We start from the raw sequence: 230,686 nt of genomic DNA on the forward strand, positions 1-230,686 counted from the left end.
CGATTACCCCATCGGCTCGCGAGTGCGATTCCACGAAAACCTCATCGCTGCTGGTCGCAGACCCGAAAAGAGGGTGCTTCATGTTGAAGAACGGGCAGCGACCGAAGGCGAGGCCACCGCCCTGGCCCTTTCACCTGGCGATCAGATCTGTGCGTATCACGGCCTCTCATTAGCGGACGGGCACCCCATCGCCGTATTCGAAAGCATGTTTCCCCTTGAGCGCCTGCCCGGCATCAGCGCAGCCCTGCAGGAGACCTGCAGCGTTACCGAGGCGTTAAACAGGTCGGGCGTCACTGACTATACCCGGGCCTCAACCCGGCTGACCGCCACGCGCGCCACGGCCACCCAAGCTCTGCATCTGCAGGTTTCCGAAGGTGACCCGCTGCTCAGATCATCCGGGGTGAATGTGGACGAACAGGGGCGACCGGTTGAATTTGGCCGAACCTGGTTTGTAGGAGACCGGGTGACACTGTCCCTTGAGAGTTAAGGCTCGTATTTCTCCAGAAACGCTTCCGCCATCAGAGCACGGAAATCGTCGAGCGCCAACCGCAACTTGTCATGAGACCAATTCCACCAGGCCAATGCGATCAACCGATCGGCGATATATCGTGGCTGACGCAGTCGCAAGGGTCTTGCAGGTGTACCGGCAACAATTGTGTAGGGGTCTACATCCTTCGTCACCAAGGCACCCGCAGCCACAACGGCCCCGTCACCCAGTGTGACCTCGGGCTTTATCATCGCGCCTGCGCCAATCCATGTATCGTTCCCGATATGGACAATTCGGGATTTGCGGTGACTGAAAAACACCTCGTCCCGATCCGCATCGTCCCAATAATCGTTCGAGCGATACAGGAAATGGTGACAGGACGCCGTGTGCAGCGGGTGATCAGTCGCGCCGATCCGCGAAAACGCGGCGATGTTGGCGAACTTACCGACCTTCGCGTTGGCGATGTCGGCATAACGATCGCAATAGCTGTAGTCGCCCATTTTTGTATGTACGACGCGGCTGCCCTTGCCGATTTCAACATAGGCCCCGAACGTACTTTCGGTAATCTCACATTCGGGGTGAATGAAGGTCTGTTCCGCTGAAAGCCGCGCCATCAGTCTTTCCGCCCGATCAGCTTACCGCGCAACCAGCCCGAGGCCCAATCCATGAACATTACCATGATGATGATCAGGACAATGTAATAGGCGACCTCTTCCCAATCTTTCTGCGTCTGGATGGCTTGCGTCAGCATCAGTCCGATGCCGCCACCGGTGATCGCACCGATGATCGTCGCTGAACGTGTATTGGATTCGAGGAAATATAGAATCTGGGCCAGCAGCACGGGAACAACCTGCGGGATCACCCCGAACCGGTATCGCTGTAGCGGTTTGGCCCCGGTCGAGGACACCCCCTCGATCTGTTTCTGATCAACGTTTTCCAACGCCTCCGAGAAGATCTTGCCGAAGGTGCCCGTGTCGGTAATCAGAATCGCCAACGCGCCGGTCAATGGTCCTGGGCCAAAGGCCCGAGACAGAACCACAGTCCAGATCAATGCGTCCACACCGCGCACAAAGTCGAAAAGACGGCGCGTTGCGGCGCGAAGCAACATGATCGGCGAAAACCGTTTGGCGGCGAGAAAGGCCAATGGAAGCGCGATCATCGCGGCACCCATCGTACCCAGAAATGCCATCAGGATCGTTTCTCCGATGGCCCAGGCCACATCCTTATGCCGCCACATCGCGTTGTTCCACCAGTCAGAGATTGCGCCTGCGATATTCGAACGGCTTGGATCGATCTGCGCGCCAAACAGGATCTCTCCAAGCCCATGGCCGTGGTAGGGACTGTCAAGCGTGAACCAGAACAGCTCCCAACCCGGGAAATAGTTGAACACTTCAGTCCGAGCGCCCGTCATGGTGATCCGGCCCTCATGCGTTGTGACACCAACACGCCGTTCAGATGCGGAAATCCAGTCGGGCAGTTCAGAGGGCAGATTTGTCGTCAGGCGACGTCCCTTGGCCTGCACTTCGATCAGCTGGAAGTCAGGTATTTCAATCTCGGTCCGGTTGTCAGGCAGGAACCGCACGATATGATTGCGGCCCAGATCGATCGTCGTCACCTCTTCACCCGATACCCAGTCGGGGCGTTGACCCTCGGGATAAGTGCCCTTGCGCTCGCCCTCAACAGCATAGGTCACCTCACCGCTCCGATTATTGCGTGTGACATGCACTTTGTGTGACCAGCTATCAGAAGCCAGTGTAACGGCGTTGTCCAGATTGGCACGTTGCGCAAGGCCCGGCAGGTCGAAGGCAAAGAAGATGTAGGTGAGATAAACGAGGATCACGACAGGAATGCTAAAGCCGATCAATCGTTTACGCTTAAAAAGCTTTTCGGCGTCAAGCTTGGCCCCGTCCAGCCCGAAGTTCCAATCAATTGTGGTCATTGGCCCTGCCCTTCGGTCAGACGGTTGCGGTAGCGGCTGGACACCTGATCGAAGAATACGATGGTGCCGAATAGCAGGATGAAAATCGCGCCGGCCTCGTCAAAACGACCCGGACCCCAAGCCATGGCATTGCGCAGTTCGTAACCCAACCCTCCCGCGCCGACGAAGCCCAGGATGGCAGAAGCGCGAATATTGATCTCAAATCGCAGCAACGTGTAGCTGATATAGTTTGGCGCGACCTGTGGCAGGATACCCAGCATCATCTGTTTCGACCAAGTCGCCCCGGTCGAAGCCAACCCCTCAACCGGTTTCAGGTCAGCGTTTTCGGATACTTCCGAGAACATTTTACCAAGCGCCCCTGCGGTGTGGATTGAGATAGCGATCATCGCCGGCACCGGACCGCCCCCAAGGACGAAGATCAGCACAAGCGCGATAACGATTTCCGGCACTGCGCGCATAACATCCGAGATACGCCGGAAGACCGGGATTAAACCCGGCCATTTCGCCAGCCCGCGTGTGCCAAGAAGCGACAGGATCAGACCACCGATGGCCCCGATCAACGTGGAAACTGCGGCAATGTTCACCGTCTCAACCAGTGCAGGGAAGTACTTCACGATCAGGCCAGGCAGATCGGCCCGCTTTTCCCAAGCTTCAGACAGCACATCCGCCGGGTAATCACCGATCTGATACAATCCGTCCCAGAACCCACCCGCGTTTCGGGAATCCGCAATGTTGAAACCTGATACCATCAGGACCACAAAGATCAGCAGCGTCAGCCCGCCATAAAGCCTGCGCTTGTGAACTTGTGCCATATAGCTGGATTGAATGGTCTCAACGCCGCCTGGCGCCGCACCGATTGATAAATCTGCCATCCCGAGCCCCGAATGAATAAAGACCGGCAACCCCAATGGGTTGCCGGAAACGTCATGTGCGCGCGTTAGCCACCGATTTTGGCTTTGCGGGCCTCAACAATCGAGATGTAGGTGTCATGCGATACCGGCTGGAAACCCAGCGTTTCGCCTGCCGCCACACCATATGCGCAATCGGGGTCACGCTCGTGCAGGCCATCGACAAGATCTGTCATGGTCGCGCGGACATCGGCAGGCAACGCCTTGCGCAGAACCACAGGGCCTTCGGGGATAACGTTCGATTTCCAGATCTGGACCATGTCGTTCATGTCGACAAGACCTGCGTCAACCGCTTTGCGCAGGGCACCAGAATTGTATCCATCTTCCCAGTTGCCCTGACCATCGGCCCAGGTCACACCACCATCAATGTCGCCATTATTCACAGCGACGATCGTCTGCTCGTGGCCACCAGTGAATTTGACCTCACCGAAATACTCACCCGACTCCATGGTGATACCTTCTTTGTATTGCGGGATTTCGATCGACGGGATCAGATAACCTGAGGTCGAGTTCGGATCACCAAATCCAAACACTCTGCCTTTCATGTCGTCCAGTGAGGTGACGCCACTATCCTTGCGGGCGAACCCAATCGAGTGATACCCGATTGAACCATCCACATTGACCTTGATCAGAACGGGCTCAACAGCTTCGGGGTCTTGCAGATAGGTGGCTGCGTAAGAAGAGGCACCCAGCCATGCCATGTCGAGTGTCCCGCCCAACAGGCCCTGTATCACACCGTTGTAGTCCGCCGGGGCGAATAGCTTGGTCTCAACGCCTAACGCCTCAGAGGTATAGTCCGCAAGACACTGGTACGAGTTCATGCGGTCCTGGGCATTTTCACCACCAAGGATGCCAATGCGAAACTCGGTGATTTCTTCGGCAAGAGCAGCAGTGCTCAATACAGTCGTGGCGGCAAACGCCAGTGCGAGGGTCTTTTTCATCATTTTCTCCGTTCGGTTAGATGAAGGTGGCCCGCGACGGACGCGGGGGGGGAAATGGCTCAGACGTAGGCTTCCGCTTCGCGGACCTCGGGCCTGTCCAGTGTTTCGATCTCGGTCGAGGTTGCGGCCTCGGAAAAGTCCGCGCCTGCACCGTAGATGTCGCGCGCTACGCCCGTGGTCAGCTGCGCAGGGGTGCCGTCGAACACAATCCGACCATCACGCATTCCGATGACTCGGTCGCAGTAGCGACGCGCGGTATCCAATGTGTGCAGATTAGCAATGACCATACGGCCGTCTTCTTCGTGAATGGCCCGCAGCGACTGCATCACAACCTGTGCATTCATTGGGTCCAGCGAGGCGATCGGCTCATCCGCCAGAATGATCTTCGGGTCCTGCATCAATGCGCGGGCGATGGCGACGCGTTGCTGCTGGCCGCCTGATAAGGCTTCGGCTCGCTTGGGTGCTTGCTCGGCAATGCCTAGCCGATCCAGAATTTCAATCGCTTTATGAATATCCGACCGCGGGTACAGGTTGAACATCGTCGAAAAGGTCGATTGCCTGTTCAGCGTGCCATGCAAAACGTTCGAGACGACATCCATGCGCGGTACAAGATTGAACTGCTGGAAGATCATCGCACAGCGCGATTGCCATTCGCGTTTGGCAGCACCGCGAAGCACAGAGATCTCTTCGCCTTCAAAAGTAATTGTGCCGGTCGTTGCATCGCTCAGACGGTTGACCATGCGCAAAAGCGTGGATTTTCCAGCCCCGGAGCTGCCTATAATCCCGATCATGGTTGGCTTGTCGACGACGATATTCGCCGAATCCACGGCCCATTTGTCACCAAACTTTTTGGTCAGCTTTTCAATTCTCAGCATATCGCCCCCATCGTTGCGAGGCGGATAGAACGTCAAAACAAAAGCTTCGTGACGCTTTTGAATCGTTTCGTTTACATCTACGCGAAAGATTTGTGACAGGCGCGATGATTGCCTGGTTCTGCAGCGTGCGGCGTTTCTCGCAGGACTCTGCGCGAGTTTTATCCACAGGGCGTCATAAAACTGTTACGCTTGAGCGCAGAAAGAACTAACCTTCACCTATGACCCGTCTTCATGCCAGCCTTCTTCTATGCCTTGCGGTGCCTTCTACTGCGCAGTCTAAAATGGCGGATGTCAGCTGTGATGACAGCGCGCGGATGGCACAGACACTGAAACAGGTTCTGGGGGCCGAACGTCAGGGCATGGGTTTGCGCGATCCCGAAACGATGCTGGAGGTTTGGGTCAAACGTACAAGCGGAGACTGGATGATCGTTCAGAACTACGCCAACGGTACTTCATGCATCGTCGCGATGGGGGAACATTGGCAAGGTGAGGTGCCAGACCCGGCTTAGGCAGGTGTCAGCAGACCGCGCGAACTGCAGACGCGCAATCTCGCTGCTTGTTTTGTTCCTTCTGAAGATCTCGCGAAGGGATCAGATCAGTCCAGCAGCCCACGTTCGGTCAGGACTTTGCGAGCAACACGGAAGCATTCAAGAGACTGCGGGACGCCACAATAAATGCCGATCACATGAATGATTGATCGGATTTCCTCTTTGGTGACACCATTGTTCAACGCGCCGTTACAGTGGATTTCCCATTCATGCATCTTGCCGAGTGCCCCAATCATAGCGAGGTTCATCATCGAACGGGTCTTGTGATCGATCGTGTCATCCCCCCAGCCGAAGCCCCAGCACCAAGCAGTCATGTTCTCTTGGAATGAGCGGGTAAAATCATCCGCCGCTGCCAGGTTCTTCTCAACATACTCGGCGCCCAGCGTCGACTTGCGCTGCTTCAGGCCATGTTCAAACAGGTTGTCGTCCATCATTCTCTCCTCAGGTGAAACGACCGATCTGCAACTTAGTCGGTCCTGGCTCGATATTCCGCTAAAGCCGCCGCCCCTGTCTTACAACCAACCCCACCACCGAAGGCAAGGGGCTCGATCGCGTCGTTCTGGTCGGGTGTGCCCTTTGGCACAGCGTTGGCTTCGGTGATGTCTTATCTGGCCCATCCACAGCACGTAACGTTATTCAATCGCCTCGCGCATCCATTGTTGAAGCTTCGCAACGGAATGCTCGCTCATGACGCCACAGGCCGGATCAAGCACCAGCGGTCCCGGTTTGTACCCTTTGGATTTCAGGCCGCGGTGAACGGATTCCACTAACCGAATATCCTCGGCCACGGTCGTTTCGCGATCCTGAGTGGCAAGGCCACGGATCACGTCGCTTTCATGACCGCCTTCTGTGTACCACCCGCGCCAGACGGTACAGCTGTCCACTGTGTTTGCCCGCCAATGATAGGTGTTCAGAACATTTCCCGGATAGCATTGGAACGAGAACATCGGCCACAGGAACCAGCTTTGATAGTCGCCCGCGTGCATGTTGCTTTCCAGATCAATCGGATAGGTCATCTTTTCGAGGCTTTGGCACTCGGTCGTGTGACGCAGCACGTAACCTCCCGACACATCGGGCTGAATGTCATAGGTTTCCGGTTTGATCACGCCTTCTGCAAAGGTCGGGTGATTAGTTGGGCAGTGATAGCATTCCGAGTAATTCTCGATCGAAACCTTCCAATTGCAGTTCTCGGGGATTTCTATCCACTCCAAAGGGGCCAGAGCGTTAATGTTTGGCACGAACTCCGACAGCTCATCCCGGACGCCGGGATACCATTCGTCCATCGGTGCCGCGGTATCGTCGAGATTGACGAAGATGAACCCGAGGAAATCTTCGGTCCGCACTTCGGTCAGGCAGATTTTTTCGCGATCAAAACCGGGGACTTTCTTGATGTTCGGCCCGGACCGCAGACCGCCAGTCAGTTCGTAGGTCCACTGATGATAAGGGCAGACTACAACGCGGGTATTCCCGGTTCCCGTCACCATTTCATGCGCACGATGCTGGCACACGTTGTAGAAAGTCCGGACGACGTAATCGCGTCCGCGTATGGCAAAAAGATTCTGACCAGCGATTTCGAAAGCAAAGTAATCGCCAACATTTGGGATATCCGCCGCGTGGCCTGCGTATTGCCAGGTTCTGCATAACAGGCCGGTCATCTCTTTGTCGAAGATGTCGGGGTCCGTATAGTACCGGGCCTCAAGCGAGTGGGTCGGCGGGGCATTCATATTTGTTCCTCCTGATACAGGCCAAGCTGATGATTCAGGCAAAAAGATCGCTTCAGGATTCGTAACATCCGTACGGGCCAGAACACCATCCGAAACATCTGTACCGTTCATTTCTTGCGTTGGTATGTACATTTGTGCCATCGTATATTTACTCTGGTACATTTGTAGCAATAGGAAGTCCACAGAAATCCATGTCTCGGGAACAGGAAGTTTGCGATGTCTAAGAAGGAACTGCCTGCACACGCAAAGGTCGTCATTGTCGGAGGTGGCGTCATGGGCTGCGGTCTGGCCTATCATCTGGGCCATGAAGGCTGGGGCGAAGACACGGTGTTGCTGGAAAAGGCCGAGTTAACCTCGGGCTCAACATGGCATGCCGCAGGTCAGATCACCCATTCCACCAGTTCCTATGGGCTGGGCAAAATGGTCGACTATAACATCGGCCTTTATTCCAAGACACTTGAGGAAGAAACCGGTCAGGCCGTCACATGGCACGGCTGCGGTTCTTTCCGTCTGGCATATACCGAAGATGAGATGGACTGGCTGCGCCACACCTTATCGGTTGGCCGTGCGCTGGGGTTCAATATCGAGTTGGTAGGGCCTGACTTCATCGCTGAAAAGCACCCTTACTATAACCTCGACGGTGTCATTGGTGCGCTTTACACGCCAGACGACGGCCACGTTGATCCTTCGAACGTGACCATGGCCATGGCCGCTGGTGCCCGCCAGAAGGGTGTGAAGATTTTCCGCCACTGTCGCGCGACCAACATCACCCAGAACGACGCCGGTGAATGGGTGGTGGAAACCGAACAAGGCACCATTATCTGCGAACACGTGGTCAACGCGGGCGGAACCTATGCCCGTCAGATGGGCGAATGGTCGAACCTGCAGTTGCCCATGACCTCGATGACCCATCATTACTTCGTCACCGAAGATGTGCCGGAATTCAAAGACCTTAAGACCGAGCTGCCGGTGATCCGCGATGACAAGATGGTTTCGGGCTACATCCGTATGGAACAAAAGAAGGGCCTGATCGGGATCTACGAAAAAGAGAACTCGAACTCTGTCTGGCACGATGAATGCCCATGGGAATACGAAAACTGGCTGTTCGAGGCGGATTATGACCGTGTCATGCCATGGCTGGAAAACTCGTTGGAACGGATGCCGATCTTTGCGGAACTGGGCATCACCCGCGAGGTCCATGGCGCGATCAGCCATCCGCCAGATGGCAACCCGATGGTCGGCCCCGCGCCGGGCGTCAAGAATTATTGGTGCTGCTGTGGCACGCAGATCGGCATCGGTTGGGGGCCTGGTCTGACCCGTGAACTGGCCAAATGGATGGTACACGGTGCTGCTGATATCAACATGCGCGACTATGATCCGCGCCGCTTTGGCAGCTATGCCAAGAAAGACTGGCAGGTCATCAAGGCGCACGAGGATTACAAGCTGCGGCACGAGATCCCCTTTCCGCATTTCAACCGCCTTGCAGGGCGTCCGATCAAACCCTCGCCGCTTTATGAGATCCTCAAACAAAAGGGCGCGGTCTATGAAGAGGTTTTCGGCCACGAACGCCCCCGCTGGTTCGCGCGCAATGGTGTTGAACAGCGTGACCACTATTCGTTCCGCCGTAACGAGGTTTTCGACATGGTGGCGCTGGAATGCCAGGCCGTGCGTGAGCGGGTCGGCATCATGGACGTGACCGCGTTCACCAAGGTCGAAGTTTCAGGCCCAGATGCCTATGCCTATCTTGACAGGCTGACGGCCAACAAGATGCCACAGAAAGATGGCTCGATCACCTTGACCCACTTTCTGAACCGCCGGGGCCGTATCGAGCTTGAGACGACCATCGTTCGCATGGCGGAAGACCGCTATTATCTGGTCTGCGCGGCGTTCTTTGAACAGCGCCTTGTCGATCACTTGAACCAGAACCTCGCGGGAGAGACCGTCTTTGTCAAAACGCTCTCCGAAGATTGGTCGGCTTTGTCCCTGAGCGGGCCAAAATCCCGCGAGGTGCTGGCCAGATGCACCGACGCGGACCTGTCCAACGCCGGGTTCCGCTGGCTATCGGCTCAGGAAATCACCATCGCGGGGCAAAAGGTCTGGGCCTTCCGCATGTCCTATGCGGGCGAGTTGGGTTGGGAATTCCACATGCCAGATGAAGCCTGCGTTGACGTCTACAGCGCGCTATGGGCTGCGGGCGAAAACTATGGCATCGAGAACTACGGCTCGTTTGCGATGAACAGCCTGCGCATGGAAAAAGCATTCCCCGGTGCTGGAGAGCTGACCAACGAGGTCACGTTGCCCGAGGCCAATGTCAGCCGGTTCTTCAAGCTGGACAAAGAGTATCTGGGTGTCGAAGCAACGCGCGCCAGTGCCGCTCAGTCTGAGGCGGGCGAGATGCCATGGATTTGCGCCTATTTGGAGATCGAACCGGATGGGGTCGAAGATGGTCATGGGGGCGAGGCTATTCGGATCAACGGCGAGGTTGTCGGTGCAACAGCCTCGGTCGCCTATGGCCACAGCTTCGGCAAAATCCTCGCCTTTGCTTACGTCAAGCCACACGTGAATGTTCCGGGCACAGAGATCGAAGTAGTTATCGCTGGTGTACCCCGCAAAGGGCGTGTCCTCGGCGAAGCAGCCTATGATCCGAAATCTGAGCGCCCACGTACGGATGCGGTTCGTGAATTGGCGTGATCTGAATGTCAGTGCGCCGGGGATTGCTCCTCAGCGCATGGCGGCCATCGCAGGAACCCTGTGGTGAAACCATGAAGATAACGCGTATCCGAGTTTTCAAGACCCCCCTGCCCTATGTCGGCGGCTCATACGGCTGGGGCGCGGGTAACGCGATCACAACGTCGATGTCATCGGTTGTGGTGATCGATACGGATGCGGGCCTGCAAGGATGCGGTGAGTTTGCCCCTTGCGGCGAGAACTACATGATCGCCCATTCCGAAGGGGTCGAAGCCTTTGCCCGCCTCGCCGCCCCGCGCTTGCTGGGGGAAGATCCCCGCCAGCTGTCCAAGATCGAACGGTTGTTGGATGGCACGGTCCAAGGTCACGGCTACGCCAAAGCGCCCTTTGATGCAGCGTGTTGGGATATTCTGGGACGGTCCACCGGACAACCTGTTTGGATGCTGATGGGCGGCAAACTCACCGATGGTGCGCCGATGTACCGGGTTGTGCCGCAAAGGCCTGTCTTGGAAGAAACCATCGCCGAGATGGAGCAGCACCGCGCAGCGGGATACCGGCAGTTCCAGATCAAGGTAGGTGGCGACTGGGTGACCGATATCGACCGTATCCGCGAAGGCGTGCCCCTGCTGAAACCCGGTGAAAAGGCGATGGCAGACGCCAATCAGGGTTGGCGCGTTGACAACGCCATCCGTGTGGCCCGGGCAACCCGAGATCTGGACTTTATCCTTGAACAACCCTGCCACAGCTATGACGAATGCCAGCAGGTGCGCCGCGTAGCCGAGCAACCGATGAAGCTGGATGAATGTGTGACCGGGATCGACATGGCCCGGCGTATTGTAAACGATCGGGGTGCCGAAATTTGCTGTCTGAAGATTTCAAACCTTGGTGGGCTGTCCAAAGCCCGCCGGGTGCGTGATTTCCTGATTGATCACGGTATTCCGGTTGTCTCCGAGGACACATGGGGCGGGCAGATCACCACCGCTGCGGTCGGCCATTTTGCGGCCTCAACACCCCAAGAGATGCTGATCAATTCAACCGATCTGATGAACTACAACACCTGTAACACCGGGATTGGCGGCCCCACAGTAAGGGACGGTAAACTCCATGCCACAGATACTCCGGGGCTTGGGGTGACGCCGGACTTTGACAGCCTTGGCCCACCTGTCGCAACCTACGAATCCTGCGCCTGATGGAAACCGCCTGATGAAGATTACTCGCATCACCGCCTGGGAAGTCCCGCTGACCTCGCATGACACCTATTACATGGCCGTGGGCAAGACCTGCGATACGACGGTTTCAGTGGTTGTCCGTCTGGATACCGATACCGGCGCATCGGGCTGGGGAGAGGTTTGTCCGATCCCGCACTATTTACCCGCCTATGCCAAGGGCGTGGTTCCAGCGCTTGAAGAGATGGCACCCGTTCTCATCGGCGCTAACCCGGTTGGTCCCGAAGCGCTGATGGAGCGCCTTAATAAGCATCTGATCGGGCATGGCTACGCCAAGTCAGCCATTGATACAGCGCTTTGGGATCTGACCGCACAGGCAGCAGGACTGCCGCTATATGCTTTGCTCGGTGGGCGCGCCGTTGCCGATATGCCGCTGTATCATTCAATCACCTGTATCGCACCGGGAGAAATGGCGCGCATGGCGCGCGATGCCTTTGATCAGGGCATGCGACAGTTTCAGGTGAAGCTGGGTGCAGATAACAACTGGGAAGCCGACGTTGCTCGTTTGATTCAAGTGCGCGAGGCTGTTGGTCATGGCCCGTTGGTTTATGGAGACTGGAATTGCGGGTCAGATACGCTGACCGCCACACGAGTTGGCCGCGCTGTCTCGCATCTGGACATAATGCTGGAACAACCTTGCGCCACGATCGAGGAATGCGCCCATGTCCGCGCCGCGACTGGTCTGCCGATGAAGCTGGACGAAAGCGCCTGTGACATTCATTCGGTTCTGGCAGGACACCGCGCTGGCTGCATGGATGCTGCTGCGCTGAAACTGTCGAAGATGGGCGGCCTTTCGACGATGCGTCAAATCCGCGATCTCTGCCTGTCGCTTGGCACGCAGATGTGCATCGAGGATACCTGGGGCAGCGATGTTACGACGGCCGCCTCGCTGCATCTTGCGGCCTCAACCCCAGCGCACGGCATCATGAATACATGCGATCTGTCCCACTATGTCAAACCGCGTCTCGATCCGAATGCACCTAGCCGCCGGAACGGTCGCATCGCCCCACCCGAAGGCCCCGGCCTTGGCGTCAGGCCTGATGCAGACGCTTTGGGCCAGCCAGTAACCATCATCGATTGATCCCAACCCCGCACGCCAAGAGGCCTGTTATGGAAGACTTCAGCAACGCCTACCCCTCCCATGATCCCGAATGGGTCAAAGACATGCACGCGGACCATTACCTGCAAAGCTGGTCAAAGCAGGGCAGCCGCCCGCGCGTCATAACCGGCGCCCAGGGCAGCTGGTTCTGGGACAGCGATGGCAAACGCTACCTCGATTTTCAAAGCCAGCTGGTGAACGCCAATATGGGTCATCAGCACCCCAAGATCGTACAAGCGATTAAGGATCAGGCGGACAAGCTTTGTTATATCGGCCCGGCCATGGGCTCGGATGTTCGATCAGAACTCGCGGCAATCATGACCGAGATCACACCTGCCAACATCTCATCAACCTTTTTTACAACAGGAGGGTCCGCCGCCAATGAAACCGCGATCCGTTTGGCGCGGCATTACACCGGTCGGACAAAGATCATTGCCCGCTACCGTTCCTACCACGGGGCAACCGGTGGCACGCTATCGCTGACCGGCGACCCGCGCCACCATCTGACCCGCGCCGATATGCCGGGCATCGTGCGGATGCTTGATCCTTACGTCTATCGGTTACCAACAGGCCACAAAGACCCGGCCCAGTGCCCGGTCGCCCAAGGCGGGCCGCATCTGGAAGAAATCCTGATGTATGAAAACCCCAACACCGTGGCCGCTGTCATTCTGGAACCTATTGTCGGCACAAACGGGATCATCGTGCCACCCAACGGATATCTGCAATCTATTAAGGCAACCTGCGAGAAATATGGCATCCTACTGATCGCGGATGAGGTCATGGCCGGGTTTGGCCGGACCGGGAAATGGTTCGCTGTGGATCACTGGGGTGTTCAACCGGACATCATCACCTCGGCCAAAGGCATTAACTCGGGCTACGTCCCGCTTGGCACAATGTCCGTCAGTACCGAATTGCATGATTGGCTGCGCGACACCCCGCTACCCGGGGGTCTGACCTATGCTGGCCATCCCCTTGCCTGCGCCTCAGGCGTCGCCGCGATCCGTGCCATGCAGGAAGAAGGCACGCTGGACCATGCCACCGCGATGGGTGAAAAGATGCGCGCAGAGCTGCACAAGCTGGCAAAGAAACACCCCTCGATCGGGGATATTCGCGGCAAGGGCATGTTTAACGGGATCGAACTGGTCAAGAACCGCGACACCCGCGAACCGCTGGTGCCGTTTGCCGCCAAAGGTGCGGACGCCAAACCCATGAGCGAGATGATGAGCTTTGCGATGAACGAAGGCCTCTACCTGTCCTTCTTCTCGAACGTGATCCGCCTGACCCCACCGCTCAACATCAGTGAAGACGACCTGATGACAGGGCTGGCGATTCTGGACCGCACCCTCTACATCGCCGACCGGGAGTGTCTCTGAGAACTAGTCGGCGCGAACGATCGCATTTCGGAAATCCAAAGCCATCACATAGCCCTACGCCGCAGCCTCCGCTCGTTGCGAGCGCAATCACAAAATGAACGCTCTGGTCAGACCCTTCTACGCGTTGCTGACCAAGAAGGCCTGCGCGGCCTTCTGGAAGGAAGGCCAGGCAATCACGGCAGCATATCGGATATTCTGCTAAATCCCGCCAGATCGAAACCAAAGGAAATCGGATCGCCGACCCGGTTTACGCTTTCAATACTCAACAGATTGCCAGCGCGCATCTTTGACATCCAGTCCTGAGAAACAGGAGAACGGGCAAAACAACCCTGTGCTTCGCAGGTTAGAAAATCCAGCCGCGCGATCTCGGCATCATCCACTTTAGCAATCAGCCCTTCAGAGAACAGCAGGCCAAATGGCAGTGTCAGCACCGCTTCGATCTCGTCTCTGCCGGCAGGTTTGACGAACGCAATCGAGGCAAGCCTTTGATTGTTCTCGGTTAAGATAATGGTCTGGGTCATTTCACAAATCAATTCAGTTCCGTTGACCTGATTGCTGCAGTTGACCGACCACAATGGCGCTTCGTTTTCCTGTGCGCCAAGTTGAGTTGTCAAACCGAACGACGCCACCAAAGCGTAGATCCAAGTTTTCATACTGCTGTTCCTCATAAACTAGAATTGTATCCCAAGGCCAATGCCAACCTGCAGGGCTTCGGTTGAGTCTCCAAACATATGGTCCAGGCTCAGGTTGATAAAGCTGCTGTCATCCAAAGCAAACAATCCCAACCGCGCGGACACGACGCCGTGGGCGTCACCGATATAGCTGGTATTCACGAACCCTCCGTCGGCGGCGCTGGCCCCACTGAAGCCAGCGGTTATCGACACTGTGTCGTCAGACGAGAGGATGGCACCGGCGCGCAAGCTCGCACGCAGTTTCTGCGAGGCGCTCAGGATCTGCTCGGTCCCGATCTCAATCGACGGCGTCAGCGAATAGATCACCTCGTTGTCGTCCTGCAAGACGACACCTGACAAAGTGGCATCGCCATTGCTTTCCGTCGCCAACCGCGTCGCATCGACGGCCAGTTCGGGGCGCAGATACGCTCCACCAGCGCCAAGTCTTTGATCATACGCCAGGCTGAGCCGCAGGTTCTGGTGGTTCATCTGGTGCTTGATCTCGCTGACACCAACGGTGTCCACAATAGTGCCATTGGGCAAAACGCCCCGTATCCCACCTGCACGGCTTGTATCGTAGTTTGACCAACCTGCCGACAGCATGGCCGCAAACTCCCACGCGCCTGTGTATTTGGTCAGCGATGCACCCAGATTGAACCGATCGCCGGATGCATTGTATAGCGATCCGTTCTGCAGGCTGATCTGGTCGTAGCCCAGGGCAAACCCTGCATACAACTCATCCCCCACCGGTAGACGGACACCCGCCGACCAATTGGTGTTATTGACGTTCAGATCGTTGTAAATCCCGATCTGCTCGCGGTCGAAGAAGTAGCGGCCGCCGGTAAACCAGATACAGTTACGCGGATCATCCCCGGCTTGATAATTGGTGTAGCGTTCGCAGTTTTGCAGCGTATCCGCGAATACTCGCGTGCCAAAATACGCATCCACCGCATCTGCGGCGTAGTCCGCTGTCGACAAGCTCTCAATGGCCGCGATCACATCGGCCTCGGATTGCATGTTCCCGATCAGCGCCAAAAGCTCGCCCTGTTCGGACGTTCCCCGCCCGTTCAGGACATCATTGATATAGTCACCGATCGCGGTCTGGTTGGAGTTCATCCTAGGCGTCGAATAGTCTGGTGTGATCACCAGATCGATCGAACTGCCGTCCGACGTCGCCCCGTTCAAACCAATGGAGTAATCAAGAACCACAGTGTCCTGGATGGTCGTGCCAGCATCTGCGGCCGTTCCATCGGGATTGATGATGACAAGCGGCAACGCGCGTTCGAGCGTGTTCAACCGCGGCACCAATGTACCACCAATGGTGGCATCCCCGGTGACATTGATCAGATCGCTGTCTCCACCCGATATGCCAGTGGTTCGGAAATACACGTCGAACGTTGAAGTCGCAGTGCCGCCAAAGGCCAGACTTCCGGTCACGTTCGTGGTCTGGCTGACATTTTCGGTGAAGGAAAAATCATCCGCTTGAACAGCAGCCGTCAGGCCTCCGTCGACGCCCCAATTTGCGCCCAGAACCAAGTTGCCATCCACCTGCATGAGCCCGGCGTCGCCCAGATTCACGGTATCCAATGCATAGAAGGTTGCACCATCTTCCACGGTCAGGCCATTCGTCCCGTCACCAAGGTTCAGGTTCCCAAGCGCGCGTCCGGACAGCGTAATTTGTTCATTGCCATCGCCGCCGTTCACCAGTTGGTTATTGCCCGCGATCAGCACCGTGTCTTCTGATAGGGTCAGCGTGTTGTCGGTACCTCCGTCGACAATGATCGAGGCAACCGAATTCGCTTGCCCGGTGCCGCCCATGACAACACCATCGAAACCAAGCATGATGGCGTCTGCCCCGTCACGGCCTTCGGATTGAGCAAAGACACCAATGCCCCCGTCGCCGACCGACAACACATTGCCGGTCAGGGTCATGTCGATAGCACCGCCCGACCCGGCGCCACCTGCGGCACCCCGGAATATGGAGTCGACGATGCCGCCACCGCCACCCAGCGATTGCACTGCAACACCGATCGCGTTCTCTCCGCTGGTGATCGTGTTACCAGTTTGCGAGAATAGAATGTCCCCGCCGTCCCCGCCATTTGCAGCTGACAGATTTACGGTCACCTGGCTGGGGTCCAGGTCTGTCGTGACAAGACCACCGCCACCACCGATGCTCTGGATCACGAACGCATGCGATCCGGTACCACTTGTGTTTACGTCACCGGTATTGGCGAAATCGACGTTGCCGCCATCTCCAGTTGAATCGTCCTGCGCCCCGAGGGTCACATCGACGCCTCCAAGACCAGCAACGACAGCTTCACCACCGCCCGCGCCGATGCTTTGAACGCTTTGGCCAAAGGACCGGTCACCGCTGGTGAAGACATCTCCATTCAGATCAAGATCGATATCACCGCCGTTGTTGCGGAAGCTTGGATCGGACCCCAGGATTACCGAAGCAAACCTGTTGGTATCAGCCGTGCCCGTGCTGTTGAGCACCAGCTTACCGCCGCCGCCGCCAATAGATTGCGCCGTACCTGCCGAGGAAAACGCACCATCAGTGCCGACATCGCCCGTCCGGCTGCCGAACACATCGCCACCTGCTGCATCATTCGTATCAATCGCGCCCAGGCGCGCATCAATCTCGATACCGTCGCCATCCTGAAGGCTGATGTTGTTGGCCGATGTGCCACCACCGCCGCCAACACTCTGCAGCATCAGACCTGTCGAGCGGTCGCTGGTGGTCGCTATGTTACCGACGTGCGACTGGGCAACCTGGCTGCCCGCTGTGCCCGAAACATCATCACCGCCCAGCGAGATGTCACTGATATAAACAGTGCCGGTTCCACCCGCGCTTGCCGTCGCAGTCGTAAAGTCGACCGATGTTTCAGAGTTGCCGCCGCCGCCGTTAACGGATTGTGCGAAGATGGCCTCGCTGCCTGCACCATTCACCAGAATGTCACCAGTTGAATTGACATTCGCGGTTCCCACCGATCCGGTGGTCCCTTCTCGCGCGCCCAACACATGAGAGATCGTGTAATCCAGCGCCGAGACTAAGGGCGACGATACCGAATATCCCGCATTGCCGCCGCCGCCACCTACGGATTGGGCATAGATACCGAACCCGTTTTCAGCGTTCACGACAATCGTACCGGTATGGTTGACCGTGACATCTCCACCATCCGCCCCGTCACCACCAGAACCGCCAATGGCGATCTTCGAGTATGACTGGCCGGTCATGGTGTTTTTGAGGTCGTTCACATCCATCGCGACGGCCAAACCACCGTTACCGCCGCCGCCACCAACGGATTGCGCGAAGATACCGTAGGCCCCTTCGCCATCAACGCGGATGTCGCCGGTATTGGTGACAACCGCGTTTCCGGCAGCATTGCCACTGCCACCCGAACCACCGATGTTCAACTGCGCGGTCGGAGAGCTGCTGTCCCCCGTCTTCAGCCGCAAAGTCCCTGTGATCGAACTCCCACCGTTGCCGCCGCCACCACCAACGGATTGAGCAAAGATGCCATGCGCACCTGCACCAATGGTGAGGATCGTACCTGCATTTGTGACGGCCACGTTGCCTCCGGTTCCACCGGAACCACCCGAGCCACCCAGGCCAAACTGCAACGCCCGCCGAGTGCTCGCCTCGGCCCCGCCATAGCGACCATCAACCGAGATTGTCGATCCGCCATTGCCGCCGCCACCTCCGACAGACTGTGCGAAGATACCGTGGCTTTCGGCTCCGCTGGTCACGATCGTACCATCGGCTTCGTTCACAACAGTGGTTGTACTGCCAGAACCACCGGTGCCGCCGGTGCCACCAATAAGGATCGCGTTTGTCGTAGACCCCTCCGAGGACCGGCCCAGAATAATGTTTCGAACCTGCTGTGCATCACCACCGCCACCGCCGACCGATTGCGCGTAGATACCCACCGACTTGTCGCCCGTGGTCAGGATCACGTCCCGGTTGGTCACAGATACCGCCGCCGACATCGCACCCGAGCCGCCGTTGCCGCCGATGGACAATGTCGCGGTGTTTCCAATCTCTTTACGCAGGCTGATGATGCGGTTTTCCACGACACCACCCATGCCGCCGCCGCCTCCGACGGACTGCGCAAAGATACCATGGGCCATGGTGCCTGCTGTGCTGATCACTCCGTCGCTCACTACGGTCACGATGTCCGAGGTCATACCGTCCCCACCGGTACCGCCTATGTTGATCGATGCTGTGGTGCCGACTGTGGACGGGTTTACCACAGCTTTGATGGTATCGAGGTTCGATTGTCCGGCCTGTACCATGCCGCCAGTTCCGCCTGCGCCACCGATGGATTGCGCCATCAGCCCAATCGAGCGATCTCCTAACGTTGCGATCTGGGCAGTGTTGGTCACGTCCACCGTGCCACCAACGCCTCCGGTGCCTCCGGTACCACCGATGGACAAGGCAATTGAAGTGCCCTTGCCAGCCGAGTTGCTGGCCTTGCCACCATTGCCGCCGCCGCCGCCAACGGACTGGGCAAATACGCCATGTGCGTCATCGCCCTGCGTGACAACAGTGCCCGCCACCACAGAAGTCACATCGCCTGCTGCGCCACCCGTACCGCCTTCAAGCCCGACTGACAGGCTGGCTTTGTTGCCTTTGCTGTCGCCGGATTTCGGGGTGCCGATGCTGACCGAAGTTGATGACGAGTTACCCCCGCCATTGCCGATGGACTGTGCAAAGAAGCCATAAGACCGGTTGCCCGTCGTGCTGATCGCGCCGTTCGAGCTGGCATAGACGTCCCCGCCGCTGCCCCCGGTTCCACCCGTGCGGCCGATCTGGATGTTTACATTGCCGCCATCGACCGACGTCGATGCCGAATTGTAGCCAGCATTGCCGCCACCACCGCCAACGGACTGCGCAAAGAGACCATGAGAGTCCGCGCCCGAGGTCGTGATATCGCCTGTATTGCGCACATCCACCGAACCACCGATGCCGCCCTCACCCGTACCGCCGCCAATAGCCAAGCCAAAGCCTTTGTTGGCCGCGTCTGAGGCAAGCTCATAGGTCATGCCGAGGTTCAAGGCGGCGTTGCCGCCGCCACCGCCGATGGATTGCCCAAACACGCCGTGGCTGCCATCTTGCAAGGTGACGATATCACCATAGTGGTCAACATCGACCTCGCCACCGTCCCCTGCCGTACCTGCATCGCCACCGATGGCAACCACCGCCGACACTCCGGTTTTGTTGCCCGAGGAATCTGCAGGGTTCACCTTGCCTTCAAGCTCATCCAAAACCGCGTTGTAGTTGGCGATGACCGAGTCATCGACGCCGGTATTGGTCGGTGTCTTGCGATCCGTGGAATCGCCGGTGCCGCCGTTACTTTGATTGCCGGTGGTCTTGCTGATACCCACAACTGCGTTGATCCCGGCATCGCCGCCGCCGCCGCCAATGCTCGACGCCTCGATACCGTGCGATCCAACGCCATCGGTCGTGATTGTCCCCGCAGCAAGGGCCGCTGTGCCACGCGCGACGGTCACGTCACCCGCATCGCCGCCACCGCCGCCAAAGCCGCCGATCCCCATCGCGATCGGTGAGCTGTCCTTAGTACCAACAAAGGTTGCATTGATGCCGCCAGTGCCACCGCCGCCGCCGATGCTCTGGGCAAAGATTCCACGCGCGTGATAGCCATTTGTTGCGATGTTGCCGGTCTGAGTGACCGACACGTCACCCGCATCCGCACCAGTACCTCCGTGGCCGCCAAGGCCGCCCACAATGCTCAGATCCGTTTTGCCGTCCGAGTTGTTGGAGTCGCCATAGTTCAGCTGCCCGGTCACATTCAATGCACCGTTGCCACCGCCGCCTGCGATCGACTGGGCCAAAACTCCATGTTTCCAGTTGCCGGCGACTGACACAGTTCCCGCGTGATTGACGCCCACATTGCCCGAGACATTGCCGTCACCGCCAAAGCCTCCGACGCCAAACGTAACCGAAGGGATCTTGCCATCTTTGCTGAGCGCGATTCCACCCGAGACATTCAGACCGCCATTGCCGCCGCCGCCGCCGATGGACTGCGCCAGTAGACCCGCCGAACCGTCAGTATCCGGCTTTTCTTCGTTGAAGACACCCATGTCGATGAACAGGCGTTCCAACCCGAAGTTCGACGCCAATTCCTCGGTCTCATCTACGATCGAGTCGCCCAGGAAATCACGCAGTTTGTCTTCGAACGTCGTTGTATTGGGGATCGATATATCGTCCGGGTTCGTTGTAACCGTAATATCCGCTTGCGAGGTGATCGTGACGTCTCCGGCCTGACCGCCATCGCCTGCGAAACCACCGACGCCCACGATCAGAGAGCTGTCGGATACGATCCCGCCTGACACGTTCAGACCACCGTTGCCACCGCCGCCGCCAACGGATTGGGCCAGCAGGCCGGATTGGCCAGTGCCGTGAGCTGTGATCGTACTGCCTGCGCCAATGTTCACATCGACATTTCCGGCGTCTCCACCGCCGCCACCAAAGCCCCCGACGCCCACGACAACCGCGTAGGATTTGCTGCTATCTGTCTGGCCTGCGCCGGGTTTGCCGCTGATCGCGAGGCCGCCCGAGACGTTCGTACCACCGTCACCGCCGCCGCCGCCAAGCGACTGAGCAATGATGCCACTGGCTCCTTTGCTTTCATCAACAGCGAATGTTCCATCCGGTTGCTCGACCATCGGAACGGCCTGCACATTGCCGGTATAGTCCAGATCGATGTCACTTGCGTCACCGCCAGCCCCGCCAAAGCCGCCAACACCCGCTGAAACCGAAAAGATCGTGTCCGACCCCGATGGTTTAGTCAGCGCCAGAGTGCCCGAAATACTCACGCCCCCGGTGCCGCCACCGCCACCAAGGCTTTGCGCAAACAGACCATGCGATCCGTCGCCCGCCGTCACTACATCGCTTTGAACATCCAACGTGACCGCATCGGCATTGCCACCACCGCCACCAAAGCCACCAAGTCCCAGGGCAACCGCTGCACCGGATTTGCCGGTGAGATTGACAGCGCCAGAAACGTTCAGACCGCCGTTACCGCCGCCGCCGCCGACCGACTGGGCCATGACACCAATACTGTCTACGCCAGTGGTTACCACCGAAGTTGTGCCACTGCTGTCCGTTCTTGAGCGCAATGTGCTGTTCACTTCACCAGCGTTACCCGCCCCGCCACCGAAGCCGCCAACGCCCAGACTGACCGAGCCGCCATTTTCCTGGCTGATACCCAACGAGGCCGAGATATTAGTGCCGCCGTTGCCACCACCGCCGCCAAGGCTCTGTGTCAGGATCCCGGTGCTGCGATCACCTGTTGTGGTTAATCCACCGGTGATTGTCGATTGCACCAACGCTCCGGCATCAGCGCCGCCGCCGCCAAAACCGCCCACACCGATGCCGACCGCCGCATTGGCTGATCGGGACAGAGACAACGCTGCCGAAATGTTGGTGCCGCCGTTGCCACCACCGCCGCCGAGGCTTTGCGTCAGAATGCCGACCGAGTCATCACCGGTTGTCATGACATCTCCGGTGACCCGCTGCGTGACGTTATCTGCCGCACCACCGTCCCCGCCAAAGCCGCCGACGCCGATCCCCAAACCGCCGGAATAGTTGCTGGCTACAGAAATGGCCCCGGAAATGTTTGTGGCGCCATTGCCGCCACCTCCGCCAAGGCTTTGTGCGATAATACCTGCCGACCGCGGACCCGAGGTGCTCACATTGCCCGAGAACGTGTTGTCGACTACCCCGCTGGTCCCGCCACTGCCGCCGAAGCCGCCCACGCCGATACCTGCCGCACCCGATCCAGTGCGTGCGATGCTCAGAGCGCCCGATATGTTGACGCCGCCATTACCGCCGCCGCCGCCAACGGATTGGACCAGAACGCCCGCCGCGTTCTCACCACTTGTAGTGACATCGCCGGTGACCGACCCCGTCGCCGCGCTCGCAGCACCGCCATCGCCACCCGAGCCACCGATGCCAACCCCGACGGCGCCGCCCCCGGTCCCCGAGATGTTCACGGCTGCTGATACGTTCAGCCCGCCATTGCCGCCGCCACCCGCAGCAGATTGCACCAAGACGCCGCCAGAATTGTCACCGGTAGTGGTAACATTGCCAACGACCGTGCCTTCGGCCGTATCCGCGTCGCCCCCGTCGCCACCGCTGCCACCAAGACCAACAGACGCACCACCGCTGCCGGTTCCTGCGACAGTGACTGTGGCGGAAACATTCATGCCTCCATTGCCCCCACCGCCGCCAAGGCTTTGCACGATCACCCCGCCGGATTCATCGCCTTGTGTCGAGACGTTTCCGTTCAATGTGGCTTCAACTGTGCCTCCGTTGCCGCCGGTACCGGACGCCCCACCAAGACCCACGGATGCCCCACCCGAGCCGGTGCCCGCCGCGGCCACTGCAACCGAGACGTTCATGCCACCATTACCGCCGCCACCGCCGACAGATTGTGCCAAGAGACCGCTGGAGGTTTCACCTTGCGTGATCAGATTCCCGGTTACATTCGCCGTGACCGCCGAGGCGTCACCGCCGCCAGTTCCACGACCGCCCAAGCCAACTGCCGCAGCGCCAGAACCCGTACCTGCGCCACCGACGGAAGCGGAAACGTTGAACCCGCCATTGCCGCCGCCGCCGCCGATTGATTGCGCCACAACTGCGCTGGACTGCGCACCTTCGGTTTGAACACTATTGGCAACCGTCAGGCCAACAACACCCCCCGTGCCGCCGCTGCCACCGGACCCACCCAGGCCAACGCTGATCGCGCCCGATCCGGTACCGGCCCCAGCCAAAGCCGGTGAGACATTGAAGCCACCATTACCACCGCCGCCACCAACGGACTGCGCGAGGACACCCACCGAAGCATCCCCTCGGGTCACCACATTAGCTGTTGTGCTGGCCGTCACCAAACTGCCGTCACCCCCGGCGGACCCTGAGCCGCCCAGACCAACCGAAACCGATCCCGCACCCGTTCCAGCCCCGGACACGGTGGGCGAGACATTGAACCCGCCGTTACCACCGCCACCGCCAAGCGACTGCGCAACAAACCCGCTAGAGGCGAAGCCATCCGTCAGGATGGTGCCATTCGAGGTCAGCGTGACAATGCCGCCATTGCCGCCGGTATCACCTGAACCACCCAGTCCTACACTCACCGCACCACTGGCTGTACCTGCGCCCGACAGAACCGGGGCTACGTTGAACCCACCATTGCCGCCTCCGCCACCGATGGATTGCGCTACGACGCCCGAGGACTGATCCCCCTGCGTTTCAACCGCATTATTCGATGTGGCATCGACCGTGCTGCCATCGCCGCCACCGCCGCCGTTGCCACCCAATCCGACCGAGACGCCAGCCCCTGCAGTGCCCGATCCCTGAACCGATGCGCTGACGTTAAACCCGCCGTTACCTCCGCCACCACCGATGGACTGCGCGAGGAAGGCTGTCGCCGAGTCACCTTGCGTCAGAATTGTCCCACTGGATCTTAGCGTAACCGACCCGCCATTACCGCCACCTGCGCCCGTTCCACCAAGCCCGACACTGACCGCACCGCTTGCAGTACCTGCACCGGCCCCGGTCCCCGAGATATTAAACCCACCATTGCCGCCACCACCGCCGATGGATTGGGCGACGACGCCTGAAGAACGGTCCCCGACAGTTACAATCGTATTTGTGGTCGTCAGATTGACTGTGCCACCCGTCGAGCCCGTACCTCCGTCGCCGCCAAGGCCAACTGAAACTGCACCGCTCGCAACCCCAGCCCCTGCAAGTGACGCGCTAACATTAAAAGCACCATTGCCACCGCCGCCGCCAACGGACTGTGCCAGAACGGCAGTTGAGTCCGCGCCACCGGTGCTTACGGTGCCTGTGACTCGACCGGTCACCGATTGACCGATTCCACCTCCTGAGCCGTCGCCACCAAGGCCTACGGTGACGGCACCGCCACCTGCCCCCGCACCAGCAACACCGGCCGTCACGTTGAAGCCACCATTGCCACCACCGCCGCCGATGGATTGGAAAACTACGCCGCCTGAACCTTCGGACACTGTTGTGACGTTTCCTGCAACCTGGCCTTCAACCACGCCGCCATTGCCGCCTGTATCGCCGTTGCCGCCGAGCCCGACGCCAATTGACCCAGCACCGGCTCCTGCCGCTGCCACTCCGGCGGTGACATTGAAACCACCATTACCACCGCCACCGCCGATGGATTGAATAACGACAGCCGTCGAGCGTGCACCTTCGGTCCGAACGTCGCCGTTGACGCGCACGCCGGTTACCGTACCGCCTATGCCGCCGCTGCCTCCGTCGCCGCCAAGTCCGACTCCAATCGTTCCGGCACCGCCACCGCCGGCCGCCAAGCCAGCAGCGACGCTGAAGCCGCCATTGCCACCGCCACCGCCGATGGATTGCACCACGACCGCACCGGCATCATCCCCACGGGTGATGACATCCGCATCAACTTGGGCCGTCACTGTACCGCCCGCACCTCCACCGCCAGCTTTACCGCCGAGGCCTACACTGATGGACCCGGCAGCGCCGCCCGCAATATCGGCACTGGCACCGATGGCATAACCACCATTACCACCGCCGCCGCCAACGGATTGCGCAACGACACCGCTGGAGAATGCGCCACTGGTTTCGATTGAGGTCCCACCGGCACGCAAAGTGACGTTGCCACCGATACCGGCACCACCACCATCTCCGCCGACACCGACGTTGATCCCGACCGCAGCGCCTCCGCTTGCGCTGATACCGGCCGCGATGCTTCCACCACCATTACCGCCACCGCCACCCACGGATTGCGCGATGATCGCGCTGGAGCTTGTGCCAGTCGTGGTCACGTCAGCATTGGTATAGACCTGAACAAGTCCACCATTGCCCGCACTGCCGGCCTTGCCGCCAATTCCAACTGATACGTTGCCCGAAAATAGTGCCGAGGCGCCACCGGTCGCGGCGACCGCCAATCCACCATTGCCACCACCACCGCCGACGGACTGAAACAGCATACCTGTCGACCGGTTTCCGGTGGTGACGACAGTGCCTTCAAACCCAGCTGCTGTTGCGACGCCACTACCATCGAACTGGCCAACCGTGACCGGACCACCCGTGCCGCCCGTACCACCGTCACCGCCAACCCCAACAGCCAGCGAACCCGATACCGGACCTCCAGAGGCTGCGACAGATACGGCATAGCCACCATTGCCCCCGCCACCGCCAACAGATTGCAGCATCACCCCAACCGAGTCGTCGCCACCGGTTTGTACAGAAGCTGAACCGCTGCCGCTAAGCGTGACCGTCCCACCGTTGCCACCATTGCCAGCGGACCCACCAACCGAGACCGATGCCGCGCCAAATGCGCCAACCGCAACCGAGACCGCTCCGCCACCGTTGCCGCCACCGCCGCCGACGGATTGTGCAAATACACCTGCCGAGCGCGCGCCCGAAGTCCGGATAGCCGACGGCTGGCTGCCATCGGTGTTGGATAAGGTTACGTTGACATTGCCACCGGTCCCTCCGGCCCCGCCATCACCACCGATGGCTACCCCGACAAACGCACCTACCGAACCGGACGAACCACCATTGCCACCACCGCCACCAATCGACTGGGCCAGAATACCCATCGCATCATCACCCGAAGTGGTGATGATCCCGTCATTCACGATCGTCACAGTGGACCCGCTGCCACCGCCGCTGCCATTGCCTCCGACCGAGACCATTCCACCGGACGAGCCACCATCACCGCCACCGCCGCCGATGGATTGCGCGATAATCCCGCGGGCGTTGTCGTCTTCGGTTACAATACGCCCGTAGTTGCTGACGCTTACCGCAGCGCCCGTTCCTCCCCGAGATCCTGTGCCACCAATCGCAACAAGCCCATAGGAGTTTGCACCGGTTCCGCCGCTGCCGCCGATGGATTGCGCCATGACACCGTCTGCCCCAATGCCCGAAGTCAGGATGCTTCCCGAACCTTGCACAGTGACATTCACCGAGTCCCCGCTACCGCCGTTCGAGCCCACACCACCAAGAGAAAGTGATACCAGGCCGCCTGCAGTTCCGCCCGAACCACCGCCGCCGCCGATGGACTGGGCAACAATACCGCGCGCGAAATCACCTTGTGTTTCAATCGCGCCACCATGCGAGACGTTAACCCTGCCTCCATTTCCGCCATTATCGGCCCCGCCAATGAGCGAAACCAACAAGTTGCCACTTGTCCCCGCTGACCCCCCCGAACCGCCGATGGATTGGGCGTAAATACCGTTCGCATAGTCGCCGGTCGTCAAGATGCTACCGCTTGAGGTCGTGTTTACCGTTACGGTGCCACCGCTACCGCCATAGCCTCCGTTACCGGACGAGCCAACCAGCCCCCATTGTGACCCGCCATTACCGCCGTTGTTCGAAACGCTCAGCGCATAGATGCCATCAGCCGAGTCGCCGGACGTAGAAATGTCACCCCGCTGCGTAACGGTTACGTCGCCACCATCTGCCGAGTGGCCACCGGTGCCCCCACCCGGAGCCGCGAAGCCGCTGCCACCATCACCAGCCTCGCCGCTGCGGCTGAAGGCAAATATACCGTCATAGCCGTCGCCCGATGTCTGGATCGTGCTGCTCGAGGATTGTGTTGCGTTTACCGTGCCGCCTTCCCCGCCGTCGCCGCCATCGCGCCCGTCCCAAAAGCTCAGGTACGAGTCGCCGCCCTGACCACCGTCACCGCCAACGCTACCCACTTGCCAACCGACATTGCTGGTTGCGTTGACATTCCCGTTCAGGGTTTGAGTCTGGGTTGGGCCATCGGCACCGTTTCCACCTGAACTTGGTGGCACAACAAGCGCACCATCGCGCCCATTGCTGCCATCTCGCCCGTAAACGACCTGGCTCACACCGTTAGGTCCGGAGACGTTCACCGGCGGGGTGACAGAGCCAGGAGTACCCGAACTGTTGAAGTTGCTGTTGTACTGAGACAGGGTCAGCTGAGTGGACAGGCTGGCCGTTCCGGTCGCACCAGAATTACTGATCTGAGCCGTTGTTCCTGTTATGGATACAATCTCAAATGCCAGCGGGGGATTGTCGGAGTTGTAGATTGTATCGCCGGCATCTTTGACGAGAAACACATAGCCATCCGCCGTCTCAACAAAAGCCGTCGTCCCGGCTGTAGGTGTTGAAGCGGGATCCACAATCAGTGCAGTGACTGTCGTATCCAGTCCAGTCACAGGGTTGTTAACAGTGTCTCCAACAATTGAATCTGCCGTCGGCGCGGCAAGCAAAGGTGTTGAATTAAATAGAAAAATAGAAAGCGCAAACAGCAGGTTTGAAAACTTTGACACCTTGAGACCCTACAACCCAATTCACCAGCACAGAAGGCAAAGAAGAGCTGCACCCAAAAGCAACACATTGCTTTTGGGAATTTCCCCATCACCACCTAAAGAAAGATATGCGCAAGTTTAAGGAGAGTGGATTTCTTAAATTTGTCTAAAACTGGATTTGGTTAAAATAGTGCTAAAATGCCACAACCTGGGTTCATCCCTATGGCTGGATCAGTTCGGCTGAGTTGGTTTAGGTTCACACAACTTTTCGAAAAAATGAAAGAGCACACTATGAAGGCTGTCCTGTTCGAGAAGTTCCAACAAACCCCCAAGGTTGTCACTGTCGACGACCCTGCACCCGATATTCATGGCGTTGTTCTGAAGGTCGAAGCCACCGGCGTTTGTCGCAGCGATTGGCACGGGTGGATGGGGCATGACAGTGATATCGAGCTGCCTCACATACCCGGTCATGAGTTGGCTGGCGTGGTCGAAGCCGTCGGACGGGATGTAAAGAACTGGAAAGTTGGCGACAAAGTAACCGTGCCTTTCGTCTGCGGCTGCGGAACGTGCAGCGAATGTCACGCAGGGCATCAGCAAGTCTGTCTGTATCAAGAGCAACCCGGCTTTACCCATTGGGGCAGTTTCGCGGAATATGTGCCAATTCATCAGGCTGACCTTAATTTGGTCGCGCTGCCTGAAACCATGGAATTTGCAACCGCCGCCAGCCTTGGCTGCAGGTTTGCCACTTCATTCCGCGCGGTCGTCGATCAGGGAAGGGTCTCGGCCGGTCAATGGGTTGCCGTGCATGGCTGCGGTGGGGTCGGTCTGTCAGCCGTTATGATTGCTGCCGCCGTCGGGGCCAATGTCATCGGGGTTGATCTAGACGAAGCCAGACTCGAACTTGCGCAAGAACTGGGTGCAGTTGCGACCATTAACGGTACAGATGCTGATGTTCCCGAAGCGATCCGCGAAATCACCAAAGGCGGCTCCCATGTGTCAATCGACGCATTGGGTCATCCCGTCACTATGACCAACTCAATCCTCTGCCTGCGTCCGCGCGGCAAGCACATTCAGGTCGGTCTGATGCTGGGTGATCACGCTTCGCCAGCAGTACCCATGCCAAAGATCGTAGGACAAGAGATCGAACTGCTTGGTTCGCACGGGATGCAGGCGCATCGCTATGGCGCGATGCTCGACATGATTAAAAATGGCAAGTTGGATCCGGCCCGGTTGGTGGGGGAAAAAATCAGCCTGGAAGACGCGCCCAAGGCCTTGATAGGGATGGATAAGTTTACCTCAATCGGTGCGACGGTCATCACAAGGTTCTGAGTCACAAACAGGATCCGCCCCGTGCGAAAATGGCGCCACTAAACGGCGATTTCAAAATGCATCACTCAATTGGCAAGTTCTGTTGGTATCGCTGAAAAATGGGCATCGCCTGATCCCAAAAGGTACTTTCGGACCGCCAGGTCGATTGATTTACTCTGTTCTGAATAGACACCGCAGGCAGTGAGCGCTTCACGGGCGGTAATGCGCTCATCAAGCCGTTTCCAGATTGTTTTCGCCGCATAAGGGTGTGGAAACGGCCGCCAAGCCACACCCATTGTCATGCCACGCAAGTATTTTAGCTGTTGGCGATGCGCGGAATAAAGGATGGTCTGCGCAATGCTTCCTTCCTTGCCGCTTTCATGTTCGGTGGCGAAGATCCTGTTACCGCGCACGGCAACCAGCCCTTCGTAGCGCGAAATCTGCCGAACGCTTTTGTCCGGGGACGTGGCGTTTTCGTGCGAGCGGATCGTCACGACGCCATCCACCTCCTTAAGTCGGATCAGAGAACAAAAAATGCGCCCCTGCCAAGACGGGGTGCAAAAGAAAGAATGATAGAAGCCCACATAGCGTCTGAGATTCTTCACCTGATCACTGTACGGCTTAACAAACAAGCTGGCAGGAGTTTCTTTCCGACGGACGATCGAGTCTTTCAATGTTTCTTCAAAATCCGCCCGAGGTGCAAAAAGCTGCGCCTCAGGCAGATCGAAATACCGAGCGATACGGCGCAGGTTGTGGGCTGATGGCAAGCTTTCGCCGTTGAGGTAGCGATTAAACTGCTGCCTGTTCAGGCCGATTTCTCGACAGACTTGCGAGATATTGCCTCGCTCGGCGCACAAAGACCGTAAATTTGCGGAAAAACTTTCGGACATAAGCGTCATTTCTTTCGCGTTTTGACGCTATAATGCTAAAGATTGAATAAAAGCGCGTAAAGTAGCTCAGTTCAATAATTTTCGGAATGCGGGTTGGCTGTACCAAACGCAACAACGGGACCTCGCTCCGAATGTCCACAAAAATCATCGAAAACTCCTGGATCCCCCTGCCGGATGGTCGGAAACTGGCTGCACGAATTTGGTTGCCCGAAACCGGGCCGTCACCTGCCATTCTGGAATACCTCCCCTATCGCAAACGGGATGGAACTGCGCCGCGAGATGCAACCACTCATCCAGTATTTGCCGAGGCAGGATACGCCTGCATCCGCGTCGACATTGCCGGAACCGGTGATAGCGAGGGGCATTTCGACGACGAGTATTCGGAACAAGAACTCCGCGATGGTGAAGCCGTTCTGAGTTGGATCGCCGCACAAAACTGGTGCGACGGAAACATTGGGATGATCGGTATCTCCTGGGGAGGGTTCAATGGGCTGCAGCTGGCCTTTCGCCATCCGCCCGAGCTCAAGGCGGTGGTCAGTGTCGCCTCGACCGTGGATCGGTACGCCGATGACATACACTTCATGGGCGGCTGCCTGTTAAGCGACAATATCAACTGGGGCAGTCAAATGTTCGCCTATTTGACACGGCCCGCAGACCCCGAGCTGCGATCTGATTGGCGAGAAGACTGGCTTGCCCGACTTGAGAATGTACCATTCTCAGCAGCCGATTGGCTGCGTCATCCAACGCGCAGCGCGTTCTGGAAACATGGCTCGGTCTGCGAGGATTGGTCGGCGATTCAAGCTCCGGTTCTTGCGATAACGGGTTGGTCGGATGCATATGTCAACGCTCCGCCAGCGCTGGCAGCAAATCTGGCCGTGCCGTCAAAGGCACTGATCGGACCGTGGGAGCACCGCTATCCGCATATCTCGAAACTGGAGGCAGGAGATTTCCATTCCGAGGTGATCGGCTGGTTTGATCGCTGGCTGAAGGGGCAGCAGAATGGCGCCGAAGACCTGCCCGCCTACCGAACCTATATGCAGGATCATTTTGGCCCGAGCAAAAAGAACAAACCCAGGCAGGGCCGCTGGATCGCCGAGACAGAATGGCCGTCGCCCAATGTCAGCGATGAAGTCTGGCATTTGGGATTGGGTGGGTTTTCCGACGTCGCCATTACGGCCGAGACAACCGTATCGAATCCGGCCCATATCGGACAGGCTGGCGGGTATTTCTGCCCGGGCATGCGGATCGACAATGAGTTGGCCGAAGATCAAGCAGCCGATGACGCACTGTCGCTTTGTTTCGATACGGCACCGCTGGACAAGCCGCTTGAACTGCTTGGACGGGCGCGACTGAAACTGTCCTTCACCGTGGACAGACCGGTAGCCCAACTGATAGCGCGGTTGTGTGATGTCGCCCCGGATGGGGTTTCTCAGCGGATCACCTATCGGGCGCTGAACCTGACGCACTACAAGAGCCACGAGACCCCTGAAGCGTTGGTTCCCGGTCAGGTCTACAGTGCGGAAATCGCACTAAATGAGTGCGCGCATCGCGTGAAACCCGGTCATATCCTGCGTCTTGCGCTGTCTACCGCTTACTGGCCTATCGTTTGGCCCGCGCCAGAAGCGGCAGAGGTGACGTTACAACTGCAAGGTTCGGCGCTGTATTTGCCGGTTCGGACGATGTCTGAGGAAGCTGATCCTGCACATCCCGGACCAGCGCAGGATTATCCGACGTTGCAAAGCACCGAGCTGCGCGCGCCGTCGGGCCGATCCGAACGGCGCATAGAAGCGGATGGAACCGTCGTACTTGAGACATTCGACGACTACGGCAAAGCACAGGACCCCGGCCACGGCCTCATCGTCGGAAGCCACGTCGCCATGCGCTATGCGATCCATCCCGATGACCCAGCGACCGCGCAATTCACGGCGGGCTGGCGTTTCACGTTCGAGAGGGACGAATGGCAGGTCGAGATCAGCACCGAAAACGCGATGACCTGTGACGTCGAGAATTTCTATCTGCATCGAAAACTGCGCGCCACCGAAGGCGCGGACAAAACAGAAGTTCTGACAAAGGAATGGAACGAAACCATCCCGCGCAGGCTTCTGTAAACGATCTGACCCAAGGGAGAACATCATGAAAATCGAATGGACAAAAGCAAATGTCGGGCGCAGAGGCTTCTTGAAAGGGGCAACTGCGCTTGGGGCGGCATCCGCGCTGCCTGCAAGCTGGGCCAATCGCGCCTTCGCCGCTGATGACGGGGTGTTGCGGGTGCGCGCCTACGGTGATGCCCAGAACATGGACCCCGCACATTCCGTCGGTGTTGTCGAAGAAGAAGTGCATGCCTCGATTTACAACAAGCTGATCCAATACAAGCCCGGCGAGGAATGGGGTTGGCAGCTGGATGCGGCGGCGATGATCGAGCAGGTTGACCCGACCCATATCAAGTTCGCCCTACGCGATGATATCGGTTTCACCAATGGCTTCGGTGCGATGACCGCTGAAGACGTGAAATTCAGCATGGAGCGCATCGTGGACGATGCGACCGAAAGCCCGAACAAGCCCGATTTGGGTCCGTTCAGCCATGTCGAAGTGAGCAGCGAACGCGAAGGTACCATCGTTCTGAACGAGCCGTTTGCTCCGATTTGGTCGATCGCCCTGCCCTACATAACCGGCAACATCGTCTCGAAAGCTGCGGTCGAGGCCGCAGGGGGCCGCATCGGGGCTGATCCGGTCGCTGAATCCGGCCCTTATCTGCGGGACAGCTGGTCACCCAAAGAAAAAACCGTGCTTAAGCGCAACCCGGATTGGAAGGGTGACGCACCAACATGGGACACAATCGAAATCCTGCCGATCGACGACGAAAACACCGCCGAGATCGCCTTTGAGGCGGGCGAACTGGACATGACTCGGGTTTCGCTGGGATCGGTCGAACGCTATCGGGCCGGTGTTCCGAATGGCGGATCTTTGGTCGAGAAACCCTCACTGTTCTATGTCTGGTTGGGCATGAATCTGGATCACCCCAAGCTTCAGAACCCAAAACTGCGTCAGGCGATTCAACATGCAGTCGACGTACCAAGCATCCTAGAGGCGGCCTATTTTGGAGCCGCTGAACCCTCGACAGGCATCATCGCACCTGGCCTTGCGGGCCACCGCCCGCAATCTCTGGTCCCTCCGGCGGCAAACTTCGAGAAAGCGGCGCAATTGCTGGCGGAATCTGGCGAGACCAATGTGACGCTTACGCTGGACACGCTGAACAAGACCACTTTCACAACGACGGCTCAGATCATTCAGGCAACTCTGGCGCAGATCGGGATCGCGGTCGAAGTCAACGTACTGGAATCCGGTGCATTCTGGGCAAGCGGAGACAACGAGAACCTGCAACTGGTTCTGAACCGCTTCTCGATGACCCCCGATCCATATTATGCGACGGCTTGGTTCACCACCGAACAGGTCGGCATCTGGAACTGGGAGCGGTTCAGCAACGCTGAATTTGACGAAATTCACAACTCGGCATTCAAGGAAGCGGATGTGGCCAAACGCGCTGAGATGTATCAGCGGGCGCAGGATCTGATGGAAGAAAGTGGTGCCTACCGCTTTATCACCCACGAGGCGACACCGGTGATTCATTCGGCTCGTGTCACCCCCGCGCTAAGACCCGACGGTCTGGCACTGCTGCGGTACTTCGGCAAGGCGACCTGACCTCCCCAAGGTCGGCTATGTCCGGCGGGGTTTGACGCCCGCCGGACAAAACAGCTCGCCACCCATCCACAAGGAGCCAGCTTTTCATGTTGAAGTTTGCAACCCGCCGCTTCGGGCTAGCGCTGCTTATCCTGTTCGTGGCGGTTACCGTCATGTTCCTGATGATCCGCGCCGTCCCCGGGGACCCGGTCCAGATCATGTTGGGGCCACGCGCAACACCTGAGCTTCAGGCCCAGCTCACCGCTGCGTTGGCGCTGGATCAACCAATCTGGAAACAGCTGGTCATATTCTATGGAAACCTGGTCCGTGGCGATCTGGGAATCGACGTATTCTCGGGCCGGTCCGTGACAGATATCGTGTTTCAGCAGCTACCCTACACTCTGGAGCTGATCTTTGCGTCGATCCTGTGGTCCGCCACCTTGGGAATTGCGCTTGGGGCATATGCCGCCGCCCATCCGAACACTCTGATCGACCGAATTGCGGCGGCGATTTCGGTCAGTTTTGTTGCAGCACCCGCCTTTGTCGTAGCACTTCTGTCGCTATTGGTCTTTGCCGTGCATCTTCAGTGGTTTCCAGCCATCGGCGCGGGCGAAGGCTTCTGGGGTCGCATTGATCACCTCGTTTTGCCCGCCTTTGCCATCGGGCTAAGCTGGGTGGGCTACATCGCGCGGTTGGTGCGCGCCTCGATGTTGGAAGTCTTAGGCGAAAACCACGTTCGGACCGCACGAGCCTTCGGTATCGCAGAGCGCCGCGTGGTGATGGTTTATGCCTTGCGTATCGCCATTCTTCCGGTTGTCACGGTGATTGGCGTCGGCATGGGTTTCCTGCTGAGCTCGGCCGTATTCGCCGAAATAGTGTTCGCGCGCCCGGGTCTGGGCAAGCTGGTGATCGACAGCATAACCACCCGCAATTACCCGATTGTTATGGGCTCGGTTCTGATCTCAACCGGTTTGTTCGTCGTGTCGACCGCACTGGCGGACCTGATCAATGCGTGGCTCGACCCACGCGCTAGACAAGCGCATTGAGGAAAGCCGAAATGGAAAAATCTCGTTCTGAACTTGGTCAGATCATTGTCGGCGTCGCCCGCGACCCTCTGGGTCTGATTGGTTTGGTCATTGTCGGCACCATCGTCTTCTGTGCGATTTTCGCCTATTGGATTGTGCCCTATGATCCCGTGGCCATGGATATCAAAGCCCGGTTGCAAGGCCCGTCTGCCGAGCACCTTCTGGGTACGGACCAACTTGGCCGCGATACGTTTTCCCGCGTGATTGCCGGCGGTCAGGTTGCATTGAAAGTCGCCTTGCCTGCGGTCTTTGGTGCGATGGTAATTGGCCTAACCTTGGGAATGATTGCGGGGTATGGGCCAAAATGGCTCGACAACCTGTTGATGTTGTTCTTTGACACCATCCGATCCTTCCCAACCGTGATGTTCGCGCTGGCCGTTGTGGCCCTGGTCGGTCCCAGTTTGCAAACGGTTGTGTTCGTGGTGATGGCGACTTCGATCCCAACCTATGGCCGTGTGGCGCGAACGCAGACCCTGACGTTGCGCAATTCCGAGTACATTCTGGCCGAGCTGTCGATGGGGGCCAGCATGGCCCGCATCTTGGGTGTGCACATGCTACCAAATATCGTGGGGGTTCTGGCCGTCCTGGCTGCTATGGACATCCCGACGGTAATCGCGCTTGAGGCGGGGCTGTCCTTTCTCGGGCTTGGCGTGAAGCCCCCAACCCCCAGTTGGGGCGCACTTCTGAAGGACGGGTATTCCCTGATCCGACAGACACCTTGGCTGGTGGTGGGCGGCGGTCTGCCGATCATTCTGGCAACCCTGGGCTTTACGTTTTTAGGGGAATCCCTGCGCGACGTGGTTGATCCCAAACTGAGGAAACAGCGATGACCGAAACTCTTCTGGAAATCGAGAACCTCAGCGTCGATTATGAAACGGCACGCGGAGATCTCAAAGCATTGCGGGATATCACCTTTGACATCCGCAAAGGTGAGATCGTGGGTATTGTCGGTGAGTCTGGTTGCGGAAAATCAACCTTGATCTCGTCGATCCTGCGGCTGACCGCACCGAACACGCGGTTCCGGCAAGGCGAAATACGCTTTAAGGGGCAGGATCTGTTGCAAGTGCCTGAACGCAGGATGCGGGATTTGCGCGGGGCCGATATCTCGATCATCTTTCAGGACCCGATGCAGACCCACAATCCGGTTCTGACCATTGGCCAGCAGATGGTCGATATTCAGCACCGGTCCAAGGCTAGTAAGCAGGAAAAACTGGCCAATGCGGCAAAGATGCTGGGGGCTGTCGGTATCCCGGACCCAGAGGCTCGGTTAAAGCAGTTCCCGCATGAGTTCTCGGGCGGGATGCGGCAGCGGATCGCGATTGCCATGGCGTTGATGTCGAAACCCGACCTGCTGATCGCGGATGAGCCGACCACCGCGCTGGACGCCACGCTTGAGGTGCAGATCATCGAACGCCTGCAAGAGCTGCAGCGCGAATTCCATTGCGCCATCCTATTTATCTCGCACCATCTGGGTGTGATCGCGGAACTGTGCGACCGAGTGGTTGTGATGTACGCAGGCGCCGTTGTCGAAAGCGGTGAAGTGCGCGAGATTTTTCACAATCCCAAGCACCCTTACACGCGCCGTCTAATCGACTGTGACCCGGGCCATATCAAGGAACGCGCACGGGTCCTGCCAACCATTCCGGGCGAAGTACCCGATCTGGCCAACCTGCCCGGTGGATGTATCTTCCGCGACCGCTGCGACCAGGCGATGCCGCGCTGTGCAATGGACGTTCCCCCCTTGGATCTTCTGAAAGAAGGGCATCACGCCGCCTGCTGGCTGAACCATGAGGAGGCCGCGACATGAGCCTGCTGAACGTCCACGACCTGCAAACCAGCTATGGCCCTGTCAACGTGCTGGCTGGCGTCAGTTTTGAGGTCGAAGCTGGCGAAACCTATGCTCTTGTCGGCGAGAGCGGCTCGGGCAAGACAACTGTCATCCGTGCGATTGCTGGTCTGGCCCCGGCGCAAGCCGGCTCGGTCGTGTTTGACACGCAGGAGATACGGGGTGCGCCGGAACGGGTCATGCGCCCACTGCGCAAGGACATGGCGATGATGTTTCAGGACCCTGTGGGCAGCTTGTCACCACGCCTGACAATCCGAAGCTTGATCACGGAACCCTATCGCATTCAGGGCATGAAAGATCGCGATCTGGATGCCGAAGCCAAGCGTCTGCTGGAAATGGTGAACCTGCCGGTGCATTTCGCGGACCGCTATCCCTATCAATTGTCCGGTGGCCAGGCACGACGGGTTGGTGTCGCCCGCGCTTTGGCGCTGGAGCCGAAACTGATCCTGGCGGATGAACCAACGGCAGGGCTGGATGTCTCGGTACAGGGTGAGCTGCTGAACCTGCTCAATGACCTGCGGGAACGCCTGGGCCTTGCGATGGTGATCATCACCCACAACCTGAACGTGGTGCGCCACGTGGCAGACCGCATGGGCATTATGTATCTGGGTCGACTGGTCGAGGAAGGCACGACCGAGGCGATCTTCGACGATCCGCGCCACCCCTATACCCGCTGCCTGCTCAGCGCCAACCCCGAGCCGGACCCCGATGCGCGCCTTGAACGGATCGCGCTCAAAGGTGAGCCGCCCAGCCTCTTGCAACGCCCGTCGGGCTGTGAGTTCCGCGAAAGATGCCCGTTTGCCAAAGACATCTGCACACAGACACCGCAATGGGAGGTTGCGGCGGGCCACGGGCTGCGCTGTCTCGCACCCTTGTCGGGTGCGCCTGCTCCGGGTCACTAAAGGATGAGGGAAACACTCTATTTTGGCGGTCCCATCCTGACGATGGACGCCGACAATTCCCGACCCGAGGCGGTGTTGGTGCGGGACGATGTCATCATTGCGGTGGGGGACGAAGCAACGCTGCGGCGGCAGATGTCATCCGATGCGGGTGTATATGACCTAGCTGGCCAGACCCTGATCCCAGCCTTCATCGACTCGCACGGCCACTTCCCAGATCCCGGCTTCATCCAGCTGTTTCGGGTTGATCTTGCATCACCTCCGCGCGGCGCGTGTATGGATATGGCGCAAGCTTTGGAAAAGCTGCGCTGCCGGGCCGAAGAGACGCCTGAGGGCGATTGGGTGATGGGCGTTTTGTTCGACAACACCGCCATTTCAGAAGGCCGCATGCCCTCCCGGGCCGAACTGGATGATGTCTCAACGGCGCATCCAATCTGGGTTCTGCATGCTTCGGGTCACAACGGCGCGGCCAATTCGATGGCGCTGAAGCTGCATGGCGTCAATCGCGACACCCCGGACCCGGCCGGAGGGCGTTATGGCCGCGACCCCGATACCGGCGCCCTGACGGGGCTGGTCGAAGGGCTGTTGGCCATGGGCGAAATGGGCGATACTGATTTTCTGATCGGCCGGGACAGGTTCTGGCAAGGGTTCAACGCCTGCCGTGATGAGTATTTGTCCCACGGAGTAACTTATGCACAGAACGCTTGGGCATCGCAGGTTATGCTCGACCACTTTGCCAGCCTTCGTGCCGATCAGGATCCCGGCATTGATTTGGAATTATTGCCAATTGCCGATCTGGAACCGGCTCTGAGCCAGGGCTGGATCGACGATAACTGGCCCGGCAACCCACATTTTACGCTGGGTGCGCGCAAGCTGTTTACCGATGGCGCATTCCAGTTACAGACTGCCTATCTGTCTGCGCCCTACCACAAGTCGCTGGACCCCGATCACCCCTGTGGCATGATCTATGCCACGCAGGTCGACATGGATTTCGAGGTTCTCCGCCTACACGCTATGGGGTTTCAGATCCACTGCCATTGCAACGGGGATGCCGGGGCCGAGATGTTCATCGATGCGGTGGACAAGGCCTTGTTAGCGCATCCGCGAGACGATCACCGCCATACAATCATCCACGGCCAGGTTCTGCGCGACGATCAACTGGACCGCATGGCGCGGCTTGGAATAACTGTCAGCTTCTTTTCAGCACATGTGCATTTCTGGGGGGACCGACATTACGATACCTTCCTCGGCCCGGAACGCTCTGAACGGATTTCGCCAGCCGCAACTGCGGAACGATACGGTGTACGCTATACGATCCACAATGACGCGTCGGTTACGCCAACGCGGCCAATCCATCTGGCGCATTGCGCGGTGAATCGACTGACTGCGTCCGGCCGGCAACTGGGTGAAAAGGAAAAGATCAGCGTACTGTCTGCGCTTCGGGCACAAACTATCGATGCGGCGTGGCAAGTGTTTAAAGAAGATCAGCGCGGTTCGATTGAGCCCGGAAAACTGGCAGATTTCGCCATCCTTTCTCGCAATCCCCTAGATGATCCTGAACGGCTGCTCGACACATCGATTGTTGCAACCATCCGGCGAGGACAGATTGTGTTTGGCGCCACCAAATCCAGAAAAGAACTGGAATTTTAGAATGACAGCCAAACGCATTGCCATTGCCGGATTTCAACACGAAACCAACTGCTTCGGAGCGACCAAAGCGGGTCTGCCCGAGTTCGAGATGGCAGATTCCTGGCCCGAAATGTTGCATGGCGCGCGTGTCATCGCAGACACCAAAGGCATGAACCTACCCATCGCCGGGTTTTCTTCCGCCGCGAACCAGGCAGGTTTCGAGCTTTTCCCAATCCTGTGGTGTGCGGCAGAACCTAGCGCTCATGTCACGGATCACGCGTTCGAGAAGATATGTACTATGATCTTGGATGGCCTTCGCGGCGCGGGACCGCTGGACGGAGTGTATCTCGACCTGCACGGTGCCATGGTGACTGAAAGCCTTGCCGATGGTGAGGGAGAACTGTTGCGCCGAGTACGTGATCTGGTAGGGCAGGACGTTCCGGTCGTGGCGAGCCTGGACCTGCATGCCAATATCTCTGACCAGATGATCTCGCAGGCGGACTATCTGGCAATTTTCCGCACGTACCCGCACCTCGATATGGGCGAAACCGGCGCGCGATGTGTGCCGGTTCTGCAAAGGCTACTGGCCGGAGAGAAACTGCACAAAGCCTTCCGGCAGGTGCCCTATTTGATCCCATTGCACGCGCAATACACCTGGGCCGCACCGTTTGATGAGATTTATCAGATGCCCACCCAGTTCGAACATACCCATGTCTTTGCAGAAATCGCGCTGGGTTTTACTGCGGCGGATTATCCCGATACTGGTCCGTCCTGCGTTGCCTACGCGACCAGTGCCGCGCAAGCGACCGCCGCAGTAGATCAAATTGTCGACCTTTTTCTGGCCCGAGAACCTGATGTGGACTGCTCTATGTTGTCGTTGGACGAAGCCGTTCTGGCCTGTCGTTCGCATCGCGACAAACCGCTCGTGTTAGCGGATGTACAGGACAACGCAGGCGCAGGCGGCACATCCGATACCACCGGACTTCTGGCCGCTTTGATAGAGGGGGACGCGCAGAAGGTGTTGATGGGTCTCTTCCACGACGCCGAAAGCGCAGAGAAAGCGCATCGTGCAGGCCAAGGCGCAAAACTGAACCTGGCCATCGGCGGAAAATCAGGTCTGCCCGGGCACCACCCCGTTGAGGCAAAGTTCGAAGTTCTGGCCATCGGAGATGGCATCTGCCGATACTCAGGTGAGATGTACGGAGGCGGCATCGCGACGCTTGGCAAAACGGCCGCTCTGAGGATGATAGAGTCTGGCGCGAAGATAGACTTGGTCGTCACCAGTGTGCGCAACCAATGCCTAGACCGCGCTCATTTCACCCATATCGGCCTGAATCCCACATCCTATTCAGTGATCTGTGTCAAAAGCACCACACATTTCCGGGCGGATTTCCAACCCATCGCAAGCGACGTGAAAGCCGTTGCCGCTCCAGGCACCTTTCTCTGCGATCTGGACCAGATCCCCTACTACAACATCGCAGGCAAACGCCGCATCGAAACAAGTGGACCCAAAACCAGGAACCATTGATTTCCCACCCGCATCGCAGCTCGCAATCGACATAGCAGGCGCAGAAACTGCATCGAGATCCCGCTCGTAAACTAAGAGATTGGAAACTTCTCGCTTCACGTTTTGACAATGCTGCGTCATCATTCGCTTCAAACCTACAGAAGATAGGGCTTAAACCGCTTCTGTTCGGCAGAAACCCAAGCCCATTACGACCAAGCTTTGATAGAGCAACCCTGCGGCAAATCCCGACCCAGCGAACGGACCTTGCTAGCGCGATTCACGGTTCGAAATCGAGCGGTGAATATGTCTGACTTATATTGGTTGGCTGGCGCACATATAGCGCGTCTTGAGCCCTTATTCCCCAAATCACACGCCAGTCATCTACGCGAGACCCGCGGAGTTACAGACCCAGATTGTGATGATCTGCTAAAACCCGCTTTTTATCGGAATAGTGAACGAAACCGCAACGATCGGAAACACCATCACACCGGATACCTCCGCTCAAACAAACTGGTCTGAGATCCGACCGGTTCGGCGTTGGATGTAGACGGCAAGTGTAGCTATCGATAGACAACTTCCACAGGGTCAAACCGAAAACGAGGGCCCGAGGCAACCCAGGCAACAGGAAGAAACTATGAAGCGCTGTGCAATTGTACAATTTGAACCGCGCCATGAAGAAGTCATCCCCAGCTTGGTGGCCGCCTGTAATGCCAACGGGTACCGACCACGAATCTTTCTGCATCGCCGGATCTTAAAGCTGCGCGGAGATATCATGGCCTTGGTGCCGGGATTGGAATTTGATGTTGAGTATGTGCCTTTGAGCACACCGGATTACCGGGCTGCGGATGCACCAAAACATATCAAGTCAACTATTGCAGCAATTGAAGCGGCCGAACATGACTTCGTCCTCATGGCCTCTTTGAGTCGTCCAAAAGCGGCAAGCTGGGCGCATGGAGTGAAGAAGCCATTGATCATGGTCCTGCATAATCTGGATCAGTTCAGCCAGATGGTACCCCTGCGCGAGACGCTTCAGATGCCAAATGCGCGCTACATCAGCCTGAGTGCACATGTCACGGCTGAATGGATCAGCCGGGTGGGCAAAGCCCATATGGACAGGATCGCGACGTTGGAGCCGTTTTATTGGATCGATGATCCGGAACCAAAGTTGGGCCAGCCGCGTCAGGTCGTGATCCCCGGCAACGTTAACATGCGGACACGTGATTACCCTGGCCTGCTGGATCTTCTTGGCAATCGACCGGACGCCTTTCAGAATCTGCATTTCATCCTGCCGTCAGGAGGCGGAGATCGCGCCAAGGTTGAAAGTGAGATCCAGGACCGAAAGCTTGACGCCCGCTTTACGTGCGTGCCTTTGGACAACAGCGGGCAGGTCGGGCATGCCGCGTATTTTGACGCACTGGCGGGCGCTCAGGTGATACATCCGCTCATGCCATTTGACTATGAACAATATCAACGGATCAAGATCACATCTGCCCTGTCCTCTTCGGGTGGATTCTGTGTGCCGATCGTCATGGACCGCTGGTCAGAGGCCTGTTACCGACCACCAATGCTGATTGCTGACAATGGGTTAGAGGCAAGCCTGACCCGCATTTCAGAGGCGAGTGATGCAGAACTCAGCGATCTGCAGGTAGCTCTGAAGTCTTACCGCCGATCTGCACTTGAAAACGGAGCCGTCGGGCTACGACGGCTAATTGAACAATAAGTGCCTCTATCCGGTTCACTCTCAGCCTTTTAGATCCACCTACCACCGAGTTGGAAATCACCCAAGTTGGCAACATGATGCCGCGCCGTACTTTTTTCGTTCCTACGCGAAATTCGCAGTTCAGAACATCTGCAAAACCGTTATTCTCAATGAGCACCACATGACATGCGGTCTGGCGGATCACCAGACTGAAGCGTCGGATCAAAGGAATAGAATGACACGAAAGCTAGCGATCCTGACGCTCAAAGATGAAGGCGCGTTCCTGTTGGAATGGCTCGCCCATCATCAGATGGTTGGTTTCACTGATTTTCTGATCTTCTCGAATGATTGCGCGGATGGCACCGATCTGATGTTGCACCGACTCGAAGAGATGGGGCAAATCACTCATGTCAGCCATGAAGCCAAGCCCGATAAGAGCGTACAGTGGCAGGCTATGAAACAAGCCGCCAAACATCCTCTATTGAAAGAAGCAGACTGGATACTGGCGCTCGATATTGATGAGTTTGTAAATATCCATATTGGCGACGGCTCATTAAACGCGCTCATCCATAGCCTCCCCGAGGCGGATGCGATCACGCTCACCTGGCGGCTATTCGGAAATGCAGGGATCGTTTATTTTGAAGATGCGCCGGTGACCCAACAGTTCACTTCGTGCGCCCCCAAACCCATCCTTTGGCCGTGGCGCGCCTCGATGTTCAAAACGCTTTATCGCAACAACGGGATTTACCGTAAACCAGGCATTCATCGGCCAATTTCGCCTGATCAGACCCGCGTGGATGAGGCGCGCTGGTATGATGGATCAGGCCGTTTGCTTGGTGGCGATCATCGCCGCCAGCGGGTATTTTCCAACTATACGCAAGATACGACCATGAGGGTTCAGCTTAACCATTATGCTTTGGGCGCGATGGACTCCTTTCTGCTCAAACGTGCGCGTGGACGTGGGGTGCATTTCAAAGAGAAAATCGGCATGGATTATTGGGTCGATTACAACTTTAACAGCGATCAGGACGTCTCTATTTCCCGCTACCAATCGGTACGGGCTGCTCGGGTTACCGAGCTAAAATCAGATGCCACACTGAAGAAGCTACATGACAAGGCCTGCGAATGGCGGCACAAGCGATTTAAGGAACTTTTGGAGTCAGAACCTGAACGCGCGTTTTTTGCTCGCCTGATGATGGCTGGCCAAACCACACCTCTGACGGAGCATACGGCCCGTCAGCTTATTTCATTTGCCATGCGCGCGAACCAGAAAGCCGCCGCAGAGTCCGAGTAGGAGCCTTCCTTCGTGCCGCAATCATCAAAAACCCATCCTGAATATCTGTCTACTCGTGCAGGCCGTACGCGGCGGATATTTCAGGTCGGTTTCAACAAGTGCGGCACAAGGTCGATTTCCGCCTTTCTAGATAACAACGGCATTCCGACGGTTCACTTCAAGCGTGGCAATCTGGCCCGCGCGCTCGCTAACAATCTTAAGTATGGCTATGCGCCGCTCAATGGCATTGACCGTTGGGTCGGCTACACCGACATGCAGATGGTGAGCGGCTCACGCGTGATTGAAGGTTGCCGTTATTTTCGTCAACTCGCGGCATATTATCCCAATTCCTATTTCATATTGAACACTCGAGACAAAGACAGGTGGATCGCAAGTCGCCGAAACCATGGCAATGGGTTTTATGCCGAGCGTTATCGTAAGGGTATGAATTTCGAGTCGGTTGATCAGGTAATTGATCATTGGTCAGAAGAATGGGACCGGCATCATCAGGAGGTGCCCGAATTTTTTAAGGACCAACCGGATAAATTATTGATATATAATATAGAAAAAGACAGCCCTGACCAGATGTCCGAGTTCCTTGCGCCTGATTTTGAGACTGATCCGACTTTCTTCGGCCATGAGGGCAAAACGTCCGGAGGCAATGACGCCGACGATGCAGTTTCTCCGAATTGAGATGTCATGGCTTGCTTACTTGAGCAGCATAAGAAATCGAGTGTGGGCGAGAACGAAAGGTTCGGTCGCCAACTCTCTGACGTATGAATGCGACTTAAAAATTGCCCAGCTTAGTTGGCTAACGGAGTGATAAGACTGAACGGGCAGGCTGCGCCGCCGCGCACCTTTTGATTGCCTTGATTCCTATGGTGTGCGCGATGCTCTTGCCGTTGGCAATCTTTTGGAAAGGCCGTTGATTTCGATCGTTCGGGCAATGAACTTCGTGACTGTTGGCTTACTCTTGGCGCTGCGAGAGTACAAAATCCAGACCAATATCGAGGCAGTGTGCACTGTGGGTGATCCAGCCCATAGAAATCAAATTAACACCGGTGTTCGCCACAGCCCGCACATTATCTGGGGTAATCCCGCCTGAAGCTTCGGCAATGGCTTGACCATCAATCATGCCTATAGCTTCGCTTAAGGTTCTTGGATCCATGTTATCCAGAAGCACCGCATCAACACCGATTTTCAGAACTTCGGCCAGCTGCTCCAGCGTGTCGACCTCGATTTCGATCTTGACCATATGACCGACTGTCTCTTTGGCCCGAGTCAAGGCTGGGCGGATACCCCCGGCTATGGCGATGTGGTTGTCCTTAATCAGCACCGCGTCACTTAGGGAGTAGCGATGGTTCATGCCGCCGCCTGATCGCACAGCGTATTTCTCTAAAGCCCGCAAACCGGGCGTTGTTTTTCGGGTACAGACGATGGCAGCACGCGTGCCTTCGACGCGGCGAACCATATCGGCAGTCACACTTGCAATACCCGAAAGATGACCCAAGACGTTGAGCGCCGTACGTTCGGCAATTAGCAGACTGCGCGACGGCCCTTTGAAAGTGGCGATCACTGCGCCGGGCGCGACTGTCCCACCATCCTCGACATGGCGGATTACTTTGATTGCCGGATCTATCAGCTCACAAGCCAATTCAGCACAATCCAGACCGGAAATACATCCGGATTGACGCGCGCAAGCCACAACTTCGGAAACATGGTCCGAAGGAATAACAGCCGAAGAGGTGACATCTCCGGCGAGGCCCAAATCTTCATCAAGTGCGCGGCGGATCACCGGCTCCAGCATCGTTCGGGGCAACGGGGCTAGGGGCATGATAGTCATTTCTCAAGCAGTCCTCAAAAAGGGTTCCTGACTGGTCAAACTCGCATGAGCAAGTACTTCGGTCAGAGTCATCAAAAGAGATTGCGCGTTCGCCTCAGGATTCGGGAAGTCACTTCGGTAATGTCCGCCCCGCGATTCACGGCGCAGATCGGCAAAGACCGCGATCGAAAGCGCGACTAGTGCCGGGTCAGAAGCGCACACTTCGGCTTCGACCATCGGCAACAACTTTGAAATGGCAAAACGTAGGCCCGTCTGGTCACGGATCACACCCAGATATTTTGAAACCAAAGGCCGGACAAAGCTTGGATCAGAATTAGGCAGCACGTCCACCGCAGGAGCAAGTGAGAGATTTCGCAATTCACTCGTGGCAACATCATTTGCGGCACGGCGTCCCATCACCACTGCCTCCAGCAGTGAATTGCTAGCAAGGCGATTGGCACCATGCAGGCCAGTCGCCGCGCATTCACCTATGGCCCAAAGGCCTGACAGAGTGCTTCTTCCATACTCATCAACGGCGATACCGCCCATGTGGTAATGCGCAGCCGGAAGTATCGGTATGGGATCGCGCGCCGGATCAATTCCGCTTGCTGCGCACAATGCATGGATGCCAGGGAACCGCTGGACAAATTCGGCACCAAGCGCAGCACGAGCATCAAGAAACACTCGCCCACCTTCCAATATGACCTGATGCACGGCACGAGCCACCACATCGCGCGAGGCCAGTTCCGCCTCCGGAATATGCGACATGAAGCGCTTGCCGGTTTGGTCGATCAGAATTGCGCCCTCGCCCCGGACGGCTTCACTGACCAGTGCCAGAGGTGTCTGCTTGGCATCCAGCGCTGTGGGATGAAACTGGACAAATTCCATATCGCGCAAGGCTGCCCCGGCGCGGGCGGCCATCATGACGCCCTGGCCGAAATTACCTGAAGGGTTGGTGCTTGCACCAAACAGACCGCCGCAACCGCCTGAAGCCATAACGACCTGAGATGTGCGCAATACCTCTGCTTGGGCATCTTTTTGCAGATGAACGCCTGTAACGTGTCCGTCTAGCGTCAACACCCGCCGGGCTTCGACTCCGGTCAAGCAAGTGATCGACTGGCATTGCAACACGGCACTCGCAAGGACCGATGTGATTTCGGCTCCGGTGCGGTCGCCGCCTGCATGCAGTATTCGGCGGCGGGAATGCGCAGCCTCGCGCCCCAAGGCATATGTGCCGTCGGCGGTTTTATCGAAACGAGCGCCGTGTTTCTCTAATACAGTGATCGCCTTTTGCGCTTCGCAGAGAATGGCCGACGCCACGGTTTCATCGCACAGTCCGTCGCCGGCCCGCAAAGTATCGACCAAGTGTTGCGCAGGATCACCATCCGCGCCTAGTTCGGCGGCAATCCCTCCTTGAGCCCAAGCGCTGGAACATTCCTGGCCCAGCCCTGCACGGGTGATTAGTACTACGGGTTGTGGAGCCAGTTCCAGCGCAACCGTCAGCCCGGCGATTCCGCCACCGATGATGGCAGTTCGACCATGAAGCCCTTCGAGCCCGATCATTTCACTGCCAGCATCCGTTCCACCGCGCGGCGCGCATCTTCGGCGATGGCCGGATCGACGGTGACTTCGTGATGGCCAAGTTCCAATGCGTTGCGAATGTTGCGCAGACTAATGCGCTTCATATGTGGACACAGGTTACAGGGGCGCACGAATTCCACCTCAGGATGGTTCAGCGCCACGTTGTCGCTCATCGAGCATTCGGTCAACAGGCAAACCCGCGTCGGTTTTTTGTCGCTGACGAAATCCGACATGACTGCGGTAGAGCCAGAAAAATCTGCTTCGGCAACCACTTCGGGCGGGCACTCAGGATGGGCCAGGACCGTAACACCCGGCCACGCTTCGCGCATTTCACGTATATCGGCTGGAGTAAACAATTCGTGCACCTCGCAATGTCCATGCCATGCGATCAATTCGACATCGGTCTCTTTGGCGACGTTCTTGGCGAGATACTCGTCCGGGATCATCAACACGCGCGACACCCCGAGGGATTCCACCACCTTTACTGCGTTGCCCGACGTGCAGCAGATATCCGATGCCGCCTTCACCGCTGCCGAAGTGTTTACATATGTGATCACTGGAACGCCGGGATGGGCTTCACGCAGAAGCGCAATATCCTCGGGTGTGATGGAATCCGCCAGTGAACACCCCGCGCCCAAATCTGGGATCAGCACCGTCTTTTCCGGGTTCAGCAGCTTGGCAGTTTCCGCCATAAAATGTACACCAGCCAACACAATGACATCGGCATCAACCTCGACAGCTTCGCGCGCAAGCGCAAGGCTGTCGCCCACGATATCGGCAACTCCGTGGAAGATCTCCGGCGTTTGGTAATTGTGGGCGAGGATGACCGCATTCCTCTCACGCTTGAGATCAAGGATGGCTTCCAGATCATCTTCAAACAGCATCCATTCGGGTTGCGGGATGATCTGCTTTACCCGGTCGTAGAGGTCTGGAAGGCGAAAATCTTTCATTGGCTTCTCCATTTATACTCGCATCGAGTATATTGGAGCCATGCTTATTCTCGATTCGAGATTATGTCAAGCGAGGTTCAGGACCGGGAGAGAGGTAATCTGACGCCCGACAGCATGCGAGCCTCTAGAATGGCCGGCCGATATCGGAACAGGCGTGCCGGACGACCACCGGTGCCGCTGGACATTTCGCCGGTATCTTCAATCAATTCCTGCTGATCAATCTGGCGGCGAAAATTGGGTTTGTGCAGGTGTAGACCAGACAGCGCTTCGACTGTGCGCTGTAACTGCAGCAAGGTGAAGCTTTCGGGCATGAGCTCGAACACAACCGGAGAGTATTTTATCTTGGCCCGCAAGCGAGATATGCCGGTGGCGAGAATGCGACGGTTGTCCGCTTCCATGTGACGACCGAATTCAGGAGTGTCAACAAGCCCTGCTTCGTACATAAGCTCATAACGTTGCAAAACCAGCTCTTCGTTCCAGGTCTTCCCATTCAGACCAAACAGATAGTCCACACGCTGCAGTTTTAGCGGATCACTTCCTGCCCAAGCTGAGATACGTTTGATAATTTGCGGTAGCTCTTCTGGGCTGCGATCACGATGATCCTCCCATGGGAAGTATTGATACCAGCTACGCCATGCCGGACGTCCAGCACCAGTAGTATCCTGCTCCCGCACCAGACCGAGATAGCTGATCGAGATACGCTGAGAGTTGTCGGCATAACCCGAGCGTGGATCGCGATCCTTGTCTGCAAAGGTGTAAAGCTGTTCAAGATATCCCACCGGATGGCCGGTCTGCGCCTCAATCCAGGCCCGCAAGCCGCTTTGCAAGCTGCGGTGTGAAGATTCGAACGGTCCCGAAGGTAGCGCGTTACCTCCACGCAAGGTCATGACACGCGGCTGATCATCAGTCACGGCGATTAGGATTGCGATCAGTTCGGCAGGGGCTAGTCCACTTGGCAAGGAATTTCCTGTTTGTAGAATGTCGCGAAGCGTTGGTTAGAATGTGCGTTCTAACCCAAATTTAGTACCTTGGCTTGAAGAAAAATACAGTGTGACGGGTGCTTCTTCAGAGAACAAGCATTTCTGGCCCAGTTAATCGTCCCACTGTTCTAACATCAGGTTACTACTTTCGGTCCAATGAACCTGGAATACAGTTTCGTCTCACGACTTGAGAAGTGTCGCAAGATATGGGTTCGGGCTGACCAAACAGCCAGTTGAGGTGTTCGTTTCGCTAAAGTAGTTCTCGGACCGGTCTTACGTATGATCTTTTTAAAGGCTGCCGTTTCAGCAAAGACATTATTGATTACACTAAATACTTCGATTTGCGACACACAGTGTCTTATCGAAATTTGGAAGCGATCATAGCATATCGCAGCTAAGATCTGACCACGTCACATTCAACAGTTGGGTTGTGAAGCTTCCTCCAGTTCGAAGATACCCATCCGACCCGCGGCGCTAAGCAGCCAGTTCTTTGAATCGTTGTACGGAACGGGGTCCAGGAGTGAATTGAAATCTACGGATCAGGGCCTCTAGCTAGTTTGATATCTTGGCTGATGTTCACAAATTGCAAGTTTCAGAACATCCCAGTTTGATTTTTGCGTCATGCACTTTGGCTTTCTTAGGCTGAAGATTCTGATCCCGCATTGACACCACGGATGAAAGAGTCCGCGCACGGCGGTAACAATCCAGCAGTCGTTCGGGCGGGGCATTCTGCTGCTCCGATACCAGCACTACTGGTCGAAAACTTCTCCCGGTCCAATAGTCAGAAAGAGAGAGGCCCATGGCAGCAAAACCCTGAGCCAGCTTTCAATCGGACGGTCCCGTCTCAGCCGCCACTCGAGTTTGCCAACCCGGGCTGGGCAAAATCATTGGCGGGTGGTGTCAAATCCTGCGCACCGGTGCCGGGCATCAACTCGAAACCCAAATCGAATTGATCCAGGGTCGAGGCCAGTTGTGCTACAATCTCGGCGTTGCCAACTGACTGCGCGGTGCCATCAGCGAGCATCTCGGTCAATCTGCGCTCACCGGTCATGACCTTTTCCAGGTCCGTGCGGCTCAGACTGATCGAAAGATCGGCGTCTTCCGCCACCTGATCGACGATATGAGTCAGAGTGGCATTGCTCATCTCGACAACGATGTTCTCGTCTCGGTCGGGGATCGACAGGTTGATGGTGAACTCCATATTGGCGGCTTTGGCGCTATTGACGCGAATGGCCAGAAAGTCGAGCCACATCGTGGTCTGCATCGACTTGATCGTATCGGGACCGGTGGTCTCGATGGTAGCGCCCTGCGGAATACCGTTGCGCAGTTCGAACGCCGCACCAAGGAACGAGTTGCGGACCGAAGGGCTTTCCTTCTGATACCCGATTTGCTCGAACGCGTCGGCCAACAGGTCCTTGGCGGCCTGGTTCTGTGGCTCGGCGTAGACCAGTTTGTTTAGAATCTCGGTCGCTTCAAGATATTTACCGATGTCCACCAATTCCTGTCCTTTCGACAGGATTGGCTCGGCGCCGCCCATCATCTCGACAAACAGCGGCGCGCTGTCTTCTGGCGAAAGAGGTGTGAGCGTGGTGGGGTTGGCATCCCAATAACCTAAATAACGATTGATCACCGCCCGGCTGTTATGCTCGACCGAGCCATGATAGCTGCGCGCGGCCCATTGCTGCTGCAGGCTTTCCGGCACGTCATAGACGTTGTGAATCTGATTAATGGTCACGCCTTTGTTGGCCAGATTCAGTACCCCGTTGTTAAGATTGGCGTAAGTGTCACGCTGCGCACGCATCACTTCCTGAATGCGCTCATTTCCGTAACGGGGCCAAGAGTGAGAGGCGAACATCAACTCGGCATCCTGCCCAAACTTGTACAGCGCGTCATTGACATGCTTGGACCAGCTCAGCGCATCGCGCACCAGTGCGCCACGCAAGGTATAGATGTTGTGAATTGTGCCAGTGATGTTTTCCGCCGCCCAGAATGCCTTGAGGTCGGGGAAATAGGTATTCATCTCAGCAGGTGCTTCAGTACCCGGTGTATTCTGGAAGATCATACGCACGCCGTCTACGATGATCTCTTCATACGCGTCCGAGACATAGCGGGTCGGTTCGATCAGGCCCGTGGTGCCAGCCGAGATGTTCTTGCCGATGGACTGATCCACATGACCGAACGGGCTGCGTGGCAGCAATACGCCGTATTGGAAAAACAGACGGCGGTTCATCACGTTGCCCGCATAGACGTTTTCGGAAACCGCATGTTCCATGAAACATTCGGGCGCGATCACCTCCACGCCGTTTGCCACGTCCTCATCGGTGATCACCCCGCGCACACCGCCATAATGGTCGGCGTGGGAATGCGAATAGACAACCGCCTTGACAGGAAGTTCGCCCACGGTGTCGTTCAGCAGCTTCAGCGCTGCAGCGGCAGTTTCCTTGGAGGCCAGCGGGTCAAAGATGATCCAGCCGGTATCGCCACGAATAAAAGTGATGTTGGACAGATCGAAGCCACGCACCTGATAGATGCTGTCGTCGAGAATCTCGTACAGGCCGAAATTCATGTTCAGGATCGCCTGACGCTGCAACGACGGGTGGATCGAGTCGAACTCTTTGCCCTCGAGCAGATAGTCATAGCTGCCGATGTCCCAGGCGACGGTGCCATCCTCGGTTTTGATCTGGCGGTATTCTGGAACCGCAATTAGCCCCTTGCGGCTTTCTTCAAAGTCACGCTCGTCATCGAACGGCAGTTTATTGCGTTGGGTTTGCTGGAATTCGATCGAGTAATCCGAGGGCAGCTTGCCCTTCGGGTCAAAGTGCTGAGGACTACCATCCTGCGCGACGGCAAGACCTGAGGTCAGCGTCAAAAGGGTGACGGTCAAGAGTAAGGTGGTTCGGCGTGGCATATATAATCGGTTCCTATCATGAACGCTTCAAAAGAGATCGCAGCGCAGGAGGTCTGACGGGACGAACCACGAGGTTGAAATTCGTCCCGCCGGTGCATTGACCTCCAGAAGTGCCGAGATGCGCGATCTTTTGGAAGCCGGGTGCCTGCCTGTACGACCAGCAGTGCGGCCCTCTTATCCGCAGAATTTTTCCCGAGAAGTGCAAACATGTTGCCACCTGTCGAAAAACACATGTATCAACGAGGCCAACATAATGGTTTTCCTTGGTTTTCCCGAGGCAGAGGGATATTGAAGTGGATACTACCGAGCGTGAAATTCGGGTACAGATGAAACGTATCCTGGAGCATCCGGATTTCACCGCCAGCCCCAAACGCCGCGCATTTCTGAACTATATCATCGAGGAATATCTGGCTGGTCGTTCAGATCAGATCAAAGGCGTGTCGATTGCCATGTCCGTCTTTGACCGCGACGAAAGCTTCGACCAGCAGGTCGATTCGATTGTCCGACTTGAGGCGCGGCGACTAAGGCAGGACATTGACACCTACTATGCCGGGCCCGGTCGGGGCGATCCGATACGTCTCACCATACCCAAAGGAGGATACGCGCCGCGGTTCGAAAAATCTTCACTGCCCAGCCCTGATCAGGCACCTGCTGACGCCCGGCCAAATGCCGGGTTCAGCGGACGACGACGCGCTGGGATTGGACTGGCTGTCGCCTTTGGCCTGGCATTGTTTGGGCTAATCTGGGGATTGACCCGTTCAGGGACGCCTGAGGAACAGGCAAATCACAGCTTGCCCAAAGGGCCCGTCGTGGCTGTACTGCCCTTTGAAACTCTGGGAGAGGGCCCCGGGTACCTCGCTGATGGTCTTACCCGGCAGTTGACGACCGAGTTGATCCGGTTCCGGGACATCTGGGTCTTGCCCCTTGGCAGCACACTGCATTCTGGTGAAACCGAGATTGATACGGCGAGCTTGCGTACAGAATTCAACGCTGATTTCGCGCTGGAAGGCAATGTGATGGACAGGGGCGACACCTTGCGCCTGTCCGCACGCCTCATTGATCTGAAAGACCGAAGATATATCTGGTCGCAAAGCTATGAGGTCAGCAATACCTCCGAGGAAATCTATGCGGTACAGGACAGCATTATCCGAGATGTAATGGGTAAACTGGCCGGGAAATACGGGCTACTGACGCTTGGCGCGATGCGAGATGCCGATAGAATTCCACCCAACAATCGCGATGCTTATGACTGTGTGCTTGGTTATTACAGCTATCAGGTAACCATCAATCTGGATCGCCATGCTGAAATCAAATCCTGCATCCTGAACGCGCTTGAGAAGGCTCCGGATTATGCCGAGGCCTGGGCGGTGCTGTCGAACCTGTATCTGCAACAGATACGTTTTGGGCTGGGCGGAAATCGCGAACAGATTCTGGCCGCAGCCGATGCCGCAGCACGCCGGGCGGTCGAGATCGACCCAAATCTGGCGGCGGGACATCTGATGATGGCCAATATGCGGTTCGTGCTCGGTGATTTTGCCGGGTTCCGCGAGGCCGGGCAACGGGCGATTGACCTGAATCCGAATGACACCGACATTCTGGCCCATTACGGGATGCGTCTGGCGTTCAGTGGCGAATGGGACAAAGGACTTGCTATTGTAGACCGGGCAATCGCTCTGAACCCTGTGCATCCTCAGTGGTATCTGTTTCCGCGGGTTTTTTACGAGTTCGACCAGGGCGACTATGCAGCGGCGCTGGCACAATTGGAACAAATCGATATGCCAGGTTTCTTCTGGACCCATCTATGGCAGGCCGCGCTACACAGCAAACTGGGAAATGGGGAACAGGCCCAGGCGGCCCTACGCAGCTTGTTGGTTCTACGCCCAGATTTTTCATCTGTTGCATCGGATATACTTGCCATTTGGCAACTTGATGCCACTTTTAAGGAGAACCTGTTGGCCAGCCTTCACAAGGCTGGTTTGTCAGATTCTTGACCGGCTTATCCAGTTTCCGCACACCTATTCATCGGTGGGTTTGACAGTTATCTGGAATCGCATCACCCTTGTACGCAGCAATAAGTAAACCACGTCAGATGGCTGACTTTATATCATCAGATCGTCGTTAATTTTTCTAGCTTTCACGCAAGCGGGCCAACGGTCGCTGCCGGTCCATGTCTGGAATGGTTTGTCAGAGTTGGCGCATTTTGGGGACGGCCTTTTACGTAGTTTCGGCATTGCAAAACACTTTGCTCATCGGTGCTAAACATGCGGAAGTTGATCACCTGTAGCCTGAAAGAAGCGCGCTTCTGGGCGGGATATGTCAATTCGATGCGCCAACATGCAAGGCAATCGAAACGCGTCTTTGGAAGATCTGCGCGACACTGTTCACCCACCCAATCAGGCCGGTTTCTTTAACTGTTACAACTGAAACGTTTATTCGGCATTAGAGCACTCCTTCTCTGGTCAGAATTTACCCCAAATTACGAATTCTGTTCGGACCCTTTTCTGAGTCACGGCCAAGGCCCCGTTCGATAAACCACTGAGTAATCTGCAGCCATTACTAGCCCACCACACCGTGACCACGCACCTGCATGCAGTTCACAAGCACATGACGCCGCGCCATTTCGTCATTGTACTGGCCGCGCACAGATCCGACTATGCCACCTGCGATCGCACCTCCGATGACATCTTCCTTCTCGCCAACAACCCAACCAGTAACCGCGCCATCAATAGCGCCGAACGTAGCATCTATTTTACGCTGCCCAGGATTGAAACTCGCGGCCATCAATCGGCATTCAGCCTCATCTGTGTAGAAGGTCGCATTCCTGGTTCCGTCAACCATCAGTGGCTTCTGCATCGGGTACTGAGTGCATGCGGTAAGACTGATGAGAGCAACAAAAATGAACTTTTTCATCGCAGCTTTCCTTTCGGGAATCGAAGTAATTGCTTGGCGTACGCGCTAAACTTGCCTGCCTAGGCAAATCTCATTTAGGAAGTTTACGATTGTCGAAAAATAGCCCAGCCATTTTACGCAGCGTAAAATTGCATTTGTTTCGCTGGCTCAGTCGCAAACTTCTCTGGCGCATGAATACAGCGCCTTTCTTGCGCAGCTAAGTTGGCTAACTAGGCAACTAGCTTAACGCGAAAAAACCGTCGGCCGAGCATGCCGCAGGCGTGACGGCACGCAGCCGCGTAGGGCTGCGGCACAAGAAAGTCGGCGGCCCGAAAGTCTTTTTCAATTTTTACAGGGTCTTCTATTCAGCCGCGTAACGCTCCATGTCGGCAAGGCGCGTATATCCGTCCCGCGTCTGTGGTGTTTTAATGCCTAGAATATTTCCGGCGATTTGGGTCCGGAGAATCTGTGCGGTCCCGCCGCCGATAGTGAACATGCGCACATCGCGATACATCCGCTCCAGAGGTTCACGATCGCTGTAGCCGCGCGCGCCGAACATCTGCAGCGCATCGCTGACCACCTTAATAGCCATCTCGGACGCAAAAAGCTTGGCGCGGGCGGCCATGGTCATATCGGGATACTGACTGCCGTTTGGGCCACGCGATCGTGCCGCTTCATGGAGCAGCAGCCTAGCTGCATGAACTTTCGTGTCCATATCGGCCAGCATCCATTGAAGCCCCTGGAATTCTGCAAGCGGGCGCCCGAATTGTTCACGTTGAACGAGGTAGCGTTTTGCATGTTCAAGTGCCCCTGCCGCAACACCCATAGCAACTGCTCCCGCACCGACGCGTTGCGAATTGTAAGCGTTCATCAGGTCGGCAAAGCCACGCTTCAATCCTGAAGGCGGTTTGACCAGCCATTTCTCGTTGATCTCGATATTTTCGAACCGCAATTCTGCTTCGGGCATACCGCAAAGGCCCATCGTGTATTCGCGACCCACCACGGTGAACCCCTTGGGCGTATCACCTGACATCGGATCGGCAAACAGAATGAAACCGCCAATCCCCTGATCGACGCCTGCCTCATCGAGCACGCGGGCAAAGATCAGGTGCAGCTTCGAGACCCCTCCACCAGTGATCCAATGCTTGGACCCGTTGAGGATGTATGTGCGACCCTGTTTCCGCGCGGTAGTCTGCAATTCGGTCGCGGCACTTCCCGAGTCTGGTTCGGTTATGCAGATCGCGGGCTTATCTCCTGCCAGGACATGCTGAGCACAAAAAGCCTTCTGCTCATCATTGCCGTACCCCATGACCGCACTGATGCCGCCCATGTTGCTCTCGACAACGATGCGGGCGGTCAGGGTGCAGGCTTTCGCGATCTCTTCGACCACCATGGTGACATCCAGAAAACTCGCGCCCTGCCCACCATATTTCTTTGGAATGGTCATACCCATGATGCCAGCATCGGCCAATTCACCAACATTCAGCCAGCAATACCTGCGCGATCTGTCCCAATCTGCGGCACGTTTCTCAAATTCTGGGGCCAGTTCTTTCGCAACGTTCACAAGCGGATGCGGCATGCGTGTCCCTCGTCTCTGTTTTTAACAGAATACGCTTGCAGTAATACAACACAATCGAATAAAATTGGATATCTAATCCAATATACCTTAAGTTATGCAGACACGTTCTCTCAGAACCCTCATACGGGTCTCGAATGTCGGCTCCTTTGCGAAAGCGGCCGAGCAGCAAAACATGACATTGTCTGCACTTTCAATGCAGATGAAGGCGCTTGAGGTGGAGCTTGGCGTCGACCTCTTTGACCGCACCGTACGACCACCGCGACTTACGCCAATCGGCCGGAGCGTCGTCGAGGCATCGATCCCGCTCCTGCAGCACGAAGACAGCCTTCTCAAAATCTGTCGCCCGACGGACACGCTTGTTGGGCATTTCCGAATAGGATTTGTCACAACTGCTGCCGTTCGCTTGCTGCCGAACTTCCTGAACAACGCAAAACGTCAAGCACCGCAAGCGACCTTCTCATTCGAAACCGGCCTGTCCAAGGTTCTACAAGAAAAGGTTGTAAGCGGTCAGCTTGATGCCGCCCTTCTTACAGATGCAGAAGGTGTTCCCGACACGCTTGCGGAAAAGGTGCTTCGAGAGGAACCCTTTGCCTTTGCAGCCCATGAGAAATTGCTGAAAGACGGCCTCGCGGGTTTATTGAATGCGCAGCCCTTCTTTCACTTTATGCCCGACACCGGGATCGGAAAACTCATTGCTGGAGAGATGCTTAAGCACAAAAGACCAAAGGGTTCCGAAACCATTGTCCTTGATAACCTTGAAGCGATTATGGAGTGTGTTTCGGCAGGGTTGGGTTTTACGCTTCTGCCTGTCCCCGATGTTTTGCGGTATCGGTCTGACTACGTCAAAAGTATTTGTCTTCCACAATCGTCGGCTCGGAAACTTGTCCTTGCGACCGTACGCAAGGGTGCGCTGGCTGGAAGTGAGGCGATGCTTGCCTCGCTATTCTCGACGGGCGAGGCCGCCGCTGCGAGCGAACAAGACACACCTCTCCCACACTCGCGGCTTCGGCTTGATCGACTATGATCTTGAAACGCACACGTGATCTCCGTTGCGTGTCCGGTCAGTTTGGACGAGTGCCCAAATAGAACCGGCTTCCGATCTTGAAGCCCTCAATTGGGTTCACACATTAACGGCCCGTTATTACCATTTACCTATGGTTGCCATTGCTGCGATTTGGCCCTTAGTATCGGTCATTCGCTGCATCTGCGATGGCAACTCCTCCAATTTGATATAGCGGCCATTTAAGATCGGGTGTGCAATATCTTCTACGCCGCAGAGACGCTAAAATCAGCAACGCTATCAGCACAAGCATCTTTTTAAGTCCGGCGTAAGAAATCCGACAGCACAACATTGAAGATATCGGGTTTTTCCAGATGTACCGCGTGGGCGCAGCCGGGAACGACGGAAAGCTCAGCCTGATTGATCGACGTCCAAAGTTGTTTGGTCTGTGTCCACGAATACGTGCGGTCCATGTCACCCCAGATCACCAGAGAGTTAGCTTTGATGGCAGAGAGATAATCATCGGCGCGCCAAGCGCGCATTGCGTCCAGCCCCTTGAGCATGGCATCCGGTGTACATTGCGCTGCAATCTCAGCGCAGTCTGAGTAAGCTTCAGCAGACCGGCCATCCAAGAACCATGTCGCAGCGATGCGGCGAGCTGTTTCCTGGAAACCCTCGGTTTGGGCACGCCGTTTGCTTTCCTCGATTGTCTCGAAACGGTCGGGCAGGATGCCGACCGCACCGGTGGAGTAGAGGATCAATTGATCTATGCGTTGTGGGGCGCGGTGTATCATTTCCTGCGCTATCATTCCGCCCATCGAATGTCCCAAGAGGTTGAAGTGTTCGACGCCGAGGTGAAATAAATGGTCCAGAACCCAATTAGCAAACCCACCGATCGTTTCGATGCTAGGCAAGTCTGCATTCTGTCCGAACCCAGGCAAATCTATCGTGATCAGCTTTTGGGATTTTGAAAGCGCGCGCTGTTGTGGTGCCCACTGCGCGCTTCCACCCATGAAACCATGGACCAGGACAAGCGGCGTCACTTTCGCTGTCCCTGCACAATGCGATCAAGTATCATGGCGCAGAACAGGATGGCAAAGCCTGCCAGAATTCCCTGTCCGACATTGGCGTATTGCAGCGCCTCAAGTACATCCTCGCCCAGACCCTTGGCACCAATCAGCGAAGCCACCACGACCATGGCGAGCGAGAGCATGATGGTCTGGTTGATTCCTGCCCGGATCGAGGGGCTTGCCAGGGGCAGATCGACCTTAGTGAGCAAATACCATTTGTTTGCACCAAAACTGATTGCCGCTTCGCGCACGCTTTCAGGTACACCGCGCAGGCCCAGTACGGTCAGGCGCACAACAGGAGTACCGCCGAAAATCATAGTGACAATAACGGCTGCAGGCTTGCCAACGCCAAAGAACGCGATCACAGGCACCATGAAGACAAACGCAGGCATGGTTTGCATGAAATCCATAATTGGTTGGATGAAAGCATAAAAACGCGGGCGTCGTGCAGCGAACATACCAAGTGGTATGCCTATAACGATTGATAGACAAGCTGCGGTGCCTAGCAATGCCAGTGTCGTCATTGCCGCCTCCCAAAAGCCCAAAAGACCCATATAGGCCAGGAACGCCCCTGAGTAGATAGCCGTGCTGATACCGGCAGTTAGCCAAGTTAGCAGTATGATCAGACATGCAATTACGATCCAAGGTGTCTGGACAAGGATGACCTCTAAGGCATCGAGCAGTGCACGGATACCGATCGTCAGCCCATCAAAAAAAGCTTCACTGTTGCGGACGCAAAACGCGATGAAGTCTTCCACCCAAGTGATGCCGGTCAAACGGATATCGGGATCTGTTGGAAAGTGACTGAGCAATGAAAAACGCCCGGGGAAGCTGTAGTGCAACATTGCCGCTGTTACGATTAACGCCATGAAAATTGTGCTGAACACGATCTCAGAAACAGGCATAGCTGAACGGATCGAACGATCCGAAATCCATTCTGAAAACCGTGCCTCAAGCGCCCAGTTTGCCACAACCGACTGCACCGCTTTTATGACCAACAGAATAATAAGGCCCGACAATATGATCGCGGGGCCTTGGGCGGCCAATGCTTCGGCTTCGGCTCGTATACCGCCGATATTGGCCTCAAGAGATTCGACAGTACGCTGGTAGACATCAATCTTGTCGGAATTTGCTTCGATCGCAGCAGCCAATTGCTGACGACGCAACTCCAATGTTCCTTCAATTGAAGCGATACGAGCCATCGCGTCGGCTGCGAGGTCTCCAAAAAGACCGCGGGCAATCTGCACATAGGCGAGTGTTTCGATGATTAGGAATGGGAGTGCCCAAGACCACAAGCCACGCGCTCCGAACCAGATTGGACCGAAAATCCCGGCCATCAGATTGAAGGTCGCCGTAAAGCGAGCGGACGCGCCGATCTTGTCAAAGTTTTTGATGTAATAATCGGGGTTAGTACGTACAAATGTGCGAATGTTCTCGCGCCGTTCTTCAGCATAGGCCAGAGCAGCTTCGCTTTCGGTATCTTCCAGCGGGTTTACGCCATCAGGGTTCGCGTCGGATGTGCTCATGATACTTCCGTCCCCTCGATTACTGTGCGCAGCAAATCGGCGCGGGTAATCAAACCCACATCCCTGCCGCCGTCCTCCACCAGGATGGCGCTGTTGTGGTCAATCGCCAAATTGATCAGAGTGCTAAGATTTTCCGCCTCATTGACGCGCGGTGCATCTGCGTCCAACGGGCCATGGGTGGCTACATAGTCTGAAATTGGTTGCATCACTGCGTGCGCGCGCACCACTTTGAGGCGCGAGATACCCGCTACGAAGTCTGCCACGTAATCGTCGGCAGGGTTCATAACGATGTCTTCGGCAGTGCCGATCTGAACCACTTTGCCATCGCGCATGATTGCAATTCGATTACCGATGCGCACCGCTTCGTCCAGATCGTGCGTAATGAAGATGGTAGTCTTCTTCAAAATCTTACTGAGCCGAATAAATTCATCCTGCAATTGTCGTCGAATGAGCGGATCGAGCGCCGAGAACGGCTCATCCATCAACAGCACATCCGGGTTCGCAGCCAATGCGCGCGCCAAGCCCACGCGCTGCTGCATTCCACCGGACAACTCGTGCGCGAATTTTGACCCCCAGGCCCCCAACTCGACAATGTCCAGAATCGCGGCGGCCTGCCGCATACGTTCATTTTTGCTAACTTGTCTGATTTCCAGCGGTAAGGCGACGTTGTCCAAAACCGAACGGTGCGGCATTAGAGCGAAGTTCTGAAACACCATACCGATTTTGTTGTTACGGAACTGCTGAAGCTCTTGCGGCCCCAGTGCCATAACGTCGGTTCCTTCGATCTCTATCTTGCCACCGGTAGGTTCCAGAAGCCGATTGAAGTGGCGCACCAACGTGGACTTGCCGCTGCCAGACAGGCCCATGATACAGAATATCTCACCGCGGTTCACAGACAGGCTGACATCAGCCACGCCGACAACACAGTTGAATTCAGCTAGTACCTCAGCTTTGCTCAGCCCACGCTCACGGATTGCCTGCAATGCGACTTCGGGTTTCGCTCCAAAAATCTTCCAGACATTCGATATTTTAATAACTGTATCGTCACCCATGCGTCCCCCAGCGGCCTCGGAATGGGCCTAGTTGGCTCAGGGTGGCAGCGAAATGGAACTGCCACCATGGTCATTTCTTCAGGTTGGGTTCAAAGACCCAGCCAACCATCCACACGCTCGGGGTTCGCTTCGACCCATTCTCTTGCTACGTCCGCCGGGTCGCGGCCATTGGCGCTGATTTCGAAGGCAAAGGCTGAAACATCATCAGCTGTTAACTTAAAGTTGGCAAAAAACTCAGCAATAGCCGGCGAACGGTCAACCAGCGAGTTGGACCATGCGATCTGCACGTTCTTAAGCGCGTCCTTGGTGGCAACTGTCGACTTTTCATACCAATCGGGATCATCCGACGGCTGCACCATCACATATTTTTCGGGGTCAAATGTGGGCTCCGACAGCATTTCCACGTCAAACATGTACCAAACTGCATGAGGTTTATAGCAATAGAATGCATAGCCCTCGCCCTTGGCGATGCTATCCTTGATACGCGCTGTTTTAACGCTTTCTTCGGCACGGACCGGTTCGATAAAGTCCAACAAGCCGTAGTCGCGCACCTTGACTTCGTTTACATTTGCTGAAGCCCAGCCTGGAGCACCGATCCACATTTCACCACGGCCATTGCCGTCGCTATCCATCAGTGCGGCAACATCAGGACGACCCAGATCGGCAATATCGGTGATGTTGTTCGCTTCACCAAAGTCCTTGGATACACAGAAACCTTGATTACCTTCGTAAGGGTTGGACGACAAGGTGACCGTTCCCGCGTCATCTACGTATTTTTGAGTAAAACTTTGTTGATTAGGTAGCCAAACATCAGGGTGAACATCGATGTCGCCCTTACCTTGGTCCATCGCCTGGAAAATCGTAGCGTTATTGCCGGGTACATACTCGACTGTGCCTCCGATCCTCATCTCGACAACCGCGCCTAGAAGATGTGCGATTGCCTGAGCACCAGTCCAGGATGGGACTCCGATTTTTACCTTTTCAGCCGCAGCGGCGGGCAGGGCCAAGAGGCCCAGCGAGACTGACACTGTCAGGGATTTCATGCTTATATTCATAGTAACTCTCCTGCTGGTAAGTTGAATTCTTATGCGCGCGCCCGCTTTCGTTGCGGGTCTATGAATGGAATTTCTGTGACTTTCGCACCAAGGCGTTTCATGCGCCCGTCAAGCTGCCCGATTTCCAGCCTATTTTCAGTTTTCGAGTGTTCCACCGAAAGGCGTGCGATCGCGATACCGTGCTCAAGCAAAGGAGACTTGGTTGCAGAGGTAATCACCCCGACCTGTCTTTCTTTTGCAAATACCGCATCTCCATGCATGGGAATATCGTCAGTTTCCAAAAGTAATCCCTTGAGAACCTGCCGCGGACTCTGCCGATTACGCTCCAATGCTGCCTTGCCGGTGAATTCGGCCTTGGTCAGATCAACAGCAAATCCCAGGCCGGCCTCGAACGCGTCGACGCCTGGCGCAAATTCAGCATTTGCAGCTGCTAGGCCCGCTTCGATCCGGATGATCTCCAGCGCGGCTGATCCCATAGGGGTGATCCCGAAACCTTCACCTGCTTCCATGATTGCGTCCCAAATGGCTACGGCATCGGCCTTTGAACAGAAAATCTCGTACCCGAGTTCCCCAGTGTAGCCAGAGCGGGACAGCATAAAAGGTGCCCCTTCGCGACCATTTAATCGGGCAACAGTACAGCCAAACCATTTGAGCTGATCAAGGGAGGGCACATGTGGTTGTGTGAAAACGATTTTGCGCAAAACCTCTCGGGACTTCGGCCCTTGCAAAGCCAGGTTTGGTAGCGAATTCCGCAGATCATGGATACGCACTTGGAACCCGCGTTCCTCCGCCAATGACTGCAATGCCCGACCGCTCTCCTCGGCGCCACAACACCAGCGGAACAGGTCATTTGCGAGTCGGAACAACGTACCGTCATCTATTACCGCGCCGGTATCGTCACACATCAGCGTGTAAGTACCCCGCCACTCCGGCAGTTTGGCGACATTGCGCGTGGTTGCCAGCTGCAACAGTTTCTCAGCGTCTGGCCCAATGATGTCGAATTTACGCAACCCACTCATATCCTGCAAAGTTACTGCTTCTCTGCAGGCCCAATATTCGCCCAATGTACCATATGACGGAAAGCTAACAGGTGCCCACATGTCCCGCGCAGGCGCAAAATGTTGGGTCAGCGGCTCCAGACGCTCGTGAAAGGCCGATTCCTGACTTATGGACATGGGGGCATCTTCCTTTTCGCGATAAGCGACCGCACGGCGGATTGGAGTATCTGGACGGTAGATCCGCACGTGCACATCTGTGGGATTCCAGCCATTTATCGGGTCAATGTCGTCTGGGCACGCCGTGGAAGCGCATACCAAGTCTTCCATTGCCCGCATTGCGACGTAATCGCCTGGGCGCGAATAGCTTTCATCTACCAGCAGTTCGTGGGAATTATGATCAATCCAAGTATTCCAGAAGAAATTAACTGCAGGCCAGGCCGCGCGGCGTCTAACTCCATATTGCGCCAGTGTTTCAGAAATGTTGTCAGAACAGTTGACATGGCCTGGAAAACCTCGCTCAGCGTATCCCCGTGCGGTGCAAGCCAACCCGTAAGTATCGTGTCGTCCGCAAGTGTCATGAACGACATTTAGAAGCGGGTTCATGTCACTATCGAAAAACTTGTCGAGCATACCAGGGCCAGGATAAGCGCGCCGGACCAAAGACCGAGTTGCAGTACTGTCGATCAGCCATTCTTCACCTTTTTCGAGTTTATCTGCTCGCATTGCGATAAAGTCCGAGCATTGTTGGCCCTCGACATCAATGATTTGGACTATTTCGCCTTGCTTAACTTCATATGACAATCCAGTGCCGCGCTTTACGGTGAATTCCTTTCGCACATCACCCAGGGGTTCGGGCAATATCGAACTACTGGCATTTGCCATTTGATGAGAGATACTGACTGATCCACCTCTGGACCCGGTTGCCAGTTGATCACGATCCATAGCCCGCATGATCCAAGCTGAAATTGTAGCACTGGCTTTTAGAACGATCAGATCATCATTTTCAGGAAGGTAAGCGATACCAATCTCGGATTCTGGTTTACCTCCCTGAGCTGCAATCCAATTGATCAGTTTTTCGCCATCTACTTTGGAGAAATCCAAAACTCCTGCTTTAATAAGCGCTAGCGACACAAGCGCATCTCCGCCCACTTCGTCAAAAGCAATGACTTGCAGTTGGTTTTTAGGCCAATTGCCTGTCACCGACAGAAGATCACCTGGTCGCATGATAACATTCAGTATTTCGCGCGGACCTAGCGTATATGTTTTTCCGTGCGACGGCTTCTGAAACCCTGGGTAAAAGCGTCCAGGCGTCATGTAACCGCTATTGCTGAACTCATGTAGTATCGAATAATCGCGCATCGTATTCCAAAGTGAGTCGCTTATTGTAACTAGTTACATAATCTTGATGAAACTAGTTACATGTGTCAAGGTAACTGTCGCGAGATCGAGGATATCCAAGGAATTCAAAGGAATTGACCGAGCAGAAATATAAGAAGCGCGCGAACCTTCGGGATGTTGCCAAGGCAGCAGATGTTTCCGTTGCGACGGTGTCGCGCGTACTGAATTCTCCGAAAACCGTGTCTGAAGACACGCGCCACCGTGTGCTTGATGTTATTTCGAAGCTGCATTTTGTACCAAGTGCTGCAGCCCGTGCGATCAATTCCGGGAGAACCCGAGTCGTTGGGGCCATGGTTCCAACTCTGGACAATGCAATATTCTCAAAATTTCTAGCTGCTCTTGAAAAAGGTTTGGCACTAAATGGTTTGTCACTCGTAGTCGCAACTACAAATGGCGACCCGGACGTTGAAACGAATAAAGCGCAAGGTCTGGTTGATATTGGTGCAGAAGCACTGATTGTTTCCGGCATCACACACAGTCAAGACTTCGAAAAGATCATCGAACGGACACGCCTCCCTGTGATCGCCACCTCCTACTATGAAAGGGACCACCATTTTCCGACCATCGGTTATGATAACGCCGGCGCTTCTTGCACCGCTCTCAATTTTCTTCTGTCTGCTGGGCATAGAAATATTGCCGTGATTCACGGGCCAACAAAAAACAACGATAGGACGCTGGCACGGCTTGATGGTTTGAAGAATCCGGATGTGAACCACACCCTGCAAATGTACGAAACGGAAATTTCAATAAAAGGTGGCTGCGTCGCAACTCAGAATCTTCTTGCAGGGGACACGGCCTTTTCTGCTATTCTCTGTTTTTCCGATGTCTTGGCGATGGGCTCTCTTTTTGAATTGCAAAGAAAGCGGGTAAAAGTGCCTCATGAAATGTCAATTGTTGGCATCGACGATCTGCCCTCTTCATCCTGCACCTTTCCTGAAATCACGACCGTGCATTTGCCCGTCACACGGATGGGTGAAGCCACTGCCACAGCGATAGTTGAGTGGTTGGAAAACCAAGCCGTTCCTAAATCGAAACTTCTTCAGGCTGAACTGATTGTGAGGAACTCCACACGAAAGTTGGCATAGATTGGCTTCTTGTACTGAAAATAGACTGAAGCGGTGTAAAATGTGTGTTTTTCATCTAAAAGCTGACGCAATGAACATATGACTGCCATTGGGCTACTTCCAGTGAAAGAAGGCTTTGTCCGATCAACCGCCATTCATTACCTGGCATTGAGCGCCTGGATTATTAGGTTCGCGACGGGCCGAACTCGAAAAGAATAGACGCCAAATCGACGGTTGCTTTGGGTTCGTAGCAGACTTCAGAGGCGACACAGAAACTCGTGATATAGTCCCTTGTCAACGCCGGCTTGACGGTGTGGGCGGACATGGTGGATCGGATGGTCAGTCATAGAAACGCTACACTTACCTGCCATTCGCGCACTTTGCCAGTTTGGAACAAAGGGCTTGTCGTCAGTCAGAAACGGCCTTTTGCAGAAGCTCATTCTCCTTCTGCAAACGCTTGAGTTCCTTTCGTTAATCGGCTCCCATCCCACCATATTGCTTACGCCACAGGTAGTAGGTTTGTTCCGTTATGCGAACCTCGCAGATCACATCTGCACGCATCATTCCCTAACCAACAAGCACATCAACTTGTCGCAGTTTCTGATCTATTTCCTCTGCCTCGTGTCTCTTGATCGAAATTCTCGATCCTCCGCTTTTCAATCATAACGGTGGTTCAAATCAAATGGGGTATTCCATTGTCAGCTATGCATATCCGCATCTATGATGGCGCGGATCCGTTCCGAAGCCCCAAGTTCGATGCTGGTGATCTCGTCATAAAGGTTGCGAAACTCGGGCTCATCCATCAAAAACTCAATCTTAGCCTGGTGCCAGGCAACAGCTTTTTCGTGTAGCCGCGCAATCTGGGGAATGGCTAGCAACGCTTCCATCGCCACTGACAATCTGGCCAGGTTGCGTTGGATAGTAACGTCCTGATACTGGTTCCAATCCATCCGTATCCAATAGTTGCGCCCGACAGTGCGATCCACATGCAGGGCTCGTCCGCGTTGACGCTTGACCAAGAAAGACTGCGCAGATCTTAGTGCGTAGTGGTTTAGCTGGACCAGTTCATAACCGATGGTCTTGATATCGGACCTCCAGCCATTCTTTGCCACTTTGTGCGTGATATCCTGACCCGATCCATTGACCCATAGCACCTGTTCGGCTTTTGCTTCTTTCAGCTTATTTGGCCGGTGACAGCTTAGTTTACGATAGGCACGAATATTCCTGGTGGCGGTCTTGAAGCCCCAAGCGGTATGCGGTTTGGGCAGATATGACGGAGCGCATCGGTCAAATTGCGCCAGGACCGGCCTGTCTTCGTAGGTCTTTATCCCAGCCGACCCAAATTGCCGCCAGGTCATGGCAATATTGCTAACTCCGTCGGGCAGGCGCTTATAAAGTTCCGGCAGTGTCCCGTTACCAAAGCGGATGTTGATAAACTCATCCACATCAATATGGATAACCCAATCAGCACGTTTGACCACCTTGAGCTTTGCAGACTGGTTCAGAGCCCACTGTTGCGGGGAATTGCCCTTCCATTTGTTGTTGTCGACATGCGTGACCAGACCGGTTTTGGCCAGCGCATCCAGCATCAGATTCGTGCCATCCTCGCAGCCATTGGTATAGATAACAAAGTGATGCACCCCGATCGATTGGTGGTATGCAATCCATTCCAATAGGAAAGGGCCTTCGTTTTTCATGCAACCGATCAGCACCGTGCCGCTGGTACCCTCTGGCGGCCTGAGGTCCACCGGCACCGTGTCACCCATGGGTTGACTTTCGTCAAAACTGGTCAGGTCATTGCGCGGCAAGAAGCGACGGGCAAATGGCAACACTTCTTTTGGAGTGGATTCTTTTTTTGCAGAAGAGGTCAGGGTAGAGAATGCAGGAGGCTGCGCAGTCAGATCATCTGGCCAGTCAATCCGGTCAACTATCGCATCGGCACCAAATTGTGTGGCCCAAATTCTGGCGCGATCAGATCCTGAATCAAGATCAGTCAAAATCAGGATGTCGGCCGCCAATTGCCCCAAAACTTCGTGGACTCGACCAACAGAGACTTCCGTGGCGAGGTTCTCTGCTAGCCCTGGCATGGCCAAAAGCATGAACCGCGGTCGCTCATTAGCAATCGCACTGGCGAGTGCGGGCAAAAATTCGGGCGGCTCGGCCTTTGCACGTCTTCGCCGCGTAATCTGCGCGAACGTAACCAGTTGCTGCTGCAAATCCGCATTATCGATACTCAAAACAGACGCAACCCCATTGGCTTGGCGCGCCTGATCCCGAGCTGTATCGCATATATCCAGGATTAGCTGCATTAGTCAGCGGGCTCTTGATGGATGGGAACCAGCTGGTCGCCAAGGGCTTTTTCCAGTTTTCGGATGGTTCGCCGCCGCTGCCGCCAGAACATTTCTTCCCAGGCCAGATCAGGTGAGACAAATCCTGCATCGGCAAGCATTTTGTGCAATCTGGACATGTCAAGCTCTCCAAGTGAATGGCGGTTGGGGCGACCGCGCGAAGCCAATACCCAATCAGTGCGAATGGCATTGGCGACTAAAGGCTCTTGCCCGCAAAAGGCCGCTAGCTGAGCTGAGATATTGTGATGCACCGAAGAAGTGCGGCGCGGGATCATTGCAACCTGCTGATCTGGACGGCCTACCAGAGCAAAAAGATGCAGTGCCGACCCGTCTAGTGCAACGATCTGACGGGCGGCTTTGTAACGCGCGATCTGCTTTTCCATCGGGTGTTGTTCCGGATAGAAAATCTCGTACCCGTTCTGGCGCAAATTCTCTTCGAGAAACTCTTCTCCGATAACGCCACCCCGCCGTATTCCAAGACCTGCGCGCGAGATATAAAGTCGCTCCGGCCCATCAGGGGGAACGTCGGCGCCAAAATTTTGATGGATCAAGGCACGATATTCAGGCGTTCCCGCCACAATCGGGCCCAGCCCAAACCCCTGACCGGGCACATGCAGATGTTCTATCTGAGTTGGCTCGGTCACCACTTTGATTGGAAGATCAATACCCAGAAGCGTAAAAAAATTATGCTGCATAGGACGTGTTTCATCCCCATTGGCGGGTCGCTTGGGGGTAAAGAGGACCCCATCAATATCCTTCGCGATTGCCGGCAGCGGCCAAAGACGTGCGGTGCTTTCAGCCAGGAAATGACCAAAGTGTACCCATAACAGCCCGGCATAAAGCCAGCGACCCGGCAATTGCGGCAAAGGGTCTGTTGGCGATACCGGTTGGGTGGTCATGGCACGCTTTCCCCGCCAAAGCGCCCCATGCGCGCAATATTCCCGGTCTTCAGTCAGAACACCGGCTTCCTGCACCGTATCGGAGACTGCGGGCGGAACCACGATAGCCCGCTCAAGTGCAACAAGTTCACGTGACCATCCTTGATCAGGCTGAGGAGGTTGGTTCAGATCATTATCGTTAAGCGTAGACATCTTTGTTCACACCCGGTCAGAGCGACCGGGTCGACAAAGACATGCTTTTAGTCGGTCTACTGGTGTTAAAGGCCGGGATAGATGATCGGCGAATATCCTTGTGATCTGTAGCCAGCTTCTTTGACATTCGCCTATCCCATAAACTGGACCCCAGATTAATCCAAGATCTGTGTTCGGGCTTCATAACATTCGGCCCTATTCACCCCAGTATTCTGATATGGCCGTACCTGCGCCGCTGCAAGTAATCGTAGTGAAATTTCTACGCCAGAAAAAGTAAAGGCTCTATCCGTAGGAAGACAATCGAATATGTTGACAGTGTCGCAGTTTATCATCCTTGCCTGAAGCGACCGCCATTACTTTGATTGCCAAGTTGTTGCACGTTGTACTCAATACAGTGGCCGGTTGGGGAACTGTCTGCCGAACAACTTGGCACTACGGTGTTAGCAGATGACGCCTAGTGTTTTTGATTCCGATCGTCCGAAACTTGGACACATACTGGCGCTTCTGACTTGCCCAGACATTTTAATCTTGGTCAACAGACTTCAGCACATCCTGTGGCATCGCCTTAGAGGGATCGATGTCATGTTTCTTGCATAGCTTGGCGACCTGGCTGTTGGGATGCGGCAAAGGAAACCCACCGTCCATATTGTATTTCTTGCGCATGCTTGAGCCGCCAATGTGATGAACCCCCAACGCGTTTTCATCGAGCGATATGCGGGAAAACCGCGGCCGAAAATAATTCAAGCGCATGGCTGTAGGTTCTTGGGAATAGAATGACTCGGGTGGCAGGGCGTGTTTAACTTCACCGTTTTTGCCCAGAAAATAAGAGATAGCCTGAGGCCCGAACGTATAAAATGGCAGCTGCGACAGGTTTTCCAACGGTACCGAGAAAGAGCCATCTTCATTGGACTTGCCGATGGAAACATCAATATTTTTTTTCCACGGCCAGTCATTGGGGATCACGATCTCAGACCCGTTCATAAAGTCATACATACCTTGCAATGTTGGAGAACTGTGCGGCAACCGGAGAGCCGCATTGTTAAAATAGCGTTTCTCTTTTGCGAAAACATACGGAATGTCGGGGATCGGCTGCATACACAGCATATCGCAATCCATCCAGATTTCGTCGGATTCCCGAAGCATGTTGATCCTGAAAAAATCCGACAACGGGGCATAAGCGCTGTTTCGCTTTTCGTTTCGCCATATTTTCAGGTGGTCAGGTAAGAAAATACGTGCATCCGCATTTTCAACGCCCGGTGGCGTATTCGTGATTTCATTCAAAGAGTACAACTTGACCTTATGGCCGTGATCCACAAAGCTTTTGAGGCAGAGTTGCTCGAAAAAAGTCAGACTGGATCCATGCCAAAACGATGAAATTACTGGAGAAATTTCCATGCTGGATCAATGCCCGTTATATTTTTCGCTTGCTCCGCATTAGCATGGCTCCGGTATTCGATCCACTGGTTTAATGATCCCGATACAAGCGCAATTGTGATGGTGACCCAACCGTCCAATATGAACTGTCTGTAGCGCAGGTCCGTTAGTCAGAATTCTCGCACCTTTGTGTTTCGCGAAAAAGAACGAGCGGTAACGATCAAACTTTAGGGGCTCGCAATAAGCAGTAATTGTTTGGTTACCTCAACTTTGGTCCAATTTTCTCAGTCCTCCCCGACAAAGGTCGCAAGATCACCCAAACTGTCTTAAATCGGATCGTCCAATAAGACCTCAGGATGCTCTTGCTTAAGGCGGAAAATTCACCGATCAAGGTTGCCACAAATCCAGACTTATTGGGCAATAGAGGAAGCCGGTGACTCTAAAGACGTGCAATCAGGGATTTTGGCCCTTCCCAAACACAGGACTCCTTTAAAGATGGCCACCTGGGGTGTCGTTACCATGGTCAAAGAGCCGCCAGAGCTGGTGGCTATATTTGCTTCCTATTATGCGTCACTCAGCGCGCAAGAGATCTTTATCTTTCTGGATGGTGATGATCCGAAAGCGCGGCAACTTCTGGCTCAGATACCGAACTGTCGCGTTGAAGTGATGGATGACACGTTTTTTCGAAGAAACTGGGACTGTGCTTATCCAGAAAACAGTTTCAGACGCCAAAGACTGATAGCGACAAAAGCCTATCGAGAAGCAACGGTCGATTGGATGCTTTTCCTCGATGCGGACGAGTATCTGCAAGCCGATGATTTTGCGCAAGAGCTTGCTGACCTGCCCTCGGATGTTGATACGATTTCAATTCCTAATGGCGAGCGCGTGTTTTCGACCGAGGACACCACACCCGGACTTTTTGGTGGTCTTATGCTGAAGCCTAAGCACACCCGCGGCTATGTCGCCCGAAGCTTATTCGGAGAAGAACGACTCAAGTACAGCGACAGAGGATTTTGTGCGCATCGTTTCGGAAAAAGCGCCACCCGAACGGGGAAAAACATCAAGTTAGGTGTTCATGCGCCACAGCGGTGGAGAGGCAACATCAAGCGACATGTTTCTCAACAATCGGTCATTTGTCACTTTGACGGACTGACCGAAATCCACTGGATGCTCAAATTGCTGAGATATCATGATATGGGCACATATGAATCACCTAAGGGCAGCAACGATTTCCGCTATGAACAGGTCCAATTCCTGAAAAATTCATCTTCTTTGAACGCTGTTCAAGAGCTTCATGACATTATCCGAAAATACGACAAGGACACCGAAGAAAGACTAAGGGGTCATGGTCTTCTCGATGATGTGCAGGTCCGCCCTTTCCGGGGTTTGGATACCTATTATCCTGACCACGAGTTTGATTTGTCGGTTGAGTGGTTCAACGATGTTCTGAAGATGAATATGTCGGACCTCTATGCGAGATTACCGACATGATGTTTGATGCAAATAGTCTGACCTTATACAAAACATGCTCTACCGACCGCTCATCCTTGGAATGGAGCAAGAATGACCGAAACGAACCCTGATGTTGCGATCCAGTACCGTGGATTGAAGATACCTTCATCGCCATTTCTGGACGAAACGATTATAAATCTGATCGAGCAGGACAATTATGAAAGCTGGGAAATGGATGGCGCTTTGAGCGTCGTTCAACCTGAGGATCGTATTCTGGAAATGGGCGCCGGGCTGGGTATCGTGAGTGGTGTTGTCGCGCTCGAGAACAAACCAGAGGCTATTCTCAGTTTTGAAGCCAATCCAAATCTAATTCCACACATCCGTCGTTTACATGCCCTAAATGGGCTTTCAGACCGGATCGAAGTCCGGAATGCGATACTAAGCGCCAATCCAAAGGATCCCGACTCTATTCCGTTTCATATTGACGCTTCATATCTAGGGTCTTCAGTTTTTGATAATGAAGGTGAATCAATAACATCAGTGCGCGTAGCTAAAGCGGACTTCGAAGCGGTGAAACGAGAGTTCGCTCCGACGGTTCTTGTGATGGATATTGAGGGGGCGGAACTGGATTTCTTGAGGAATGCGGACCTGTCGGGCATTCGAGCCATTGTTATTGAATTCCATCGCCTCATTTATGGGCACAAAGGTGTACGGGCCTGTAAAAGGATTCTTTCTAACGCGGGTTTTCTGCGGCTGGACGATTTGTCTTGGAGGGTCGTTTGGACCTGCACGCGAGATATTGGCTGAGCCCTCTTCATTGCGATGGGCAATTTTCGGGTTAGGTGATTTGGCCAAGCCAGTTGAGCGCCCTGAAATGAGACTATCGGCCGGCTTGTGACCTGAATTTGCCCATCGCAATTCACGCGCTGCAACTATCTGCATCTATGAGCAGTAACTTGTGACAGAATCTCAAAAAAACTGTTTCTGCCTTCAGTTTCGGATCGCGGGGCTGGGTCAACGACCACGATGTCGGCGCTGAGTGTCCCTGTCTTATTGTGCCGTTTTCCGGTCATAGCATCTGGAAACACCACCATTTTGCGACACCGGCAACACCCCGAGTTAACTGCAAAGCTCAAAGCGAAGCCGCACCCATCAAACTGTGTGCAACAAAACTGTTGACGAGACCTGATCTCATCAATAGTCGGTAACCATCTGTTGGGGTGCCCCTCGGGGCTGAGATGCTGACTTGCAAACCCATTGAACCTGACCCGGTTAGGACCGGCGGAGGAAACAGACATACCGGGCGCCCCGTGTCACAACTCGTGTCACAATGCAGGCTACGGGTCTTTCCACGCACATCCTGACCATGACAATGAGGGATGTGCCATGGTTGCGACAGCATTGACGATTGCCGGTTCCGACAGCGGGGGCGGCGCGGGAATTCAGGCAGATCTTAAATCATTCGGCGCAATGGGCGTGTTCGGTTGCAGCGTGGTCACCGCGATAACCGCGCAGAATACCTGTGACGTGACCGCAGTACATCCGGTACCCGACAATATTGTCGCGGCTCAGATCAAGGCGGTCCTGGACGACATCCGCATAGACGCCATCAAGATCGGAATGCTGGGCACGCCATCATTGGTCGAAACAGTGGCCCGTGCATTGGAAGGTTTTTCCGGACCTGTCGTCCTCGACCCCGTCATGGTGGCGAAATCCGGGGTCGCCCTGCTTGAAGATCAAGCGATTGCCGCGCTGAAGCAGTATCTTCTGCCGCGCGCTGACCTGCTGACACCAAACCTGCCCGAGGCGGACAAGCTGCTGGGACAAACCCATAAGGGCGACAGTGCCGGACTGGTTGCGCCGTTGCTGGCGCTAGGTCCTAAGGCGGTTCTGATCAAGGGCGGCCATGCCGATGGCATTGAGTGCCTTGATGTGCTGGCAAAGTCAGGGTTCGTTGTCACGCTGGGGGCACCGCGGATCGCGACCCGCAACACGCATGGTACTGGCTGCAGTTATTCCGCAGCAATTGCGGGCTGCCTGGCGCGCGGCATGGATCCTGAGGCCGCGGTGCGGCGGGCGCATGGCTGGCTGCACGCTGCAATAAAACGTGCCGACGGGTTGGAGATTGGACAAGGCCACGGCCCGGTGCATCATTTTCACGAGATGTGGGCATGAGCGCTGTCACCATACTGGGTGCAGGGGTTGCCGGGCTTTGCGTGGCAGCCGAGCTGGTGTCACGCCGTGTTTCCGTACGGATGATCGACCCGGCAGGTCCCGTGAATACGCATTCCTGCAGCTGGTGGGCCGGGGGCATGTTGGCACCGAAATGCGAGGGCGCAGTCGCCGAACAGCCCGTGGTGGAACACGGGTGTAAAGCAGCGGATTGGTGGCAAAAGCAGGGGGCGCAGTTCGGTCTGGATGTGACCCGGAACGGTACCTTGGTTGTCGCTCTGGGCCGGGATCAGAGCGAGCTGACGATGTTTGCACGGCGCGCCGAAGGCGTGGAATGGCTGGACCGCGAGGGCATCGCGCTCCACGAGCAGCATTTGGCCGAGCAATTCGGCAAGGCGTTGTTCATCGCAAGTGAAGCGCATCTCAATCCCCGCCCGATGTTGACCGGGTTGCATGCACACCTGGTGGCTTCGGGCGTTGAGTTTCTGACTGCAGGCGAAACGCTGGGTCAGGTCATCGACTGCCGTGGTCTCGCCGCGCAGGATCGGCTGAGCGATTTGCGCGGGGTCAAGGGTGAGATGCTCATCGTGCGCTGCCCGGATGTGTCACTGTCGCGTCCCGTGCGGCTGCTGCATCCTCGTTTCCCGCTCTACATTGTACCGCGCGGCGATGGCGTATTCATGTTGGGCGCAACCCAGATCGAAAGTGGGCAGCGCACCCGCGCAAGCCTGCGATCCGTGATGGAACTAATGAATGCGGCCTATGCGCTGCACCCGGCATTTGGTGAGGCCGAGCTGCTGGAAATTGGCGTCGATGCCCGCCCGGCCTTTGCGGACAATCAGCCGCGCATCCGCCATTTCGAAGATCGCATCATGGTGAACGGGCTGTACCGCCATGGCTATCTGCTTGCTCCGGCGTTGGCGGGGATGGTGGCAGATCTGGTGACCTGCGGCACGCAGCCCGCGCTTTGGTACGAGAACTGCGAAGGCACGAAAAGCGCGTATGAAACGCTGGGGAGAACCACATGAAACTGATGGTGAATGGTGAGGTCACCGAGGCCAAGGGCCCCAGCCTTGCCGATCTTCTGGTCGAACTAGGCAAAGGCAATGACAAACTGGCCACGGCGGTGAACGAGGTGTTCGTTCCGGCATCAACACGTGCGGCGCAAATGCTTTCCGATGGGGACCGGATCGAGCTGGTTTCGCCGCGGCAGGGGGGCTGACATGCCGGAATTCTACGGCAAGGAAATAGCGTCGCGCCTGATGTTGGGCACCGCGCAGTATCCGTCGCCCGCAGTGCTCGCCGATGCGTTTCGACGTTCGGGCGCAGGCATTGCCACGGTGTCGCTGCGTCGCGAGGCGGGTGGTGAAAGGGCCGGGCAGGATTTCTGGTCTCTGATCCGTGATTTGGGTGTCGAGGTGTTGCCCAATACCGCCGGGTGCTACTCAGTACGCGAAGCGGTCACTACGGCGCAGATGGCGCGCGAACTTTTCGAGACCAACTGGATCAAGCTTGAGGTGATCGGCCATGCCGACACTCTGCAGCCCGACCCGTTCGGCCTTGTGGAGGCGGCGCGCATCCTTGCCGACGATGGGTTCGACGTCTTCCCCTATTGCACCGAAGATCTGGTGCTGTGCGAGAAACTGATCGAGGCAGGCTGTCGTGTGTTGATGCCTTGGGGGGCGCCGATCGGCACCGGACTGGGGCTGAACAACCTTTACGGCCTTCGCTCGGTACGGGCTCATTTTCCCGAGGTGCCTGTTGTGGTTGATGCAGGGCTGGGCCTGCCATCACAGGCGGCACAGGCCATCGAAATCGGCTATGATGCGGTGCTGCTGAACACGGCGGTCGCTAAGGCAGGTGATCCGGCGGCGATGGCCCAAGCGTTTGCCCGCGCGGTTGAAGCCGGTGCCTTGGCCTTCGGTGCCGATGCTATGGAACCGCGCGACATGGCCTCGCCCTCAACACCTGTTTTCGGAAAGGCCATGCTGTGACGCTGCCGTCGTTCTACCCGATATTCGATGACATCTCATGGCTGCGCCGAATGCTGCCGCTCGGAGTGCGGTTGGTGCAGCTGCGCATCAAGGAACATCCCCTGGATGCGGTGCGCGCGCAGTTGGCGGAGGCGCGGGATTTGTGCCGCGACCACGGCGCGCTGTTGGTGGTCAATGACTATTGGGAACTGGCGATTGAGCTTGACTGCGACTGGGTGCACCTAGGGCAGGAAGATCTGGATACCGCTGACCTTGACGCGATCCGAGCTGCTGGATTGAAACTTGGAGTCTCAACCCATGACGAAGCAGAGCTTGAGCGTGCGCTGGCTTTGCGGCCTGACTATGTGGCACTCGGGCCCGTTCATCCGACCATTCTTAAAAAGATGAAATGGCACCAGCAGGGTGTCGAAAAGCTGACCGACTGGAAGGCGCGGATCGGACCTATTCCGCTTGTGGCGATAGGTGGCATGTCGGTCGAGCGCGCGCAGGGTGCGTTCGCCGCCGGGGCCGACATCGTGTCCGCCGTGACCGACATCACCTTGAAGGACGACCCAGAAGCCCGTGTACGCGAATGGCTAAGGATCTGCCTATGAGCCGCTATGCACGCCAGATTGCTGTACTTGGCTTTGGCGCGTCGGGGCAGGAAAACCTGCGCACCGCGCATGTACTGGTGATTGGCGCAGGAGGGCTTGCCGCACCAGTGCTGCAATATCTGGTCGGGGCCGGTGTGGGACGTATCCGTTTGGTTGATGCTGACAAGATCAGCCTGTCGAACCTGCACCGCCAAACGCTGTTCCGTGAACGCGACATAGGGCAATCCAAAGTGCAGGTGGCAGCACGTGAAATGATGGCGCTGAATGATGAGGTGCGGATCGAACCGGTCGAAACCCGCTTTGATCCGGCCAATGCCTCGCAACTTTGTCAGGGCATCAATCTGGTGCTGGATTGTGCCGACAGTTTTGCCGCCAGCTATGTGGCCTCGGATGTTTGCCTTGATGCCGATTTGCCGCTGATCAGCGCCAGCGTGGTGGGCTCGGAGGGCTATGTCGGGGGCTTCTGCCACAAGGCTCCGGGTCTGCGCGCGCTGTTCCCGGATCTGCCTGCAAGGCTGGGTTCCTGTGACGCCGATGGCGTGCTTGGCCCGACGGTGGGTATGATCGGCAGTCTGCAAGCGCAGATCGCGGTTGCGGTGCTGAGCGGGGACCTTACGCCAATGGGGCGTCTGGTGACCTATGAGGCCACCAGCATGCGCTTTGGCGGTTTTCGCTTTGACGGCGCGCCGGATCCCGCACCAGTGCCGGACTTCATAGCGCAAGAGATGCTTCGGGCCGACGATCTGGTAATCGACCTACGCGCCGCAGATGAAACTGGCCCGGAGCTGGCCGGGGCTCAGCGCCTCAGTGTCGATGAAATCGATCCGCGTGACCCCCTTTTGCAAAACAACAGACGCCTCATCCTTGCCTGCCGTTCCGGTCTTCGGGCCTGGCAGGCTGCGATGCGGATTTCCACGAAAAACGGGCCCGAAATCAAGCTTCTGGCCCTTGGTGACAACAACTGAAACGAGGAAACCGAATTGAAACATTTTCTGACCGTAGCGGCGATGCTGATGGCTACACCGGCGCTGGCACAAGACAAGATGACTCTGCTGCTGGATTGGTTCGTAAACCCTGATCACGGTCCGATCATCGTAGCGCAGCAAAAAGGTTATTTCGCAGACCAGAATCTTGAGGTCGAGATTGTGCCGCCTGCTGATCCCTCGGCCCCACCGAAACTGGTAGCCGCCGGGCAGGGTGACATCGCCGTGAGCTATCAACCAAACCAGCACCTCCAGGTAGCCGAAGGTCTGCCGCTGATGCGCGTAGGTACACTTGTGGCAACGCCACTCAGCTGTCTTCTGACACTAAAGGACGGCCCGATCCAAGAGATCAGCCAGCTAAAGGGCGGCAAGATCGGGTTCTCGGTCGCTGGCGTGGAAGAGGCAGTGCTGGGCGCCATGCTGGGCAAGCACGGCGTCGCGCTGGACGAGATCGAGATGATCAACGTCAACTTCTCGCTCAGCCCCTCGGTCATGTCGGGGCAGGTCGATGCGGTGATAGGTGCCTATCGCAATTTTGAGCTGAATCAGATGGAAATCGAAGGCGTCGAAGGCCGATGCTTCTATGTCGAAGAAGAAGGCGTGCCGACATATGACGAGCTGATCTATGTCGCCAACCCCGAGCTGATGGACAAGGACAAGGTGCGCCGCTTCCTGCGCGCCACCGAGCTGGCCACGCAATACATCGTCAACAACCCGGATGAAAGCTGGGAGGTTTTCAAAAGCTACGCGGAAGAGCTGGACGACGAGCTGAATGCAAAGGCTTGGGTCGACACCCTACCCCGCTTTGCCTTGCGTCCTGAGGCGCTGGACGAAGGCCGCTATATCCGCTTCGAGGAATTTCTGGCCAAAAGCGGCCTAGTCGAGGGCACCCGCCCGGTATCGAAAATCGCAGTCGATCTGGGGGCACAATGAACTACGGCACCTCATTTGAGGCATGGCGAGCGGCGGCCGGGGAAACCTGGGCTGCCTATACCCGCCATGCATTCGTGCGGGGCATGGGTGATGGAACCCTCCCGCGCGCGGCGTTTTTGCACTATCTCAAACAGGACTACGTTTTTTTGATCCATTTCGCCCGCGCTTGGGCGCTAGTGGTGACCAAGGCCGAGTCCGTCGCGGATATGCGCCTCGCCGCGGGGACAGTGAATGCACTGATCAATGACGAGCTTGCCCTGCATATCGGCATCTGCGCCGAGGCTGGGATTTCCGAGGAAGAACTTTTTGCAACGCAAGAGCGTCAGGCTAATCTTGCCTATACACGCTATGTACTGGATGCCGGGCATTCCGGGGATATGCTTGATCTTCTGGCCACACTGGCCCCCTGCGTCATGGGCTATGGTGAGATCGGGGCAGAGCTTTCGGCGACAAAGACCTCGGAAACCTATGCCGATTGGATCAACACTTATGGCGGGGAAGATTACCAACAGGTCTGCTGCGATGTTGGCGCGCTGATCGATGGCGTGGTAGCGCGGCGCATCGGGGATGACCCGCAAAACTGCCCACGTTGGGCAAATCTTTGCGACCGCTTCCACAAGGCGACCGAGCTTGAGGTCGGCTTTTGGGGCATGGCATCGCAGCCATGAGCCCGGCCCCCGCCCTATATCTGCGCGGATCACTGTCGATTGGCGACACATCCATCGCGCGCGGCATTGATCTGCGACTTGATGCAGGGCGGTGGACCTGTCTTCTGGGGGCCAGTGGTGTGGGCAAATCCACAGTGCTCAAGCTGCTGGCCGGACTGGGAGACCATGTTTCTTTGGACGGTGAAATCTGGGCCTCGGACGGTGGCGCGCTGGCCGGGCGGGTGGCCTTAATGGCGCAGAGTGATTTGTTGCTGCCTTGGCTATCAGCGCTCGACAATGTGGCAATAGGAGCACGATTGCGCGGCGAGAAATTCGATCGGGGCCGGGCCGAGCAGGTACTGGAGCAAGTTGGGCTAGGCACACATCTGGGCAAGAAACCGGGAAAGCTCTCCGGTGGGCAAAGACAGCGCGTGGCTTTGGCCCGAACCCTGATGGAAGACCGCCCCATTGTGTTGCTGGACGAACCATTTTCAGCCCTTGATGCCCTGACTCGGGTGCATATGCAGGACCTCACCGCACAGCTGCTGAAGGGACGTACGGTGCTGCTTATCACCCATGACCCGGCCGAAGTGGCGCGGCTGGGGCAGAACATCATGATCATGACGCGCGACGGGCTGCACCCGGTCGAAACTCCAATGGGCAGCATCCCGCGCCCTGTTGATGATCCGGGCGTGCTGGGCATCCAGGCCGCCCTGCTTCAACAACTCAGGACGAACAGATGAGCGCAAGCGAAACTCTCAGGGCGCTGAACCAGGACGACTGGACAGCGGCCACGACACATGACTTTACCAATGCGCTGGCAACCGGAATGCTCGATCACGACAAAATGGCTGGCTATTTACAGCAGGATTACCTTTTCGTGGAAGGCTTTGTGCGGCTGCTGGCCTCAGCAGTGGCGCATGCACCCAACCTCGCCGATGCTGTGCCGGGCGCACATTTTCTAGGTCAGATCTGCGGGCCGGAGAACACCTATTTTTTGCGTGCATTCAGCGCGCTGGATGTGCCGCAGGCAAGCGAAGCCGCACCCGAAACACTGGCGTTTCAAGCCCTGATGGACGAGGCTCGTGCATCAGGGCGTTATGAGCGGATGCTGGCGGTCTTGGTCGTTGCGGAATGGGTCTATCTGGATTGGGCTAGCCCGGTCGAAAACCGCGCCGATAATCTGCCGTTCTGGCTGGGTGAATGGATCACCCTGCACTCCGGCGACGGGTTCGAAAGTGTGGTGGCCTATCTGCGTGAGCAATTGGATGCGATCTGGCCGACCCTTTCGGACCAGGCGCAGGCCGAGGTTGCCGCCACCTTCGAAAAAGCCGTGGCCCTAGAGCGCGCCTTTTTCGATGCCGCATGGGCAGGATTCCCGGTTGCCCGATGACAGGTTGGCCTGTAGGAATCGCTGCAGCCGCAGTGGCAGTGTCGCTTTGGCAACTGGTGGTCTGGGCCACCGGCTTGCCGCGATTTATCTTGCCCCCGCCAGCGTTGGTTTCCGAAACCATTTGGAACAGCCGCAACCTTCTGCTGGAACATGGACTGGTCACCGCGACCGAAGTGCTAATCGGGCTGGCCCTTGGCGCAGTGCTGGGCGGGCTGTCGGCCATCGGCCTTGCCGCCTCACCGCTAGCACGCGCGCTGGTGCGACCAATTTTGGTGTTTTCCCAGACCATCCCCGTCTTTGCCCTCGCACCGATTCTGACCCTGTGGCTTGGCTTCGGGCTCGAGGCCAAAATCGCCATGGCGCTGCTGATCATTTATTTCCCGGTTACTTCGTCTTTCTTTGATGCACTGATGCGCAGTAATCGCGACTGGCTGGATCTGGCTCGGGTCATGGGGGCGTCACCTGCCCGAGTAATGTGGCACATCCGTATTCCATCTGCTCTGCCCGGATTTGCCAGCGGCCTGCGTCTGGCTGCCGTCTATGCCCCGATCGGTGCCGTCATCGGTGAATGGGTCGGAGCGTCGCGTGGGCTGGGATATCTGATGTTGCTGGCCAATGGCCGTGCCAAAACCGACCTGATGTTCGCCGCGCTAATCGTGTTGGCGCTACTTACCATCATCCTGCACGCAACAGTCAATGCCCTGTGCAATCGGTACCTGGATCAGCGTGATCAGATATGAACAAAGTACTGAACATCAATATACACGAACGCGGAGATCGACTTTAATCGTGCCACCAGCTGTGATGAAAGAGCTCAATGCTAGAGTACATTGATTTCCAGAGCGCCATGTTAAACAAAGCTAATTGGTCGAGCGGCGAACGCAGAGTGTGCCGCAGTCACTTGTCCAAGAGTCCTACCGTAAGGATCAACTTGAATTAAGCCGAACCAGAACGCGTAGCGTCATGGTCTGAAGGTGGTTTATCTTTGCCAGTGGCCACTACTTCCGCTGGTCAGGCCTCCGCATCCAGAGAAGTCGAACGGTTTCCGTAATTTTTGCAACGCGGATCACATAGTGAACGCCCCACACACCAAAAGCCTGTTTGGTTGACAGATCCTGATTCCTCAGGAGATTTTTTAACGTCTTGAAGGAAGGGATCAATTTCTGCAAAGGCGGGATGTAATTAACGATGCCGCGCTTGGCATTGCGGCGCAGCCTAGCCCCCTCAATACGACGGGCTTTGGTGATGTGATCCTCAAGACTGTCGCGCGCCGGATGACGGACGATGGCGTCTTCGGCAAACACAATCGCTTCGCCCGCAGATTGAGCACGATCATTCCATTCCATGTCCCCGCCGGACAACACCGTGTCGTTGAACCGACCGATGCGATCCATAAGCTCCCGCCGTACGATCAGATTGGCCGTAACCGCACGCCCCCGTTCCACCCATTTTTTTTGCTCTAACCCCAAATGAACATCATAGAGTTCGGTCGTCTTCCAATCCTGCCCGTTCGGGATCAGCACAACATTGCCGCCAAAGCGATTAACCTCGGGGTGGTCTTCGGCTATTTTCAACCCGGCCTCTAGATAGAGCGGGTCAGGCTGACAATCGGAGTCGGTGAAAAACAGCAGCTCCGAGGCGGCTTCTTCGATTCCTCGGTTGCGCGCTGCGTATGAGCCGGGTTTTGCCTCACTTAGAATGCGGGCGTTGGCGGGCAGGCGAAACCCGTTGGGCATGGGGTCGGTCGGGTCATTGTTGACTGCAAGTATCTCGAACTGGTTTGTGTTCAGTGTCTGAGAGGCGAGCCCATCCAGACAAAGCTGCAATTGGTCCCAGCTTTGATAGGTCGGGATGATCACTGACGCGCTCAGGGGCGAACGCGCCTGTGTAATGTCAGGCCGTTGGATCACGTCGGGATCATTCGGCATTGACGGCGTTCGAGTACTGATGGTCATACAGAGTTTTGAATGGCCCCGGTTTCTTCAGCAACTGTTGGGCGCTGCCCTGCTCAAGAACTTCACCAGCCTCAATCACGACGATCTTGTCCGCATGCATGATGGTTGAAAGCCTGTGAGCCACGATGATTGTCGTACGCCCTTCGGTCAGGCGGCCCAAGGCTTCCTGAACCAGATGTTCCGACCGCGAGTCCAGCGCACTAGTTGGTTCGTCCAGCAGCAGGATCGGGCTGTCGCGCAGAAGCGCGCGCGCAATCGCAAGGCGCTGTTTTTGACCACCGGACAGGAAGGCACCATTTTCACCAACCAGAGTGTCAAAGCCTTTCTCAAGCGACATGATGAAGTCATAGGCATTCGCGGCCTTGGCAGCCTCGATCACGTCGTCTTGCGAGGCACCCTCACGGCCAAAACGGATGTTGTCGGCGATTGAGGCCGAAAACAGAAACGTCTCTTGCCCGACGAACGACATGTTCTGGCGCAGTGATTTGAACGAGGCGTACTTGATATCCTGACCATCGATCGATACCGAACCACTGGTCGGGTCATAAAGGCGCAGGGCCAAATTCAAAATGGTCGACTTGCCGCCGCCGGACAGACCAACCAGAGCGGTGGTCTTGCCAGCTTCGAACGTCAACGAAAGCCCTTTCAGGATCGGATCGCGACGACGGTAGCCGAAAGTGACGTCGTCGAACACCACCTCTCGCGGACCATCAGGCAGGCTTTGGGGATTGGCCTCTTCCGGCAGAGTTTCAGGCTCGTCCAACATATTGAACAACATCTGCACCCGGCGCAGACCCAACTCCATCTTCACCCGCACCTTCGTCAGGCGCTTCGCGGGCTCGTAGGCCATCATCACAGCGGTCACGAACGACATCAGTTCACCCGGAGTGGACGCTGCAGCGCCAAACAGCTTACCAGCGCTCAACCCGATGACCGAGGCAATTGCAAACCCGGCCAGGATATCCGTCAGCGGGCTCGTCGCAGCTTGCAAACGCGCAAGCTTGTTGCGGCGCTTCTCAACGCTTTTCACCGCCGAATTCATCTCGAGGGCCATGCGCTCTTCCAATCCGAAGGACTTGACCACACGTATACCAGCCGAGGTTTCTTGAATGACCTTCATGATCGCGCCCATCGATTGCAGCTCCATATCCGCAATCTCTCGCACTTTGCGAAGCAGCATGCGAACACCCAAGATCGCCAAAGGGCCGACGATAAGCGTAAACAAAGACAAGATCGGTTGCTGGTAGAACATCACGGCCAAAAGACCAAACAATGTAAGCATATCGCGCACCGCAGTGGTCACCATGATCTCGATCACCGTGCGCGCAGCCTGGGCGGTTTGTGTCACCTTCAACAACAGATCCGAGCTTTCGGTCAAATTGAAGAATGACACCCCTTGCCGCAAAAGCTTGTCGTAAAGCTTGATCTGCTGTTTCGAGACGATCCGGTTACCGGCACGGGTCAGAGCCACAATTTGAACGTAAGTCGCAATCCCTTTGACCAGGAAGATCGAGAATACGGCCATCGAAACGCCGAAAATCTTGGCTGAGTTTTCACTGTCAAACAGCGAATCCACCACATCACGCATGATAAATGCGATACCTGCGGTGGTTGCCGCAACAAATACCATCGCGATGATCGCGATCGTATAAGGTACCGCTTGCTCGCGCATATTCTCGGAGAGCAGTCGCCACAGGACGGAATCACTCAATACAGCCGCAAATTTTGATTTGATCTTTTGCAATGCACATGTCCACTGTGATCAGGATCGAGCTATGTCACATCTGACGCGCTCATAAACAGTTTCCGCTAGATAGTCGCCTGTTGCCAGTTGAGCAAGCCCGCGCCCTATTCTGCCGCTTCAATGCGAATTGTTCGAACCGAAGAGTCTACACGCGAATAAGCGGCCAAAACCCTCCCCGACCATTTCTGTGCAATGTAATCCGCCATAAAACGCGTTGGTGCAATCAGAATCGCCACCCCCCCTGCCCTTTCGGCTTCGTTCAGATGCTTGAACCAACTGGACCAAAGTTCTGGGTCACGCTCATGTAGGATCGATTGAACCTGTGTCCAAACGTCTTCACCCTGCGGCGGCGGGATCGATGGCTTTGACTGAAATGGCACAACATTAGTATCGCGCTCTGGCTTCTGCTGCATTCGTTCCTGGAAATCCGTTCCGATCACGGGCCAGGCTTCCATTGTGTCCAGCATGATCTGCTTGAGGTCGAGTTCATAAACTGCAACCCGACCCCGAGCGGCGGGTCGTTTGACCGCAATCCAGCCTGCGCTGCGCAGCTTAGCCATCTCACGTTTAACTGTGCGTTCGTTCACGGACCACAACCGAGCGATCTCTTCCCGGCCAATCGACAATTCATTGGAGCGCCAGTTATAGCGCGTGGTAATTAATGTCATGATGCGAAGAACACTGCGATGACGATGCTTGTCACCTGATAAGGCGTGAACGGCGAGAGCCGACAAGATATCGTACTTCAGTGCAGGCGCATTTCGCCCGACCGGTTTCGCAACCTGCATCCGTTTCCTCACCGCTCTTTTTTGCCTCATGCGGGTTGATCCCGCCGTAATCGCGCCGTTTCCCAACGCTTTTCGTGATTGTTCACTGATTAGCGTCCAATACTTCGATTCTGTCAAGAGTTCGTTGAGATCACGCTATTTGATAGGTGCTATTCGTTATCAAAAAATAGAAGAAATAGGTGAATTTATGGTGATGGGGGACATGCTGGGTGTCCCCTTATGGAGCAATAATGTCCCCCTATATGCCGTATCAGCTTGAGTTACGTCCCCCTAAATCTGGTAGGATATCCGAAGTCAGGACGATTGCAGAGAGCAGCAGTGTTCCGAATCGGTCAGCACTAGATACGGACATATTTTCTTACCCATGGGTAACATCACAACCTTACAATAATTTCTTTTGCCAAATATGCAAATCGGGCGTAAATAACAAAAGAGAGAAAAATAACGTCCAGAAGAATGAGAACTGAGGCATGTACACGCACGAAGACCTGAATGCATTGCGCACCCAGTCCCTGAAATTGCAGGGCTGGATTCGCCAGCAGACTTTCAGCCCTGAGATGGAGAAGACGCTAAGGCGGTTCTCAAGCTGGGAGGTGTCCGAACTGATCTTTAAGGTGAACCAATCGACTTTCCGAGGAAAGCTGGCCGCCGATCCTTCATTGCCGGGAGGCGAGGTCGAGCCTGATGGGCGGCAGCGTTGGTTTAGTCTGGAAGAGGTAAATGAGCTCAGGCGGCGGCTTAAGGTTAATCGCAAAGCGCTCACTCCTCCACGCCCTGCGGGCAAGCGGGCGGTTCGGGCCGCTGTTGCCAATTTCAAAGGGGGGGCCGGCAAGTCGACCGTGGCGTTGCATCTTGCGCACGCCGCTGCTCTGGACGGCTACCGAGTATTAGTGGTGGATTTTGACCCTCAGGCGACGCTCAGCCATTCGATGGGTCTGACCGATGTCGCTGAAGATTTCACCGTCTGGGGTATCATGGCGCGGGATCTAATCCGTGAAACCGAGCGCATGAATAACCGCCCTGCGGCTGCGGAGTCAGGAACTGCCCTGCCCCGCCGAGAATTACCACCTTCTATAACGGATATGGGCCTCGGCGAACTGCGCATTTCTGATTTTATCAAGCAGACCTCATGGTCAACGATTGATGCAATCCCTTCTTGCGCCAATGCTGCTTTCGTCGAATTCGCATCGGCACAATATCGGCACCTGAATCCTGAGTGGTCTTTTTTTGCAGCTGTGTCTCGCTATCTGGATCAAATACCGAATGATGCTTATGACCTGATCCTGTTCGATTGCCCGCCTGCGATAGGATACCAATCCATGAATGCGGTGTTCGCAGCAGACATGTTGTATATCCCGTCGGGGCCCGGATACTGGGAATACGATTCAACCACCTCATTCATTGGACAGTTGGCTGAAGCCCTCGAAGATCTGGCCTATGGTTTCGACAAGACCTTACCCACGGGTAAGATTGGTTTACCCAAGACATTCTGCGAAATTCGGTTTTTGCTTACGCGCTACGAACCGGGGAACGCACTGCACACAGCGATGTATGACGCATTCCGCAAAGTCTTTGGTGAGCACCTCGCCGAGCACCCGGTCGAGATGACGCGCGCGGTCGAGCAATCGGGTCGATTCCTGAGTTCAGTTTATGAGATGGATTACCGCGAGATGACGAGGGAAACCTGGCGTCGCGCGCGTTCGACATTTGATAATGTTTATGATGAATTCCGGGGCGTCATGCTATCGGCCTGGGACAAGCTGGAGGATGACGTATGAGCCGAAAACGCAGAATGTTCGATATCGATATGCCAGCGATGGAAGAAATCCCGGTTGGCAAGGTTCCGGATAAAGCGCTTGAGAAAAGGCGCGGACCAATGGCCACTGCAATCTCCGAGAACGCTAATGCGCTACGCGACCAGCAAACTACCGAAGATGCAATCAGAGTCGAAAATGACAGGTTAGCGCACGAGCTTGTGCGACTACGTTCCGAAGGGTATGTTACTGAACAGATCGCATTGGCGGATGTTGTTACCGAGCGCCTTACGCGCGACCGCAAGCCTGGCCCTGATCCTGAGTTGGATGAGTTGAAGGCTTCTATTCAGGATGTGGGTCTTTCGAACCCGATCCGGGTCGAGCGTCGCAACGATGGACGCTTTGAGTTAATTCAAGGAATGCGCAGATTATCGGCATTTCGCGCATTACTTGAGGAAACTGGCGACGCGCGATTTACGACGATTCCGGCCGGTGTTTCTGACGTTGCAGAGCTGGATGATAGCTATCGTCGCATGGTCGATGAAAACCTGATCCGAAAGGATATCTCGTTTGCGGAAATGGGCGCGCTTGCGCGTGCCTATGCGCAAGACCCCGCCAATGATTGTCCGGATGTCGACAAAGCGGTTTCAACCTTGTTCAAATCTGCAAGCTATACCAAGCGCAGCTATATTCGGGCGTTTGCGAGTTTGCTGGCCATGTTGGAAAAGGTTCTTATGCACCCAAACGACATTCCACGGAATGTGGGTGTTGAACTCAAACGAAAGCTCGACTCTGATCCTGGATTGATCCGACAAGTCAGTACGGCTTTGGTGAGTGAACCAAATCGCGACAGCGTGCGCGAAGTGGCCATTCTTCGCGATTTTCTCACAATCGAAAATGCGGCCGCCGCTAAGCCAAAGGCCGAAGCCGTAGATAAACCACGCCGCGCGAAGACAACGTTTCAGGTAAGCGGCAGGGCAGGGATTGCAAAATGTTCTGCATCCAGCGGAAGGATCGAACTTCGCTATGATCTCGACTTTACCCGTGTCGATAGGGCTAAATTAGAACGAGCTGTGGCCACTTTGATCGAGGATCTGCGAGAAGAAGACGATCTTACCCATGGGTAAGACCGGCTTAGCGAGATACATCCGATGCACGGCGCTGGATAATTTCAGCGCCGTTTTTTTGCTCAAACTGGCCAGCTGTTGGGGCAGAACCTCAGTAAGCCATCTGAACCCTTAGATCGTACCACCCGAATTTATGCGCTCGTTTTGCGCTTCGAACGGCTACGTTCCGACCAGAGGCGATGACTGCAAGTCCAGTTCATCAATATAAGGCGTCGCGCCGCATTGATGTTAAACTGGGGCAGGTGATCTGCAATTTATTTAGTTTGTCACGGCTAAACTGATGCACAGTCTATGGGGTAGGGCAGGGACCACGCGACTGCCTCATTCTTCGAGCGCACCGCCGCTGCTTTTCATCAAGAAGACTATCTTGGGGTGCGGTAACATATTCAAAGCACTTGAGCATACGACGGGGTGGCGGTGAGTACCTATCAATGATGCGTATAGACGTGCGGTGGATTGCCAGAGAAAGCGCGGCGATCGGTTGAATGATCGACAGTAGAGAACATCGCGTGTGAGTAGTGCGCAAAATGTACTAATAAGTACTATTATTAATTCTGTCGGTCTGCAGTTCCATGCAGTAAGAGAATGTGATTTCTGTGACATACTTCTTCGCAAGTTTCCTGGGCTGAACAGGCGGTGGTTCTGTCGTAAACTCTGCCCCCACTTGTCAGATCGAACGCAGTCCTGTTAACGCGGGCTGGGACGTAACAGGAGTAAACTGTGACGATCACTTTGAAAGGCGCGCATTTTCCAATATCAATGGTTGTCGGAGGATCGGCAGCGACCGCGCAAACAGCGGCATATGGTCAAGCGGATCTTCGAGCAGTAGCGCGATGAGCTTGGTTTCGAGGGTGGTTACACCATCGTCAAGGACTATGTTCGGGAGCATGGTCGACGGCATCGCGAGATGTTCTTACCGCTTCACCATGCATCCGGCTATGCTAGGCCAATTTCGGCGAAGCAATGGTGGTGATCGGCGGCATTGAGCAGAAGGCTCACTTCTTTGCCTTGGATCTACCGTATAGCGATGCCTGCTACATCCGCGCCTATCCTGCGGCGGCTGCCGAGTCCTGGATGGACGGGCACGTCCATGCCTTTAGGTTCTTTGAGGCCGTTCAGCGGTCGATCCTGTACGATAACGACCAGTGCCTTGTAGCAAAGATCGAGCCCGACGGAACCTGCAGGCGTGCGCGGCTGTTCAGCGAAATGCTGTCCCACTATGTGATCCAGGTCCGCAACGGGCGTCCTGGTACGGGCAACAACAAGGGATCCGTCGAAGGGCTGGTGGTTATTCCCGGCGCAATTTCATGGTGCCGATCCCGAACTTTCCAACCTGGGATGCTTTCAACCACAGGCTTGAGAGGCAGTGCCAAAAACGACAGGCAGATCGGACCAGCGCCGTTCCGTTATGAGCCCCAAAATTGCGGGTGTTTCAAAATCAAGCAGAGGTGTGGCGGTTAGCAGCGGGTCACGGTTCAGCATTTGGTCTCCCGTCGAATCAACTCTGAATGACTTGTAATTGCTATAGTGACTATAGCTTCAAGGGGCTAGTTCCAGTTCGCAACAACGCTGCCCAGGGTTACGCGCCGTTGTCTTCGTGATCAGTAAGACATTCGGAATGATCGCGTAGAACTTCGAGTACACGACAATCCGAAGTGTTGCCGCCACTGCATTCATGCACCATGCGCTCCAGCTCGGTCCGCAACGCTTCTAGCCGCGTCATTCTTTGCTCAATCTGTTTGAGTTGCCGGCGCGCAATACTGTCGGCTTCATGACATGGGCGATCCGGATCGTCGGACAAATCAAGCAGTTCGCGTATCGCCTCAAGCGAAAACCCCAGTTGGCGGGCGTGACGGATAAAAGCCAGACGATCCAGTTCGGTATGGCCATAACGCCGCTGGCCACCTTCGGTGCGCCCCGGTTCCGGCATAAGTCCGATCTGCTCGTAGTAGCGGATCGTCTGAACCTTGGTTCCGGTCTTTTTTCCAAGCGTTCCGATCGTCAGCATCTGGGTCTCCTTACAAAGTTACAGCTTATGTAGGTTCGAGTTGGCGCCGCACAATAGCACCTTCCGGCCGGTGGGCCTGTGACACCCAGCCGCAGGCTCAAGATCCCCTTTGAACCTCTAACAAGTAGAGGATGTACATGCCGTTCTGAACCAAGAATCACAGGCGGACGGCTAACTTTGAAACTGACCGTATCTCAAAAAATCTTATGGGTACTGGCTGGTGTCGTAACGGCGGTATTTGCCTATCTGATGTTGTAGTCAGATAACAGATCCGTGCGGCTTCGCGGTTCTACAAGAACTTGTTTTCTTCATGGATGCGCGGTGATTACAGGATGATGAAAATGGATCTGGCGGTAGCAAAGGGTGGGGCAGTGGGGCGATCCAAACTAACCCCCCACATTCAGGATGAAGTTGACTGATTAAAGTGCGGCGCCGGGAAACCAGATCAGTGTCAATTTCCCTCATCTTCAGGATGAAATGCCACACAAAGCCCAGGACTGATCGATATATCGGGCACCACGCCACAGTGATAAATCGCGAAAATCGGCTGTGGGATGCTGATTTCAGTGGGCATCCCACAGGACACGCGATCTTAGGTTCCGCGCGCCTGATTACTGCCCATGCGCCAATTCAGCATTTTCACCTGGCGTTCTAACGGTTTCTGTTCCTGTTGAGTGTATGTTACCCTCCGAGGCTTTCAGAAGCCGCAAGGCGTTAGCCACAACCAGCAAGGACACTCCGACATCTGCGGCGATTGCACCCCACATTGATGCCAATCCAAAACCGGTAAGGGTCACAAACAGTGCTTTGGTCGCAAGTGAGAAGCCGATGTTCTGACGGATGATCGACATGGTTCGACGTGAATGATCGATCAGCCAAGGTACTTTGCCGATGTCATCAGTCATCAGAGCAATGTCTGCAGTCTCAATAGCAGCATCAGATCCAACTGCACCCATCGCAACTGCATAATGTGCCCGAGCCATCGCAGGCGCGTCATTGACGCCATCGCCGATCATCGCAACCATCTCGTGCTGTTCTGCCAGTTCCTCAATCGCAGCGACTTTGTCCTCCGGCAGAAGTTGGGCCCGGACTTCGTCGATGCCCACTTCGGCTGCTACCGCTCTCGCTGTTTGTTCGTTGTCACCAGTCAGCATGATGATTGACTTCACGCCCTGCGCTTGAAGCCGGGCAACGTTGTTCTTGGCTTCGGGGCGAATGCGGTCCCGCAGCTCAAGCAAACCGGTTAACCCGTTCTCATCCCCGACAACAACAAGTGTGCTTCCCGCGCTTTCGATTTGGTTGCGCAACTCGGCAGGGATGGACACGCCAAAGCCTTTCTCTACAGCGAAGCGGTCGGAGCCAAGCCAGATATCTCCACGCTCGGTACGGCCTTCCAGACCACGACCGGGAACGGTTCGGATGTCTTCAGCCGCCGATATCGAAATGTCGGTCTGTTCTGCCCGGGTCAAAATGGCGCGGGCCAGCGGGTGTGAAGACCGAACCTCAAGGCTGGCAGCGCTCGCCAACAGCTTCTGCTCGGATGCGCCGCCCAGCGGATAGACATTGGCCACTTCAGGCTCGCCCATGGTGATCGTGCCGGTCTTGTCCATGGCCAGTGCGGTGGTAAGACCGGGGGCTTCAATATAGGCACCGCCCTTAATTAGAACCCCGGCCCGTGCCGAAGCGGTCAAAGCCGCTACGATGGAAACCGGTGTGGAAATGACGAGTGCACAGGGGCAGGCGATAACCAGCAGAACAAGTGCATTATAAAACCAGAAGCCCCACGATGCGCCAAATGCAAGCGGCGGGATCAGGGCGATGGCCACTGCGACGACCATAACGATGGGCGTATAGATCCGCGCAAATTTTGTAACCCACTGCTCAACCGGCGCGCGGCGCGCATGAGCATCACTGACCATCCGGATGATCTTGGCAAGCACGGTGTCTGACGCTGTTTTCGTCGCACGTATTTTGAGGGTGCCTTCACCATTGATTGTGCCGGCATAGACCTCATCACCCAGCTCTTTGGGAATCAGCGCGCTTTCACCTGTGATTGGAGCCTGGTCAACGGCACCGGCCCCTTCGATGACTTCCCCGTCAAGTGGAATGCGATCCCCTCCGCGAACGATGAAGCTGTCACCGACAAAGACATCCGCCGCCGGGACCGTTGCCTCAGAACCGTCAGCACGAACCAGCCGAACCGTCGGGGGGGCCAGATCCAGCAGCGCGGATACCGCGTTCCGAGCACGTCCGACACTCCAGCTTTCCAGATAAAGAGAGAGCGAGAAGAAAAATGCTACAGTTGCCGCTTCAAAAAACTCACCCAGAGCGATGGCACCAGTGACGGCAACAACCATCAGAAGGTTCATATCCGGCGAAAGTCGACGCGCCGAAGACCAGGCCTTAGGGGCCACCAGCCAGACGCCAAACAAAATCGCGACTGCGAACAAAGCTGCCTCGGCTAAAGGCATCGGAACCTCACCATGTCCCGAGAACAGCCCGAGCGCACCGCCCATGCCGGTTTCGAAAATGTGCCAGCCAAAACCTGCTGCCCAAAACCCTCCGCTAAGAGTGGTGAACCGCCGCTGACGTGCAATATGCGCCGCCTGGTCCTGGGCGGCATTTCCGTCATCCCATGGTTTGGCGGTCATACCAGTACTCGCAACCAGCAGCATGACATCTTCGTCAGATAACTTGGAAGCACTTTCAAGAAGCGTCATCCGACCGTTGATCACATCAAATGCGAGATGCTCTTCACCACCTGCTTTCGGGCCGACGACACGGTTCAGGATCGCCACCTCTTCGGCGCAATCAAGGCCAGAGACCTGAAAGCTTCTACCACCTTCAGGAATTGGACCGACGGGGGCGATGTCGCCACACCCGCCACTACCGCATGCGTGGTGACCATGTTTGTTTTTGTGGCCATGGTCGTGGCTATGGGTATCGGATGACATGATTGGACCTCAAGAATCTCTATGGTCCTTTGTAAATAGTTCCTACAGTAACTAGAGCTTCAATACCTTTTTATATTTTTTCATCCGGGTTCTTTGCCTGCGATATTGTTAGTTCATTTCGTCTTGCGGGCCGGCCGTGTGGATGCAATCTAATTGCAGATGACGCTAAAAATTTGGAACAGATCAATGCAGAAACGGATCGCAATTACCATCACGTTAGTCTCGATTACGGCTGGTTGCTCAGCCCAGTTCACCGGGGCCAAAAGCAAAGCACTTGAACCAGGCAACGTGCCAGATTCGGTCGTAGCGCTGGCAGGGCCGGCGCAGGATTTGACCACGGCGCGCCTCCTGCCCGAAGACAATTGCTTTTGGTATGAGCACAGCGGACCCGTCGAGACGACATTGGTACCATTGCGCGCGACGAATGGCGCTCCGATCTGCATTGCGCGCGACGCCTGATCGAAATGAGGGCAGCGACGTCCATGTACGCTGCCCAATATTCATGAGCGGGCTGTGACGCTATCTTCGGCAGAGTATAGGAAAGCGGTCGAGCCGGTTTTCACGTTTGGGTAGAGGTCATTGATATGAGCCATGATCATTCGCACACATCCAGAACTTGCGCGACCGCCGATGCTTCTTGGCTCAGGCGTGCCGTGAATTCTGAGATATGTGTCTCGGTCTCCAACGTATAGATAAAGGGCACGAGAGCCGAGAGCATTATTCGGCCCGGGCTCCATGCCATTCCGGAATTCCGCGTATTCGGGGTTGCGCTCGATCATTGAAGCGGTTGGTGTCCAGTGTGGCCATTCGACCTTTCGGCGGATAACATAGGTGCCGGGCTCGTAAAGGTTCCCGCGCGCGATCGCTACGCCATAGCGCATTGCGGTCCCGCCTTCTTCGATATGATAGAGATAGCGCGCGACGGCATCCACATGGATGTCACCTGGAACCAAACCATCATTTGCCGCGACGCGTCTTGGTAAAAAACGGTCATGAACACCCCACGGATTTGAGGTCATTGGATCGTAACCAATTGGCGTGACCTGACTGTCCCAATAGGTCTTCTGCGATGCGGTTGGCCAGGTTTTGGCGATCAATGGACTGGCCGCAGACGCCGAGAACAGCGCTGTGGTGGATTGAATGAAATGGCGCCTTGTAAGCATAGGTCTCGTCCTGGTTCACAAGTTTAACGTATTTGGATCGCACTATCGCGAATTAATCCGAATCTTAAAGCCTCTAGCAGCTAGAGCTTCAAGAGGTTTCAGGTAACGCTTGGTTTACCCAGTTGATCACGTGACCGGTTGCGTGAATCCTGCTTCGGTCGAGTTTACATTGGAATAGGTCGCAAAGACAATTGACACAGGCGAAGCCGCCATTGTAGCGGTGATTTGTTTTCGGTTCCTGATGGCGGAAGCCAAAAGGATTAAAAGGGAATACGGTTCGGTGTTTTCAATGGCGCCAATTCCGTAACTGCCCCCGCAACTGTGAGCGGAGAGCGATGCCAAGACACCACTGGTTCGTAATGGAACCGGGAAGGTTGGCGGAGCGAGCACCCGCGAGTCAGGAGACCTGCCGTAAAGCGCCGGGCTATGCCCAGACTGAACCTGTCGGCCTTACGGTCGATTCAACCTGACAAGCCGCCGGGTGAGGCGGTAGGGAGAAAGAACATGCATATCGAACCGGGCATCGTGAATGGTGCCAAAATCGCGCTTTCCTATGTTACCGCCGCAGGTGCGGCTACTTACGCAGCGAAAGAAACGTTTTCCACATTGCGTGCGAATGGACCTGCATCTTTTGTTATGCGCTCGGTGCTCGCCACCGTTGGGGTTTTCCTTTTCTTCGAAGTCCTGCCGCATTTCCCGGTTGGTGTCTCTGAAGTCCACTTCATCCTGGGGTCGACGCTGTTTCTGCTTCTCGGTGCTGCACCCGCGGCTTTTGGATTGGCAGCTGGTCTCCTGATTCAGGGTGTGTTTTTTGCCCCGTTCGATCTTCCGCAGTACTTCATCAACCTGACCACTCTGCTGGTGCCGCTATTTGCGCTACAGGCACTGGCCAGCCGCATCATCGCACCCGGCACAGCATATGTTGACCTCAAATATGGCCAAGCTCTTGCCCTAAGTGCGACGTATCAGGGAGGAGTAGTCGCATGGGTTGGGTTCTGGGCCTTCTACGGCCAGGGTTTCGGCGCAGAAACCATGGCGTCGGTTCTGTCCTTTGGCGGCGCTTATATGCTGGTAATTGTCATTGAGCCGATTGCTGATCTGGCAGTGCTTGCGGCAGCCAAGGCAATGCGCGGTTTGAACAGTACAGGTCTGGTGACTCCGCGTTTGTACAACGCTGCGAAAGCTTGACCAAAGTTTGAAGCGGTGTCCTAAACTTGGGTTGCCGCGAAACAACCAGTAGTCGCAGGACCAAAATTTTATTGTGGCGCGTCTCTAGGGCGCGCCACATTGTTTTTAGCAGCTAGAAACCCGCACCCAACGATCAGGGTGATTTGGGTCCTGTATTCGTAGGAAAAGATACCTCGTTTCCTTCCACGATTTGATCCTGTTGGTGACACTGTCCAGAATCAAATCGCCATCACTCGAGCGACAAACTAGAACAGCATGGCCACTGCGATTGGTGTCCAAGACGGTAGCAATCAGTAGCTTCGCAGGGTCCAAGCCGTTCTGCATTAGCTCAAATTTCTTTTGCAAGGCGATGTCTCTAGAACAACGCTCAGGTTACAAACCGTCGGCCTGACCAGCGGTTTCTCAACCAAGCGAAGGCATGCGTGAGGGTGTGATCGGGCCGACGAAATTGAAATTCGCGAACCATATTGCTCTTGTGGCTGAGTTCTCTTGGCTCGATGGTCTCAATTTCCACCCACAATGCCCCAAGTTTTTTTGTGAGTAGTTTTGCAAAAAGGGCGCATATATCTTGCCAGAATGACATTTTCGCAGGAATGGTTCCCGATGACCAAGATCACTCCAGAATTGCTTGAACAAATCCGTGCCCGATTTGCGCAGGTTGACCACTGCCCGCAGCAGGGACCGCGTATTTTCTTTGAAAACGCGGGTGGGGCGCTGACGCTGAATTCGGTTGTGGGCACCTCGCAGGCTTATGCTGCGATCCCTGACAATCAGGGCCGCGACAACCCGGGAAGTCACGAACTGGTGCGGGTAATCAACAAGGCCAAAGAAGATATGGCCGTGTTCATGAACGCCCCCGGTGGCCAGTTCTTTGTCGGCGAAAGCGGGACCGAGCTGCTGTTTCGTTTGATAATGAACGCCTGTCTGGGCACAGGCACCGGTCGGGTGCTTGGCACAACGCTGGAACATCCCGCGACCCGAAGCGCTTGCGCGCGTTGGGCCGGGGTGGCCGGGCAAGATCATGTTCTGGTGGTCCATGACGACGCCACAGGCACCGTCACCGCAGATGCTTATGCGGCGCAGGTAACGCCGGACACAAAGGTTGCGACTATCGTGCACACCTCGCCGGTGACCGGTATGGGCGTGGATGTTGCGGCTGTGGCTGCCGAGATCCGCGCCGTTGCGCCCAATTGCTTCATCATAATCGACGGTATCCAGCACGCCGCGCATGGCCGGATCGACCTGACCGCCTATGATGTCGATGGCTATGTGATCTCGCCTTACAAGGTGTTCTCGCGCCATGGTTACGGGGTGGCCTGGATTTCTGACCGGCTGACCAAGCTGCCACATAACAGCTTGATCGACGGCCCCGCCGACAATTGGGAAATGGGGACGCGTGATACCGGCTCTTACGCTACAATGTCTGACGTAATCAGCTATTTCGAATGGCTGGGCGCACAGGTCAGCGACGCCACCGACCGGCGCGCAAAATTCGTCGCTGCCGGAGAGGCGATCCATGAGCAGGAAAAAGCGTTGACTGATGCGATGATCCGCGGAACCGGCAACCTGCCCGGGCTGGCCGAGATGGAGAAGGTGACCATTCTGGGCGGTGTCGATAACCCAGCACGCGAGGGACTGGTGTCACTGCAGGTCGAGGGCGTGCCGTCGGTCGATGTGGTCAAGCAACTGAACGAACAAGGCATCCGTACGCATTTGCGCAAGGCCGATCACTATTCGGGCAACATCCTCACACCGCTTGGCATGGACAGCTGCGTGCGTGTTTCGATGTGCCACTACAACAGCGTCGCCGAAGTGGCCCAGTTTCTGGGTGCAATGAAAACCATCGCCGCCTGAGGCATTTGAGAGGGGAAGCTCATGAAAACGCATGCGCAAGCGGTTGTAATCGGCGGCGGCCTAGCCGGCTGTTCAATTCTGTATCATCTCGCCAAGTTGGGTTGGACCGATGTGGTCCTGCTAGAGCGGGACGAACTGACCAGCGGCTCGACATGGCACGCGGCGGCCAACATTCATGGGCTGCATGACAACAACAATATCACCCGCATCCAGCACTATACGATGAATCTGTATAAAGAGCTGGAACAGGAAACCGGTCAAAGCTGCGGCGTGTTCCAGCCCGGCTCGCTCTATTTGGCGCAAACCGAAGAACGCGAACATCAGCTGCGCCTGCAGGAAGCCAAGGCTAAATTCTATGGTTTGAATTTCCACGAGGTCAGTCGCGAGAAGGCCAAGGAACTGCACCCGCTGGCGCAGTTCGACGATATCCGCTGCATCATGTATGAACCCGATGGCGGCAATGTGGATCCCTCGGGCGTGCCCCACGCCTATGCTGCCGGTGCCCGCGCCATGGGAGCAACCATAGAACGGTTCTGTCCGGTGCTAGGTACGGATCAGCAACCCGACGGGTCTTGGATCGTGCGTACCGCAAAGGGCGATATTCACACGCAATGGGTGGTGAATGCCGCTGGTCTTTGGGGCCGCGAAGTTGCGGCGCTGGCGGGGCTGACTCTGCCGTTGCAACCGACCGAGCACCAGTATTTCGTGACTGAATCCATCGAAGAAGTTGCCAATCTGGGCCGTCGCCTTCCGTCAATTGCAGACCGGGATGGCGAGTACTATTTCCGTCAGGAAGGCAACGGATTGCTCATCGGGGCCTATGAGAAGGACATGAAGTTCTGGGCCGAGGACGGTACGCCGCTGGACTTTGCCCATGACCTGTTCCCCGACGATTTGGATCGGATCATGGAAAACGTGATCCGCGCTACCGAACGTGTGCCAGTTGCCGCCACCGCAGGGGTCAAACGGGTGATCAACGGGCCGATGATCTGGTCTCCGGACTCCAGCGCCTTGTGGGGTCCGGTGCCCGAACTGAAGAACTATTTCCTCTGCGGCGGACTGATCCCGGGTTTCTCGCAATCGGGTGGTTTGGGCCTGCTGGCGGCGCAGTGGATGATCGAGGGCGAGCCGCAATACGACATGTTTGCATGGGATCTGGCCCGCTTCGGCGACTGGGCCGACAAAAAATTCACCAAGGCACGGGTTGAGGACCAGTATACCCACCGTTTTGCCATCCACTTCCCGAACGAGGAGCGTAGTGCAGGTCGCCCCGCCCGAGTCCGCCCTGCCTATAAAATGCAGAAAAACATGGGCTGTGTCTTTGGTCTGAACTGCGGCTGGGAGCATCCCCTATGGTTCGCCGATCAGTCCGGTGTACAGGAAACCAATGGCTTCACACGCCAGAACTGGTGGGAGCCGGTGGGACGTGAGGTACAGATGCTGCGGGAGAATGTGGGCGTCATCGACATATCGAATTTTGCGAACTACATCATCAAAGGACCCGGTGCGCAAGATTGGCTGGATCGCTTGGTCGCCAACCGCGTACCAACCGTGATCGGGCGGTCTTGCCTGACGCCGCTGATCTCTGTGCGTGGCGGCGTGGCTGGCGATTTCACCATAACCAAGGTGGCCGATGACGAATACATGATGATCGGATCGGGCATGGCCGAGCGCTATCATCAACGCTTTTTCAACATGATCGACCTGCCAAAGGACACAACCCTCGAAGTCGCCACCGACCGCATAGCCGGGTTCAACGTCGCCGGTCCGAAAGCGCGTGACCTGCTGCAGCGGCTGACCAATGCAGACCTGTCGAACGAGGCGTTCCGCTTTATGCGCTCGGCCACAATCGAGGTTGCAGGTGTCACCTGTCTGGCCATCCGCGTCAGCTTTACCGGCGATCTAGGGTGGGAGTTGCACTGCGCCGAAGAAGATCAGACCCGCCTGTACGCTGCGCTTCTGGATGCGGCCAAGCTGCTGGATGGCGGCCCCGTTGGCGGCCGCGCGCTGGGGTCGTTGCGGATCGAAAAAGGTTATGGCTCATGGGGCCGTGAGTATTCGCAGGAATACTGGCCGCAAGAGGTCGGGCTGGCGGGCCTGATCAAGCTGGACAAGGATTTCCTGCACAAGGATGCGTATCTGTCGGTCAAGGACAACGCCGCGCGCGAAGTGCTGTCAATCTTCGAGGTCGAAGTCTCCGAGGGTGCCGACGCTACCGGCGGTGAGCCGATTTTTACCCCGGATGGTACCCCGGTTGGCCGCGTGACATCCGGTGCATACGGCTATTCGGTCGGCAAATCGCTAGCGCTTGGCTATATAAGTCCTGAGGTCGCGCAATCTGGTGATACGGTCGAAGTGTTCATCCTTGGCAAGCCCCATAAAGCGAAAATCCTGTCCGAGCCTCCCTTTGACCCGGATGGAAACCGCTTGCGTGATGTTAAACCGGCACTGGAAGGGGCTGCCTGAGCAGCCCCGTTGCAGGTCAGCGGTTCATGCTGGCGGCGGCGTTTAGCAGCCAGTCCTGAAACAGCCTGACCGACGGTGAAACGGGTTTTTCCTTGAGACGCACGAAATAGGCCCAGGGGCTGTCCAAATCGAATTCGAACGGTTCGATCAGCAACCCCCGGTCCACATAAGACCCGGCCAAAGAGCGGGGCAGAGCGACGCAGCCCAACGACTGCGCCGCCATCTCCATTGCCAGATTTGAAGCGTTGGTCCGCAGCCCTTCCTTCTGGTTCAGGTCTGCCAGATCAAAATGACGTGCGACCCGTTCCCAATAAGCTGGACGACCCAGAATATGGATCAGAGGCGCCTCTTGCAGTTGCGCCGGATCGGTCAGCGGCGTGCCTTTGACTGTGAAATCGGGCGCACACACGACCGCAAGCTTTTCGGCCCACAGCTGCCGCGAGCCCACCGTCACATCGTCAATATGATTGACCGTTATCGAAATGTCCGAGACGTTCGGCTCGACATCAATCCAGACGGTGCCGTGTACCGTCAGGTCGATATCCGGGTGCTGATCGCTAAAGCCCCGGATTACGTCCGGTAGCCAATTCTCGGCCAGGCTGACCGGGCAAGACACGACGACTTTGCGGGTGTGTGACCGCTGGATGACCGATTGTGTGGCCACGTCAATCTCATGCAGAGCATGCCGCACTGAAGGCAGATACGCCTCGCCCACGTCGGTCAGCGACAATGACCGGGCATGGCGCACGAACAGAGGCCGCTGCAAAAACTCTTCGAGCGAACGCACATGGTTGCTGACGGCGGATTGGGTGCAGTTCAGCTCATCTGCCGCGCTGGTAAAGCTGAGGTACCGGGCGGCGGCCTCGAAGGAGCGCAGGAAGATCAGGTGGGGCAGGTTCATCATGGCGACATTTTCCTGGGCGGGCGGATGGGTGGTGCGCCGGGAATCCTGTTTCGCGGCGGGAATTGATCTGGTTCATATGCTACAATGGAGCGGAGCCAAAGCTACAAATTTTCCGGGGCCATTGCCCTCGTATTGTTTTCGTGCTGCGATGGGCAAACACACTTAGGTTTTGGCCGAACCCGAAACCTCATCTGTAGGGCATCGTGACCAACACATTTCAAACTATCGCAAAGTTTGCGCTAAATCGAAGGGTGCAGGATTTCCCCGACAGCGCGCTCGAAGCGGCAGCACTGATGCTGCTGGACACGCTGGGGATCACCATCGGGTCCGGACCGATGCAGGCCGGTCAGATCGCGCGTGACAGCGCTATGGCGCTTTACGGTGCGGGCGATCCGGGCCTCAGCGCACGGATGCTGTTCGATGGCCGCAAGGTTAGCGTTGCCGGAGCGGCTTATGCCGCTGCGACTCAGACCGATAACCTGGATGGCCATGACGGCTATAACCCCACCAAGGGCCATATCGGTGTTGCCGTTGTGCCGGTTCTGGCGGCTTTGGCGGAAACGGTCGCGGATTTTTCCGGCCCCGAGGCGTTGGCGACCGTAACTATTGGATACGAAATCGCCGGGCGCGCCGGGATTTCGTTGCATGACACAGTCAGCGACTACCACACTTCCGGCGCATGGAACGCGTTGGGAGTTGTGGCCGTTGCCGCCCGTCTGCGCGGGCTGAGCGCGGAACAGATGCGGCAGGCCATGGGCATCGCCGAATATCACGGGCCGCGCAGTCAAATGATGCGCGAGATTGCCAACCCCACCATGCTGCATGACGGCTCGGGCTGGGGCGCGCTGGTGGGTGTATCCTCGGCAGTGCTGGCCGAGAAGGGATTTACCGGCGCGCCGGCGATCACAATAGAGGCGGATGAGGTCGCGCATCACTGGCGGGATCTGGGCAGCTTCTGGCAGATGGAACATCAATATGTGAAGCCCTATCCGATCTGTCGTTGGGCCCATGCGGCGATTGACGCCACTAGGGCGCTGATGCGTGAATATGGCCTGTCTCATCAGGACATTGCCGCGATTCAGGTGAACACTTTCCACGAAAGTGCCTGCCTGTTTCAGGGTATGCCGGATGACACTTCGAAGGCGCAGTATTCGCTGCCCTTCGCTGTGGCGACGATGGTGGCGCACGGCCGTATCGGGGTCGAGCATATCACCGGCGCGGGCCTCTCCGATCCGCTGGTCGCGGCGATTGTCGACCGTATCTCGGTGGCCGAGACCGCGCGCCATTCCGACCGCTTTCCTCAAAGCCGCGTTGCTGATGTCGTCATGACCTTGACGGATGGGCGGGAACTGGCGTCGGGCGACGTCCACGCGCGCGGCGGGCCCGAGGCACCCATGGACCGTGACGAAGTGATTGCCAAGTTCATGGAGTTCGCCACTCCACCGCTGGGGGTCAGCCGTGCCGCCGCCATACGCGACGCGGTTCTGGGGTTGCAGTCGCTGGACGCCAAATTCTCGGATCTCGGCGCGCTGATTTATGACGCCGCTGACAACCGCTGAAATCAGGACAACAAAAATGCCGCTAAGGCTGCTGAAATACGGGCTATCCGCCGATTACCCTGTCACCGGAGACATTCCGGCCACGCCAGAGCTTAAATCCAGTTACGATGTGGTCATCGTAGGTGGTGGCGGCCACGGACTGGCCTGTGCCCACTACCTATCAAAGTATCACAGCATCACCAATGTGGCTGTGCTGGAAAAGGGTTATCTGGCGGGCGGCAACACCGCGCGGAACACCACTACCATCCGCTCGAACTACATCACCAAAGAGGGCATCGCGTTCTACAAGGAAGGTGTGCAGCTTTACGGGAAGATGAGCGAAGAGCTGGATTTCAACGTCATGTTCAGCCAGCGCGGTCAACTGACGCTGGCCCATACCGAGGCGACGCTACGCTCGTTCCATCTGCGGGCCGAGATGGGCAAACACGCGGGCACCCGGATCGAGGTCGTTGATGCACAGACGGTCAAGGACCTGTCCCCGCATCTAAATATGGATGAGGGCGGGCCGCTGGAAATCATCGGCGGTTTGTGGCACGCCGATGGAGGCACTGCGCGGCATGATGCGGTGGCCTGGGGCTATGCAGCGCAAGCCAGTAGGCGCGGGGTGGAAATTCATCAACGTACCGAGGTTGAAGGGTTCGACGCTGCCGGCGGCAAGATCACAAAAGTGCGCACCAATCGCGGTGATATCAGTGCCGGGCAGGTGATGATTGCTGTCGGGGGCATGAACTACGATATGGCGATGAAAGCCGGGGTAGAATTGCCGATCCGTTGCTATCCGTTGCAGGCGATGGTCACGCAGCCGCTGAAACCGTGGCTGCACACGCTGGTCAGTTCGGTCAGCCTGCACACCTATCTGGTGCAGTCATCGCGAGGCGAGATCGTGATCGGCGGTGGCTCGGACCCTTATCAGCTGTATTCCACCCGCTCGACACTGGACATGAAAGAACATCTGGCCGAAGGCGCGGTACATTTGTTCCCGTTCCTGCACGGGGTGCGTCTGCTGCGACAATGGGCCGGGATTACCGACATGACGCCCGATTACTCACCCATCATGGGTGCCAGCCCATTGTCCAACCTATGGCTAGATTGCGGTTGGGGCACCTGGGGGTTCAAAGCCACTCCGGTGGCGGGCAAGTACATGGCGCAGTCCATCGCCAACCAGAAGGTCGCGCCGATACTCGAACCCTTCACAATGGAGCGTTTCGCCACCTTTGATCTGCTCAATGAAATGGGCGCAACTGCCGCGAGCCACTGACATGAAGATCCTGATCTGCCCGATGAACGGGCCCCGCAATATTAATGAATTCCAGAGCTTCGGCCCCCTGCGCGCCAACCCCGACCCGGATGCAACCAGCGATCAGGACTGGGCACGTCACCTGTTCCGTGCCAACAATTCACGTGGAACGCTGGTGGAATGGTGGCGGCACGTGCCCTCGAACTATTTCTTTCTGGCCGAGCGCAACGCCACCACGAACGAGGTGATCCGCACTTTTGACCCCTCAGAGCTGGAGCAAAGGTGATGGCCCGACTTCCCGCACCCTGGGGCAACAGGATCAATCGAGATGCGCCGGTATCGTTCGGCTTTGAAGGGCAGGCGTTTCAGGGATACGAAGGTGATGTGATCGCCTCGGCTTTGGCCGGGCAGGGGAAGTGGATGCTGTCGCGCTCGTTCAAATACCACCGACCGCGCGGTGCGATGTCGATGGCGGGCACCGAGGCCGATACGCTGGTGCAACTGCCCTCGGACCCGAACGTGCAGGCCGACCGGCATCCGATTTCGGCAGGGCTGCAAGTTAAGGCGCAGAACGTCAACGGATCACTGGCGCGAGACCGCGACGCATTCATGGACAAGCTGGGGCGATTCATGCCGGTGGGGTTCTATTATCGCACCTTCATGGGCCCGACGCGCAATAGCTGGCTGAAACTGTGGGAGCCGCTGATCCGCAAGAAGGCTGGGCTGGGCGTTCTGGATATCAACGCCCCGCATGAAGACTACGAAAAGGCCAACCTGTTTTGTGACCTGCTGGTCGTCGGCGCGGGGCTGGCCGGGTTGACCGCCGCCATCGAAGCCGCCGAAGCCGGGGCTGACGTCATCCTGGCCGAGCAGGAGCCGGTATTGGGCGGCGCGCTGACCTATGGCCGCGATGTCGACAGGCTGTCCGACCTACTGGCGAAAGTGCAAAATCTGCCGAACCTTCGCATCATGACCGATACAGTGGTGAACGGCTGGTTCGAGGACAACTGGCTGCCGCTGATCCGGGGCAACAAGCTGTTCAAGACGCGCGCGCGCGAGGTTCTGCTGGCCACCGGCTGCATCGAACAGCCCGCGATCTTCCGAAACAATGACCTGCCGGGCATCTTGCTGGGCACTGGCGCGCAACGGCTTATGCGGCACTATGGTGTGAAACCGGGCAAGCGCGCGGTGGTACTGGCCGCCAATCTCGACGGTTATCGGGTGGCGCTGGATCTGTTGGACGCAGGCGTAGAACTGGCGGCTGTGGTTGATCCGCGCCCCGGCGGCAGCGGCAGTGAGCTTGGCCAGCAACTGGCAACAAGGGGAACGCGTGTCATTCACGGCGCCGTGGGCGATGCGCGTGGCAAGACCCATGTTACCGGCGTAAAGGTCGGAGGCGACTGGCTGGATTGCGATCTGTTGGTGATTTCGGTCGGCTATGCGCCAATGTGGCAACTGCCCTGTCATGCTGGCGCGAAACTTGGGTACAATGAAACGGCGGCGCGGTTTTCCCTGTCTCTGCCAGACGCTCCGCTGGGCATTGCCGGGGGTGTTGCCGGGGTCTTTGCGCCTGATGCGGTGGTGGCCGATGCGCAACGCGCGGCACAGACGGCGTTGACTCGTCTGGGGCTGCCAACCCGCGACATCGCGCAGGTCGAAGATGTCGAGGCTGCGTTGACGAATTTCGAACCGGCAATCGCCGGGCATCCCAAGGGCAAGGATTTTGTCGACCGGGACGAGGATATTCAGATCAAGGACCTGCAAAACGCGGTTAAGGAAGGCTATCGCGAGTTGGAGCTGATCAAGCGCTTTACCACAGTTGGTATGGGGCCGTCACAAGGGCGGCACTCGGCGCTGGCCACCGCCCGGGTGGTGGCCAAGGCGACCGACCGCACAATCGGGCAGATCGGCGTGACTACCGCCCGTCCGCCCTTTGGCCCCGAAACGCTGGGCGTGCTGTCTGGTCATCATCACCCGGCAGACAGGCGCACCGCGCTGCATCACGAACATATCCGGTTGGGGGCGGACATGCGCCCGGTCGGAGCGTGGTGGCGGCCTTATTTCTACGGCCCCAAACAAGACGCCAAGCGCCTTATCGAAGAAGAGGTGCATGCGGTGCGCAATGGGGTCGGCGTGCTGGATGTTTCAACTCTGGGCGGGCTCGAGGTGCGTGGCCCGGATGCGGGCGAATTCCTCAACCGCATTTACACCATGGCCTATAAAAAGCAGCCTGTGGGCCGTTGCCGGTACTGCCTGATGACAAACGAAATGGGCACGGTGATCGACGATGGCGTGGCGTATCGGCTGGCCGAGGATCTGTTCTATGTCACCGCCACCACCGGGGCCGTGGCGCGGGTTTATTCGGATATGTTGTTCTGGAATGCGCAGTGGCGGTTGGATGTGGATGTGCTGAACGTCACCTCGGCCTTCTCGGGCTTCAACATTACCGGTCCCAAGGCGCGCTCCGTGGTCGAGGCGCTGGACAGCGATATCGATTTCTCGCGCGATAGCTTTGCCTATCTCGACGGGTGCAGCGGCATGGTGGCCGGGGTGCCAGTGCGCGCCATGCGGATTGGGTTCACCGGCGAGTTGAGCTACGAGCTGCACTGCCCCACCAGCTATGCCCACACCCTGTGGGATGCGGTGATGGCGGCGGGTCACGCGCACGAGTTGCGCCCTTACGGGCTGGAAGCCAGCCGGATTCTGCGGTTGGAGAAAGGCCATATCCTGATTGGTCAGGACACCGACGCGCTGACCTCGCCGGATGAGCTGGGGTTCGAATGGGCGATCTCGAAGACCAAGCCGTTTTTCGTGGGCAAGCGCTCAACCGAGATGCGCCGAAACAAAGGCCTGCCGCGCAAGCTGGTCGGGCTGACATTCGACGGGCCAGATGTACCGGGGGAAAGCTGTCTGGTACTGAGGAATGATGTACCGGTGGGGCATGTGACCTCGGTCCTGTGGTCGCCGACGCTGAACACCCATATCGCGCTGGCATATGTGCATGGCGATGACGCTACGCAAGGATCGCAGGTCACGGTGAAGTGCCGCAATGGCAAGCGCGTCGTTACAACTGTGCGCGGCCACACCTTTTTTGATCCTGAAAACAAACGGCAGGAGGTGTGATGATGCGAACCTATCCGCTTGACCCAAAGGGCGCTGCTGAAAACACACTGCTGGTTTCCGGGCAGATTATCGTGCAGGACCTGACCCACACGCCGCGTTTTGGCCTCAAGGGCCGAGGCACCATGGCGTTTTTGCAATCGCGGGGCCTGAAGGTGCCAGACGTCAACGAAACCGCCGATGGCCTTCTGCGTCTGGGTCAGGAAGAGGTGGTGGTACTGGATGCACCTGCCGACCTGTATGCCCGGTGGCAGGTCGCCGCCACGCCAAAGGGCTATTATTCCTGGCGCGAGGAAACCTGGGCCATGATGCACGTGACCGGCCCGCGCCTGTTCGATCTGCTGGCCAAGATTTGCCCGGTCGACCTGTCGCCCGGGGCCTTTCCAGTGGGAAAGATCGCCCAGACCCGCGTGGGCTATGTCGAGGCAATCACATGGCGCAACGACCGCAAAGGTGTGGGGTTCGATGTCCTTTTCGACATCGCCGCCACTGCTTTTTTCGCCAACGCGGTAGCCACTGCCAGCGCTGAGTTCCAACCGGAGGTACCCGCATGAAATCCCCCACCGTGATCTTGCACACCGATAACCCCGACGCTGCCCGTGCGGTTCTTGCTGAAGGTCATCCCGATCTGCCGATCCACACCTGCGACAGCTACGAGGCGCTCACGGGTTTGATCGAGGATACAGGGGCCGAAGTTGTCTATTCCGTTCGCTTTGCGGGTACCCTCGGCTTTCCACGCGCAGCATTGGTCGAGAACCCGCAAATCAAATGGGCTTCGGTCGGCGGCTCGGGCACCGATCACCTGAACCCTTGGAACCCTGATGAGGTAACGGTGACAAACGCCGCCGGGGTCGCCGCCGATATGATGGCACAATATGCGCTGGGGGCGATGCTGCATTTCACGCTGGATTTCCCGGGCTTTCGTGCCGCGCAGGCGCGGCGGGACTGGATCGGCGGCAAAGTCGAGCCCATCGACAGCAAGACGGTGCTGATCATCGGCCTTGGCAAAACAGGAGAGGCTGTTGCGGCACGATCCAAAGCTATGGGGCTGAACACAATCGGTGTACGGGCCCGCCCGAAACCGACCCCCAACGTGGACGAGGTACACGGGATGGAGGCTTTGCCTGATCTCTGGCCACGCGCTGACTTTATCGTCGTTTGCGTACCACTGCTGGACAGCACGCGCGGTCTGGTCGGGGCGGAGGCTTTTGCCGCCATGAAACCGACGACGGTGATAATCGACGTCTCGCGAGGTGGGGTAATTGACGAAGCACCTCTACTGGCCGCGCTGGAACAGAACCGGATCAGAGGCGCGGCGCTGGACGTGTTCGTTACCGAACCGCTGCCTCAGGGGCACAGGTTCTGGGAACTGGACAACGTGATCGTCACACCGCACTGCAGCTCGGTCTATGACGGCTGGGATCTGAAATCGGTCCGCATGTTTTCCGAGAACCTGATGCGCTATCGCAAGGGCGAGGTGCTGAACAACATCGTAAATCCACAACGGGGATACTAGGTCAATGGCACGAGACAGACGCAGCGGCGGGCGACGCGGCAAATCCGGGCGCGCGGCGGTGGGGATCGAACAGCTGCCCTGGCAACAGGTGCGCAACAGCTGTCCGCCATTCGAGCTGTTAAACCCTGAACAGATGGATCAGCTGCATACAACCTCAATGCGCATTCTGTCCGAGGCCGGTATCCGGGTGATGGGCGACAATGTTATGGACATTTTCGAATGCGCGGGGGCCATCGTAGACCGCGACACCAAGACCATCCGTATGGACGAAACCATTGTCGCCGAAGCGTTGAAAACGGTGCCCTCGGAATTCACGCTGACCTCTCGCAACCGCGCGAAACAGATTACGCTGGGCGGCGATCATGTGAATTTTGGTTTGGTTGCCGGGCCGCCGAACGTACATGACTGTATAAATGGCCGCCGTCAGGGTAATTACGATGACTATTGCAACTTCATCCGGTTGGCGCATCACTTCAACGCTATCCATCTGATCGGCAATCAGGTGATGGCCCCGATCGAAATGCCCGCCAACAACCGCCATCTGGACACCTACAACGCCAACCTGAGCTATAGCGACCTGAGCTTTCACTGCACCGCTATCGGGCGCGGGCGGGCGATGGATGGCATCAACATGATGGCGATTTCGCGCGGTCAGAAACCTGAGGACATGCGCGGCGATCCGGGGGTGATCACAATCATTTCGGTGAACTCTCCACGCCTGTTCGACGATGCCATGGGTGACGGCCTGATCGCGATGGCCGAGTATGGTCAACCTGTGACGGTCACGCCATTCACTCTGATGGGGGCAATGACACCGGTCACGCTTCCTGCCGCGCTGGCGCAACAGAACGCCGAGGCGCTGTTCGGTGTGGTGCTGACGCAGTTGGTCAGCCCGGGAGCGCCTGTCATGTATGGCTCGTTCACCTCGAATGTGGACATGAAATCCGGGGCCCCGGCTTTTGGCACACCGGAAAATGCCAAGGCGAATATTGTCGGCGGGCAGCTGGCGCGGCGCTATGGCATTCCGTACCGGACATCGAACGCAAATGCATCCAACGTGGTGGATTTGCAGGCGGCATACGAAACGATGATGGCCACATGGGGCGCGGTTCTGGGAGGGGCCAATATCGTCTATCATGCCGCCGGCTGGCTTGAGGGCGGCCTGACCGCATCTTACGAGAAATTCGTTATGGATATCGAGATCATCCAGAACATGATGGAATTCCTCAAGCCGATGAAATTTGACACGGATGAACTGGGCCTGGACACCATCAAATCGGTGCCCACTGGCGGCCATTTCTTTGGCGTCGATCACACGATGGAACGCTATGAGACCGCGTTCTACAAACCGATGCTGTCCGACTGGCAGAACTATGAAAACTGGGAGGCGGCCGGAGCCAAGGACGCCCTGCAACGCGCCACCGAGGTTTGGCAGCAGGCGCTACGCGAGTATCAGATGCCCGAGATGGACCCCTCCGTGCGTGAGGAGCTGGATGCCTATATCGCCAAACGCAAGGAAGAGATCGGCAGCGGCGAACCCTGATGGAATATCGGGGCAGGGGGGTCGACCGCTGCCCCGGTTCGTTTACAGAAGATCGAACAACCGGCCCGGCAGAGCCTCGTGGCGTGGCAGACCCAGCGCCCGCATCATGCAGAACATCATCGCCTGATTTGAGGTCACTACCGGCTTGTCCAGCGTGTCCTCGATCTGCTCGATGGCCTCGACTGCGCGCATGTCGGTGCAGCTGAGCACGACGGCTTGCGCGTCCGGGTGGTCTGCCTCACAGGCGAGGTCGTAAACCTCGTCCGGGGTCAGCTCTCCCTGTCCGTAATTGCCCAGCTCGCGGCCAACATCGGCGCAACGCACGGTTTCGATGTCGTTTGCGGCCATGAAATCCATCGCCTGCGTGTTGATTTCGCCCAGATAGGGCGAGGAAAAGCCCACTTTCGTCACCCCAAGCGCCTGAATGGCGGCGATCAGCGATCCGGCGGCTGTCAGCGATTGCGCTCCCGATCCGGCCTTGATCTGCTGCGCCAGATCGGCGTCGAATGACGGCCCATGGGTCAGCGTGGCCGAGGTGCAGCCGTACAGCACCACATCTGGCCGCACGCCCGAAATCATCCGCAAATCGTGGCTGATGTCCGAGGCCCCAAGCCCCGCCATCTGGTCAGAACCGGGGATTTCATCGACATCATAACCACCCATGCGCTGGAAATGCACGGTGGTGTCCTGGCAGCGCATCAAGGCCATATCGGCCTCGAGGTTGGTGTTAGTGAAGGGCACCAGAACGCCGATCTTGGCCCGGGTACGCGTTTCGTGGCTCATGACGTTACCTTTCTCAGAACGGCCAGACAGCGATCCATCACCGGTGTGTTGCAGATCGTGGCGCGCAGGCAGTCGGACAGACCATAGCCGCCCATACCGCGCATCAGCAGTTTCTCGGCCCGTAGCGCAGCGTCGGCCTGTTGCGCCTGCTTGGTCGAGGCAAAGTGGATCAGCACGAAATTGGTGTGGCTGTCCGGCACGATCAGCCCCAGATCGCGGCAGTCCTCCGCGAACCGATCGCGAATGGTTGCCGTTTTCGCGACCACGTCCCGCATATGCGCCTGATCGCGCATCGCCGCCGCTGCCGCAGCCTGCGAGGCAATCGAGATGTTGTTGGGGTTCAACAGCTTGCGCAGCTCTCTGGCGATGTCGGTGGTGAAATAGCCCCACCCGGCGCGCGCCCCGGCAAGCCCGTAAGCCTTGGAGAAGGTGCGGGTGATCACAGTATCCCCCCGATCAGCCAGCGCGAAAATCTCTGCTGGATCGTTGGCTTGGTCGGCGAACTCGGCATAGGCCTGATCGACCACCAGCAGCACGTCGCCGGGTAGCGCGTTGCGCAGGCGCAGGATGTCGGCATTCGGGATCAGGGTGCCGGTGGGATTGCCCGGGTTACAGACAAACACGATACGGGTCGCCGGGGTGACGGCGGCCAGAACCGCGTCGACGGATACGGTCAGATCGACCTCGGGCGCGGCGACGTATTTGGCCTGCGCCTGCGCCGTGGCCGAGGCCACGAAGGCATAGCCATACTGCGTGCCCAGCACGTGATCGCCGGGCCCGGCAAAGGCGCGGATCAGGCAGCCGATCAGCTCCATTGAGCCCGCGCCACACAGCACCCGCGCCGGGTCGACCCCGTGTACCCCGGCAATGGCCGCGCGCATGTCGGGCCATTCGGGATCGGGGTAGAGCGTCAGATCAGCCAGCGCTGCCTGCCCGGCCGCCACGGCGGACGGACTGGCCGGAAAGGCGCTTTCGTTCTGCGCCAGCGAGATGGTGCCTTCAGCACCCAGATCGGCCAGCGCATAGGCGCCCATGGCGCCGACATGAGAAACCGGACGGATCATGCGTCACCTCCGTAGGCTTTGGCGCCCTCGGCGCTGACCAGACCGCGTTTGAGATCCAGCGCCAGCGCGTCCCGATCACGGTCTGCCGGGTCGCCGAAACCGCCGCCGCCCGGGGTGTCGAAGATCAGGTAATCGCCACCTTCGACCCGCAGCTCTCCCTTGCCGGGAATGTCGCTGTCGCCATCACGGAACCGGATGCGCCCCGGCGCGCCGGGCTGACCGCCCATGCGGCCCAGGGCGGGGAATTTCAGCCGCTCGACCGACAGGAACACGATGAAGGGCGCGCCGTTGGCCGATGTCATCTCGATCCGCTGCCCAAGCCCGCCGCGATACTTGCCCGCGCCACCGGAATCCGCGCGCAGCTCGCGTCGCCAGATGGTCACCGGCGCGACGCTTTCGGTGATCTCCACCTGCGAACCGAACACGCCCGAGGGGTAGGCGGTGGCTGACAGACCATCCGCATGCGGCCGTGCACCGGTGCCGCCATTATGTACCGGTTCCACTGCGAATTCGCGCCCACCATCGCGGGCCACCACGGGGGCGTGGCGCATGGGCAGGTCGAACATGCAGCTTGCGCCCTCGGCGGGCACTTCATCAGGTAGTGCCTGATGCAGACAGCCCAGCACCAGATCGGGTGTCACCTGACCCAGCGTGTGCCGCATCGCCACCGGCACCGGGCGCTGTGCGTTCAGGATGCAGCCCTTGGGGCCGTCGACGGTGAACGGCTCGAGCGATCCGGCATTGTTGGGGATGTCCGAGCCGACGATGCAGCGCAGCGCAAACACCGTATAGGCGGTAGCATAGTTCAGCGGCACGTTGATGCCCTTGCGCGAACAACCCGAGGTGCCGGTGAAATCCACATGCATCCCCGATTTACTGACGGTCAGGGCTGCGTGCAACTCCAGCTCATTCTCATAGCCATCCATTTTCAGGACGTTTTTGTAGATACCTTTGGGCACCTCGGCGATGGCCTCAAGCGTGCCACGGCGCGAAGTGTCGATGATGTAGGACCCCAGCGCATCCAGATCGGTCAGGCCGAACTCTTCCATCATACTGACCAGCCGGTTCACCCCGGCCTCGCAACAGGCAATCAGGGCATAGATGTCGCCCTCGTTGGCGATGGGCTCGCGGCTGTTGGCGCGGATGATGTCCAGCAGCAGCGCGTTTGGGGTGCCTTCCTCGACCAGTTTGCAGGGCGGAATCAGCAGCCCCTCGTCATAGATGTCGGAGCCTTCGGGGCCCATGCCCAGACCACCCAGATCAACCAGATGCGAGGTGCATGAGGTGAAGCCCACTACCTTGCCATCCTTGAACGCGGGCATCATCAGCAGGAAGTCGTTCAAATGCCCCGAGGCCAGCCACGGATCGTTGGTCATGTAGATATCGCCCGGTTTCATGGTCTGAACCGGGAAGGCGGCGCGCAGATGCTGCACCGCTTCGGCCATGGTGTTGATATGGCCCGGCGTGCCGGTTACCGCCTGTGCCAGCATCCGGCCGTTGACGTCGAAGATCCCGGCGGAGATATCGCCGCATTCGCGCACGATGGGCGAAAAGGCGGCGCGGATCAGGGTTTGGCCTTGTTCTTCGACCACTGCCAGAAAACGGTTCCACATCACTTGTAGGCGGGCGGGGGAAAGATCGGTCGCCATCATGCGCCTCCTTTCTGGTCCTGAACCAGGACGAGGTTTCCTATGGCGTCCACATGGGCCGAGAAATCAGTCGAGACCAGCGTGGTGGTCTGCGGCTCGTGGATCAGCGCCGGGCCGCGCACATGGTCGCCGGACTTCAGATCGGCCCGCGCCACGAAGGCGGCCTGTTTCAGCGCGCCGTCCACATCGCAGGTGATCGGGCGAGTGTCGGGTGCGGTGAAGGTCGTCAATGCAGGTGTAGCGGGCACTGGTGGCACGGCGCTGTCAAGGGTCGCGACGCGCACCGCCCAGTTGAGAATCTCGATCTGCATCCCCGGCACCGGGCGTGAGAACTGCTTGCGATATTCTTCCTCAAAGGCGGTGGTCAGCGGTGCAATATCGTCTGCCGTCAGATGCCGGTCGGGCAGAGTGGTCTCGATCTCGTGACCCTGACCGTTGTAGCGCATGAAGGCGGTGCGCTGTGTTTCGGTCGGGGCATCGCCCGCGCCCTGGGCAACCACGCCTTTGGCCTCGACGATCATGGTGTCGAACAGCGCGTTGATCTCATCCATGTCCATGCTGTCCAACAGCGAATAGCGCGAGCGGACGATTTCGAACGACACGGGTGCGAACAGGAAGCCCACGGCAGACCCCACGCCCGGATTGAGCGGGATTACAATGCGGCTGACCCCGGCGGATCGTGCCACCCGGCTGGCATGCAACGGCCCGTTGCCGCCAAAGGCAATCATCGTGCGCGGTCCAAGATCCTTGCCCGATTCCACCGCGTGCATCCGGCCCGCGCTGGCCATGCTTTCATCGACAATGCGACTGACGCCGTCGGCTGAGCCAACGGCATCGAGATCTAGTTTCGATCCAATCACCCGGCTTAGCGACTGTTTGGAGCTTTCGGGGTCCAGCTTGATATGCCCCTCGGCAAATGTGTCGGGCACGATGTAGCCCAGCGTGATGTCGCTGTCTGTCACCGTAGGCTCGGTGCCGCCGCGCATGAAGGCCACGGGGCCGGGTTCAGACCCCGCCGATTTCGGCCCCACGGTCAGCCGCCCCAACCGATCCACCCCGGCGATGGAGCCACCGCCCGCGCCGATCTCGATCATCTCTATCACCGGGATGCGCACTGGCATGCCCGAGCCCTTTATGAACCGCGCGGCGCGGGCGATCTCGAACTGGCGCGAGGTCTGCGGGCGGGCCTTGTCGATCAGGCACAGCTTAGCGGTGGTGCCGCCAACGTCAAAGGACAGCACCTGATCCAGCCCGGTGCGGGCGGCGATGCGGGCGGCCAGAATGGCCCCTCCGGCGGGGCCGGATTCCACCAGCCGGATCGGAAAACGCGCGGCGGTGCGCACGGTGCACATGCCGCCGCCCGCCGTCATCATCAGGATCGGACAGGTCACGCCCTCGGCCTCGAACCGGTCGACGAAACGGGCCAGATAGGTCTGCATCAGCGGCTGGATATAAGCATTGGCAACGGTGGTGCACAGCCGGTCGAACTCGCGCGCCTCGGGGCTGACCTCGGACGAGATCGAGACGGTCAGATCGGGCCGCTTCTCAGCCAGCACATCGCGTAGGCGGCGTTCATGGGCGGGGTTGGCATAAGCGTGCATCAGGCAGATCGCTATGGCCTCTGCGCCGCTCGCGTCGATATCGGCCAGCAGTGCGTCGATGGCCGAGTCTTCGAGCTCGATCAATACCTGACCACCCGCCGACATGCGTTCGCGCACGGTCAGAGCACGCTCGCGCGGCACCAGCAGGTCAGGCTTCTCGAGGTTGATATCGTATTGCGAATAACGCCGCTCATACGCGATTTCCAGGATGTCGCGAAAGCCTTCGGTGGTCACCGTCGCCACCACCGCGCCGCGACGTTCGATCAGCGCATTGGTCGCCAGGGTGGTGCCGTGGATAAAGCCGGTCACCTGATCCAGCGTCCGGCCCGATTGCTGCATTACTCGCGCGGCCCCTTCCATGGCGCCGTCGGCAGGGTTCTGATGGGTGGTCAGGGTCTTGGTGGAGGCCAGGATTGTCTCTTCGCCAGAGACAAGGACCGTATCGGTGAAGGTGCCGCCAATATCGATGGCCAGGCGCAGCGTTTGAGTTGTCATGAGGTCTTCCGAAATTTCTGTAATCGCAGCGTAAAGCAAAAAGGCCCGAGGCCCTGCTTTATGCAAGGATCACAAGATCACAGCCGGTTGCGCGGCGGTCCGTAGGATTCGGAATGTCAGTCTGTGTCATGGGCGAAATGTGCAGTTTCAAGATAGCGGCAGCAAGCTGGATTGCGACAGAAAGGCCTGCAAGCGACATCTATCGTCTCTGCAGGCCAGAAATCTGCCGACACGGGCCACCAGACGGAGAGCGCGCGATCAGGCAAGCCACCAGCGTTCAGGGGCTTTGGCACCATCCATTTCCCAATTCGCGGCGATCTCGCCCTGGGCGACGGTTTTGGCAACACCCATGATATGATTGGCGAACATCGGAACGATCGCACCGCCATCATCATGAACCAAAGTCTGCGCTTCGGCATACAGAGTGCGGCGTTTGGCGTCGTCCAGCTCTGCACGGGCCTCGACCACGATGGCGTTGAAGCGATCGGCGGCTTCGCCTGTGCGCCAGGCTCGTACACCTCAATGAATTAGCCACCGGTGCCAATTCAGGATTGTGGGTCGGTCAATTTGCCATCGGTCGAAGGCATAATGACCAAGTGATAGCCAGACAGGATGATGGGAAGTCGGCATTTGCCGGATCCAGCTCGAACACCAAGTTGTTGCCATCGGCGCGCATCGATTTGATTTGGGCAACCAAATCGTTCACCGCAGATTTCGATCCTTCGCCACAGTGGTGGTCGATTGTGGCGATGACAACGGCAGGGGTAAGGGTTTGGTCGTTGTGGAACTCGACCCCTTCACGCAGGGTGAATACCCAAGTGATTGCGTCGTTCGAGGAAAACTCGGTCGCGAGTTCGGGCACCAAATTTCCGTTTGCGTCTAATTCGATCAAGTTGTTGCCGAACAGATAGGCGACAGCGGTTTTGATCGTGCCTTCATAGGTTGCTGGGTCTAAAAAGTCGGTAGTCGAACCGCTGCCAAAGCCAAATTTGATCGCTCCGCCTTTTTTAGGGACCTGCGCAAGTGCTTGTCCGGATAGGCTCAGTGCCGCCGGAATGGCAAGGCCCGCAGCCAGAGCGCTTGATATGAAGATACGACGCGAAATCCGGCCGCTCGGCAGTTTCTGCATCTGAGAGGACAGGAAAGGTGATCCGGGCGGAGCTTGGCCTCGATAAACCTGCCTACATCCGATATTTCGATTGGATCGGTGCGTTGGCGACCGGGGATCTGGGAACGTCGTTCTCAGGTCGGGCGAGTTCGGGTGTGGATCGATCACGTCCGGTAGTGGAACTGGTCGCACCGCGCTTATGGAACACATTGTTTCTTGCGGGTATGGCGGCGCTGATCTCGGTTCCGCTAGCGCTGTTTCTGGGCATCACCACCGCGCTGTGGCGCAATTCGCGCTATGATAAGCTGGCCAGCGCCAGCACCTTGACGGCGATCTCTTTCCCCGAGTTCTTCGTGGCCTATATCCTGATTTTGCTGTTCGGAACGCTATGGCCGGTGTTGCCGTCGTTGGCCAATGTGGAGCCAGGGATGCCGCTGGTCGAGCGGATCGTCAAATGCATATTACCTGCGCTTACACTGACACTTGTAATCGTCGCGCACATGATGCGTATGACGCGGGCTTCGCTGATCAGTCTTCTAGCTTCACCCTATGTCGAGATGGCGCGGTTGAAAGGAGAGACCGCCCGCCGCGTGGTTCTGCATCACGCGCTGCCCAATGCGTGGGCGCCAATTTCAACGGTGGTCGCGTTCAACCTGGCCTATCTGGTAGTTGGAGTGGTCGTGGTCGAGGTGGTGTTCGTCTATCCCGGCGTCGGCCAACTGATGGTCGATGCGGTCAGCTCGCGCGATATCCCGGTGGTTCAGGCGTCCGCCCTGATATTCGCCGCCACATATGTCCTTCTGAACCTGATTGCCGCCATCATTGGAATCGTCACCAACCCGAGGCTTCTGCACCCAAAATGAGCCAGACAAGCAAGACATATTCAGCCGCCGCTGAGGTGGGTCGGGTGCGGACCCGTCGCAGCAAGCGCGAGCGTATTTGGATCGAGCTGAAGAAAGCGCCGCCGACAGCAATTTTCGGCATGTTTGTGATCCTGTTCTATCTAGTCATGGCAATCGGAGCGCCGGTCATCGCGCCTTATGGTGAGGCCGAGGTATTCCCGACGCCTTACGCACCCTGGTCGTCCGAGCATTGGCTGGGTACCGACCAGATCGGGCGTGATATCCTGTCGCGGCTGATCTATGGTGCGCGCAACACCATTGGTATCGCTTTTGTCACTACGCTGCTGGCGTTCTTCATTGGAGGTGGTCTGGGGCTGATCGCTGCGATTAACCGCAGTTGGCTGGATCAATTGATCAGCCGTGGCGTAGATGTATTTATGGCCATTCCCAGCCTGATTTTCGCGCTGATGCTGCTGTCGATTTTCGGCTCGTCGGCGCTGTCGTTGATTTTGATTATTGCGATTCTGGATTCAACCCGCGTGTTCCGCCTGACTCGCGCTGTGGCGGTGAACGTGGCAGTGATGGATTATGTCGAGGCAGCTCGGCTGCGCGGGGAAAAACTGCCTTGGGTGATGCGTCGCGAGATTTTGCCCAACATCATGCCTCCGCTGGTGGCCGAGTTCGGGCTGCGATTCTGTTTCGTTTTCCTAACCATCGCTGCGCTCAGCTTTCTGGGCGTCGGTATTCAGCCCCCCACCGCCGATTGGGGCACAATGGTGCGCGAGACCGCCAACCTGATCCAGTTCGCCAAATATGATTTCAAGGCCGGGATCACGCCGCTGCTGCCCGCTGCCTCGATCGCGTTGATCACTGTGGCGGTCAATTTTGTCGTCGACTGGTTCTTGCACAAAACAAGTGGATTACGCGATGAACACTGAGACTGACCTTCTGCTGGATATGCGCGACATCCGTATCGAGGGGTTCTCGGACGAAAAGTGGAATCCGATCATCAAAGGTGTCAACCTGACCCTGAAGCGCGGTGAGGTGCTGGGCCTGATAGGCGAAAGTGGTGCGGGCAAGTCGACGCTGGGCAAAGCGGCTATGGGATACACGCAGCCCGGCTGTCGTATCACGGGCGGTTCGATCCGGTTCAAGGGGCAGGAGTTGCGGGATCTGGACGACCACGCGCTGCAGCATCTGTGGGGATCGCGGATAGCCTATGTGGCCCAATCGGCGGCTGCGTCGTTCAACCCGGCGCATAAGTTGTTGGATCAGACCGTTGCTGCAACGGTGCGCGAGGGACTGCAACCCGAGAATGTCGCGCGTGAGGATGCCCGCGCGCTTTATGCCTCGTTGTCGTTACCGCATCCCGAAACGATTGGTGACCGCTATCCGCATCAGGTCTCCGGTGGCCAGTTACAGCGGATCATGACAGCCATGGCGATGTCACCCCGTCCCGATCTGATCATTTTCGACGAACCGACAACTGCGCTGGATGTGACGACCCAGGTCGAAGTTCTGACTGCTATGCGCCGGATCGTCGAAGAATTTCATACCGCCGCAATCTACATAACCCATGACCTGGCGGTGGTCGCGCAGATGGCGGACCGGATCAAGGTGCTGCGCTATGGAGAAGAGGTAGAAGAGGCGGAAACGCGCAAAATGCTGTCTGCGCCCGAGCAAGAGTATACCAAATCCCTCTGGTCCGTGCGTCTGTTGCAAAAACAAGCCGAGACTTCGGATGATATCATCCTTAAAATTGACGGTGTGGATGCGGCCTATGGCAAGAGCGCCAAGGTGTTGCACAATGTGTCAATCAGCCTGCCGCGGGGGCGCACGGTGTCGATTGTCGGCGAATCCGGATCTGGTAAATCGACCACGGCGCGGGTGATCACCGGCTTGCTGCCCGCCACAAGCGGGCAGGTCACGTTCAATGGCGAGGTCCTGCCAAACGAACTGAAAAACCGCAGCCGTGATCAGCTGCGCAGAATTCAGATGATCTATCAGATGGCCGATACCGCGATGAACCCGCGTCAAACCGTAGGTGAAATCATTGGACGTCCGCTGGAATTCTATCATGGTCTGCGGGGCCGGGCGCAGCAGGACCGGGTCATCGAACTGCTTGAAGCCATCGAGTTGTCGGAAGACTTCTACGATCGTCTTCCCAGCGAATTGTCCGGCGGACAAAAACAGAGAATTTGCATTGCGCGCGCTCTGGCCGCGGACCCTGAGGTGATTATTTGTGACGAAGTGACGTCCGCACTGGACCAGATTGTGCAGGAAGGCATACTGCAATTGCTGATGCGCCTACAAAAAGAGCGCGGAATCTCCTATCTGTTCATCACGCATGACATTGCCACGGTCGAGGCTATTTCGGACGAGATTGTTGTGATGCTGAATGGTCAAGTCGTCGAGCAGGGATTGAAGAATACCGTTCTATCCGAACCCTTCCCGGACTATACAAAGCTGCTGCTAAGTTCGGTTCCCGAGATGGACCCGGATTGGTTGACGAACCTGCTGAAAGAGCGAAAAGAAAATCACTTAAATACAAAACATGACACTGCGTAGGCGCGGGCAATAACAACACTTGGGAAGCTCAGTCGCAGTGGATTTCTCATTTTGCTTGTATTCCGAAACTCAGTTTTTACCGACATCTCGACAGATCGGTGTAAAGAGAACCTGCAACTCAGGAGCAACTCGCGAATTAAGGTGGCTTTTGACTGGATCGCATTGATGTTCTTGTTGACAATCAGTTCGATCCTCTTTTGGGCTGCCATAGGGTTAATATTTGAGGTCGCCGCAGGCCGTGTAATTGCCTCGTTCTTCGACACCCCATTGGTGACATGGGTTGCAGTCATCGCAACCTTCCTCGCCGGGTTTCTTCAGGCAGCGCGTGCGAAGCCTTGTCGCAAAATACGAGTGCAAGGCTGCGATCAATAATGTGCGAGCGGCGCTTGACGTGATGACTGTCCCAATGGCATCATCTCCGACGGTCATGGGACTGCTCTCTGCAATGGGTGCTCGAGTAGTGGCTGGAATGCTGCAGAGCGCACCTTACATGCGTCGCAAAAAGATCTTACCGACTAAACCTCCTAGAACGACATAGTCCAATTTGGTGATGCCTTATGAACAATAGATCTGGGACCGAGTGAACGTCGATCTCAATCTGGCATCCCCTGTCTTGTTCGTTGGAGGTGGCAGTAGCACTTTGCCCAACAAGCTGCTCGCACCGCGACCACTGATGCAGGTCGCCCGGTTTTTTTCTGATCGACCCTGGCGAGCGGGCGCAGAGCTTTTACATCTCTTTTTCGCCCAACCTGACTCATGGGGACAACGCAATCCTTCGAACGCAGCATTGGGTGCAAATGCGTTATGCGGGCCCGATCCCGGTTTCCGAATTGGCCCGCACCGCTCGACTTGAGCTGCGCACTTTTGGATTCCGATTCCTGACGGCCACGGGTTTCACGCCATCGGAATACCTGCAACAGCGTCGCATCACCAATGCCTGTCAGAGGCTGGAACTATCGCAGTCCAGTATCGAAACCATCGCCCGGGATATGAGGTATATGGATGTTTCAGCATTCCGCCGAATGTTTCACGAAATAGTCGACCTCTCGCCAGGAGATTATCGCAAGCGCTTTTCTTTTCTTAAAGACGCTTCGCATTTAAGAAAATGACGTCTGAACAGCCTTTCTTGGGTCTGTTTTTGCTTTGGCCAAGCGTAATTGCGAAGGTCTGATACCTCTGCTTTCTTTTGTAATCACGACCTTGACGATATGGCGGCCTCGATGCTTCGATTGATTGCCTCGATCGGTCCCATTGCGTTAACACTCGCCAAAACGCCCATATGGCTATAGTGGTCGATCAAGGGTGAAGTCTGTTCACGATATTCAATCAGACGTGCAGCGACTGTTTCGGCCTTGTCGTCAGCACGGCGCTTAAACTCAGAGCCTCCGCAATTGTCGCAGCGTTCCGCTGCCTCAAGCGGTTTGAATGTATCATGGTAACCTTCGCCACATCCTGCACAGGTAAAGCGACCGGAAATGCGGTCGACCATTTTTTTGTCATCCACCGCAAGACTGACGACAGCACTGATCTGCTGCCCCGTTTCCGCCAATAGTTGATCCAATGCGCGCGCCTGACTAAGCGTGCGTGGAAATCCGTCTAATATCACCCCTCCGGCACAGTCCGAATCGCTCATACGGTCACGCAAGATCGAAATGACGATGTCATCTCCGACGAGCCTGCCTTCAGCCATGATAGATTCCACCGCCTTGCCTGTTTCGCTGCCGCTTTCAATCGATCTGCGGAGCAAATCGCCTGTCGACAACTGAACCAAGTCAAATTTTTGCTCAAGCAGTCGGGATTGCGTTCCCTTACCGGCACCAGGAGGGCCCAGAAGGATTAACACTTTAGACGTATTCGGGCTGGTCACTCTTTTTCCTCTTAGAGAATATCGTAAACACGACTTGGAATAGACCGCTCAGTGCCATTTCAGATGTATTAGCGGTGTATGACTGTCGTGTGTGGGCGTTGCGTCTGGTCCGTAGACCAGACTATCGCACCACATGTACAGAACAGTTTGCATGCCTGACTACGCGTGCCGCTGTGGACCCCAGAAGATAATCCTGCAATCCAGGCTGGTGGCTTGCGATAACGATGCAGTCTGCATTGTTATTCGTTGCATAATCGAGAATTCCACGGCCCGACTGTCCTTCGACAATTTCAATTTTGGAGTCCGCTACCCCGTCGACTAGTGGGCCCAGTTTGTCAGTAACACTGGTCTTTGCGATATCCAGATGGTTTCAGGAAGCAGGTCGCTTGTGTATTGCGGAAGGTGCTCAATGACATGCAATAGAGTGATATGACCACCATCCGAGCGGAGAGTTTGTGCGACATCCAGCGCTCTTTGCGCGTCGCGGTCGGTATCAAAGGAAACAGGGACTAGAATATTTCCATACATTTCTGATTCTCCAGCAGGTAGAAAAATTCAACAACCAGAGCAGGGAACAGGTCCGCCTGCCCTGGTTGTTGAAGTTAGGCCCGTAGCATTATCGAGAAGAGGGGCTACTGGGCCGGGGAGGGTCATCTTACGCTGCCACGAACATGTCTTTGTATTGGTCGCGCAGGATGTTCTTTTGAACTTTGCCCATGGTGTTGCGGGGCAGTTCGTCCAGCAGGATCAGTTTGCGTGGATGCTTGAACCGCGCCAAGCTACCGCGCACGGCCTCCATCATTGCGTCCAGATCGGGGGTTTGGCCCGGCTCTGCAACGATCACGCCCAGAACAGTTTCGCCGAAATCGGGATGTGGAACGCCCACCACGGCGCTTTCCAGCACGCCGGACTGGTCATCCAGAACCAGCTCGATTTCTTTGGGATAGATGTTGTAACCGCCTGAAATAATAAGGTCTTTGTTGCGGCCAACAATATGAACATAGCCGTCTTCGTCGATCCGGCCCAAATCGCCAGTGATGAAGAACCCGTTCTCGCGCAGTTCGGCGGCAGTCTTCTCCGGCATCTGCCAGTAACCTTTGAACACGTTGGGCCCGCGTACCTCGATCTCGCCGATCTCGCCCTGAGCCAGCGCATTGCCGTCTGAATCACAGATCTGCAGCTCGACCCCAGGCAATGGAAAGCCCACCGTGCCTGCGCGGCGGTCACCGTCATAGGGGTTCGAGGTGTTCATGTTGGTTTCGGTCATGCCATAGCGTTCAAGGATGCGATGGCCAGTGCGTTCTGCGAACTGTACATGGGTTTCGGCCAGCAAGGGTGCCGAGCCTGAAACAAACAGGCGCATATGTGCGGCCAGATTCTTGGTGAAGCGGTCATCGTCCAGAAGGCGGGTGTAGAAGGTTGGCACACCCATCATGGTCGTGGCATTGGGCATCCGCCCGATGATCTCATCCAGATCGAACTTGGGCATAAAAACGATGCTGCTGCCTGCAGCCAGCGTGACATTGGTGGCCACGAATAGTCCGTGAGTGTGAAAGATCGGCAGTGCATGCAGCAGCACGTCGTCGGATGTGAAGCGCCATTCTTTGACCAGCGTCTGTGCATTCGACAACAGGTTGTTCTGGGTCAGCATCGCACCCTTCGATCGGCCTGTGGTCCCCGATGTATAGAGGAATGCGGCCAGATCGTCGCCATCACGGTCAACGGTCTCAAAGCTGGCAGGCATTGCTGCAGCCTGCTCCATCAGGCTGCCGCTGCCATCGGCGTTCAGGGTTTCGACCTTCGCGCCAAGCTGCGCACCAACCGGGGCGAGTTTCTCTTCGCTGCGGCTGTCACAAACGATCAGCGAGGCGCCACTGTTTTCGATGAAATAGGTCAATTCATCCACAGTGTAAGCGGTATTGAGCGGCAGGAATACAAGACCTGCCTGCGCACAGGCAGCATATAGCGCCAGCGCTTCGGGCGATTTCTCGATCTGTGCCGCAACCCGGTCGCCGGGTTTCAGGCCCAGCTGCGTCGCCACATGGGCGATTTGTGCGGCGGTGCTCAGGAAGTCCTGATGGGTGATGGTCGTTCCGTCGAGCAACTGCAAAAAGGCTGTGTCTTTACCGGCATGTGCGCCGAACAAACCGTCATAGAGAGGATTGGCCATAAGGGTTACCTTTCCTGTGTCGTGGTGAGAGAGGCTGACGCGGCAAGCGATTTGGCCTCGGACGAGGCGATTACCTCGCGGGTGTTGGAGAACTGTTCGTGGTTCTGCGCTACGCGGCCAAGGTCATAAAGATAGTTGACCATGGTGCCACCGGACTGTGCCCGGCCCTTGTCCGAAACATCTGCGTCGGCATGAACCGCATGGACCAGCGCACCGTTGCCAAGATGGAACCGTGCCACTGGATCGAACGGCAGATCGCCCCGACCTTTGGCGTTCAACAGGTAATGTGCGGCCAGTGCTTTCATCTGATCGGGCTCTTCGATGTTCCAATCGATGCCTTCCTGCGACAACCATTTGGTCAGCCCCGGAATCGGCGAGAGCGTGACGAAGGTTTTCAGCCCCGCCAACTCAGCCGACAGGTCCGAGGCCACCTGTTTGATCAGCGAATTGCCGAAAGAGATGCTGGCCAACCCGGCCTGACAGTTGGAGATCGAGTAGAACACAGCCGTATCGGCCTGATCTTCGGGCAACGGATCGCGGTCTTCGGCGAGCAAGGCCTGTACGGAACCCGGAATACCGCTGTTCAGCGCCACTTCGACAAAGATCAGCGGCTCATCCGGCATTGAGGGATGAAAAAAGGCAAAGCAGCGCCGGTCAGTGGGTTCCAGCCTGCGGCGCAGGTCGTCCCAGCTGTCGATGGCGTGGACCGCCTCATACGCAATGATCTTTTCCAGAATATGCGCCGGGCTTTCCCAGTTGATCGGGCGCAGCACCAGAAAGCCACGATTGAACCAGCTGGCAAACAGGTGCCGGAAGTCCAGGTCAAGCGCCTGCAATTCGGGCTCCTTGCCGCCCAGTCGCAATAGGTCGGCGCGCATCTGAACCAGCGCTCCGGTGGCACCGGGTACCCGGTTCAGACGGCGGATCATTTCCTGCCGGGCCGGTTCCACCGCAGCCGCAAAGGTGCGATAGGTCGCTTTCGAAGGGTTGCGCTCGTATTCGTCCAGTGACGAACGTACCGCCTCGGGATCGATATTCATGGCGGTGGCGAGATAGCGGAAGAACTCCAGCTTGTCGTCATCACTCAGCGTATCGAACCGGGTCAGAATTTCCTCGGCCAGCGCCAGCCCCGAAGTTTCCCCCGCTGACCCAACCAGCGCGTCGGCCAGTTCGGTCAGCGGTCGGCCATCCGGAGCCACCGCGCCGTCGCGGCGGTAACGCCGCTCGAACACGGTGGATAGAAGATCCGCCAGCAGGGTCATACCGCTGCTCCCATCACCAGGTCAGGCAGCCATGTGGCCAGACCGGGGAACAGGCACAGCAGGACAATCGCGATCACCATGCAGGCCACGAAGGGGAGAGAGCCTGTCAGGATGGTCTTGAGCGAGATGTCGGGCGCAATGCCGTTGATCACATAGAGGTTCAGGCCGACAGGGGGCGAGATCAGGCCAATCTCCATGTTGATGGTCAGTACAACCGCAAACCAGATCGGATCGAAGCCAGCGGTGGTGATAATCGGCAGCAGGATCGGTGCCGCCATCAGGATCACAGCGACGGGCGGCAGAAAGAACCCGGCGATCAGCAGGAACACGTTGACCGCACCCATCAGAACCCAACGGTTCACGTCCAGCGTACCGATCCATTCGGCAATCGCCTGTGTGATGAACAGCGAGCTGAGCATGTAAGAGAACACACCGGCAGCGGCGATGATGAACAGGATCATCACGCTTTCCTTGGTGCTGTCGCGCAGCACGACCCAGATGTCCTTGGGGTTCCACAGCTTGTAGATGATCATCGCGATCAGCAGGCAGAGAAGGGCACCGACAGCAGCCGTTTCCGACGGGGTGGCGATACCGCCATACATGGCGTAAAGCACACCCAGAATGATGCCGAGGAAGGGCAGCACGCGCGGCAGAATCTCGAACCGTTCGGCCCAGGTGTAGCTGCCCGAACCCAGACGGGTCGCGTCACCGGATTTCCAGGTCGAATACAGCGACCAGGCCATGAACAGACCCACCAGCATAAGGCCCGGGATCACACCGGCCAGAAACAGACGGCCAATCGAGGTTTCGGTGGCAATACCGTAAACGATCATGGTGACCGATGGCGGGATCAGGATTCCCAGAGTACCGCCTGCAGCGATCGAACCGGCGGCGACGCCGTCAGGATAGCCACGTTTGCGCATCTCCGGGATACCCATCTTGCCGATGGCGGCACAGGTCGCGGGTGACGAACCGGACATAGCCGCAAATAGGGCACAGGCACCGAGGTTTGATACGACCAGACCGCCGGGAACACGGGTCAGCCAGCGTTCCAGCGCTTCGTACAAATCCGCTCCAGCTCTGGTAGAGGCGATTGAGGCCCCCATGATGATGAACATCGGGATAGACAGAAGGGCGAAGTTATCGAGTTTGCCGAACAGGATTTCCGGCATCAGTTCCAGCGAGCGCGGTCCGTCAAAGACGATTAGGAACCCAGCCGAGACGATCAGCAGGCCGATGGCCACGGACACGCCCGAGAAAAGAACAAGGATGGTGGCGATGGCGACAATAGCGCCGAGCAGAAGGGGATCCATCGGCTTTACTCCAGACCAAATGGTTTATCGATGCCAAGCAGGACGGCGACGAGATCGGCGATCAGTTGCAACAACAGCAGACCAAAGCCAACTGGGATGGCGAGGTAGGGGATCCACAGGCGAACGCCCCAAACGGTGTCGGATTTCCATCCGCGCTCCCATGCGAAGTGCCAATACTCGTAGCCGTAGAACAGCATGACTGAGACGATGGCGATGGACAGAACCGAAGTCAGGATCGCCATGTAAAAGCGGGCTCGAGGTGCGAGCGAAATCGGGATCAGGTCAACATTCACGTGACCGCGCAGGCGCTGCACATAAGGCAGACCGACCAGGGTTGCGGCGATGACCAGATAAATGACCGCTTCGGTTTGCCAAATGGTCGATTGATTCAGCACGAAGCGCACGATGATCATCTGGCAGGTGATGGCGACAGCAGCGACGATCATGCCTGCGGAACACCATCCAGCCAGAGTTGAAAGCGCAGCGACAAAGCGAAGGAAGGGATTGTTCCCTGTGTGGGAAGCAACGGCAGAGCTATGACCGGCCATTTGCGCCTCCTGTGATTGAGATGCAATTAAGTCTGAAGATCAGAGAAGATCAGAACCAAGATCGGATGCCGAGCGGCGGCAGGCCGCCCGGCAAGATGGGGTCATTCGACTGCCAGAGCCTTGTCCAGCAGGTCCTGCCCATCAGGAACCTCTTCTACGAAGGCCTTGTAAGATGTTTCCATTGCCAGCGTACGCCATGCTTCGAAGTCTTCGGCGCTCATCTCCGCAATCTCAACACCGGCGTCGGCAAAAACTTTCGCCGAGTTGGCGTCCTGTTTCTTGGCCTCTTCCAAATAGAAGGCCTGTGCCTTTTCCGATGCAGCCAGCAATGCGGCTTGCTGATCTTGGTTCAGTCCGTCGAAGGTGGATTTGTTCATCAGCAGCGGCTGATACATGAACCACAGCGCCACATCGCCCGCAGGGGTATAGCAGGCAACCTGCTCGTAGATGCGGTAGCTGACAAAGGACGAGGACGACGTGTTGGCCGCCTGCAAAACGCCGGTTTGCATGGCGTTATAGATTTCCGACGACGCCATTGATGCGATCGAGGCATCAGCGCCGGCCAGCATCTGCTCAAAGGATTTACCTGCCGCGCGAGTCTGCAGGCCTGCGACATCCTCAGGGTTCGTGATGCACTTGTCTTTACCGGCGAAGCCACCGGCCAGATAGCCATGCACCAGCACCATCACGTCGTCCTGAGCCATTTTCTCTTCCAACGCCTCCATGAAGGGCGAGTCGGCCAGACGGGCAGCGTGATCGTGGTTTTTCACCAATCCCGGCATCAGCGTCAGATTATAGGCAGGCTGCTAACCGCCGGCGTAGGACAGCGGCAGTATGGTCATATCCAATTGACCGCGGCTGAGCGGCTTGTACTGCTCGCGCGGCTTGAACAGCGATTTCGAGCCGAAAATCTTGATTTCCAGATCAACGTCCGCCGCCGCAACCTCGTCTGCAACAATCTGTGCTACTTGATGGCGAATGTCCTTGTTCGACCACTGATGTGACAGGCGCAGTTCCTCCGCTGACACCAATGTACCTGCGGATGCAAGCGCCAACGCAGCGACGGCCGTTTTGAACACTGATTTCATTTTTTCCTCCCGTTTTCAGTCCCGGATGAGCCGGGGATGAATAGAAGCATAGGGCAGTAATGTTTTTTTAGTCAAGGTTTTTGTATACAAGATATGATTTCTTGAGTTCTCGCCTAATCACAAGTAAAACAGAAACCTATGGACCAACGACTTGCAGATACCATCGCTCAGGATTTGGAAGAGCTGATTTTTGACGGGACATTTTCGGACGGTGACCGTCTAGATGAGGTCAAACTGGCTGAGCAGTTCGGGGTCTCACGAACGCCACTTAGGGAAGCATTCCAGAGACTTGCCTTGTCGGGGTTGGTCGATCTGATAGCGCGGCGGGGCGCTTTTGTCCGACAGCCCGGCCCGGTGGAACTGATGGAGATGTTCGAGGTCATGGCCGAGCTTGAAGCCGTTTGTGGTCGACTTGCGGCGTTGCGCATTTCCGATGAAGCTTTGCTTGAACTGACCGAAGCTAACAGCAAATGCCAACTGGCCGTGGATGCGGGCAATCCCGATGCGTACTACCTGGAAAACGAGCGGTTCCATCGAATCATCTATCAACAGTCCGGCAATGCATTCTTAGAGCAAGAAACTTCCAAGCTGCACAGAAGGCTCAAACCATTCCGTCGACAGCAGCTTCGGTTCCGTGGTCGTATGGCCCAGTCCATGGCCGAACACGAAGAAATTGTCAGAGCCCTGAAAAAAGGCGTACCGGAAGAAACAGCGAATGCGCTGCGTGACCATGTCGCCGTACAAGGTGAGAAGTTTCGCAACCTTATGGCTTCACTCAAGAGCGCCGCTGAGTAGCAGTTGCCATTAATACACGCGGAATTTCATTGTGAGCGCGACTGGGTTGGTCAGCTAGCGTTGATGCCAGTGCGCCTTTGAATCAGATCTCAAATATAATCGGGTCAAATTTCGAACCCCATGTAGGTGAAGATGATGACCGTAAGATAGACCATCCCGGCTACAAACGAAGGAATGATGGTCGGTAGGATGATTTCATTGGCGAAGCCACATTGAAGGCTCCCAAGGTTACCGCAGACCAGCAGCAGGATCATTATGGCGGATTTCATCACCCAGCCAACATTTAGAATCCAAAGTATCTTTTAGATAATCTGCATAGTGATCAGTATCATGAACCAACCCAACACGATGGCAATGATCGTAACGCCTCCAGGGCAGAGCTTGAAACCCTGAATTCGCACCATAACGAGGCCGAACAGATAGAAAACCGCTGAAACCTGAAGCGCGCGAGTGGCTCGATAAAGCCAATAGTACCGCGCGCTTATCCCATCGCCGAATGCCCGCTGCACCTAGTCGATCAGCTCGCCTTCATCCGGATAAGTGGTGCCCAATTCGGTTTTGACCACCCGTGCGGGACAAACAAATATTGGTGAAGATGATGAGCCGCCAGACCAGCAATGAGGGTCATATGACTACTGACGAGGCAACGATAACGAGCACCAGAATCAAACTGACGGCGATGAATACAGCTCTGAATATGTTTACTTTGGGCGGGCCGGACACGGGAATGTTCTGAAAGAAAATTGATGTAAGCAAGTTGCAAGTATTTGTTAATTTTCGAAAAACGGCGCAGGGGGGCGTCTGATTGGTCGAACTAAACGCGGCACGAACACCAAGTCACACGCCATCTGCGATAGCCAGAGGCGTTCGCTTAACCTGATTGTCACCGCCGGACAGGTCAGCGTCGGCATTGGCGCATGCGCGATGCTTGGCGACCTTCTAAATGTCGAATGATTGCCCAGGGAACGCGGCCACGATGCCGACCGGTTCCGGGAAGCATTGCAAGACAAGGGGATACGTGCCTGCAATGCAGGCTGAACGCAAAGCAAGACCCCGGTCAAATATGACAAGCGTCGGTACAGACGGCAAAACCGCGTCGAGATCATGTCCGGCAGGCTCAAGGGTCTAATGCGCGTTGCGGCGCTCTTTGACCGCTGTTCGGGGGTCTGACTCTCAGCTAGCGCTCTCGCGGAAACCGCCATCCATTGGTTGGATGGACTGACGATGGGGGCAGTTCGCTGCAATCGCCTTTGGTGCGTAAAGTGGCTTGGACTGAGCAATTCAATACAATAGGCTTTTAGGATCCTACCCCCAAGTTCGACATGTTTGTTGCAAAGATCTTCACTGTCATACCCTTGTTGTGAAAAGCATCCAGAACACGCGTCGATCCACAAACCTGAGAGGTGCCTTATGTCCTATTCCAATCGTAGTTTGATTTCGCGCCGTCAGTTTCTTGCCACTACGACCGCCAGCGCTGCTGCCATCACCTTGCATCCCTTTTCGGCGGCGGCGGCCAACAATCAGGCGCATCTGAGGATCATGGAAACCACTGACATCCATGTTCACGTGTTCCCATACGATTACTATGCGGACAAACCGCGCGATACTGTCGGGCTGTCGCGGACCGCTTCGATCATTAATGAGATCCGTTCCGAGGCGACAAATTCGCTGCTCGTCGATAATGGAGATTTTCTGCAAGGCAATCCGATGGGCGATTACATCGCCTATGAGCGTGGCATGAAAGAAGGCGACAGCCATCCGATCATCACTGCCTTCAATACTGTTGGTTATGACGCTGCCACTTTGGGCAATCACGAGTTCAACTATGGCCTAGATTTCCTTGAAAAAGCGCTTGCTGGTGCAGAATTCCCCGTGGTTCTGGCCAATGTTGCAAAAGAGACTGGGGCGTCCCCCCGCGATGATATGACTCTGGTGAAGCCCTATGCCATCCTTGAGCGTGAGATTGAAATGGGGGATGGCAGCAAGCATCCGATCAAGGTTGGTGTCATCGGATTTACTCCGCCTCAGATCATGAACTGGGATCGCAAGCATCTGGAAGGCAACGTGCAGGCGCGTGACATAGTCGAAACGGCGCAGGCTTACGTACCCGAGATGCAAGAACAAGGGTGTGACCTGATCATTGCCCTGTCGCATTCAGGCATTGGGGATGCTGATCATGCTGATGGAATGGAAAATGCTTCGGTCGTTTTGGCGGGGGTTGATGGCATCGATGCGCTGGTGACCGGGCATAATCACCTGGTGTTCCCGTCCGCTACCTTTGCGGATCGCCCTGGAATTGATGTCGAAACGGGGACCTTGATGGGTAAACCTGCGGTCATGGGCGGCTTCTGGGGGTCGCATCTTGGCCTGCTGGACCTGCTGCTTGAGCGCGACGGAAACGAATGGCGCGTGGTGACGACCACGTCTGAAGCGCGCCCGATTTCAAAACGCAACGAAGACCGTTCGATCACAGCACTTGTTGGCGACGATCAGAAGGTGCTGGACTCGGTCGCGAAAGATCACGACGAAACACTGGCTTATGTACGCAGGGCGGTCGGCAAGACATCGGCCCCGCTGCACAGCTACTTTGCGCTGGTCGCAGATGACCCATCGGTACAAATCGTCTCGATCGCGCAGAAATGGTACGTCGAAGAGATGATGAAGGGCACCGAACATGAGGGTCTGCCCATTCTATCGGCCGCAGCGCCGTTCAAGGCAGGGGGTCGCGGCGGCCCGGACTATTACACAGATGTTCCGGTAGGCGATGTTGCGATCAAAAACGTGGCTGATCTTTACCTGTATCCCAATACCGTGCGCGCGGTACGCGTGAACGGTGCTCAGGTTCGGGGTTGGTTGGAACGCTCGGCGGGTATGTTCAATCAGATCGAGGCGGGATCCGAGGATGCGATTTTGCTAAACCCGGACTTCCCGTCTTACAATTTCGACGTGATGGACGGTGTGACCTACCAGATCGACTTATCGCAACCGTCGCGCTTTGGACCCAAGGGGGAAGAGATCAACCCGGATGCAGCCCGTATCGTAGATTTGGCCTTCAACGGTGAGGCGGTCACGGATGACATGGAGTTCATCATTGCCACCAACAACTATCGCGCTTCAGGCGGCGGCTCTTTCCCGGGCGCAATGGGTGATACCGTCGTGTTCGAAGCCCCTGACACCAACCGCGACGTGATCGTGCGATATATCGTCGAGCAAGGAACAATCGATCCCAAGGCCGATGCAAACTGGTCGTTCGCGCCGCTTTCTGACACTACCGTGTTGTTTGAAACTGGTCCAAAAGCGCGCGACTACATGGGCGAAGTCAAAGGCGTCACCATCGAGGATGCCGGTGAAGGCGCTGATGGGTTTGCGGCATTCCGCATCAGGCTCTAGCAAGGGTAAGGTCCAAATTACAGTGTGAGCGGCCGTCTTAGATCATTCATCTGACGGCCGTTCGAAGGTGCTATGTTGCTGGGCCCCGTTCAGTCTTCATCTTGAAGCGGAAGCCTATCGCGCACGAGATTTGCCCAGTATTCCGCGCCGATCGGCAGTAACGCATCGTTGAAGTCGTAGTCATTCGAATGCAGCGGTTGCCCATTCGGGCCAGTTTCACCGTTGCCCAGCAGAATAAAGCAGCCGGGTACGGCTTCGCAGAAATGCGCGAAATCTTCTGAAAAACTCATCGGCTGACGATCGGGGAGGGTGTCCAGTCCGGATTGCTGCGCGACGCGGATGGCAGCTTCGGTCGGGATCGGTGCGTTGATCGTTTCGATGAACTCAGTTTTGAAATCCACTTGGACCTCAACGCCATGGGCGGATGCGATGCCATGCGCAATCCTGCGGATGTGTTCTTCGATCTTGTTTCGATCTTCGGGGCTGCGTGCCCGCGCATCACCCTTTAGCGTCGCGGTTCCTGGCAGGACGTTGCGCTGCCCATCGGTCAGAAATTCGGTCACCGACACAACCGCCCCGGCGCCCGGGGCCAGCTTGCGCGCAACAATTGTCTGAAGCGCCAGAACGATCTCGGACCCGATCGTCAGCGCGTCACGCCCCGCCTGCGGCATGGACGCATGACCCCCTTGCCCCTTGATCGTAATTTCGAACAGGCTTTCCGAGGAACAGATCTGCCCAGTTCGGGTCGACATCTGTCCGGCGGGCGCCCCGGGCAGGTTATGTATGGCGTAGACTTCTTCGATTGGAAATCGCGTCAAGACATTCTCTTCCAGCATTGCTTTAGCCCCAAGGCCAAGCTCTTCATTCGGTTGAAACAGGAACACCACCGTGCCGCTGAAACCGGGATCCGAGGACAAAGTCTTTGCTGCGCCCAACAGCATCGTCATGTGACCATCATGGCCACAGGCGTGCATAATGCCGGGATTTTGTGACACGTAATCATGATCGCTGGCTTCTTGAATGGGTAGCGCGTCCATATCTGCGCGTAATCCGATCGCGCGGTTGCCTTGACCGGCCCTGAGGATACCCACCACGCCCACGCCTTCATGAACTTCAAGCCCGTATTGACGTAGCAGCGCCGCAACTTTGGCTTTGGTTTTCGTTTCATTGAAGCCCAATTCGGGGTGTCTGTGGAATGACCGCCTAAGTTGGCGCAGTTCGGGTTGGTTCAATTCCATGGCGGTCAATGTTCCCAGATTACAGGTGCTATCCGAGCGGGGCGAACTCGGACTCTAGCCCTGATTGGTAGAGTACGATGGCAGACGGGTCCACCGGCACGGCATCTCTCAATCGTTCTGTCCCGACCAGCCTCGCCTGAATGAAGTCGGCGCTGCGCCGTATCGTTTCTTGAACCGAACTGTCAGTTGGGTCGCGCTGCCAAAACCCGTGGCGGCCGCAATTTCAGCAACGGTCATTTCTGTTTCGCTTAGCAACGCGTAGGCGCGCGCCACACGCAACTCGATGTAGAATTGTACCGGGGAAACCTCGACATACTTTTGAAACAGCCGCTCCAACTGTCGGCGAGAAATCTGAACGATATTGGCGATCTCAGAGATATCCAGAGGCTCTTCCAGATTCTCATGCATGATCTGGATGGCGTTGATCAGGTATTGGTTCCGACTGCCCAACGCGACAGAAAACGCGGATTTCTGGAGCGTTTTTTGATTGTTGGATCGTGAGTGGATGCACATGTCCGAGACGATGATGGCCAGATCCTTTCCGAAGTCGGTTTCAATCATGTCCAGTACCATATCGGTTGCCGCGTTACCTCCACCGCAGGTCATCAGATCATTGTCAATCTCATACAGGTTCGCCGATGGTGTCAGGTGTTCGAAGTGTTCAACAAAGGCGGGTTGGTTTTCCCAATGCAGTGTGAACCTCTTGCCGGTCAGCATACCTGCCTTGGCCAGCGTAAATGCGCCGGTACAAATTCCACCAAGCTTGCAGCCAAACGCTTTCTGACGGCTGATCCACGAAAGGATCGTTGAATTAATGCTTTCCGATGGTTCGATCCCTGAACACACAAACAATCTGGATGATCGCGGTAAATTATGCAGAGCCAAGTCAGCTGCTATTTCGACTCCATTGGAGCATCGAACAGGGTTCCCATCCTCAGAGATCAGAAACCACTTGTAGAGCTCTTTGTTGGTGACCTGATTGGCGATCCTCAGCGGTTCAACCGCTGCGCTAAAGGCAAGCATGGTGAGTTTCGGCAGCAACAGAAAATAGATCTCGTTGGATGATCCGTCATAATCGATGTCGAACGTCGCGGCCCCTTTCGGAACGAAATTCCTAGGTTTCATGCTCTCTTTTCCCAGTGCGGACCTGGATGGATAACCGGCCCGTACAATATCGTATCGATCGAAACACCAGCGTATCAACTTCGCAGATCTCAAGCGAGAGGTCCTACGACAACAATTGGCCAGCGCGTAGCTGCGAGCTTGTCTGAAAGACGGCAACTGAGGATTTAGCCGGGCCAATATTTGGGCCGGTGGCAAAGCATTGTTAACTGGACTAACAATCGTATCTGTCGTCAACCTCATGAATGGTGAATGCCAAAAGTTCAGGCCCAGTGTGGTATCAACCGCATTCGACTGCGCTGTCGATTCACACGATCAAGCTAAACAGCCTGAGTTTTGCCTGCAAATCGCCGATTTCGTACACTTTCAGGCGATGCATCATAGTGATCCCGGAACGCACGCACCAATGCACTTGTGGAAGAAAAGCCCGTAGCGGTCGCCACTTCAAGATAGGTCATCTCGGTAAATTGAAGCAGGCCATAGGCCCGTTCTAGGCGAAGTTCCCGATACGTTGTCAGCAGTTTTACACCCGTTCTGTCCAGAAACCGCCGCTGTAACTGGCGCGTTGATGTACCAAGCGCCATCGCAAGTTCTGGTATCCTAAGCGGATCCTCCAGATTGTTCTGCATCTTTTCAACAACCTGTCGCACCATTGGGTCGGCTTTTGAACGTCTGATCAATCGAGCTGCCAGTTGGCTTGCACATGTAGTTTGCCTGTCGGCCAACCCGATATAGCTGCGTACTGACTCGGCCAGATGCTCACCGTGATCAAAGGCAACAAAATCGGACAACAAACGCAACGTGCCCAATCTGGTTGATGCGCTATGGGTGCGGCTATCTGAGGACCAGTATGTACCCGAACCGACGTCGATCAGTCCAACCTCTTGCGCTGCGGCAGAAAAGTTGGGGTGAACCGATGCAATTCGCTTGGTTGCGCGAGCGGTCTGGGCGAGAAGAAACACTGCACCGCCAACGAGAATTGATCGGGAGGACAGGTTCAATACTTGGGCGATCCAGGTTTTGTCCGACGGTGTCAGAGGCCAGCTTTTGTAGATATCCCCCCAGAAAATCGCGGTTCGCCCGGCCCAGTGCAAGGGTCCGCCCGCCGCGCCGTCGGCAATGGTGCGGATATTTGTAATGTATGTATGGCCTTCGTTCAGTTCATTCAGGGCACGATAGAAATCAACCAGCATATCTGCCGATGCTTCCGCTTCGGCCTCGCAAAGAATGATCTCGATATGATGATCTCGTTTGGGTCTTGCCAACGTGGTTTCGGTCAAATGCGCATGGTCATTTACAGGGACATAATGCTTCATTTCTCCTCCACCTTCTTTAGCGCTTCGGCCGCGAGCAGTCGTTCCCGAATTCGGATTGAAACCCCCGCCAGTTGGCGGGGGTTTATTGATTGAGGTTTATTCAGCTGCGTCCATGTATTCGGTCATTGGAGGGCATGTGCAGATGAGGTTTCTGTCGCCGTATGCGTTGTCGACGCGGTTGACGGGGGACCAGTATTTGTCGACGCCCATGGAGCCTGGGGGGAAGCAGGCCTGTTCACGGGTGTAGGGACGGTCCCAGTCGCCGACCAGATCGCGCACCGTGTGGGGAGCGTTTTTCAGCGGGTTGTTTTCCGCGTCGATCTTGCCGTCGATGATGTCCTGTGCCTCGGAGCGGATGGACAGCATGGCGTCGCAGAAGCGGTCCAGCTCGTCCATGGGTTCCGATTCCGTGGGCTCGACCATCAGGGTGCCGGCCACCGGCCAGGACATGGTGGGCGCGTGGAAGCCGCTGTCCACCAGACGCTTAGCGATGTCATCGACGCTGACATGGGCCGCTTCGTCCAGCGGGCGGGTGTCGAGGATGCATTCATGCGCCACGCGACCCGTTTCCGAGGTGTAGAGGATCGGGTAGGCATCCTTGAGCCGCGCCGCGATGTAGTTGGCGTTCAGGATCGCCACTTTCGTGGCCTGCGTCAGACCCGCGCCGCCCATCAGCAGCACATAGGCCCAGCTAACCGGCAGGATCGAGGGCGACCCAAAGGGCGCCGCCGAGACCGGACCCACGGCAGTGCCGTATTCCGGGTGGCCGGGCAGATGCTCGGTCAGATGCGCTTTGACGCCGATCGGACCCATGCCGGGGCCACCGCCGCCATGGGGGATGCAGAAGGTCTTGTGCAGGTTCAGGTGGCTGACGTCACCGCCGATGTCTCCGGGACGCGACAGGCCGACCATGGCGTTCATGTTGGCCCCGTCGATATAGACCTGACCGCCGTGATCATGGGTGATCTGGCAGACCTCCTGCACGGTGGTCTCGAACACGCCATGGGTCGAGGGGTAGGTGATCATGCAGGCGGCCAGATGATCGGAGTGCTTTTCAGCCTTGGCGCGGAAATCATTCAGATCAATGTTGCCATTCTCATCCGCCTGCACAGGCACAACCTGCCAGCCGACCATCTGCGCCGAGGCCGGGTTGGTCCCATGCGCCGAGGTCGGGATCAGGCAGACATTGCGCTGCCCTTCGCCCCGGGCGAAGTGATAGTTGCGGATGGTCAAGAGGCCTGCGTACTCACCCTGCGCGCCCGAGTTGGGCTGCTGGCTGATCGCGTCATAGCCGGTGATCTGGCACAACTTGTCGTTCAGATCATCGATCATCTCATGATAGCCCTGCGCCTGATCTTCGGGGCAGAACGGGTGCAGGTTGCCGAACTCGGGCCAGGTGACCGGGATCATCTCGATCGTGGCGTTCAGCTTCATGGTGCACGAGCCCAGCGGGATCATCGCCCGGTCCAGCGCCAGGTCGCGGTCGGCCAGACGGCGCATGTAGCGCGTGATCTCGGCCTCGGCCCGGTTCTTGTGGAAGATCGGGTGGGTCAGGTACTCGCTTTCGCGCAGCGCGTAATCCGGCAGGCGATAGGCCACGTTCGAGCTGTCATCCTTGCGGTCGATGCCGAAGGCCCCCCAGACCGCCTCGATGGTCTCGGGGCGGGTCTGTTCGTCCAGGCTGATGCCCACTTTCGTGTCGCCGACCTTACGCAGGTTGACGCCCCGGGCCACAGCGGCCTCCATGACCGTTTTCTGCAGATGGCCAACCTCAACCGTGATCGTGTCGAAGAACACTTCCGGCTCCACAGCAAAGCCTGCCTCTTCCAGACCGGCAGCCATACGCGAGGTCTTGCGGTGCACCGATTGCGCGATGGCCTTGATGCCGTCGGGGCCGTGATACACGGCATACATCGAGGCAATCACCGCCAACAGCGCCTGCGCGGTGCAAACGTTCGAGTTGGCTTTCTCACGCCGGATGTGCTGTTCGCGGGTCTGCAGCGCCAGGCGGTAAGCCTTGTTGCCCCGGCTGTCGATGCTGACACCGATGATCCGGCCCGGCATCGAGCGCTTCAGCTTGTCGGTGGTCGCCATATACGCGGCGTGCGGGCCACCATAGCCCATCGGCACACCAAAGCGCTGGGTCGAGCCGATGGCGATATCCGCGCCCATCTCACCGGGCGACTTCAGCAGCGCCAGCGACAGGATATCGGCGGCGACGATGGCAATCGCCTTGTGTTCATGCAGCGCCGCAATCTCGGCGGTGAAGTCGCGCACATGGCCATGGGTGCCGGGGTACTGGAAGATGGCGCCAAAGACCGCGCCCGCATCCAGCGTGTCCGGATCAGCCACCTGCACCTCGATGCCCAGAGGCTCGGCGCGCGTTTTAATCACCGCGATGGTCTGCGGGTGGCAGTTCTTGTCGACAAAGAAGGCCGCGTTGTTGGCCTTGGACCGACCGCCGCGCTTGGCCATGGCCATCGCTTCGGCGGCAGCTGTGGCTTCGTCCAGCAAGGACGCGTTGGCCACGTCCAGCCCGGTCAGGTCGCTGACCATGGTCTGGAAGTTCAACAGTGCCTCAAGTCGGCCCTGGCTGATCTCGGGCTGATAAGGCGTGTAGGCCGTGTACCAGGCCGGGTTCTCCAGAATGTTGCGCAGGATCGGCGCCGGCGTGGTGGTGCCATAATAGCCCTGACCGATCAGCGAAGTCAGAACCTTGTTCTTGCTCGCCACTTCTTTCATGTGAAAGAGCGCATCGCGCTCGGTCATCGCCGGACCCCAGTCCAGCGGCTCTTTCTGCCGGATCGCGGGCGGGACGGTGGCGTCGATCAGCTCGTCTAGCGTCTTGAAGCCGATCACCTTGAGCATGTCGCGCATCTCGGTCGGGCTGGGCCCGATATGGCGGCGGTTGGCGAAGTCATAGGCTTCGTAATCGGTCAGTTTGAAGGCCATGTGTGCGCTCCTCAAGGATAGGTCAGGCCCGGCGGAGACGGCAGGAGCCTCCGGCGGAAGTATTTGGAAACAGATGAAGGGGCGGGGCCGCGCACGGACCCGCCGCCTGAGTTAACCGATGAAGGCCTTGTAGCCGGCCTCGTCCATCAGGTCTTCGAGCTGCGAGGCGTCCGCGATCTTGATCTTGTAGATCCAGGCCTCGCCTTCGGGGTCTTCGTTCAGCGCGCCGGGATTGTCGGCCAGTGCCTCGTTCACCTCGGTGATCTCGCCGTCGACCGGTGCGTAAAGCTCGGACGCCGCCTTGACGGATTCAATCACGCCGATCTCGCCGCCTTTTTCGAACTCGTCGCCTGCTTCCTGCTGTTCCACGAACACCACGTCACCCAATTGCTCGGCGGCGTGTTTGGTGATGCCCAGCGTGGCGGTGTCGCCGTCAACGCTCAGCCATTCATGCTCTTCGGAATAATAGGTTGCCATGTCTCTCTCTCCTGACTTCAACGCTTGTAATTCTGTTTGACGAAGGGCAGCGCCACGATCTCAGCCGGTTGCGGCTTGCCCCGGATGATCAGGTTCACTTTCTCGCCCGGCTCGCCATGGCCTTTGCTCACATAGCCCATCGCCACCGGTCCACCCACCGTGGGGCCAAACACGCCCGAGGTGATCTGACCGATGCTGTTGCCCTCAAGGCACCGCACTTCCACACCCTGACGCGCAGGCGCACGGCCTTCGGGCTTGATGCCCACCAGCTTGCGCGCGGGACCTTCGGCCAGTTCCTTTTGCACGCGGGCCGCGCCCGGGAAACCGCCCTCTTCCTTGCGGCGCTTTTGCATCGCCCAGCCCAGCGAGGCCTCGACCGGCGAGGTGCTCTGGTCGATGTCATTGCCATAAAGGCACAGACCTGCCTCAAGCCGCAGGCTGTCGCGCGCGCCCAGACCGGCCGGCTCGCAATCCTCATGCGCCAGAAAGGCTTTGGTGATCTCGATCGCCTTGTCCTCGGGGATCGAGATCTCGTAGCCATCCTCGCCGGTATAGCCCAGCCGCGAGATACGGCACTCAACACCGTTGATATCGGCAACCGTGGTTTCCATGAACTTTAGATCACGCGCGGCGGGGCACAGTTCGCCCACAACGTTTTCCGCCGCAGGGCCCTGAACCGCCACCAGCGCGCGGTCGAAAATCTCGATCACTTCAACGCCTTCAAGGTGCTCACGCATATGCGGAATGTCCTGATGCCGCAGCGCCGCGTTCACCACCACAAAGTAATGATCGCCCGCATTCGACACGATCAGGTCATCCATGATCCCGCCTTCTGCGTTCGTAAAGAACCCGTACCGCGCCTTGCCTTCCTTCAGCGTCGCATAGGCCTGCGGGCAAAGCGCTTCCAGCTTCTCACCCACATTCTCGCCCCGCAAAATCACCTGACCCATATGAGACACATCAAACACCGCCGCCTTCTCACGACACTGCTTATGCTCCCCCATAATCCCCAAAGGATACTGAACAGGCATCTCCCATCCCGCAAAATCAACCAACTTACCCCCCAACTCAACATGCAAAGCGTGAAGAGGCGTGCGTTTTAAGGATGAAGTCATGGTGGCCACCTGCTCTGTATCAGTTACCAAGAAACGTTCCTGTCAGTCTGACCCAAGCTGCACAGATTGCAACGATTCAGCCCAGGATTTCAGCGGATCGCCTCGATCACGGCAGAACAGTATACGGGTGCATGCATCAATAATGTTCCTATAGGAAACTTTTTTCCGTTAGGCAACACTCCTTGTTCGGAGTCAGTAAAACTGTGCCGAGCACCCGCCCATAGCTGGTGGACATCCCCGATAGTAACTTGGTTTCGCGTGGAAAATCATGAAATGGTCTTCAACTTACCTTCATTCCTCAAGGGAATGAACTGCGCGATCAAGCACCCTGAGACCCGCAACCAAATCCTCTTCGGCTGTGTCTTCGGCAAAATCGTGGCTGATTCCGTCAATCGACGGGACAAAGAGCATCGCAACCGGCATCAGGCGCGAGACATTGGTGGCATCGTGGAGCGCTCCGGATGGCATGTTGCGCCAACGCCCCGGCGCAATGGCCTGCGCGCCGCTTTCCAGCGCACCGCGCAAAACCGGGTCCATGCTGACGGGCTCTAACCCCAGCATCGGGCCGTAGGTTAGTGTTACGCCCTGCTCTTCGGCAATCTGCTGTGCGGTCGCGCGAATGATGTCTTCCATACGCACCAGACGCTCAGGATCGCCGTCGCGCCATTGCATCGAAAACCGCACCCGTCCCGGCACGATAGAGGACGCATTGGGTTGAACATCAACACGCCCGATGGTCCAGACGGTTTGCGGCGTGACCACATTACGGAACCGGTCATTGAGGCGCGTGTTGAACAGCGACAGGGCCTGAAACGCGTCACGTCGCAAATGCATTGGCGTGGTTCCAGCATGGTTTTGCTGGCCTTGGAAGGTGATGACCATATCGCGGATGCCGACGATATCGGTGACAACGCCGATCTGTTCACCGGCTGCATCCAGTGCCGGGCCCTGTTCGATGTGCATTTCGATGAAGCCGCTGAACCGGACAGGATCAACAAAGCCTTGCGACTTCTTTGCCATTTCAGCCCGCGCGCTGCCAAAGGTGACGCCTGAGCCATCAGTCAGCACGTCCGCCTGTTCCAAAGATAATCCACCTGACCAGACCGCCGATCCGGTGGTGACGCCGAACCGCCCCTCTTCGTCCTGAAAACTGACGACCGAGATGGGTCGATCACTAGAACGCGCGATTTCCAGTGCCGCAATGACGCCCAGGGCTCCGTCCAGCCAACCGCCCTCGGGCTGGCTGTCGGAATGCGAGCCCATCAGCAGCGAGGGTCCATCAGCCAACCCGAACAGGTTTCCAACCGGGTCGACATGCGGAGTCAGGCCAGCCTCGGTCATGCGCGCGGCGAGCCACTGGCGCGCGGCGATATCAGCTTTGGAATAGGCGGGGCGGACGACACCCTTGCCGACGCCCGAAGCCCCGAATGAACGCAGCGTGTGTAGATCGGTCAGAAACCGTGTGTGATCGACAGCCATGGGTCCTCCTTGTCGGGGTGACCATAGCGGTAAACTTCGCCTGATATAGGAGTTTTTTCGGGCCCGCGTGAAAGCCCTCTGGTCCCGGCCCCGAACCTGCCCTAAGACGTCAACGCAAGAGGGATCATCATGTCACATATCACATTAGTGCGCCACGGGCAGGCCAACACAACCGCACGGGATGAGCTGAGCTATGACCGGCTGAGCGAACTGGGTCACCAACAGGCCCGTTGGCTGGGCGCGCATCTGCGCGATACCCGCCTGCATTACCCTCGGGTTTATTGCGGCACACTCAACCGGCACGTGGAAACTGCGGCCAGCATGGGGCTGCCGCAGCCAACTCGGGATGCGCGGCTGAATGAGATAGAGTATTTCACCCTTGCCCAGTTGTTCCAACAGCAGCACGGGGTTGAAATACCAACCGACCGCGAAGGCTTTGTCGAGCACTTGCCCCGCACCTTTGCCGCCTGGTCCCGGGGCGAGATCGAAGATACGCCGGAAACCTTTGAAGAGTTCGAGACTCGCGTTCGCGACGCTCTGCGAGAGATAGGTACCGAAGGCGGTCCGGCAATTGTCGTAACCTCGGGCGGGCTGATCTCGATGGTGGTGCGGCAGGCGATGGGCTTGGATATCCCATCGATGGCGCGGGTGGCGCTTGCCATCATGAACACGTCGATGCATCGTCTGCACCCGATTGGCGCGCAGCTAAGTCCGGTTCTGTTCAACGCAGTGCCCCATCTGGAAGCGCCAGACCGTCAGTTCGCGCAGACCCATCTGTAAGGAGGCTACAATGCAACTTTATTATGCCCCCCGCACAATCTCGGTCGCCGTGGCAATTGCGCTGGAAGAGGCCGGGCTTGAGTATGAGGCCATCCAACTGGACTTTGCCGGAGGTGAGCAAACCAAACCCGCCTATAAGCAGATCAATCCAAAAGGTCGGGTCCCGGCACTGGTTGTGGATGGCGGCATTCTGACCGAAACCGGAGCGTTGTTGGAATACATTGCCGCTAAAGCGCCCGAGGCGGGATTGGTGCCATCAGATCCGGTTATGGCGGCGCGGATGCGAGAGGTGATGTTTTATCTCGCCTCGACCATGCATGTGAACCATGCCCACAAGATGCGCGGGCCCCGTTGGGCAGACAAGAAATCCAGCTGGAAAGACATGAAGGACAAAGTCGCGCAAAACATGACTGAGTCCTGCGCATATATCTCGTCGAACGGGTTGCGTGGGCCGTTTGTTTTGGGCGAGGCGTTCTCGCTGGCCGACGCGTACCTGTACGTGGTTTGCAGCTGGCTGGAGGGCGACGGTGTTGACGTCTCGGCCTTTCCAAAGATCATCGCCTTCCGCGAAGCGATGGAGGCGCGTCCCTCGGTACAGGCGGTACGCACTGCCGGTATGCTCTGACAAAAGGAATTGGAATGACACATCTCTGGGTCCGGGCAGAACAGCGCCCGAACGAGGAACGGGTCGGGCTGACCCCCGAAGGCACTGCCGCGTTGATCGCGGCAGGCATCCGCGTGACGGTCGAGGAAAGTTCCGTCCGCGCCATCGCAATTGATGGCTACAAGGACGCGGGCTGTGAAATCGCGGCTGAGAATTCCTGGCCCAATGCCCCGCTGGACGCGATCATCTTTGGCCTCAAGGAGCTGCCCGAGGACGGCACGCCCCTGCCCCACCGCCATATCATGTTCGGCCATGCCTATAAGGGGCAACATTCAGGACGCGCGCTTTTGCAGCGGTTCAAGGCTGGCGGCGGCACACTTTATGATCTGGAGTATCTGGTCGAGGAAAACGGCCGCCGGGTTGCCGCTTTCGGCTATTGGGCTGGGTACGCGGGGGCTGCCGTGACGCTCATGACATGGGCGGCCCAGCAACGAAATGAAGAATGCCCGCCGGTTGGTGTTTATAAGAACAAAGACACGTTGAACGCCGAATTGCTGGCCGAGCTGGACTCCACCGGCGCCGACCGTCCCCGCGCCATCGTCATCGGTGCGTTGGGCCGTGTTGGCACAGGCGCGGCTGATCTCTGCGAGGCAATGGGCGTCAGCGTTACCAAGTGGGACATGGCCGAAACCGCCCGCGGCGGACCATTCCCAGAAATCCTCGATCACGACCTGTTCCTGAACTGTATCTTCGCTCGTCCCGGCACACCTGTCTTTGTCCCACGGTCAGCGCTGACCACCTCGCGGAACCTTACAGCTATCGGCGATGTGGCCTGCGACCCGGATAGCGATTACAACCCGGTGCCGGTCTATGACCGCGCGACCACATGGGATGCCCCCGCCTTGCGCGTGGCCACCGATCCGGTGATGGATGTTATGGCGATCGACAACCTGCCGTCGATGCTGCCTGTCGAAAGTTCCGAGGACTACGCGGCGCAATTACTTCCGTCGTTGTTGACCCTCACCGATCTGGATAGCGGCGTCTGGGGCCGGGCAGAAGCAACTTACAAAACTCATATTGAAGGGATCTGAGCGATGACGATTCACTGGTGCGGCACCGGCCTGTCGGCCATCCCCGGCCTGCGCCGTCTTATTGAAGGCGGGCACAAAGTCACTGTCTGGAACCGGACCATTGAGAAGGCCAAGACAGAGGTCGGTGACCTCACCGACGACATCCGCGCCTTCGACATCGACGCATTGGGTGCGGTGCTGGAAAAAGGTGACGCCATCGTATCGATGCTGCCTGGTGACTGGCATGTACCTTTGGCAGAATTGGTAATCTCGAAAGAAGCCAACTTTGTCTCTTCCTCATATATCGCACCTGAGATGCGCGCGCTGGACAGCAAGGCCCGCGAGGCCGGAGTAGCGCTGGTTAACGAAGTTGGGTTGGACCCGGGCATCGACCATCTGATGGCGCATGCGCTGGTTGCCGATTACCGCGCCTCGGACGCGTTTGATCCCCAAAACCACCTGAGCTTTATCTCTTATTGCGGAGGCGTTCCCAAGAATCCCAACCCGTTCCGCTACAAATTCAGCTGGTCACCTCTGGGTGTGCTCAAAGCGCTGCGCTCTCCTTCCAAGTCAATCCGGGACTACGCGCCGCTGGATGTCGCCCGACCTTGGGACGCGATCACCAGCTACATCGCACCGCTGCCCACTCCGGAAAGCTTCGAAGTCTACCCGAACCGCGACTCGATCCCCTTCAAGGCCGAGTACCAGTTCGAGGATCACTGGCCGGTCAAGGAATTTGTCCGTGGCACCCTGCGCCTGAACGGCTGGGCTGACGCGTGGTCGGATGTGTTCACCGAAATCGAAACGCTGTCCGGCCCCGAAGGCGATGCGCGCTTGAAAGAGATGTCGGATCAGTTCTGGGCCGAGAACGCCTATGACGAGGGCGAGCCTGACCGCGTGGTTTTATGTGTGGGCCTGAAGGCGGAAAAGGACGGCGTTGAAGTTTGGCACAAAACCTATGTCATGGATGCCTGGGGCGACGCGCGCGGGACGGCGATGGCGCGGCTGGTTTCGATCCCGGTTTCACTGGCCGTCGAGGCCGTGCTGAACCGCGCTATTCCCGCAGGAGTTCACGCTGCACCCAGCGACCCGAAGCTGGTGCAGGACTGGATGCGCGAGATCGACACGCTGGCACAGCACCTGCAGATCGTGGACCACACGGCCTAAATCACAAACAGCCGCTCCGGTACCTTCGGAGCGGCTGCGTTCTTAATGCGGCTTAACCCGCTATCGTCAGATGTATTGCGCAATCACCGCTTCAACATCACAGCGATTGATGCCCAGTTCTGACAGATCGGAATCAGAAAGCCGGTTCAGTTCCTGGGCGGCACAAACGATATCCGCCCTGATCGCGTGTATTCTCATCGCCCGGTCAAACAGCATCAATGCGCTTTTTGAAGGGGGTTGTTTCGGGATTGGGTTGGCATCCAGCATACTTGTTACCTCAGCAAAATTTAAAATGGACCGATTTCCGTTCAGCGCCGGAAAGGCTTAAACGCCGTTCAGATAGGGTATGTTCTGATAGACGTTCCGATATACGCGCCGCCTGATCTCACCACGCGGAATGCCGATATCAAAAAGCTGATGATCGCTGAGTTCTTCAAGCGCCCGGATCGTGTTCTTGTAGACCTTGCGGCGCTGCCATCCTGACTTTGGCACTGTTTGGTTCACAAGTTGGCCAAAAAGCAGATCCCGATGATCTGCTCCGGTTGCATTGACATGTGCCATGACGGTTCCTCCTAGATTCATCGCTGTGTTTGATGAACCTGATCAAAGAACTCGACATTAACCCCGACGGAAGGCCGCATTAATTTTGCTTCATACGCTAGGATAAGCTGACCCGTCGCCAGATCACCGACTACATCAGATCGTTTTCAACGTCCTCGGCTGAAATTCCCAGCGCATCCAAACCGTTTTCCAGATGGTCCGACAAATGCGGTGTTCCGATCAGATAATCCGCGCAAGGCGTCGAGGCTTCGGACTTAGCCGTCGCAATCGCTTCGGCCAAATCCTCGGCAAAAAAGCTTTCTCGACCGATCCACATGACGGCCACCAGCTCTGCTTGCTCATCCTCACCCATACGGTCGATGAATGCGCGCAATTCGCCCTCGGCCCGGTCCAGTTCACGCCCCATCATGGCCACCTGGGCGATCTTTCTTGCCGAGATTTCCAACATCTGTCTCAACTCCTCGTGTTCGCGGTCCAAGCATTTCTGCACGATCCCACAGGTGACCGTCTTTGATCTTGCGCAAAGCGGAGGGCTTTAGTGCCGCGACCGGGATACAGGCTGATCGGGAACCGGCGCGGTACGAAACGGGCTGAACCGCGCCCGTTTGAACCACAGCTTCACCGCCTGCCAGTGGATCAGAAACACCGCCCGGCGCGCGCCGAACGGACGCCGCCAGAGAGACTTTAGAATGATCCGGTTGCTGTACGGCTGGCGCGGACCGGTCAGCGTGGCAATCAAACCGCCTCGGGCACGCCCATAATCGATCCAGACACCAACACGTTCGTCCTGATAGTCAAAGCGGAAGGTATAGGTGCCCTCGATCTTCTGAAACGGAGAGACATGCATCAGCTTGTCCGAAAATATCCGATCGGTAGGTGCAATCGGTGAAAGATCGGGTTTGTGGCACAAATAGCTATGGCGTGTGCCATAAGTGTTGGTCACCTCGGCCACCACAGCATAAAGCTGGTTATCTTTATCAAAACAGAACCAGAAACTGACCGGATTGAACACATGCCCTAACACACGGGGTTGTGTCAGCAAGGTCATCCTGTCCGGTTGTGGAATATCTTGCGCCTCAAAGCATTCACGCAGCCAGATCGCCCCGCGACCCTGACCAGGTTCACCCCCATGATCGCAATCTCGCCAGCTTGTCAGGTTCGCGCCATTGATCGAAAACAGGGATGGGGTCTTGGGGTGGGCCTCGGGGTCTAGCAAGATGTAATCGACGGAATAGCGAAACGCATTCTCGACTGCACCTTTGCGCCCGTGAAAGGTATGGCCCGCGATATAATCAATTCTGTTCATGAAACAGATTTTCCGTCCTGCCCGCAAATCATTCAATTGACATGCATTTCCGCATATCTGGTATCTCACAATACGATATTCAGCCGGTTTTGGATGAAATTTATCCAACCGACTGATCCACCTTGGGTGTCCCCACGTATTGTGGTTATGTTTACCGAGACTGACACCGCGACATTGGACGAACCGGCGGCAGAAGCTGCTGCAAGAATTGTTTGGCGCGGACCTAAGCGTTTTAAGGGCAACTCGGTGAACGGACAGAATAATACTTGTGGCGCCAGAAAGGATTGGGTGGAACACGTCCGTCGAATCCGAGACGCTCAGGATCAGGCGGCCTTCGCCGAACTGTTTCAGCATTTCGCGCCTCGTATCAAGGCGTTCCTGATCAAGTCCGGTTCGGATGCCGCCCTGGCTGAAGAATGCGCGCAGGAGGTCATGGCGACCTTGTGGCACAAGGCGCATCTGTTTGACCCGACAAGGGCAACGGTTGCGACCTGGGTGTTCACGATCGCAAGGAACAAGCGCATTGACGTATTGCGCAAGCAACGCCGCCCAGAACCCGAAGACCTCGGGTGGGGGCCGGAGGCGGAGCCGGAACAGGAAGACGTTCTAGCGCTGCAACAAGAAACCGCGCAGCTGCGTGATGCCATGGCGGCATTACCTGAGGCGCAAAGACAGCTGATCGAGAAGGCCTACTTCGGAGATCTGAGCCATCGAGAAATCGCATCTCAGACCGGGTTGCCCTTGGGAACGATCAAATCACGGATACGGCTGGCGCTGGACCGCTTGCGCCACGCGATGAACTGAGATGACGAGCATGAAAAACGAGATTAAACATCACCTGACAGACGACCTGCTGATGGCCTATGCCGCAGGCAATCTGCCCGAAGCGTTTGACCTGATGGTCGCAACGCATCTTTCTCTGTGCGACCACTGTCGCGCCCGCGCTGAAAGCTTTGACGCAGTTGGCGGATGCGTTTTGCAGGAACAAGATGTGTCAGCAAGCATGAGTGACGGTTCGCTGGCGGCAACAATGGCGTTGATTGCTCAGGGCGCACCAAAGGTGAAACCCGCGCACCCGTCTTGTGCAGTTCTTCCGACACCGCTGCAGGACTATGTCGGCGGCGACGTGAACGCGATCAAATGGAAGCCCGTCGGCATGGGTGTCAAACAGGCAATCCTGCCCACGACCAGCGAAGCCACCGCCCGGTTGTTGTTTATCCCCGCCGGGGCAGCAGTGCCGGATCACAGCCATAAAGGCATCGAACTGACGATGGTCCTGCAGGGTGCATTCTCTGACGAGATCGACCGCTTCGACCGCGGCGATGTCGAAATCGCTGATCAGTCTATCCATCATACCCCTACGGCAGATATCTCTGAAGACTGCATTTGCCTGGCCGTCACTGATGCTCCACTGAAGTTCAGCAAGCTGATGCCGCGCCTGTTCCAGCCATTCCTTCGAATCTGATCCGTTGTGGTAGGGTTGTTTATCGACGCTAACTAAATCGGGGTTTTCAATGTTCTTAAGGATGGCAGTCACAGCGCTTTTGCTGACTTTTGGAGCCAGCGTTTCCGCACAGATGTCCGCAGATGTTAAATTCCAACCGGGCAATTTCGGAACGATGATGAACGGTACTGTCACCGGCGACGAATATTTCGACTATAAACTCGGAGCCAAGGCTGGGCAGGAGATGTTCGCCGACCTTAAGGTCAGTGACACCAATGGCAACGGCGTGATCTATTTCAACATCTTGCCGCCGGATAGCGACGGCGTCGCAATTTACAACGGCTCAATCGATGGAAATACCGCCCGGATCGAGCTTCCCGATGATGGCGACTACACCATACGTGTTTATCTGATGGGTAACGATCGCGACACAGGCAAGACGGTTGGTTACAATTTGGACCTGTCGATCCAATAACGCTTACCCTTCGGTTTTGCCCAGCGGCACGACGTTTGTTTGGTCATCCGGCGCAAGCTCTTCGAAATCGAAATTATCCAACCGTTGCGCCCGGCGACCCGCCTTTTCCGCGCTGATCTTGATTTCCGAGATATCCTTTGCAGCCTGCCCGAAATGACGGTCGAGATTCGACACCCGGTCGCCTAAACGTTCCACATCCTTATGCAGCAGCCCCAATTCCTTGCGGATCGCACCGGCCTGTTCGCGCATACGCGCATCTTTAAGGATCGCCCGCATGGTGTTCAGCGTCGCCATGCACGTGGTGGGTGAAACGATCCAAACGCGTTTCGAGAAACTCTCTTGCACCAATTCAGGGAACTTGGCGTGCAGCTCGGCATAGACTGCCTCGGAGGGCAAGAACATCAAAGCGCCGTCGGCAGTTTCACCGTCCAGAATGTACTTCTCAGCAATATCGTTGATGTGCTTGCGCACTGTACTGCGGAACATCTGCACGGCTGCTTTCAGCTCCATATCATTGGTCGATCCGATCAGCGCCTCATAGGCTTCCAGCGGGAACTTACTGTCGATCACGATTGGTCCGGGAGGGTTCGGCAGGTTGATCAGGCAATCAGCGCGCCGTCCGTTCGATAACGTGGCCTGCAGCTGAAAACTATCTGATGGCAGCGCCTTTGAAACGATATCGTTCAGCTGGATTTCCCCGAATGCCCCGCGCGTCTGCTTGTTCGACAGAATATCCTGCAATGACAGCACGTCGCCTGAAAGCTTGGTGATATTGTCCTGCGCCTTGTCGATGGCCGCCAGACGTTCCTGCAATTGCGTCAGCGAGGTCGCCGTCTGTTTCGACGAACCATGCAGCGATTCCTTCATCCGCTCCTGCATCTCAGCCAGGGCGCGTGCCGATTTCATCGCGTTATCCGCCAGCCGGTCATTCATCTGCTGTTGCACTGATGACAGGCGGGATTCAACGGTCTGGATCACCTGCACCTGCGCGTTGGCCTGCGTATCCGAGACATGCTGTAGGCCACCCCGCAGTTGTTCCTGCCCCTGGCCCAGTTGCTGCACATGCTGCCCAAGGTGCGCCATCTGCCGGGCCAGCGGCTCCGCCATCCGAGCTGAACGCTGTGACGCTCGAAGTGACAGAAACAGAAGCAGCAGAATCAACACCACCACCCCGCCTGCAATCAGGATGATTGGGTCATTCAACGCATATTGGGTGCCAGCAATCTCGATCATATCGCCTCAGATGTTCTTGTTTTATTCTTCATAGCCCGAGCGGGCCAGCGGATCAACTGCGGCCGAACAGGCGTTCGATATCGCTCAGCTTCAGTTCCACATAAGTTGGCCGCCCGTGGTTGCACTGCCCGGAATGGGGCGTCGCCTCCATCTCACGCAGCAGGGCATTCATCTCTTCGGCCCGCATCCGACGGCCAGACCGAACCGAGCCATGGCAGGCCACGCGGCTCAGGATCGCCTCGATCCGCGCTTGCACCATCTGGCTTTCGCCCTGATCGGCAAGCTCATCAAGGATATCGAGGATCATCGCGCGGGCATCGACCTCGCCAAGAATGGCCGGAGTTTCGCGCACGGCGATTGCCCCGCCACCAAAGGGTTCGATGGTCAATCCAAAGCGCGACAGGTCCTCTGCAACGGCCATCAGCCGCGCGCAGTCGCCGTCTGTTAGTTCGACAATTTCAGGGATCAACAACGCTTGTGCAGCAACGCCATTTTCGGCCATCTGGGACTTGAGCTTTTCGTAAACCAGCCGTTCATGTGCGGCGTGTTGATCCACGATCACCATGCCGTCTGCCGTTTGGGCGATGATGTAATTCTCGTGCACCTGCCCGCGCGCCGCCCCCAAGGGCAGGTCTTGCGGCTCATCCACCGGTGCAGTTTCGGGCACAGGTTCCATGATGCGTCCGCTATAGTCCTGCGACAGTTCCGCAAAGCCCGGAGACTGCGCCCGATAGGCCGCCTGACGCGCCGCGGGTGACGGGCGATCCATTTGATACACCCGTGCCGGGGTTGCAGGTGCGGGCTCGGGCCGCATCGCACCCAAGGTTGCGTTGGCCACGGTCGAAGATGCCCGGTGCCCGGCCTCGGCTAATGCGTGACGCAGGCTGGACACGATCAAACCACGCGCGAGGCCCGGATCGCGGAACCGAACCTCGGATTTTGCCGGATGCACATTCACATCCACCAGCGTCGGATCACAGTCGATGAACAGCGCCGCCGCCGGATGCCGGTCGCGGCTGAGGAAATCGAAATAGGCCGCACGCAGGGCACCGGTCAACATCTTGTCGCGTACGGGTCGCCCATTGACGAACAGATACTGCGCCACTGCAGCCCTGCGCGAATAGGTCGGCAGCGCGGCATAGCCATAAAGCCTGAGCCCTTCGCGTGTGGCATCGATCTGCAACGCATTCTCGGCGAACTCACGGCCAAGAACGCGCGCCAATCGGGCATGCAGCGCATCAAACAGATCGCCATTCTCGCGGTCGGCGCGGAAGGTCACGCGCCCCTCACCCCCGCCCGAGACATCGCGCAGGGTGAACGCGACCGAAGGCTCGGCCATCGCCGAACGTTTCACAATGTCTGAAATCGCCTGCGCCTCGGCCCGGTCCGTGCGCATGAACTTCAGCCGTGCCGGGGTGGCGTAAAACAGGTCTCGCAACTCAACCACAGTCCCAGCGCGCAAGGCTGCTGGCTTCACTGCATCCATTTTGCCACCGGACACCTGGATCGAGGCCGCATCAGCACCCGAGACACGGCTGGTGATGGTCAAACGCCCGACAGCCCCCAGCGAGGGCAGTGCTTCACCGCGAAATCCAAATGTGTGGATATTCAACAGATCTGACCCGTCGATCTTCGATGTCGCATGGCGCGACAGCGCCAGAGGCAAATCCCCCGCGGCGATCCCACACCCATCATCGGTGACACGAATCAGGGTCTTGCCGCCATCCGCGACCTCAATAGCGATGCGTGTGGCCCCGGCATCGATGGCGTTTTCGACCAGTTCCTTGACGGCAGAAGCAGGCCGTTCCACGACTTCACCCGCTGCAATCCGGTTGATCGCTGCGTCGTCAAGCTGTCGAATGACCGGCCGATTGTCGCTGATATTGGGGTTAGCATACACCATACCGCTAGACCTAGCATAGGTGCACGCGATTCGACCACCGGTTTGAATTGTGAAGAGCGGGCTTTAAACGAGGTATCCGGCCAGTTTGACCGCGCCGTTAAGGGGGTAGCGACTAAGGTCAAAACTGGCCGGATATACCAGAGTGAGTGGTGGTCTTGTGGTTTCCAATTGAAAGTTTGGTATCACCGAAAATGGAATAAATCTTGTTAAGAATTCGTGATTGTTTCCACTTGGCGAAGTTCAGCCGAAACTGCATGATGGGCGTTGGCGTGAATACGCCAAGTCAAGCCTGACTGGGCGCTCCGCTGCGGGTTCGGCATGGGCCAAAAGCAGCGGTCAGCGCCAGAATCAGGCCTGATATCGTGGCGATCATTCCAGCGGCGCTGACAGCATCCGCAGCCCCCAACCACAATGGGCCATAGCCCGCTAAAACATAACCGGACACGGCGGAAAGGGTTGCGAACAGGACACTCCAGACGATCTGGACTTCCAACCGGTTGGTCATCATCCGTGCCGCAGCTGGCGGGCAGATGAACATTGCAATCACGATGATCGACCCCACTGCATCAAATGCCGCGACAGCAGCAATCGCAGCTATGATCACCAGAGCCATCCCTAACGCACCAGTGCGGATACCAATTGTGCGCGCAAAGCCTTCATCGAAGGTCGATATCTTGAGCGGTCGCCAGAACAACCACGTGAACAGCAAGACCCCCGTCAATGTCAGCGCAATGCGCGGCAATTCAGGTGGCAACCCTGCCAATGCCTGTAGATCCAGCAGCGACGACCAGTCCGTTGCATCCAGCCAGATCAAGCTTTCCAGATTGCCATAAAGCGCATGTTCAACGTCCAAATGGACGGTCGACGTGTCAGTCTGCTCAAGCAGTAGGACACCACCGGCGAACATGGTCGTGAATACGACACCCATCGCTGCCCCCGGCTCGATCTGACCCAATCGCCGGATCGCTTCGATCATGACCACGGCGACCACAGCAGCCCCTGCTGCGCCAAGCATCATCGGCCAAGTTGAAATTGCGCCTGTCAGCAGAAACGCGACGACAATACCGGGCAACACCACATGGCTGATCGCGTCACCAATCAGTGCTTGCTTGCGCAGCACCAGAAAGTTGCCGGGCAGAGCGCATGCGATGGCCGCGAATGTCCCAATCAACAAAGGCGTCAGCGACAGGGGGACGAACTCTTCTCCGCTCATGGCGTGACCTCCTGCGGGCCGCCGATACGACGATCGATCTCGGCGATCTGATCGCGAGTCAGCACAGTCTCGATATCGCGCAGCCCATCGTACAGCGCCGCAGTGGCCTCATGCGCCTGATCCGCGCGGACGATCTCCCACCGCTTTTCGTCTCGTAGGGCTTTGGCCGCACGCGCCTTCCCATGCTCCGTTGCAACTCCATCGGCGCGCACAAGGCCGGTGCGGCGTAGCAGGCGAATGGTTAGGGGTTCATAGATCTGCTGTCCCTGCGCCAGTGCCAGCAGTCCCTGCCGAATGTGCACTCGACGCTGGAACCGAAGGTGGCTGAGAATAGCTGCCAACACACCCCGAACCGGCGCGAACAGGAGCGACAGGGCAAAGAACCCAAAGCTGACCAGAACGATGATCGGTCCGGTCGGCAGGTTCGGAGCCGAGGCCGAAATACCTGCCCCCAGATACCCTGCAAGACCTCCGGCCAAACCTGCCAGAACGACCACGCGGTCGGATCGCTCCGTCCAGAACCGCGCTGTCACAGGCGGGATGATCAGCAGAGCAACAATCAGGATTAGACCAACGATCTTTAGCCCGACCACGGTCACCGCCATCACGAGCCCCATCATCGCCAGATCAATCCGATGCACGGGCAACCCGCGCGCAGCGGCATATTCAGGATCGAAGGCGACCATCGTCATCGGGCGGCGGATGATCATCACCAGTACCAACGTTGCCGCGCCACCGATCGCAATGACCAGAGCATCAGCCCACAGCATCCCAGCAGTAGAACCCAGCAAGAATCCTTCCAATCCTGCCTGGCGTCCAACCCCCATGGTTTGAATAACGGTCAGCAGTACGACACCAAAACCGAAGAACACCGATAACACTGCGCCGATCGCTGCATCTTCTGCCAAACGTGTGCGACTGGTCAGCCAGTTCATACAGAGCAAACCAACCCATGCGGATATTGCCGAACCTGCAAGCAGTCCGATCAAATTACGCCCATCACCACCGAAAGCCACCAGCACCATGAAGGCAAGGCAAACGCCCGGTAGGGTCGCGTGGCTGATGGCATCGCTAACCAGCGCGCGTTTACGCAGGAATAAGAACGTGCCCGTCACACCTGCCGAAACGCCCAGTAACGTCGCACCAATAGCAACCAGCGTGGCGTTATAGCCAAGCTGTAAGGTCAAAGCCTCCCAAAGCATGATTACCCCAGCGCGCGCGAAATCTGATCGATCTGGGCCGTTGCAAGACGTCCGCCATAAGCGGCTTGCAGCGTTTCAGCGGTAAAGGCCTGTGCAACCGGACCTTCGGCCACTTTGCGGGTGTTTATCAGGAACACATGGTCGAAATAGTCGGTGACCGTGGCCAGATCGTGATGCACTACAACAACGGTCTTGCCAGCCTCTTTCAACGATTTCAGCACGGCGATGATCGCCTTTTCAGTCGCGGCGTCCACGCCTGCAAAAGGTTCGTCCAACAAATACATGTCGGCATCCTGTGCCAAAGCGCGCGCAAGAAAGACCCTCTGTTGCTGACCACCAGAAAGCTGCCCGATCTGACGGTTGGCAAATTCCCGCATCCCGACACGGTGCAGACAGTCCAAGGCACGGGCGGTATGGCGGGCACGAACACGACCCAGCAGGCCCAATTGACGCGACAAGCCCATCAGCACCACATCAATCACGCGCGTCGGGAAATCCCAGTCCACGCTGGCGCGCTGTGGTACATAGGCGATGCGTGCCCGCTGGTCCTCGAGCGGCTGACCAAACACGGTCACCTGACCCGACAGTGGAGACACGATCCCCAAAGCAGCCTTTAGCAAGGTTGATTTGCCAGCCCCATTTGGCCCGATAATCGCCGTCATGGCGCCGGGCTGCACCGTCATATCGACCGAGAAAACCGCTGGCTTCTGACCGTACGAGACGGTCAGACCACGAATGGCGAGAGGGCAAAGATCGATGTCCTGCCCGTCGACAGAAACGCCCAGAACTGTTGCGAGTTCAATCATGGTTTAAAACCCCGCCGACAGTTTGCCGTTCATGCCACGTTCGGGAACATCCGCGCCCAGCGCGCCGGCGATAACGGAAATGTTGTGATCAAGCATGCCGATATAAGTACCCTCATATGTGCCCGGCTCGCCCATCGCGTCGGAATACAGCTCTCCGCCGACACCCACTTTGTGACCTTCGGCCGAAGCACCCTCGATCAAGGCACGCATGGATCGATCTGAAACGGAACTCTCCACAAACACGGCGTTCAGCTGACGCTCTACCAGAGTTTCGACCAACTCACCGATCCGGTTCAACCCTGCCTCGGATTGGGTCGAGATGCCCTGAATACCCAGCACCTCATAGCCATATTCATCACCGAAATAGCCAAATGCATCATGCGCAGTCACCAACACGCGGTTGTTTTCGGGAACGGCCGCCAAAACCTGCTTGCCATAGGCGGCCAGCAGATCGATCTCGGCCAGAAAAACTTGTGCGTTGGCTGCGAACTCATCTGCCGCTTCGGGCCGGGCTTCGGTCAGAGCTTCCTGCACTTCGATCACGACATCGCGCCACAGAACCGGGCTCATCCAGACATGCGGGTCAAATTTGTCAGCGTAATCGTCATGGGCGCGCAGTTTCGATGTGTCGATGCCATCCGCCACGGCAACCACTGTCCGCTTGCGGCCCAGATCGTCAAAGAAACCTTCCATCTGAGCCTCTAGATAGAGGCCGTGCCACAGCACCAGATCAGCGCGGGTCATCGCAACAATATCGGTGCGGGTCTGGCGATAGGCGTGCGGGTCGACACCGGGTCCCATCAAGCCCTTCACGTCGACCTGTTCACCGCCGACCTGGCGCGCAGCGTCTGCAATCATGCCGGTGGTGGCGACGACTTTCAGCGGCGCTTGAGCGATTGCGGCGACGGGCCACACAAACACGAGAGCCAATGCCGTAAGTAGCGATCGACGAATCATTTCAGACTCCGAACGGTTATCCTGTTAAGTCAAAATATGAGAACCATTCGCAACTAAGTCAATGCAAATGCGAATTAATCGCAAGAAAACGACTATATTTGTCCATTTGGTCAAAAATTTGCCCCTTACGACGCTGGCACACCTTCCCTTTCGCTGCGACCCATGCGATTTTGACGCGAACCTCCAAAAGGACGGAATAATGGAAACGCAGAGCTCAGAAAGCACCGTGCGCACCCCGCATCTGCCGCAAGTGACCGAGCCCCGGAACCCAGGAATGGATCTGGATCTGGATTGGGTACGGGCCGTGCAGGCCAACACTTCGGCCATCGAGCGCCGCGCAGCGACGCTGCCCGGTCGGCGGTCAGTGAAAAAAGAATACCAGGCCGCATGGCTGCTCAAGGCGATCACAATGATCGACCTGACCACGCTATCGGGCGATGACACGGTTGGGCGGGTTCGTCGCCTGTGCGCAAAGGCTCGTCAGCCTGTCGCGTCTTCAGTTCTGCAGGCGCTGGACATGCCGCCGATCACAACCGGAGCGGTGTGTGTCTACCATGACATGATCGAAACGGCTGTGGACGCATTGGAAGGCACTGGTATTCCGGTTGCGGCGGTATCCACTGGCTTCCCGGCCGGGCTCTCTCCGTTTCATCTGCGTGTGGCAGAGATCGAAGAAAGCGTGAAGGCCGGAGCCGAGGAGATCGACATCGTCATCTCGCGCCGTCATGTGCTGTCTGGCGACTGGCAGGCCCTGTATGATGAGATGAAGGCCTTCCGCGTCGCCTGCGGCGATGCACATGTCAAAGCCATTTTGGCGACCGGAGAGCTGGGCAGCCTGCGCAACGTCGCCCGTGCCTCGCTGGTGTGCATGATGGCAGGGGCAGACTTCATCAAGACCTCGACCGGCAAAGAAAGCGTCAACGCCACCTTGCCTGTGTCGTTGGTAATGATCCGAGCCATTCGCGACTATTATGACCGCACCGGCTATCGCGTAGGCTACAAGCCTGCGGGTGGGATTTCGAAAGCCAAGGATGCGCTGGTCTATCTGTCGCTGATCAAGGACGAGCTGGGCGACCGCTGGCTGGAGCCGGATTTGTTTCGCTTTGGTGCCTCATCATTGCTGGGCGACATTGAGCGGCAGTTGGAACACTATGTGACAGGCGCATACTCCGCCGGTTACCGTCACTCCATGGGCTGAGGAAAGTACAATGACAGTCAAAGAGATTTTCGAGACCATGGACTACGGCCCTGCCCCCGAAAGCGCAGCCGAGGCACTGGCCTGGCTGGTCGATCAGGGCGACAAGTTCGGCCACTACATCGATGGCGCGTTTACCAAACCCGGCAAAGGATTCGACAGCCGCAACCCAGCAACCGGAGAGGTTCTGGCCAAGCTGACACAAGCCAAACAGGCTGACGTGGACGCCGCCGTTTCTGCGGCGCGCAAGGCGCAGCCGAAATGGGAGAAGCTGGGCGGAGCCGGTCGTGCGCGCTACCTCTACGCGATTGCGCGCCTGCTGCAGAAGCACTCGCGTTTGTTTGCTGTGCTCGAAAGCCTCGACAACGGTAAGCCGATCCGAGAATCCCGCGACATCGACATCCCTCTGGCACAGCGGCATTTCTACTATCACGCGGGCATGGCGCAGTTGATGGAAAGCGAATTGCCCGATGCCGAGGCACTGGGTGTGTGCGGCCAAATCATCCCGTGGAACTTCCCGCTGCTGATGCTGGCGTGGAAGATCGCGCCTGCAATCGCAATGGGCAACACGGTAGTTCTGAAGCCCGCCGAGTACACCTCGCTGACCGCGCTGCTGTTTGCCGACATCTGCTCGCAGGCGGGTCTACCGAAAGGTGTGGTCAACATCGTAACAGGTGATGGTGCCGTTGGTGAGATGATCGTGTCTTCGGACGTCGACAAAATCGCCTTTACCGGCTCGACCGTCGTGGGCCGTCGCATCCGTGAAGCGACCGCTGGCTCTGGCAAGGAACTGACGTTGGAACTGGGCGGCAAGTCCGCCTACATCGTCTTTGACGACGCCGATATTGATTCAGCGATCGAAGGCTTGGTCGACGCGATCTGGTTCAACCAGGGCCAGGTCTGCTGTGCGGGCTCGCGCCTTCTGGTGCAGGAGGGTATCGCTGATCGCTTCCACGACAAATTGCGTGCCCGTATGGACAAGCTGCGCATCGGCGATCCGCTGGACAAGTGCATCGACGTGGGTGCGGTTGTGGACCCCGTGCAGTTACAGACCATCAAGGGCATGGTCGAAAGCAACACGGTTGGGCATGTTCATCAGGCGGCCTGTGAGCTGCCCTCGAATGGCTGCTACTATCCACCAACTTTGATTTCAGGACTCGAAACCTCCGATCCGCTGATGCAGGAAGAAATCTTTGGCCCGGTTCTGGTTTCTTCGACCTTCCGCACCCCGGAAGAAGCGGTCGAGTTGGCCAACAACACCCGCTACGGGCTGGCCGCGACTGTGTGGACCGAGAACGTGAACCTCGCGCTGGATATCGCGCCCAAGCTGGTTGCGGGCGTGGTCTGGGTGAACGCAACTAACCTGTTCGACGCTGCTGCCGGGTTCGGCGGTGTACGCGAAAGCGGCTTTGGCCGTGAAGGCGGTTGGGAAGGGCTGACGGCCTATACCAAGCCCAAAGCCAAGGCCAAACCGCTGACGAAGATTGAGGCGGAAATGGGCGAAGGCGCTCCAGTCGATCCTATTGACCGCACCGCCAAGATGTATGTCGGCGGTAAGCAGGCGCGGCCCGATGGCGGCTATTCGAAACCCGTCTGGGGCAAATCCGGCTTACTTGGCCATGTGGGTCTGGCCAACCGTAAGGACGTGCGCAACGCGGTTGAGGCTGCAGCGGGTGCAAAAGGCTGGTCCAAGACCACCGGCCATCTGCGGGCTCAGATTCTGTATTACATCGGTGAAAACCTCTCGGCACGTGCGGGCGAGTTCGCTGCTCGTATTGATGCGATGACCGGTAAGAAAGACGGCGCGAAAGAGGTTGAGGCCTCGATCCAGCGACTGTTCACCGCCGCCGCCTGGGCGGACAAGTATGATGGTCAAGTACATGGTGTTCCGATCCGGGGCGTCGCCATTGCCATGAAAGAGCCGGTTGGCGTGATCGGCGCCCTGTGTGCGGACGAAACACCCCTGTTGGGTCTAGTTTCGGCCATGGCGCCAGCGATTGCGATGGGCAACCGGGTGGTTCTGGCGGCAAGTGAGCCCTACCCGCTGGCAGCAACGGATTTTTACCAGATCCTAGAAACCTCGGACGTGCCCGCCGGTGTGGTCAACATCCTGACCGGCAGCCACGCAGAGCTGGCAAAGCCGCTGGCCTCGCATCTGAACGTGGATGCGGTCTGGTCGTTCTCGTCCACCGATCTGTCTAAAGAGATCGAGGTCGTCTCAGCCGGAAATCTGAAGCGGACTTGGGTCAATAACGCGACGGCATTTGACTGGAGCGTGGACCATTCGCGCCGCTTCCTGCAGGCTGCGACCGAAGTGAAAAACATCTGGGTGCCCTACGGAGAGTAAGGCCCCCGTACCACCGGAGGCCTAAATGGATTTTTCAGGTAAGACCGTCATCGTCATTGGTGGCACCAGCGGTATCAATCGCGGCATTGCCGAGGCCTTTGCGGCCTCGGGTGCTAATCTGGCTGTCGCCAGCCGGTCGCAGGAAAAGGTCGATGATACCGTGGCTGCGTTGAAAGCAGCAGGCGCATCCGACGCCATCGGCGCGGCGTTCGACGTTCGCAATCCAGAGGCCGTAGCCGAAGGCCTTAAGCAATTCCACGACGCTTTTGGAGATTTCGATGTCCTGATTTCTGGTGCTGCCGGCAACTTCCCAGCGCTGGCATCTGAAATGTCGGTCAATGCATTCAAGGCGGTCATAGATATCGATCTGATGGGCACGATCCACGTCATGAAAGGGGCCTACCCCTATCTCAAACGTCCCGGTGCCAGCATTATCAACATTTCGGCCCCGCAATCCTATCTGCCTTACGAAGGGCAAGCCCATGTTTGCGCCGCCAAGGCGGGCGTTGATCAGATCACCCGAACCCTTTCAATGGAATGGGGCGTCGAAGGGATTCGCGTGAATTCGGTCGTTCCGGGTTTTATCGAAGGAACCGAAGGCGCAAAACGGCTGGCCCCTACCGAAAACGCCCATGAAGAGCTGCGTCGGGACGTCCCGCTGGGTCGCTGGGGTCAGCCCCAGGATGTGGCAAATGCCTGCCTATTCCTTAGCTCTGATATGGCGAGCTATATCAGCGGAACAGTCATGGCCGTTGACGGGGCTTTGTATCAGCGCGGCTCGGGCAAGTTTGGCCAGATGATGGGTCAGATGCTGCGCGCAGCGAAAAAGGGCCAGGCTTAGGTTAGAACACAGGAATCCGATTGGTGGCAAACTTTTCAGTCGCTGGGCTTTATTTCCAACCTACCAAATTCAAGAGCTTCTGAAATAGATACCCGCTGCTAACAAAAGCGATGTCAGCGTACCGGCCACCACGTAGAGTGCAAAAGCGCTGAGCAGAGATTGACCGACAATCAAAGCGGCAGCAAAGGTTAACAACCCTGCAAGTATTCCCGATCCCATTATCGCAACTATCATGGTGCCGCTATCCGTCCCAAGCCTCGTCTCAGGAGATGTTGATCTTCTGAATCCCATCTCCGTTCCCGACTAACATAGAATTCTCGACATTTCTGGCCAAAGTATGGCCAAGACGAGTTAATGAGAACTTAAGGCGGAGAATTGCCGATCTTCTGTCTGGCGCTGCGCCCTGGAAGAGTTCACAAACTCGTTGTTTTCGCCAGTGGTTCGCATCACCCACTGCCGTCAATTCCAAGAAAAATTATTCAATAACAACGAATAATTCTGTTCGGCAGCGGATAGATGGACGACGTCAGCCGTCCACCCCTTCCGGTTTGCCGACGATGGTGAAATGCAGACCCTCGGGGTCCAGCAGTTCAGACGCCACCCGGTTCACATCCTCCAAGGTCACTGCATTCACCTTGTCGTTGCGAGTCGCAATGTAGTCGATAGGCAAATCTTCCATCTGCATCCCGACCATGATTCCGGCAATCTGGCCATTGCCGTCAAAACGCAGCGGATAGGCCCCGGTCAAATAGGTCTTGGCGTCATCCAATTCTTTCTGCGTCACACCTTCCGCAGCCGCGCGCGCCCATTCCTGTCGGATCACTTCGACCGCTTCGGCGATACGGTCATTGGCAGATGAGACCGAGCCCAGATACACTGACGCCAGATCCTTGGGTACCAGATAGGTCGCCACGCCATAGGTCAAACCACGTTTCTCACGTACTTCCTGCATCAGGCGACTTTCGAAACCGCCGCCGCCCAGAATGTGATTCAGGATATAGGCCGCAAAGAAATCGGGATCATCGCGATCAATGCCACTTTGCCCGAAAAGGGCGACGGATTGCGGAGTGTTGAAGTCCACTACGCTGACACCGCCGTCAATGGTGACCTTCGCCTTGTCTGGAATGGGTTTCCCGGTTGCTGGCAGATCCAACAGCAATTCGTCCAACATTACGCCCAGCTCTTCTGCCGTGATGTCGCCAACAACCCCGACATACAGTCTGTCCTTGGCAAAGACATTGTCGTAGGCAGCGACGATGTCGTCGCGGGTCAGGCTTGAAACGCTTTCAATCGTACCTTTACCGTCCGACGCATAAGGATGATCCCCATATGCCATTTCAGCAAAGCTGCGTCCGGCAATATCGCTTGGATCAGTCTGGTCGGACTTCAGACCCGAAATCACCTGAGCGCGCACCCGATCGATCGCATCCTCATCGAAACGCGGTTCATGAATTGTGGTCTGCAGCAAATCAATCACTTCATCCCGGTTCTCAGTCAGGAACCGCGCCGAAATGGAGACCGTATCATCTGTTGCCCTGTAGCTGAAGGACGCAGCCAGAGATTCAAGTTCGCGTGCATAGGTGCGGGCATCCATGTCGCCGGCGCCTTCCTCAATCAGGCCGCTCATCAGATAGACCGCGCCGCGTTTATCGGGATCATCCAGCGACGTTCCTCCACGAAACCGCAGTTCCAGCGCAGTGAAGGGGATCGAATGATCTTGGACCAGCCAAGCGGTAATACCACCGGGCGAGTTTACCTCTTTGATCTTAATCTCGGCCCAGGCGGGAAGGGCAATGATCAGCGCAATTAGCGTTGCGGCAAACCGTTTCATTGTGTCACCTCATCGTCACGCATCAGCCAGCCAGTGACCGAGGTTTCAGGTTGCAGCACTTCACGGGCAGCCGCGATGATCTCGTCACCCGTCACAGCCTGCAGGATGTCGGGCCAGGCCTGCACATCTTCGACCGTCAACCCGCTGGTCAACGCACGACCATAGCGGTTTCCAATACCGTCCACGTTATCGCGCGCATAGGTCTGCGCGGCGCGGAGCTGCATCTTAATGCGCTCCAGGTCTTCATCCTTGACACCTTCCGCGATGAAATCCGCAACGGCCTGATCCATGGCATCCTCCGCATCCTGAAGCGAAACGCCCTCAGCCGGCACAACGATCAGATCAAAGGTCGTGTCATCCAATGAGACCCCCTTGTAGAACGCACCGGTATAGACCACCTTCTGCTGCTCAAATTGCAGCTTTTCATTCAGATATGAGGTTGTGCTTCCTCCCAGCAATTCCGCCAAAAGAAACAGGGCAGCGGCCTTCTCCTGCTCACCGGCGTCCCGTTCAGGGGCCAGATAGCTGCGCTGCACGTAGGGTTGTGCGACACGCGCATCCTTGAAGGTCAGGCGACGTTCGGCAGTCTGGGGTGGTTCTTGCGAGCGTATCCGCTCGGGCAAATCAGGGTTGGCTGGGATAACACCGTAGTACTGATCGGCCAACGCCCTGACTTCGTCGGGGTCAACATCTCCGGTGACGACCAATATGGCGTTATTGGGTGCATAATGGGTCTGGTAGAAGGACAGGGCGTCGTCCATATCCAACGCCTCCATCTCGTGGCGCCAGCCGATAATCGGCGCTCCGTAACGGTGGTTCAAATATTGCGCTGCATTCATCTGTTCTCCGAACAGAGCGCGTGGATTGTTTTCGGTCCGCTGATTACGCTCTTCCAGAACCACGTCGCGTTCGGTGATGATATCATTCTCGGTCAGGCGGATGTTGCGCATACGATCTGCCTCCATCCGCATCATCAGTTCCAGCCGGTCAGCGGCGACACGCTGAAAATAGGCGGTGTAGTCGTAAGAAGTGAAAGCGTTGTCATTGCCGCCATTGGCCGCGACAGTGGCTGACAACTCGCCCGCTTCCATTGTGTCGGTGGCTTTGAACAGCAGATGTTCCAGGAAATGTGCAACGCCAGAGGATCCGATCGGTTCATCGGCGGATCCGGCCCGGTACCAGACCATATGCTGCACAACAGGAGCGCGATGATCCTCGACCACTACGACGTCCATGCCGTTTTCCAGCGTAAATGTGGTGACAGCCTCTTGCCCCTCTTTCGCGAACAAGGGGGTGGCGGCGATCAGGGCAGCCGACAATGCCAGGGCCCGAACCATGGGGCATCCTCCGTTTCATTTCTGATATTCAAACTACGGTGGTGCCGCCGGGGTTCAAGGCCAATGACGGAAAGTTAAGAAGAATTCATTCCAGCGGCGGGGCCGACGGCGTTTCGATCCCACGACGACGCGCCGCTTCATTGGTCGCGTTCGCATCGATTGACTGACGTTCATAGACCTGCGAGTACCGATCAACCGGGAACAGGCGCAGGCGGGTCCAGCGACCGCGATTTTTGCGGAAAGCCGCATCCTCTTCGGCCGTTATCTGACGCGTATTGGCAGGAACGCCATATCTGCTTGAGGCCGTCACAAGCGCCGCATCGCTGGCCGGTATTGAGGTATTCGGGTTCAGCGCTGCCTCACTACCACCCAGCGCCACAACGGCGTCCGCTTTGGGGTTAGGATCGGTCAGGTTTGCACCGCCGGGAGTCGGCGCTGGAAGAAAGGCGTAGTCCTTGGGCTGGGTCAGCGGCTTGACGGGCAATACCGAAAATTCATCCGGCCCCGCTCCGGGCGGATCAAGATTGCGCAAACCAATATCGGAACAGCCCGCAACGACAACGGCGAGTGTCAGAACAAGAATGGCGCGTGGCATACGCATCAGTGTCTCCAGCCAGTTTCAGGCGCTTTTATCGCATATCGTCCGGCAGGTCACGAGGGCTTTTTGCCATCGAACAGGACCAATCCCAAAGCTCCCGCAAATATGAACACATCCGCCAGATTGAACACAAAAGGGTTGCTGATCCCGCAGCAGGACATGTTCAAAAAATCCAGAACATAGCCGTAAAGCACCCGGTCCACGACATTTCCCAGCGCACCGCCGATCAGGAGACCGCCGCAGAATTGTTGAAGCTTCGTAGGAGCGATGCGGCCCAGCCAGATCAGGACGCCCAGGCAGATCGCCACGGAAACCCCGATCAGCACCCAGCGGGCGGCGTCACCGTCGCCCTGAAACAGGCCAAAATTGATGCCGCGATTCTCGCCGTATCTGAAAACCAGAAGCGGTGGCAGCACGTCGATATCGCCCTGCGCCACGCGCATTACGTGAACGACCAGATACTTACTAATCTGGTCGATCAAAAACGCCGCCAATCCGGCCCATAGGATGAACGAACCGCGCATCAGTGACGGAAATGCCGCATGCCGGTGAAGACCATGGCCAGACCGGCCTCATCCGCCGCCGCGATCACTTCATCATCACGCATCGAACCGCCGGGCTGAATAACGCATGTTGCGCCTGCCTCGGCGGCCTCCATAAGCCCATCGGGGAAGGGGAAGAATGCATCAGAAGCTACGGCCGAACCGATGGTCAGCGGCTGGGGCAAGCCCAGCGCATCAGCCATACGCTCGGCTTTCTTTGCCGCGATCAGTGCCGAGTCAACGCGGCTCATCTGCCCCGCGCCGACACCCACGGTCGCGCCGTCTTTGACATAGACTATGGCGTTGGATTTGACATGTTTCGCCACTTTCCACGCGAACAGCAGGTCGCGCATCTGCTCCTCAGATGGCGCTTTTTTGGTGACCACCTTCAAGTCATCCATACCAACAAAGCCGTTATCCTTGTCCTGCACCAGCAGGCCACCGGCCACCTGTCGCACAGTTTTACCACCGGCGGTCACATCCGGCAGAGCTTCGGTCGTCAGCAGGCGCAGGTTCTTCTTGGCGGCGAAGATCGCCTTGACCTCGTCTGACGCCCCCGGAGCGATCACAACCTCGGTGAAAATCCCCGTGATCTCCTGCGCGGTTTCCGCGTCCAGCGGTTGATTCAACGCCACGATACCGCCGAATGCCGACGTCCTGTCGCAGTCGAACGCGGCTTTATAGGCCTCAAGCAACGTCGCACCTATCGCTACACCACACGGATTGGCATGCTTGATAATCGCACAAGCTGCCCCTTCGGCCGGGTCGAACTCAGCGACCAACTCAAAGGCGGCATCGGTATCGTTGATGTTGTTATAGCTCAGTTCCTTGCCCTGATGCTGTACGGCCGTCGCCACGCCCGGACGACCCGAGCCATCTACATAGAACGCTGCCGACTGGTGGCTATTCTCGCCATATCGTAAGGTCTGTTTCAGCTCACCGGCAAAGGCGCGGCGTTTGGGCGCCTCAAGCTCCAGCGCATCGGCCATCCAGTTGGACACGGCTGTGTCATAAGCGGCAGTGCGGGCATAGGCCTTTTGCGCCAACCACTGACGGAAGCCCAGAGAAGTCTTACCGTAATTCTCTTCCAGCTGATCCAGCAGCGACGAGTAGTCTTCGACGTCCACAACCACGTTTACAAAAGCATGGTTCTTCGATGCGGCACGGATCATGGCTGGGCCGCCGATATCGATGTTCTCGATACACTCATCATAGGCAGCGCCCTTGGCCACGGTCGCTTCAAATGGGTAGAGATTTACCACAAGCAGATCAATTGCGCCTATACCATGTTCGTTCATCGCGGCGACATGGGTGTCATTATCGCGCAGAGCCAGCAGCCCGCCATGGACCATCGGGTGCAGCGTTTTGACCCGGCCATCCATCATCTCGGGGAAGCCGGTGATCTCGCTGACATCTTTCACCTCCAACCCCGCATCGCGTAGCGCCTTTGCGGTACCGCCGGTCGAAAGCAGTTCAACCCCGCGTTCGGCCAACGCCGTTCCCAGCTCGATCAGCCCGGTTTTGTCGGAAACGGAAAGCAACGCGCGGCGCACGGGGTGAAGGTCGGTCATGGGTCCAAAGGTCCTTTTGGCGTCAGTCGAAAACGGGCTCGTCCCGGTGCGTATCCCGCACGGCATAGGCTGTATCCTGAGCCTTGCTGAGCGTCCACCGGATGCGCGTCGCATACTCCATTGCGCGCCCAGATAGAACGATCTGTTTTGTCGCGCGTGGCTTCAAACGGCCTTTTTCAAGGTAAACGCTTGGTTCAACTGACAACTTTCCAACGCCATCATGGCGGAAAACCCATATCTCACCGCTTTTGAGCGCCATCGACACCGCAGCGCCACCCAGATCAAGTGCCGCATCAACGTCAGGATGCAGGTGAAACCGGATGTCAAAGGCTATCCCCTGCAGACCTGCCCCGTCCATCGCGCGATCGAACTGCCGTTTGGCTTTGTCGGTTGCGGTCAGCAGAATATCCTCGCCCACCAGCTCACGCCCGTCAAAGCGCAGTTCAAGCGTGCGGGCATGGGTCAGGCCAAACACTTTGGCGTAGCCGTCATGACCCACCATAAAGCGGGTGCCTTCGAATGCATCCTCGAAATCCACGGGCACATCCTGCGGGCCATCCACCAATGCTTCCTGCGACGACCCATTTGCGCCTTCTGCAAGCCGGGCGCTGGAATACCCTTCGACACATAGGGTCGAATGCGACGGGGTCGCGCGCCCTGCCCTGCGCCATTCCTGCCCAAAACTGCCGCCTGATCCACAGTTCACGATCAGAGGACGGCGCCCCGAGGTCAGCTCAAACGCAAGCGAGGATGCGTGGGCGTTGAACGACGCAGCACCTTTGGGAGGCGCGCTGGCATCCACCAGAACCGTGGTTCTCGAGGCGGCCAATCGTGCATAACCCATTGACAGGTCCGAATGCTGCTGCGGCTTGACACCGCTTTGCGTCAGTGCCTGATCCAGCCGCCCTTCAAGCCCACGCCCGCCCCCGTGAAATCTGGCCAGAGATCCATCTGCATGACGCAGATTTCGCAGAGTAGGTGCAATGCGCTTGATCGCCCCGGTCTGAGAGGCAGGCGTGCCTCGGCCAACTTCACCAAGTGCAGCAGAGGTCCAGGCCAGCAGAGTGAAGACCTCCAGCAATTCCTCAGGGTTGCGGGTGAGAATGCCGCCCTCGGCATCGATCTGGCGGTCGCATTCCCGGGCCAGTGCGCGCAATGCGGGATCAGCCAGTTGCTCCAACCCCTCCAGGGCCAAACCAGCCTGAACCAGCCCTGCGAGCGCTTCGAATCTCGGCAATCCTGGTGTTGCTGCTGTCCAGCGTTTGGAAAGAAACCATGTTTGTTGTGCCAAGGAGCGGAAGAAAGCTCTGCTTTGCGCTTCGTCAGCGCCGCGTAGCAGAAATTGCGCGTGGTTGATCCAGCGCATCACCCGACGCCCGGTCAGGTCCGGCGCCCAGCCGGGTCCCTTCCCGCGCCCATGTGCGGTGATCCAGCCCCAGACCCATCGCTGCGCCTTTTCACGGGCGCGCATATCGCCGACGGCTGCCAGATCATCCAGCCAGATGAAACCGTGGCGTTCATCATCAAAATCCGGACTGGGCGCAGCAACATCCCAGAGATCGGTGTCATCCGCCTCGACCAGATATCCAGCGAAAAGGAGATTCCCGGCCACCAGTTGTCGCCCGCGTGCATACGAACCGACGGTGCGCGGCTCAGGCTGGCTGACGAATCCCGAAACCGCCTTCCGCCTTTGGCTCAGGCGCGCGTAAAGGCGGTTCTGAAACCGCATCCAGCGATTGGCCATTGTGTCCGATTCTGACATGACGCTTGCGACTCTGCCCCTTGCGCTCTGCGGGCGCTTGAACACACGATAGACCGGTCCGCGCGTCAAGTCATCGAAAAGCGTCGCCTCAAGCGGATTTGTTCAGACAGGCGATATAGAACCCGTCCATGCTACCCTTGTCCGGCCAGAAATCCGGGCGCAGACGCAAGCCACCTTCTTCTGTAATCCAGTCCGGTTCAACGCCCGCAATCTCAAGCGCCGCACGGTCAATCTGCATATCCGGGTATTGATCCAGCGCCTCTTCGATCTGCACCTCTCCTTCGTCCGGCAACAAGGAACAGGTGCAATATACCAATCGGCCTCCGGGTTTGAGCAGGGTCCAGGCATGGGCTAGCATCCGGGCCTGTAGTTCGATCAATCCCCCGAATTCCGAGCCATCCTTGGCGAAGGGTAAATCAGGATGGCGGCGAATCGTGCCCGTGGCCGAACACGGCGCGTCGAGCAGGATGGCATCATACTGGCCCTGATGGTCCAGCGCATCACCAGCGATCACCTTAGCCTTCAAACCTGTCCGTTTCAGGTTCTCGCGCACCCGCTCCAACCGTGTTTCGGAGATATCCAGCGCCGTGACCTCTGCCTCTACCACAGCCAATTGCAACGTCTTGCCACCGGGCGCGGCGCAAAGGTCCAACACCTTTTCCCCGGCTTTCGGGGCCAGCACGCGCACAGGCAGCGCCGCTGCCGCATCCTGAACCCACCAGTTTCCACGCTTGTAGCCCGGCAAAGCCGACACCTGCCCCGCATCCTGCAAACGGACTGAGCCGGTGGGCAGGGCTTCTCCGCCCGGCGCCTCGGCGCCCGGTTTCAGCGTCACGTCCAGCGGTGCACCATTGAAATGGGCCTGTTCCATACCCTTTACCGCGTCATCGCCCCACGCCATGATCAGAGGATCGCGCAGCCAGTCGGGCAGACGGGGCACGCGCATCTTGGGCCAAGCATCCGGCCCATCGGCGGCAATCTTGCGCAAGACTGCATTCACCAACCCCTTGAGCCGCCCATGCTTGCGCGAACGTCCCACGATCTCGACCATCGAATTGACCACGCCATGCGCGGCCTCGCCCTGACACAGCTCGACCGTTCCAAGCCGCAGTGCGTTATGCACCGTTAGCGCTGGTGTCTGCCGCAGGTGATCGGCCAACAGCCGGTCGGCACGCTCAAGCCCTCGCAGGGTTTCAATCGTCAACCGCTGTGCGCGCGCACGATCCTCGGGTACCAGACGATCCAATGCGCCGGCCGCCAGACACTCAGGTAACAGCCGCCCCTCGCCCAATATCTGATCCAGCAGATAGATTGCACTGCGCCGCGCGGCGGTTGCAGAGTTTGACATGATGCTGAGTGCCTCTCGTGACCTTTGCCCGCATTGCCTTATGCGGACTAGGGCGTATATCAAGGCGCTGAACGGAAAGGAACCCAATGTCATGAGTGACGAGTGCAAAGATTTGCCCCCCGCCGCGCAGCGCGCATTGGCCGAGGCTGAGGAACGTCGCAAAAAGGCCGAAGCGGAAGCCAAGGCGCAGCCCAAGGAACTGGGTGGGCGCGACGGTCCTGATCCGGCCCGCTATGGTGATTGGGAAAAAAAGGGCATCGCCATCGACTTTTGATCAGGCCGCGCCCCGAAACGCCTGCAGAAAGTCGTCTATCAACGCTCTTTGCCGTTTCGACCTTGCCCGATCCTCGGGCCAGGTCAGCCAATAGCCATCCTTTGTCCGAAGCTCGGGCATATCCAATCTGTGTAACTGACCAGTCTTTAAGCTGCCCGAAGCCAACGGTAGTGAACCCAACGCGATCCCCATGCCCTGACGCGCGGCCGTGATCGCGTGACCTACCGAGTCAAAACTGATCCGGCCAGCCGGTAATTCATCAACCCCCGCAACCTGCGCCCAGTCCTTCCAACCCGGGCGTTCTCCGCGCAAATCAATCAGCGGCGCACCCCACTTGATGCCAGATGCGGCCATCGGTGCCAGAACTTCAGGCGCAATTAGCTTTGCCTTTCGTCCAGGCCAAACGCCTCTGCCATAGCGGATCTGCAGCCAGGTACGCTCTTCCTCCAGTGAGGCGCGGCGCGCCATCGAATCTGTCATCACACGCACATTGGGCTGCGCCTCAAGAAATGCGGGCAAGGCTGGCAGAACCAGCGCATGGATGTGCGACGAAAGTCCCGCGACCCGAAGTTCGCGCGGGGATTTGCCGAAAAGATCCTCGGTATTGCGTTCCAGTGCTTGCAGGCTGTCCTGCACCAATGGCAGATAGCTTTCGCCTTCGATGGTCAGCGACACGCCCCGCGCCTCGCGCAAAAATAATGACCTGCCCAGCCATGCCTCAAGATTTCCGATCCGTTGACTGACTGCCGCCTGCGTCAGACCAAATTCGCGCGCGGCAGCAGAAAAACCGCCCAATCGCCCTGCGGCTTCGAACACGCGCAGCCAGTCCAAAGGAGGTAAACCGATCTGCTTCTTAGCCATAAGTATTTCCAGCCCTCAGTGGCAATAAGGTTTAATTGTAGTAATGCCACGGAGCGCGTATCTCCTCAAGCAAAGTCCGCGCCGAATAGGAGAGACCCCATGCTGCGCTCAGCTACTTTCGACCCTTCCATGGTCACCGTCGCATTTTCCGATGGTACCCAGGCCAGATTTCACGCCATTTGGCTGCGCGACAATGCGCTGGACCCCGAGACCCGCGCCCCCGGCAACGGGCAGCGCCTGATTACAATCGGCGATATTCCCACCGATATCTCGGTCAGCACCGCCGAGATCCAAAATGGCGATCTGAGTGTTACCTTTCAGCCCGAAAACAAATCCGTGATGTTCCCTGCCGATTGGCTGGCCGATCACGTTTATGACCGCGAACAGGCGCAAGAAGTTGGCCGCACCGCATCAGGCGTCACCACATGGGAGCGTGGTATCAGCGCCCCCAGCGGTGACTGGGAAAGGGTGCACACCGACCCGGAGGCTAAGCGTAGCTGGCTGGCTGCCGTCGCGGAGTACGGCTTTGCCAAGCTGACAGGTGGCCCGACCGAGCCGGAATCGCTGCTGAAAGTGGCCGATCTGTTCGGCTACGTGCGCCAGACAAATTATGGCCCCTATTTCGAGGTTCGGACCGAGGTGAACCCGACCAACCTCGCCTATACTGGGTTGGGGTTGCAGGCCCATACCGACAACCCTTATCGCGACCCGGTACCGACACTGCAAATCCTCTACTGCCTTGAGAATTCGGCTGAAGGCGGTGATTCCATCGTTGTCGATGGTTTCCGCGCGGCTGAGCGTCTGCGCGATCTGAACCCTGAGGGCTTCGCCTTGCTTGCAGGCTATCCGGCACGGTTCGAGTATAAAGGTTCGGACGGGGTCTGTTTGCGGTCACGTCGCCCGATGATCGAACTTTCCCCCGATGGCGAGTTGATCGGCATTCGCTTCAACAACCGCTCGTCTGCGCCGTTCGTGGATGTACCCTTTGACAAGATGGAAGCCTACTATGCAGCCTATCGCCAGCTGGGCGAGATCATTGACGATCCCGCCATGGGCGTGTCTTTCAAGCTGGAACCGGGCGAAAGCTTCATCGTCGACAACACACGCGTAATGCATGCACGGCTGGGCTATTCCGGGGCCGGGTCTCGCTGGTTGCAGGGATGCTATGCTGACAAAGATGGGCTGCTTTCGACACTGGCCGCCATGCAGATGACACAACCGGAGGCGGCGGAATGAAACCCGATTTCTCGACCTTAAACCGGGACAATATCGTTGCCTTTATCAGCGACATCTTCGATCGTCGGGGGGGTGAGGAATATCTGGGCGAACCCGTCACCATGGCCCAGCACATGCTGCAGGGTGCCACGATTGCCGAACAGAACGGGCAGTCCGAAGAAATTATCGTCGGTGCGCTGTTGCACGACATTGGCCATTTTACGTCGGAATTCGGCACTTACCATCCGGACGATACCGAGGACCGGCATCATGAAGATGCAGGTGCCGAGGTGCTGGAGCAGTTCTTTCCGTCGGTCATCACCGATTGCTGCCGGTACCACGTGGCAGCCAAGCGGTATCTCTGCGCCACCAAGCCGGAGTATTTCAATCGCCTGTCCGCAGCCTCGGTCCATACGCTGGAACTGCAGGGTGGTCCGATGAGTGCCAAGGAGATAGCCGAGTTCGAGGCAAATCCGAACCTGAAAGAGATCATTCAGGTCCGTTATCTGGACGAAGCGGGAAAACGCGCTGATATGGAGACCCCGGATTTCGCCCATTTCGCACCGATGGTACAACGGATGGTCGACCGGTACATTCAGGCAAGCTGAGACAGCTTTCATCCGCCCGATCGATAGAGCCAAGAAAATTCGTCGAATTTTCTTGGCTCTTGATCCTGAAGCCTACAGCCCCAGAACATCCACCATGTCATACTGGCCCGGCGCCTTGCCTTGACCCCACAACGCGGCTTTGAGCGCCCCACGGGCAAAGATCGCACGGTCAGTAGCCAGATGGCGCAACACGATACGCTCACCGGGTGCCGCGAACAGGACATCGTGTTCGCCGACAATGTCTCCGCCACGAATCGCGTGGAAGCCGATATCGCCGCGTTTTCGCGCACCGGTAATACCGTCGCGGCCCCGATCGGCCACATCCGCCAACTTGACACCGCGCCCTTCTGCGGCAGCTTCGCCCAGCATCAAAGCCGTGCCTGAAGGCGCATCGACCTTGTGATGGTGATGCCCCTCGATGATCTCGATATCAAAATCCTCATCCAGCGCGGCGGCGACCTTCTTGGTCAGCTGAACCAACAGATTTACCCCGAGGCTCATATTCCCGGCCCGCACAATCACGGCATGGCGCGCGGCAGGTTCCAAAGCTGCGATCTGTTCATCCGTCATTCCGGTGGTGCCAATCACGTGAACGCACCGCGCTTGTGCTGCCAGCGCGGCAAACTCGAGCGTCGCCTCGGGCGCCGTAAAGTCGATAACAGCCTGCGCCTGCGCAAATGCCTCCAGCGGATCGTCAGTGACGGTAACACCGAGCGCCTGCCCGCCCATCGCCTGACCCACATCCTGACCGATCCAGTCATGACCCTTACGCTCGACCACACCAACCAGACGCGCCTGATCGCTCTCAGACACGGTCTTGATCAGCATCTGCCCCATACGGCCCGAAGCCCCTGTGATGACGATCCCCGGAATATGGGTCATTGCGCTGGTCCTTTCTAAAGTCGGCTCAAAGCCTCCTACCCGGTTCGCGCCCGCTTGGCAAAGCCCCGCTTTGGGCTTAGATCGGGGGGCATGGCAAAGAACAAATTCCACGATGGCCCCGGCCCTTCCCAACGACAGCTGCGCGTCGGCGAACTGATCCGCCGCACCCTGTCCGAGATTCTGGCGCGCGGAGATGTCCACGACCCCGACCTGAACCGCATGTCGATCACCGTGGGTGAGGTGCGCACCTCGCCCGATCTGAAGATCGCCACCGCCTATGTGCTGCCCTTGGGCGGCAAGGGGCAGGAGGACGTGATCGAACTGCTCGCTCGAAACAAGGGTGAGCTTCGGCGCGCAGTGGGCAAGAAGGTGGGCCTGAAATTCTCACCCGACCTGCGGTTCCGTTTGGACGACACGTTTGATCGACTGGACGACACCCGCCGTATGTTTAATCAGGACGCGGTACGCCGCGATCTGGACGAGTGATCCGTACCCTTGTCACGCTGTGTGCTGTCCTTTGGGCCGCGCAAGTCTCTGCAGTCACCTGCGAGAAGCTGACTCATGAGGACAAGCGATATACGGTTTGCGAGGTGGATACCTCGGAAGATTTGCGCCTGTTTCTGAACGATGAAAATGGCGATCTGCTGGGTCATTTCTCTTCGGTGAATGAGGCGTTGGAGCCTCAAGGGAAAAGGCTCGTCTTTGCGATGAATGCGGGCATGTACCATGACGACCGCTCGCCCGTCGGCCACTATGTCGAAGAAGGGCAAGAGCAGATGCGCGTGATACCGAATGCCGGACCCGGCAATTTCGGCCTGCTGCCCAACGGTTTGTTCTGCATCCGTGAAAACCGTGCCGATGTGTTCGAGACTTTGGATTTCGTCGATCAGGCGCCGCAGTGCCGCTTTGCGACACAATCGGGCCCCATGCTGGTGATCAACGGAGAGTTACACCCTCGCTTTCTGCCGGATTCAACCTCGCGCTACACCCGAAACGGAGTGGGCACCAGCGCCGATGGCACGCGTGTGGTGTTTGCGATCTCGGACGATTACGTCACTTTCTTTGAATTTGGCAGCCTATTCCGCGATGTATTGAAAACACCGAATGCGCTGTTTCTAGATGGCAACATTTCCCGCATGTATGATCGCGCCAGCAACCGGTCGGATATCGGGTTTTCGCTGGGACCCATCGTGGGTGTCGTCGAGGACGTTCCGGCAAATTGACAGCATCGAAACGATCCGCTAACTCGCGCGCCTCAGCAAGACTCAAGGTGTAGAATGGGACGCAAACGCAAGGGCCGCGACATTTCCGGTTGGCTGGTGGTGGACAAGCCCGCTGGCATGACTTCGACCGCGGTGGTCAACAAGGTGCGTTGGGCGATGGACGCCAAGAAAGCCGGCCATGCGGGCACGCTGGACCCCGAGGCGACCGGCGTTCTGGCCGTTGCGCTGGGTGAGGCAACCAAGACCGTCCCCTACATCACCGATGCGCTGAAGGCCTACACCTTCACCGTGCGGCTGGGGCAGGCCACCAACACCGATGATGCCGAGGGCGAAGTCATCGCTGAAAGCATTGCGCGCCCCTCGGATGAGGATATCAAACAAGCGCTCGGCCCGTTTCTGGGCGATATCAAACAGGTGCCGCCCAAGTTCTCGGCCGTGAAAATCGACGGTCAACGCGCCTATAAGCTGGCCCGAGATGGCGAGGATGTAGAACTGACCGCCCGCCCTCTTTGGGTAGAGGAACTGGTGCTGATCGACCGCCCTGACGAAGACCACGTCGTGCTGGAGATGACCTGTGGCAAAGGTGGCTATGTCCGTTCCATTGCGCGTGATCTGGGTGAGGCGCTCGGCTGCCACGGCCACGTGAAAAAACTGCGCCGCATCTGGTCCGGCCCGTTTGAGGCCGAGGATGGCCTGACCATCGAACAGATCGACGAAATGGCCAAAACCACCGCATTGGATGATTATCTGCATCCGCTGGAAACCGGCCTGTCGGACCTGCCCGAGCTGAAATGCACCTCTGAAGGAGCCACCCGTCTGCGGAATGGCAATCCGGGCATGGTGCTGGCCTCTGACGTGGAATACGGCGACGAGGCCTGGGCCTCGCTGGATGGCAAGGCCGTGGCCGTAGGAATTTACAAGTCGGGCGAATTGCACCCAAGCCGCGTCTTTGCCGCCAACTGATGACTGTTCAGGCGGCGATACGCAATTTGTGACCCAGTCGAAGTACCTCGGACACCAGTAGATCCAGATCCTGCTTTTGCGTGCGGTGATTGTTGACCGCCACCCGTAGGCAATGCGCTCCCTGAACCGTTGTATCCGATAAAACCGCTGTGCCTTCCTCTTGCAGGCACAACATGATTTCGCTGTTAATCGCACGCAGAGTTTCGGGGCTGAGACCGCCCGGGTCATAGCGGAAACAAACGATGTTTATGTTGGTGGGGAACATCAAGGTGAGGTCATCCTCTGCCTCGATCAGCGAAGTCAGATAACGCGCCTTTTCGATATCCTGATCAATGAGCCTGCCGAATTTCTGAACGCCGTGCTCCTTCAAGGACATCCAGACCTTGAGCGCTCGAAACCCACGCGAAGTCTGAATGCCGTAATCGTGCAAAAACGCCGCCCCGGCGACGCCTCGGGATTGCGGTTCCAGGTATTCCGGGGTCAGAGTAAATGTCGCGTGGTGGGCATCATGGCTTCGCACCAACGCGCAACCCACTTCGAAAGGCGCATGTAACCATTTGTGTGGGTCGAGCGCGACGGAATCCGCGCGTTCGATGCCGGACACGCGCCAACTGTTATCATGGGCGATTGCAATTAACGCACCGATACAGCCGTCAACATGAAACCACAGGCCTTCCTCGCGGCAGAAATCGGCAATCGCCGACAAGTCGTCGATGGCGCCTGTGTTCACGGTTCCGGCGGTAGCAATCACACAAGCGGGGTTAAGGCCGTCTGCGCGATCCTGCGCGACCATGCCGGCAAGCGCTTCAAGATCCATCGTCAAATCGTCTTGCGTAGGAGCACGCCGCAGCGCCTTGTTGCCCAGACCCAGTGTTTCGAGCGACTTTTGGTGACAACTGTGCATCTGATCCGATCCGTAGTACCGCATCGGCTTATCCATGGCGGCGATGCCCTCTTCGCGCATGTCGATCCCGGATTTGACGTTGCGGGCCACCGTCAGCCCGATCAAGTTTGCCACGCTGCCGCCGCTGACCAATGTCCCACTGGCCCCTTCCGGCAGACCGATCATCTCGCGTAGCCAGTCGACGACTTGTCGGTCGATCAGGGCTGCCGCATGATTCCCACCCCCTAGGTTCGATCCCTGAACCGCAGCCAGAAAATCCGCCATCGCGCCTGTGAAATTGCTCGCGCCCATATACCAGCCCCAAAACCGGGGATGAATATTGCCCATTGGATACTGCATGACCTGAGACTGGACATCATCCATCAAATCACCCAACGGCATACCCTGCTGAGGTGCAGGCGTTTCGAACCCGTTGCGTATCGCAGTCGGCATATCTTTCCAAATCGACCTATCACGCACATCACGCGTATGATCCAACGCCATATCCAGCATCTCATGTGCTAACTTGCGGGTCTGCTCCCAATCCGCCGGATCCAATGTCTCGAATGTCATGTCTTCCCCCAGAATAAGCCGTTCAAATGAAGGCAGGTATAGCACAAGTTAAGAAACAGGACATCGCCCCTTGTAAACGGGCCTAATTCCAGCCAAACCCGACTGCATGATCACCCGTTCTCACACCAAGGGCGACGCGCCCTCGACTGCTATCTACTCCGATTGCGAAAAATACCGCTATAGCCTGACCCGTATCTGGAACCCGGCGGGCCGCAAGGCGTTGTTTGTGATGCTGAATCCGTCGACGGCGACCGAGGTGCAGAACGACCCCACGGTGGAACGTTGCGAGCGTCGCGCACGCACACTGGGTTTCGGAGCTTTTCAGGTCACCAATATCTTTGCCTGGCGCGACACTGATCCGCGCAAGATGCGAGCATCTGCAGATCCGGTGGGGTCTGAGAATGACGCAGCCATCCTGGACGGCGTGGAATGGGCGGATCAGGTCATCGCCGCCTGGGGCACCCATGGCGCACATCTGGAACGCGGCCCCGCAGTTGAGGAATTACTGCGCGGCACGGGCCAGCCCTTGTTCCACCTTGGGCTGACCAAGGACGGGCATCCGAAGCATCCTCTCTACATTGCGTACACTCAGCAGCCCGAACCCTGGTGATAAAGGGTTAACCACGCTCTCAGCTTCGCTTTGACCAAGCCATTGTTTGCATGAGATGTTTTACACTCGGAGCCATTGTGCTTGCGGAGGGTAGAAATGTTTCTGATCGGATTATTCGGAATGGCCGCCATGGGTGGTGCGGCCTACGCAATCAGCGACGTACTTGTGCCAGAAGACAAAGGCGATGACGAGGAGGAAGACGATCGCATCGAGGAAACGGCCGACGACGACCTGTCGGAAGGCAATTTGCTTGACGCGGACGAGAATGTCGACGAGCCCAGCTCTGCCGAGGAAACCGACTCTGACACTGGTGAGATTGTGTCCGAGTATGAAGGCGATCTGGTCATTGCGGGCGATGAGGATGCGGATGTTCTGACCGGGCAGGAAGGCAACGATCAGATCAACGGATATGGCGAGGACGACTGGATCGACGGCGGCGCCGGCAACGACGTGTTGTATGGCGGTGGTGGCGGGGACGTCCTGTTTGGCAACCTCGGGAATGATGTGCTCCATGGTGAATATGGTGACGACGCGCTGGACGGAATGTCAGGAAATGACGACCTGTATGGTCATTTCGGAACAGATGATCTGAGCGGCGGTGATGGGAATGACCGGCTTTTTGGTGGTCAGGGCGATGACACGTTAAGCGGCGATGACGGCGACGACGCGCTACAAGGCGGAGATGGCGACGACTACCTTGTTGGGGGTGCCGGTGAAGACGCCCTGTTTGGCGGAGATGGTGGTGACATCTTGTCCGGAGAAGATGGCCCGGACGAGCCTGCGCGCGACTTCCTAAACGGGGGCTCTGGGGACGACGTCATTCTTGCCGAAGACGGCGATGTGGTCACAGGTGGAGAGGGTGAGGACGAGATCGTTGTGCAGTCCGACCCCGAGCAGGAAGCCACGACAATCATGGATTTCCAGATCGGTCACGACAAGCTTCTGATCACCTGGGACAACCCGGAAGAACCGGAATTGACGATCGAACAGGACAGTGAAAACAACAGCTTGACCCATGTTCGGGTCAATGGCGAAGACGTCGCTCAGCTTTTTGGCGCAGAGGGTCTGACTGTTGAAGATATTCAGTTTGTGACCGAAGCCCAGTTGGAGCAGTACGCCTTCACCAGTTGAGCCTGCAGAATCCCTTTGCCATTTGCGGTGAATGCGCCTATACGCGCCCATCCACATCGGAATCGGTGCGGTTTTCTCCATGGGCCTGTGCTGGACGACATCCCGGCCTGCGCCATCAACTCTAACCTTTAAAGGAGACCCCGATGTCGATTACTGCCGCTGATAAAGCACGCGTCATGAAAGAATTCGCAACCAAGGACGGCGACACTGGTTCGCCTGAAGTCCAGGTTGCTATCCTGACCTCGCGCATCAACACCCTGACCGAGCACTTCAAAACCCACAAGAAAGACAACCACGGTCGTCGTGGTCTGCTGAAGATGGTTGCTCAGCGCCGTAAGCTGCTGGACTATCTGAAGGGCAAAGAAGAAGCACGCTATCAGGACCTGATCAAAAAGCTGGGCATCCGCCGCTAAACGCGTTTTGTTCATGTTGTACAGGCGCTGAGGCCCTGTTCGTACAAATTGTACATCTTGTACGCCCGCCATTTGGTGGGCGTATTTGTTTTGGTCACTGTCTAATCTAGTGAACTGTGCGGCGCGCGAATTTCCCGCCATGTTCATGAGAGACGGCACACACATACCTGCGGCCCAAACCTTACCGCTACGCAAAGAAGCGCAAACTTTTTTTAACTTCCTGTGAACCACTTCACTGAACGCGGTCAAAGATTGCGCCATTCTGAGGATGTTAGTGAGTAGGCGCTTCTTTTGTTTCGAGCGTCAGGTTTTTCATAGTCCTCCCTTTTTTACTGGGCGTGCCTGTAGCGGGCGCGCCCATTTTCGTTCGGGACACACTGATGAAACCTACTTGCCTTTGGTATCAAGCGCCTGAACGCCGGGATGGCGAAACAGTTTCGCCATCGCAATCAATGCCAGTACACCGCAGATGACCGCGAGCACGAAAGGCATCCGCAAATTGATAGCCATGAGGGACCCGCTGAGGGCCGTAATGGTCCCGGAGCCCAACGCGTAGATGGCGACTGTCACACCCATGACCCAACCTTGCTCGGTTGGGCCGACGCTCGCGGAAAACAACGAAAGCATGGTCGGGTACATGATCGCGAACGCGATGGTTATCGGAACAATCAGGACATAGGTCAGATCGGCCATGGGGTTCAGCATGAAGGCCAATATCCCAAGTGCCATCGCTGCAATGGAGACATACAGAATCGGAAACTTTTTGTACCGCTCGTGCAGCGGCGCGGTGAGGTAGGCACTGCCAAAGGCCATGGAGCCTCCGAACACGGCGAGGGCCATGCTGTTTTGAAGCGTACTGAACTTGAACCGGGTCAGCAGATACGTGTCGATGAAGAAGAAAAACGCATTCAGGCACATCAGCGAGAACAACATGACGACCGAAAGCCGCAAAACGACCGGGTGCGAGAAGACTTTCCACAGGTTCAAAACAACATCTAAAAGCCCGAAGTCAATTTTTTGTCTTTTGAAACCGGGTTCGGAGAAGAAGAACAGAATCAGTGCCATGTTGATCAGGATCAGGGCAATGGCGACGTAGAAAGGCAGTTCCAGTGACGCAAATGACCCCATCAGGTTTTGGTCGCTGAGCAATCCTGAAATCAGTGGCCCCCCGAGCAGGCCCAGCGCGGATGCCGCAACAATCATCCCGAGGTTTTTTGATTTCTCCTGATCGTCATGGCTGATGTCGATCAATGCGGCCTGCGCAATGGGTTGGTTGGCCGTCGTAAACCCGGAAATGGCGCGCCCCAAAAGCAACAGCCAATAGCTGGACGTCATGATCGCGGCCACAGTCAGAACATAGCCGATCAGGGCACCGGTAAGGCAGATCATGATGCCTGTTTTACGCCCGATATAGTCCGACAACTTGGCGATGAAGGCCGCCCCGAAAAAGTAGAACAGAAAGAAGACGACAATCAGAATCGTATATTCGAGCTGGCGGATATTCGTCGCTGTTCCATGTGCGAGGAAAGCCTGGTGTGGATCCAGCAGGATCGTGTTGAAAATCGGCACGATCAATCCAAAACCCATCACGTCAATGAAAACGACCAGCAACAGAGACAATCGTGAAAGGTTCATAACAGCTTCCTCATTACGGTCCCGGAATAATCCAATTTCAAAACGTCGAGGGGGCCGGCCACATCACAAGAAACACGCGCTGCGCCAAGATTTGCCCGGAGTCAGGGTATGAGCTCTTTTGTTTTCTGTCCAATTTGGCGCGGCGACGGGCGGTATCCGGGGGGCTGACCTTGGGTTTCGAATTGTGACGCCGCGTCGCGAAAGTCGGGCCCTAGGTTAGAAGGTTGACGTAAGCGTAAGAAGTGCCGTGATTTTTTTCCAAGCGGTCAAAAAAATGATGCAAACAGCAGATTTCTTCCCCCTTTCTCGGCACCCCATTTTTCTTACATGGACGGTGTCGCTGCGGGTTCACACTCACGGAAGTTGGTCTTTGAGCCCTTCCCTCAAGTGGCTTGGACCTGACCCGCAGCGGCAAGGATTTGATGACCATATGTTGCGGGAGTTGAATGATGCCATTGAAGACAATTCTGAGCCGGGTGTTTGCAACCAAGATGTCTGAGACGTCCAACGCCACAAATGCGCGGTCGATTTTGAATAATCCCTACGACCATAAGAAGGCAATTTCGAAGGTTGAGACAGCGGCGGTTCTTCGCGGGATCCTAGAAGATGAAAAGATGGAATATCCAACCCAAGGCAAACGCGAGGATTCGCTGCACTGACCGCCGTTTGGTACGCTCCCGACGACTGCTGCATGGGCACGCGCTACAGGGGCCGCTCCGGACCAAAAACGCCCGCCGAATTGGCGGGCGTTTCGGTTTTCTCAGGATAATCCCAGTTACATCTTGGCCTTTTCTGATTTAAGCGCCAGCCACAGGCAGTAGCACATGATCAGAACCACCAAGGTAAACGGAATTCCAGTCGACACCGCTGCCCCTTGCAAGGCAGAGAGACCTCCGCCCAGCAGCAGTGCGATTGCGACGAGGCCTTCAAGCGTGCACCAGAACACGCGTTGCACAACCGGTGCGTCCATCTTGCCGCCTGCCGTGATCGTATCGATCACCAGCGAGCCTGAGTCCGACGATGTGACAAAGAACACAACGATCAGGATCAGAGCGATCGGGGCAATGATGCCGTAAAGCGGCAGCTCTTTCAGGAAGCCGAACAGCGCGCCCTCGGGGGCATAGCTTTCGATCACTGTGGCGCGGACGCCCTCTGCTCCGCCTGCGTTCAGCATGTCAATTGCGGCGCCACCAAAGGTCGACATCCACAGGGCGCAAACCGCAGTGGGTGCCAACAAGGCGCAGATCACGAACTCACGCACCGTACGACCTTTGGAAATGCGGGCGATGAACATGCCCACGAAAGGTGACCACGCAATCCACCAGGCCCAGTAGAAGGTTGTCCAGCCGTGGAAGTAGCTGGTGTCTTCCCGACCGAACGGATTGGACAGGGCCGGTAGATGGGTCACGTAATCCACCATCACGTTGAAGTACCGTGCAATGGCGGTTCCGACACCGGTAACTACGATGACGAAGATGAACAGTCCTACGGCCATGATCATGTTGATCTCACTCAACCGTTTGACTCCTGCATCCATGCCCATCAGGACCGAGCCCAGTGCGATCATCGTAATGCCTATGATCAGCAGGACGGTGACGGTGGGGCTGGGTTCGATGCCAAAGACCTCATACAGCCCGGCGGCCACCTGTTGTGCGCCCAAACCCAATGATGTGGTCAGGCCGAAGAGGGTCGCGAATACTGCCAGAGTATCGATGATGTGGCCCCACCAGCCCCAGACGCGCTCGCCCAGGATCGGATAAAAAGCCGAACGCAGGGTCAATGGTAGCCCGAGATTATAGCTGAAGATTGCAAGCGCCAGACCAACGGCCGCATATACAGCCCAGCCTTCGAGACCCCAATGATGGATCGTGCCGACAATGCCGATGTATTCGTTACCCGGCACAGCGATATCGATGCCCAGCGGGCGGGCGTTGCCGTCTTCTGCAAAGTTGTAATAGACCGGCTCCATCACGCCGAAGAACAACAGCCCGATGCCGATCCCGGCCGCGAACATCATCGCGATCCATCCGGCGTAGGAATAGTCGGGTTTGGCGTCCTTGCCGCCGATCCGCACCTTGCCCACAGGCAAGATGATCAGCACCAGACAGAACAGGGTGATTGCGTCAACCGACAGCACCAGAAACCAGTCAAACGTGCTGGTCAGCCATGGCCGGAGCCAGCCAAAGAACGTGGCTGCGGATTCCTGATTTGCCAGCGCGATCAGGACGAACGCAAAGATCAGGATACTAGAGATCAAAAAGACCGGGTTATGGATGTCCAGACCGAAAGGCCGGACATTGTCCTGCCCCAGCTCATATTCGGTCTCAAAGTCATAAATCCGGGGATCCGGATCCAGCATTTTCTTGGTTTGTGCCATGCGTCTGCCCTTCTGTTCGCTACGTGCAAACGCCAAGGTATTCGACCGGCGGACGGAGGTGATATTCGTATTCCCTTGGCGCGTTTCCGTCGTTTCGACCGCAGGTATGGTGGTTTCAGCCTATACGGATACTAAATTTTCACCAAATATATTCGATTTCGCGAATAGTTAGGCGGTGGGAGCGACCGAATTAGCTTTCAGAGCTGCAAATATCCTGTTATTCAACCAAATGGTTGACTGAAGCAGAAAAGGCATGTAATTCATCCAAATGGTTGAACGAGAGAATCGCTATGACCTAAGCGCTATATTGAAGGCCGCGTCCGACCCAACCCGCCGCGTGATCCTAACGATGCTCGCGCAGCAGGGCCCCTTGCGGGTGACGGATATTGCGCAGCAATTCGATATGAGCCTCAACTCGGTGTCCAAGCACATCAAGGTGCTCGAGAATGCCGGGCTGGTGCGGCGTCGGACGGAATGGCGCGAGCATCTGATCGAGGTGCAGATGGCCCCCTTGTCAGCCGTGGATGACTGGTTCGCCGGGCTGCGTTCGATCTGGGCGCTTCGGCTGGACGCCTTGGAAACTGCTTTGGAGGACCCAGAAGATGACGGAACTGTCCCTTGAAATAACCCGCGCCATTCCGCACCCGCCGGAAAAGGTTTTTGATGCTTGGCTAGACCCGGAAATGTTGGCCAAGTTCATGCTGCCCGGTCCCAACATGTCAGTGCCCGAAGCTTATTCTGACGCCAAGGTAGGGGGCCGGTTCAAGATCATCATGCGCGCGCCCGAGGCCGGGGACCTTCCGCATGAGGGCGAATACAAGGTGATCGACCGGCCCAATCGGCTGCAATTCACTTGGAACTCTCCTTACAGTCAGGACGATTCCACCGTGACGCTAGATTTCACGCCCACCGACAAGGGTACGGAATTGCGCCTGCACCACATCCGCTTCCCTTCGGAAGAAAGCCGCAACAATCACGAAGGTGGCTGGACCCGAATCCTTGAGACGCTGGAGGGTGCGCTGTGATCAACTGGCTCGCCCTTGGCGTGGGTGTGATCGCGGCCTTTCTGCTGGGCTGGCTGGTCTACGGACCCGTCGGCTTTCAGAAACGCTGGGCCGAGGGAACACGGATCGACCCCACCCCGCCCGAATCTCCACCCCTGCCGCAGATGGCGGCCCAGATCGTTTTCCTGATCCTGCTAGCCGCTGTGATCGCGGTGACCGAGACCAACAACAGCCTTGGCGTTGCGGTGCTGGCGATCCTCGCAGTGGCTGCTCAGGCCGCATCGGTCGGGGCATGGGCACAGAAAAGCGGCTTCGCCATCGCAGTCGACACCGGATATGCGCTGGGCTGCGGCGTGGTGATGATATTGGCGCACGCTATCCTTTGATACATCGGCCCCTGCCCAGCTTGGGCGGGCGTTAGGCAATCCCCTGCCCCCCAAAAACTCCCGACTTTCCAAAGCTTGCAAACTGATGTATGGGCCTGTCATCTGAGACGTTGTGCCCTGACCCCGGCACTCGAATGGAAGATAAAGTGGGGTCGGCGGCAATGGGGCCGCCATGCAAACCGGAGACCCGCAGGGGCGGGAGTGCTCCGTTCTAGGATACGCATATGTTTGATGTAACAAAGAAATCGATTCAGTGGGGCGAAGAGACGCTGACACTGGAAACCGGCAAGGTTGCCCGTCAGGCCGACGGCAGCGTGATTGCCACGCTGGGCGAAACCAGCGTCATGGCAAACGTGACCTTTGCCCGTGCTCAAAAGCCCGGTCAGGATTTTTTCCCGCTGACCGTACACTATCAAGAAAAATACTATGCCGCCGGTAAGGTTCCGGGTGGCTTCTTCAAGCGCGAAGCGCGCCCGACCGAGAAAGAGACGCTGACCGCGCGTCTGATCGACCGTCCGATCCGCCCGCTGTTTGTTGACGGCTTCAAAAACGAAGTTCTGGTGATGTGCACCGTGCTGTCCCACGATCTGGTCAACGACCCCGACATCGTTGCGATGATCGCGGCATCCGCTGCTCTGACCATTTCCGGCGCGCCGTTCATGGGTCCGATCGCCGGTGCCCGCGTTGGTTTCGAGGATGGCGAATACGTTCTGAACCCGACCGTCGACGACATGCAGGACCTGCGCCTGAACCCTGAACAGCGTCTGGACCTGGTTGTCGCCGGTACCAAAGACGCCGTGATGATGGTGGAATCGGAAGCGTACGAACTGTCCGAGGCGGAAATGCTGGGCGCGGTAAACTTCGCGCATGAGCAAATTCAGCCCGTGATCGACCTGATCATCTCGCTGGCCGAAGAAGCCGCGAAAGAGCCGTTCGAATTTGTCGCCCCCGATTACTCGGAGCTGTCCGCCGCTGTTTCGGCTGCCGGTGAAGAGAAGATGCGCGCCGCGTTCGCGATCACCGACAAGCAAGAGCGCACCGCCGCTGTTGCCGCGGCCCGTGAAGCGATCAAGGAAGCGTTGACCGAAGAGCAACTAGAAGACGGCAATCTCGGTTCCGCTATGAAGAAGCTGGAAGCTGGCATTCTGCGCGGTGACGTCGTCAAAGGCGGCAAGCGTATCGACGGTCGTTCGACCACCGATATCCGTTCGATCGTCGCAGAAACCTCGATGTTGCCGCGGACCCACGGTTCTGCCCTGTTCACCCGTGGTGAGACTCAGGCATTGGCCGTGACCACGCTGGGCACCGGTGACGACGAACAGTTCATCGACGCGCTACACGGCAACTTCAAATCGAACTTCCTGCTGCACTACAACTTCCCTCCCTACTCGGTGGGTGAAGTTGGCCGCGTGGGTGGTCCGGGCCGTCGTGAGATCGGCCACGGCAAGCTGGCATGGCGTGCCCTGCAGGCGGTTCTGCCTGCAGCGACCGACTTCCCCTACACGATCCGCATCGTGTCGGAGATCACCGAATCCAACGGCTCGTCCTCGATGGCGTCGGTTTGCGGTGGTTCGCTTTCGATGATGGATGCGGGCGTTCCGCTGAAAGCACCGGTTGCCGGTGTGGCCATGGGTCTGATCCTGGAAGATGACGGCAACTATGCCATCCTGTCGGACATTCTGGGTGACGAAGACCACCTTGGCGACATGGACTTCAAAGTGGCTGGCACCGAAAACGGCATCACCTCGCTGCAGATGGACATCAAGGTTGCGGGCATCACGCCTGAGATCATGGAGAAAGCCCTGGCGCAAGCCAAGGACGGCCGGATGCACATTCTGGGTGAGATGGGCAAAGCCCTGTCCGAGACCAACGAATTCTCGGTCCACGCCCCGCGCATCGAGACCATGAACATCCCCACCGACAAGATCCGTGAAGTGATCGGTTCGGGCGGTAAGGTCATCCGCGAGATCGTCGAGGTTTCGGGTGCCAAGGTCGACATCAATGACGACGGCGTCATCAAGATCGCGTCGCCCGACGGTGAATCGATCAAGAAGGCCTATGAGATGATCCACTCGATCGTTGCTGAGCCGGAAGAGGGCCAGATCTACACCGGTAAAGTGGTCAAGATCGTCGACTTCGGTGCCTTCGTGAACTTCTTTGGCAAGCGCGACGGTCTGGTACACGTGTCCCAGATCGAAAACCGCCGCCTGAACCATCCGTCGGATGTTCTGAAAGAAGGTCAGGAAGTAAAGGTCAAGCTTCTGGGCTTTGACGATCGCGGCAAGGTGCGCCTGTCGATGAAAGTTGTCGATCAGGAAACCGGCGAAGAGATCGTTCCCGAGAAGAAAGAAAAGAAAGAGGAAAGCGCAGAGTAATCTGCCTCTTTTGCAAGAACGAAGGCCCCGGTAATCTGCCGGGGCCTTTTTCTTTGGGCGAATGTCGAGTGCCGTAGCGATACTGTGGAATGTGCCGATCATCAGCTGGTGCTGGGGTAGGCTTCAATTTAGATGAGGATACAGTTTTAATCGCTGAGTGCATTGCCCTGAAACAGAGCCTCGCAACCACTTAAAACGTTGGCTTTACAGGCCCGAGGCATCTACTTGGGCGTTCTTTTCTACTCATTGCCGATAAATGAATGAATTTACGACGATATCCGATCGTTTCTTGGTTTATTTCTTTTCTTCGATCAAAAGCTCTTCTATGAGCGCGCCTAACAGTTGCGTCCTCGATTTGACCTTAGCTTTTTTGTAGATTGAATTGTTCTGGGACTTGATTGTTCCCTCGCTGGTCTCGCGCAGTTTAGCTATTTCTGCGAGGGACAGGCCCTTTACGGTGAGCAGTGCAACATCTCGTTCCGCAGCACTAAGGCCCCAACGGTCGAACTGTAGTTCCAGCATCCGAAAAAACTCGCCTTGTGCCTTTCGCAGGTTCTGTTTGACTTCTTGGTGACGTCGCAAAAACAGCCTGTGGCTTTGCCAAATCAAAAGCCCCCCAAGAATAAACCCAAATAGGGTGATGAGAGCCGTGATTTCATGGACCACCCAACTCGCGGAAAAAATGTAGTACCCTGTTATTTCGCCAATCAATTCGATCACAAACGTCAAAGCAGAGATCGCATATACAGCGATCCCCGCTTTGAACATGGCTTCTTTTTTAAACCATTTGTTCAAACCCCAATCTCGCTTGGGCTCAAGTTGGAAGCTGAATTAATCATCGTCGCCTTCGTCATCCCCTTCGCCATCGTCGCCTTCGCTATCGCGCTCGCCATCGTCGCCTTCGCTATCGCGTTCGCCGTCATCGCCTTCGCTATCGCGTTCGCCGTCATCGCCTTCGCTGTCGCGCTCGCCATCGTCGCCCTCGCTGTCGCGCTCACCATCGTCGCCTTCGCTGTCGCGCTCACCATCGTCGCCTTCGCTATCGTTTTCCCCATCGCCTTCGTCATCGTCACCTTCGTCATCAAATCCTTCGTCGTCATCTTCGTCGTCATCTTCGTCATCAAAATCTTCGTCGTCATCTTCCTCATCGTCGAACTCATCGTCTCGCTCTGAACGATCCCGAACGATGGTTCCGTCTTTCCCCAGCACCACTTCTCTCTCGATTCCAGGTCCAGTCGCTTCAAAGCGAAGGTTCCCAAACAGCGTGTTGGTTATTTCGATTCGTTGGAAACCTTGTTCTGTGAGTTCGTCGATGATGTCTTGCTTGGTGGTTTGCGAAAGCGCCGTGGTGGCCATCAGAACGAAAGTTGAAGTCAGACCGATAGTTTTCTTGTTCATGTTCCCATCCTCAAAGGAATTGCCAATTGAACTAAAACATCGGCGCTTTGCGATGGGAATATAACTTAGGTTGGTTAGGCCAGACTTGAACCAAAGAACTATATCCTCAACGGTACTGGGTAATGCGCGCAATGTGCGGGAACGTGGATTTGGAAAGCGCCGAAAAATTTTACAGGAGCAAATTCCTGAATTTGATCTCGGACCGATCTGAATTTACAGCCATGTAGTTTTTGAAGGTGACACCGAGGATATGCCCGAAGCCAAGAAATTCGAAAAGCTCTTCTCTACTCCAATGATGCGATTTGTGGTGCCTAACAGTGCAGCGCTTAATGCGGCGATTCTGTTTGAGGCCGAAAAGATGCGTGAGGAAGACGAGGGTGCCTCAAAATCCAATCGCGGCGGATGGCACTCAAATGGAAACCTCTTTGATCGCGATACGCCCGCTATTCAGAATTTGCGAGACGCGGCCGAAGATGCGGTGTTTCAAATAACGCGAAAGGTCTCAGACAAGGTTGAACTGGATAAACTTCGCCTGAAACTGTTCGGGTGGATAAACGACAATCCTTCCGGCGGGTACAATGCGCCGCATACTCATCCCGGCGCGCATTGGTCTGGAGTGTACTATGTTTCTCAACCCGAGATCGAAGAAGGTTCGTCTGGAATGATTGAGTTTCTCGACCCTCGAAACGAGTTGCCTCACTGGCGCATACTTCAGGCGAGTGCGTTTCGGAACAAAAAGAAGCTGCGCCCGGCAGCAGGCGAAATGATCCTTTTTCCATCCTATCTGACCCATTGGGTCCACCCAAACCAAAGTAAAGAAAGCCGCGTCACGGTTGCCTTCAACGCAACCTTTCGACGTCCAAAATCGGATCCCACTTAATCGCCTCGAGATACGCAGCCTCTGTGGTATCGAACATCATGGCAATGTTTCGCCTGGTCAGCGCAGTCAGCGCGGCTTTCAGTTTCCATCAGAATATACAATCTTTTGGCAGCGAGACCGCGTTCAACTGACGTATCCGATCCCTACCACCGCCTCGGTAGGCGTGCCCACAGTCGATCCAACCATAGCCAATCTGCCTTTTTCGATCAGTGCCGCTTTCGAGCCCTGCGCGTCACGGTAAACGATATGTTAACACTTCTAAGTTGAGTTAGCTCAAAGTTAAGGAAATCCAAATCATCTGGGACGTCGCCGCGCTTTGGCCTCTATCACCATCTTTGAGATCGACGGAGATCCGTTTGGCAACCCCAGTGTGACGGTGACCCAGGGGTTTCAGGTCACCATTACTGATGATGATAATTTTCTCGAAAATCCGGACAACAACGGCAGCCAACAGTTCGATACCCTCCCAATCCCCGGGCTGAACAACTCCGGCAGCTTTCAAATATTTGAAGGCTACAGCGCGACGGTCGGAGGTGCACCGGTCACCTACACACTGCTGCAATTCTCGGGTACGCAATACATCGTTGTGACCTCGGGAAACGTTGCTGTTAACGATGTACTGACAGGCAACTCACTGGCCCAGAGTACTGCACCTGCGGTCGAATATGACAACCTTCCCAGCTTTGTCTGCTTTACTTCGGGGTCACATATTCTGACACCATCGGGCCAGCGTCTGATCGAAGAAGTCAAAGCAGGCGATCATGTGATCACCGCAGATGGCACCGGTCGGGCCGTGCGCTGGGTGGGTCGGCGACGGCTGAGTGAGGCGGATCTGAGACAGACCCCTAAGCATTGCCCGATCCGGATCAGTGCGGGCAGTCTTGGGCCGCAGACACCATCGCGAGATCTGCTGCTGTCACCTCAGCATCGGGTTGTCGTGTCCTCACCTGCATTGGAATTGCATCATAGTCACCCGATGATGTTGGCGACGGCCAAGTCTCTGCTCAACGGCAAGTCTATCACGCAAGTACCGCCAAGCGGGGGCGTCGAGTACATTCACATTCTATTCGACCAGCATGAGCTGGTGAATGTCGAAGGATTGTGGTCGGAATCGTTTTATCCCGGCGGATATACGCTGGACGCGATGAGCAGTGCAGTGAAGGAGGAACTATTCGAGCTGTTCCCTGAGCTTCATTCCGACACAGGCGGCTATGGTGATACGGTGCTGCCGGTTCTGAAACCGTACGAAGTGCAGATGCTGCGCCCGGAGCTATCTGCCCCTTGCGGCGCAACCTCGGCGTTTGCGCATTAGAAGAAGGCGGGGGCTTTCGCCCCCTGCCCGTTGATCCGATTACGACGGCGCTTTGGTTTTGCGCAGATAGGGGAAGATCGTCTCGAACTCGCCGAACTTCTCTTTTGCCTCATCGTTGGAGACCGCAGGTGGAATGATCACATCCTCACCCGGCACCCAATTTGCGGGGGTTGCCACGCCCTTGGCGCTCATCTGCAGGCCATCGAGTGCACGCAGGATTTCAGCAAAGTTGCGGCCCACGGTCATCGGGTAGGTCATGGACAGTTTCAACTGCTTATCGGGTCCGATGATAAAGACAGAGCGTACAGTTGCGCTGTCGGCAGGCGTGCGGCCGTCGGGCAGATAGGCCTCGGCCGGCAGCATGTCGAAGGCTTTGGACACAGCCAGACCGTCATCGGCGATGATCGGGAAGCCGGGGTTGGCGTTGCCATAGGCCTCGATATCTTTTTTCCACTTCTTATGATCTTCGACACCGTCCACGGACACGCCGATCACTTTGGTGTTCCGCGCCGCCCATTCATCGTTCAACTGCGCAACTGCCGAAAACTCGGTCGTGCAAACAGGAGTGAAGTCCTTGGGGTGTGAGAACAGGATGGCCCAGCTATCGCCAATCCAGTCATGAAACTGGACGGTGCCCTGATCTGTCTCTGCGGTGAAATTCGGGACCGTATCATTGATGCGCAAACCCATTGGGAAACTCCTTTCCTGTGAAAAATCGCGAGTCGATTGCTGCCAACCTAATCACTTTGCGCAGAGGTTAAACCATTCATATTGCGCTGTCAGAAGATTCAGCAGGTAGATAATTTGATCAAATTATGTTTTACCCTTGCCCGACACCCGGGTGGGTGACAGAGTGCGAATGAAAACCGACCGTTCGGTCGATTGATTCCTGATCCGGAGGATGAGCCATGATCGAAAAACGCGATTTCTATATCAACGGCAAATGGGTCGCCCCATCAGAGCCGAATGATTTCGAAGTGATCGACCCGTCGACCGAAGAACCATGCGCGGTGATCTCATTGGGGTCAGAGGCTGACACTAACGCAGCGGTCGCCGCGGCCAAAGCTGCTCTGCCTGGTTGGATGGCAACCCCGGTGGACGAGCGCATCGCTTTGGTAGAGAAACTGGTCGATATATACGCCACCCGCTCAGAGGATCTGGCCCAGGCGATGTCGATGGAGATGGGTGCACCGATCGATATGGCGCGCAGCCAGCAATCGGGCGCGGGGATCTATCACCTGAAAAACTTCATCCGTGCCGCCAAGGCGTTCCAATTCGAACGCCCACTGGGCGATCATGCGCCGAATGACCGGATCATCTATGAAGCGGTGGGTGTGGCAGCCCTGATCACCCCATGGAATTGGCCGATGAATCAGGTCACGCTCAAAGTCGGGGCCGCCGCGATTGCGGGCTGCACGATGGTGCTGAAACCGTCCGAGCAAAGCCCGCTGAACGCGATGATCTTTGCTGAGATGATGGATGAGGCTGGTTTCCCGGCTGGTGTTTTCAACCTGGTAAATGGCGATGGCGTGGGCGTGGGCTCTCAGCTCTCGGGGCACGCAGATGTTGATATGGTCAGCTTCACCGGTTCGACCCGCGCGGGCACGGCGATTTCCAAGAATGCGGCGGATACACTGAAGAAAGTGCATCTGGAACTGGGCGGCAAAGGGGCCAATGTGGTCTTCGCCGATGCCGACGAAAAGGCGGTGAAACGCGGCGTCCTGCACATGATGAACAACACCGGTCAAAGCTGTAACGCGCCCAGCCGGATGCTGGTGCAGCGTCCGATCTATGATCAGGCGGTTGAGACAGCCGCCGAAGTGGCAAACAAGGTCACCGTCGGCAGTGCCACCGAGGAAGGCCGACATATCGGACCGGTGGTGAACGAAGTGCAGTGGACCAAAATTCAGGACCTGATCCAGAAAGGAATTGATGAGGGCGCGCGTCTGGTGGCAGGCGGTACCGGTCGCCCTGAGGGACTGAACAAGGGCTACTATGTGCGTCCTACGGTCTTTGCAGATGCCAACAACCAGATGACCATCGCGCGCGAGGAGATTTTTGGCCCGGTTCTGACCATGATCCCCTTCGATACCGAAGAAGAAGCCATCGAGATTGCCAATGACACACCTTACGGGCTGACCAATTATGTTCAGACCCAAGACGGTGCACGCGCCAACCGAATGGCTCGCGTCTTGCGGTCGGGCATGGTTGAGATGAACGGCCAGTCGCGCAGCGCGGGGTCCCCGTTTGGTGGGATGAAACAGTCCGGCAATGGCCGCGAAGGCGGGGTTTGGGGCTTGGAGGACTTCCTTGAGGTCAAAGCCGTTGGCGGTTGGGCCGCCGAATAACCCTGTCTGAAAATATCAAAATGTGAGGCACCTTAGGGTGCCTCGCTTTGTTTCTTACGCAGGTCGGACGATAAGCTGCGGCTCTCCGTCCGACGTGTGACGGGTGGATCGACCATCCCAGCCAATCTCACCTGTCACCCGCTGGCGAAGGGACGAAAAACTGTCGAACCGGACCACATCTACGGGCACGTCGAACTGCAGGGTCACCCGGCGATGTCCGCCATCCCCAATCATGGTCAGACCGCGGATTTCGGCGGTGAAGGGCTGACCCAGATATCGGCCCTCAACCCGATCACCAACGCGCAACTGCACTCGATTTCCTGCCATCGCGTGCAACGTGTTCCAATCCCGCGAACCGTGTTGATGCGCCAACAGTTCCAGCGCCTCGCTATGTGATAGCTTCACGCCGGCGTCCTGCAGGCGTTTGCGCAGGCGTTTTGCCTGCTCTTTCAGCTCCGCAACCGGAGCGATGTTCTGAATATGTGTCATGGTGTGCCTCGTTTCCTGAAACGGGCGCGAAATCTGGACGGGGTTCGCATTGCCATCCGCGCGCCTGGAAAGGGCAACAGATGTGATTCAATCGGGTTTCACCAAAGCCAAAGGCCGCGAACGGCAGGGGACCCGAACCTGCCGTGCATATGGCAACGACGCGCCAGAATGTCAATCAGGCGTCGGCCTGCGCCGCCTCATAGGCCAGCATGGCGCGCTTGACGGGCAGTCCCCAGTGGTAGCCGCCCAGGCCGCCCGATTTGCGTAAGGCACGGTGGCACGGGATCAGCCAACTGACCGGGTTGCGCCCGACCGCGGTGCCCACGGCGCGTACCGCTTGCGGTGAACCAACCCGCTGCGCGATTTCTGAATAGGTGGTGACCTGTCCTGAGGGGATATGCATCAGCGCCTCCCACACTTTGATCTGCAAGGGCGAGCCGATCAGATACAGCGGGGTCGGCTCCAACCGGTCGCTGGCTGCTCCGAAAGCGCTGAGCACCCAAGGCCGCAGGCGCATCGGGTCTTCGACAAATTCGGCATTGGGCCAGCGCGAGATCATATCTTCCATCGCGGCTTCCTCGCCGGTCTCGGCCCCGAAGGCGATGCCGCAGATGCCCTTGTCGGTTCCCATGACCAGCGCAGGGCCGAAGGGACATTCAAACCAGCCCCAATAGATCGTAAGACCCGCGCCTTTGCGGGCATATTCACCGGGGCTCATGGATTCCCATTTCAGGAACAGGTCATGCAGCCGCCCACTACCGGACAGCCCCACATTATGGGCGGTTTCTAACGTGGTGAAACGCTCGTGCAACAGCGCCTTGGCGTGACCGAGTGTCAGGTATTGCTGGTATCGCTTCGGAGAAACCCCGGTCCAACGTGAGAACAGGCGCTGGAAATGGGCCGGGCTCATATCCATCTGGCGGGCGAGATCTTCAAGGCTCAGACTTTCTCCGCCCTGATCGATCAATTCAATCGCGCGCCGCATGACGTTGTAGTGATATCCGCTTTCCGGGTTCTGGATGTTCATGGGTCTCACCTCATTCGCTTGCGTAAATCATAGCGTGCAGGTCACGCCCCTGCGACCCGGAACATGCGCAATGGCTTTGGGCTTGTGTCATGCGGCGTCGGGCGGCATTAAGGCGCGGATGGCAAAACAGCTTGGATATCACAAGATCCGCGAGATCTTTACGCGTTTTCACGACGCCGACCCTGAGCCCAAGGGCGAATTGGATCATGTCAACGTCTATACGCTGGTGGTGGCTGTCGCGCTGTCAGCGCAGGCGACTGATGCAGGGGTCAACAAAGCCACGCGTGAATTGTTCAAGATTGCTGACACGCCTCAGAAGATGCTGGATCTTGGCGAAAACGGTCTGATCGAACACATCAAGACCATCGGCCTGTTCCGCCAGAAGGCCAAGAACGTAATCAAGCTAAGCCGCATTCTGGTTGAGGAGTATGGTGGCGAGGTGCCCAATTCCCGCGCCGCGCTGCAATCGCTGCCGGGCGTCGGACGCAAGACGGCGAATGTCGTTCTGAACATGTGGTGGCGATATCCGGCGCAGGCGGTAGACACGCATATCTTTCGCGTCGGCAACCGCACCGGTATCTGTCCGGGCAAGAATGTGGACGCCGTCGAACGCGCCATCGAAGACAACATACCGACCGACTTTCAGCTGCATGCGCATCACTGGCTGATCCTGCATGGCCGCTATCACTGCAAGGCACGCAAACCGCAGTGCCCGACCTGTATCATCCGCGATCTCTGCGAATTTGAGGACAAAACCGAATGAAAACCTACCAACTGACCGGTATCGGAAACGCCGTTGTGGATGTGATTTCCCAGGCCGATGACAGTTTCCTTGAGCTGATGGGCATCGAAAAGGGCATCATGCAGCTGATCGAACAGGAGCGCGGCGAGGTGCTGTATGCCTCGATGGAAGGCCGGGTGCAGACTCCGGGTGGCTCGGTTGCCAATACCATCGCCGGGGCGGGTGCGCTGGGTCTGGATTCGGCGTTTATCGGGCGGGTGCATGATGATGCGCTGGGGCGGTTCTATGCGGATGCGATGAACGAGGATGGGGTCGATTTCGTGAACCCGCCGGTGCCGGGCGGTGAGCTGCCGACATCGCGTTCAATGATCTTTGTCTCGCCCGACGGCGAGCGGTCGATGAACACCTATCTGGGTATCTCGTCTGAGCTGTCGTCTGAGGACGTCTCGGAAGAGGTCGCGGGCAACAGCCAGATCATGTTCCTCGAAGGCTATTTGTTCGACAAGGAAAAAGGCAAGGCGGCGTTCCTGGAGGCGGCACGCAACTGCCACAAGGGTGGCGGCAAGGCGGGCATCGCCATTTCTGATCCGTTCTGCGTGGAACGGCACCGGGTCGATTTCCTGCTGCTGATCGAGAATGAACTGGATTTCGTAATCGGCAACGAGGCCGAAATCAAATCGCTATTCGAGACCGACGATCTTGAAGAGGCGCTGGCGAAAACGGCCGAGATTTGCCCTCTGGTCGTCTGCACCCGGTCTGGCGACGGGGTGACCGTTCTGAACGGCAACGCGCGCATCGATGTACCGGTTGAAAAGGTCGTACCGGTGGACGCGACCGGCGCGGGCGATCAATTCGCCGCCGGATTCCTGTTCGGCATGGCGACGGGCCGCGATTACGAGACCTGCGCAAAAATTGGCAACGTCTGCGCACGCGAAGTCATCAGCCATATCGGCCCCCGGCCCGAGGCGAATATGCAGGAATTGCTGCGGGCTGAGGGATTGCTCTGATCCCGCGAAACGCAACGTAACGCTGGCGCGTCACATTTCGGGATGGCTACCCTTTTTTTTGGATGTAAGGGGGGAGCCAATTCATGTTGGGCAGAGCACACAGGATCACCGCAGGAACATTGGCGTTGGGGCTTGTGGCCGGCGTTGGGTACTTGCTGATCTCTCCGCCCGACCTGTTGCGAGTCGGGACCAACTATTCGGCCAAGATCGTCTGTTCTAACGTGTTCATCGCCAGGCGGGATGCGCAGGAGGTACTGGCGGTTGATGTGCAGGCGCCCGGGCATCCGTTGCTGAAACACGTCTCGGTCTCGGTTGACCCCGAGGCGCAATCAGTATCTGCAAAGCTACTCGGGATCTTCGCCCCTGCGACCAGCCAATATCGCGAGGGGCTGGGATGTGCGAATACGCATGAGGCCCAACCGGTCAACGCCCAGCTAGACACTCTGCCCGCGCTGTCTGATGCACTTTGGCCGGAAGGCACCACAGTGGCCCCAGCGCAGAACTCCAAATTGGCAATGGTTCTGTCGGACCCGACCATTCTGGGAGAGGGCTTCCGCGCCGTTGTTGTGGTGCATGATGGCCGGATCATTGGTGAGGCTTATGCGGATGGATTCGACGAAAATACCCCTCTTCTGGGCTGGTCAATGACCAAAACCATAACCTCTGGATTGATTGGAACGCTGATAAAATCCGGTCAGATGAAGTTGACGGATACACTGGTCGATTCATTTCCCGATTGGGCAGAGGACAACCGGCAGCACATTACCGTCGAGGATATGTTGACCATGTCAAGCGGCCTGCGATGGAACGAAGGCTATGGTGACGTCTCGGACGTGACTCGGATGTTATATCTGAGCGACGACATGGCGGGGTTTGTCACTTCGCTTGAGGCCGAGGCTGAGCCAAATACTGAATTCAACTATTCGTCGGGCACATCCACCGTCTTGGCGCGGGTCTGGCAGGATCAGGTCAAAGATGACAGCTTGTCCTATCCGCAGCGCGCACTCCTGCTGCCACTGGGCATGACCTCGGCCATACTTGAAACTGATGTTTCTGACACCTTTGTCGGCTCAAGCTATATGTACGCCACAGCGCGGGATTGGGCACGATATGGGCAATTCCTGCTGCAGGGCGGCACATGGGACGGGCAGCAAATTCTGCCCGAAGGGTTCACTGACTGGATGTTCGAACCGGTTGCTGTCTCGGGCGGGGCATATGCCAAAGGTCACTTGTGGCGCGACGTGCCGGGTGGAGAACCCCCGTTCGAAGATGCGGTCTGGATGGCCGGACATGATGGGCAATCGGTCGGGATATTCCCTTCGCGTGATTTGGTGATCGTGCGATTGGGGCTTACACCGTCCGATACCGGTTATTCCCCGCTGCCGCTGGCCAAAGCGGTGATTACGGCGCTTGGTTCCTAACCCGAACTACCCGAGATGCGGCTGAAACGCAGAAAGCACCTGCTGGTAGACGTCCTTTTTGAACGGCACGATCTCATCGACCAGCCGCGTCGTGGTCTGCCATTTCCAGTGGGTGAACTCGGGGTGCTCGGTTGCGATATCGATCTGATCATCCCGGCCTAAGAACCGCATCAGGTACCACTTCTGCTCCTGTCCGCGATACCGGCCCTTCCAGATTTTCGGCACAATGTCATGCGGTAGGTCATAGGGCAGCCAGCCGTCGGTCTCGGCGATGATGTCGACCAGATCGCTGGTTACACCAGTTTCTTCCCAAAGCTCGCGCAGGGCCGCATCGCGCGGGTCTTCGCCCTTGTCCACGCCGCCCTGCGGCATCTGCCAGGCGTCCTTGTGACGATCATTGCGCTGACCGACAAAGATTTTCCCCTCGGCATTCATCAACATCAGTCCCACGCAGGGGCGATAGGGCAGTTTGGCGATTTCATCAGGGGTCATGCGCGGCCTCGTGATTAAGCTTTGCTGCGTCTCTAGCAAGCGCCGCAGTAAAGGCAAAGGGAATGACGTTAGGTTTCGCGTGACAAAGGTGACGCGAAGGTCAATCTGACGGTCAAAGTCGGGAGGGAGAGTTTGCTATGACTGCGTACCCAAACATGTTGGCCCCGCTGGATCTGGGTTTTACCACGTTGAAGAACCGCGTGCTGATGGGCTCGATGCATACCGGTCTGGAAGAGACTGGCGACTGGAACCGTGTCGCCGAGTTCTACGCGGATCGCGCGCGCGGTGGTGTTGCTTTGATGGTGACGGGTGGGATTGGCCCGAACCTTGAGGGCTCGGTGCTGCCCGGGGCCTCGATGATGACCAATGATGAAGAGGTGGCGAACCATTCCATCGTCACCCAGCGCGTGCATGAGGCAGGTGGCAAGATCGCCATGCAGATCCTGCACGCGGGGCGCTATGCCTATGGTCCGAAATGCGTGGCCCCCAGCCCAGTGAAATCCCCGATATCTCCGTTCCCACCAACCGAATTGGACGAGGAAGGGATCGAAAAGCAGATCGCAGATATCGTCAATGCCGCCCGGTTGGCCCAAAAGGCAGGCTATGACGGGGTCGAGATCATGGGGTCCGAGGGGTATTTCCTGAACCAGTTCCTCGTGACCCACACCAACAAGCGTGAGGATCGCTGGGGCGGGTCATACGAGAACCGGATGCGTCTGCCCATCGAAGTGGTGCGCCGCACGCGCGAAGCCGTGGGGACCGATTTCATCATCATCTATCGCCTGTCGATGATTGATCTGGTGCCCAATGGCTCGACCCATGACGAGGTTGTGGAATTGGCGCAAAAGATTGAGCAAGCCGGGGCAACGATCATCAACACCGGTATCGGCTGGCACGAGGCGCGGATTCCCACGATTGCCACCAGCGTACCCCGTGCGGCCTTTGCGTGGGTCACCAAGAAACTGATGGGCAAGGTTGGCATCCCGGTGATCACCTCGAACCGGATCAACACGCCTGAGGTTGCCGAAGCAGTTCTATCGACCGGTTGCGCCGATATGGTGTCTCTGGCGCGGCCAATGCTGGCCGACGCGGATTTCGTGAACAAGGCGATTGCGGATGAGGCCGCGAAGATCGCGCCGTGTATCGCATGCAATCAGGCCTGTCTGGATCATACCTTCAGCGGCAAGCTGACCTCATGCCTCGTTAATCCGCGCGCCTGTCATGAGACCGAGTTGGTGATCGGCAAGGCCGAGACGCGCAAAACCGTGGCCATTGTCGGCGCGGGACCAGCGGGTTTGTCCACCGCGATGACAGCTGCCCAGCGCGGCCATGACGTCACCCTGTTTGATCGCGCCGCCGAGATTGGCGGGCAGTTGAACATGGCCAAACAGGTGCCAGGGAAAGAAGAGTTCTGGGGGCTGGTCGACTGGTACCGCACCATGATGGATGATCTGGGTGTGACGGTCGAACTAAACCGCGAAGTCAGCGCGGATGATCTGACCGGTTATGATGAGGTGGTCATCGCCACCGGCGTCACTCCACGTGATCCGCAGATTCCCGGGCAGGAACGGGACAATGTGCTCAACTACATCGACGTGCTGCGGGACAGGGCCGAGGTCGGCAAGTCGGTCGCTGTGATCGGGGCGGGAGGCATCGGGTTCGACGTCTCCGAATTCTTGCTGGAAGACGGACACAGCCCAACCACGGACCTGCCATTGTGGATGAAGGAATGGGGCGTGACCGACCCTGCCGAACATCGCGCGGGTCTGGCCCCCGAGGGCCCGCAGCCCGAAGCACCAGCACGGCAGGTCACGCTGCTGCAGCGCAAGGCGCAGCGTCACGGCAAGGGATTGGGCAAGACAACCGGCTGGATTCACCGAGCCACTCTGAAGATGAAGGACGTCAATTTCGTCGGGGGCGTGAACTATGAACGCATTGATGAGGACGGCCTGCATGTCAGCTTTGGCGAAACCCGCGATGATCCAACCGTGATCGCAGCCGAGTCGATCGTCCTGTGTGCCGGGCAGGTCTCGGACCGGTCACTGGCGGATGCGTTGATCGAACGGGGAATCGCCTGCCATGTGATTGGTGGGGCCGATGTGGCCGCCGAGCTGGACGCCAAACGCGCGATCAATCAAGGCACACGTCTGGCGGCAACGTTCTGACGCTGCGATCCCATCGCATTTGAGAAAGCCGCCCCGAAAGAGGCGGCTTTTTTAGTTCCTCTTGACTCATGTGGTACTTAAGTACATATGTACCACATGAGTCAGAAAATAGAACGCACCCAAACAGGAATTCGAATCGAGAAGCGGCTTTTGAAGGTTCTCAAAGGGCTCGCTGAGTCGTTGGACATAACCCTTGGCGACCTGATCGAGGGCATCGCCCTGCACAGCTTTGAAAACAAACCGGCGTTTTCCGAAGAGACGTTGGAAAAGATCAAACAGCTCAAATCTGTCTACGACCTCGATTGGACCGCCGAGGACAGCCACCGTTTCAAGGAGGATGAGGAATGACCACACCGCGATACGCCGATGTCACCATCGCGTTTGAGGCACACGCAATCGACAACGCAACGTTCGGACACGCCGAACATGTGCAAGTCGCCTATGACCTGCTACGCAAATACGATTTCATCGATGCCGCAGCGATCTACGCCAAGGGAATTCGCGCGTTGGCCGCCAATGCAGGCGCCCCGGACAAGTTTAATCTGACGATCACATACGCATTCATGAGCCTGATCGCAGAGCGTATGTCAAAGACGCAAGCTGATGACTTTGAGAGCTTCACACAGGAAAATGCGGACCTGATGGCCAAGACGGTACTCAACCAATGGTATTCATCGGAACGTCTGAACACGCAGCTTGCCCGCGACATTTTTCTGCTGCCTGCTGCCGCTTAAACGTGTTTTGCGGTGAAGATGTACAGTTACTCCACGGTGATCGTAATCACCTCGGACACAATCGGTGTCGCATGGGGGACATGACCGGCATCTCCAAGCACCAGTTGCAACGTATGTGTCCCGGGGGCGAGGTCCAGCGTAACTTCGGTCTGACCGCCGCCGAAATGCATATGATTATCGTCGGCAGGCAGACCATAGGCCAGCTCATCCGCGCCGTCCTCGCCTTGCCCGATAGGCGGGCGGTCAATCAATAGATGGTGGTGGCCGGTGTTCTCTTTCTCGGTACCCGCAGGCGCGACGCCCATTCCACTGAGGCCGAACACAACTGTAACGGGAGATTGCACGGTGTCCCCATCAGACAGATTGACGAAATAGACCTTCGCATCAGGGTTCGATGGCGTTTCCCCTCCGGCCCATACCAGACTGGCGGTCAGACACAGGGTAATGGCAGCAAATAGGGCTTTCATAGTCTCCTCCGTGGTCACAAAAATGCCATTCTCATCATAGCACGATTGGAAAAAAGTCCAGAAAACGGGGTTTTGCGCCGAAAGGCTTGGGCCGCAGCAAATCGGCCTGGGCGTTTCCCAGTTGCAAACGATCCGATTCAAAACCCTGATATTATCCCATGTCTGCCCAGTTCTTGCCCAGATTGATCGCGATAAAGAGACAACGAACGGAAGACCTGGGGAACGAGAATGGATCGACTAACTGAAATGGAGGCCTTTTCCAACGTGGTGGACCAGGGTGGTTTCACCGACGCGGCCAAGAAAATGGGTATCTCCAAATCAGCCGTGTCCAAACACGTCTCGAGCCTCGAGGCGCGGTTGGGGGCAAGGCTTTTGAACCGGACCACGCGCCGCGTTTCGCCAACCGAGATCGGGTTGGCCTATTATGACCGTGCCCGCCGGGTGCTGAACGACGCAGGCGAAGCGGATGCGCTGGTGACCTCGATGCAATCTGCGCCATCTGGTCTGCTGCGGATCAGTGTGGCCACGGATTTCGGCGTCAATCACCTGTCGCCGGTCCTGTCTGATTTCCTGTCGGCCTATCCTGACATCACCGTCAACATGGTTCTGAACAACCGCTATGTCGAGTTGATCTCGGAAGGCTTTGATGTGGCCGTGCGCATTGGCGAGCTGGAAGACAGCACCCTGCGCGCCCGCAAGCTGACCGAAACGGTGAAACGCATGGTCGCCTCGCCGAAATATATCGAGCAGTTCGGACGCCCACAGAAGATCGACGATTTGAACGAACACAAACTGCTGCATTACTCCAGCCAATCCTCGGGCAGCGTGTGGAAGCTGACGGCGCCTTCGGGCGAGAAGCGTCAGGTCCGCACTGCTGGCTGGCTGAGCGTAAATGATGGGCAGTCGCTTCTGAACGCCGCGATCTCGGGGCTTGGGATCGCGCATCTGCCCAGCTATCTATATGCCGAAGCACTGAAATCGGGCGAGGTGGTAGACGCCATGCCATCGCTGCCGGATGAGGTTCAGGGCGTCTATGCAGTGTACCCGCCGGGCCGGTTTACCCAGCCCAAGGTGCGGGCATTCATTGATTTTCTTGTCGAGTCCTTTGCTGAAAAGGGTCCGATGGATTGGTAGAATTCTCCCTGTGGCACCTAAACGGCCCGTGCTGAATGGCACGGGTCTTTTTTTGTCTAGCGATGCATCAGTTAGTCTCTGGTGATACGGCCCGCTGATACAGGTGCCACGTGGTATGGCCCAGGATCGGCAGCGTGAAAATCAGCCCCAGAAACGCCGGAACCAGCGACAACAGCATGGTAACCGAGATGATCGCCGCCCAACTGAGCATTACCACCGGGCTTTCAGCGACCACGCGAATGGAAGTGAGCATGGCGGAAACAAAGTTGGTTTCCCGATCCAGAAGCATGGGCATGGCCACCACAGTCACCGAGAACAGGACCGCCGACAAAAAAGCGCCGATACAGGTGCCGACCGCCAGAAAGGTCCAGCCTTGCGGTGTGAAGAAGATGGTGTTCATGAACCCTTCGAAATCCGAGAAGGACGCCTTTTGCAGGATGATCGCCAGCCAAAGGCGGATTTGGTAGGTCCATACCCAGAAAATGAACAGGGTGACAAAGGCCATCCAACCCATCTCGCGCTTGCGTTGATGGGCCATGACGCTGAGGATTTCGGACCAACCGAAGCTTTCCCCTTTCTGCATCCTACGGGACATTTCATAAAGCCCGGCGGCCGCAAATGGGGCAACCAGCGGAAAGCCTACGGCGGCAGGAATGATCATCCAGATCTTGCCAAGCCCGACCAGGCACCAAACGAACAGGATGCCGAAAACCGCGTAGAACAGGCCGAAAAAGCCGCTCATGACCGGGTGTGCGAGGAAGTCGGAAAACCCGGCCTTCAGCGATGCGGTAATATCCTCGGCCGTCAGCCTGTTAACCTCGGGCATGGATTGCTGTGGGACCGTGTTATCCGGCGGAGTGGTATCTTCGGTTTTGGATGCCATGACGCATTCCTCCCAAAGCATGGTGACTGGTGGGACTGCCTGCCAACAGGCCTGATGGCAAGACAGACGCACCGATTAGCTGCAAGTGTGCATCAGGCCGCGCCATCAGGGCAAGAGGGACACAGGGCGTCCGCGGTGCTCGCGCCTGCTAGTTGACCAGCAACACCGCCTCGACCCGGCGATTGAGATCGCGGCCCTCGGGCGTAGCGTTAGAGGTAATGGGCGCAAGATAGCCTACGCCCTGCGCCTCGATCCGGTCGGCGGCAACACCGTGCGCTTCGATCAGGCGCGCACGCACGGCTTCCGCCCGTTTGGTGCTGACCGCAATATTGGCCTGCAATGCGCCCGTATCATCCGTGTGCCCTACCAGCGCCAAACGGGTCGAAGGATTGTCGGCCAGATAGCCCGCAAGCAGCGCAAGCGAGGCAAACGGCCCTTCGCCCAGCGCGACTTCGCCGGTGCGAAAGTGCAGGTCATCAAGGATGACATGTCCGGTACTGCTGAGATCGTTTAGCAACCCGGCAGGGCCCTCAACAGTTTCCTCGATCACAAGTGGCTGCGCAGGCTGCGTACCTTGCGGGGTCACCCGGATCATCTGCACATAGCCATCCGGCGGGTTGCGGCTGACCAGCAGGCTCAGCACTTCGTCACCGCGGGAGGCGGATAGAAAACGGTAATCGTGGATCGCCACATACATGTCAGGCGTCGGCACCACTTCGGTGCCAAAGCGGAAATCGAATCCGCCACAATTGCGTGCCTCGCATTCAAACGCGATCTCGAAACCTTGCGCCTGAAGCTGTTCCCGAAGCGGTGCAAGAATTTGCAGCGTCGTGCTGGACCCGGCCTGCAGACGCCATGTTAGCCGCTCGACACGCCCTTCGACAGTGCGGGATGGAACTGCGCCGTCGGCAAACACGCCGGTTGGCAGGTCGTAGCTGTCCAATGCACTGGTGCGATCCGAAATCTGCCGGGCGCTGGCGGGCAACGTCAGTTCCTGCGCCTGCACAGGCACGGCCAAAAGGAGGCTAAGGAACAGGAAACGGATCATCGGAACTGCGCGTGATACTCTGGGTTCGGGACCATGGCAGTGGCACTGGCCACGCGGTTGGTCATATTGAAGAAACCGGTGACATTGGCAATGTCCCAGATATCGCGATCCGAAAACCCGACATCACGTAAAAGCTGGCGATCGGGCTCTTCGATTGTGGTGCTGGCGGTGGTCATCTTGGCTGCGAAATCCAGCATTGCACGTTGGCGCGCGTCCAATTTGGCGACGCGGTAGTTCATGACCAGCATCTCACCCAGCTGCGGATCGCCCGAAAGCTGCCGCACCGCTGCGCCATGAGCCACGAGGCAGTAGAAGCATTTGTTGATCGAGGACACCACGACCGCAATCATCTCGCGTTCCAGCTTGGTCAGCCCGCTATCGGCCAGCATCAGATCATTATACATCGAAGTGAAGGCATTCAGCTTGTCGATATCGAAGGCATAGGCGCGCAGGACATTCGGCACCATTCCCAGTTTCTCGACACAGATATCAAAGTATTTCTGCGTCTCTGACGGTAGTGGGTCCACCATTGGCAGATCCAGGGCAGTGGGCATGTCCTGTTTGGTCAATTCGTCCTCCTCAGACGCGCTGGCGATAGTGGTATTCTCCGACGATCTTCATCCCAAGCGAGTGGTAGAGGCCATTGGCCCCCGCGTTCGCCTTGGTACAGATCACGCTAAGCGTCTGCGCGCCATTGTCCAGCGCCCAAAAGGCCGCGGCGCGCATGGCCCACTGGCCCAACCCCTTGCGGCGGTGATCCGGTAGGATTTCCAGCGCGTGAACCATCGCGATACCTTCATGGATCGCCACGAAGCCGGTTCCTGCGGGCTGATCGCTGTGGCGCAACAAAAGGCCGGTCTTTGGGCACGGTGCCCGGTACATGATCGCAATCCGTTCGGGGCCGATACCGCCCTGCGCCCAGATCTCACGCATGATGGCCAGCGGTTCCCAGATGTTGAAAACAGTCACGCGCGGGATCGGGATATCGGTCAACTGCTGCGCCGGGCAGGAATAGATATTAACCGGATCAAGGATGTCGTAGCCGCGTTGCGCAAGCATTGCATCCAGCGCCTCATCTCCGGGCCGCAGGCAGAAGATGCGTTTTTGACCCATCGCCTGCATGGCGCTTTCGGCCGCATCGATATCGGCGCTGGTGACGTCCCCGGTGCGATTGGCGGCAGAAACGCGTGAACCTCCGCCCTGCCCTTGCCGCAGTCGAAATGGGCCTTGCGTTTGATAGCCGGCGGCAGGCCATGTGCCATCGACAACGGCGGCCCAATCGGGATTCAAAGCTCGATCTCTTTCGCAAGGCGGGTCATGGCGGCATCGATCCGTCCACCCTCGGTGCCGCGCACGACGACGTTGGCTCCGAAGACGCCATTCGTCTGAAACGGATAACAGCCGATCGAAAGATCGCCGAAGTCTTTGGCCAGTGCGGCCAAAGTTGCTGCAATATCGCCTTCACCCCGATCCACACGCAGCGTCTGCGACAAAAGCGGGCTACCTCCGATGAGCGAAGGCAGAACACTCGCAACCATGGCCTGAAAAACCAAAGGCACCCCGGCCATGACATGGACGTTGTTGATGGTAAAGCCGGGCGCGGTCGAGACCGGGTTGTCGATCAATTCGGCCCCTTCCGGAATACGCGCCATGCGCTGGCGAGCGTCGTTCAGTTCCAGCCCGGATTTCTCGTAATGCGCCTCAAGCAATGCACGCGCGTCGTCGCGAACATCGATATGCACGCCAAAGGCACGGGCGATGCAATCGGCAGTGATATCATCATGGGTCGGGCCGATGCCGCCGCTGGTGAACACATGGTCATGGGCATCGGACAGTGCCTTGACCGCCGCCTCAATCGCGGGCGCGTCATCGCTGACAATGCGCACCTCTTTCAGGTCAATGCCGTGTTTGGTCAGCTCTCCGGCAAGATAGTGCATATTGGCATCGCGGGTGCGGCCCGAGAGGATCTCATCCCCGATCACCAACATTGCAGCGGTTGGATTGGCCATGACGCGCCCTCCCTCTTGATCGACCGTTAGGGCAGGTATAGGCCCTTGGCCATGCGATTTGAAACCCCCCTTGTCCCCGCTCGACTGATCCGCCGCTACAAACGCTTTCTGGCAGACTGCAGGCTGGAAGACGGGCGCGAGGTGACAGCCCATTGCGCCAATCCGGGCTCAATGATGGGGCTGGCAGAACCGGGTGAGAAAATCTGGCTGGAGCCCAACGACGATCCGAAGAAAAAGCTGAAATACGGCTGGCGGCTGGTCGATCATGAGAACGGGCATTTCACAGGGGTCGACACATCAGTCCCCAACAAGGCGCTTCGGTTGGCGCTCGAGGCGCGTGAAATCCCCGAGCTGGCCGCCTATGAAACCGTGCGCCCCGAGGTCAAATACGGTGAAAACAGCCGTATCGATTTCCTACTGACCGGGCCGGGCCTACCCGATGCTTATGTCGAGGTCAAAAGCGTCACCCTCTCACGCCAAGCGGGCCTCGCCGAGTTTCCCGACAGCGTCACCGCACGCGGCACCAAACATTTGGGCGAACTGGCAAAGATGGCCGTACAGGGCCATCGGGCGATCATGCTTTATCTGGTGCAAAGGACCGATTGCGATCGGTTTGCACTGGCCGATGATATTGACCCAGCCTATGCGGCGGCGTTTGAGGCAGCGATTGGGGTTGAACGCTTTGTCGTTGGAACTCGGATCACGCCCGAAGGCGTCTGGGTTGAGCCCGCTCGGCAATGGGGCGCGGGCTAGAAACTTCTTTGATAGACCCTATTTACTAGTTGAAAACCGAGCCCTCTGGTACTTTCTGCACAAGCAGCGTAAAAGAAGTGCTGCGTGAAATATTTGGAGTCCCGCATCGATGAAAGAACATCGTGGCCGTCTGACCAAAGACGGTATCCGCATCTATGAACAGAGTGACTTTGCCGGCATGCATGCGGCAGGGGCGCTGGCTGCGCGGATATTGGATGACATTGCTAAACATGTTTTTGTCGGCCAGACCACCGGTGCGATTGACGGGCTGATCACTCAGATGGTCGAGGATGCAGGTGCGGAATCGGCAACCATTGGCTACAAGGGTTATCAGCACGCCAGCTGCATCAGCGTGAACCACGTGGTGTGTCACGGCATTCCGGGTGACAAAAAGCTGAAGGATGGCGACATTCTGAATATCGACGTGACCGTCATCGTTGATGGCTGGTTCGGTGATACGTCGCGCATGTATGTGGCGGGTAAATTGCCGCGCAAGGCCGAACGGCTGATTCAGGTGACCCACGACGCACTGTTCAAAGGTATCGAGATGGTCAAGCCGGGCAATACCTTCGGCGATATCGGCCACGCCATTCAGGCCTATGTCGAGGCGCATCGGATGAGCGTTGTACGCGATTTCTGCGGCCACGGTCTGGGCCGGGTGTTCCACGCGCCACCAAATGTCCTGCACTATGGTCGTCCGGGTACCGGAGCTGTGTTGGAAGAGGGCATGTTCTTTACCATCGAGCCGATGGTCAATCTGGGGCGTCCTGAAACCAAGACACTGTCCGATGACTGGACTGCCGTGACCCGCGACAAATCGCTGTCGGCGCAGTTCGAGCATTCGGTCGGTGTGACCGCAGATGGGGTTGAGATTTTCACCTTGTCACCGGGCGGCAAATATCACCCGACCTATTCGTCCTGATCGGTCGCCTGATCGCGTAATAGCTTCAGCAGTAAGGTTTCATCCCGCCACGGGATGACCGCGTCGTGAATGAACACCGGCGCGCGCATCGGTTTGGGCGGAGGCCCAGTTGTGGTGTCGGCGTCTTTCGAAAAAGCCCAGAGCGGAGGTGTGATAGCGCGGTCCATGGACCAAGCATAACACGTTTATGGCTCAAAGTCCCAAAAGCTTGGGCGCATGTAACATGTCGGAGAACACTTCGGCCCCTAGTTCTTCCAATCGCGCACCATCATCATGGGCCGCGTAGCCCAGGCAGCGCATATTGGCGCGGATTGCTGCGGTGACACCGTTTTCGCTGTCTTCGATCACAACCGGCACCGTTGCGCTGAAATGCTGTGCAGCGGTCAGGAACAGGGTCGGGTCGGGCTTGCCCGTTCCAAGCACCTGCGCCGAAAACATCACATCTTGAAAACGCTCCCAAAGACCATTCTGGCCCAAAGTAATCTTCATTTTCTCAGGCCGCCCATTTGAGGCGACACAGTAGGGAATGTCGCTTGCATCCAGTTGCGCCAGCAATTCACGGATACCCGCGACCAGAGGCGTGCCTGCTTTCAGCGTCTCGTAGATTTCCGCATAGATTTGATCAGTCCAGTCATCCGGCAGATCAGCCCCCAGCTCGCGCGCCTTGTCGCGCACACCGGTCATGGTGCCGCCAACAAACAGGGACATGCATTCGGCTAAGGACAAGTGCAGGCCATGGCCAGCGAGATTGTCGACCATGACCTGATTGGACAAAACCTCGCTATCGACCAGAACGCCGTCGCAATCAAAGATAACCAGATCGTGCATCTCAGCCCCCTGTGCGCCACATTAGCGAGATATGCGTGTCGCCATATTTCCGCGTGTCGTGCAGCGTAAAGCCCTCGGGCGCGAGCATGGGGGTGCTTTCTTCCCAGACGATCAGAGCGTCATCAGACAACCAACCACCTTGGGTAGCCGCGGCCAGTGCCCTTTGACCCAGAGCTTTTCCGTAAGGCGGATCCAGAAAAACCAGATCGCAAACAGCGCCCGGGTTTTCGCCCAAATGGATCGCATCCCGCCGGATCAAAGTGGTCTGGCTGGCGCTGCCAGTTAGGGCGATATTCTTGCGGATCAGACCCTGCGCGACCCTCCCATCATCGACAAACGTGACGTGGGACGCGCCGCGAGACAGCGCTTCAAGTCCCAATGCACCGGTGCCCGCAAACAGGTCGAGAACCTGCAAGCCGTCGAAGTCGATCTGATGATTTAAAACGTTGAACAGGCTTTCCCTTACCCGGTCAGTGGTCGGGCGAAGATGCGCACCGGCATCGCCTTTGCCAACCGAAGTCAGAGCCCGGCCCCGGAAGTCTCCGGCGATGATCCTCACGCTTTGAGCAGCGGTTTCAGGTCCGCTTCTGGGTCGGCAACAACAGCCGGATCAGCGGTCTTGCCCGCATCAATCAGGCGTTTGCCAACCATATAGGCGCGCGGGTCATTCATCGCGTCGACCGCGATCAGCTGATCGCCCTTGTAGTACCAGAAGGACACCGTCGCGCCCTCACCCTTGCGAGTCACCACACGGTCATAGCCGGTATTCAGCCCGGCGATCTGCAGCTTGACGTCATACTGATCGGACCAGAACCATGGCGTTGCAGTGTAATCCTTAGCCGCGCCCAACATGTTCTGGGCCACGATCTCGGCCTGATCAATGGCGTTCGGCACGCTTTCCAGGCGGATACGGCCTTCGCCATGCGGGAACGACGCGCAATCGCCTGCCGCCCAGATCGACGGATCTGAAGTGCGGCCATGGGCGTCGGTCTTGATGCCGTTATCCAGCTCTAACCCGGCCATTTCAGCCAGTTGAGTCGACGGCGCGATGCCGACGCCGACGACAACAAAATCCACCTCAAGTTGGGTGCCATCGGTCAGGACGGCGCCCGTCACCTTGCCACTTTCACCAACCAGACGATCCAACCCGACGCCCTCACGAATGTCGGCCCCGTATTCGGTGTGCAGCGTGCGAAAGTAGTCGCTTGTCTCTTTGGCCGCGACACGCTGAAGGATGCGGTCGGCCATCTCGACCAAGGTCACCCTGACCCCGCGCTTGGCACAAACGGCGGCGGCTTCAAGCCCGATATAGCCGCCACCAACGATCAGCGCGCGGGCGCCATCCGATACCCGAGGTTCCATCTCGTCGATATGGGCGAGATCTCGCACCACATGGACACCCTCAAGATCGCCCCCGATCGCTGCGGGCAGGCGGCGTGGGTCGGACCCAGTGGTCAGCGCCAGTTCATCATAGGTGATCACCTCATCGCCGAGGGTCACCGTCTTGGCCTTTGGATCAATCGCCGTCACACGTTGACCCAACCGTAGGGTGATATTGTTTTCGGCATAGAAGCTCTCGGGCCGCAAGAACAGGCGCTCCAGTTCCATCTCGCCCAACAGGTAAGCCTTGGACAAGGGCGGGCGTTGGTAGGGCAAATGCGGCTCGGCTCCGATCAGGGTGATGTCACCTTCGAACCCGTCCTTGCGCAGCCGTGCTACCAAAGAAGCACCGGCCTGCCCTGCCCCGATCACGACAATATGGCTCATGTTTCGCTCACCCTGCAGAATTCACGTGGTTACTTTGTTTCGACCACCTATATTGCGGCAAAGCCCGACTCTGCAAATCCAAATGACAGGAGCGTAAAAATGATTGCAACAGGTGACATGCTGCCCGAGGCCACGCTGATCCAGATGGGTGCCGAAGGCCCCGAGGAGGTTCGGATTTCAGACAAGACCAAAGGGCGCAAGGTTGTGATCTTTGCTGTACCCGGTGCGTTCACCGGAACCTGCACAACCGCTCATGTACCAAGCTTCATGCGGACCAAGGACCAGTTCGATGCCAAGGGTGTAGAGGAAATCATCTGTATCTCGGTCAACGACCCTTTCGTGATGGGCGCCTGGGGAGAAAGCACCGGTGCAACAGCGGCCGGGCTGACCATGCTGGCCGATGCAGCGTCCGAGTTTACCAAGGCCATCGGCATGGATTTCGACGCCCCGCCCGTGGGCCTGATTGCACGCTCCAAACGCTATGCAATGCTGGTTGAAGACGGCAAGGTTGTGGCGATGAATCTGGAAGAAAACCCCGGTGTCTGTGAGGTCTCGGCTGGTGAAGGCCTGCTTGATAGTATCTGATCCCTGTCGGCCCCGGTTTGACCGGGGCCACGTGAAACGCATTTAACTTGATGCAACGCCCCGATGCGCCAATACTTGGCGCATACAACTCGGGAGTTCATTGATGCGACTGAAATTGCTTACATTGTTTCTTGGCACCGCCGGGGCCCTGGCGGCGTGCGGACCTGCACCCACACCCCAACAACAGGCTGCCCGACAGCACGAGATCGCCTGCCTGAGTGGTACCATAGGCGGCGCCCTGATCGGTGGAGTGATCGGCAATCAATTTGGCGGTGGTTCAGGCAAGACCATCCTGACGGCGGCGGGCGCCGCTGCGGGTGGCGTGTCTGGCGAACGTTACGCGTGCTGAGGAGATTTGAGATGAAACGAGTATTGATTATCACCACCGTATTCGTGATGGCTGCTGCTGCAAACGCAGAGACTGTCGCAGAACTGCACGAGGCCGAGTTGAATAACATCGACACCAACAATGACGGCTTCCTGTCCAAGGACGAATTCAACACCTTCTCGGACTATGCATTTCAGGCAATGGACGAAGACAAGAACGGCACTCTGGGCCTGAGCGAAGCAAAACCGTTCTTGGATATCAAACAGTTCGAAGCCGTTGACCGGGATGGCGACAGTCTTATCTCAAAGGCAGAGTATGTCAGCCAGATGCAGAACGATTTTGACGCTGCGGATAAGGATGGCAACGGTCTCTTAGATTAAACGCCAACTTGGTTGGCAGGAGCGTGTCATGAATAAATGGATCTGCCTCGGTAGCCTGGTGGCTTTGGCCGCATGTGACGTACAGCAATCCCCGGTGATCAGCGGCCCTGATGGTCAGGTGCAGATTCAGATCAATACCAGCGGTCTGACCTGTTATGAAAATCGGTGTCTCGACATCAATCCGGCGGCCCGCAGCGTGCGGTCCGTCGGCACCCGTACGATCAGAATTCCGGGCAATATCAATGTCAGCGACGGCACGATCACTCCGGCAGAATTCAAGCAGCTGGGAACGGCAACATTGCTGGCCGGTGGGACGGGTTCACGCGGAGACCGTTAGCAGGCTGTCCATCTTACGCGCCAGCTTGGCGTCTTGTGCAGACAGACCGCCAACATCATGGGTCGACAGGACCACCTCTACCGTGCGGTAGACATTCGACCATTCGGGGTGGTGGTTCCATTTCTCGGCCCAGATCGCCACCTGCGTCATCCAGCCAAAGGCGGCGACAAAATTATCGAAGATGAAGGTCTTGGTGATCGCGTCGCGGTCTTCGACCATGGTCCAGCCATTTCTGAACAGCGGGTCCAGCAGCGGGCCGCGGGTCTCGGTTGACAGAAGTTCGGTCATTGCTGTTCCTCCGGGTTCGATTTCCTGAACGGACCATAATCCGTCAGAATCTCGATCTCTTCTCCCACTGCGTGGGACTCGGCGTCCAGATATTTCTGAACCGCATCAGCAAAACCCGGATCGCCAACCCAATGCAAGCTATGCGTGCGGGTTGGCAGATAGCCGCGCGCCAGCTTGTGCTCGCCCTGCGCACCGGCCTCAACCCGCGCCAGACCTTCCGCAATGGCAAAGTCGATCGCCCTATAATAGCACAGTTCGAAATGCAGGCAGGGGTGATGTTCGACACAGCCCCAATACCGGCCATACAGCGTTTCCCGCCCGACAAAATTTAACGCACCGGCGACGGGGTATCCATTACGTTCGGCCAACACCAAGGCGATGTCATCCGTCATGGTTTCCTGAGCGATATCAAAGAATTGTCGCGTCAGGTAGGGTGAGCCCCATTTTCGTGCGCCGGTATCCTGATAGAACCGCCAGAACGCGTCCCAATGCTCGGGTCGCAGATCATCGCCGGTGATTGTTCGAATCTGCCCACCGAAATCACAGGCCTGCGTGCGTTCCTTCTTGATATTCTTGCGTTTGCGCGAGGACAGCGCAGCCAGAAACTCGTCAAAATCGGCGTAATCATCATTGAGCCAGTGAAACTGCTGCGAGTGGCGGACCATCAGGCCCATCTGCTCACCTGCCAGCGCTTCGGCCTCGGTGCAGAACGTAGCGTGCAGCGATGAAATTCGATTCTCGGCGGCCAGTTGCACCGCTCCTTGCACCAGCGCCGAGATCCCGACAGCATCGTAGCCGGGTCGCACCAAAAAACGCCTGCCAGTCGCGGGTGTGAAGGGCACCGCGATCTGCAGCTTGGGATAATATCGCCCGCCCGCGCTTTCATAGGCATGAGCCCAGCTATGGTCGAAGATGTATTCACCCTGGGAGTGCGACTTGGCAAACATCGGGGCTGCCGCAATTAGCATCCCGTCCAGATAGGCTGTCAGGTATTGCGGCTGCCAGCCAGTACCACGCCCGACCGAGCCGCTTTCTTCCAGGGCATGCAAAAACCGATGTGTCGTGAACGGATCAAGCGGTCGCCCGCCATCGGCAACCTCAGGGCAGGCGCAACTGTCCCAGTCGCTCGCGGAAATCTGCGAGATCAATGTCAGAACCCGAACCTCAATCTGTGCCTGATCCATATCCCCTCCGCGCTGCACCTTTATCTGTGATCGCGCGCGCCGGGATCAAGCGGGATGTTCGGCCAGATAGCCTTCGAACGTAACATTATCGGCAACCTTGCGTGCCTCTGCTTCTTGTTCAAGCGAGCGCACGGTCCAGCACAGGATCGGCACACCCTGTGCCTTCAACTCAGCGACCCGGGGGCGGTCAAGATCGATGACTTCATGGCTGATAAAGCTGGCTCCAACGCGGTCGAAATCCGGGATGTTGCGCAGATGATCGCAGACGGCTTGCGGCAGAAGCTCGACTTTGGGCTCGTAAGAACTGGTAACGAGACCGCGCGGCAAATGTGGCGCAAGGCGTGCAATCTCTGCGACTGAATGCGGGTTGAACGACATCAGCGCGACCGGGCCTTCATAGTCTTTCAGTGCGCTTACAACATCTGCTTCCAAAGCACCGATATCGGGGCCCATTGCACCATCTTGATCCTTCAACTCGATGAGCAAGGGCACTCGGCCCGCAACAAGGGCCAGCACCTCTTCCAGCGAGGGGATAACTTCACCGTCAGAATGCAGAAGCGACTGGGCCCGCGCTTGTGTCTCGGTGATCTGTTGGATCGGTCCGGGCTGCCCGGTCAGACGTGTCATGTCATAGTCGTGAAACACCATGGCCCGATTGTCACGGGTGCGTTGCAGATCAATCTCGACCCCATAACCGGCGTCAATTGCGGCACGAATGGCGGCCCGGCTATTCTCGGGCCGCTGATCAGAAATGTCATGCAGCGCGCGATGTGCTATCGGGCGCTGCAGGAACTCAGACGGAAGGGACGGTTTCATTGAACCTCGAAAATACCCTCGATTTCAACGGCAACACCCAAAGGCAATGAGGCTGCGCTGACGGCCGAGCGCGAATGACGACCGGCGTCGCCCAGCGCTTCGACCAGGAAGTCGGAGGCCCCGTTGATCACCTTCGGCTGTTCTGTGAAATCAGCGGTCGAGTTTACAAAACCGGTTAGCTTGATCACGCGCACCAGCTTGTCGATATCGCCACCACAGGCCGCCTTGACCTGAGCCAGTAGGTTGATGGCGCAAACCTTCGCCGCTGCGGCGCCTGCCTCAACATCCATATCATCACCGAGCTTACCAGTGATCAGATCATCCGCCTTGGAGATCTGGCCCGACACGTAGACAATGTTGCCGATGCGCACGAAAGGAACGTAGTTCGCTGCCGGAGCAGGTGCGTCCGACAGGCTGATACCCAGGCTGTCCAGTTTTGCTGCGATGCTCATGTGGATTATCCTCATCTCATAGTGATTCCGCGCGGACGCTAACCGGGAAAACCTGTTTCCGAAAGCGTGAAAGCGGGATTTTTCCCATTGCCTGCAAACTGGGCAGGTCTTCTCTTATTCAGGAAGTGTTGAATTCGTGTCACTTTACGTCGCCCCATCGGCTGAGGTAAACGCGAGTTGTTGTTTCAAATCCTGCGCGAAACCTCTATGTGAGACCAATTGCGCCACCAAGGGTGCAAAGGCTGTATTGATTGAAGGCCCGGATACCGCTGGGCAATTTACGGAGTAACGAAGACAGTGCCAAGTTACATTCGTCTGAAGCACCTGATCATATTCGGCATCCTGACGGTCCTATCGGCATGCGCGACGCAGCCTCAGGACGCAGCGGCGCGGGGTGAGATTTTTGACCCCTATGAAGGGACCAACCGGGGCATTCACAAGTTCAATCTGGGTGTGGACCGATTCCTGTTCCGACCGGCCTCGAAAGGCTATGTGAAGATCGTACCAGATCCGATGGTTACCAGTTTCAATCACTTTGCCGAAAACCTGACGATGCCCGGGCAGGCGCTGGACTATCTGCTGCAAGGCAATCTGAAACAGTCCGGCAATGCGCTGCTGCGCTTTCTGATCAACTCGACCGTGGGCGGCTTTGGCCTGTCAGCCCCGGCGGATGAGCTGAACCTGCCGCCTGTTGATACTGATTTCGGCGAAACCCTGCATGTCTGGGGCGTGGGCGAAGGTGCTTATGTGGAACTGCCCTTCTACGGCCCGTCCACCGCGCGCGATGCGGTCGGCGTTGTGGTCAACCTGTTCTCGAATCCGATCAACTTTAGCCCGACCCGCCCGGTCGACAATATTGGTGTCTATGCCGAGGTCGTGCGGCGGATGGGAGATCGCGGTCGGTTCTCGGATACAGTTGATTCGATTCTGTACGAAAGTGCAGACAGTTACGCGCAAGCGCGCACGATCTACCTGCAAAATCGCCGCTTTGAACTGGCAAGGGATGATGAAGACGCCTATCTGGGTCTGTATGACGATCCCTACGCCACCACCGGGACCGACCCTGTCAGAGACCCCTATCTTGACCCGTACGAGGACCCCTATGCCGAATAACCTGTTGAACCGACGCCGTTTTGTGGCCACCGCCCTGACCGGGATGACAGTTGCCGCATTGCCTCTGCCCGCGTTCGCGCTGACCGAAGCGCAGGCCAAACAGCTGGTCAACAGCGTTGTGGCCGATATCACGCGTATCATTGACTCGGGTAAATCCGAAAATGCCATGCTGCGTGATTTTCAAAAGATCTTTGTGCAATACGGTGATGTGCCGATCATGGCCCGCTATGCGCTGGGGGCGGATGCACGCACAGCCTCATCCGCACAGCTGCGTCAGTTCACCAAAGCGTTCGAAGGCTATATTTCGCGCAAATATGGTCGCCGGTTCCGCGAGTTCATCGGCGGTGAGGTCACCGTGCGTAACGCGCGCAAGATCAAGACCGGATACGAGGTCAGAACCTCGGTCAAATTGCGCGGCTCATCCCCGTTCGAAGTGACATTCCTGGTGTCCGACAAATCGGGTCGTGGAAAGTTCTACAACATGTTCATCGAAGGTGTGAATTTGTTGCTGACCGAGCGCACAGAGATTGGCGCAATGCTGGATGCGCGCGGCGGCGACCTGAATCGCCTGATCAAGGATCTGAAAAAGACTGGCTGATCAGAGGTATTATCCTACGCCGGCCACCGCTCGACCCGTTCGCGCGGTGGCTTTTTTGTTCAGGTTGCAGGCTTGCGCGCGATCTGGCTGACATAAGACATGTAGCCAAAAAACGTGTTTGCAGACACACGCGCCCGGGCCTCGGATTTCAGCGCCTGTGCCGTTTCAGGCGCCAACAACCCGGTCTCGGCCATTCGATCCGCACCACGGTCGATAACGGTCAGAAAGTAAGTCGCCTCTCCTTCGGCTACATAACCGTGTCCCCGGCGACGGCCCAACTCAAAACCTGCTTGAGAGAGTGCACCGCCAATCTGGCGCATGATCCAGAGGTTTGTGACGTTCTGATTGATCATGAACCGAATGAGTTGATCCAGAGGATCAAAATCGGCAATCCGCGCTGTGGCGGTATCGTAGTCCCCATCGCAAATCGCGAATATCCCGCCCGGTTTCAGTATCCGAAAGGCCTCGGAAACCACATCCTCGGGGCCGGGTACATGGCACAACAGTGTATGCGCCAGAACAAGGTCTGCTGAGCTATCTTCAAGCCTGGTTGCCTTTGCATCGCCGGTTTCAAAAACAAGATTGCTCTCGCTGGCGAAGCTGTTTCTCGCACGTTCGACCATAACCGGTGAGGGCTCAATGCCGAGCGCGCGCTCCACCCCGCCAACTGACAGCAGCTCTTGCGTGATGTGCCCGGTGCCTGAACCCAGCTCAACCGCGAACCCGCCCTCAGGGACAATCAGATCACTTAGATAGCTATCCCTGATCTCTTTCTGCGCCGGCTCCAGACACCGCGCTTCCATAGCTTCGGCGATACGCTCTTGGACCGAGATATCCTGCCCGGCCAGATCGGAGTACGGATCGGACATAGCGCGCCTCCCTTCGCTACGTCCCAAGATAGCATATTTCAAATTAACCGGCCAAAACCGACTGTGATTGGTATGGCCCACCCCGGGTTGGTGCGGGCCAACGGTCCCTTAGTTCAGCCGTTCACCCGTTTCCTTGGCAAAGTAGGACACCTTGCTCATGTCGAACGCCAGGTTCAGCAATTGACCGGCCTGCGCGCTGGTTTCAGCATGCAGCCGCGCCGTGACCTGCTTGCCACCCAATTCCGACACCACATAGGTATCTGCCCCTGCGGGTTCGACCATATCGACCATGCAGGCGGCTTCCTGCACGCCTGCGCCAGCGCGGAACCCCGCCTCGGCGATATCTTCAGGGCGTAGACCAAGGATGACATCCTGAGGCAGAGACAAGTCGCGTGCATCGTTCAGAACCAGCGTTTCACCGGATTCGCGCGCGATCGAGATTTGCGTTCCCGAGCCATTGTTCGATGCCTGTGCCGGGATCAGGTTCATCGCAGGTGAGCCCATGAAATCCGCCACAAACAGATTGGCCGGGTTGTTGTAGATCTCGGCCGGAGTACCGATCTGCTGCACGACCCCGCCTTTCAGGACCACGATCTTGGTGGCCAGCGTCATCGCTTCGATCTGGTCGTGGGTAACATAAACAATGGAGGCGTCCAGTGTCTGGTGCAGCTTCTTGATCTCGGTCCGCATCTCGACCCGCAGCTTGGCGTCAAGGTTCGACAGCGGTTCATCGAACAGGAACAGCTTGGGGTCGCGCACCAACGCCCGGCCCATCGCGACCCGCTGACGCTGACCACCCGACAGTTGGCTGGGGCGGCGGTTCAGCAATGGTTCGATCTGCAGCAAGGAGGCGACGTCTTTCAGCTTGGCTTCCTGCGTGGCCTGATCGACCCCGCGCACTTTCATGCCGAAGGTGATGTTCTTGGCCACCGACATGGTCGGGTACAAAGCGTAAGACTGGAACACCATCGCGATGTCGCGATCCTTGGGGCTGACATGGGTCATATCGTTGCCGCCGATGGACAATGTGCCACCGGTGATCTCTTCCAGTCCCGCAATGCAGTTCAGCAGCGTAGACTTACCGCAGCCCGAGGGGCCGACAAGCACCAGGAAATCGCCCGGTTCAATCGAGATGTTGATGTCTTTCAGAATCTCGGTCGCGCCGTAATTCTTGTAGAGTTTGTTGATATCAAGGATGGGAGCCATGGGTCTTATCCCTTCACTGAGCCAGCGGTCAGGCCGCGGATGAAATACTTACCGGCAACGACATAGACGAGCAGCGTCGGCAGCCCCGCGATGATCGCGGCGGCCATGTCGACGTTGTATTCTTTGACGCCGGTGGTGGAGTTTACGATGTTGTTGAGCGCAACGGTCACGGGCTGCGTTCCCGCCTGGCTGAACGACACGCCGAACAGGAAGTCGTTCCAGATCTGCGTGAACTGCCAGATCACGGTCACCACGATGATCGGCAGCGACAGCGGCAGGAAGATCGACCAGAAAATTCGCAGGAAGCCTGCACCGTCGACACGAGCGGCCTTGGTCAGCTCGGCCGGAATGGTGACATAGTAGTTGCGGAAGAACAGCGTGGTGAAGCCCAGCCCGTAGATCACATGGACAAAGATCAGGCCCGGAATGGTTCCGGCAATCCCCATCATACCCAGCAGACGTGCCATTGGCAGCAGAACAACTTGGAACGGGATGAAGCAACCGAATAGCATCAGCGAGAAGATGATATTGGCCCCTTTGAACCGCCATTGCGCCACGACATAACCGTTCAGCGCACCCAACAGGGTCGACAAAAATACCGCAGGCACCGCGATCAGGACCGAGTTCCAGAAATAGGGCCGCAAACCTTCACACTGGATACCAGTACAAGCGCCGGACCATGCGGTTTTCCAGGCGTCGAAGCTGACCTCTCGCGGCAGCGAAATCAGGCTGCCGGTGCGGATTTCCTCAAGGCTTTTCAATGAAGTCGTCAACATCACGAAGAGCGGCATCAGGTAATACAGTGCAAACAGGCCAAGCAGGATATAAAGCAACCAACGCAGGGCAATCTTGCCCGTAGCGCTTTGGGTGCGGGTTTGTGTTTGGGGCATCGACAGATCAGTCATTTTTCGCCCTCAGCTCTGAGTAAAGATAGGGAACCACGATGGCAAAGACGACCAGCATCATGATCATCGCGGACGAGGCCGCTTGACCAATATCGCCGCGCGAAAAGGCCATGGCGTACATGTAAGTAGCGGGCAGATCGGTTGCGTAGCCCGGACCGCCACCAGTCAGGGCGATGACAAGGTCGAAGCTTTTGATTGCGAGGTGCGCCAGCACGATGAAAGCAGACAGGAAAATCGGGGCCATCGAAGGGATGATGATCGCCGTATAGATGCGCCACGTGGGGATACCATCGACCTGTGCGGCCTTGATGATCTCGCCATCGACCGAACGCAAACCGGCCAAAAACAACGCCATGACGAAGCCGGAACTCTGCCAGATCGCGGCGATCACGATAGTGTAGATCGCATAGTCAGGGTTCACCAGCCAGTCGAATTCGAAATTCGGAAAGCCCCAGCCCTGCACCATGGATTCGATGCCCAGGCCCGGGTTCAAAATCCACTTCCACGCCGTACCGGTCACGATCATCGACAACGCCATCGGGTACAAGTAGATCGTCCGGATCGCGCCTTCCACGCGGATCTTCTGATCCAGCAGGATGGCCAGCAACAGGCCTAGTACCATCGCGATCACGATGAACAGCGCGCCAAAGATATACAGGTTGTTGATCGCCGTATCCCAGCGGGGTGAGTCGAACAGGCGTTCGTACTGAATGAAGCCTTTGATCTCGTATTTCGGCAGTAGTTTCGATCGGGTTAGCGACACCCATGCGGTCCATCCGATAAATCCGTAGACAAAGATCAATACGGCGATGAACGACGGTGCCAGCACCACCTTGGGCAGGTGGTTTTCCAGCCATTCGGACATTTTAGCCTCCGGGGAAAGATGCTCTGCCCCTCACTATAGGGGGCAGAGCGTATTGGATCAGTAGCTGTTTGCTACCGCGTCCGCCAGTTGCTGAACCGCGTCAGCCGAGGACATATCCGAGTTGAAATGTGCGGTCACAACATCCGTAATCGCACCGGCCTGCGACCCGCGCAGCGCCATGCCATGGGCATAAGACGGCAGCAGCGAACCGCCTGCCGAGGTCGAACCCATATCTTCGGCCGAGATTTGCGCGCAGATGTCGAACGCATCCAGCGCCACATCAGTCCGCGCAGGGATCGAGCCCTTGTTCAGGTTGAACACTTCCTGGAATTTCGGCGCGACGATCAGCTTGGCCAGCAATTCCTGACCAGCGCGGTTGTCATCACCTTCCACTTCGAACATGGCAAAGCTGTCGACGTTGTACAGATATCCGTCGCCGGGGGTCGAGGCACACAGGAAGTCTTCGCCGGGCTTCTTACCAGCCGCCAGGAATTCGCCCTTGGCCCAGTCACCCATGATTTGGAAGGCTGCTTCGCCATTCATAACCATAGCGGTGGCAAGGTTCCAATCGCGGCCTGAGAAGTTTTCGTCCACATAACCGCGCAGGGTGCGCATCTGGTCAAAGACCTGCACCATGGTGTCCGAGGTCAGCGCCTCGGGGTCGAGATCGACAAAGGCTTTCTGGTAGAACTCGGGGCCACCCAGACCCAGCGCAACCGCTTCGAACACTGTGGCGTCTTGCCATGCCTGGCCACCATGGGCCAAAGGGATCACTCCGGCAGCCTGCAGTTTTTCGGCAGCGGCGTTGAACTCTTCCCATGTTGTGGGCATTTCAATGTCGTTGGCGGCCAGAACGTCAGCATTGGCCCAAATCCAGTCGATGCGGTGCACGTTCACAGGTGCTGCGCACCACGTACCTTCGCACATCATGTGGCCTGCAATCGATGCTGGCAGGACATCGGCCCAGCCTTCGGCTTCTGCCACGGATGAAATGTCAGCCAAAACGCCTTCTTCATACCATTCCTGAATGGCAGGTCCTTTCAGCTGAACAGCAGTCGGCGCGTTACCGGCAAGAACCCGGGCCCGCAGCGCAGTCATGGCCGCATCGCCGCCGCCACCTGCGACCGGCATATCGGTCCATGTGCCGCCGTTCGAGGCGAACTCTTCCTGCAGAACCGCGACCGATTTCGCCTCACCACCGGACGTCCACCAGTGCAGAACTTCGGCCTTTGGTTCAGCCACAACAGCCGACCCGGCCACTACGGCCAAGGTCGACACGGTGGCAAATGCAAAACGCTTCATTTTTTGTTCTCCTCCCTGAGAATTCGGTGCCACCCCAAGGGCGGCCATAGGTGATATAGCGCTAACGGATTGCCGCATGGCAACGCAGAATGCGATGCAATATCCTGACAAGGTGGAAATTTTCACCGCTTTTGTTACCCCGTGTTACGTTAACCTTGAATCCGTTTCCATTCGTTACAATTGGCGGCGACGGAGAACCCTGAGGAGGAGAAACAGAGTGGGCATTCCCCGGCTCCTGGTGGTGGACGACGATTCGGAGATGCGGTCGATGATGACCCAGTTCTTTCAGCAGAACGGGTATATTGCTCTGCCTGCCAGTTCCGAAAGTGAAATACGCACGCATCTAACCTCGGGGCGGATCGACCTGATCCTGTTGGACGTGATGCTGGGCGATGAAAACGGCGTCGAGATCTGTGCCCGGTTGCGGGCCGAACAGGATGTACCGATCATTCTGGTCTCGGCCCTGTCGGCGGATCATCAGCGCATGGCAGGATATGAGGTTGGAGCAGACGATTACATCGCCAAACCATTCAACCCGCAACTGTTGCTGGCCCGCGTCCGTGCGGTGATGCAACGCGCCCGACGCACGCCTTCGCTGGCATACCGCCGCCGCACGCGCACCTTTCACTTCGACGGCTGGGTCTTTGACGGCAAACGGGACGAGGTGCATTCGCCCGAAGGCTATCTGGTTTCCCTGTCCCAACGGGAGACCGCCCTGCTGAAGGTTTTGCTGGCGAACCCGCATATTCCGCTGACCCGTGATGAGATCGCCGCCGCACTGGATGTAACCGGTGAGGCCGACAAGCCCGAGGCGCAAGGCCGTGCCATAGATATGCTGGTGGGGCGGTTGCGGTCGAAAATCGAGGCCAACCCGAAAGACCCCCAGATGCTGCGCACCGAGCGCGGTGTTGGCTATCTGTTTACCGCTGACGTTATGGTGGATGAGGACGCATGACCCTGCGCCTGCGCAGTTTTGGGTGGCTCTGGACCCTGTCCGCCTTTGTCGCGGGGCTGGTGGCTGCCGGGATGTGGTTCACCTCGGCACAGGCTTGGAACCGGTATCAGACCGCAGCATTTGTTGCTGGTTTCACCATATACGAAGATTTGCGAACGGGGATGGCGCCGCCACCCGGCCTATTGATCAACCCATTGCCAACCGAGGCAGCCGCGCTTGCTGACAGGGGAGCGTTCCAGCAAATGCCCGGCTTTGCAGATCGCCGCTTTGTCACCAATCTTTCGATTCTGACCGACAGTTCAGCCCCCCTGAGTGGCCGCGAATTGACGCTTGCGGTGTTATCGGATCGACTGGTCTATCCGGTTTCAGACATCGTATCCGGCAGCGATCAGACCGGCCCCGAGAAGATGGGGAACCTGACCCGTCTGTTGGCCACATATTGCAGCGAACCTATCCTGATCGCACAATTCGGGCGCGGGGTCTGGCAGCAAGTCGACGGCACCGAAATCTGGGGCTGTAAGGCTGCGCCGGTTGATCTGCGTTTGCCCGCAATATTGCTGGGCATTGTGTCCTTGGCGGTGCTTCTGACCTCGGTCGGGAATGTTTCTGACAGTTTCGCACGCTTTGCTCAGGCACTTGGTGACCGCCGACGTCGCGGCGGGCCGCAAAGCTATGACGCGGACGGGCCTGAAGAGCTGCGCGATATCGTGACTGCGGTGAATGATCACCTCGATGCCGAACGAGCGCAGCTTGAGAAACGCGCCATTGTACTGTCGGGTGTCAGCCACGATCTGGGGACCCCTGCAACCCGCGTCCGGCTGCGTGCGGCGCTGATTCCCGATGGCGAGTTGCGCGAAAAGCTCGAGGCCGACGTGGACCAGATGACCGGCATGATAGAAAGCGTGCTTACTTACACGCGATCGGAACTCAGCGTCGAGGAACCGCGCCAGATATCGTTGACCTCGCTGGTTGAATCGCTTGTGGCCGATTATCAGGATATGGACCGGCCTGTGTCGTTGAAAGCCGTTGATCCCGTTGCCGTCGAAAGCGCGCCGTCTGTTTTCATGTCACGCCGTGGGCATGCGTCGCTGCCGGAAACGCGGCGCATCCTGGTGACGGGTCAACCGATCGCATTGAAACGAGCGTTGTCCAATCTGATCGACAATGCCCTGAAATACGGTCGTCACGCCGAGGTTGAACTGGAAACTGATGCTCAGACCGCCACGATCATCGTCGAAGACAAGGGCACCGACCTATCGGTCGCGGATATCGAGGCGCTGTTGGCACCGTTCCAGCGCGGATCAAACATCGGATCTTCGGACGGGTTCGGATTGGGCCTGACAATTGTCAGCACCGTTGCCGAACAACATGGCGGAACGCTGAGTTTCGAGGCCGGAGATCAGGGGCTGCGCGCCCGACTACAGATCACACGGCGATAGTCATGGCGCATAGCTGCGCACCAAGGCGCTGGCGATCAAGGCCCAGCCATCTGCGATGACGAAAAACGCCAATTTGAACGGCAGCGAGACCGTAGCCGGGGGCACCATCATCATTCCCATCGACATCAAAACCGCTGCGACAACGAGATCGATTATCAGGAAAGGCAGGAAAATCAGGAACCCGATCTGAAAGGCCCGCGCGATTTCCGACAACATGAAGGACGGCATCAGCACGGATAACGGGGCTTCGGGCGATAGTTGGATCGCAGCACCATCCGGGCGCAGGTCTGCCATGGCCTGAAACGTGTCTGCATCAATACGCGCTGCCATAAAACTGCGAAACGGCACCAGCGCGCGTTCCAGCGCAGGCTCTACGTCAAGCGTTTCCTCGACCATCGGCTGAATCCCTGTCTCCCACGCCTCGGTAAAAACCGGCTCCATGACGAAATAGGTCAGAAACAGCGCCAAACTGACGATCAACATGTTTGGTGGTGACTGCTGCAAGCCGATTCCTTGCCGCAGGATCGCCAAAACCGTGATCAAAAACGGGAAACAGGTGATCATGATCGCCAGTCCCGGTGCCAGGCTGAGCACCGTGATCAGCAAAATCAACTGGATGGTCCGGGCCGAGATCGACCCGCCCTCGCCCAGGGACAGCGACAGTTCTTGCGCCGCGCCACCGGAGGGTATGACCAGCAAAAATGCCAGCCAAAACAGGTGGCGCATCATCCGATCCCGTTCTGCAGATCCGAGATTTCGGTCAGCCGTACCGCCAGTTGCCCGGACTGATCGCCCTCCATCTCTTCCAACAGACCGCGCGCGACCAATTGATCCCCGACATAGAGGTCAACCGGATCCTCGATCCGCTTGTCCAGTGTCAGTACAGCATTTTCACCCATGCTCAACAGGTCACGGATCAAAGGCCGCGCACGCCCGACCGAGACGGTGACTTCGATCGGAACAGTCTCGAACGGGTTGGGTTTTTCGGGTTTCGGTGGTTGAGGATCACTCATTTGACAAAGCCTCTTTTGCTTCAAACAGATATGCGTCGAACGCTGCAGCAATGGATGAGAGCAAGGCAGCGCAGTCCACCTCGCGTTGGGCGATCCCCACCTGCAATCGCGCCTGTCCCGGCTGGAGCGAGACATCCTCGATAACCTGGGGACGCGGCGAGATATCCTGCGGCAGCATCGCCTCGACCTGATCCGAAGTGCCCGCCGGAACAGTCAGCTGCAGTGGCTGGCCGACCTGCTCACGCGCCATGTCGCAAAGCTGCTCGGTCAATCGCTTCGCAAAGCCATGCTCGATCGTCTCAGGCAGAATAGTCTGAACAAGGCTGTGGAACATCGGTTCCAGCGACAGGGTCATGCGGGTCAATGCTTCTTGATAGGTAAAGGACAGGTCGGATAACGTCGCCGACAGATCGGAGCTTAGCTGTGTGCCAGTCTGTTCCTGCGCCTGAACCGCATCTTCCCAGCCCGCCCCATAGCCTTGTTCAAATGCAGTAAGCCGCTGTTCTTCCAGTGCGTCTTCATCCAGTAGATGTACGGCCACCCCAGCCGCAGGGGCGGTGAAGTCTTCAAGAAGATGAGCGATCGACATCACACCTTCTCCTCGCCTTCTTCAAGCCAGCTGCGCAGGATCTCTACCGTCTCTTCCTGCTTGTCGCCGATCATGGCGCGCAAACGGTCGACAGGATCTTCACCTCGCGCAGCGGCAATCGCCGGAACATTCGGCTGCGCCGCATCCGCGAGCGGTGCAAAGTCCGGCGCATCTGCGGTCGCAATTTCCCCGGTCAGGGAAGGCGCTGGGGCGACCTCGACCGGTGCACCTGCTGGCAGCAGCGCCGATGCCGCAGATTTCGTCAGAATTGGCCGTATGACAAACAGACCCAAAACAAGGGAAACCAGCGCCAAAACCACCATCTGGATTAGCGACATAGCGTCGATGTGCATGTTCTGCCAGATCGACCCGGACACCAACTCGCCCTGGGGTTCAACCATGGGCAAGTCGAGCGATTTCAGTGTGATGACGTCGCCGCGTTCAGCATCAAACCCGACCGCAGAAGCCACAAGCTCTTGCAGTGCATCAAGCTCGGGCTGCGGCATGGGTTCAAAAATCTCGACGCCATCTGTACCTGCCGCTCGAACACCATTGACCAGCACCGCGACAGTCAGACGTTTGATCGCACCTGGCGCGCGATGAACTTCCAACTCGGTCTCTGACACCTCATAATTCACCCGTTCGCGGGTCTGAGTGGCATTCGAATTGGATTCATCGCCTCCTGCCCCGTCGCCATCCGGCAGATTCGACGCCACTGTCACATCCGCCGACTGATTACGCGCACTGTCCGACCGTTCTTCAACATCCGTGCTGATCGCAACACGGCCTTTGGGGTCAAAGCGACGTTCCCGGATAGACTCGGTTTCGGTCACCGTATCTACGCTGACCTCAACCACCGCGTTGCCGGCCCCGACCCGGGCTTCGACCAGGCGCAGAACTTTCTCACGCAATTGGCGCGCCTTATCATCTGCAGTATCGGCTGCCACCGCCGTGTCCTGCGCGCCAATCACAGCCCCGTTCGAATCAATCACAGTGACGTTTTCCGGTGCCAGCCCGCTAACCGCCGACGCCACTAAAAACCGGATCGCCTTTGCCTGATCTCCGTTAATCGGTGCACCCGACGGGACCAGATAAACCGAAGCGGTTGGTGCTATGCTGCGCTGAAACGGGTTGGAGGAGCTGTTGGCGATGTGCACCCGGGCCTTGCTGACATGCGGGCCGCCCACAATCGTGCGCGCCAGCTCTCCTTCTTTTGCGCGCCAATAGGCGGCATCAAACATCTGCGACGTAGTGCCAAAGCCGCTGAGCGAATCCAGCAGTTCGTAACCGCGATTGCCGTTCGCAGGCAGGCCCTCGCTGGCCAAAGTCATCCGCAACTCATCCCGCTGAACGCCGGGGACGTAGATCGAGCCACCCCTTATTTCATAGGTCACACCACGCTGGTCCAGCGCCCGCACGATTTCCCCTGCCGCACCGCTTTCGAGCCCCGCATAAAGCAGCGTCATCGACGGCGCTGTCACAATCCGTGACATCGCAAGCACACCCAGAAACACCAGTGCCACGGCACCGGCCACGATAATTTGTTTGCGCCTGTCCAAACTTGCCCAGACAGTTCCGATCTGCTGCACGCTTACCTCCGACTCACCGACATTCTGTGCGGCTCTGCCCTTGTTTGGACGATTGCCCTTAACAATCGGTTAGTCCCTGAGGGGTTATGACGGTTGCCGAACAGATTCATGAGGACGGCATGACCGACGCAACTGCAGATGAGGCGGAAGCCCCTAAAAAATCAGGGAAAAAAGGCTTTCTGCTTGGGCTGATTCTGGCTATCGCGGGCGGTGTTGGTGGCTATTTCATAACTGCATCCGGCCTGCTTCCCATAGGTGGGTCCGAGATGGTGAAAGAGGCCAAAAAGAAAGGCGAAGACGCTTCCGTAAAGGCACTTCCCGATGTGAAATTTGTCGATCTTCCGCCGGTGATCATCTCGGTCAAGTCAGATGATTCGCGACATTTGAAATTTCACGCGCAGCTTGAAGTGAACGCGGGCTACGCCGCCGAGGTTGAAAAGATGCAGCCGCGAATCATGGACGTTCTGAACAGCTACTTGCGCGCCCTTGAGTTAACCGATCTGGAAGATTCTCTGGCTTTGATGAGGATCCGCGGACACCTGCTACGACGCATTGGGATCGTCGTGGGCGAAGGCCGCGTGCGTGACGTTCTGGTCATGGAATTTGTACTGAATTAGGAGGCGATGGTGGAGTTGATTGCCGATATTCTGCTGGTTGCGGGCGCTCTTGGGGCTGGTCTGTATTGTTTCGTTCTGTCGCGACGCCTGAAGCGGTTTACCGATCTTGAGAAGGGTGTGGGTGGCGCCGTTTCCGTGCTGTCCTCGCAAGCAGAAGAGTTGCGAAAATCGCTGGATAGCGCGCGCCAGGCTTCGGATGATTCCGGCACCGCGTTGCAGACGCTGACCGAACGGGCGGAAACCGTCGCACAACGGTTGGAGCTTATGATGGCCTCGATGCACGATGTCGTTCAGGAAGAGCCCTCTGAGCCGGACGTTCCCATGGATCAGCCAGATGACGCACCTGCTGAGGACAGGTCTGAGCAGCCCGGCGAAGCACAAGAAACTGCATCCGATCCGTCTGGTGAACCAACTGAGGTCTCGACTGAGCCATCGGACACGCCACCAGAGCCGCCCGCAAAGAAACCAGAAGGCCTGATGTTTTTTCGGCACGCTGCTCCATCTGGCGGAGCAGCGAAATGAGTCGCAACCGGGCAAAAGCGCCTGATCGCCGAGCGCGCGGCGGTGTTCTGACCTTCATTTCCTTGCTGATGGTCGGCTCTGCGATTATTCGCATCGGGCTTGAGGCCGGGCCTGCACTTGCCCGCAGCGCAGAACCAAACATGGCCTCGCCGGTCGGTGGTGAACGCAAAGAGGCGAATGCGGCAGATCTACAATTGCTGCTTACGGAACTATTGCGCCGTGAAAAGACTCTAAATCAGCGTGAAAGCACGATTTTGGACCAGGAACGGGCGCTCGACATTGCCGATCAGGCCATCGAAACCCGGCTCACCATGCTGGAGGACGCCGAGAACGCTCTCCGTGAAACGGTGGCGATTGCCGAAAAGGCCGCCGAAAACGATCTGACACAACTGACTGACGTGTATCAGAGCATGAAGCCCAAAGATGCCGCCGCGTTGTTCGAAACGATGGACGCGGTATTCGCCGCTGGCTTCCTGTCTCGAATGCCACCTGAAGCTGCCGCTGAAGTTATGGCCGGTCTCAGCCCCGAGGCTGCTTACACCATCAGCGTGATCATGGCCGGGCGCAATGCACGTGCCCCACAGGAATGACCCTCATGGCCATATCTATCTGCACCCTCAACGCTGGAGACCTTTCATGATCGGGCTCATCGGAATTGCCGTCATCTTTGTCATGGTATTCGGCGGCTACCTTGCCGCAGGCGGCAAGATGGCCATCATTATGAAATCACTGCCCTTCGAGATGATGATGATCGGAGGGGCCGCAGTCGGCGCATTTCTGATCAGCAATGATATCGGCGGCGTAAAACACACTGCCAAGGATATCGCGAAAGTTTTTAAAGGACCCAAATGGAAGCCCGAGGATTATCGCGATCTGTTGTGCTTGTTATTCTCTCTGATCCGGATCGCACGCGCGAACCCGGTCGAGGTAGAGCAGCACATTGAAGAGCCAGGAAGCTCATCGCTATTTTCCGCATATCCCAAGATTCAAGCCGACAAAGAAGCGGTGGACCTGATCTGTGACACCATGCGCTCGGCGGCGATGAACTATGACGACCCGCACCAGGTTGAGGAGGTGCTGGAAAAGCGGATGGAGGCGAACTTCCACCATGCCATGCATTCAAGCCACGCGCTGCAAACCGTTGCTGACGGGTTGCCCGCCTTGGGGATCGTGGCCGCCGTTCTGGGTGTGATCAAGACGATGGGATCAATCGACCAACCACCGGAAGTTCTGGGTAAGCTGATCGGCGGCGCGTTGGTTGGGACGTTTCTGGGGGTTTTTCTGGCTTATGGATTGGTGGGTCCTTTCGCGGGCAAGCTGAAATCTGTTGTTGAAGAAGACAACCACTTTTACCTACTCATCAAAGAGGTTCTGGTGGCTAATCTTCACAACCACAACGCGGCCATGTGTATAGAGGTCGGCCGCCAGAACACACCGACCCACAACCGGCCCGGTTTCTCGGAACTTGAAGACGCGCTTAAGGAACTCAAGCAGGCTGCAGCATGATCCGCGCATTGTCTTTGGTCTTGCTCGCATGGGGCACAAGCGCGTCAGCACAGGCTTTGACCGTGCGATCGGGCGAGCATGAGGGATACACGCGACTGGTGGTACAGGTCCCCTCTGGCACCGGTTGGATGTTGGATCCGGTCGAGAACGGCGCGCGGCTGAGCATTGGCATCGATAATGCGACATTCAACACTGCAGCTGTCTTCGACCGCCTGTCGGGGAACCGTCTGCAATCGCTTCAACAGGCCGGGCCAGGTGCAGCGTTGGAGATGACATTTGGGTGCGACTGCGTGGCAACGGCATTTCTGCATCGCCAAACTATGG

General features: G+C 57.2%; 209 protein-coding genes, 4 pseudogenes and 2 riboswitches (2 of these 215 running past the window's edge). Of the genes and pseudogenes, 104 read left to right on the forward strand and 109 right to left on the reverse strand.

What is annotated here, in order from left to right; all coding sequences use genetic code 11:
• On the forward strand, window positions 1–487 hold the 3' portion of the coding sequence (gene phnF, locus ACR0AH_RS08240; protein ID WP_480591282.1) for a phosphonate metabolism transcriptional regulator PhnF. It extends 233 nt beyond the left edge of the window; the window shows 487 of its 720 coding nt (coding positions 234–720); its start codon lies beyond the left edge, outside the window; the stop codon is at window positions 485–487.
• Here the strand turns inward: phnF and ACR0AH_RS08245 are convergent.
• The 5 genes from ACR0AH_RS08245 to phnC form a co-directional block, all read right to left on the reverse strand.
• Window positions 484–1,101, reverse strand: coding sequence for a DapH/DapD/GlmU-related protein (locus tag ACR0AH_RS08245; protein WP_480591284.1), 618 nt, complete (start codon window positions 1,099–1,101; stop codon window positions 484–486). The genes phnF and ACR0AH_RS08245 overlap by 4 nt on opposite strands.
• Window positions 1,101–2,426, reverse strand: a complete 1,326-nt coding sequence (gene phnE, locus ACR0AH_RS08250; protein ID WP_480591286.1) for a phosphonate ABC transporter, permease protein PhnE — start codon at window positions 2,424–2,426, stop codon at window positions 1,101–1,103. Before phnE (ACR0AH_RS08250) ends, ACR0AH_RS08245 begins: the two co-directional genes overlap by 1 nt.
• Window positions 2,423–3,298, reverse strand: a complete 876-nt coding sequence (gene phnE / locus ACR0AH_RS08255) for a phosphonate ABC transporter, permease protein PhnE (RefSeq protein ID WP_170732776.1) — start codon at window positions 3,296–3,298, stop codon at window positions 2,423–2,425. Before phnE (ACR0AH_RS08255) ends, phnE (ACR0AH_RS08250) begins: the two co-directional genes overlap by 4 nt.
• A 65-nt stretch (window positions 3,299–3,363) precedes the next feature.
• Window positions 3,364–4,275: a phosphonate ABC transporter substrate-binding protein gene (gene phnD, locus ACR0AH_RS08260; RefSeq protein ID WP_170509511.1), complete on the reverse strand. Its 912-nt coding sequence runs from the start codon at window positions 4,273–4,275 to the stop codon at window positions 3,364–3,366.
• 59 nt (window positions 4,276–4,334) lie between these two features.
• Window positions 4,335–5,150: a phosphonate ABC transporter ATP-binding protein gene (gene phnC, locus ACR0AH_RS08265; protein WP_480591287.1), complete on the reverse strand. Its 816-nt coding sequence runs from the start codon at window positions 5,148–5,150 to the stop codon at window positions 4,335–4,337.
• Between the two features lie 218 nt (window positions 5,151–5,368).
• Between phnC and ACR0AH_RS08270 the strand changes: the two genes are divergently transcribed.
• Window positions 5,369–5,659 (forward strand): hypothetical protein, encoded by a 291-nt coding sequence (locus ACR0AH_RS08270; protein ID WP_480591290.1) that lies wholly within the window; start codon window positions 5,369–5,371, stop codon window positions 5,657–5,659.
• 86 nt (window positions 5,660–5,745) lie between these two features.
• Here ACR0AH_RS08270 and ACR0AH_RS08275 read toward each other — a convergent pair whose 3' ends face one another.
• Entirely contained in the window at window positions 5,746–6,132 is a 387-nt protein-coding gene (locus ACR0AH_RS08275) for a carboxymuconolactone decarboxylase family protein (RefSeq protein ID WP_480436495.1), read from the reverse strand.
• A gap of 198 nt (window positions 6,133–6,330) precedes the next feature.
• A complete protein-coding gene (locus tag ACR0AH_RS08280; protein WP_480591292.1) occupies window positions 6,331–7,422 on the reverse strand; it encodes an aromatic ring-hydroxylating oxygenase subunit alpha in 1,092 nt (363 codons plus the stop codon).
• A gap of 216 nt (window positions 7,423–7,638) precedes the next feature.
• Here ACR0AH_RS08280 and ACR0AH_RS08285 point away from each other — a divergent pair, with 216 nt between their 5' ends.
• The 4 genes from ACR0AH_RS08285 to ACR0AH_RS08300 all read left to right on the forward strand — a co-directional run bounded on the left by ACR0AH_RS08285 (window position 7,639) and on the right by ACR0AH_RS08300 (window position 13,808).
• Window positions 7,639–10,113 (forward strand): FAD-dependent oxidoreductase, encoded by a 2,475-nt coding sequence (locus tag ACR0AH_RS08285; RefSeq protein ID WP_480591294.1) that lies wholly within the window; start codon window positions 7,639–7,641, stop codon window positions 10,111–10,113.
• Window positions 10,114–10,184: 71 nt separating this feature from the next.
• On the forward strand, window positions 10,185–11,300 hold the full coding sequence (locus tag ACR0AH_RS08290) for a mandelate racemase/muconate lactonizing enzyme family protein (RefSeq protein ID WP_480591297.1): 1,116 nt from the start codon (window positions 10,185–10,187) through the stop codon (window positions 11,298–11,300).
• 13 nt (window positions 11,301–11,313) lie between these two features.
• Entirely contained in the window at window positions 11,314–12,417 is a 1,104-nt protein-coding gene (locus ACR0AH_RS08295; protein ID WP_480591298.1) for a mandelate racemase/muconate lactonizing enzyme family protein, read from the forward strand.
• 29 nt (window positions 12,418–12,446) lie between these two features.
• Complete coding sequence (locus ACR0AH_RS08300; protein WP_480591299.1) at window positions 12,447–13,808, forward strand: aminotransferase class III-fold pyridoxal phosphate-dependent enzyme; 1,362 nt, start codon at window positions 12,447–12,449, stop codon at window positions 13,806–13,808.
• Window positions 13,809–13,981: 173 nt separating this feature from the next.
• On the opposite strand, the gene ACR0AH_RS08305 is transcribed toward ACR0AH_RS08300, so the two are convergent.
• Window positions 13,982–14,461: an invasion associated locus B family protein gene (locus ACR0AH_RS08305; protein WP_170407630.1), complete on the reverse strand. Its 480-nt coding sequence runs from the start codon at window positions 14,459–14,461 to the stop codon at window positions 13,982–13,984.
• An 18-nt stretch (window positions 14,462–14,479) separates the two neighbouring features.
• Window positions 14,480–27,691, reverse strand: a complete 13,212-nt coding sequence (locus ACR0AH_RS08310) for a hypothetical protein (protein ID WP_480591301.1) — start codon at window positions 27,689–27,691, stop codon at window positions 14,480–14,482.
• A gap of 384 nt (window positions 27,692–28,075) precedes the next feature.
• Here ACR0AH_RS08310 and ACR0AH_RS08315 point away from each other — a divergent pair, with 384 nt between their 5' ends.
• Window positions 28,076–29,113, forward strand: coding sequence for a zinc-dependent alcohol dehydrogenase family protein (locus tag ACR0AH_RS08315; RefSeq protein ID WP_480591661.1), 1,038 nt, complete (start codon window positions 28,076–28,078; stop codon window positions 29,111–29,113).
• Window positions 29,114–29,178: 65 nt separating this feature from the next.
• Here ACR0AH_RS08315 and ACR0AH_RS08320 read toward each other — a convergent pair whose 3' ends face one another.
• On the reverse strand, window positions 29,179–29,982 hold the full coding sequence (locus tag ACR0AH_RS08320; RefSeq protein ID WP_480591302.1) for a helix-turn-helix transcriptional regulator: 804 nt from the start codon (window positions 29,980–29,982) through the stop codon (window positions 29,179–29,181).
• Window positions 29,983–30,113: 131 nt separating this feature from the next.
• Here ACR0AH_RS08320 and ACR0AH_RS08325 point away from each other — a divergent pair, with 131 nt between their 5' ends.
• From ACR0AH_RS08325 to ACR0AH_RS08375, 11 genes are all read left to right on the forward strand, one after another.
• A complete protein-coding gene (locus ACR0AH_RS08325; RefSeq protein WP_480591305.1) occupies window positions 30,114–32,090 on the forward strand; it encodes a CocE/NonD family hydrolase in 1,977 nt (658 codons plus the stop codon).
• Between the two features lie 25 nt (window positions 32,091–32,115).
• Window positions 32,116–33,681 (forward strand): ABC transporter substrate-binding protein, encoded by a 1,566-nt coding sequence (locus ACR0AH_RS08330; RefSeq protein WP_480591307.1) that lies wholly within the window; start codon window positions 32,116–32,118, stop codon window positions 33,679–33,681.
• Between the two features lie 86 nt (window positions 33,682–33,767).
• Window positions 33,768–34,706, forward strand: a complete 939-nt coding sequence (locus ACR0AH_RS08335; protein ID WP_170422950.1) for an ABC transporter permease — start codon at window positions 33,768–33,770, stop codon at window positions 34,704–34,706.
• 11 nt (window positions 34,707–34,717) lie between these two features.
• A complete protein-coding gene (locus ACR0AH_RS08340) occupies window positions 34,718–35,575 on the forward strand; it encodes an ABC transporter permease (protein ID WP_480591310.1) in 858 nt (285 codons plus the stop codon).
• Window positions 35,572–36,552, forward strand: coding sequence for an ABC transporter ATP-binding protein (locus tag ACR0AH_RS08345; RefSeq protein ID WP_170465722.1), 981 nt, complete (start codon window positions 35,572–35,574; stop codon window positions 36,550–36,552). The genes ACR0AH_RS08340 and ACR0AH_RS08345 overlap by 4 nt, the downstream gene beginning before the upstream one ends.
• A complete protein-coding gene (locus tag ACR0AH_RS08350; RefSeq protein ID WP_170407608.1) occupies window positions 36,549–37,493 on the forward strand; it encodes an ABC transporter ATP-binding protein in 945 nt (314 codons plus the stop codon). Before ACR0AH_RS08345 ends, ACR0AH_RS08350 begins: the two co-directional genes overlap by 4 nt.
• Before the next feature lie 3 nt (window positions 37,494–37,496).
• Window positions 37,497–39,140 carry an amidohydrolase gene (locus ACR0AH_RS08355; protein WP_480591314.1) on the forward strand — a complete coding sequence of 548 codons (1,644 nt, stop codon included), beginning with the start codon at window positions 37,497–37,499 and terminating at the stop codon, window positions 39,138–39,140.
• Between the two features lies 1 nt (window position 39,141).
• Window positions 39,142–40,647, forward strand: a complete 1,506-nt coding sequence (locus tag ACR0AH_RS08360) for a M81 family metallopeptidase (RefSeq protein WP_170732789.1) — start codon at window positions 39,142–39,144, stop codon at window positions 40,645–40,647.
• Window positions 40,648–41,260: 613 nt separating this feature from the next.
• Window positions 41,261–42,346 carry a hypothetical protein gene (locus tag ACR0AH_RS08365; protein ID WP_480591316.1) on the forward strand — a complete coding sequence of 362 codons (1,086 nt, stop codon included), beginning with the start codon at window positions 41,261–41,263 and terminating at the stop codon, window positions 42,344–42,346.
• Between the two features lie 214 nt (window positions 42,347–42,560).
• Window positions 42,561–43,619 carry a glycosyltransferase family 2 protein gene (locus ACR0AH_RS08370; protein ID WP_480591318.1) on the forward strand — a complete coding sequence of 353 codons (1,059 nt, stop codon included), beginning with the start codon at window positions 42,561–42,563 and terminating at the stop codon, window positions 43,617–43,619.
• A gap of 12 nt (window positions 43,620–43,631) precedes the next feature.
• Window positions 43,632–44,291, forward strand: coding sequence for a sulfotransferase (locus tag ACR0AH_RS08375; RefSeq protein ID WP_480591321.1), 660 nt, complete (start codon window positions 43,632–43,634; stop codon window positions 44,289–44,291).
• A 274-nt stretch (window positions 44,292–44,565) separates the two neighbouring features.
• Here the strand turns inward: ACR0AH_RS08375 and nadC are convergent, their stop codons facing one another.
• From nadC to ACR0AH_RS08400, 5 genes are all read right to left on the reverse strand, one after another.
• A complete protein-coding gene (gene nadC, locus ACR0AH_RS08380; protein ID WP_480591324.1) occupies window positions 44,566–45,432 on the reverse strand; it encodes a carboxylating nicotinate-nucleotide diphosphorylase in 867 nt (288 codons plus the stop codon).
• A gap of 12 nt (window positions 45,433–45,444) precedes the next feature.
• Window positions 45,445–46,983: an L-aspartate oxidase gene (locus tag ACR0AH_RS08385; RefSeq protein ID WP_480591327.1), complete on the reverse strand. Its 1,539-nt coding sequence runs from the start codon at window positions 46,981–46,983 to the stop codon at window positions 45,445–45,447.
• Window positions 46,980–47,951 carry a quinolinate synthase NadA gene (gene nadA, locus ACR0AH_RS08390; protein ID WP_480591330.1) on the reverse strand — a complete coding sequence of 324 codons (972 nt, stop codon included), beginning with the start codon at window positions 47,949–47,951 and terminating at the stop codon, window positions 46,980–46,982. Before nadA ends, ACR0AH_RS08385 begins: the two co-directional genes overlap by 4 nt.
• Before the next feature lie 77 nt (window positions 47,952–48,028).
• Window positions 48,029–48,910, reverse strand: coding sequence for an NUDIX hydrolase (locus ACR0AH_RS08395; RefSeq protein WP_170561666.1), 882 nt, complete (start codon window positions 48,908–48,910; stop codon window positions 48,029–48,031).
• 865 nt (window positions 48,911–49,775) lie between these two features.
• Complete coding sequence (locus tag ACR0AH_RS08400) at window positions 49,776–51,839, reverse strand: alkyl/aryl-sulfatase (protein ID WP_480591333.1); 2,064 nt, start codon at window positions 51,837–51,839, stop codon at window positions 49,776–49,778.
• Between the two features lie 326 nt (window positions 51,840–52,165).
• Here ACR0AH_RS08400 and ACR0AH_RS08405 point away from each other — a divergent pair, with 326 nt between their 5' ends.
• Window positions 52,166–53,830 carry a hypothetical protein gene (locus tag ACR0AH_RS08405; RefSeq protein ID WP_480591336.1) on the forward strand — a complete coding sequence of 555 codons (1,665 nt, stop codon included), beginning with the start codon at window positions 52,166–52,168 and terminating at the stop codon, window positions 53,828–53,830.
• Window positions 53,831–54,395: 565 nt separating this feature from the next.
• On the opposite strand, the gene ACR0AH_RS08410 is transcribed toward ACR0AH_RS08405, so the two are convergent.
• Both ACR0AH_RS08410 and acdA read right to left on the reverse strand, forming a co-directional pair.
• Window positions 54,396–54,749 (reverse strand): hypothetical protein, encoded by a 354-nt coding sequence (locus ACR0AH_RS08410; RefSeq protein ID WP_170732796.1) that lies wholly within the window; start codon window positions 54,747–54,749, stop codon window positions 54,396–54,398.
• Between the two features lie 340 nt (window positions 54,750–55,089).
• Window positions 55,090–56,307, reverse strand: a complete 1,218-nt coding sequence (acdA, locus tag ACR0AH_RS08415) for a 3-sulfinopropanoyl-CoA desulfinase (protein ID WP_170732797.1) — start codon at window positions 56,305–56,307, stop codon at window positions 55,090–55,092.
• A 94-nt stretch (window positions 56,308–56,401) separates the two neighbouring features.
• Between acdA and ACR0AH_RS08420 the strand changes: the two genes are divergently transcribed.
• Complete coding sequence (locus ACR0AH_RS08420; RefSeq protein WP_170732798.1) at window positions 56,402–57,331, forward strand: LysR family transcriptional regulator; 930 nt, start codon at window positions 56,402–56,404, stop codon at window positions 57,329–57,331.
• A gap of 293 nt (window positions 57,332–57,624) precedes the next feature.
• Here ACR0AH_RS08420 and ACR0AH_RS08425 read toward each other — a convergent pair whose 3' ends face one another.
• The 5 genes from ACR0AH_RS08425 to ACR0AH_RS08445 form a co-directional block, all read right to left on the reverse strand.
• A complete protein-coding gene (locus tag ACR0AH_RS08425; protein ID WP_480591339.1) occupies window positions 57,625–58,350 on the reverse strand; it encodes an alpha/beta fold hydrolase in 726 nt (241 codons plus the stop codon).
• Entirely contained in the window at window positions 58,347–59,903 is a 1,557-nt protein-coding gene (locus ACR0AH_RS08430) for an ABC transporter permease subunit (RefSeq protein ID WP_170635906.1), read from the reverse strand. The genes ACR0AH_RS08425 and ACR0AH_RS08430 overlap by 4 nt, the downstream gene beginning before the upstream one ends.
• Window positions 59,900–60,955, reverse strand: coding sequence for a betaine/proline/choline family ABC transporter ATP-binding protein (locus tag ACR0AH_RS08435; protein ID WP_170635907.1), 1,056 nt, complete (start codon window positions 60,953–60,955; stop codon window positions 59,900–59,902). Before ACR0AH_RS08435 ends, ACR0AH_RS08430 begins: the two co-directional genes overlap by 4 nt.
• An 89-nt stretch (window positions 60,956–61,044) precedes the next feature.
• Window positions 61,045–61,998: an ABC transporter substrate-binding protein gene (locus tag ACR0AH_RS08440; protein WP_480591663.1), complete on the reverse strand. Its 954-nt coding sequence runs from the start codon at window positions 61,996–61,998 to the stop codon at window positions 61,045–61,047.
• Window positions 61,999–62,039: 41 nt separating this feature from the next.
• Window positions 62,040–64,232, reverse strand: coding sequence for a DUF1989 domain-containing protein (locus ACR0AH_RS08445; RefSeq protein WP_480439018.1), 2,193 nt, complete (start codon window positions 64,230–64,232; stop codon window positions 62,040–62,042).
• Between the two features lie 248 nt (window positions 64,233–64,480).
• Between ACR0AH_RS08445 and ACR0AH_RS08450 the strand changes: the two genes are divergently transcribed.
• The gene (locus ACR0AH_RS08450) at window positions 64,481–65,491 is read left to right on the forward strand and encodes a LacI family DNA-binding transcriptional regulator (protein WP_170732801.1); all 1,011 of its coding nucleotides are present in this window, start codon (window positions 64,481–64,483) and stop codon (window positions 65,489–65,491) included.
• 390 nt (window positions 65,492–65,881) lie between these two features.
• Here the strand turns inward: ACR0AH_RS08450 and ACR0AH_RS08455 are convergent.
• From ACR0AH_RS08455 to ACR0AH_RS08470, 4 genes and pseudogenes are all read right to left on the reverse strand, one after another.
• A pseudogene (locus ACR0AH_RS08455) lies at window positions 65,882–66,109 on the reverse strand (transposase); the annotation flags it as partial.
• Window positions 66,110–66,168: 59 nt separating this feature from the next.
• The gene (locus ACR0AH_RS08460; protein ID WP_480591343.1) at window positions 66,169–67,557 is read right to left on the reverse strand and encodes a glycosyltransferase family 2 protein; all 1,389 of its coding nucleotides are present in this window, start codon (window positions 67,555–67,557) and stop codon (window positions 66,169–66,171) included.
• 221 nt (window positions 67,558–67,778) lie between these two features.
• Complete coding sequence (locus tag ACR0AH_RS08465) at window positions 67,779–68,909, reverse strand: glycosyltransferase family 61 protein (RefSeq protein WP_480591346.1); 1,131 nt, start codon at window positions 68,907–68,909, stop codon at window positions 67,779–67,781.
• 522 nt (window positions 68,910–69,431) lie between these two features.
• Entirely contained in the window at window positions 69,432–70,190 is a 759-nt protein-coding gene (locus ACR0AH_RS08470) for a hypothetical protein (RefSeq protein ID WP_170394191.1), read from the reverse strand.
• 588 nt (window positions 70,191–70,778) lie between these two features.
• Here ACR0AH_RS08470 and ACR0AH_RS08475 point away from each other — a divergent pair.
• The 13 genes from ACR0AH_RS08475 to ACR0AH_RS08535 all read left to right on the forward strand — a co-directional run bounded on the left by ACR0AH_RS08475 (window position 70,779) and on the right by ACR0AH_RS08535 (window position 81,190).
• On the forward strand, window positions 70,779–71,774 hold the full coding sequence (locus tag ACR0AH_RS08475) for a glycosyltransferase family 2 protein (protein ID WP_480591349.1): 996 nt from the start codon (window positions 70,779–70,781) through the stop codon (window positions 71,772–71,774).
• A 72-nt stretch (window positions 71,775–71,846) separates the two neighbouring features.
• Window positions 71,847–72,542 carry an FkbM family methyltransferase gene (locus ACR0AH_RS08480; protein WP_170732804.1) on the forward strand — a complete coding sequence of 232 codons (696 nt, stop codon included), beginning with the start codon at window positions 71,847–71,849 and terminating at the stop codon, window positions 72,540–72,542.
• Between the two features lie 399 nt (window positions 72,543–72,941).
• Window positions 72,942–73,042: riboswitch (TPP riboswitch) on the forward strand.
• Window positions 73,043–73,121: 79 nt separating this feature from the next.
• Complete coding sequence (gene thiD, locus ACR0AH_RS08485) at window positions 73,122–73,910, forward strand: bifunctional hydroxymethylpyrimidine kinase/phosphomethylpyrimidine kinase (protein ID WP_480591352.1); 789 nt, start codon at window positions 73,122–73,124, stop codon at window positions 73,908–73,910.
• A complete protein-coding gene (locus tag ACR0AH_RS08490; RefSeq protein ID WP_480591355.1) occupies window positions 73,907–74,935 on the forward strand; it encodes an FAD-dependent oxidoreductase in 1,029 nt (342 codons plus the stop codon). Before thiD ends, ACR0AH_RS08490 begins: the two co-directional genes overlap by 4 nt.
• Window positions 74,932–75,129 (forward strand): sulfur carrier protein ThiS, encoded by a 198-nt coding sequence (gene thiS / locus ACR0AH_RS08495; RefSeq protein ID WP_170732807.1) that lies wholly within the window; start codon window positions 74,932–74,934, stop codon window positions 75,127–75,129. The genes ACR0AH_RS08490 and thiS overlap by 4 nt, the downstream gene beginning before the upstream one ends.
• Before the next feature lies 1 nt (window position 75,130).
• Window positions 75,131–75,901, forward strand: a complete 771-nt coding sequence (locus ACR0AH_RS08500; RefSeq protein WP_480591358.1) for a thiazole synthase — start codon at window positions 75,131–75,133, stop codon at window positions 75,899–75,901.
• Entirely contained in the window at window positions 75,898–76,494 is a 597-nt protein-coding gene (locus tag ACR0AH_RS08505) for a thiamine phosphate synthase (protein WP_480591361.1), read from the forward strand. Before ACR0AH_RS08500 ends, ACR0AH_RS08505 begins: the two co-directional genes overlap by 4 nt.
• The gene (locus tag ACR0AH_RS08510) at window positions 76,491–77,459 is read left to right on the forward strand and encodes a ThiF family adenylyltransferase (RefSeq protein WP_480591363.1); all 969 of its coding nucleotides are present in this window, start codon (window positions 76,491–76,493) and stop codon (window positions 77,457–77,459) included. Before ACR0AH_RS08505 ends, ACR0AH_RS08510 begins: the two co-directional genes overlap by 4 nt.
• Window positions 77,460–77,501: 42 nt before the next feature.
• On the forward strand, window positions 77,502–78,410 hold the full coding sequence (locus ACR0AH_RS08515; protein WP_480591664.1) for an ABC transporter substrate-binding protein: 909 nt from the start codon (window positions 77,502–77,504) through the stop codon (window positions 78,408–78,410).
• A complete protein-coding gene (tenA, locus tag ACR0AH_RS08520) occupies window positions 78,407–79,078 on the forward strand; it encodes a thiaminase II (RefSeq protein ID WP_170732810.1) in 672 nt (223 codons plus the stop codon). Before ACR0AH_RS08515 ends, tenA begins: the two co-directional genes overlap by 4 nt.
• On the forward strand, window positions 79,075–79,800 hold the full coding sequence (locus ACR0AH_RS08525) for an ABC transporter ATP-binding protein (protein ID WP_170663581.1): 726 nt from the start codon (window positions 79,075–79,077) through the stop codon (window positions 79,798–79,800). The genes tenA and ACR0AH_RS08525 overlap by 4 nt, the downstream gene beginning before the upstream one ends.
• Window positions 79,797–80,450, forward strand: a complete 654-nt coding sequence (locus ACR0AH_RS08530; protein ID WP_480591366.1) for a TenA family protein — start codon at window positions 79,797–79,799, stop codon at window positions 80,448–80,450. The genes ACR0AH_RS08525 and ACR0AH_RS08530 overlap by 4 nt, the downstream gene beginning before the upstream one ends.
• Window positions 80,447–81,190 (forward strand): ABC transporter permease, encoded by a 744-nt coding sequence (locus ACR0AH_RS08535; RefSeq protein WP_480591368.1) that lies wholly within the window; start codon window positions 80,447–80,449, stop codon window positions 81,188–81,190. Before ACR0AH_RS08530 ends, ACR0AH_RS08535 begins: the two co-directional genes overlap by 4 nt.
• A gap of 258 nt (window positions 81,191–81,448) precedes the next feature.
• On the opposite strand, the gene ACR0AH_RS08540 is transcribed toward ACR0AH_RS08535, so the two are convergent.
• From ACR0AH_RS08540 to ACR0AH_RS08550, 3 genes are all read right to left on the reverse strand, one after another.
• Window positions 81,449–82,378, reverse strand: a complete 930-nt coding sequence (locus ACR0AH_RS08540; protein WP_480591371.1) for a glycosyltransferase family 2 protein — start codon at window positions 82,376–82,378, stop codon at window positions 81,449–81,451.
• Window positions 82,368–84,116 (reverse strand): ABC transporter ATP-binding protein, encoded by a 1,749-nt coding sequence (locus tag ACR0AH_RS08545; RefSeq protein WP_480591374.1) that lies wholly within the window; start codon window positions 84,114–84,116, stop codon window positions 82,368–82,370. Before ACR0AH_RS08545 ends, ACR0AH_RS08540 begins: the two co-directional genes overlap by 11 nt.
• Before the next feature lie 137 nt (window positions 84,117–84,253).
• Window positions 84,254–84,817: a DnaA N-terminal domain-containing protein gene (locus tag ACR0AH_RS08550; RefSeq protein ID WP_480439026.1), complete on the reverse strand. Its 564-nt coding sequence runs from the start codon at window positions 84,815–84,817 to the stop codon at window positions 84,254–84,256.
• Window positions 84,818–85,407: 590 nt separating this feature from the next.
• Here ACR0AH_RS08550 and ACR0AH_RS08555 point away from each other — a divergent pair.
• From ACR0AH_RS08555 to istA, 3 genes and pseudogenes are all read left to right on the forward strand, one after another.
• Window positions 85,408–86,715 carry an AAA family ATPase gene (locus ACR0AH_RS08555; protein ID WP_170423104.1) on the forward strand — a complete coding sequence of 436 codons (1,308 nt, stop codon included), beginning with the start codon at window positions 85,408–85,410 and terminating at the stop codon, window positions 86,713–86,715.
• The gene (locus tag ACR0AH_RS08560) at window positions 86,712–87,818 is read left to right on the forward strand and encodes a ParB/RepB/Spo0J family partition protein (RefSeq protein ID WP_480591377.1); all 1,107 of its coding nucleotides are present in this window, start codon (window positions 86,712–86,714) and stop codon (window positions 87,816–87,818) included. The genes ACR0AH_RS08555 and ACR0AH_RS08560 overlap by 4 nt, the downstream gene beginning before the upstream one ends.
• Window positions 87,819–88,578: 760 nt before the next feature.
• Window positions 88,579–89,209: pseudogene (gene istA / locus ACR0AH_RS08565) on the forward strand (IS21 family transposase); the annotation flags it as partial.
• Between the two features lie 188 nt (window positions 89,210–89,397).
• On the opposite strand, the gene ACR0AH_RS08570 reads toward istA, so the two are convergent.
• Window positions 89,398–89,826: a MerR family transcriptional regulator gene (locus ACR0AH_RS08570; RefSeq protein ID WP_480591380.1), complete on the reverse strand. Its 429-nt coding sequence runs from the start codon at window positions 89,824–89,826 to the stop codon at window positions 89,398–89,400.
• A 611-nt stretch (window positions 89,827–90,437) separates the two neighbouring features.
• Complete coding sequence (locus ACR0AH_RS08575; protein WP_480591383.1) at window positions 90,438–92,780, reverse strand: heavy metal translocating P-type ATPase; 2,343 nt, start codon at window positions 92,778–92,780, stop codon at window positions 90,438–90,440.
• Window positions 92,781–92,939: 159 nt separating this feature from the next.
• Between ACR0AH_RS08575 and ACR0AH_RS08580 the strand changes: the two genes are divergently transcribed.
• Complete coding sequence (locus ACR0AH_RS08580; RefSeq protein ID WP_480591386.1) at window positions 92,940–93,239, forward strand: hypothetical protein; 300 nt, start codon at window positions 92,940–92,942, stop codon at window positions 93,237–93,239.
• Window positions 93,240–93,280: 41 nt separating this feature from the next.
• On the opposite strand, the gene ACR0AH_RS08585 is transcribed toward ACR0AH_RS08580, so the two are convergent.
• Entirely contained in the window at window positions 93,281–93,943 is a 663-nt protein-coding gene (locus ACR0AH_RS08585; protein WP_170402530.1) for a L,D-transpeptidase, read from the reverse strand.
• A 215-nt stretch (window positions 93,944–94,158) separates the two neighbouring features.
• A riboswitch (cobalamin riboswitch) is annotated at window positions 94,159–94,371 on the forward strand.
• A gap of 76 nt (window positions 94,372–94,447) precedes the next feature.
• Here ACR0AH_RS08585 and ACR0AH_RS08590 point away from each other — a divergent pair.
• Entirely contained in the window at window positions 94,448–95,131 is a 684-nt protein-coding gene (locus ACR0AH_RS08590; protein ID WP_170392744.1) for an energy-coupling factor ABC transporter permease, read from the forward strand.
• A 105-nt stretch (window positions 95,132–95,236) separates the two neighbouring features.
• Here ACR0AH_RS08590 and ACR0AH_RS08595 read toward each other — a convergent pair whose 3' ends face one another.
• Window positions 95,237–95,476 carry a transglutaminase-like cysteine peptidase gene (locus ACR0AH_RS08595; RefSeq protein ID WP_480591389.1) on the reverse strand — a complete coding sequence of 80 codons (240 nt, stop codon included), beginning with the start codon at window positions 95,474–95,476 and terminating at the stop codon, window positions 95,237–95,239.
• 258 nt (window positions 95,477–95,734) lie between these two features.
• On the opposite strand from ACR0AH_RS08595, the gene ACR0AH_RS08600 reads away from it, so the two are divergent.
• The gene (locus tag ACR0AH_RS08600) at window positions 95,735–96,985 is read left to right on the forward strand and encodes an aminotransferase class V-fold PLP-dependent enzyme (protein WP_170407417.1); all 1,251 of its coding nucleotides are present in this window, start codon (window positions 95,735–95,737) and stop codon (window positions 96,983–96,985) included.
• Window positions 96,986–97,006: 21 nt separating this feature from the next.
• A complete protein-coding gene (locus ACR0AH_RS08605) occupies window positions 97,007–99,451 on the forward strand; it encodes a GcvT family protein (protein ID WP_480591392.1) in 2,445 nt (814 codons plus the stop codon).
• Between the two features lie 16 nt (window positions 99,452–99,467).
• Here the strand turns inward: ACR0AH_RS08605 and ACR0AH_RS08610 are convergent, their stop codons facing one another.
• Window positions 99,468–100,355: a LysR substrate-binding domain-containing protein gene (locus tag ACR0AH_RS08610; RefSeq protein ID WP_480591395.1), complete on the reverse strand. Its 888-nt coding sequence runs from the start codon at window positions 100,353–100,355 to the stop codon at window positions 99,468–99,470.
• A gap of 203 nt (window positions 100,356–100,558) precedes the next feature.
• Here ACR0AH_RS08610 and ACR0AH_RS08615 point away from each other — a divergent pair, with 203 nt between their 5' ends.
• Genes ACR0AH_RS08615 through ACR0AH_RS08645 form a run of 7 tightly spaced genes read left to right on the forward strand, consistent with a single transcriptional unit; the run spans window position 100,559 to window position 109,330 of the window.
• Window positions 100,559–101,914: an MmgE/PrpD family protein gene (locus ACR0AH_RS08615; RefSeq protein WP_480591398.1), complete on the forward strand. Its 1,356-nt coding sequence runs from the start codon at window positions 100,559–100,561 to the stop codon at window positions 101,912–101,914.
• Window positions 101,915–101,930: 16 nt separating this feature from the next.
• Window positions 101,931–103,172 carry an FAD-dependent oxidoreductase gene (locus tag ACR0AH_RS08620; protein ID WP_480591401.1) on the forward strand — a complete coding sequence of 414 codons (1,242 nt, stop codon included), beginning with the start codon at window positions 101,931–101,933 and terminating at the stop codon, window positions 103,170–103,172.
• A 1-nt stretch (window position 103,173) separates the two neighbouring features.
• Entirely contained in the window at window positions 103,174–103,437 is a 264-nt protein-coding gene (locus tag ACR0AH_RS08625; protein WP_170511596.1) for a sarcosine oxidase subunit delta, read from the forward strand.
• Window positions 103,437–106,274 carry a 2Fe-2S iron-sulfur cluster-binding protein gene (locus tag ACR0AH_RS08630; protein ID WP_480591404.1) on the forward strand — a complete coding sequence of 946 codons (2,838 nt, stop codon included), beginning with the start codon at window positions 103,437–103,439 and terminating at the stop codon, window positions 106,272–106,274. Before ACR0AH_RS08625 ends, ACR0AH_RS08630 begins: the two co-directional genes overlap by 1 nt.
• A 2-nt stretch (window positions 106,275–106,276) precedes the next feature.
• Entirely contained in the window at window positions 106,277–106,825 is a 549-nt protein-coding gene (locus ACR0AH_RS08635; protein ID WP_480591407.1) for a hypothetical protein, read from the forward strand.
• Window positions 106,822–107,787, forward strand: coding sequence for a D-2-hydroxyacid dehydrogenase (locus tag ACR0AH_RS08640; RefSeq protein WP_480591410.1), 966 nt, complete (start codon window positions 106,822–106,824; stop codon window positions 107,785–107,787). Before ACR0AH_RS08635 ends, ACR0AH_RS08640 begins: the two co-directional genes overlap by 4 nt.
• Window positions 107,788–107,791: 4 nt before the next feature.
• Window positions 107,792–109,330, forward strand: a complete 1,539-nt coding sequence (locus ACR0AH_RS08645) for a trimethylamine methyltransferase family protein (RefSeq protein ID WP_480591413.1) — start codon at window positions 107,792–107,794, stop codon at window positions 109,328–109,330.
• Window positions 109,331–109,372: 42 nt separating this feature from the next.
• Here ACR0AH_RS08645 and ACR0AH_RS08650 read toward each other — a convergent pair whose 3' ends face one another.
• The 6 genes from ACR0AH_RS08650 to ACR0AH_RS08675 all read right to left on the reverse strand — a co-directional run bounded on the left by ACR0AH_RS08650 (window position 109,373) and on the right by ACR0AH_RS08675 (window position 116,051).
• On the reverse strand, window positions 109,373–110,113 hold the full coding sequence (locus ACR0AH_RS08650) for a maleate cis-trans isomerase family protein (RefSeq protein WP_480591416.1): 741 nt from the start codon (window positions 110,111–110,113) through the stop codon (window positions 109,373–109,375).
• A complete protein-coding gene (locus ACR0AH_RS08655; RefSeq protein ID WP_480591419.1) occupies window positions 110,110–111,177 on the reverse strand; it encodes a pyridoxal phosphate-dependent aminotransferase in 1,068 nt (355 codons plus the stop codon). Before ACR0AH_RS08655 ends, ACR0AH_RS08650 begins: the two co-directional genes overlap by 4 nt.
• Window positions 111,174–112,826 (reverse strand): hydantoinase B/oxoprolinase family protein, encoded by a 1,653-nt coding sequence (locus ACR0AH_RS08660; RefSeq protein WP_480591422.1) that lies wholly within the window; start codon window positions 112,824–112,826, stop codon window positions 111,174–111,176. The genes ACR0AH_RS08655 and ACR0AH_RS08660 overlap by 4 nt, the downstream gene beginning before the upstream one ends.
• The gene (locus ACR0AH_RS08665; RefSeq protein ID WP_480591425.1) at window positions 112,826–114,922 is read right to left on the reverse strand and encodes a hydantoinase/oxoprolinase family protein; all 2,097 of its coding nucleotides are present in this window, start codon (window positions 114,920–114,922) and stop codon (window positions 112,826–112,828) included. Before ACR0AH_RS08665 ends, ACR0AH_RS08660 begins: the two co-directional genes overlap by 1 nt.
• A 258-nt stretch (window positions 114,923–115,180) precedes the next feature.
• Window positions 115,181–115,390 (reverse strand): hypothetical protein, encoded by a 210-nt coding sequence (locus ACR0AH_RS08670; protein WP_480439034.1) that lies wholly within the window; start codon window positions 115,388–115,390, stop codon window positions 115,181–115,183.
• Between the two features lie 94 nt (window positions 115,391–115,484).
• The gene (locus tag ACR0AH_RS08675; RefSeq protein WP_480591428.1) at window positions 115,485–116,051 is read right to left on the reverse strand and encodes an ABC transporter substrate-binding protein; all 567 of its coding nucleotides are present in this window, start codon (window positions 116,049–116,051) and stop codon (window positions 115,485–115,487) included.
• Window positions 116,052–116,068: 17 nt separating this feature from the next.
• On the opposite strand from ACR0AH_RS08675, the gene ACR0AH_RS08680 reads away from it, so the two are divergent.
• The 4 genes from ACR0AH_RS08680 to ACR0AH_RS08695 all read left to right on the forward strand — a co-directional run bounded on the left by ACR0AH_RS08680 (window position 116,069) and on the right by ACR0AH_RS08695 (window position 120,549).
• On the forward strand, window positions 116,069–116,893 hold the full coding sequence (locus ACR0AH_RS08680; RefSeq protein ID WP_480591431.1) for an ABC transporter permease: 825 nt from the start codon (window positions 116,069–116,071) through the stop codon (window positions 116,891–116,893).
• Entirely contained in the window at window positions 116,890–117,810 is a 921-nt protein-coding gene (locus tag ACR0AH_RS08685) for an ABC transporter permease (RefSeq protein WP_170596389.1), read from the forward strand. Before ACR0AH_RS08680 ends, ACR0AH_RS08685 begins: the two co-directional genes overlap by 4 nt.
• Window positions 117,800–119,440: an ABC transporter ATP-binding protein gene (locus ACR0AH_RS08690; protein WP_170732829.1), complete on the forward strand. Its 1,641-nt coding sequence runs from the start codon at window positions 117,800–117,802 to the stop codon at window positions 119,438–119,440. Before ACR0AH_RS08685 ends, ACR0AH_RS08690 begins: the two co-directional genes overlap by 11 nt.
• A 797-nt stretch (window positions 119,441–120,237) precedes the next feature.
• Window positions 120,238–120,549, forward strand: coding sequence for a helix-turn-helix domain-containing protein (locus ACR0AH_RS08695; RefSeq protein ID WP_170611906.1), 312 nt, complete (start codon window positions 120,238–120,240; stop codon window positions 120,547–120,549).
• Window positions 120,550–120,632: 83 nt separating this feature from the next.
• On the opposite strand, the gene ACR0AH_RS08700 is transcribed toward ACR0AH_RS08695, so the two are convergent.
• The 8 genes and pseudogenes from ACR0AH_RS08700 to dctP all read right to left on the reverse strand — a co-directional run bounded on the left by ACR0AH_RS08700 (window position 120,633) and on the right by dctP (window position 127,688).
• The gene (locus tag ACR0AH_RS08700; RefSeq protein ID WP_480591434.1) at window positions 120,633–121,307 is read right to left on the reverse strand and encodes an adenylate kinase; all 675 of its coding nucleotides are present in this window, start codon (window positions 121,305–121,307) and stop codon (window positions 120,633–120,635) included.
• A 121-nt stretch (window positions 121,308–121,428) separates the two neighbouring features.
• Complete coding sequence (locus ACR0AH_RS08705; protein ID WP_480591667.1) at window positions 121,429–121,671, reverse strand: universal stress protein; 243 nt, start codon at window positions 121,669–121,671, stop codon at window positions 121,429–121,431.
• A complete protein-coding gene (locus ACR0AH_RS08710) occupies window positions 121,626–121,835 on the reverse strand; it encodes a universal stress protein (RefSeq protein ID WP_480591437.1) in 210 nt (69 codons plus the stop codon). The genes ACR0AH_RS08705 and ACR0AH_RS08710 overlap by 46 nt, the downstream gene beginning before the upstream one ends.
• A 127-nt stretch (window positions 121,836–121,962) precedes the next feature.
• The gene (locus ACR0AH_RS08715) at window positions 121,963–123,477 is read right to left on the reverse strand and encodes a malonate--CoA ligase (protein ID WP_480591440.1); all 1,515 of its coding nucleotides are present in this window, start codon (window positions 123,475–123,477) and stop codon (window positions 121,963–121,965) included.
• Window positions 123,478–123,482: 5 nt separating this feature from the next.
• On the reverse strand, window positions 123,483–124,739 hold the full coding sequence (locus ACR0AH_RS08720) for a malonyl-CoA decarboxylase (RefSeq protein ID WP_480591442.1): 1,257 nt from the start codon (window positions 124,737–124,739) through the stop codon (window positions 123,483–123,485).
• Window positions 124,736–126,052: a TRAP transporter large permease gene (locus tag ACR0AH_RS08725; RefSeq protein WP_170423173.1), complete on the reverse strand. Its 1,317-nt coding sequence runs from the start codon at window positions 126,050–126,052 to the stop codon at window positions 124,736–124,738. Before ACR0AH_RS08725 ends, ACR0AH_RS08720 begins: the two co-directional genes overlap by 4 nt.
• Window positions 126,053–126,057: 5 nt before the next feature.
• A complete protein-coding gene (locus ACR0AH_RS08730) occupies window positions 126,058–126,600 on the reverse strand; it encodes a TRAP transporter small permease (RefSeq protein WP_170423175.1) in 543 nt (180 codons plus the stop codon).
• Between the two features lie 101 nt (window positions 126,601–126,701).
• Window positions 126,702–127,688: pseudogene (gene dctP, locus ACR0AH_RS08735) on the reverse strand (TRAP transporter substrate-binding protein DctP).
• A 138-nt stretch (window positions 127,689–127,826) separates the two neighbouring features.
• Here dctP and ACR0AH_RS08740 point away from each other — a divergent pair.
• On the forward strand, window positions 127,827–128,483 hold the full coding sequence (locus ACR0AH_RS08740; RefSeq protein ID WP_170423179.1) for a GntR family transcriptional regulator: 657 nt from the start codon (window positions 127,827–127,829) through the stop codon (window positions 128,481–128,483).
• 104 nt (window positions 128,484–128,587) lie between these two features.
• Here ACR0AH_RS08740 and ACR0AH_RS08745 read toward each other — a convergent pair whose 3' ends face one another.
• Both ACR0AH_RS08745 and ACR0AH_RS08750 read right to left on the reverse strand, forming a co-directional pair.
• Window positions 128,588–128,752, reverse strand: coding sequence for a hypothetical protein (locus ACR0AH_RS08745; protein ID WP_170732836.1), 165 nt, complete (start codon window positions 128,750–128,752; stop codon window positions 128,588–128,590).
• Window positions 128,753–128,785: 33 nt separating this feature from the next.
• Window positions 128,786–128,992 (reverse strand): hypothetical protein, encoded by a 207-nt coding sequence (locus ACR0AH_RS08750; protein WP_480439039.1) that lies wholly within the window; start codon window positions 128,990–128,992, stop codon window positions 128,786–128,788.
• Window positions 128,993–129,260: 268 nt separating this feature from the next.
• On the opposite strand from ACR0AH_RS08750, the pseudogene ACR0AH_RS08755 reads away from it, so the two are divergent.
• A pseudogene (locus ACR0AH_RS08755) lies at window positions 129,261–129,653 on the forward strand (IS5/IS1182 family transposase); the annotation flags it as partial.
• Between the two features lie 240 nt (window positions 129,654–129,893).
• Window positions 129,894–131,873, forward strand: a complete 1,980-nt coding sequence (locus ACR0AH_RS08760; protein ID WP_170637181.1) for a bifunctional 2',3'-cyclic-nucleotide 2'-phosphodiesterase/3'-nucleotidase — start codon at window positions 129,894–129,896, stop codon at window positions 131,871–131,873.
• Between the two features lie 89 nt (window positions 131,874–131,962).
• Here ACR0AH_RS08760 and ACR0AH_RS08765 read toward each other — a convergent pair whose 3' ends face one another.
• The 7 genes from ACR0AH_RS08765 to ACR0AH_RS08795 all read right to left on the reverse strand — a co-directional run bounded on the left by ACR0AH_RS08765 (window position 131,963) and on the right by ACR0AH_RS08795 (window position 141,572).
• On the reverse strand, window positions 131,963–133,111 hold the full coding sequence (locus tag ACR0AH_RS08765) for an amidohydrolase (RefSeq protein WP_170735870.1): 1,149 nt from the start codon (window positions 133,109–133,111) through the stop codon (window positions 131,963–131,965).
• A 108-nt stretch (window positions 133,112–133,219) separates the two neighbouring features.
• Complete coding sequence (locus ACR0AH_RS08770) at window positions 133,220–134,236, reverse strand: GlxA family transcriptional regulator (protein ID WP_170801809.1); 1,017 nt, start codon at window positions 134,234–134,236, stop codon at window positions 133,220–133,222.
• 317 nt (window positions 134,237–134,553) lie between these two features.
• Window positions 134,554–135,549 carry a helix-turn-helix domain-containing protein gene (locus tag ACR0AH_RS08775; RefSeq protein ID WP_170561483.1) on the reverse strand — a complete coding sequence of 332 codons (996 nt, stop codon included), beginning with the start codon at window positions 135,547–135,549 and terminating at the stop codon, window positions 134,554–134,556.
• A 96-nt stretch (window positions 135,550–135,645) separates the two neighbouring features.
• Complete coding sequence (gene gcvP, locus ACR0AH_RS08780; RefSeq protein WP_170509015.1) at window positions 135,646–138,501, reverse strand: aminomethyl-transferring glycine dehydrogenase; 2,856 nt, start codon at window positions 138,499–138,501, stop codon at window positions 135,646–135,648.
• A 111-nt stretch (window positions 138,502–138,612) separates the two neighbouring features.
• Window positions 138,613–138,978: a glycine cleavage system protein GcvH gene (gene gcvH, locus ACR0AH_RS08785; protein WP_170393732.1), complete on the reverse strand. Its 366-nt coding sequence runs from the start codon at window positions 138,976–138,978 to the stop codon at window positions 138,613–138,615.
• A gap of 17 nt (window positions 138,979–138,995) precedes the next feature.
• Window positions 138,996–140,093 (reverse strand): glycine cleavage system aminomethyltransferase GcvT, encoded by a 1,098-nt coding sequence (gcvT, locus tag ACR0AH_RS08790; RefSeq protein WP_480439042.1) that lies wholly within the window; start codon window positions 140,091–140,093, stop codon window positions 138,996–138,998.
• A gap of 291 nt (window positions 140,094–140,384) precedes the next feature.
• Window positions 140,385–141,572, reverse strand: a complete 1,188-nt coding sequence (locus ACR0AH_RS08795; RefSeq protein ID WP_480591448.1) for a Zn-dependent hydrolase — start codon at window positions 141,570–141,572, stop codon at window positions 140,385–140,387.
• Window positions 141,573–141,701: 129 nt separating this feature from the next.
• On the opposite strand from ACR0AH_RS08795, the gene ACR0AH_RS08800 reads away from it, so the two are divergent.
• From ACR0AH_RS08800 to ACR0AH_RS08815, 4 genes are read left to right on the forward strand one after another with little or no spacing between them, the layout of a single operon-like run.
• Window positions 141,702–142,352: a histidine phosphatase family protein gene (locus ACR0AH_RS08800; RefSeq protein ID WP_170514965.1), complete on the forward strand. Its 651-nt coding sequence runs from the start codon at window positions 141,702–141,704 to the stop codon at window positions 142,350–142,352.
• A 10-nt stretch (window positions 142,353–142,362) separates the two neighbouring features.
• A complete protein-coding gene (locus tag ACR0AH_RS08805) occupies window positions 142,363–142,977 on the forward strand; it encodes a glutathione S-transferase family protein (RefSeq protein ID WP_170566999.1) in 615 nt (204 codons plus the stop codon).
• 14 nt (window positions 142,978–142,991) lie between these two features.
• Window positions 142,992–144,047, forward strand: a complete 1,056-nt coding sequence (locus tag ACR0AH_RS08810) for a saccharopine dehydrogenase (protein WP_170566997.1) — start codon at window positions 142,992–142,994, stop codon at window positions 144,045–144,047.
• A gap of 3 nt (window positions 144,048–144,050) precedes the next feature.
• The gene (locus tag ACR0AH_RS08815) at window positions 144,051–145,193 is read left to right on the forward strand and encodes a saccharopine dehydrogenase family protein (RefSeq protein WP_480591451.1); all 1,143 of its coding nucleotides are present in this window, start codon (window positions 144,051–144,053) and stop codon (window positions 145,191–145,193) included.
• 66 nt (window positions 145,194–145,259) lie between these two features.
• Here ACR0AH_RS08815 and ACR0AH_RS08820 read toward each other — a convergent pair whose 3' ends face one another.
• The 4 genes from ACR0AH_RS08820 to ACR0AH_RS08835 form a co-directional block, all read right to left on the reverse strand.
• Window positions 145,260–145,460: a DUF1127 domain-containing protein gene (locus tag ACR0AH_RS08820; protein ID WP_480563455.1), complete on the reverse strand. Its 201-nt coding sequence runs from the start codon at window positions 145,458–145,460 to the stop codon at window positions 145,260–145,262.
• A 57-nt stretch (window positions 145,461–145,517) separates the two neighbouring features.
• A complete protein-coding gene (locus ACR0AH_RS08825) occupies window positions 145,518–145,754 on the reverse strand; it encodes a DUF1127 domain-containing protein (protein ID WP_480591454.1) in 237 nt (78 codons plus the stop codon).
• Window positions 145,755–145,884: 130 nt separating this feature from the next.
• Entirely contained in the window at window positions 145,885–146,202 is a 318-nt protein-coding gene (locus ACR0AH_RS08830; protein WP_170408475.1) for a DUF3775 domain-containing protein, read from the reverse strand.
• Window positions 146,203–146,289: 87 nt separating this feature from the next.
• Complete coding sequence (locus ACR0AH_RS08835) at window positions 146,290–147,060, reverse strand: DUF1365 domain-containing protein (RefSeq protein WP_480591457.1); 771 nt, start codon at window positions 147,058–147,060, stop codon at window positions 146,290–146,292.
• A 288-nt stretch (window positions 147,061–147,348) separates the two neighbouring features.
• Here ACR0AH_RS08835 and ACR0AH_RS08840 point away from each other — a divergent pair, with 288 nt between their 5' ends.
• The 3 genes from ACR0AH_RS08840 (at window position 147,349) to ACR0AH_RS08850 (ending at window position 148,979) form a co-directional block, all read left to right on the forward strand.
• Entirely contained in the window at window positions 147,349–147,864 is a 516-nt protein-coding gene (locus ACR0AH_RS08840) for a sigma-70 family RNA polymerase sigma factor (RefSeq protein ID WP_370644455.1), read from the forward strand.
• Window positions 147,865–147,874: 10 nt separating this feature from the next.
• The gene (locus tag ACR0AH_RS08845; protein ID WP_170566991.1) at window positions 147,875–148,525 is read left to right on the forward strand and encodes a ChrR family anti-sigma-E factor; all 651 of its coding nucleotides are present in this window, start codon (window positions 147,875–147,877) and stop codon (window positions 148,523–148,525) included.
• A gap of 112 nt (window positions 148,526–148,637) precedes the next feature.
• Complete coding sequence (locus tag ACR0AH_RS08850; protein WP_480591461.1) at window positions 148,638–148,979, forward strand: hypothetical protein; 342 nt, start codon at window positions 148,638–148,640, stop codon at window positions 148,977–148,979.
• Between the two features lie 3 nt (window positions 148,980–148,982).
• Here ACR0AH_RS08850 and ACR0AH_RS08855 read toward each other — a convergent pair whose 3' ends face one another.
• The 6 genes from ACR0AH_RS08855 to ACR0AH_RS08880 form a co-directional block, all read right to left on the reverse strand.
• On the reverse strand, window positions 148,983–150,212 hold the full coding sequence (locus ACR0AH_RS08855) for a DNA recombination protein RmuC (protein WP_170426200.1): 1,230 nt from the start codon (window positions 150,210–150,212) through the stop codon (window positions 148,983–148,985).
• A 52-nt stretch (window positions 150,213–150,264) separates the two neighbouring features.
• The gene (mutL, locus tag ACR0AH_RS08860) at window positions 150,265–152,115 is read right to left on the reverse strand and encodes a DNA mismatch repair endonuclease MutL (protein WP_480591464.1); all 1,851 of its coding nucleotides are present in this window, start codon (window positions 152,113–152,115) and stop codon (window positions 150,265–150,267) included.
• A 283-nt stretch (window positions 152,116–152,398) separates the two neighbouring features.
• Window positions 152,399–153,328, reverse strand: a complete 930-nt coding sequence (locus ACR0AH_RS08865; RefSeq protein ID WP_170426196.1) for a metal ABC transporter permease — start codon at window positions 153,326–153,328, stop codon at window positions 152,399–152,401.
• Complete coding sequence (locus ACR0AH_RS08870) at window positions 153,325–154,530, reverse strand: metal ABC transporter permease (protein ID WP_480591468.1); 1,206 nt, start codon at window positions 154,528–154,530, stop codon at window positions 153,325–153,327. Before ACR0AH_RS08870 ends, ACR0AH_RS08865 begins: the two co-directional genes overlap by 4 nt.
• Window positions 154,531–154,532: 2 nt before the next feature.
• Window positions 154,533–155,336 carry a metal ABC transporter ATP-binding protein gene (locus ACR0AH_RS08875; protein ID WP_480591471.1) on the reverse strand — a complete coding sequence of 268 codons (804 nt, stop codon included), beginning with the start codon at window positions 155,334–155,336 and terminating at the stop codon, window positions 154,533–154,535.
• Window positions 155,337–155,339: 3 nt separating this feature from the next.
• Window positions 155,340–156,293: a metal ABC transporter solute-binding protein, Zn/Mn family gene (locus ACR0AH_RS08880; RefSeq protein WP_480591473.1), complete on the reverse strand. Its 954-nt coding sequence runs from the start codon at window positions 156,291–156,293 to the stop codon at window positions 155,340–155,342.
• 199 nt (window positions 156,294–156,492) lie between these two features.
• Here ACR0AH_RS08880 and deoC point away from each other — a divergent pair, with 199 nt between their 5' ends.
• The 3 genes from deoC to ACR0AH_RS08895 are packed head-to-tail and all read left to right on the forward strand — an operon-like array spanning window position 156,493 to window position 160,676.
• The gene (gene deoC, locus ACR0AH_RS08885; protein WP_170394626.1) at window positions 156,493–157,491 is read left to right on the forward strand and encodes a deoxyribose-phosphate aldolase; all 999 of its coding nucleotides are present in this window, start codon (window positions 156,493–156,495) and stop codon (window positions 157,489–157,491) included.
• A 10-nt stretch (window positions 157,492–157,501) separates the two neighbouring features.
• The gene (locus tag ACR0AH_RS08890) at window positions 157,502–159,835 is read left to right on the forward strand and encodes an aldehyde dehydrogenase family protein (RefSeq protein ID WP_480591476.1); all 2,334 of its coding nucleotides are present in this window, start codon (window positions 157,502–157,504) and stop codon (window positions 159,833–159,835) included.
• A 25-nt stretch (window positions 159,836–159,860) separates the two neighbouring features.
• Window positions 159,861–160,676, forward strand: coding sequence for an SDR family oxidoreductase (locus tag ACR0AH_RS08895; protein WP_170737228.1), 816 nt, complete (start codon window positions 159,861–159,863; stop codon window positions 160,674–160,676).
• 69 nt (window positions 160,677–160,745) lie between these two features.
• On the opposite strand, the gene ACR0AH_RS08900 is transcribed toward ACR0AH_RS08895, so the two are convergent.
• From ACR0AH_RS08900 to ACR0AH_RS08935, 8 genes are all read right to left on the reverse strand, one after another.
• The gene (locus tag ACR0AH_RS08900; protein ID WP_480591478.1) at window positions 160,746–160,895 is read right to left on the reverse strand and encodes a hypothetical protein; all 150 of its coding nucleotides are present in this window, start codon (window positions 160,893–160,895) and stop codon (window positions 160,746–160,748) included.
• A gap of 307 nt (window positions 160,896–161,202) precedes the next feature.
• Window positions 161,203–162,507 carry a M16 family metallopeptidase gene (locus tag ACR0AH_RS08905; protein WP_480591481.1) on the reverse strand — a complete coding sequence of 435 codons (1,305 nt, stop codon included), beginning with the start codon at window positions 162,505–162,507 and terminating at the stop codon, window positions 161,203–161,205.
• Complete coding sequence (locus ACR0AH_RS08910) at window positions 162,504–163,844, reverse strand: M16 family metallopeptidase (RefSeq protein ID WP_170394641.1); 1,341 nt, start codon at window positions 163,842–163,844, stop codon at window positions 162,504–162,506. The genes ACR0AH_RS08905 and ACR0AH_RS08910 overlap by 4 nt, the downstream gene beginning before the upstream one ends.
• A gap of 85 nt (window positions 163,845–163,929) precedes the next feature.
• On the reverse strand, window positions 163,930–164,445 hold the full coding sequence (locus ACR0AH_RS08915; protein ID WP_170566971.1) for a DUF3035 domain-containing protein: 516 nt from the start codon (window positions 164,443–164,445) through the stop codon (window positions 163,930–163,932).
• A gap of 50 nt (window positions 164,446–164,495) precedes the next feature.
• The gene (lspA, locus tag ACR0AH_RS08920; protein ID WP_170394647.1) at window positions 164,496–164,966 is read right to left on the reverse strand and encodes a signal peptidase II; all 471 of its coding nucleotides are present in this window, start codon (window positions 164,964–164,966) and stop codon (window positions 164,496–164,498) included.
• Entirely contained in the window at window positions 164,966–166,555 is a 1,590-nt protein-coding gene (gene purH / locus ACR0AH_RS08925) for a bifunctional phosphoribosylaminoimidazolecarboxamide formyltransferase/IMP cyclohydrolase (protein WP_480591484.1), read from the reverse strand. The genes lspA and purH overlap by 1 nt, the downstream gene beginning before the upstream one ends.
• Window positions 166,556–166,577: 22 nt before the next feature.
• The gene (locus ACR0AH_RS08930; RefSeq protein WP_480591487.1) at window positions 166,578–168,317 is read right to left on the reverse strand and encodes a heparinase II/III family protein; all 1,740 of its coding nucleotides are present in this window, start codon (window positions 168,315–168,317) and stop codon (window positions 166,578–166,580) included.
• A gap of 88 nt (window positions 168,318–168,405) precedes the next feature.
• Window positions 168,406–169,665 carry an RsmB/NOP family class I SAM-dependent RNA methyltransferase gene (locus tag ACR0AH_RS08935; protein ID WP_480591490.1) on the reverse strand — a complete coding sequence of 420 codons (1,260 nt, stop codon included), beginning with the start codon at window positions 169,663–169,665 and terminating at the stop codon, window positions 168,406–168,408.
• 91 nt (window positions 169,666–169,756) lie between these two features.
• Here ACR0AH_RS08935 and ACR0AH_RS08940 point away from each other — a divergent pair, with 91 nt between their 5' ends.
• Window positions 169,757–169,939 (forward strand): DUF1674 domain-containing protein, encoded by a 183-nt coding sequence (locus ACR0AH_RS08940; protein WP_170515029.1) that lies wholly within the window; start codon window positions 169,757–169,759, stop codon window positions 169,937–169,939.
• Here ACR0AH_RS08940 and ACR0AH_RS08945 read toward each other — a convergent pair whose 3' ends face one another.
• The gene (locus ACR0AH_RS08945) at window positions 169,940–170,800 is read right to left on the reverse strand and encodes a LysR family transcriptional regulator (RefSeq protein WP_480591493.1); all 861 of its coding nucleotides are present in this window, start codon (window positions 170,798–170,800) and stop codon (window positions 169,940–169,942) included.
• Between the two features lie 99 nt (window positions 170,801–170,899).
• Here ACR0AH_RS08945 and tmpA point away from each other — a divergent pair, with 99 nt between their 5' ends.
• Both tmpA and tmpB read left to right on the forward strand, forming a co-directional pair.
• Complete coding sequence (gene tmpA / locus ACR0AH_RS08950) at window positions 170,900–172,036, forward strand: 2-trimethylaminoethylphosphonate dioxygenase (protein WP_480591495.1); 1,137 nt, start codon at window positions 170,900–170,902, stop codon at window positions 172,034–172,036.
• Entirely contained in the window at window positions 172,033–172,623 is a 591-nt protein-coding gene (gene tmpB, locus ACR0AH_RS08955; RefSeq protein WP_480591498.1) for a (R)-1-hydroxy-2-trimethylaminoethylphosphonate oxygenase, read from the forward strand. Before tmpA ends, tmpB begins: the two co-directional genes overlap by 4 nt.
• 72 nt (window positions 172,624–172,695) lie before the next feature.
• Here the strand turns inward: tmpB and dapB are convergent, their stop codons facing one another.
• The gene (gene dapB, locus ACR0AH_RS08960) at window positions 172,696–173,505 is read right to left on the reverse strand and encodes a 4-hydroxy-tetrahydrodipicolinate reductase (protein WP_170513961.1); all 810 of its coding nucleotides are present in this window, start codon (window positions 173,503–173,505) and stop codon (window positions 172,696–172,698) included.
• A 90-nt stretch (window positions 173,506–173,595) separates the two neighbouring features.
• On the opposite strand from dapB, the gene rbfA reads away from it, so the two are divergent.
• Genes rbfA through truB form a run of 3 tightly spaced genes read left to right on the forward strand, consistent with a single transcriptional unit; the run spans window position 173,596 to window position 175,691 of the window.
• Window positions 173,596–173,991 carry a 30S ribosome-binding factor RbfA gene (rbfA, locus tag ACR0AH_RS08965; RefSeq protein ID WP_170513964.1) on the forward strand — a complete coding sequence of 132 codons (396 nt, stop codon included), beginning with the start codon at window positions 173,596–173,598 and terminating at the stop codon, window positions 173,989–173,991.
• Window positions 173,988–174,728 carry a phosphodiester glycosidase family protein gene (locus tag ACR0AH_RS08970; RefSeq protein WP_480591500.1) on the forward strand — a complete coding sequence of 247 codons (741 nt, stop codon included), beginning with the start codon at window positions 173,988–173,990 and terminating at the stop codon, window positions 174,726–174,728. The genes rbfA and ACR0AH_RS08970 overlap by 4 nt, the downstream gene beginning before the upstream one ends.
• Window positions 174,729–174,782: 54 nt before the next feature.
• Window positions 174,783–175,691, forward strand: a complete 909-nt coding sequence (truB, locus tag ACR0AH_RS08975; RefSeq protein ID WP_170426161.1) for a tRNA pseudouridine(55) synthase TruB — start codon at window positions 174,783–174,785, stop codon at window positions 175,689–175,691.
• Between the two features lie 7 nt (window positions 175,692–175,698).
• Here truB and ACR0AH_RS08980 read toward each other — a convergent pair whose 3' ends face one another.
• Window positions 175,699–177,147, reverse strand: a complete 1,449-nt coding sequence (locus tag ACR0AH_RS08980) for a pyridoxal phosphate-dependent decarboxylase family protein (RefSeq protein ID WP_480591502.1) — start codon at window positions 177,145–177,147, stop codon at window positions 175,699–175,701.
• Window positions 177,148–177,253: 106 nt separating this feature from the next.
• Here ACR0AH_RS08980 and ACR0AH_RS08985 point away from each other — a divergent pair, with 106 nt between their 5' ends.
• The 3 genes from ACR0AH_RS08985 (at window position 177,254) to rpsO (ending at window position 179,301) form a co-directional block, all read left to right on the forward strand.
• Window positions 177,254–177,757: a DUF1643 domain-containing protein gene (locus tag ACR0AH_RS08985; RefSeq protein WP_170733903.1), complete on the forward strand. Its 504-nt coding sequence runs from the start codon at window positions 177,254–177,256 to the stop codon at window positions 177,755–177,757.
• A 96-nt stretch (window positions 177,758–177,853) separates the two neighbouring features.
• Window positions 177,854–178,888 carry a calcium-binding protein gene (locus ACR0AH_RS08990; RefSeq protein ID WP_480591505.1) on the forward strand — a complete coding sequence of 345 codons (1,035 nt, stop codon included), beginning with the start codon at window positions 177,854–177,856 and terminating at the stop codon, window positions 178,886–178,888.
• Between the two features lie 143 nt (window positions 178,889–179,031).
• Complete coding sequence (rpsO, locus tag ACR0AH_RS08995; RefSeq protein WP_050605082.1) at window positions 179,032–179,301, forward strand: 30S ribosomal protein S15; 270 nt, start codon at window positions 179,032–179,034, stop codon at window positions 179,299–179,301.
• Window positions 179,302–179,688: 387 nt separating this feature from the next.
• Here the strand turns inward: rpsO and ACR0AH_RS09000 are convergent, their stop codons facing one another.
• Window positions 179,689–180,936: an MFS transporter gene (locus ACR0AH_RS09000; protein ID WP_480591507.1), complete on the reverse strand. Its 1,248-nt coding sequence runs from the start codon at window positions 180,934–180,936 to the stop codon at window positions 179,689–179,691.
• A 449-nt stretch (window positions 180,937–181,385) separates the two neighbouring features.
• Here ACR0AH_RS09000 and ACR0AH_RS09005 point away from each other — a divergent pair, with 449 nt between their 5' ends.
• Window positions 181,386–181,595, forward strand: coding sequence for a hypothetical protein (locus ACR0AH_RS09005; RefSeq protein WP_170408501.1), 210 nt, complete (start codon window positions 181,386–181,388; stop codon window positions 181,593–181,595).
• Window positions 181,596–181,711: 116 nt separating this feature from the next.
• Here the strand turns inward: ACR0AH_RS09005 and ACR0AH_RS09010 are convergent, their stop codons facing one another.
• Window positions 181,712–183,313: a BCCT family transporter gene (locus ACR0AH_RS09010; RefSeq protein ID WP_170394697.1), complete on the reverse strand. Its 1,602-nt coding sequence runs from the start codon at window positions 183,311–183,313 to the stop codon at window positions 181,712–181,714.
• 268 nt (window positions 183,314–183,581) lie between these two features.
• Here ACR0AH_RS09010 and ACR0AH_RS09015 point away from each other — a divergent pair, with 268 nt between their 5' ends.
• The 4 genes from ACR0AH_RS09015 to pnp all read left to right on the forward strand — a co-directional run bounded on the left by ACR0AH_RS09015 (window position 183,582) and on the right by pnp (window position 187,078).
• Window positions 183,582–183,935 carry a metalloregulator ArsR/SmtB family transcription factor gene (locus ACR0AH_RS09015; protein ID WP_170408502.1) on the forward strand — a complete coding sequence of 118 codons (354 nt, stop codon included), beginning with the start codon at window positions 183,582–183,584 and terminating at the stop codon, window positions 183,933–183,935.
• Entirely contained in the window at window positions 183,916–184,338 is a 423-nt protein-coding gene (locus ACR0AH_RS09020; RefSeq protein ID WP_170394703.1) for an SRPBCC family protein, read from the forward strand. The genes ACR0AH_RS09015 and ACR0AH_RS09020 overlap by 20 nt, the downstream gene beginning before the upstream one ends.
• A complete protein-coding gene (locus ACR0AH_RS09025; protein ID WP_170513987.1) occupies window positions 184,335–184,703 on the forward strand; it encodes a DUF1761 family protein in 369 nt (122 codons plus the stop codon). The genes ACR0AH_RS09020 and ACR0AH_RS09025 overlap by 4 nt, the downstream gene beginning before the upstream one ends.
• Window positions 184,704–184,927: 224 nt before the next feature.
• Complete coding sequence (gene pnp, locus ACR0AH_RS09030; RefSeq protein ID WP_170515055.1) at window positions 184,928–187,078, forward strand: polyribonucleotide nucleotidyltransferase; 2,151 nt, start codon at window positions 184,928–184,930, stop codon at window positions 187,076–187,078.
• A gap of 294 nt (window positions 187,079–187,372) precedes the next feature.
• Here the strand turns inward: pnp and ACR0AH_RS09035 are convergent, their stop codons facing one another.
• Both ACR0AH_RS09035 and ACR0AH_RS09040 read right to left on the reverse strand, forming a co-directional pair.
• On the reverse strand, window positions 187,373–187,873 hold the full coding sequence (locus ACR0AH_RS09035) for a helix-turn-helix transcriptional regulator (protein ID WP_170394711.1): 501 nt from the start codon (window positions 187,871–187,873) through the stop codon (window positions 187,373–187,375).
• Between the two features lie 36 nt (window positions 187,874–187,909).
• Window positions 187,910–188,476: a hypothetical protein gene (locus ACR0AH_RS09040; RefSeq protein WP_170566944.1), complete on the reverse strand. Its 567-nt coding sequence runs from the start codon at window positions 188,474–188,476 to the stop codon at window positions 187,910–187,912.
• Window positions 188,477–188,726: 250 nt separating this feature from the next.
• Between ACR0AH_RS09040 and ACR0AH_RS09045 the strand changes: the two genes are divergently transcribed.
• Together ACR0AH_RS09045 and ACR0AH_RS09050 are read left to right on the forward strand one after the other, a co-directional pair.
• Window positions 188,727–189,356 (forward strand): TIGR02466 family protein, encoded by a 630-nt coding sequence (locus ACR0AH_RS09045; RefSeq protein ID WP_170408506.1) that lies wholly within the window; start codon window positions 188,727–188,729, stop codon window positions 189,354–189,356.
• A gap of 316 nt (window positions 189,357–189,672) precedes the next feature.
• Window positions 189,673–190,668 carry a Hint domain-containing protein gene (locus tag ACR0AH_RS09050; RefSeq protein WP_170613331.1) on the forward strand — a complete coding sequence of 332 codons (996 nt, stop codon included), beginning with the start codon at window positions 189,673–189,675 and terminating at the stop codon, window positions 190,666–190,668.
• Between the two features lie 39 nt (window positions 190,669–190,707).
• On the opposite strand, the gene ACR0AH_RS09055 is transcribed toward ACR0AH_RS09050, so the two are convergent.
• Window positions 190,708–191,358 carry a peroxiredoxin gene (locus tag ACR0AH_RS09055; RefSeq protein WP_170408508.1) on the reverse strand — a complete coding sequence of 217 codons (651 nt, stop codon included), beginning with the start codon at window positions 191,356–191,358 and terminating at the stop codon, window positions 190,708–190,710.
• A 218-nt stretch (window positions 191,359–191,576) separates the two neighbouring features.
• Between ACR0AH_RS09055 and ACR0AH_RS09060 the strand changes: the two genes are divergently transcribed.
• A complete protein-coding gene (locus ACR0AH_RS09060; protein WP_170466599.1) occupies window positions 191,577–193,016 on the forward strand; it encodes an aldehyde dehydrogenase family protein in 1,440 nt (479 codons plus the stop codon).
• A gap of 54 nt (window positions 193,017–193,070) precedes the next feature.
• On the opposite strand, the gene ACR0AH_RS09065 is transcribed toward ACR0AH_RS09060, so the two are convergent.
• Both ACR0AH_RS09065 and ACR0AH_RS09070 read right to left on the reverse strand, forming a co-directional pair.
• A complete protein-coding gene (locus tag ACR0AH_RS09065; RefSeq protein ID WP_480591512.1) occupies window positions 193,071–193,505 on the reverse strand; it encodes a glyoxalase superfamily protein in 435 nt (144 codons plus the stop codon).
• A gap of 175 nt (window positions 193,506–193,680) precedes the next feature.
• Window positions 193,681–194,532 carry a methylated-DNA--[protein]-cysteine S-methyltransferase gene (locus tag ACR0AH_RS09070; protein WP_480591515.1) on the reverse strand — a complete coding sequence of 284 codons (852 nt, stop codon included), beginning with the start codon at window positions 194,530–194,532 and terminating at the stop codon, window positions 193,681–193,683.
• A gap of 118 nt (window positions 194,533–194,650) precedes the next feature.
• Here ACR0AH_RS09070 and nth point away from each other — a divergent pair, with 118 nt between their 5' ends.
• The 3 genes from nth to ACR0AH_RS09085 all read left to right on the forward strand — a co-directional run bounded on the left by nth (window position 194,651) and on the right by ACR0AH_RS09085 (window position 197,702).
• The gene (nth, locus tag ACR0AH_RS09075) at window positions 194,651–195,295 is read left to right on the forward strand and encodes an endonuclease III (RefSeq protein WP_480591669.1); all 645 of its coding nucleotides are present in this window, start codon (window positions 194,651–194,653) and stop codon (window positions 195,293–195,295) included.
• A complete protein-coding gene (locus ACR0AH_RS09080; RefSeq protein ID WP_480591518.1) occupies window positions 195,292–196,281 on the forward strand; it encodes an adenosine kinase in 990 nt (329 codons plus the stop codon). Before nth ends, ACR0AH_RS09080 begins: the two co-directional genes overlap by 4 nt.
• Before the next feature lie 83 nt (window positions 196,282–196,364).
• Window positions 196,365–197,702 carry a serine hydrolase domain-containing protein gene (locus tag ACR0AH_RS09085; protein WP_480591521.1) on the forward strand — a complete coding sequence of 446 codons (1,338 nt, stop codon included), beginning with the start codon at window positions 196,365–196,367 and terminating at the stop codon, window positions 197,700–197,702.
• Between the two features lie 6 nt (window positions 197,703–197,708).
• Here the strand turns inward: ACR0AH_RS09085 and ACR0AH_RS09090 are convergent, their stop codons facing one another.
• Complete coding sequence (locus ACR0AH_RS09090) at window positions 197,709–198,194, reverse strand: RNA pyrophosphohydrolase (protein ID WP_170598361.1); 486 nt, start codon at window positions 198,192–198,194, stop codon at window positions 197,709–197,711.
• A 137-nt stretch (window positions 198,195–198,331) separates the two neighbouring features.
• On the opposite strand from ACR0AH_RS09090, the gene ACR0AH_RS09095 reads away from it, so the two are divergent.
• The 3 genes from ACR0AH_RS09095 to ACR0AH_RS09105 all read left to right on the forward strand — a co-directional run bounded on the left by ACR0AH_RS09095 (window position 198,332) and on the right by ACR0AH_RS09105 (window position 201,093).
• Window positions 198,332–200,359 carry an FAD-dependent oxidoreductase gene (locus ACR0AH_RS09095; RefSeq protein ID WP_480591524.1) on the forward strand — a complete coding sequence of 676 codons (2,028 nt, stop codon included), beginning with the start codon at window positions 198,332–198,334 and terminating at the stop codon, window positions 200,357–200,359.
• Between the two features lie 96 nt (window positions 200,360–200,455).
• Window positions 200,456–200,707: a hypothetical protein gene (locus ACR0AH_RS09100; RefSeq protein WP_480591526.1), complete on the forward strand. Its 252-nt coding sequence runs from the start codon at window positions 200,456–200,458 to the stop codon at window positions 200,705–200,707.
• Window positions 200,704–201,093: a hypothetical protein gene (locus ACR0AH_RS09105; protein ID WP_480591529.1), complete on the forward strand. Its 390-nt coding sequence runs from the start codon at window positions 200,704–200,706 to the stop codon at window positions 201,091–201,093. The genes ACR0AH_RS09100 and ACR0AH_RS09105 overlap by 4 nt, the downstream gene beginning before the upstream one ends.
• 26 nt (window positions 201,094–201,119) lie before the next feature.
• On the opposite strand, the gene ACR0AH_RS09110 is transcribed toward ACR0AH_RS09105, so the two are convergent.
• Window positions 201,120–201,560 carry a DUF4399 domain-containing protein gene (locus ACR0AH_RS09110; protein ID WP_170693513.1) on the reverse strand — a complete coding sequence of 147 codons (441 nt, stop codon included), beginning with the start codon at window positions 201,558–201,560 and terminating at the stop codon, window positions 201,120–201,122.
• 228 nt (window positions 201,561–201,788) lie between these two features.
• Between ACR0AH_RS09110 and ACR0AH_RS09115 the strand changes: the two genes are divergently transcribed.
• Entirely contained in the window at window positions 201,789–202,694 is a 906-nt protein-coding gene (locus tag ACR0AH_RS09115; protein WP_480591531.1) for a LysR family transcriptional regulator, read from the forward strand.
• A gap of 67 nt (window positions 202,695–202,761) precedes the next feature.
• On the opposite strand, the gene ACR0AH_RS09120 is transcribed toward ACR0AH_RS09115, so the two are convergent.
• From ACR0AH_RS09120 to ACR0AH_RS09140, 5 genes are all read right to left on the reverse strand, one after another.
• Window positions 202,762–203,577 carry a DUF2189 domain-containing protein gene (locus ACR0AH_RS09120; protein WP_170514036.1) on the reverse strand — a complete coding sequence of 272 codons (816 nt, stop codon included), beginning with the start codon at window positions 203,575–203,577 and terminating at the stop codon, window positions 202,762–202,764.
• 148 nt (window positions 203,578–203,725) lie between these two features.
• A complete protein-coding gene (locus ACR0AH_RS09125) occupies window positions 203,726–204,625 on the reverse strand; it encodes an OmpA family protein (RefSeq protein ID WP_480591534.1) in 900 nt (299 codons plus the stop codon).
• The gene (locus ACR0AH_RS09130) at window positions 204,622–205,194 is read right to left on the reverse strand and encodes a peroxidase-related enzyme (protein WP_170394773.1); all 573 of its coding nucleotides are present in this window, start codon (window positions 205,192–205,194) and stop codon (window positions 204,622–204,624) included. Before ACR0AH_RS09130 ends, ACR0AH_RS09125 begins: the two co-directional genes overlap by 4 nt.
• A 10-nt stretch (window positions 205,195–205,204) precedes the next feature.
• Window positions 205,205–205,915, reverse strand: a complete 711-nt coding sequence (locus ACR0AH_RS09135; protein WP_480591537.1) for a GNAT family N-acetyltransferase — start codon at window positions 205,913–205,915, stop codon at window positions 205,205–205,207.
• Window positions 205,912–206,634 (reverse strand): competence/damage-inducible protein A, encoded by a 723-nt coding sequence (locus ACR0AH_RS09140; protein WP_480591539.1) that lies wholly within the window; start codon window positions 206,632–206,634, stop codon window positions 205,912–205,914. The genes ACR0AH_RS09135 and ACR0AH_RS09140 overlap by 4 nt, the downstream gene beginning before the upstream one ends.
• A 51-nt stretch (window positions 206,635–206,685) precedes the next feature.
• On the opposite strand from ACR0AH_RS09140, the gene sfsA reads away from it, so the two are divergent.
• Window positions 206,686–207,387 (forward strand): DNA/RNA nuclease SfsA, encoded by a 702-nt coding sequence (sfsA, locus tag ACR0AH_RS09145; RefSeq protein WP_170426107.1) that lies wholly within the window; start codon window positions 206,686–206,688, stop codon window positions 207,385–207,387.
• 109 nt (window positions 207,388–207,496) lie between these two features.
• A complete protein-coding gene (map, locus tag ACR0AH_RS09150) occupies window positions 207,497–208,309 on the forward strand; it encodes a type I methionyl aminopeptidase (RefSeq protein WP_170515096.1) in 813 nt (270 codons plus the stop codon).
• On the opposite strand, the gene ACR0AH_RS09155 is transcribed toward map, so the two are convergent.
• Genes ACR0AH_RS09155 through ACR0AH_RS09170 form a run of 4 tightly spaced genes read right to left on the reverse strand, consistent with a single transcriptional unit; the run spans window position 208,297 to window position 210,904 of the window.
• Complete coding sequence (locus ACR0AH_RS09155) at window positions 208,297–208,476, reverse strand: hypothetical protein (protein ID WP_170394788.1); 180 nt, start codon at window positions 208,474–208,476, stop codon at window positions 208,297–208,299. The two genes, map and ACR0AH_RS09155, sit on opposite strands and share 13 nt — an antisense overlap.
• Before the next feature lie 25 nt (window positions 208,477–208,501).
• Window positions 208,502–209,137 carry an HAD family hydrolase gene (locus ACR0AH_RS09160; protein WP_170515099.1) on the reverse strand — a complete coding sequence of 212 codons (636 nt, stop codon included), beginning with the start codon at window positions 209,135–209,137 and terminating at the stop codon, window positions 208,502–208,504.
• A gap of 1 nt (window position 209,138) precedes the next feature.
• Window positions 209,139–209,696, reverse strand: a complete 558-nt coding sequence (rsmD, locus tag ACR0AH_RS09165) for a 16S rRNA (guanine(966)-N(2))-methyltransferase RsmD (RefSeq protein WP_480591543.1) — start codon at window positions 209,694–209,696, stop codon at window positions 209,139–209,141.
• Window positions 209,693–210,904, reverse strand: coding sequence for an FAD-dependent oxidoreductase (locus ACR0AH_RS09170; protein ID WP_170566912.1), 1,212 nt, complete (start codon window positions 210,902–210,904; stop codon window positions 209,693–209,695). Before ACR0AH_RS09170 ends, rsmD begins: the two co-directional genes overlap by 4 nt.
• A 99-nt stretch (window positions 210,905–211,003) precedes the next feature.
• On the opposite strand from ACR0AH_RS09170, the gene ACR0AH_RS09175 reads away from it, so the two are divergent.
• The 4 genes from ACR0AH_RS09175 to ACR0AH_RS09190 all read left to right on the forward strand — a co-directional run bounded on the left by ACR0AH_RS09175 (window position 211,004) and on the right by ACR0AH_RS09190 (window position 212,534).
• Window positions 211,004–211,489 (forward strand): peroxiredoxin family protein, encoded by a 486-nt coding sequence (locus ACR0AH_RS09175; protein WP_170408529.1) that lies wholly within the window; start codon window positions 211,004–211,006, stop codon window positions 211,487–211,489.
• A gap of 103 nt (window positions 211,490–211,592) precedes the next feature.
• Window positions 211,593–211,838, forward strand: a complete 246-nt coding sequence (locus ACR0AH_RS09180) for a glycine zipper 2TM domain-containing protein (protein ID WP_170394802.1) — start codon at window positions 211,593–211,595, stop codon at window positions 211,836–211,838.
• An 11-nt stretch (window positions 211,839–211,849) separates the two neighbouring features.
• Window positions 211,850–212,197, forward strand: a complete 348-nt coding sequence (locus ACR0AH_RS09185; protein WP_480591547.1) for an EF-hand domain-containing protein — start codon at window positions 211,850–211,852, stop codon at window positions 212,195–212,197.
• A 28-nt stretch (window positions 212,198–212,225) separates the two neighbouring features.
• On the forward strand, window positions 212,226–212,534 hold the full coding sequence (locus tag ACR0AH_RS09190) for a hypothetical protein (RefSeq protein ID WP_170408530.1): 309 nt from the start codon (window positions 212,226–212,228) through the stop codon (window positions 212,532–212,534).
• Here the strand turns inward: ACR0AH_RS09190 and ACR0AH_RS09195 are convergent.
• From ACR0AH_RS09195 to ACR0AH_RS09210, 4 genes are read right to left on the reverse strand one after another with little or no spacing between them, the layout of a single operon-like run.
• Window positions 212,517–212,822, reverse strand: a complete 306-nt coding sequence (locus ACR0AH_RS09195; RefSeq protein WP_170394812.1) for a 4a-hydroxytetrahydrobiopterin dehydratase — start codon at window positions 212,820–212,822, stop codon at window positions 212,517–212,519. The two genes, ACR0AH_RS09190 and ACR0AH_RS09195, sit on opposite strands and share 18 nt — an antisense overlap.
• The gene (locus ACR0AH_RS09200; RefSeq protein ID WP_480591550.1) at window positions 212,819–214,006 is read right to left on the reverse strand and encodes a GNAT family N-acetyltransferase; all 1,188 of its coding nucleotides are present in this window, start codon (window positions 214,004–214,006) and stop codon (window positions 212,819–212,821) included. Before ACR0AH_RS09200 ends, ACR0AH_RS09195 begins: the two co-directional genes overlap by 4 nt.
• Before the next feature lie 45 nt (window positions 214,007–214,051).
• Entirely contained in the window at window positions 214,052–214,822 is a 771-nt protein-coding gene (locus ACR0AH_RS09205) for a glycerophosphodiester phosphodiesterase family protein (protein WP_480591553.1), read from the reverse strand.
• Entirely contained in the window at window positions 214,819–215,274 is a 456-nt protein-coding gene (locus tag ACR0AH_RS09210; protein WP_170514071.1) for a RidA family protein, read from the reverse strand. Before ACR0AH_RS09210 ends, ACR0AH_RS09205 begins: the two co-directional genes overlap by 4 nt.
• A 297-nt stretch (window positions 215,275–215,571) precedes the next feature.
• On the opposite strand from ACR0AH_RS09210, the gene ACR0AH_RS09215 reads away from it, so the two are divergent.
• Together ACR0AH_RS09215 and ACR0AH_RS09220 are read left to right on the forward strand one after the other, a co-directional pair.
• Window positions 215,572–216,387, forward strand: a complete 816-nt coding sequence (locus tag ACR0AH_RS09215) for an MlaA family lipoprotein (RefSeq protein WP_170408533.1) — start codon at window positions 215,572–215,574, stop codon at window positions 216,385–216,387.
• Window positions 216,377–216,985: an MlaC/ttg2D family ABC transporter substrate-binding protein gene (locus ACR0AH_RS09220; protein ID WP_170408534.1), complete on the forward strand. Its 609-nt coding sequence runs from the start codon at window positions 216,377–216,379 to the stop codon at window positions 216,983–216,985. Before ACR0AH_RS09215 ends, ACR0AH_RS09220 begins: the two co-directional genes overlap by 11 nt.
• Window positions 216,986–217,044: 59 nt before the next feature.
• On the opposite strand, the gene ACR0AH_RS09225 is transcribed toward ACR0AH_RS09220, so the two are convergent.
• The 5 genes from ACR0AH_RS09225 to ACR0AH_RS09245 all read right to left on the reverse strand — a co-directional run bounded on the left by ACR0AH_RS09225 (window position 217,045) and on the right by ACR0AH_RS09245 (window position 222,132).
• Window positions 217,045–217,854: a methyltransferase domain-containing protein gene (locus tag ACR0AH_RS09225; protein WP_480591555.1), complete on the reverse strand. Its 810-nt coding sequence runs from the start codon at window positions 217,852–217,854 to the stop codon at window positions 217,045–217,047.
• 108 nt (window positions 217,855–217,962) lie between these two features.
• Entirely contained in the window at window positions 217,963–219,060 is a 1,098-nt protein-coding gene (locus ACR0AH_RS09230; protein WP_170408536.1) for an ABC transporter ATP-binding protein, read from the reverse strand.
• Between the two features lie 5 nt (window positions 219,061–219,065).
• Entirely contained in the window at window positions 219,066–219,965 is a 900-nt protein-coding gene (locus ACR0AH_RS09235; RefSeq protein WP_480591558.1) for a carbohydrate ABC transporter permease, read from the reverse strand.
• Window positions 219,958–220,830, reverse strand: coding sequence for a carbohydrate ABC transporter permease (locus ACR0AH_RS09240; protein WP_039543053.1), 873 nt, complete (start codon window positions 220,828–220,830; stop codon window positions 219,958–219,960). The genes ACR0AH_RS09235 and ACR0AH_RS09240 overlap by 8 nt, the downstream gene beginning before the upstream one ends.
• A gap of 57 nt (window positions 220,831–220,887) precedes the next feature.
• Window positions 220,888–222,132 (reverse strand): ABC transporter substrate-binding protein, encoded by a 1,245-nt coding sequence (locus tag ACR0AH_RS09245; RefSeq protein WP_170514081.1) that lies wholly within the window; start codon window positions 222,130–222,132, stop codon window positions 220,888–220,890.
• 217 nt (window positions 222,133–222,349) lie between these two features.
• Here ACR0AH_RS09245 and ACR0AH_RS09250 point away from each other — a divergent pair, with 217 nt between their 5' ends.
• A complete protein-coding gene (locus tag ACR0AH_RS09250; protein WP_170408540.1) occupies window positions 222,350–223,087 on the forward strand; it encodes a response regulator transcription factor in 738 nt (245 codons plus the stop codon).
• Window positions 223,084–224,526 (forward strand): sensor histidine kinase, encoded by a 1,443-nt coding sequence (locus ACR0AH_RS09255; protein WP_170636571.1) that lies wholly within the window; start codon window positions 223,084–223,086, stop codon window positions 224,524–224,526. Before ACR0AH_RS09250 ends, ACR0AH_RS09255 begins: the two co-directional genes overlap by 4 nt.
• On the opposite strand, the gene fliP is transcribed toward ACR0AH_RS09255, so the two are convergent.
• The 4 genes from fliP to fliF are packed head-to-tail and all read right to left on the reverse strand — an operon-like array spanning window position 224,527 to window position 227,717.
• The gene (fliP, locus tag ACR0AH_RS09260; RefSeq protein ID WP_223117223.1) at window positions 224,527–225,255 is read right to left on the reverse strand and encodes a flagellar type III secretion system pore protein FliP; all 729 of its coding nucleotides are present in this window, start codon (window positions 225,253–225,255) and stop codon (window positions 224,527–224,529) included.
• Window positions 225,252–225,539: a FliM/FliN family flagellar motor switch protein gene (locus ACR0AH_RS09265; RefSeq protein WP_170394848.1), complete on the reverse strand. Its 288-nt coding sequence runs from the start codon at window positions 225,537–225,539 to the stop codon at window positions 225,252–225,254. The genes fliP and ACR0AH_RS09265 overlap by 4 nt, the downstream gene beginning before the upstream one ends.
• Window positions 225,532–226,128 carry an ABC transporter ATP-binding protein gene (locus ACR0AH_RS09270; protein ID WP_480591561.1) on the reverse strand — a complete coding sequence of 199 codons (597 nt, stop codon included), beginning with the start codon at window positions 226,126–226,128 and terminating at the stop codon, window positions 225,532–225,534. The genes ACR0AH_RS09265 and ACR0AH_RS09270 overlap by 8 nt, the downstream gene beginning before the upstream one ends.
• Window positions 226,128–227,717 (reverse strand): flagellar basal-body MS-ring/collar protein FliF, encoded by a 1,590-nt coding sequence (gene fliF / locus ACR0AH_RS09275; protein ID WP_480591564.1) that lies wholly within the window; start codon window positions 227,715–227,717, stop codon window positions 226,128–226,130. The genes ACR0AH_RS09270 and fliF overlap by 1 nt, the downstream gene beginning before the upstream one ends.
• Window positions 227,718–227,836: 119 nt before the next feature.
• On the opposite strand from fliF, the gene ACR0AH_RS09280 reads away from it, so the two are divergent.
• The 5 genes in view from ACR0AH_RS09280 to ACR0AH_RS09300 are tightly spaced (at most 46 nt apart) and all read left to right on the forward strand, a layout consistent with a single transcriptional unit that may run on beyond the window.
• Complete coding sequence (locus tag ACR0AH_RS09280) at window positions 227,837–228,334, forward strand: flagellar basal body-associated FliL family protein (RefSeq protein WP_480591566.1); 498 nt, start codon at window positions 227,837–227,839, stop codon at window positions 228,332–228,334.
• A gap of 9 nt (window positions 228,335–228,343) precedes the next feature.
• A complete protein-coding gene (locus ACR0AH_RS09285) occupies window positions 228,344–228,856 on the forward strand; it encodes a hypothetical protein (RefSeq protein WP_480591569.1) in 513 nt (170 codons plus the stop codon).
• Entirely contained in the window at window positions 228,853–229,446 is a 594-nt protein-coding gene (locus ACR0AH_RS09290) for a MotE family protein (RefSeq protein WP_480591572.1), read from the forward strand. Before ACR0AH_RS09285 ends, ACR0AH_RS09290 begins: the two co-directional genes overlap by 4 nt.
• 46 nt (window positions 229,447–229,492) lie before the next feature.
• The gene (gene motA, locus ACR0AH_RS09295) at window positions 229,493–230,362 is read left to right on the forward strand and encodes a flagellar motor stator protein MotA (RefSeq protein WP_480591575.1); all 870 of its coding nucleotides are present in this window, start codon (window positions 229,493–229,495) and stop codon (window positions 230,360–230,362) included.
• A protein-coding gene (locus ACR0AH_RS09300) for a tetratricopeptide repeat protein (RefSeq protein WP_480591578.1) crosses the window boundary here: on the forward strand, window positions 230,359–230,686 show its start. The gene runs 1,820 nt beyond the window's last position; 328 of the gene's 2,148 nt are visible here — the first part of the coding sequence; its start codon is at window positions 230,359–230,361; its stop codon lies off the right edge, out of view. The genes motA and ACR0AH_RS09300 overlap by 4 nt, the downstream gene beginning before the upstream one ends.

The sequence above is a fragment of the Ruegeria sp. AM5 genome, from assembly GCF_056540645.1.

Coding starts and splice junctions, on each gene's coding strand:
- ACR0AH_RS09180 (WP_170394802.1), top strand. CDS start 211,593: ATGCGACTGAAATTGCTTACATTGTTTCTTGGCACCGCCGGGGCCCTG.
- ACR0AH_RS08835 (WP_480591457.1), bottom strand. CDS start 147,060: ATGAACAGAATTGATTATATCGCGGGCCATACCTTTCACGGGCGCAAA.
- ACR0AH_RS08850 (WP_480591461.1), top strand. CDS start 148,638: ATGTCCGCAGATGTTAAATTCCAACCGGGCAATTTCGGAACGATGATG.
- ACR0AH_RS08895 (WP_170737228.1), top strand. CDS start 159,861: ATGGATTTTTCAGGTAAGACCGTCATCGTCATTGGTGGCACCAGCGGT.
- ACR0AH_RS08550 (WP_480439026.1), bottom strand. CDS start 84,817: ATGACATTAATTACCACGCGCTATAACTGGCGCTCCAATGAATTGTCG.
- ACR0AH_RS09055 (WP_170408508.1), bottom strand. CDS start 191,358: ATGGGTTTGCGCATCAATGATACGGTCCCGAATTTCACCGCAGAGACA.
- ACR0AH_RS08675 (WP_480591428.1), bottom strand. CDS start 116,051: ATGCAGAAACTGCCGAGCGGCCGGATTTCGCGTCGTATCTTCATATCA.
- ACR0AH_RS09240 (WP_039543053.1), bottom strand. CDS start 220,830: ATGTCCGAATGGCTGGAAAACCACCTGCCCAAGGTGGTGCTGGCACCG.
- dapB (WP_170513961.1), bottom strand. CDS start 173,505: ATGACCCATATTCCGGGGATCGTCATCACAGGGGCTTCGGGCCGTATG.
- sfsA (WP_170426107.1), top strand. CDS start 206,686: ATGCGATTTGAAACCCCCCTTGTCCCCGCTCGACTGATCCGCCGCTAC.
- ACR0AH_RS08340 (WP_480591310.1), top strand. CDS start 34,718: ATGGAAAAATCTCGTTCTGAACTTGGTCAGATCATTGTCGGCGTCGCC.
- ACR0AH_RS08945 (WP_480591493.1), bottom strand. CDS start 170,800: ATGGCTAAGAAGCAGATCGGTTTACCTCCTTTGGACTGGCTGCGCGTG.
- ACR0AH_RS09045 (WP_170408506.1), top strand. CDS start 188,727: ATGCCCGAAGCCAAGAAATTCGAAAAGCTCTTCTCTACTCCAATGATG.
- ACR0AH_RS08575 (WP_480591383.1), bottom strand. CDS start 92,780: ATGTCATCCGATACCCATAGCCACGACCATGGCCACAAAAACAAACAT.
- ACR0AH_RS08685 (WP_170596389.1), top strand. CDS start 116,890: ATGAGCCAGACAAGCAAGACATATTCAGCCGCCGCTGAGGTGGGTCGG.
- ACR0AH_RS09185 (WP_480591547.1), top strand. CDS start 211,850: ATGAAACGAGTATTGATTATCACCACCGTATTCGTGATGGCTGCTGCT.
- ACR0AH_RS08325 (WP_480591305.1), top strand. CDS start 30,114: ATGTCCACAAAAATCATCGAAAACTCCTGGATCCCCCTGCCGGATGGT.
- ACR0AH_RS08740 (WP_170423179.1), top strand. CDS start 127,827: ATGGACCAACGACTTGCAGATACCATCGCTCAGGATTTGGAAGAGCTG.
- ACR0AH_RS09090 (WP_170598361.1), bottom strand. CDS start 198,194: ATGACCCCTGATGAAATCGCCAAACTGCCCTATCGCCCCTGCGTGGGA.
- ACR0AH_RS08460 (WP_480591343.1), bottom strand. CDS start 67,557: ATGCCAGGGCTAGCAGAGAACCTCGCCACGGAAGTCTCTGTTGGTCGA.
- ACR0AH_RS08845 (WP_170566991.1), top strand. CDS start 147,875: ATGAAAAACGAGATTAAACATCACCTGACAGACGACCTGCTGATGGCC.
- ACR0AH_RS09200 (WP_480591550.1), bottom strand. CDS start 214,006: ATGGATCAGGCACAGATTGAGGTTCGGGTTCTGACATTGATCTCGCAG.
- thiD (WP_480591352.1), top strand. CDS start 73,122: ATGGTTGCGACAGCATTGACGATTGCCGGTTCCGACAGCGGGGGCGGC.
- ACR0AH_RS09100 (WP_480591526.1), top strand. CDS start 200,456: ATGAGTCAGAAAATAGAACGCACCCAAACAGGAATTCGAATCGAGAAG.
- ACR0AH_RS09235 (WP_480591558.1), bottom strand. CDS start 219,965: ATGACTGATCTGTCGATGCCCCAAACACAAACCCGCACCCAAAGCGCT.
- ACR0AH_RS09065 (WP_480591512.1), bottom strand. CDS start 193,505: ATGACACATATTCAGAACATCGCTCCGGTTGCGGAGCTGAAAGAGCAG.
- ACR0AH_RS08730 (WP_170423175.1), bottom strand. CDS start 126,600: ATGGCCGGTCATAGCTCTGCCGTTGCTTCCCACACAGGGAACAATCCC.
- ACR0AH_RS08295 (WP_480591298.1), top strand. CDS start 11,314: ATGAAGATTACTCGCATCACCGCCTGGGAAGTCCCGCTGACCTCGCAT.
- ACR0AH_RS08795 (WP_480591448.1), bottom strand. CDS start 141,572: ATGGCTGTCGATCACACACGGTTTCTGACCGATCTACACACGCTGCGT.
- ACR0AH_RS09170 (WP_170566912.1), bottom strand. CDS start 210,904: ATGAGCCATATTGTCGTGATCGGGGCAGGGCAGGCCGGTGCTTCTTTG.
- ACR0AH_RS08335 (WP_170422950.1), top strand. CDS start 33,768: ATGTTGAAGTTTGCAACCCGCCGCTTCGGGCTAGCGCTGCTTATCCTG.
- ACR0AH_RS08765 (WP_170735870.1), bottom strand. CDS start 133,111: ATGGAATTGAACCAACCCGAACTGCGCCAACTTAGGCGGTCATTCCAC.
- ACR0AH_RS09105 (WP_480591529.1), top strand. CDS start 200,704: ATGACCACACCGCGATACGCCGATGTCACCATCGCGTTTGAGGCACAC.
- ACR0AH_RS08655 (WP_480591419.1), bottom strand. CDS start 111,177: ATGATCCGTCCGGTTTCTCATGTCGGCGCCATGGGCGCCTATGCGCTG.
- ACR0AH_RS08510 (WP_480591363.1), top strand. CDS start 76,491: ATGAGCCGCTATGCACGCCAGATTGCTGTACTTGGCTTTGGCGCGTCG.
- ACR0AH_RS08620 (WP_480591401.1), top strand. CDS start 101,931: ATGCCGCTAAGGCTGCTGAAATACGGGCTATCCGCCGATTACCCTGTC.
- tenA (WP_170732810.1), top strand. CDS start 78,407: ATGAACTACGGCACCTCATTTGAGGCATGGCGAGCGGCGGCCGGGGAA.
- ACR0AH_RS09280 (WP_480591566.1), top strand. CDS start 227,837: ATGACCGACGCAACTGCAGATGAGGCGGAAGCCCCTAAAAAATCAGGG.
- ACR0AH_RS08440 (WP_480591663.1), bottom strand. CDS start 61,998: ATGAAATCCCTGACAGTGTCAGTCTCGCTGGGCCTCTTGGCCCTGCCC.
- ACR0AH_RS08385 (WP_480591327.1), bottom strand. CDS start 46,983: ATGATCGGGCTCGAAGGGCTTCATGGTCGAACTGCCATCATCGGTGGC.
- ACR0AH_RS09205 (WP_480591553.1), bottom strand. CDS start 214,822: ATGAAACCGTCCCTTCCGTCTGAGTTCCTGCAGCGCCCGATAGCACAT.
- ACR0AH_RS08745 (WP_170732836.1), bottom strand. CDS start 128,752: ATGAAATCCGCCATAATGATCCTGCTGCTGGTCTGCGGTAACCTTGGG.
- ACR0AH_RS08810 (WP_170566997.1), top strand. CDS start 142,992: ATGACACATCTCTGGGTCCGGGCAGAACAGCGCCCGAACGAGGAACGG.
- ACR0AH_RS08800 (WP_170514965.1), top strand. CDS start 141,702: ATGTCACATATCACATTAGTGCGCCACGGGCAGGCCAACACAACCGCA.
- ACR0AH_RS09125 (WP_480591534.1), bottom strand. CDS start 204,625: ATGATCCGTTTCCTGTTCCTTAGCCTCCTTTTGGCCGTGCCTGTGCAG.
- ACR0AH_RS08320 (WP_480591302.1), bottom strand. CDS start 29,982: ATGTCCGAAAGTTTTTCCGCAAATTTACGGTCTTTGTGCGCCGAGCGA.
- ACR0AH_RS08290 (WP_480591297.1), top strand. CDS start 10,185: ATGAAGATAACGCGTATCCGAGTTTTCAAGACCCCCCTGCCCTATGTC.
- ACR0AH_RS09140 (WP_480591539.1), bottom strand. CDS start 206,634: ATGGCCAATCCAACCGCTGCAATGTTGGTGATCGGGGATGAGATCCTC.
- ACR0AH_RS09000 (WP_480591507.1), bottom strand. CDS start 180,936: ATGAACCTTTCACGATTGTCTCTGTTGCTGGTCGTTTTCATTGACGTG.
- ACR0AH_RS08630 (WP_480591404.1), top strand. CDS start 103,437: ATGGCCCGACTTCCCGCACCCTGGGGCAACAGGATCAATCGAGATGCG.
- ACR0AH_RS08650 (WP_480591416.1), bottom strand. CDS start 110,113: ATGAGCCACGAAACGCGTACCCGGGCCAAGATCGGCGTTCTGGTGCCC.
- purH (WP_480591484.1), bottom strand. CDS start 166,555: ATGACCGACCTTCACCCCGTGCGCCGCGCGTTGCTTTCCGTTTCCGAC.
- ACR0AH_RS09040 (WP_170566944.1), bottom strand. CDS start 188,476: ATGAACAAGAAAACTATCGGTCTGACTTCAACTTTCGTTCTGATGGCC.
- ACR0AH_RS08635 (WP_480591407.1), top strand. CDS start 106,277: ATGCGAACCTATCCGCTTGACCCAAAGGGCGCTGCTGAAAACACACTG.
- ACR0AH_RS08915 (WP_170566971.1), bottom strand. CDS start 164,445: ATGCGTATGCCACGCGCCATTCTTGTTCTGACACTCGCCGTTGTCGTT.
- ACR0AH_RS08270 (WP_480591290.1), top strand. CDS start 5,369: ATGACCCGTCTTCATGCCAGCCTTCTTCTATGCCTTGCGGTGCCTTCT.
- ACR0AH_RS08275 (WP_480436495.1), bottom strand. CDS start 6,132: ATGATGGACGACAACCTGTTTGAACATGGCCTGAAGCAGCGCAAGTCG.
- phnE (WP_480591286.1), bottom strand. CDS start 2,426: ATGACCACAATTGATTGGAACTTCGGGCTGGACGGGGCCAAGCTTGAC.
- ACR0AH_RS08715 (WP_480591440.1), bottom strand. CDS start 123,477: ATGGCCAATCCTCTCTATGACGGTTTGTTCGGCGCACATGCCGGTAAA.
- nadA (WP_480591330.1), bottom strand. CDS start 47,951: ATGAAAGATTTTCGCCTTCCAGACCTCTACGACCGGGTAAAGCAGATC.
- ACR0AH_RS09095 (WP_480591524.1), top strand. CDS start 198,332: ATGACTGCGTACCCAAACATGTTGGCCCCGCTGGATCTGGGTTTTACC.
- ACR0AH_RS08660 (WP_480591422.1), bottom strand. CDS start 112,826: ATGGCGACCGATCTTTCCCCCGCCCGCCTACAAGTGATGTGGAACCGT.
- ACR0AH_RS08695 (WP_170611906.1), top strand. CDS start 120,238: ATGCGTTATGCGGGCCCGATCCCGGTTTCCGAATTGGCCCGCACCGCT.
- ACR0AH_RS08935 (WP_480591490.1), bottom strand. CDS start 169,665: ATGTCAAACTCTGCAACCGCCGCGCGGCGCAGTGCAATCTATCTGCTG.
- ACR0AH_RS08665 (WP_480591425.1), bottom strand. CDS start 114,922: ATGACAACTCAAACGCTGCGCCTGGCCATCGATATTGGCGGCACCTTC.
- ACR0AH_RS08805 (WP_170566999.1), top strand. CDS start 142,363: ATGCAACTTTATTATGCCCCCCGCACAATCTCGGTCGCCGTGGCAATT.
- ACR0AH_RS08610 (WP_480591395.1), bottom strand. CDS start 100,355: ATGATGAACCTGCCCCACCTGATCTTCCTGCGCTCCTTCGAGGCCGCC.
- ACR0AH_RS08770 (WP_170801809.1), bottom strand. CDS start 134,236: ATGAAACCTAGGAATTTCGTTCCGAAAGGGGCCGCGACGTTCGACATC.
- ACR0AH_RS08625 (WP_170511596.1), top strand. CDS start 103,174: ATGAAGATCCTGATCTGCCCGATGAACGGGCCCCGCAATATTAATGAA.
- ACR0AH_RS08645 (WP_480591413.1), top strand. CDS start 107,792: ATGGCACGAGACAGACGCAGCGGCGGGCGACGCGGCAAATCCGGGCGC.
- ACR0AH_RS09255 (WP_170636571.1), top strand. CDS start 223,084: ATGACCCTGCGCCTGCGCAGTTTTGGGTGGCTCTGGACCCTGTCCGCC.
- ACR0AH_RS09080 (WP_480591518.1), top strand. CDS start 195,292: ATGAAAACCTACCAACTGACCGGTATCGGAAACGCCGTTGTGGATGTG.
- ACR0AH_RS09015 (WP_170408502.1), top strand. CDS start 183,582: ATGGTTGAACGAGAGAATCGCTATGACCTAAGCGCTATATTGAAGGCC.
- ACR0AH_RS08570 (WP_480591380.1), bottom strand. CDS start 89,826: ATGCTGACGATCGGAACGCTTGGAAAAAAGACCGGAACCAAGGTTCAG.
- ACR0AH_RS08940 (WP_170515029.1), top strand. CDS start 169,757: ATGAGTGACGAGTGCAAAGATTTGCCCCCCGCCGCGCAGCGCGCATTG.
- ACR0AH_RS09230 (WP_170408536.1), bottom strand. CDS start 219,060: ATGGCTCCCATCCTTGATATCAACAAACTCTACAAGAATTACGGCGCG.
- ACR0AH_RS09195 (WP_170394812.1), bottom strand. CDS start 212,822: ATGACCGAACTTCTGTCAACCGAGACCCGCGGCCCGCTGCTGGACCCG.
- ACR0AH_RS09290 (WP_480591572.1), top strand. CDS start 228,853: ATGAGTCGCAACCGGGCAAAAGCGCCTGATCGCCGAGCGCGCGGCGGT.
- ACR0AH_RS08710 (WP_480591437.1), bottom strand. CDS start 121,835: ATGTATGGAAATATTCTAGTCCCTGTTTCCTTTGATACCGACCGCGAC.
- ACR0AH_RS08775 (WP_170561483.1), bottom strand. CDS start 135,549: ATGAAGCATTATGTCCCTGTAAATGACCATGCGCATTTGACCGAAACC.
- ACR0AH_RS08875 (WP_480591471.1), bottom strand. CDS start 155,336: ATGATTGAACTCGCAACAGTTCTGGGCGTTTCTGTCGACGGGCAGGAC.
- ACR0AH_RS08590 (WP_170392744.1), top strand. CDS start 94,448: ATGCATATCGAACCGGGCATCGTGAATGGTGCCAAAATCGCGCTTTCC.
- ACR0AH_RS08305 (WP_170407630.1), bottom strand. CDS start 14,461: ATGAAAACTTGGATCTACGCTTTGGTGGCGTCGTTCGGTTTGACAACT.
- phnC (WP_480591287.1), bottom strand. CDS start 5,150: ATGCTGAGAATTGAAAAGCTGACCAAAAAGTTTGGTGACAAATGGGCC.
- ACR0AH_RS08400 (WP_480591333.1), bottom strand. CDS start 51,839: ATGCCACGCCGAACCACCTTACTCTTGACCGTCACCCTTTTGACGCTG.
- ACR0AH_RS08370 (WP_480591318.1), top strand. CDS start 42,561: ATGACACGAAAGCTAGCGATCCTGACGCTCAAAGATGAAGGCGCGTTC.
- ACR0AH_RS09085 (WP_480591521.1), top strand. CDS start 196,365: ATGTTGGGCAGAGCACACAGGATCACCGCAGGAACATTGGCGTTGGGG.
- fliP (WP_223117223.1), bottom strand. CDS start 225,255: ATGATGCGCCACCTGTTTTGGCTGGCATTTTTGCTGGTCATACCCTCC.
- tmpA (WP_480591495.1), top strand. CDS start 170,900: ATGCTGCGCTCAGCTACTTTCGACCCTTCCATGGTCACCGTCGCATTT.
- ACR0AH_RS09160 (WP_170515099.1), bottom strand. CDS start 209,137: ATGCACGATCTGGTTATCTTTGATTGCGACGGCGTTCTGGTCGATAGC.
- mutL (WP_480591464.1), bottom strand. CDS start 152,115: ATGGTGTATGCTAACCCCAATATCAGCGACAATCGGCCGGTCATTCGA.
- gcvH (WP_170393732.1), bottom strand. CDS start 138,978: ATGGCAACCTATTATTCCGAAGAGCATGAATGGCTGAGCGTTGACGGC.
- pnp (WP_170515055.1), top strand. CDS start 184,928: ATGTTTGATGTAACAAAGAAATCGATTCAGTGGGGCGAAGAGACGCTG.
- ACR0AH_RS08535 (WP_480591368.1), top strand. CDS start 80,447: ATGACAGGTTGGCCTGTAGGAATCGCTGCAGCCGCAGTGGCAGTGTCG.
- ACR0AH_RS08480 (WP_170732804.1), top strand. CDS start 71,847: ATGACCGAAACGAACCCTGATGTTGCGATCCAGTACCGTGGATTGAAG.
- ACR0AH_RS08420 (WP_170732798.1), top strand. CDS start 56,402: ATGCAGACACGTTCTCTCAGAACCCTCATACGGGTCTCGAATGTCGGC.
- acdA (WP_170732797.1), bottom strand. CDS start 56,307: ATGCCGCATCCGCTTGTGAACGTTGCGAAAGAACTGGCCCCAGAATTT.
- ACR0AH_RS09060 (WP_170466599.1), top strand. CDS start 191,577: ATGATCGAAAAACGCGATTTCTATATCAACGGCAAATGGGTCGCCCCA.
- ACR0AH_RS08490 (WP_480591355.1), top strand. CDS start 73,907: ATGAGCGCTGTCACCATACTGGGTGCAGGGGTTGCCGGGCTTTGCGTG.
- ACR0AH_RS09265 (WP_170394848.1), bottom strand. CDS start 225,539: ATGAGTGATCCTCAACCACCGAAACCCGAAAAACCCAACCCGTTCGAG.
- ACR0AH_RS08530 (WP_480591366.1), top strand. CDS start 79,797: ATGAGCGCAAGCGAAACTCTCAGGGCGCTGAACCAGGACGACTGGACA.
- nth (WP_480591669.1), top strand. CDS start 194,651: ATGGCAAAACAGCTTGGATATCACAAGATCCGCGAGATCTTTACGCGT.
- ACR0AH_RS08880 (WP_480591473.1), bottom strand. CDS start 156,293: ATGATTCGTCGATCGCTACTTACGGCATTGGCTCTCGTGTTTGTGTGG.
- ACR0AH_RS08445 (WP_480439018.1), bottom strand. CDS start 64,232: ATGCGACCAGGTGATCTTCTGTCGGTGACAGGCAATTGGCCTAAAAAC.
- ACR0AH_RS08890 (WP_480591476.1), top strand. CDS start 157,502: ATGACAGTCAAAGAGATTTTCGAGACCATGGACTACGGCCCTGCCCCC.
- ACR0AH_RS08330 (WP_480591307.1), top strand. CDS start 32,116: ATGAAAATCGAATGGACAAAAGCAAATGTCGGGCGCAGAGGCTTCTTG.
- ACR0AH_RS08910 (WP_170394641.1), bottom strand. CDS start 163,844: ATGGTTCGGGCCCTGGCATTGTCGGCTGCCCTGATCGCCGCCACCCCC.
- tmpB (WP_480591498.1), top strand. CDS start 172,033: ATGAAACCCGATTTCTCGACCTTAAACCGGGACAATATCGTTGCCTTT.
- ACR0AH_RS08605 (WP_480591392.1), top strand. CDS start 97,007: ATGAAAACGCATGCGCAAGCGGTTGTAATCGGCGGCGGCCTAGCCGGC.
- thiS (WP_170732807.1), top strand. CDS start 74,932: ATGAAACTGATGGTGAATGGTGAGGTCACCGAGGCCAAGGGCCCCAGC.
- rpsO (WP_050605082.1), top strand. CDS start 179,032: ATGTCGATTACTGCCGCTGATAAAGCACGCGTCATGAAAGAATTCGCA.
- ACR0AH_RS09155 (WP_170394788.1), bottom strand. CDS start 208,476: ATGGACCGCGCTATCACACCTCCGCTCTGGGCTTTTTCGAAAGACGCC.
- ACR0AH_RS08360 (WP_170732789.1), top strand. CDS start 39,142: ATGACAGCCAAACGCATTGCCATTGCCGGATTTCAACACGAAACCAAC.
- ACR0AH_RS08410 (WP_170732796.1), bottom strand. CDS start 54,749: ATGAAAAAGTTCATTTTTGTTGCTCTCATCAGTCTTACCGCATGCACT.
- ACR0AH_RS08855 (WP_170426200.1), bottom strand. CDS start 150,212: ATGATCGAGATTGCTGGCACCCAATATGCGTTGAATGACCCAATCATC.
- ACR0AH_RS08300 (WP_480591299.1), top strand. CDS start 12,447: ATGGAAGACTTCAGCAACGCCTACCCCTCCCATGATCCCGAATGGGTC.
- gcvP (WP_170509015.1), bottom strand. CDS start 138,501: ATGGCCTTCAAACTGACCGATTACGAAGCCTATGACTTCGCCAACCGC.
- ACR0AH_RS09210 (WP_170514071.1), bottom strand. CDS start 215,274: ATGAGCATCGCAGCAAAACTGGACAGCCTGGGTATCAGCCTGTCGGAC.
- ACR0AH_RS09115 (WP_480591531.1), top strand. CDS start 201,789: ATGGATCGACTAACTGAAATGGAGGCCTTTTCCAACGTGGTGGACCAG.
- ACR0AH_RS09220 (WP_170408534.1), top strand. CDS start 216,377: ATGCCGAATAACCTGTTGAACCGACGCCGTTTTGTGGCCACCGCCCTG.
- ACR0AH_RS08990 (WP_480591505.1), top strand. CDS start 177,854: ATGTTTCTGATCGGATTATTCGGAATGGCCGCCATGGGTGGTGCGGCC.
- ACR0AH_RS09190 (WP_170408530.1), top strand. CDS start 212,226: ATGAATAAATGGATCTGCCTCGGTAGCCTGGTGGCTTTGGCCGCATGT.
- ACR0AH_RS08355 (WP_480591314.1), top strand. CDS start 37,497: ATGAGGGAAACACTCTATTTTGGCGGTCCCATCCTGACGATGGACGCC.
- ACR0AH_RS08500 (WP_480591358.1), top strand. CDS start 75,131: ATGCCGGAATTCTACGGCAAGGAAATAGCGTCGCGCCTGATGTTGGGC.
- ACR0AH_RS08435 (WP_170635907.1), bottom strand. CDS start 60,955: ATGGGTGACGATACAGTTATTAAAATATCGAATGTCTGGAAGATTTTT.
- ACR0AH_RS09120 (WP_170514036.1), bottom strand. CDS start 203,577: ATGGCATCCAAAACCGAAGATACCACTCCGCCGGATAACACGGTCCCA.
- ACR0AH_RS08365 (WP_480591316.1), top strand. CDS start 41,261: ATGAAGCGCTGTGCAATTGTACAATTTGAACCGCGCCATGAAGAAGTC.
- ACR0AH_RS08560 (WP_480591377.1), top strand. CDS start 86,712: ATGAGCCGAAAACGCAGAATGTTCGATATCGATATGCCAGCGATGGAA.
- ACR0AH_RS08405 (WP_480591336.1), top strand. CDS start 52,166: ATGAAACGTATCCTGGAGCATCCGGATTTCACCGCCAGCCCCAAACGC.
- ACR0AH_RS08870 (WP_480591468.1), bottom strand. CDS start 154,530: ATGCTTTGGGAGGCTTTGACCTTACAGCTTGGCTATAACGCCACGCTG.
- ACR0AH_RS08315 (WP_480591661.1), top strand. CDS start 28,076: ATGAAGGCTGTCCTGTTCGAGAAGTTCCAACAAACCCCCAAGGTTGTC.
- ACR0AH_RS08985 (WP_170733903.1), top strand. CDS start 177,254: ATGATCACCCGTTCTCACACCAAGGGCGACGCGCCCTCGACTGCTATC.
- ACR0AH_RS08600 (WP_170407417.1), top strand. CDS start 95,735: ATGACCAAGATCACTCCAGAATTGCTTGAACAAATCCGTGCCCGATTT.
- lspA (WP_170394647.1), bottom strand. CDS start 164,966: ATGCGCGGTTCGTTCATCCTATGGGCCGGATTGGCGGCGTTTTTGATC.
- ACR0AH_RS08285 (WP_480591294.1), top strand. CDS start 7,639: ATGTCTAAGAAGGAACTGCCTGCACACGCAAAGGTCGTCATTGTCGGA.
- ACR0AH_RS08465 (WP_480591346.1), bottom strand. CDS start 68,909: ATGTCTACGCTTAACGATAATGATCTGAACCAACCTCCTCAGCCTGAT.
- ACR0AH_RS08350 (WP_170407608.1), top strand. CDS start 36,549: ATGAGCCTGCTGAACGTCCACGACCTGCAAACCAGCTATGGCCCTGTC.
- ACR0AH_RS08280 (WP_480591292.1), bottom strand. CDS start 7,422: ATGAATGCCCCGCCGACCCACTCGCTTGAGGCCCGGTACTATACGGAC.
- nadC (WP_480591324.1), bottom strand. CDS start 45,432: ATGCCCCTAGCCCCGTTGCCCCGAACGATGCTGGAGCCGGTGATCCGC.
- ACR0AH_RS08815 (WP_480591451.1), top strand. CDS start 144,051: ATGACGATTCACTGGTGCGGCACCGGCCTGTCGGCCATCCCCGGCCTG.
- ACR0AH_RS08475 (WP_480591349.1), top strand. CDS start 70,779: ATGGCCACCTGGGGTGTCGTTACCATGGTCAAAGAGCCGCCAGAGCTG.
- ACR0AH_RS08580 (WP_480591386.1), top strand. CDS start 92,940: ATGACGCTAAAAATTTGGAACAGATCAATGCAGAAACGGATCGCAATT.
- ACR0AH_RS09245 (WP_170514081.1), bottom strand. CDS start 222,132: ATGAAGCGTTTTGCATTTGCCACCGTGTCGACCTTGGCCGTAGTGGCC.
- ACR0AH_RS08725 (WP_170423173.1), bottom strand. CDS start 126,052: ATGGATCCCCTTCTGCTCGGCGCTATTGTCGCCATCGCCACCATCCTT.
- motA (WP_480591575.1), top strand. CDS start 229,493: ATGATCGGGCTCATCGGAATTGCCGTCATCTTTGTCATGGTATTCGGC.
- rbfA (WP_170513964.1), top strand. CDS start 173,596: ATGGCAAAGAACAAATTCCACGATGGCCCCGGCCCTTCCCAACGACAG.
- ACR0AH_RS08720 (WP_480591442.1), bottom strand. CDS start 124,739: ATGACCCTGCTGGCGGATCTTCTATCCACCGTGTTCGAGCGGCGTTAC.
- phnD (WP_170509511.1), bottom strand. CDS start 4,275: ATGAAAAAGACCCTCGCACTGGCGTTTGCCGCCACGACTGTATTGAGC.
- ACR0AH_RS08865 (WP_170426196.1), bottom strand. CDS start 153,328: ATGAGCGGAGAAGAGTTCGTCCCCCTGTCGCTGACGCCTTTGTTGATT.
- ACR0AH_RS09070 (WP_480591515.1), bottom strand. CDS start 194,532: ATGAACATCCAGAACCCGGAAAGCGGATATCACTACAACGTCATGCGG.
- ACR0AH_RS09270 (WP_480591561.1), bottom strand. CDS start 226,128: ATGTCGATCGCTCATCTTCTTGAAGACTTCACCGCCCCTGCGGCTGGG.
- gcvT (WP_480439042.1), bottom strand. CDS start 140,093: ATGACTTCATCCTTAAAACGCACGCCTCTTCACGCTTTGCATGTTGAG.
- ACR0AH_RS09005 (WP_170408501.1), top strand. CDS start 181,386: ATGCCATTGAAGACAATTCTGAGCCGGGTGTTTGCAACCAAGATGTCT.
- map (WP_170515096.1), top strand. CDS start 207,497: ATGAAAGAACATCGTGGCCGTCTGACCAAAGACGGTATCCGCATCTAT.
- ACR0AH_RS08555 (WP_170423104.1), top strand. CDS start 85,408: ATGTACACGCACGAAGACCTGAATGCATTGCGCACCCAGTCCCTGAAA.
- ACR0AH_RS08760 (WP_170637181.1), top strand. CDS start 129,894: ATGTCCTATTCCAATCGTAGTTTGATTTCGCGCCGTCAGTTTCTTGCC.
- ACR0AH_RS08900 (WP_480591478.1), bottom strand. CDS start 160,895: ATGGGATCGGGAATACTTGCAGGGTTGTTAACCTTTGCTGCCGCTTTG.
- ACR0AH_RS08540 (WP_480591371.1), bottom strand. CDS start 82,378: ATGCCGAATGATCCCGACGTGATCCAACGGCCTGACATTACACAGGCG.
- ACR0AH_RS09110 (WP_170693513.1), bottom strand. CDS start 201,560: ATGAAAGCCCTATTTGCTGCCATTACCCTGTGTCTGACCGCCAGTCTG.
- ACR0AH_RS08345 (WP_170465722.1), top strand. CDS start 35,572: ATGACCGAAACTCTTCTGGAAATCGAGAACCTCAGCGTCGATTATGAA.
- ACR0AH_RS09020 (WP_170394703.1), top strand. CDS start 183,916: ATGACGGAACTGTCCCTTGAAATAACCCGCGCCATTCCGCACCCGCCG.
- ACR0AH_RS09225 (WP_480591555.1), bottom strand. CDS start 217,854: ATGTCCGATCCGTACTCCGATCTGGCCGGGCAGGATATCTCGGTCCAA.
- ACR0AH_RS08930 (WP_480591487.1), bottom strand. CDS start 168,317: ATGTCAGAATCGGACACAATGGCCAATCGCTGGATGCGGTTTCAGAAC.
- ACR0AH_RS09010 (WP_170394697.1), bottom strand. CDS start 183,313: ATGGCACAAACCAAGAAAATGCTGGATCCGGATCCCCGGATTTATGAC.
- ACR0AH_RS08690 (WP_170732829.1), top strand. CDS start 117,800: ATGAACACTGAGACTGACCTTCTGCTGGATATGCGCGACATCCGTATC.
- truB (WP_170426161.1), top strand. CDS start 174,783: ATGGGACGCAAACGCAAGGGCCGCGACATTTCCGGTTGGCTGGTGGTG.
- ACR0AH_RS08980 (WP_480591502.1), bottom strand. CDS start 177,147: ATGACATTCGAGACATTGGATCCGGCGGATTGGGAGCAGACCCGCAAG.
- ACR0AH_RS08640 (WP_480591410.1), top strand. CDS start 106,822: ATGAAATCCCCCACCGTGATCTTGCACACCGATAACCCCGACGCTGCC.
- ACR0AH_RS08515 (WP_480591664.1), top strand. CDS start 77,502: ATGCTGATGGCTACACCGGCGCTGGCACAAGACAAGATGACTCTGCTG.
- ACR0AH_RS09175 (WP_170408529.1), top strand. CDS start 211,004: ATGATTGCAACAGGTGACATGCTGCCCGAGGCCACGCTGATCCAGATG.
- ACR0AH_RS08525 (WP_170663581.1), top strand. CDS start 79,075: ATGAGCCCGGCCCCCGCCCTATATCTGCGCGGATCACTGTCGATTGGC.
- ACR0AH_RS08585 (WP_170402530.1), bottom strand. CDS start 93,943: ATGCTTACAAGGCGCCATTTCATTCAATCCACCACAGCGCTGTTCTCG.
- deoC (WP_170394626.1), top strand. CDS start 156,493: ATGGAAACGCAGAGCTCAGAAAGCACCGTGCGCACCCCGCATCTGCCG.
- ACR0AH_RS08830 (WP_170408475.1), bottom strand. CDS start 146,202: ATGTTGGAAATCTCGGCAAGAAAGATCGCCCAGGTGGCCATGATGGGG.
- ACR0AH_RS08905 (WP_480591481.1), bottom strand. CDS start 162,507: ATGAAACGGTTTGCCGCAACGCTAATTGCGCTGATCATTGCCCTTCCC.
- ACR0AH_RS08245 (WP_480591284.1), bottom strand. CDS start 1,101: ATGGCGCGGCTTTCAGCGGAACAGACCTTCATTCACCCCGAATGTGAG.
- phnE (WP_170732776.1), bottom strand. CDS start 3,298: ATGGCAGATTTATCAATCGGTGCGGCGCCAGGCGGCGTTGAGACCATT.
- ACR0AH_RS08825 (WP_480591454.1), bottom strand. CDS start 145,754: ATGGCACATGTCAATGCAACCGGAGCAGATCATCGGGATCTGCTTTTT.
- ACR0AH_RS08430 (WP_170635906.1), bottom strand. CDS start 59,903: ATGAGCACATCCGACGCGAACCCTGATGGCGTAAACCCGCTGGAAGAT.
- ACR0AH_RS08820 (WP_480563455.1), bottom strand. CDS start 145,460: ATGCTGGATGCCAACCCAATCCCGAAACAACCCCCTTCAAAAAGCGCA.